Below are 227856 nucleotides of genomic sequence, written 5' to 3'. Positions count from 1 at the left end.
GGCCGCCTGTTCCACGCCTATCGCAGCGGCCTCGCCAAGGCACCGGCGACGGCATCCGACTACGCCAACATGACCTGGGCCGCGATCCGCCTGTTCACCGCCACGGGCTCCGAACGCTATCTCGACCAGGCCCAGCAATGGACCCGCATTCTGGACAAGCACTATTGGGACGAGGATCGCGGCGGTTACTTCACCGCCGCCGATGACACCTTGGACGTCGTCGTCCGGTTGAAATCCGCGACCGACGATGCCGCCCCCAACGCAAACGCCATACAACTCTCAAACCTCATCGCGCTCGCGGCTTTGACGGGCGATGCGGCATACGACGATCGGGCACGCCGCCTCTCGCAGGCGTTTGCATCCGCCGTGGCACATACGCCGATCAGCCACTGCGCGCTCCTCGCGGCGGAACTCGACGCGGATCGTGTGGTTCAAGTCGCAATACAGGCGCCCCCGGGACCCTGCGACCTCCGCGGCGAACTGCAGCGGTTGTCCATCCCTGGAGCCTTGGAATTCGTAGGTTTGAGCGAAGCCCAATCGGGGCAAAGTTCACTGTTCGGCGGGAAGTCGATGATCGACGGAAAATCAACCGCTTATGTTTGCGTCGGCCCGGTCTGCAGCGCACCCATCCAGGAGCCCGAAAAACTGCGCCAGGCTTTGCTCGGAGCAAGAACCGGAGCCGGCGTCGCAGCCTGATCGTTTACCGGATTGAAAACCTGCGCGGATCATGTGCTTGGCGATGATCCTGCCTGAGGACTATACAAGCCCTATGAAAACTCTCCGTGAGATCGTTCGATACGGCTACGCGCCGTTTATGATGTTCGGATTGACGGGCGCTGCCTACTGGGTCGTGTCCGAGCTTGTCGTCGCCCGTGGGCTCACATGGGCGTACCTGCTGATCGTCCCGCTGCTCGGCATCGCATACCTCTGCGCCTTCGGCGCCGAAAAGATCGCGCCGTTCTTCGAGGACTGGAACGATCATCACGCCCACGGCGACACGCAGACCAATATCCTGCACATCATCGCTTATGAGACCTCCGCCATCAACGGCGTGTTCCTCATCCCGGTCATCTGCTGGCTGTTCCCGTTCCAGGGTTTGTGGCCCACCGAATGGCCGATGTGGGGCCAGGTGCTGATGGCCTTCCTGGTCGCCGATTTCGCCTTCATGGCGATGCACTACCTGAGCCATCGCCTGCCCGTGCTGTGGCGCCTGCACTCCGTGCATCACGGTGTGGGCCGTCTCTACGGCCTCAACGGCGTGATCCGTCATCCGCTGCACCAGGTGATCGACATGGTCGTCGGCAACATGCCGCTCGTCATCATCGGCATGCCGGTGCCGGTCGCCGTCGTGCTCGGCTTCCTGATCTCGGTGACGCTGATCGTCCAGCACTCCAACGTCGATACGCGCCTCGGACCGCTGGCACGCCATCTTTCGATTGGCCGCGTGCATCACCTCCATCACGTGAACTGGGGCACCGAGGGCGATTGCAACTTCGGTCTGCTGCTGACGGTTTGGGACCGCCTGCTCGGCACATTCCATGAGAAGCCGCCGCGCCCCATCACCTCGAAGGACATGGGTGTCGACGAGCTACCGCACTTCCCCAAAGGCTTCGTCGAACAGATGGTGCTTCCGTTCGTATACAAGCCCGGCGCCGGCGAGCCCGAGCGGTATAAGCCGAAGTCCGAGACCCCGGCCCAGGAAGCCCGCCGCCTCTTGGACGCCGCGGAATAAGATTTCGCGCTACAACTCGGCTCAATGCTCTCCAAAGCATTCGACACAAAAAAGGCCGCCTCGAACGGGCGGCCTTTTGATTTTCCCGTGAAACGATCGCCTCACGTATTCATCGACTGGAAGAACTCGCCATTGGTCTTCGTCGAGCGCAGCTTGTCGATCAGGAACTCGATCGCGTCCATCGTGCCCATCGGATTGAGGATGCGGCGCAGGACGTAGACCTTCTTGAGCTGATCGCGCGGCACCAGCAAATCCTCTTTGCGCGTGCCGGAGCGCGCCACGTCGATCGCCGGGAACACGCGCTTGTCCGAGACCTTGCGGTCCAGGATGATTTCCGAGTTGCCTGTACCCTTGAATTCTTCGAAGATCACTTCGTCCATGCGCGATCCGGTGTCGATCAGCGCTGTCGCGATGATGGTCAGCGAACCGCCTTCCTCGATATTGCGGGCCGCACCGAAGAACCGCTTCGGCCGCTGCAACGCATTCGAGTCGACGCCGCCAGTCAAAACCTTGCCGGATGACGGAACAACAGTGTTGTAGGCACGACCGAGACGCGTGATCGAGTCGAGCAGAATGACGACGTCCCTCTTATGCTCAACGAGACGCTTAGCCTTCTCGATGACCATCTCCGAGACTTGGACGTGACGTGACGGCGGTTCGTCGAAGGTCGAGGAAATCACCTCGCCTTTGACGTTGCGCTGCATGTCGGTGACTTCTTCCGGCCGCTCGTCGATCAGCAGCACGATCAGATAGCACTCGGGATGATTGGCCGTGATCGAGTGCGCGATGTTCTGCAACAGCACGGTCTTACCGGTGCGCGGCGGCGCGACGATCAGGGCGCGCTGGCCTTTGCCGAGCGGCGACACGATATCGATGACGCGCGAAGAGAAATCCTTGATCGTCGGATCTTCGATCTCGAGCTTCAGCCACTTCGTCGGATAGAGCGGCGTTAGGTTGTCGAAATGGCTCTTATGTTTGGCCTTCTCGGGGTCTTCGAAGTTGATGTTCGAGACTTTGAGCAGCGCGAAATAGCGCTCGCCATCCTTCGGCGACCGGATCTGGCCTTCGACCGTATCACCGGTCCGAAGCGCAAATCGCCGGATCTGCGACGGCGACACATAAATATCGTCGGGACCGGGAAGATAGTTCGCTTCCGGCGATCTCAAAAAGCCGAAACCGTCCTGCAGAACCTCGACGACTCCAGTCGCCGTGATTTCGGTTTCCTGCGTCGCGAGCTGCTTCAGCGTCGCGAACATCAGTTCCTGCTTCCGCAGGGTCGAAGCGTTCTCGACCCCGGTTTCTTCGGCAAACGTGACAAGCTCGGCGGGAGATTTCCGCTTCAGGTCCTCGAGCTTCATTTGTTTCATTGAAAAAGAACTCCGCGGGGGGCGCCACTCGGGCGGTGGCATCGTGGATGTGGTGAGGTGAATGAGATGGCCCGACGGCGACAGAGCGGGCGCTCTGTCATAATGCTGCGGACGTCAACGGGTTTCATGACCACGTCAGAACGTGCCGTCTGCCAAAATCCATATGAGGACGCACGCTTATAGCAGGTCGCCGCGATCCTGCCTAGAGTGTCAAAACGGCTTCACGATCACCATGATCACGATGATGATCATGAGCACGGTCGGAATCTCGTTGATGATCCGCCAGTGCCGGGCCGATTTGGTGTTGCGGTCTTCCCGGAAAGCCCGCGTCGCGGCCGAGAGGTATCCGTGCACGCCTGAGAGAAGCAGCACACAGGTGAGCTTGGCGTGGAACCAGGGCGCCGCCCAATAACCGCTTTGCCATACAAGCCAGATGCCCAGCACCCAGGCGACGATCATCGCCGGCGACGTGATGACGTTGAGCAGCCGCCCCTCCATCACCTTGAAGGTCTCGGACTGAGCGGAACCGACCGGCGTGTCGGCATGGTAGACAAAAAGTCGCGGCAGATAGAGCATGCCCGCCATCCACGCGATCACCGCGATAACGTGGAAAGCCTTGACCCACGGATAGAGCGCGTCGCTGCCCGCAATGATCAGCACGCCGGCAGCGACCGCCGTTATGACCAGCGAGAGCACCGCTCGAACCATCGGTGAGGTCATCGCAGTCCCTTTCGTCTCAACGGCTCCTGCGCAACCGCTCAACCAGGCGCGCAACGTTTTCGGGTGGCGTGTGCGGGACGATCCCGTGCCCAAGATTGAATACGAACGGCAGCCCGGTCATCGCATCGCGGATGTCATCGACGCGCTTGTCGAGAGCTTCGCCGCCGGCCGCCAGCAGCAACGGATCGAGGTTGCCCTGCACGACCCGGCCTTTGCGCGCCGTCTCCTGCATCAAGCCCAGGGGACACGATGTATCGCAGCTCACACCGTCGACGCCCGTTCCCTCGAGATAGCTGTCGAGCAACGCCGCTGACCCGCGTGGAAATCCGATGATCGGCACGTCCGGATGCCGGGCGCGAACTTCGCGAACAATCTTCGCCGTCGGAGCAATCACCCAGCGCTGGAATTGATCTTCGGCAAGACTTCCAGCCCAGCTATCGAAAATCTGCAGCGCATCGGCGCCAGCACGCACCTGACCCGACAAGTATTCGATCGACGCATCCGTCAGCAGCGCGATGAGCCGCTGGAACCCATCCGGATCGCGATACGCCCACTGCCGCGCCGCGCTCTGATCGGACGATCCCCTGCCTTCCGCCACATACGTCGCAACCGTCCACGGAGCCCCGCAAAATCCAATCAATGCCGTTTCACGCGGCAGCTCTCGCCGGAGCCGCTCGACCGTTTCGCAAACAAGCGAAAACTTCGTCTCGGTGTTCGATAGGGCGAGTCGGTCGAGGTCAGCAAGCGTCTGAATCGGATCGAGCCGTGGGCCTTCGCCTTCCTCGAACCGCACCGTCTGTCCGAGCGCATCGGGAACGACCAGAATATCGGAAAACAAAATCGCGGCATCGAAACCGAACCGCCGGATCGGCTGCAGCGTGACCTCGGCCGCGAGGCGCGGCGTGTAGCACAGCTTGAGAAAACTCCCGGCTTCGGCGCGCACCTGCCGGTATTCGGGAAGATAGCGGCCAGCCTGACGCATCAGCCACACGGGTGGCGGTGAAACCGCCTTCCCCGAAAACGGTTTTAGAAAGCGCCGTTCTGAAACGCCGCCATCTGCCTCACGCACCACGTCACTTCCCTTCACTTAGAAATCCAGAATTTCTTGAAAGTTATTTTTAAGACTCTTAGCGCCGTGGTAATCGGGGATCAGTCCTTCATCCTCCGCCGATCAACAGCCTGCCAACACGCAACCAATCTCCCTACGATCGATAGTGTGTTTTCGCTTCCCAAAGCAATAGACCGATAAGCCTCACGTTAATCAACGGCTTGTCGATGCCCTGCGTATCGGCAACGATTGCAGACCTTGTTGACAACCCGCGTATGGGCATTGGACAGATCGGTTGTCCATAGGGATGACGTTTCGTCGAACAATCTCTTCCGTTTTCGCCGAGATGTGGGTATCGCCGTGGGTGAAACGGCGGTTGTTATCTCAACCTTCTCCGTCTCGCCCCCTGGCGTGCATAACGTCCGACTTTTAAACAGGCTCCGTTCGCAATTTAAGAGACAGGCACCGTCGATGGCATTGCCGAGCATGTTCCACATGCACCTCGTCTCGGACGCGACCGGAGAGACATTGGTTGCGATCGCGAAGGCGGCGACGGTCCAGTATCAGAACATACGCGCCATCGAGCATGTGCATCCGCTTGTGCGCACGCAACGCCAGCTGAAGCGCGTGCTGAGCGACATTGCGCAGGAACCGGGCATCGTTCTCTACACCGTGGTCAACAAGGCGCTGGCGGATGAACTCGAGACGCATTGCCAGCAACTCAAAATTCCATGCCTCGCGGTGCTGCAACCGATCATGCAGGTGTTCGAGAGTTATCTCGGCGCGCCGCAAACGCCGACCGTTGCCGGCCAGCACGTGCTCGATGCCGATTATTTCCGCCGCATCGATGCGATGAATTTCACGATGGCGCACGACGACGGCCGCCTGCCGGACAACCTGAGCGATGCCGATATCGTGCTTCTCGGCATTTCGCGCACTTCGAAAACGCCGACCAGTCTCTATCTCGCCCAGCGCGGCTACAAGACGACCAACCTGCCGCTCGTCCCGCAGGTGCCGTTGCCCGAACAACTGCTCGAACCGCACTCCGCGTTCATCGTGTGCCTGATCGCCAACGTCGATCGCATCGCCGACGTGCGTCGCAATCGCGCCGTGCTGATGGCCGATCGCGATCTCGAATCCTATGTCGATCGTGATCTGATCTCCGCCGAAATCGCCTACACGCGGAAACTCGCGGCGCAATACAGCTGGCCCATCATCGACGTCACGCGCCGTTCGATCGAAGAAGCCGCGACAATGATCTTGAAGCTTTTGCAGGATCGCAAATCCGGCTTGAAATCGGAATCGGAGTCACCTCGTGCCTGAAGCCACCCGTTTGATTCTGGCGTCCGGCAGCGCGGCGCGCCGAACCCTTCTCGAAGCGACGGGGCTGATCTTCGATGTCATTCCGGCAAACATCGATGAAGGCAAAATTCGCGACGCCATCGTAGGCGCGACCGCAAACGTCGAAGGCAGCGACATCGCCAGCGTTCTCGCGGCGGAAAAAGCCCGCCTCGTTTCGATCGAGCACCCGAATGCTCTCGTCGTGGGCGCCGATCAGGTCCTGACGCTGGGCGGCAAATTTTTCTCCAAAGCTGAAAATCTCGCCGAAGCCCGCGAAATTCTGTCGATGCTGCGCGGCCGAACGCATGAACTCGTCTCGGCGGTTGCACTGGCGCGCAATGGCGAAGTCCATTGGCAAACAAGCGCGACGGCCGAGATGACGATGCGCTCGTTCTCCGACGAATTTCTCGGCTGCTACCTCGAAAAAATGGGCGAGCGGGCGCTTCAGATCGTCGGCTGCTATGAAATCGAAGGTCCGGGCGTGCAGCTGTTCGAGGAAATCGACGGCGATTATTTCACGATCCTCGGTATCCCGCTGCTGGAGCTTCTGGCGCGCCTCCGTCACGAAGGCATGGTCACGGCATGACGCGCGCCTGTGTCATCGGCTGGCCGATCGCGCACTCGCGCTCGCCGCTCATTCACAATCACTGGCTGCGGCAATACGGGATTGATGGCTCCTATACGCGTGAGCCGGTGAAGCCCGAAGATCTGCAAACCTTTTTGCAGTCGTTGCAAGCGCTGGGACTCGCGGGCTGCAACGTCACGGTCCCGCATAAGGAGACGGCATTCGCACTTGCCGCCATTCGTGATCTCTCAGCCGTCGCCGTCAGCGCCGCGAATACGCTCTGGCTCGAAGGCGGTCGCTTGGCCTGCGCGAACACCGATACCTACGGCTTCATGGCCAATCTCGATGCCGCCGCGCCCGATTGGCGCAAACGAGCCGGGCCGGTTCTGATCCTCGGCGCCGGCGGCTCGGCGCGCGCCGTCGTCTACGGATTTCTCGAAGCCGGTATCGGCGATGTTCGCGTCTTCAATCGCACGCTGGATCGTGCACAGGACCTTGTCCGTCATTTCGGCGCGCGCGTCTCGGCCCATGCCTGGGACGACAGAAACGAGCACGTCCCGGAAGCTGCCGTCATCGTCAACACGACGACGTTGGGCATGAACGGCGCCGGCTCCGTCGGCATCGAGTTCACGCGCGCGCAGTCAGGTGCCGTCGCCGCTGATCTCGTTTACGTGCCGCTCGAAACGGAATTCTTGCAAACGGCGCGCGCCAACGGACTGATCGGTGTCGATGGCCTCGGCATGTTGCTGCACCAGGCCGTCCCCGGCTTTGAAAAATGGTTCGGCGTGCGCCCCGTCGTTACGTCCGAGCTCTATCAGATCATCGCGCGCGATATCGGCGGTGCCAAATGCTGATCGTCGGCCTGACGGGCTCGATCGGCATGGGAAAATCCACGGCCGCCGCGCGGTTTCTCGAACGTGGCATTCCCGTTTTCGACGCCGACCGCGAAGTGCACCGGCTTTACGCCGGACCGCTGGCCGACGAGATCGAGCAGGCGTTTCCCGGCGCGACAACGGACGGCAAAGTCGATCGCGCGAAATTGTCGGCGCTACTGCTCGGCAAGCCGGAAAAATTCGCTGACCTTGAACGGATCGTGCATCCGAGAATCCGCGCAGGCGAACGCCGCTTCATTCAAGCCGAGCACGCCAAGGGCACCCCGATCGCCGTCCTCGAAGTGCCCCTGCTTTTCGAGGCTGGCGGCTATGGCGCGGTCGACGTCATCGTGGTGGTCAGCGCGGACGAGGCGACGCAACGCGCGCGTGTTCTGTCGCGCCCGGGAATGACGGAATCGAAATTCGCGACAATTCGCAGCCGCCAGCTCTCAGAAGAAAAAAAGCGCGCTCTCGCGGATTTCGTTGTGGAAACAGCCGGAACCGTCGAGAGCTGCAACAGCCAAATCGATGCCGTTATCGATAAGCTGAGAGGCCGCGACGGCGATGCCTTCGATCGCCATTGGCGCGATTAGAAATCGCCGCGACTGAATTTTCCTGGGAGACCAGCGTTCTCATGCGCGAAATCGTGCTCGATACCGAAACGACGGGTCTCGATCCGAAAACCGGCGACCGCCTGATCGAAATCGGCGGCATCGAGATCATCAATCGCATCCCGACAGGCGTCGAGTTTCACCGCTTCATCAATCCCGAACGCAATGTGCCGATGGAGGCGCAGAACGTCCACGGCATCTCGACCGAATTCCTGATCGGCAAGCCGCTGTTCCGCGAAGTCTATCGCGATTTCCTGGCGTTTATCGGCGACGACATCCTCGTCATTCACAACGCTCAGTTCGACGTCAACTTCCTCAATCACGAGCTGGGTCTTGTCGGCGAGAAACCGCTGAGCTTCGATCGCGTCGTCGACACGCTGGCCTTGGCGCGCCGCCGTCATCCGGCCGGTCCGAACTCGCTCGACGCGCTCTGCAAGCGTTACGGCATCGACACTTCCCAGCGCACGAAGCACGGCGCCATCGTCGACAGTCTGCTTCTCGCGGAAGTCTACGTTGAACTGCTTGGCGAGCGTCAGGCGACGTTCGGGCTGCAGACGATCGGCAGTGGCGCGGCGACCAGCGAACGCCGTAACGGCAAACGCGCAGCCGCGAAGCAACGGCCCGAACCGCTGCCGTCCCGGCTGACCGAAGCGGACCTCGTCGCGCATCGCAGCTTCATCGAAAAGATGGGCGCGAAGGCGATCTGGAACCGCTTCTGGGGAGCGGTTACGTCCTGAGTTTTGAAAAAAGCGGTGGCCTCAGGCCACCGTCTTTCCCGCAGACTGCGCGAGCTGCTGCTGGCGGCGCACATACAGCCCGCCGAAATCGATCGGATCGAGCAGCAGCGGCGGGAAGCCGCCTTCGCGCGTGATGTCGGCTACCAGACGGCGCAGGAACGGGAAGATCATGGTCGGGCCGGAGATCAGCAGGAACGGCTCGAGCGCCTGCTCCGGAATGCTCTCGATTTTCAGAACGCCTGCATAGACGGTCTCGAGAACATAAATCGTGCCGAGATTGTTCGACGCCGTCGCTTTGAATTCGATCGCCGATTCGAAAAGATCGTTTTCGATGCGCTGGGCGCCGACATTGACCTCGACCTTGAGGTTCGGCTGATCGCCCGGGCTCGTGATGAGCTTGCGGAAGTTCGGGTTCTCGAACGACAGATCCTTGATGTACTGGCTGACGATCTTGGCTTGAATCGGCTGCTGGCCTTCCGCCGCAACTGCTTCGGCCGAGCCGTTTCCTGAGCTACCGTTTTCAGCCATGTTATCCTCTTATGCTTCCCGCCCGTCGAAGGCGGCTGGCTAGCACGCTGGCCCTACGCGCGCAACGCGTGCTTTTACAGTCGCGTCAACAAAACGTTGGATCGCATTTCACGAGCGATAGCGCCGTTGCTGCACCGAGCGCCCTTGCCTGAGCGGTTTCTCGCTGAGCCGCTCGTATTCGCCTTCGATGACCGGTCCGTCCGTTTCTTCCTGAGCTTCGGTGTGGGCCGCATGGAAGGAACCGCGATCGACCTCGGCTTGATAGTGAAACAGCGTGACGAGTTTCAACAGGCCGGTGCGGATCAGCGCTCTGCGGATCTGGGGCACAAGCAACAGCAGTCCGATCACATCGGAAATCACGCCGGGAAAGATCAGCAACACGCCGGCCAGTACTTGCACGAAGCCGTCGAACAGTGGGGAAACGCCTTGGCGCTCCGAACCGAGCCGGGACAAGGCGCGCTCAAAGACCGAAAGCCCGACCTTTCGGATCACGTAGGCCCCGAGAAAGGCTGTTCCGATGACGATGACGGCCAGCCAGCCGACCCCGATCATGCGGCCAAGCCGGATGAGCAGGCCGATCTCCACAAGTGGAAAAGCCGCAAAAAGCAGGATGATCGCAATTTTAAAGGGTTGAGACATCAGCTCTCGCCAATACATTGCGGCACCTTAGCGCGGATGGGTCGGCCGAACCACTGTCTGACCTGGGGGCGACCTGCGCGTTTTCAACGCTATTCACCACATTCGCCATAAGTGGCTGCCAAGGGGTAAAAGATCCGAGCAAAGTCCCCCTGCGAGACTTCACGCTCGACAACTGTTATAAAGTCAAACCTACAAAAGTCGGCCGCGAGGCCTTAGATACGAAGCCGTACTCGGGCAGTTCGACGTGACACTTTAGCCCGCCACGATACCGGAGGCTCAAGCCTTAAGAATGTCTGGCCAATTTGACCTTATCACGCTGATCGCGCTTATTGTGGCGGTTGCGGCGATCATCAAGCTGAGAAGCGTGCTCGGCCACCGTACGGACGAGGACGAGCAGCGCGTCGAGCGTCTGCGCGCCCGTGAGCGGGAGGCCAGCCAGCGCGCTGGGGCCGACGCCCCTTCAGCCGACGTCATCACGATGCCGCGGCGTGATCGCGATGCGGCCCCGGCCGCGCCTGCCGCCGAAGCAGCAGGACCGTCCGCCGAAACGCGCATCAATGCCTATCCTGTCAGCAATCCCGATGTCACCGCTGGCCTCCTCCAAGTGGCTAAGCTGGACCCGGAATTCGATCCGGAATCCTTCGTGACCGGTGCCGGCCGCGCCTACGAAATGATCGTGTCCGCGTTTGCCGAGGGCAATCGCCGCATGCTGAAGGATTTGCTGAGCAAGGACGTCTTTGACGGGTTCAGCTCTGCGATCGCGGATCGGGAAGCGCGCGGCGAGGTGCTGGACCAGCAGTTCGTCGGCATCAAGAAGGCCGACATTGTCGACGCCGAAGTCAAGAACGGCACCGCCGCGTTGACCGTGCGCTTCATCAGCGAACTGATCTCCGCGACGCGCGACAAGGCCGGCGAGGTCATCGCGGGCGATGCGCAGAAGATCAAGGATGTGACCGACATCTGGATTTTCAGCCGGGACGTCTCGTCCGCAAAGGCGCTCAGCAATCCAAACTGGCGATTGGTCGCGACACAGGCCCCGAATTAGATCAGAATCGAACTCTGGGCGGCACACTGAGTGATCCGCCCAAAGTTTTGTTGGGCATAGCGGCGCGGGCACTGGGGGCGCGTCATGAGCATCGCAAGGTGTCGATCGTCCCAGTGGAGGCGCGCCGGTCTCCCGTTCGCGGCCGCAATTCTGATAAGCTCAGCCGGATTTCATCTTGGCGCCGAGCCCGCGATGGCCGGAACATCGACCCCTATGAAGACGAACGCGGTGAACTTCGACCCGATAGCGTTCAGCGACATCCCCGGCTGGGCGGATGATGATCATCTTGCCGCCTGGAAAGCCTTTGTCGCCTCGTGCGGTCCCGTTCTGAGCACGTCGGCATCCGGCCCGAAAGCCGGTGAACCCACCTACAAGAAAAACCTCCTTCAAGTCTGCAAACTGGCTCTTGCCCAGGACCAGGCTGCCGGCATTCGCACGCGCAAGGCAGCGCGCGCCTTCTTCGAGCGCCACTTCCGCCCGCATAGCGTCGCTGGCGCGAAAGATTCGGGCCTGCTGACCGGCTATTACGAACCGTTGCTCAAGGGCTCGCGCGTCCGCACAGCCGAATTCCCCATCCCGATCTATCGCCGTCCGCCCGATCTCGTGAACATGGTTGCGGAAAGCGAACGCGGAGCCAAATCGTCTGCGCCGACGCATATGCGCAAGACCGATGCGGGACTGAAGCCGTTTCCGACCCGTGCCGAGATCGAGCAGGGTGGGCTCGCGGGCCAGGACCTTGAGCTCATGTACTTCAAGGACCCCGTCGACGTGTTCTTCATGCAGGTGCAAGGCTCAGGACGGGTTGAGTTGCCCGGCGGCGAGAAGGTGCGCGTGTCCTACGACGGCAAGAACGGATACCCTTACACGTCGATCGGCCGCGCGCTGATCGCATCGCGCGAAATCAGCGCTGAGGTCATGTCGCTACAGGCTCTGAAGCAATGGCTGCGCGCCAACGTCGAACGCGCCCGCTCCGTGATGTGGAAGAATGAATCGTATGTCTTCTTCCGTGAGCTGACCGGCGACGATGGCAAAGGCCCGATCGGCGCCAACAACATCCCGTTGCAGCCCCGGCGCAGTCTTGCGGTCGATACCTCGTACTACGCGCTCGGCACGCCGATTTTCGTCGATGCTCCGGAGCTGACGCACGCAACGAAATCCGGAGGCTTCCACCGGCTGATGATCGCCCACGACGTCGGCTCCGCGATCAAGGGACCGGAGCGGGGCGACATCTATTTCGGCTCGGGTGATGAGGCGGGCCGTCTCGCGGGCGTGACCAAGCAGAAGGGCCATTTCATCGTTTTATTGCCGGTCAGCGATGCCGCGAAACCTCAAGCCGCGGGCGGCGTGCCGTGAAGAAGCCGCACGGCAAAGGCGGCCGCAAAGGTCACGCGTCCGACGAGGACGATGACGCCGTTTGGAAATACGCAGCCGCCACGATCGAGCCGCTGAAACGCGCCAAGGGTCGCTTGCATGTGAGCGAACGCGCGACCACCGAGCCTCTGAAAGCCAAGATGGCGCCGAAACAGGACCACGCTCACAAATCGCAGGTCTTGAAGCACGATAACGTCAAGCCTGCGCCGGCTGCTCCCATCGCGCCCGCGCGCCGAGTTGCGCCGGATCTCGCGGACTTCGACCGCAAACACGTGCGTAAGATACGCGGCGGCCGCACCGAGATCGAAGCCCGTGTCGACCTTCACGGTCTCCGGCAAAGCGAGGCGCACGCCGCGCTCCGCGCGTTTCTGTTCCGCTGTCAAAGCCGGGGTCTGCGCTTCGTGCTCGTCATCACCGGCAAGGGCAAGCCCGGCTCGGCGTCCGAGGCGGGCTATCGCAATCCGGAGAATGAACGCGGCGTGCTGAAGCGCAATGTTCCCCGCTGGCTGGAAGAGCCGGACGTTCGCACCATCGTCGTCAGCTACACGACGGCCGCGATCCAGCACGGCGGCGAAGGCGCGATCTACGTGCATCTCCGCGCCCGGCACCGCGTCTAGAGTGCTTCCGGAAAAGTGGGAACAAAGATCTAGCGCGATCGTGTCAGAAACACGTTTCCTGCAGCTTCTGCAGCGCAATGCCGACGCCTGACAGCGAATACGTATCCGTAACCGTTCCTTGATCGGATGCGATCATGACGGTCATCGAGCTGCCCTTGCGCATCGCTTCGATGAGCTTCAATTCCTGCGTCGAGTCCGAGACGAAGGCGCGGTCGTTCGATCCGAACAGCTTGAATCCACCTGCGCCGACGGACGCGGTCCCCTGTGTGCTTTTCTTGATCTGAAATCCCATGCGGAAGCTGACTTCGCTTCGGATTCCATCCTTCGGCCATGCGGAGATATATGCGCGCGGCGCCTCGCGCTGAGCATTGTCGGACGTGCTCGACTTCGCCTCGCTCGTGACGAAACAAAAGAGATGCGGCGTCTCGGAATCAGTGAGCAGCTCCCAATCTCCGAACGTGTCGACGCGCGCCATCGTCTCGGCGTGAAGCTGCGACGATGCGGCGGCGACGAAAAAACATAAAGCCGCGAGAATGCTCCGCGGTCCGTGCATCAAGGTCCCCCTTCGCCGATCGGACGATCGGCGAAACGTGCCAGAGATTTAACGCGGTCATACATCACGATCGCGCCGGCCATCGCAACATTGATGCAAAAGCGCGTGGGGATTTTGATGACATAGTCGCAGCGTTCGACCAGTGGCTCCGACAGCGACCCGAGCTCAGGCCCGAGCACATAAGCGGCGCGCAGCGGATGCCGGAAACTCGGAAGGTCGATTGCACCGTCCAGAAGCTCGATCCCGACCAGCTTGCAGCCGCCCGGCAGCGCCATGTCGTCGAGCGTCGCCCAGTTGTAATGCGGCAGATGCAATTGGCTCTTGGACGTATCGGCGTGCGCCTCGACGGCCTTGTAGGTTGCGCCGACGGTGAAGGTAAAACTTGCCCCGAACGCATGTGCCGATCGCATCAGGTTGCCAAGATTGAGCGACTTTGACATGCGTTCGGCTCCGATGGCGAAATAGCCCTTCGGATGCGGTGGCCAAGTCGTTGCGTTTCTTGACATTGCCTCGCGCTCGTGTGTGTCAGAGATGGGTCTAGAGTGCTTCCGGAAAAGCGGGAACCGGTTTTCCGAAAAGAAGCACGACAAACAAAAAGCTAGAGTCGGGGAGCGTTTCAACGAAACGCGGAAGGCTCTAGCGGCAAGGGACGTCACATATGAAGGCAGCTCTTTGCAAGAGCCTTGATGGTCCGCAGAGCCTCATCATCGAAAAACTGCCGGAGCCTGTGCTTAAACCAGGCCAGGCGCTGGTCAACGTCAAAGCTGTCGGGCTGAACTTCGCCGATACGCTCATCACGCGCGGCAAATACCAGTTCAAGCCCGAGCTGCCGTTCGCGCCCGGCGCCGAAATGGCAGGCGTCGTCGAGGCCGTGGCCGACCGCTCTTCGGGCGTCGCGCCCGGTCAGCGTGTGATGGCCTATGTGAACTGGGGCGGGGCTGCGGAGAAAATTGCGGTCGACGCACAAGCTCTCATTCCCGTTCCCGACGATGTGCCCTTGGCGGTCGCGGCCGGGCTTTCCGTCACCTACGGCACGGCGATGCATGGCCTGCGCGATCGCGGCCGCTTGTCGGAAGGTGAGACCGTCGTCGTCACTGGCGCGGCCGGCGGCGCCGGACAGGCGGCCATCGAAATCGCCAAGCTCATGAACGCCCGTGTCATTGCCGTCGCCTCGTCTGCTGAGAAATGCGAAATCGCGATGCGGGCCGGTGCCGACGAAGCCATCATTTTTCCCGGCGGTGATCTCAAATCGGAAATCCGCACGCGCACGGCCGGAAACGGTGCCGATGTCATCTACGATTGCATCGGCGGCGAAGCCGCCGAACCGATGGTTCGTGCGCTCGCTTGGCAGGGACGTTTCCTCGTCGTCGGATTCGCGGCGGGAGAAATTCCGAAGATACCGCTCAATCTCCTTCTGTTGCGCGGCGCGGAGATGGCGGGCGTGTTCTGGGGCGAGTCGGTGCGCCGCGATCCGGATCGCCACCGTGCCAACATGCGCCAGCTTCTCGATTGGGTCGCGGCGGGCCAGCTTTCGCCGCGCATCCACGCGACCTATCCGCTCGAGCAGATCGTCGAGGCGCTGGGCGTGCTGGAGCGTCGCGAGGCAACGGGAAAAGTCGTGCTGACGATCGACTGAGCAACACGCACGCTAATCATCGTGATCACCAGTTCGCTTCGCCGTCCTCGCTCAGAAATTCCATGCCGCGCACCGGAAAGCGATCTTCGATCCCGTACGGCCCGCCGCCGACGCTCGGCCGCGATGACATCAACAACGTGCGCGTCACGAAGAACGGCTCGGAGCGGTATCCGCTGTAACGCGACAGAAACCGCGCCACAGCCTCCGCATTCGAATGCTTGAGGCGCGCCAGCGTCACATGCGGACGGAATGCCCGCGTTTCGGGCGCAAGACCGGCGTTGCGCGCGGCCTTCTCATGTGCCCGCGCAAGATCGTCGAGTTTCGCATTGGGCTCCATGCCCGCCCAGATCGAATGCGGATCATCGCCGCCGAATGCGCCGAGCCCGGTAATCCGAAGCTCGAAGCCGTCGACGTCGATGCTCGCGAGATTGGCGATGAACTCGCGCGCCTTGGCATTATCGATGTCGCCCGCGAACCTGAGCGTGATGTGATAGTTTTCAGGCGAGATCCACCGCGCGCCGGGCAATGGCAGACGCAGACGATGAAGCTCGTCACGAATTTCGTCGGGGATCTCGATGGCGGTGAAAAGGCGAGGCATCGGGAACCTCCTTATCTGCAGAATAGCGAAAGAACGGTGACGGCTATTTTGCCGCTGTCTTCCGCTGCGAGATACGCTGAACCAGCGCTTCCACGTCGGGCAGAATGCGTTTGACGACTTCGCCGATGCCGCTCGCGGTCGGATGCAACCCGTCCGGCTGGGAAAACCCCGGGTCCAGCGCCACGCCGTCGAGGAAAAACGGATACAGTGAGACGTCGTATTTGGCGGCGAGGCCTGTGTAGATCGCGTCGAACGCCTTGACGTAATCATCGCCCCAATTGTTCGGCGCTTTCATGCCGGTGAGAAGAACGGGCACGTCCAGCGACTTGAGCGAAGCGAGCATCTTGTCGAGGTTGGCGCTGGGTTCCTTGGGATCGATCCCGCGCAACGCATCGTTGGCGCCGAGTTCGAGGATGACGCCGTCCGGCTTCGGCTGCATCGCCCAGTCGAATCGGCGAAGGCCATCCGCCGTCGTGTCACCCGAAACGCCAGCATTGACGACGGTGACCTTGTAGCCCTTCGCCTGAAGCGCCATTTGAAGCTGCGCCGGAAACGACTCGCTGGCCTTGACGCCGTAGCCTGCCGTAAGGCTATCGCCGAACGCGACGAGGGTGACGGGTTGCGCCTCGTCGGCCGATACCGAAAACGGCGCGACGATCGCCGCCACGCCAACAGCCACCAGAATTGAGAGGGCAAATGTCACGACCAACGCCGGAGCCGTTCGAAGCCTGTGGCGCACGTTCATTTTTCGGCCCCACCGTTCACGCAAATCATTGATCTGACGTAGAGCTTCGATTTCCGAGTGACAAGTCCCGGATAATGACAAAATCCAGCGTGCGCATTGAGCAAGGCGGCCAGAATTTGAGCGATTCCATTATTCAACTCGACAATGTGCATCTGACGCTGACGAGCAAAGCCGGCCCGGTGCACATCCTGCGCGGCGTCTCGCTCGATATTCCGGCCGGGCAGCCGGCGGCGATCGTCGGTCCTTCGGGCTCCGGAAAAACCTCGCTCCTGATGGTGATGGCGGGCCTCGAACGCGCGAGCAGCGGGTCGGTCGCGATTGCAGGGCGTGAGCTGACGCGATTGTCGGAGGACGATCTCGCCGTGCTTCGCGGCGCCGAGATGGGCATCATCTTCCAATCGTTCCATCTCGTCCCGACGATGACCGCGCTCGAGAACGTCGCCTTGCCGATGGAGCTGGCGGGCGAAGCGGACGCCTATAAGAACGCGCGCGAGCTTTTGAAGGAAGTCGGCCTCGCGGCGCGCGTGGAACACTATCCCGCCGAGCTGTCAGGCGGCGAACAACAGCGTGTCGCCATTGCGCGCGCCCTCGTTCGCGAACCGCGCATCATCTTCGCCGACGAGCCGACAGGCAATCTCGATGGCGGCACCGGCCGCCAGATCGTCGATCTTCTGTTTGGTCTGCGCCGCCGTCGTAACGCAACGCTGGTGATCGTCACGCACGATGATCGCCTGGCGCACATGGCCGACCGCATCATCCGCATGTCCGACGGGTCCGTTGCGTCTGATGAATCGACGAGGTCCTCGGCCGTTCGCGCGGTGTCGCCGTGACGCTCGTCTTGGATCCGCGTGTAAACCTCGCACCGTCTCGCTGGGCAAGCTTGAAAACCGTCCTGAAACTCGGCGTTCGCGAGTTGCGCGGCGGGCTCAAAGGCTTTCGCATCTTCATCGCCTGCCTCGCGCTGGGCGTGATGGTGATCGCAGCCGTCGGAGCCCTTGCCGACGCCTTGCGCGCGGGCCTCGCAAGTCAGGGTGAAACCATTCTCGGCGGCGATGTCACGTTCGCGCGCATGCACATCCGCGCCACGCCCGACGAGCGGTCGAACTTCCAAAATCTCGGTCGCGTCAGCGAAACTTCGACATTGCGCACGATGGCGCGCCGCCTCGATGGATCGGATCAGGCTCTTGCGGAGCTGAAAGCCGTCGACGCCGCTTATCCGCTCTCCGGCGAGACGACGATCGAAGGCGGCAAATCCTTCCGCGAAGCCATCGTCGACAACGGCGGAGTCGTCGATCCGATTCTGCTCGAGCGGCTGGGCCTGAAGGTCGGGGATCGCTTTCGCGTCGGGCAGGCGGAGATCGACGTCACGGGCGTCTTGCAGGCCGAACCCGATGCCGTCGCAGATCGCCTGACGTACGGTCCGCGCATATTTGTTTCGCTGGCGACGCTCGATAAAACCGCGCTCGTGAAACCCGGAACGCTCATCCGCTGGCGCTACGCGGTCAAGCTTCCGCCCGATGCGCCGTCGGATAAGGAAACGCTCACGAACCTGCGCAAATCCGTCGAGCAGAAAATGCCGGCGGCTGGCTTTACAAGTCTCGACCGTTACGATCCGTCACCCCAGATCACGCGCACGCTCGATCGCCTGCGTCAGTTCCTGATTCTGATCGGGCTGGCCTCGCTGCTGGTCGGCGGCGTCGGCATCGCCAGCGCCGTCGCAACCTTCATCGACAAACGCGTGAAGGTCGTCGCAACGCTGCGCAGCCTCGGGGCGTCCGGCACGCAGATCATCGGCATCTTTCTGGTGCAGATCATCTTGATGAGCGCGATCGGTATCGCCATCGGCCTAGCGCTCGGCGTCGCCGTGCCGCCGCTGGTCGAGAACTTCTATGGCGACCTGCTGCCCGTCCGCACCGGAATTGAAGTTTCGCCTCAGAGCCTCGGCCTCGCGGCGCTCTATGGCTTGCTGGTGGCGCTCATTTTCGCGCTTTGGCCGTTGGGCCGCGTCGAAAACGTCCGCGCCGCCGTTCTTTTCCGGGATTCGATCAACGCGGTCACCGGTTGGCCGCGCCGCTCGATCGTCGTCGCGACCGTATCATTGGCAACCTTGTTGTTCGCCGTTGCCGTTGCGACGTCCGAGCCGCATTACATCGCCGTCTACATTGCGATCAGCCTTGTGGTGATGCTCTCGGTTTTCGGATGGCTTGGCGGCGCCATCGCGCGTCTCGTCAGACGGGTTCCACGGCCGAAGTCGCCGGAACTCGCGTTAGCTTTGCGCAACATCGCGGCCCCCGATGGCCTGACGCGCTCCGTCATTCTATCGCTTGGAACAGGCCTGTCATTGCTGGTCGCCGTTGCGTTGGCGAATGCCTCGCTCGTGTCGGATCTCAATGACCGCCTTCCCGAGCAAGCGCCGGATTACTTCCTGCTCGACATCCCGCCCGATGAGTTCGATGCGGTGAAAGCCAAAATCCTTGGCGACATTTCCGGCACCAAGCTCATCGACGCACCGATGCTGCGCGGCCGCCTCGTCGCGATCAAAGGAACGCCGGTCGAGCAGGCGAAAGTTCCAGCCGACGCCCAGTGGGTGCTCAACGGCGACCGCGGCCTGAGTTACGCCGACGCAATTCCCGAGGGATCGACGCTGACCGCCGGCACATGGTGGGCGAAGGACTACCAAGGTCCGCCGCTGGTGTCGTTCGAACGCGATCTCGCCAAAAAGCTTGGCCTCGAAATCGGCGACGGCGTGACGGTCAACGTCCTTGGCCGCAACGTCGAGGCCAAAGTCGCCAACCTGCGCGAAGTCAATTGGGAGAGCCTGGCGCTCAACTTCATCATGGTCTTTTCGCCCAACACGCTGCAGGGCGCGCCGCATAACATGCTGGCGACCCTGCGGCTTCCGCACGGAACGCCACGATCGGCGGAAACCGCGATGGTGCGCGACATGGGCAAGGCCTACCCGTCCGTCACCGCGATCCGCGTGCGCGACGCCATCGACCAGTTCAACAAGATCCTCGCCAAAGTCATGATTGCCGTGCAGGCGGCGGGCAGCGTGACTCTGGCGGCGGGCGCTTTGGTGCTGGCGGGCGCCCTCGCGACGGCTCAGCGCCGCCGCATCCTGGAAGCCGTCATCTTGAAGACGATCGGCGCCCGCCGGCGCCAGATTCTGAAGGCGCACGCGTTTGAATATGCGCTGCTGGCGCTGATCGCGGCGCTCGTCGCCATCGCTCTCGGCGGCCTGATCGCCTGGGTCGCGGTCACCTGGATCATGGAGATCGACTTCGTTTTCTCGGTGAATGCCGTTTTGGAGACGCTCGCCGTCGCCGCCCTGATGATCACCGCGTTCGGCGGCATCGGCACCTGGGCCGTTCTGAGGGCCCCACCCGTGCCATATCTCCGGACGGAGTAAAAAATTAAACTCTGGGTTTCAGAGGCCTTGAAAGCTTGGCCCACTGAGATCATATCTTGCGCAGGTGCGGCGGATTTGCGCCGCTTCAAACGAGGATTTTACGACAATGGCTGAAGTTTTTACGCGTCCGACTGGGCCAATCGGCGGCGCGAGAACATCCGGCGCATTAGACCAGGGGCTGCGCTCCTTCATGCTCGGCACCTACAACTATATGGCTCTCGGCGTGGCCGGCACCGCTGTCGTCGTGATGCTGTTGATGGCCAACCCGGCCGTCATGCAGGCGATCGCGCTCGGACCGATGAAGTGGGTGATCTTCGCCGCGCTTCTGGGTCTCGGCTGGTTTGCCCCCCGTCTGTTCTTCTCGGGTAGCACCGCGCTCGCGCACGGCGCCTTCTGGGCGTACTGCGCACTCTGGGGCGTCCTGATCTCGCCGATGATCGAAATGTTCGTCGCGCGCGGCCTTTCGGGCCTGATCGGTCAGGCCTTCTTCATCGCGGCGGCGACGTTCGCGGCGACGAGCCTCATCGGTTACACGACCAAGAAGGACATGACCGGCTGGAGCGGCTTCCTGTCGATGGCGTCGATCGGCCTGATCATCGCGATGCTGGTGAGCTTCTTCTTCATCACCGACCCGGGTACGAGCAAGACCGTCAGCCTGCTCATCTCGTCGGTCGTCGTGCTGCTCTTCTCGGTCATGACGGCGTTTGAGACGCAGGCGATCAAGTCGATGTACATCGAGAATGCGTCTCACGGCAGCGAGGATGCCCTGAAGCGCTCTTCGATCTTCGGTGCGTTCATGCTGTACGGTTCTTTCATCACGATGTTCATCCACATCCTGAACATCCTGGGTCTGATGAACAGCGACAGCAATTAACGTCAGACGAAATATCGAATGCGAAAGGCCCCGAAAATTCGGGGCCTTTTTTATATCCGCGCTACCGTCGCTGCTCAGGAATTGACCAGATCGAGCCTGTCTTCGAGCACGCTGAGCACGCGTTTGAGATCGTGCCCGCGCTTCATGATCAGGCCACCCGCCGCGATGACGCTATAGGCGCCCTGCTTGCGCGCGAGGCGCAAATCCTTCTCGATCCGGTAGAGCGGATATTCGCACGAGCGCCGGAAGACGGAAAAAACGGCTTTATCGCGCAACAGATCGATCGCGTAATCGCGCCATGCTCCGGACGCGACCTTGCGCCCGTAAAGATCAAGGATGGCGGCAAGTTCATGCCTGTCGAAGGAAGTCGGCCGGTTTGGCTCGGAACCGTGCGTTTCGGGAGCCGCGTGATGCCCCGCGCGTCGCGGGCGGAAAACTATCGGATCGGTTGTCTCGCTCAAATCGAGTCGTCCGTTGCTGACCTTTTCTGAGGATCGCCCCAATACTTGGCGAAAGCAAGAACTCGCTTATTGCGATAGCTTGTAGAGACTCCTTTGCACCGAATTACCTCGCATCCGACAAATTCGCGACGACCAACTGGCCACAATCCGCCGTATTAAAACGCGATAGAGATAACGGTTGACCGAGACCTTGCTTCACAACCGGCTCTGGACACTCAGCCCCCCAGCCCCCCGGGGCCACAGTTTCGGAGCTAGGTCTCGGCAACCCTCCTGATTACCCTCTCCTGTCTTGGCTTCCCCGTCCAAGACAATCCCTGCCAGATACCCTTCAAGGGCCGGATCGATCCGGCCCTTTTTTCGTGTCGCATGACAGGATCGTTATTTGAGACAACGAGAAAAACTGTGATTATATCAAGTTACGCTGAAGCGAAAATGGATAGCGATCGCAGGATGATAGCACGTGCACGGAAACCGGCCGCCAAGGCGCCGCCCAAGTCTGCAATCAACCCGTTGACGGCCAAATGGAATAGCGAGTTCGGGCTTCCGCCATTCGACAAAATCGAAGCTCGCCACTTCAAGCCCGCGCTCGAAGCCGCCTTCCGCCAGCACAAGGAAGAGATCGAAAAGATCGCGTCGAATCCGGCCAAGCCGACATTCGCAAATACGATTCTGGCCCTCGAGAAGAGCGGCTGGCAGCTCTCCAGCATCGCCTCCGTTTTCTGGAATATCGAGGGCTCCAACTCGACTCCGGAATTGCAGGAAGTCGCGCGCGATATGGCTCCGCGGTTCGCGGCACATGAAACGCGAATTCTCCTCGACAAGCGTCTGTTCAAGCGAATCGCTGACCTTTACGAGCGCCGCGAGTCGCTGAAGCTCAGCGACGAAGATCGCCGCGTGCTGGAACGCCATCATCTCGAATTCGTCCGCGCCGGGGCGCGCCTGTCGCCTGCGGAAAAATCGCGCGTCAAGGAAATCAACGCCCGGCTCGCGACGCTCGTCACGCAGTTCATGCAGAACGTTCTGAAGGACGAGCAGTCCTGGCGGCTCGTTCTCGAAGACGAGACCGATCTCGCGGGCCTGCCGTCGACGCTGCAGGAAAGCGCCGAGCGTGCCGCCGCCGATGCCAAGGTCGATGGCAAGGGAATGATCACGCTGGCACGCTCCAGCGTCGAAGGATTTTTGACGTTTTCCAGCCGCCGCGATCTGCGCGAGCAGGCTTTCGAAGCCTGGGTCAAGCGCGGCGCTCACGACGGCGATACCGACAACCGTCAGATCGTTGCCGAGGCCGTTGCGCTCCGCAGCGAATATGCGCGGCTGATGGGATTCAAATCCTTCGCCGAGTTCAGCCTGCAGGACACGATGGCGAAAACGCCGGACGCGGTCGACGATCTGCTGCAAGGCGTCTGGCGCAAAGCCGTCAAGCGCGCTGGCGAAGAGCACGATGCGCTTCTCGCCGAAGCCCGTGCAAGCGGCGATAATTCGCTCATCATGCCGTGGGACTGGCGCTACTACGCCGAGAAGGTGCGCAAAGCCAAATTCGATTTCGACGAGTCGAAGCTCCGGCCGTACCTGCAGCTCGACAACATGATCCGCGCCGCATTCGGTTGCGCGACGCGGCTGTTCGGCCTGCGATTCAAGGAACGGACCGACCTGCCGCGCTATCATCCCGAAGTCCGGGTCTGGGAAGTCCTGAACAAGTCCGGCGATCATGTCGGCATCTTCATGGGCGATTATTTCGCACGGCCCTCGAAGCGGTCCGGCGCCTGGATGTCGGCATTCCGCTCGCAGCATAAGCTGGCGAAAGGCCAGTCGCCGGTCATCATCAATGTCCTGAACTTCGCCAAGGGCGCTGACGGCGAACCTGCTCTGCTGTCATTCGACGATGCGCGCACGCTATTCCACGAATTCGGCCACGCTCTGCACGGCCTGTTGTCGGATGTCAGCTATCCGTCGATCTCCGGAACCGCCGTCTCGCGCGATTTCGTCGAACTGCCATCGCAGCTTTATGAGCATTGGCTGTCGACGCCGGAAGTGCTCGAAAAGCACGCGCTGCATTACAAGACCGGCAAGCCGATGCCGAAAGCGCTGCGCAATCGCCTGTTCGCCGCGCGTAATTTCAATCAGGGTTTTGCGACGGTCGAATATACGTCGTCGGCGCTGGTCGACATGGCGCTCTATTCTGCCAATGGCAATCCCATCGGCGACGTCGAAGGCTTCGAGCGCGAGACGCTCAAAGACATCGGCATGCCGGACGAGATCGTGATGCGCCACCGCATCCCGCATTTCATGCACATCATGTCGGGCTATGCGGCGGGCTACTACAGCTATCTGTGGTCCGAAGTGATGGACGCCGATGCGTTCGAAGCGTTTGAGGAAGCGGGCGACGTGTTCCATCGTCCGACCGCGAAAAAGCTCTATGAGTTCATCTATTCGGCGGGCAATCGCCGCGATCCGCATGCGGCCTATGTCGCGTTCCGCGGCCGTCCGCCGAAGATCGATGGGTTGCTGAAAAAGCGAGGCCTGGCGGCTTAACTTTTTGCGCATTTAAATTCGACGCCATGGCCGGGCTTGACCCGGCCATCCAGAGCCGATTGTTCCGGAGATTGAGTGTCGCGCTCTGGATGGCCGCCTCGGAGGGCGGCCATGCCGTATAGAGGGCAACAAGCGTCAGAGCCTACCACAGGCCCGCGAGAGTTCCGCCGATGATCGGGCCGCTGCGGTCCTCCTGCAGGAGCACCACGATCTTCTGAACTTCGGCCTGCATCAATGCAGCGCGCGGAAGCTGGATCGCAAGCGGCTGTCCCTTCCAGATTCCGATCGGCGTCAGCTCACGCACGATGTTCTTGTACGTAAGCTGCTTGCCCTGGTTCTCGCCGTCCTTGACGTCGACCGTACCGGACGTTTGCACGACACCAAGCCAGATCGTCGCCTCGCGCGGTCCGTGCCCGGCTTCCTCTCCGCCGAGCGCGAAGTTCAGCGTGTTCCGCTCCTGCCAGAAACGGATCGGAATGTGCCGCGGTCCGACCTTGTCCGACGTCCGCTCGATTGCGCTCTGAATTTCGGCTTCCGATGCGCCGTTGACGTGAACTTCGCCGTTGACGATCGCTTGCGGCGTATAGATGGCGCCGTCGCCACGGGCGCGGGCATAGTTGCGCTGCCGCTCGCTGTTGCGCGGTGAACCAAACGTGTCTTTCCAGCCGAGATAATTCCAGTAATCGACGGGGAACGTCAGCGCGATGATCGACGGGTCAGCGGCAAGCTTGTCGAGCAGCGCATCCGCCGGCGGGCAAGATGAGCAACCTTGGCTCGTGTACAGCTCGACGACAGCTCGCACGGGCGTAGCGGGCTGTCCCTCCTCGCCAGCGGGTTGAGCTGCGAGAGACGACGCGGTGGCGACGGCGAATACGGGCGCCAGGACTGCTGCCAGAAGACTATCGCGAAAACGCATTTCTGCTCGCCCTAGTCGTGCTTCGTATGGGAAGCACGACAAAACAAAAGAGCCGAAGTCTTTCCGCAGTCGGAAAACCCCAGCGAGGTGATGCTGTCACCTCTGATCTTTCTTACTCTCTAGCGTGATGGCCAGAAAGTGAAAGCCCGGAAAGCCCTGTCACGAACGGGTGAGGAGCGCGGTATTCATCTTAACGCGACGACGCCGGCAGCAAAAAGGGGCGCAGCGCGCCCCTTTGTTTATCGCGATCGGTGAAAACCTGCTTACGCCGCCAGATTGCGCAGCACGTAATGCAGAATGCCGCCGTTCTTGAAGTACTCGATCTCGTCCAGCGTATCGATACGGCAGAGCACCGGCACGTCAAACGACGTTCCATCGGCCCGCGTGATCGACAGATTGACGGTCTCGCGCGGCTTCACCTTGGCGAGGCCCCGGATCGTGACCGTCTCGTCGCCCTTGAGCCCGAGCGTCTGCCACGAGGTGCCATCCTGGAACGTGAACGGCGCGACGCCCATGCCGACGAGGTTCGAACGATGGATGCGCTCGAACGACTGCGCAACGACGGCGCGCACGCCAAGCAGGTTGGTGCCTTTTGCTGCCCAGTCGCGCGATGAGCCGTTGCCGTATTCGATACCGGCGAACACGACCAGCGGCACGTTCTCCTGTTCGTAGAGCATGGCGGCATCGTAGATCGCCATCTCCTTGCCCGACGGATAATGGATCGTCAGGCCGCCTTCCTTCACGTTGCCGTTGGCGTCCTTCACCATCGCGTTCTTGATGCGGATGTTGGCGAACGTGCCGCGCATCATGACTTCGTGGTTGCCGCGCCGCGTACCGTACTGGTTGAAGTCGACGGGCTGCACGCCGTGATCGAGCAGATAGCGTCCGGCCGGGCTGGACGTCTTGATCGATCCGGCGGGCGAGATGTGGTCGGTGGTGATCTTGTCGCCGAACAGCCCGAGAATGCGCGCATTCACGACATCGCCGACCGGCTTCGCATCGCGCGCGATGCTCTGGAAGTAGGGCGGGTTCTGAACGTAGGTCGACTCGCCGTTCCAGCCGTAGGTGAGCCCGCCGCCGATCGCGATCGACTGCCAGTTCGTGTCACCCTTGAACACGTCGGCGTAGCGCGCCTTGAACATGTCGCGCGTGATGTTCTCGGCGATGAACTTCTGGATTTCCTGCGAGGTCGGCCAGATGTCCTTGAGATAGACGGCCTTGCCGTCGCTGCCGGTTCCGATTGGATCTTTCGTCAGATCCTTGAGCACGGTCCCCGCCAACGCATGCGCGACGACGAGCGGCGGCGAGGCGAGATAGTTTGCCTGCACGTCAGGGCTGACACGGCCTTCAAAATTGCGGTTGCCCGAAAGAACCGCCGCCGCGACGATGCCGTTGTCGTTAATCGCCTTCGACAACTCCGGCGCCAGCGGTCCCGAGTTCCCGATGCAGGTGGTGCAGCCGAAGCCGACGAGATTGAAACCGATCTTGTCGAGATAGGTCTGCAATCCCGACTGCGCGAGATAAGCGGCGACGACCTGCGATCCAGGCGCGAGCGATGTTTTCACCCACGGCTTGCTCGTCAATCCGCGCGCGACGGCATTGCGGGCGAGAAGCCCGGCTGCGATCAGAACGCTCGGGTTCGACGTGTTCGTGCAGCTCGTGATCGCCGCGATGACGACGTCGCCATGCCCGATGTCGTAGGCTTTGCCCTCGACCGGAACGCGCTTCTCAAGCTCGCCCGGCTTCTTGTATTCCGACGCCAGCGCGGTCTCGAACCCGCTCTTGATGTCGCCGAGCGCGAGCCGGCCTTCCGGCCGCTTCGGTCCAGCCATCGACGGCACCACGTCGCCGAGATCGAGCGCCAGCGTGTCGCTGAACACCGGATCGGCGGAGCCCGACTCGCGGAACAGGCCCTGCGCCTTCGAGTAGGCTTCGACGAGCGCAATGCGATGCGCATCGCGTCCCGAGATCATGAGATAATTGATGGTCTCCGAGTCGACCGGGAAGAACCCGCACGTCGCACCGTATTCCGGCGCCATGTTGCCGATCGTCGCCCGGTCGGCGAGCGTCATGCTGTCGAGGCCGGGACCGTAGAATTCGACGAATTTGCCGACGACGCCCTTTTTGCGCAGCATCTGCGTAACGGTCAGGACGAGGTCCGTCGCCGTCACGCCTTCGTTGAGCTTGCCAGTCAGGCGGAAGCCGATGACTTCCGGAATGAGCATCGACTGCGCCTGCCCGAGCATCGCCGCTTCCGCTTCGATGCCGCCGACGCCCCAGCCGAGCACGGCAAGGCCGTTGACCATCGTCGTATGGCTGTCGGTGCCGACGAGCGTGTCGGGATAGGCGACGGTCGAGCCGTCGGGCAACTGCTTCGTCCAGACCGTTTGCGCCAGGTATTCGAGATTGACCTGATGGCAGATGCCGGTGCCGGGCGGCACGACGCGGAAATTATGAAACGCGCCCTGGCCCCATTTCAGGAAGTTATAGCGTTCGCCGTTGCGCGCGTATTCCAGCGCCACGTTGTCGGCGAGCGCCTTCGGCGTTCCGAATTCATCGACGATGACCGAATGGTCGATGATGAGATCGACCGGCACCAGCGGATTGATCTTGGACGGATCGCCGCCGAGCTTCGTCATGCCGTCGCGCATCGCCGCGAGATCGACGACGGCCGGAACGCCGGTGAAGTCCTGCATCAGGACCCGCGCCGGACGGAAGCCGATCTCCTTTTCCTTTTTGCCCTTGTTATCGAGCCAATCGGCCATGGCCGCGATGTCGGCTTTCGTCACCGTGCGTCCGTCTTCATGACGCAGCAGGTTCTCGAGCAGAACCTTCATCGAATAAGGGAGCTTGGAAATGCCCTTGAGGCCGTTGGCCTCGGCATCGGGCAGCGAATAGTAAACGTAGGGCTTGCCCTCGACAGTGAGGGTCTTGCGGCAATTGAAGCTGTCGTTGGATGTAGGTGTGAGTGCGCTCAAGGTCAGGCCTCCGAAGTTAGGACGAAGGGCTGCGCCGCCGGAGTGCCGGCGGATCGAGGACATCCCGCGACATCGCTGACGATGCCGCGCGATCCCCGCTTTTGCGCTAGCGAAGGATACAACGTGCCTTTTATATAATCCTTCAAAAAAGTGAACCCCTTCACGTTTTGGCGATGGCGTCGCAGGCAAAATGCAGCAGCCATCGTTCATTTTGCAGTCACGGAAACCGTCCCTGTGCAACTCATTGCCGAAGACTTGGTCATAGAGCGGGGCGGCCGCATCGTTATCGATGGCCTGTCGTTTTCGGTTTCCGAGGGGGAAACCCTGGTCCTGTCGGGAGCGAACGGCGCGGGCAAGACGACCTTGCTCCGAACGATTGCGGGTTTCATCCGCCCCGCGAGCGGAACGGTCCGGCTCGACGGCGGTGACGGCGAACTGACGATCACGGAGCAGGCGCACGTCGTTGGTCATGCCAACGCTATCAAGTCGAGCATGACGGTTTTCGAAAACGCTGTCTTCTGGGCGGAATATCTCGGCGGACAAGCGGCGAGCACCGAGCGGATCGAGCGCGCGCTTCATCACTTCGGCTTGGAAGATCTCGTGGAATTTCCGGCGGCTTATCTTTCAGCCGGACAACGGCGGCGGCTTGGCCTCGCGCGTCTTTTGCTTGCGCCACGCACGCTCTGGCTTCTCGACGAGCCGACCGTATCGCTCGATATCGCGTCGTCCGACCGGCTCGTGGCCGCGGTCAATGATCATACGCGCGAGGGTGGCATCGCGATCGTCGCGACGCATGTCCCGCTGGCGCTGGAGCGCGCCCGCACGTTGACAATCGCTTCGCAAAGGATGGCCGCGTGACGAGTTTCTGGGCACTCGTTCGCCGCGACCTGCGATTGGCTGTCCGCGAAGGCGGCGCGATCGGCACGGCGCTGGGCTTCTTTCTCGTCGTCGTCTCGCTGATGCCGCTCGGCCTCGGGCCGGACCTCAATCTGCTGGCGCGCATTGCGGCCGGCATTTTGTGGATCGCGCTGCTGCTGGCGGCGCTGCTGTCGCTCAACCGCATTTTCGAAGCCGACTACGAGGACGGCACGCTCGATGTCCTCGCAACCGGCCGCCTGCCGCTCGAACTCGTCGCCGCCGCGAAAGCGCTGGCGCACTGGCTGACGACCGGCATCCCGCTGGCGCTGCTCGCGCCTGTGCTTGGGATTTTGCTCAACCTGGACCTCGGAGCTTATCCGGTCCTCGTCGCAACGACGCTCGCCGGCACCCCGGCGGTCAGTTTCCTCGGAGCCATCGGCGCCGCCTTGACGGTGAAGGCGCGGCGCGGCGGCTTGCTGCTGGCGCTCGTCGTGCTGCCGCTTTATGTCCCGACCTTGATTTTCGGCATATCGGCCGTCAGCGCCACGATGGGACCTTCCGGCATCGGTGCGGCGTTTCTGATCCTGACCGCGATATCGCTCGCCGCCGTCGTCCTCGGACCCATCGCCGCCGCCGCCGCCCTCCGCATACAACTTCAATAATTGTCGGGAAATTTTGAACGGCAACCATCTCGGCCGCAGGCTCGCCTCCGGTTGACACCTCCGCGACGCGCGTAAATTCGGCGCGGTGGCGGCTAGATGGGAGCTATCAAATGCGGAAATCTTTCGTTTTCCTACTTTATGTGGTGCATCTGGCAATGTTGATAAAATCCGAGATGCCCTGGCAGGAAAAGCTGCTTTTCCTGTTCTCTCTTCACCTTGCAATGTTTCAGATTTTTAAGTCTCGCTAGGCCAGCCATTCATTGCTTAAAATTGGCGAAAGCCTTACATCCCCGTCCATGCAAACGCTGACGCAGCAACTGGCCAACCCGACCCGTTTCATGGGGCTCTCCGCGAGAGTGCTTCCGTGGGCGTGGGCCGCGGCCGCAATCTTGATTGCCGTCGGATTTTACCTGTCGTTTTTCGACTCGCCCGCCGACTATCAGCAGGGCGAGACGGTGCGCATCATGTATATCCACGTGCCCTGCGCGTGGCTCTCGATGATGATCTACGGCCTGATCGCCGTATCGAGCTTCGGGCTTCTCGTATTCAGGCATCCCCTTGCCGACGTTTCTGCCAAGGCCGCCGCGCCGATCGGCGCCGCCTTCACGTTTCTGGCGCTGCTGACGGGGTCGCTCTGGGGTAAGCCGATGTGGGGCACCTATTGGGTGTGGGACGCGCGCCTGACGTCGGTGCTGATCCTGTTCTTCCTCTATCTCGGATTGATGGCGCTCCGCGCCGCGCTCGAAGATGAATCGGCCGCGGCGAAGCTGACGGCGGTGCTCGCGCTCGTCGGCGTCACGATCCTTCCGATCATCAAGTTTTCGGTCAACTGGTGGAACACGCTGCATCAGCCATCGACCGATTTCACATCGACCGTCGATCCCAGCATGCGCTGGCCGCTGATCATCATGGCGCTGGGATTTACGCTGCTGTTCTTCGCCATGCATCTAAAGGCCATGCGCAACGAAATCATGCGTCGCCGCGTGAAGGCCATGCGCGCGCAGGTCGTCGCCGGCCGTGACCGGCTCGCAGCGTCGGGGTCGGCGACCTAGCATGGACCTCGGACCGCACGCCGCTTTCATCTGGATTTCCTATGCCGCCGTGACCATCGTCGTCGCGGCCCTCATCGCCTGGCTCGTCTTCGATGGCAGAAGGCAAGCCGCCGCGATGGAGGAACTCGAAAAGCGTGGCGCGAGACGCCGCTCGGCAGGCGCCGTGGAGTAAGACTGTGAATCGATCGAAATTTCTACGTCTGTTGCCGGTTTTGCTTTTTGCCGCCGTCGCGGGCTTTTTCGCGATAGCGCTGCACACCGGCGATCCGTCGCTTCTTCCCTCGACGCTCGTCGGCCGGCAGGTTCCGCAGGGCGTGTTCCCACCCATCGAAGGTCTGGAATCCGCGAACGGGACACCCGAAGCTGGCTTCACCAGCGCCGACCTCGCCAAGGGCAAGGTTTCCGTCGTCAACTACTGGGCATCGTGGTGTGTGCCCTGCATCGAGGAGCACCCGTTCCTCGAAAAACTGAAAAGCATGGCGAACGTCGACATTTACGGCATCAACTATAAGGATCGCGCGGACGCGGCGCGCCGGTTCATCGGCCGCTTCGGCAATCCCTATACGGCGGTTGGCACGGACTCGTCGGGCCGGGCCGCCATCGACTGGGGCGTCTACGGAACGCCCGAGACGTTCGTCGTGAATGGCAAAGGCCAGATCGTCTACAAGCACGTCGGTCCGATTTCCGAAGGCGCGCTGACGGCGAAATTGCTTCCCGCAATAGAAAAAGCCCGCGCGGAGGCGGGCTCGACAGCGTCCGGGTCCTGATCGACCGGGCGCCGTCCGACGAAAAACTCAACTCAGAGCGACTGAAATTTCTTCGTCTCGTTGTCATAGACGGTGAGCATGCCCGTCGCGATGTCGAAGTGCGCGCCGTGCAGCTGCAGCAAGCCCTTCTCCTCGCGCTCGCGCACGAACGGAAACGTCCGCAGATTTTTCAGCGACTGCATGACGCCTTCTTGCTCGAGCGCACGCTGTTTGAACTCAGGCGAAGCATCCGGATGATTGCGCTGAACTTCCAAACGCGCTTCGTCCAGCATCGACATCCAGCGCGAGACGAAATGAGCTTCCGTCTGCACGGCGGCTTTCTCGTCCCACGCCGCCTTGATGCCGCCGCAGCCGGAATGCCCGATAACGATCAGATGACGGAGATTGAGATTGAGGATCGCGAATTCGATCGCCGAACTGACGCCGTGGAAGTTGCCGCCCGTTTCGTAGGGCGGAACGAGATTGGCGATGTTGCGCAGCACGAACAGCTCGCCCGGCATGGCGCTGAAGATCGTTTCCGGATCGACGCGGCTGTCGGAGCACGAGATGATCATCGTCTGCGGGTCCTGACCCTGCGTCGCGAGCCTCTCGTAGTGCGCGGCGTTCGGCGTGAAGTGCCGAAACTTGAAGCGGCGATAGCGATCGGAAAGGGAGTCGGGAAAGCTCTTCATTGTCCGTGGGTTCTCCTTCTTACGAGCCGCCGCGCAGCGTCGCGCCTTTGCGCAAACGGGTGTTGGTCCTCAAAAGCACGCTGTATCCGAGAATGGCCGACATCAGCGAACCGCTCAGTACACCGAGTTTCACGTGACCGTTCACCTGCGCATCAGGGAATGCCAGCATGCCGATGAACAGGCTCATCGTGAAGCCAATACCGCCGAGAATGGCTGTGCCGAATAGCTGCATCTCCGTTGCGCCATCCGGTCGCGCACCGAGCCCGCTCGTCATCGCAGCCTTGGCAAAAGAGTAAATCCCGAGCGGCTTGCCGATGAGCAGGCCGAGCGCGATGCCGAGCGAAATCGGCGAGGTGAAGTCCCGCAGCGAAATCGCCGCAAACGAAACCCCCGCATTGGCGAGTGCGAAAATCGGCAGAATGAGAAAGCTGACCCACGGCCCGAGTCGATGCTCGGTCGCTTCGAGCGGCCCTTCGCGGCCCCGGCCGTCTGTCAGCGGTACAGCGAGCGCGGTCACGACACCGGCAAGCGTCGCGTGGACGCCGGATTTCAACACGCACAACCAGACGAACGCGCCGACGAGAGCATACGCCCACATCCGCATCACCCCGTAGCGGTTGAGAAGTACAAGGCCCGCAACACCGGCAAAGGCGAGCGCCAGCGCCGACAGCGACAGGTCGCCGGTGTAGAAAAACGCGATGATCAGAATGGCGCCGAGATCATCGATGATCGCGAGCGCCAAAAGAAAAACCTTGAGGCTTTGCGGCACGCGCGAACCGAGCAACGCTAGAACCCCGACGGCAAACGCGATATCGGTCGCGGCCGGGATCGCCCACCCGCGAAGCGCGATATTGTTGTTCCAATTGATCGCTGCATAGATGAGCGCAGGCACGATCATACCGCCCAATGCCGCGATCACTGGAAGCAGTGCGGCCTTGCGGTTCGACAACGCGCCGCGCAGCATCTCGCGCTTGATCTCGAGCCCGACGACGAAAAAGAAGATCACCATCAAGGCGTCGTTGATCCAGTGCAACAGCGACTTGGACAGCGCGAACGGCGCGATGCCGACGGCTAACGGCAGTGCGAGCGCCCGGTCGTAAGCATCGGCATACGATGAATTCGCGATGATGAGTGCGAGAACCGCGGCACCGAGCAGCGCCAATCCTGCGGCGGCTTCACGGCTGACGCCCGTCGTAGTCGTTTCCGGCTTCATTTATGACCTTTGATTTCTCAAATAGGGAAGTCGTAGGTAGCACGGCCTGTCGGGGCAAGCGAAACGTTGGACCGCATCGCCGCATCGTGGACTGCGGCTACGGGCGTGTAAGCGGATGAAACCTTATGCTTGAGAGGCGCGCCGCTTCGGTAAGATTTCAAGCACGGTGTCCGCCGGACGGCAGAGGCGCGTACCGAGCGGTGTTACGACGATCGGGCGGTTGATCAGGATCGGATGCGCCATCATCGCGTCGATGATCGCGTCGTCGCCAAGGCCCGGATCGGCGAGCCCAAGTTCCTCATATAGCGCCCCTTTTTGCCGAAGTAGAGCACGCGGGGTGATGCCCATCGCCGTGATGAGCTGCACGAGCTCTTTGCGCGTTGGCGGCGTCTTCAGATATTCGATCACGCGCGGCTCTTCGCCGTGCTCGCGGATCGTTGCCAGCGTCGTGCGCGACGTACCGCAAGCCGGGTTGTGATAAATCGTAATCGTCATTAGGCGTCCTTTCCGGCTTTCCTCATGTTGAAAGCCAGGCCCAGTCGATCAGCGGCAGCATGAGACGATCGCTGCCGCGGCTGGCTTCCACGCCGAAGGCAACGCCTTGCGTTGCATGGTTCCATGCATCCGATACGGACGCGCCGTTGAGCAGGCGTGCGGTCAGGAAGCCGGTAAACAGGTCCCCCGTGCCGTGGGGAACGTCCGCAAGCTTTTTCACGGTACTGATTTGAACGTTCCCGCTCTGGACGAGTACGTTTGCCAACTCATCAGGCCCCGACGGAATGGACGTCGCAGCCACGATCGGACAGGCGAGCGTCAACGCCACCTGCGCCGCATCCTCGGGCGATTGCACGTCCTGACGTGCGAGCCAGCTCAGCTCGAACCGGTTGGGCGTGGCGACGTCGGCAAGTGGAACCAGCGCGTCGCGCACCACCGCCGCCGCGGCCGCATCGATGTAAAGGCCCTCCGGATCGTCGCCAAGAATTGGATCGCATACGTAAATGATCTGCGGACTGATCTCGCGCATCCGCTTGACGAGCCTCGCGACCCACGTCGCATGCCCGACCGACGGCAGATATCCGGAAAGCACAGCATCGAACGTACCGAGCCAGCCGTTCGCCTCAAGCGCGGCGCTCATCTTTTCCAGCGCAGCCGGCTCGAGAATGACGCCCGCGCATTTCTCGCGCGCCGGATGGTTCGACAGCACCACGGTCGGCAGCGCCACGACCTCGATCCCCGCCCGTTGCAGCGGAGCGATGGTAGGGCTCAGCCCGACCGTATCTTGCGCGACGTGCGATGAAATAACGAGAATTCGGCGCATGGTCCTGATTACGCTTGAAGATCGTGCGGAGGCGCACCCATTCAAACTGGGCGAGCAAAGCGTTCTAACACGGCTCCTCAGCAGCGCATCCGCGTTAATGCGCGCCGTGACGTTTATCGCTTGGCTCGAAAGTTGAGGTATGCCTCGCGCTCGGATGCGTTATGGTGCGCCGCACCATCCCCGCAGCTCCGGAGCCGACGCCGATGGCGATGAGACCAAGACGCAGCGTTCTCTACGTTCCAGGAGATAACGAACGCGCCATCGACAAAGCCAAGACGCTTGCCGCGGACTCGATCATTCTCGATCTCGAGGACTCCGTCGCGCCCGCGAACAAGGAGTTGGCCCGCAAGCAGACGGTCGCCGCCATTCACGCAGGCGAATTCGGCTCGCACGAAGTCATTCTGCGCGTCAATCCCATCGAGACGCCGTGGGGTATGGCCGATCTTCAGGCGGCGATCGCGGCCGTACCCGATGCGATCCTCGTTCCGAAGGTATCTCAGTCCGGCGATATCGTCGGCACGGCGAAGGTGTTGAAGGCCGCCGATGCCGACGCGCGCATTCGGCTCTGGGCCATGATCGAAACGCCGATGGGCATCATCAACGCCCGCGAAATCGCGGCGTGCGGACCTGACCCCGACAACCGTCTCGCGTGCTTCGTCGTCGGCACCAACGATCTCTTGAAGGAAAGCCGCGCAAGGGCCGGCAGCAACCGCTTCGCCGTCGTGCCCTGGCTGGCGATGACGCTCGTCGCGGCGCGCGCGTACGGGTTGGACGTTATTGACGGTGTGTACAACGATTTTAAGGATGATTCTGGTTTTCGCGCCGAATGCGAACACGGTCGCACGCTCGGCATGGACGGCAAGACCCTGATCCATCCCTCGCAGGTCGCGCCCTGCAACGAAATTTTCTCGCCAAGCGACGACGAGGTCACCTGGGCGACCAAGATCATCAAAGCCTTCGAACAACCGGAAAACGCCCGCAAAGGCGTCATAACCGTCGAGGGACGGATGGTTGAGCGCTTGCATCTCGTCATGGCGAAAAGGGTTGCCGCCATTGCCGACGCCATCGATGCGCGAGCGCGCATCGAGGAGCCGTGGTTCTGAGCCCGCATAGAAACCGAGGCGTCTGCGGCCCTTGATCGCGTCTCGCAGTCCCGAAAAGGGTTGCGGTTCACGTCCCACATCCGGAAAAAGAACCGCAACAACCGGCGGCAACGAAGGCGAGACCGATGACGGACACGAAAACCAACGCAGGCAATTTCTTCGAGGATTTTCGCTTCGGTCAGGTCATTCAGCACGCAACGCCGCGCACCGTCACTGATGGCGACGTCGCGCTTTATACGGCGCTTTATGGTTCACGGTTCGCTGTGCAATCGGCCGACACCTTCGCTAAGGCGATCGGCTATCCGAAAGCGCCGCTCGATGACCTTCTGACGTTTCATGTCGTCTTCGGAAAGACGACGCCGGATATCTCGCTCAACGCCATCGCCAACCTCGGCTACGCCGATTGCCGCTTCCTGAAGGCGGTCTATCCCGGCGACACGCTGACCTCCACATCGGAAGTCATCGGACTAAAAGAAAATTCCAACGGAGAAACCGGCACGGTTTACGTCCGCTCCACCGGGCGCAATCAGGATGGCCAGGTCGTCCTCGAATATTGCCGCTGGGTGATGGTGAGAAAGCGCACGAAGGGATCGCCCGCGCCGGAAGCCGTCGTGCCGAAACTGGCCGACCGCGTCGATCCGAAGGACATCGCGTCGGCCGTTCCCCCGCTCGACATCTCGAAATACGATCTCGCGCTCGCGGGCTCGCCGCATCGTTGGGGCGACTACAAAGCGGGCGAGAAAATCGATCACGTCGACGGCATGACGCTCGAGGAAGCCGAGCATCAGACCGCGACACGCCTCTATCAGAACACCGCGAAGGTTCACTTCAATCAGCACACCGAGGCCAAGGGCCGGTTCGGCAAGCGCATCGTTTATGGCGGCGTCGTTATCTCGCTCGTTCGCGCGCTTTCCTACAACGGCCTCGGCAACGCATTCCATCTGGCCGCGATCAACGGCGGCCGTCACGTCGCCCCGACGTTCGCCGGCGACACGATCTACGCGTGGTCGGAAATACTCGAAAAGGCCGAGATTCCGGATCGCAAGGACATTGGCGCGCTGCGCGTCCGCATGGTCGGCGTCAAGAATCAGGATTGCTCGACGCTGCCGCTGAAGAACGAAAAAGGCGAGTATGCCGAAGGCGTCGTGCTCGATCTCGACACGTGGCTCGTCCTTCCGCGCTGACCGGCTGATCGTTGCGATCGGCTGACGATACGTTCTATCTTGGCGTCGGCGTGCGTTCGCATTCGTGCGCGCCGGGCCTCGCCGATTTTGTTTGTCCGTTTCGACGTTCGGGTTATGTGGCATTTGGAGAATTGCCGCGTGGCCTGCGAGACGCTAAAACGCTGCTCCGAGATTAGAAGGTATCCAATGCAAGCCATCCCAGGGCGTAGTTCGCGACCGGAGCGGCCGCTTTCTCCCCACCTCCAGATCTATTCGCCGCTGATCAACATGATGATGTCGATCGTGCATCGCATAACCGGCGTTGCGCTGTATGTCGGCTCGCTTCTGCTGGCGGTGTGGCTCCTCGCGGCGGCCTCGGGGCCGGACTATTACGATTACGTCGCCGGCCTGCTCGGATCGTGGCCAGGAAAGATCGTCCTGCTCGGATATACCTGGGCGCTCATGCATCACCTGCTCGGCGGTCTCCGGCATTTCATCTGGGACACGGGGCGCGGCTACGATCTCAAGACCGTCGATCTGCTCTCCTGGGGAACGCTGGCCGGATCGCTCGTCCTGACAGCGCTGATCTGGATCGGCGTCGCCATGTCGGGAGGGCTTTGATCATGACGATGCGAACGCCTCTCAAAACGGCGAGATACCTCGGCTCCGCGAAAGAAGGCGCCGACCACTTCTGGAAGCAGCGCGTTACTGCGGTGGCGAACGTTGTCCTGGCAGTGTTCCTCGTCTGGCTGGTGGTCTCGCTGACCGGCGCCGATTACGCAACCGTCAAGCGTCAGCTTGGCAATCCGCTCGTTGCGCTGGGCCTGCTCTCGCTCGTGCTATCCGGCGCGATCCACATGCGCCTTGGCATGCAGACGATCATCGAAGACTACGTGCACGGCGAAGGGGCGAAGATCGTCGCGCTGATGCTCAATACCTTTTTCACAATTGTCGTTGCGCTCGTCAGCATCTTCTCCGTGCTGAAGCTGAGCTTCGGGGCTTAGGGACATGGCGAATACGAACGGCAAAACGAACGGAGCCTCGGCCGCACCGGCTGTCGGCGGCAAGGCCTATCCGATCGTCGATCATCAATATGACGTGGTTGTCGTCGGCGCGGGCGGCGCCGGTCTGCGCGCCACGCTCGGCTGCGCCGAAGCCGGACTGAAAACGGCGTGCGTGACGAAGGTTTTCCCGACGCGTTCGCACACCGTTGCCGCGCAAGGCGGCGTCGCGGCGGCCCTCGGCAACATGGGTCCGGATGATTGGCGCTGGCACATGTACGATACGGTCAAGGGCTCCGACTGGCTCGGAGACCAGGACGCGATCGAATATCTCTGCCGCCACGCGCCGGCCGCCGTGTACGAGCTCGAGCACTACGGCGTGCCGTTCTCGCGCACCGAAGACGGGAAGATCTATCAGCGCCCGTTCGGCGGCATGACGACCGACTTCGGCGAAGGTCCGCCCGCACAGCGCACCTGCGCCGCCGCCGACCGTACCGGCCACGCGATGCTGCACACGCTTTATGGGCAGTCACTGCGCTACGCGGCGGAATTCTTCGTCGAATACTTCGCGCTCGATCTGATCATGGATCGCGACGGCGCCTGCCGCGGAATCATCGCGCTGAGCCTCGAAGACGGAACGCTGCACCGCTTCCGCGCCAAGAAAACCATCCTCGCGACCGGCGGCTATGGCCGCACGTATTTCTCATGCACGTCGGCGCACACCTGCACCGGTGACGGCAACGCCATGGTGCTCCGCGCCGGACTGCCGCTGCAGGACATGGAGTTCGTGCAGTTCCACCCGACCGGCATCTACGGCGCGGGCGTTCTGATTACCGAAGGCGCACGCGGCGAAGGCGGTTATCTGACGAATTCCAAAGGCGAGCGCTTCATGGAGCGCTACGCGCCGCACGCCAAGGATCTGGCATCCCGCGATGTCGTCTCGCGCTCGATGACGGTTGAAATTCGCGAAGGCCGCGGCGTCGGCGCCGAAGGCGATCATATCTTTCTGCATCTCGACCACCTCGATCCGAAGATCCTGGCCGAGCGCCTGCCTGGCATCACAGAGAGCGCCAAGGTCTTCGCGGGCGTCGATCTGCGCCGTCAGCCGATCCCCGTGCTGCCGACGGTCCACTACAACATGGGCGGCATTCCGACGAACTATCACGGCGAGGTTCTGACCAAGAAAGACGGCAATCCCGATCATGTCGTGCCGGGATTGATGGCGATCGGCGAGGCCGCGTGCGTCTCGGTGCATGGCGCCAACCGGCTCGGCTCGAACTCGCTCATCGACCTCGTGGTCTTCGGCCGCGCGGCGGGTCTTCGTTGCGCCGAGACGATCGAAACCGGCGCGATGCAGACGGAACTGCCGAAGGACGCCGACGACAAGATCCTCGACCGGCTCGACAGGTTCCGCTTTGCGAAGGGATCGACGCCGACCTCGGCGCTCCGCCTGCGCATGCAGAAAACAATGCAGGCGAACTGCGCCGTCTTCCGCGATGGTCCGGTTCTGAAAGAAGGCGTCGAAAAGATCGCCGCCGTCTGGCGCGACGCGGCGGATATTTCCGTCACCGACCGGTCGCTGATCTGGAATTCCGATCTCGTCGAAACGCTCGAGTTCGATAACCTCATCGCGCAAGCCGCCGTGACGGTTACCGGCGCCGAAAATCGCAAGGAAAGCCGCGGCGCGCACGCACGCGAAGACTATCCCAAGCGCGATGACGTCAACTGGATGAAGCACACGCTCGCCTGGGCGGACTACGCCACGAAGACGGTGAAGCTCGACGAGCGGCCCGTGCACACCCGGACGATGACCAACGAAGTCAAGTACATCGAACCGAAAGCACGCGTTTATTGATCGTTTCGTTATGCGTGCGGCGGGTAGAAATAGCGCGTCGCCATGAAGACGCGGTATGGTGCGGCGCCTTGAGGAGCCGCATCCATTGAGCAAGTCCACATCCGAACCGGTCGATGAATCCGACACCCGTATGCCGCCCGATCCGTTCGCGGCCGTGCTGCCCGCGCTCGCGGCGCTGGGCGCGATAACCTCGATCGCGGCGATCAACTGGTCGGGCGAGGGAAAGCTCGCGACGCGTACGCGAACGAAACGCAAGACGTCCGCCGCGCTCCGCGATCTGGAAACGTGCTGCATGGGGCTCGCCGAGATTTTCCGCCGCTTCCAGCGTCATCCGCGCGTCTTCGCGGGTGAAGGCGGCCAGGCCTCCGCTCCGTTGAAGTTCGGCGTGCACGGGCAGCGCATCCGCGCCGATGCGCAACGCCTCTACCTGCAACTCATGAACGATATCGCATCGATGCTGGTTCTCGCCGCTCAGAACGCGTTCGACGTGATGACCTCGATCGAAGACGGCGACATCGACGCGCCGGAAGAGATCTTCTTTGCCTTCGGCGAGCAGCAGGATCGTCTCAACACCGTCCTTCAGACGCGCGTGACGCTGCGCGCGGCCGTCGACACGGGCGCGGACATCGCCGAGCGTCTGGTCGCCTTGGTGGCCGAGCTCAAGACGTATCAGAAGCCTGCTTAACGCGCTTCGCTGAAAAGCCGATCGGCTTTAGGCACCAAAGAACGGCCTCCCGCGACGAGCGCTGCCGTTGACAGGGTGGCCCGATAGGCGCTTCTGTCGTGGCGATCTTTTCTCGTCACGCGGTCATTCGGCAATCACATGGTTCAGCTCACACTTCCGAAAAATTCCAAGCTCACGCGCGGCAAAACCTGGAACCAGCCCGACCGCGAAGGCGACTGGAAAGAATTTCGCATTTATCGCTGGAATCCGGACGACAGCGAAAATCCTCGCATCGACACCTATCAGGTTGATCGCAAGCAGTGCGGGCCGATGGTGCTCGACGCGCTGATCAAGATTAAGAACGAGATCGACCCGACGCTGACGTTCCGCCGTTCCTGCCGCGAAGGCATCTGCGGCTCCTGCGCGATGAACATCGACGGCACGAATACGCTCGCCTGCCTCAAGGGCATGGACGACATCAAAGGTCCGGTGAAGGTCTATCCGCTGCCCCATCTCGAGGTCGTGAAGGATCTGGTTCCCGACCTGACCAACTTCTACGCGCAGCACCGCTCGATCGAACCGTGGCTCAAGACCGACACCGCGACGCCGCCGAAGGAATGGAAGCAGTCGCGCGATGATCGCAGCAAGCTTGACGGTCTCTACGAATGCATTCTGTGCGCGTGCTGCTCGACGTCGTGCCCAAGCTACTGGTGGAATTCCGATCGCTACCTCGGCCCCGCGATCCTTCTGCAGGCCTATCGCTGGGTCATCGACAGCCGTGACGAAGCGACGGGCGAGCGTCTCGACAATCTCGAAGACCCGTTCCGCCTCTATCGCTGCCACACGATCATGAATTGCGCCAAGGCCTGCCCAAAGGGTCTGTCGCCCGCCAAGGCGATTGCGGAGCTGAAAAAACTGATGGTCGAACGCCGCGTCTGAAGCATTGAAGATGGGCTGAGCGCGCCGGATCAGAGAAAGGTCATGCCATGCAGGACATCCTCGATCACATCGGCTTCCCCATCACCGATTATGGGCGCTCTCTCTCGCGTTCTATAAGCAGTCCCTGGCGCCGCTTGGCATCGTGATGCTGAAGGAAGTGAGCCTGTCGGAGGACGGCGCCGACGGCTACGCCGGGTTCGGGCGTCAACGGCCCCAATTCTGGATCGGGACAGGATCGCCGCTAAAAGGCCGTCTACATGTGGCGTTCGCCGCGACCAGCCGCGAACAGGTTCAAGCTTTTTACGAAGCAGCGCTCACCGCAGGCGGCCGTGACAACGGCCCGCCGGGCCTAAGACCCCATTATCATGAGAATTATTACGGCGCTTTCGTTCTGGACCCGGACGGTCACAACATCGAAGCGGTGACCCATTTGCCCGAATAGGGCGGCCCGGCAACGTCTCAAAATCTGTTCGAAGCGGCTCTGAAAAAAGAAATGGCCGGTGACGCTAATCGCTGTCGCCGACCATTTGAAAGTATTGGACACCGAAGTGCCGGTAATCGGTTTACTCCCAAGCTCGAATGCCCAATCCGGAACCCGGGAGTACCAATCCGAATTAGGCGGCTTTGCGCTTCGCCGTCTTCTTCACTGCCTTGCGAACCGTCTTCTTGGCGGCTTTCTTCGCGACCGGCTTCTTTCTCTTCGCAGGTGCCTTCTTAGCTGCTTTAGCCATAGGTTTAGTCTCCCTCTAGAGTTCGAATCAGCTCGAACTCAACAAACATGAGCAAATTCGCGAAGTTTGTAGACAAAGAAGTTTGATATATCGCATAAAAAGGAGTTTATTAACGCGAATTGTTGCGTAAATGTCGCAATTTTTCTTATTTTCGCCGCCCTATTCCCCTTTCGGGAGATTGGGAGATGCGAATTTCCCCGATTTTTGATTCCCAATTTCGAATCACGATTCGCGCTTTCGCCGTCCCGTTGCGCCGTGAACGGATCAAAACGGCTTCACTCCGTTGATGCGCGCCTGCATGTCGAGCGCCGAGTGCAAGTATGTCATCGGCTCATCGATCATGTCGGCGACAAGCGATCTGTAATCAGCGCGATTGGGAACGATGTCGGCGAAGATGGATCCATCCTCGATCTTGAGGTCGGCACCGTAGTGACGCGCGATCGCCTGCATCTTCGCATTGCTTGGCATGCAGACGAGTGTGAGGTGGCTGTAGCCGCGATTGCGTGCAGTGCGAATGACGCGCCCCATCAATTGCGTTGCGATACCGCGATTGGCGAACGCTCTTTCGACCGAGAATGCAACTTCGGCATTTGCCTCGCGCATCAAAGTGCCGGGACGCAATTCGGCAACGCCGCGAACGACGCCGTCGACGAAATATCCGAACGTCACGTTTCCGAAGTCGCTAGCGTGCGCCGCATAGGTTGCGATGAAGGCATCTGAAACGTCATGACCGAACCGGCGATGGCGCGCGTCGCCGTCGAGCCGCTGCAGGTGATCCCTGAACAGATAGCTTTCGCTGGCGAGGAGACGCCGAATAAATCCAAAATGCGCGTCGCTTTCGACGTGAGCATCATCAAGCATGACTAGCCTCTTAAGTCGGAGCTCGGCGCCGCCGGGTCGCCAAGCCCTCGTAATCTATTGGGAAATGATGCTTAATTTGTGCGAAGCAACAAGGACTTGCTGCAACGCAGTAGTGCATTTTTGGGCGACGGATGTCTGAAAACCTCAGCCGACGGCGCTTTTCGGCGCCCTTGGTTCCACCGTTCGTCGCAGAGGTGACATTCGGTCGCGCACCCCTCACACCGGCGGAGCCCGCCCGGTGTTGCGTGCCGAGCATCATCCCGACTACCGAGGCATGGCAATTTGGGCTGGGCGCATGGGCACGATTATCGACGGTTACCGACAACGTCTGGCGGAGCACGAGATCGAGCCCGATCCGGCGCAGGCTTTCCTCGCAGCCCGGCTCGACGAATTGCAGGCGAGCCTCGTCGCCAGCCATCGCAACCGCAGTGTATTCTCGCGTCTGCTCGGAAGATCCTCCGAGACCCCGAAAGGGCTCTACGTCTGGGGCGCCGTCGGCCGTGGCAAGACCATGCTGATGGACCTTTTTTTCGAGACCATCGAATTCGAACCGAAGCGGCGCGCGCACTTTCACGAGTTCATGGCCGACGTACACGATCGCATCGGCGCGGCGCGAGACGAGACGCCCGGCGATCCGATCCCGCATGTCGCGAGCGCCATCGCACGCGAGGCGCGTCTCTTATGCTTCGATGAGATGCACGTTTCCGATATCGCCGACGCGATGATCCTCGGCCGTCTGTTTCAAAATCTTTTCGCAGCTGGCGTGACCGTCGTCGCGACGTCGAATGCGCGGCCATCGGACCTCTATAAAAACGGCCTCAACCGCCAGCTCTTTCTCCCGTTCATTGATCTTATCGGCGCACACATGGATGTGGTCGAGTTGCAGTCCGAGAAAGATTTCCGGCTCGACAAGCTGTCAGGCGCGCAGCTCTATTTTTATCCCGCCGATGCCGTCGCGCGCGCGTCGCTCGATGCCCACTGGGACCGCCTCACCGGCAAGCATCCGGGAAAACCCCAAACCCTCGAGGTCAAGGGACGGAAGCTCGTCGTTCCGCTGGCGTCCGTCGGTGTCGCGCGCTTCAGCTTCGATGAACTTTGCAATCGTCCGCTCGGCGCCAACGATTATCTCCATATCGCCCACGCCTTTCACACGGTCATCATCGACGACATCCCGGTTTTGACGCCGGAACGTCGCGACGTGGCGCGGCGGTTCATCAACCTGGTCGACTCCCTTTACGACAGCCGTATCTGTTTGATCGCGTCCGCCGCCGCCGAGCCGTCCGCCCTCTATCCGGAGGGGAGCGGATCGGAAGCGTTCCAGCGCACGGCGTCGCGCCTCACAGAAATGCGCTCGGAGGCCTATCTTGCGGGTCATTCGGGCGGCCGGGCCAGACACTGAACCAGACACTGAACCAGGCACTGAATTTATTCATTGATGCAATGTGGGCGTCGTATGTCCGCTGCAATCGGTTTGATACCAAAGTTGCGGCTTGCCTTTGAGCCGCCAACGAACTTGATTAGGCGAAAGAACGGAATAGTCGTTCTCATCTGCAACTGGTTAAATTTCCTCGGGGGAAAGCTCGAATGGCGCGCGCCAAAATCGCATTGATCGGCTCGGGACAGATTGGTGGCACGCTGGCGCTGCTGGCCGGTCTCAAGGAACTCGGCGACATCGTCATGACCGACATCATCGAAGGCGTTGCCAAGGGCAAGGCGCTCGACCTCGCCCAGACCGCCGCCGTCGAGGGCTACAATGCCAAGCTGTCCGGCGCCGGCCCCGAAAACTACGCCGCAATCGCCGGAGCCGATGTCTGCATCGTGACGGCTGGCGTTCCGCGCAAACCCGGAATGAGCCGCGACGATCTTCTCGGCATCAATCTGAAGGTGATGGAGCAGGTCGGCGCCGCCATCAAGCAGCACGCCCCGAACGCTTTCGTCATCTGCATCACGAACCCCCTCGATGCGATGGTTTGGGCGCTGAGGAAGTTCACCGGCCTTCCGGCCAACAAAGTCGTCGGCATGGCCGGCGTGCTCGATAGCGCGCGCTTCAGCTGCTTCCTCGCCGAAGCGGCCGGCGTTTCGATCGAAGACGTTCGCGCGTTGACGCTCGGCGGTCACGGCGACGACATGGTGCCGCTCGTCCGCTATTCGACGATCGGCGGCGTCCCGCTGCCTGACTGCGTGAAGCTCGGGTTCTTCAGCCAGGAACAGCTCGACGCGATGATCAAGCGCACGCGCGGCGGCGGCGGCGAGATCGTCGCTCTGCTCGGCACGGGCTCGGCATTCTATGCGCCGGCCGCGTCCGCAATCTCGATGGCCGAGAGCTACCTCAGAGACAAAAAGCGGATGCTGCCCTGCGCCGCCCATCTCGACGGCGAATACGGGATCAAGGACACTTATGTCGGCGTCTCCGCGATCATCGGAGCGGGCGGCATCGAGAAGATTGTGGAACTCGCCTTGGATGAAAACGAAAAGGCGATGTTCGACAAGTCCGTCGCGTCCGTCCAGAGCTTGATCGACGCCTGCAAGAAAATCAGTCCAGCACTCGCAAGCTGAGGGCGGAGCGCGCTGTGCACGCGATCCGCCTCAGGCACGGTCACGCGAACGCGCAAGCGTTCGCTTCAGCCGAAATGAAAGATCTTCTTCAGGCTGTGGGACAGGGAACCGCGTCTTTCCTTCCGGGCGACATCTTCTTCACTGCGAAGCCACGTCATTTGGACGACGCGGCGCTCGCCGACGAAAGGCGTGTGGCCATGCCAGGAACAGTCGGACCGGCGGAAGGCGAACACCGTTCCGGTCAAAGGGCTGATTTGCTCGACATAGTCTTCGAAGTCCTTGCCATTGCGCAGGACGCGAAGGCAGCCGGCGGCCGTGCCGTCCCATTTGTCGTTCAGGTACGTCAGCATGGTCGCGATCTTGGCTTCTCCATCCGTGTGGATGCGGCCGTCTTTCGCCTGCGAGACGCGGCGGATCGTAATCATCTTAGGTTTGTCGACGAGATCGATATCGAGCTTCTCGGAAACGATCTCCGACACCTCGGGGCTTTTGAGATCTTGCAGCAGCTTCGCGAACTCTCCGTGCGCGCCGCTGCCGACGTCGGCCTCGGTGAAGAAGCCGGGTTCTCTAAGATCCGGATAGTCGGCCTTCAAAGGCTTTATCGCCTGCGGTCGAATGAAGTTCTCGCCGATGAGGAAGTTATAAGGATCGTGCCCTGTGCGCGCGGATTTCAAGCTTTCGATGTCGATGCATGCAAATTCCTGAGACATGAATATCTCCCGTTGCAGACCATCCCATTCTTCCAACTGGATTCGCGGCGGTGCCGAATGCGCCTCATAGGACGCCGGTCCGAAACTGCAGGGACCAGGCGCCAACATCGATTTTACTGGCCGAAAAAGCGGCCTAATCACGGCGTGCGCGGTAAAATGCGTGTGCCAAATTCTCAAAATTTGCTGCGGAATGGAGTCCAAGCATGAACATCCACGAATATCAGGCCAAAGAGCTGTATCGCGCCTATGGCGTCCCGACGCCGAACGGTTTCGCGGCGTTCTCGGTCGCCGAAGCGGTTGAAGCGGCGAAGAAACTTCCCGGGCCGGTGTGGGTGGTCAAAGCGCAAATTCATGCCGGAGGCCGCGGCAAAGGCAAATTCCTTGAAGCGTCTGCAGGCGACAAAGGCGGGGTTCGCCTCGCCAAATCGATCGACGAGGTGAAGGAATTCGCCGAGCAGATGCTGGGTAAAACGCTCGTCACGGTCCAGACCGGAAACGCCGGGCGCGTCGTCAATCGGCTCTATATCGAGGACGGCTCCGCGATCGATCGCGAGCTTTATCTCTCCGCGCTCGTCGATCGTTCGACGTCGCGTGTCGCCTTCATCGTCAGCCAGGCGGGCGGCATGAACATCGAAGACGTCGCGCACGAAACGCCGGAAAAAATTCACACTCTGACGATCGATCCCGCCACCGGCTATCAGCCGTTTCACGGCCGCAAGGTTGCCTTCGCGCTGGGCCTCAAGGGTGATCAGGTGAAGGCGGCGGGCAAGCTCGTCGAGAACCTCTACCGCATGGTCGTCGAGAAGGACATGAGTCTGCTCGAGATCAATCCGCTGGTCGTCACCAAGGACGGCAAGCTCATCTGCCTCGACGGCAAGATGAATTTCGACTCCAACGCCCTTTATCGGCACCCCGAAATCGTCGAGCTGCGCGACCTCGGCGAAGAAGATCAGACCGAGATCGAAGCCTCGAAGCACGACCTCGCGTTCGTCAAGCTCGACGGCAACATCGGCTGCCTCGTCAACGGTGCCGGCCTCGCAATGGCGACGATGGACATCATCAAGCTTTATGGTGCGGAGCCCGCCAACTTCCTCGACGTCGGCGGCGGTGCGTCGAAGGAAAAGGTGCGCGAAGCCTTCAAGATCATCCTCGCCGACCCGTCCGTGAAGGGCATCCTGGTCAATATCTTCGGCGGCATCATGCGTTGTGACATCATCGCGGAAGGCGTGATCGCGGCGGCCCGCGAAATGGACATCAAAGTGCCCCTCGTCGTGCGCCTTGAAGGCACCAACGTCGATCTGGGTAAGAAAATCCTAAAGGAGTCGGGTCTCAAGATCATTCCCGCCGACGACCTTGCGGATGCCGCCAAAAAGATCACCGACGAGTTGAAACAGGTCGCCTGATCTTCGCCGGAATGCCGAAATATCTCGCATTGGCACGATAGTTGGTCTTGCTGCACCGCAAAAGATGCGCGACATTCCGAGCCTCAAAAAGACAGTCAATGCGGGGACGGAATGTCAATTCTGGTCGACAAGGCGACGAAGGTCATCTGCCAGGGCATAACAGGCAGCCAAGGCACGTTTCACACGAAGCAGGCGCGGGCCTACGGGACGAAGATCGTCGGCGGCGTAACCCCCGGTAAGGGCGGCAGCAAGCACCCCGACGCCGAGCTTGCCGACGTGCCTCTTTTCGACAGCGTGGCGGAAGCGGTCGCCAGGACCGGCGCCACGGCGTCGTCGATCTATGTGCCGCCCCCGTTCGCCGCTGACGCGATCCTGGAAGCGATCGACGCGGAAGTGCCGCTGATCGTTTGCATCACCGAGGGCATTCCGGTGATGGACATGGTGCGCGTCAAGCGCGCTCTCGATGGATCGAAATCGCGACTCGTCGGACCGAACTGCCCCGGCATCCTGACGCCCGATCAATGCAAGATCGGCATCATGCCCGGAAACATCTTCAAGCACGGCAGCGTCGGCATTGTATCCCGTTCGGGAACCCTCACATATGAGGCAGTGAAGCAGACGACGGACGTCGGCCTTGGTCAGACGACCGCTGTTGGCATCGGCGGCGATCCGGTGAAAGGCACCGAATTCATCGACGTCCTCGACCTCTTCCTGTCGGACGATGAAACACAATCGATCATTATGATCGGCGAAATCGGCGGTTCCGCCGAGGAAGATGCTTCGGAATTTCTGACGCGGGAAGCTCGCAAAGGCAGAAAGAAACCGATGGCCGGATTCATCGCCGGCGTAACCGCGCCGCCCGGACGGCGCATGGGTCACGCGGGCGCGATCATCTCCGGCGGCAAGGGCAAGGCGGAAGACAAGCTCGCGGCGATGCAGGCCGCAGGCATCGCCATTTCGCCAAGTCCCGCTGCTCTCGGCCGTACACTAATTGATATCTTGCGCGCGTAAGGTCTCAGTCAGCACATGGCCGAACCAATCGGGCATTTTTTTGATCTCGACCGTGCGCGTCATCCCGAGACCTCGATAGGCAACCGAGCCTCAAAAGGACGAAGCAGATGTCACGAAATGGCCAGAACGAAGCGTTTCTCCGCACCTCGTTCCTGAGCGCTGCGAATGCACCCTACATCGAAGACATGCAGGCCGAGTACGAGCGCAACCCGGGCGCCGTCAGCGACGAATGGCGATTGTTTTTCGACAGCATCAAGGAGCCGGCCGCGGGGCCATCCGTTTCCAGTGGCCCGGCCTGGGCGCCGCCGCTCGAAGCGCTATTGAACGATACCGGCACCGATCGCGATCTGGTCGGCGCGTTGACGGGCGACTACGGCGCAACCGAGCGCGCGATTCGCGACAAGATCGAGCGGCGCGCGCAGCTGGCGGGCTTCGAGATCACGCCCGCCGCTTCGCTTCGCGCGACGCAGGATTCGATCCGCGCCTTGATGCTGATCCGCGCCTATCGCGTCATCGGCCACCTTGCCGCCGACCTCGATCCGCTCGGCATTGCCGATCGCCGCGTCCATCGCGAACTGTTGGCGGAAACCTACGGCTTCACCGAAGCCGATCTCGACCGGCCGATTTTCATCGATCACGTCATGGGCCTCGAAACGGCGACCATGCGACAGATCCTGACGATCCTGCGCCGCACGTATTGCCGCCAGATCGGCTTCCAGTTCATGCACATCACGGATCCGGCGCAGAAAAGCTGGATTCAGGAGCGCATCGAAGGACCGGAAAAGGACATCAGCTTCACGCCCGAGGGGCGCAAGGCGATTTTGCGCAAGCTCGTCGAAACCGAAACCTTCGAGAAATTCTGCGACCTGAAATACACCGGCACGAAGCGCTTCGGCCTCGAAGGCGCGGAAGCGATGATCCCGGCGCTTGAGCAGATCATCAAGCGCGGCGGTCATTTGGGCGTGCGTGAAATCGCGCTGGGCATGGCGCATCGCGGCCGTCTCAACGTTCTCGCCAACGTCATGGCGAAGCCGCTGCGCGCGATCTTTAAGGAGTTCAAGGGCGGCTCATTCAAGCCCGACGACGTCGAAGGTTCGGGCGACGTCAAATATCACCTCGGCGCATCGTCGGACCGCATGTTCGACGGCAACGGCGTGCATCTCTCGCTGACGGCAAACCCGTCGCATCTCGAAATCGTCGATCCTGTCGTGCTCGGCAAGGTGCGCGCGAAGCAGGATCAGCAAGGCTGCTCCGGCGGCGACCGGACTCCGGTGCTGCCGCTGCTCATTCACGGCGACGCGGCGTTCGCGGGCCAGGGCGTCGTCGCGGAATGCTTCGGCCTGTCGGGACTGCGCGGTCACCGCACGGCAGGCTCAATTCATTTCATCATCAACAACCAGATCGGTTTCACGACGGCGCCGCATCACTCGCGCTCGTCGCCCTACTGCTCCGACGTCGCGCTGATGATCGAAGCGCCGATTTTCCACGTCAACGGCGACAATCCCGAAGCCGTCGTTCACGTCGCGAAGATCGCAACCGAATTTCGCCAGCGCTTCCAGAAACCTGTCGTCATCGACATGTTCTGCTATCGCCGTCACGGTCACAACGAGACCGACGAGCCGATGTTCACGCAGCCGGCGATGTACAAGCGGATCAAGGCGCATCCGACCGCCGTCGAAATCTACTCGCAATCGCTCATCGACGAAGAGGTCATCACGGTCGCCGAATTCGACGAGATCAAAGCCTCGGTGCGCTCCAATCTCGATAACGAGTTCGCCGTCTCCGATGGCTATAAGCCGAACAAGGCGGACTGGCTCGACGGCCGCTGGTCGGGCATCACGCGCTCCGACAGCGATGATTGGCGCGGCAACACCGGGATCCCGATCGAGACCCTGAAAGATCTCGGCCGCCGTCTGACGTCCATTCCCAACGACTTCCACATTCATAAAACGATCGCCAAGCTTCTCGAACGCCGGCGTGAAATGACGGAGTCGGGCGTCGGCATCGATTGGGCGATGGGCGAGCACCTCGCGTTCGCGTCGCTGTTGATGGAGCGCTTCCGCGTCCGGCTGTCCGGGCAGGATTGCGAACGCGGGACGTTCTCGCAGCGCCACGCCGTTTTCATCGACCAGGAAACGGATCGCCGCTTCGCGCCGCTCAAGCACTTGGCGCCAAATCAGGCCAACTTCGAGATCGTCAATTCGATGCTTTCGGAGGAAGCCGTGCTCGGCTTCGAATATGGCTATTCGCTCGCCGAGCCCAACGCGCTGACGCTTTGGGAAGCGCAGTTCGGCGACTTCGCCAACGGCGCGCAGGTCGTGTTCGATCAGTTCGTCTCCTCCGCCGAGCGCAAGTGGCTGCGCATGTCCGGCCTCGTCTGTCTTCTGCCCCACGGCTACGAAGGCCAGGGACCGGAACATTCTTCCGCGCGCCTCGAGCGTTATCTGCAGCTCTGCGCCGAAGACAACTGGCAGGTCGCCAACTGCACGACGCCCGCGAACTACTTCCACATTCTCCGCCGTCAGCTGCACCGCAACTTCCGCAAGCCGCTGATCTTGATGACGCCGAAATCGCTGCTCCGGCACAAGCGCGTCACGTCGAAGATCGAGGAGTTCGGGCCGGGAACGAGCTTCCACCGCTTGCTTTGGGACGACGCCGAACGTGGCGTCTCCTCGCTCAAGCTTCGCCCGGACGATGAGATCAAGCGCGTCGTCGTCTGTTCCGGCAAGGTCTATTACGACCTGCTGCAGGCACGCGATGCCCAGGGGCGTGACGATGTTTACCTGCTCCGCGTCGAGCAGCTCTATCCGTTCCCGGCGCGTGCGCTGATTCAGGAACTCGGCCGATTCAAATTCGCTGAAATCGTCTGGTGCCAGGAAGAGCCCAAAAATATGGGCGCTTGGTACTTCATGGACGCGAATATCGAATGGGTCTTGACCCATTTGGGGTATATTCACCGTCGCCCACGCTATGCCGGGCGGGCGGCGTCCGCGTCGACCGCGACCGGCCTCCTGTCTCAGCATATCAAGGAACAGACCGCGCTCGTCGCCGACGCGCTCGGAACATAGCAATAGCCGCGTTCGGCGCCGGTTCCGTTCAGCGGACACGCCGATCGCAATCAAAGACACTCCGGCTCGCTGCCGATGCGCACCGGAGCAAGACGAACAACCACGATCGGCGGCCGACTCCGCTAAGCGAAGTCGCCGATCGCAATCAACGAAACTCCGGGCTCGCTGCCGATGCGCACCGGAGCAAGACGAGCAACCGCGATCGGCGGCCGGCTCCGCGAAGCGGAGTCGCCGATCGCAATCAAAGGTGTGAGGACTGAGATGTCGATTGAGATTCGCGTTCCCGCGCTTGGGGAAAGCGTCACGGAGGCGACCGTTGGCAAGTGGTTCAAACAGACCGGCGACGCCGTGAATGTCGACGAGCCGCTGGTCGAGCTCGAAACCGACAAAGTGACCGTCGAAGTTCCCGCTCCCGCGGCCGGCGTGCTGGGCGACATTCTCGTCAAGTCGGGTACGACGGTGGCGGTCGGATCTCTGCTCGCGGCCTTGAAAGATGGCGCGGCGAAGTCATCGGCAGGCAATTCTCAAACGACGGCGCCCCAGGCGGCAAAGCCGTCCGCGCCCCCTTCGCAGCCGAAGCCCGAGCATGTCGCAGCGAAAGCTCCGGAAAGCGCTCCAGCGGCAGACGCCCCTCGCCCGCCGCCCGCCGCCCTCAAGGCGCTGACGGAAGCTGGCTTGGAACCCTCCGACGTGCGTGGTACCGGCCGCCGCGGGCAAATCCTGAAGGAAGACGTCATCAATGCCGTTGCAGCCACGGCCGCAAAACCGGCGGCATCTCCGCCGCCTCTGCGTGAACCAACGGCCGCGCCGGTCTCGCCCAACGCGGTCACCATTCAAGAAGCGCCGGCGACGATTGTGATGCGCGACGTGCGCCTGCCGTCACCCGCCAACGATGCGACGCGCGAAGAACGCGTCCGGATGTCGAAGCTTCGCCAGACCATCGCGCGCCGCCTGAAGGAAGCGCAGAACGCCGCCGCAATGCTGACGACGTTCAACGACGTCGACATGAGCGCCATCATGGCGCTGCGCGCGCAGTACAAGGATGTGTTCGAGAAACGGCACGGCGTGAAGCTCGGCTTCATGGGCCTGTTCGTGAAGGCCGCCATTCAGGCGCTCCGCGACGTGCCCTCCGTCAACGCCGAGATCGATCACGACGAGATCGTTTACAAGAATTACTATCACATCGGCGTCGCGGTCGGGACGGAGAAGGGCCTCGTCGTGCCGGTCGTGCGCGAAGCCGACCGCCTCAGCCTCGCCGAGATCGAGCAGAAGATCACCGAATTCGGCAAGCGCGCCCGCGACGGCAAACTGTCGATCGAGGACATGCAGGGCGGTACGTTCACGATCTCGAACGGCGGCGTCTACGGCTCGCTGATGTCGACGCCGATCCTGAACGCGCCGCAATCCGGTATTCTCGGCATGCATCGCATCGAGGAACGCCCGGTCGTCCGCAACGGCCAGATCGTTGCGCGCCCGATGATGTATCTCGCGCTGTCCTACGATCATCGCATCGTCGATGGCAAAGAGGCGGTGACGTTCCTTGTCCGCATCAAGGAATGTCTCGAAGATCCGCAGCGCTTCATCCTGGAGCTCTGAGGAATGACAGCATCATATGATTTGATCGTGATCGGCACGGGCCCCGGCGGCTACGTCTGCGCCATTCGCGCCGCGCAGCTCGGGCTGAAAGTCGCCGTCGTCGAAAAGCGCGGCACGCACGGCGGCACGTGCTTGAATGTCGGCTGCATCCCCTCGAAAGCCCTGCTGCATGCCTCGCACGCCTACGACGAAGCCAAGCACGCGTTCGGCGCGATGGGCATCGATGCGTCGCCCGTCCTCGATCTGCCGAAGATGCAGGCATTCAAGCGCGAAGGCGTCAAAGGCAACGTCGAAGGCGTCGCCTACCTGCTGAAGAAAAATAAGGTCCAGACGTACTTTGGCACTGGCCGCATCGTGAAAAGCGGTCAAGTTGCGGTCACCTCGCCCGGCGGCGAGACTGAAACGCTCGAAGCCAAGTCGATCGTCATCGCCACCGGTTCCGATGTTACGCGTCTGCCGGGAATCGAGATCGACGAAAAGCGCGTCGTGTCATCGACCGGCGCGCTGGAACTCGCGTCCGTGCCGCGCAAGCTGCTGGTGATCGGCGCTGGCGTCATCGGCCTCGAACTCGGCTCGGTGTGGCGTCGCCTTGGCGCGGACGTGTTGGTCGTCGAATATCTCGATCGCATTCTGCCGGGCATCGACAAGGAAGTCGCGCGCGCGTTCCAGCGTCTGCTCGACAAGCAGGGCATTGCGTTCCGGTTGGCGAGCAAGGTCACGGGCGTCACCGGCCCCGAAACCCCGGGCAAGCCGCTCAGCGTTCAGATCGAACCGGCGGCTGGCGGAGCCACCGAGACGGTCGAAGCCGACGTCGTTCTCGTTGCGGTCGGGCGCGTTCCTTACACCGACGGATTGGGCCTTGCTGAAGCTGGCGTCGCGCTCGATGCGAAAAAGCGCATCCTGACCGATGGCCATTTCCAGACCAGCGCATCCGGCATTTTCGCGATCGGCGACGTCATCGCCGGTCCGATGCTGGCGCACAAAGCCGAGGACGAAGGCGTCGCCGTCGCCGAAATCATCGCGGGCCAAGCTGGGCACGTGAACTACGATGTGATCCCGAACGTCATTTACACCTCGCCCGAAGTCGCGAGCGTCGGCAAATCCGAAGAGGAACTGAAAGCGGCTGGAATTGCCTACAACGTCGGCAAGTTTCCGTTCACCGCCAACGGCCGTGCGAAATCGATCCGCATGACGGACGGCTTCGTCAAAATCCTTGCCGATGCTGCGACGGATCGCGTGCTGGGCGTCCACATCATCGGGGCCAACGCGGGCGAGCTTATTGCGGAAGCGTGCGTGCTGATGGAATTCGGCGGCTCGGCAGAAGACCTCGCGCGCACATGCCACGCGCATCCGACATTGAGCGAGTCCGTCAAGGAAGCGGCTCTCGCGGTCGGCAAACGCGCGATCCACTTCTGAGACCTTCGTGGCCGGGTTGAGCCCGGCCACGTGGTGCGGTTATTCCACGGCCGTGACTGTGTAGCCGCGCTCGCGCAGCAGCGCGACGAGCCCCGTCGGCCCGACGAGGTGCAGCGCTCCGACCGCGATAAAGGCGCTGCCGTCCTGAAGCAGCGGCTCGGCGGCATCGCGCATTCGGACGTTGCGATCCGATAGAAGCCCCTTCTTGAAGTCGTCAAAAGCCGAAGCCGGAACGCCGGATTCGGCCGCGAGCGCCAACTGGAACGGCATCGCCGCGCCGATCTCGCGTCGCAAATACATCTGGACGATCGATTCCATCAGATCGTCGGTACGATCGGCATACTTGATCCCAACCTTCAACATGGCGACCTGCTGATCATCGGCGATCGAAGCCAAGGATTCGAGTTGCTGTTCGATGGTCTCGAGACCCTTGACGGTCAGCCCGTGCTTTTTCGCTTCCTCCGCAACTTGCAAATCGAGCACCTTGGCGCCCGCCACGACCTGCTTGCGTTCGCAGTCCGACGTCGCAAGCAGCATGCTGACGAGCCACGGCTTGACGAGCCCCGATGCTTCTTCCGGCATCCCCGCCTCTTTGACGAGACGTTGCACGACTTTGAATTCATCGTCCGTAAGCTGCGCGTTGAGCGTGTGCCCATCCGTGTAAAGCAGAAGGTGGCCGGCCTTCGCCATCGCTTCGCCGACGGCCTTTTCCGAAAGGTCGGCAACTTCAAGTGCCACGGACTTCGAATGCGCGATGAAGTCCTGCTGCCTCGCCGACAATCGCGAAATACGCGGGTCGGAAAGGTGCATCGTTCCGAGCAGATACGACGGAGCGACGCCGGACTTCTCGATCTTCCACAGTACCGCTTCGGTGTTTGACGTCTGCCGGCTTTCTTCGATGACGGTTTTGTAGGCGTCCGGCGATCGCGTCTGCAACTCCGCCAGCATGTCCGTGCCGCGGCAGGGGACAGGCACATCATCCGCCCGAGCCGTCGCGCTGGCCGCGATCAGCAGCGCGAAACAAAAGAATAGGAATGTCCGGACATGCGTTGTCATGTGGCACTCGAAATGGAAACGCTCAGGCTAGCTGCGAGCCGTCCGCGGATGCGCTTGATCATAGACGGACAGCAGGCGGTCTCGATCGACTTCCGTATAGACTTGTGTGGTCGAAAGCGAGGCGTGGCCCAAAAGCTCCTGAATTTGCCGTAAATCGGCCCCCGCCGAGAGCAGATGCGTCGCAAACGAATGCCGGAGCGCGTGCGGCGTCGCCGTTTCCGGCAGGCCAAGCTCCCGGCGCATGCGTGCCATCGCGAGTTGAATGAGACGCGGCGACAGCGGCCCGCCGCGCGCACCAAGAAACAGCGGCCCGTCGCCGGAAAGCGGGAACGGGCAAAGCCGCATGTACTTTGCGATCGCCTCCGAAATGATCGGAAGTGCCGGGACGAGCCGATCCTTGCCGCCCTTGCCGGTGATGTGCATCACGTCGCGACCGTTGAGCGGCGCCGAATTCGGCGTCAGGCTCAGCGCTTCGCTGATGCGCAGACCAGCGCCATAGAGCAGCAGCAGAACCGCCGTGTCGCGTGCGTTGATCCACTCGGCCCGATCATCATTTTTCGTCGCAACGAGTTCCGCTGCGCCGTCGACGGTCAGCGGCTTCGGCACCGAATGCGGTATCTTCGGCAAGGCGACCTGCAGCACGGCGCGATTCTGCAGCCTGCCTTCACGTTCCAGCCATCGAAAAAAAGTCCTGAGCGATGAAAGAGAGCGCGCCAGCGATCGCGACACGACATCCGATTTGCGCCGATGCGCGAGAAACGCCCGAAACACCTTGGTGTCGACTCGACTCAAATCGCCGAGACATGGTGCACGTCCAAGGTGCGTTTTCAGAAACGCCAGAAACTGAGTGACGTCGCGCGCATAGGCTTCGCGCGTCGCGGCGCTCTGTCCGCGCTCATTGATGAGATGCGCCAGCCAATCCTCGACCGCGCGTTTGAGGTCGCCGCCGAGCGGTAACTCCGCATCCGTCGTCAGGATTTCGTCGAGTGAAGTCACCGGCAGCGCCCTCATGTCGGATTGAGCCTTCTCCGACGCGGTTAACGAACCGTTAACGGACGCAATCCCTACAGCACTTTGCCCGGATTCAGAATGCCTTTGGGATCGAGCGCCTGTTTGATCGCGCGCATCATGTCGAGTTCGATCGCGGATTTGTGCTGCCGCAGCGCCTCGCGCTTCATCTGCCCGATGCCGTGCTCTGCTGAGATCGACCCGCCAAGCTCCGAGACAAGCTCGAAGATCGCATCCGACATCGTCTCCCACAGCGACAGGAATTGCGCTTTGTCGCCGCCTTCGGGCTGGCTGATGTTGTAATGCAGATTGCCGTCGCCGAAGTGCCCGAACGGCACAGGTCGCGCGCCCGGCGCAACCTGCTCGACGATCTCCGCCGCGTGCGAAAGAAATTCCGGAATGCGCGCGATCGGCACCGAGATGTCGTGCTTGATGCTCCCGCCCGCACCTTTCTGCGCTTCGGAGAATGCCTCTCGCAAACGCCAGAAATCTTGCGCCTGGCCGAGAGATCGAGCCAGCGCGGCGTCGCGGATAAGCTCCTGCCCATGAGCGATAGTCAAAAGCTGTTCGAGTGCGCTGCTGGAACGCCCGCCATGCGAAAGCTCGATCAGCACGTACCACGGATGCGCATCGGCGAACGCGTCGCGCGTGTTCGACATGTAGCGCAGCGCGAAGTCCTGAGCCTGATGCGCCCAAAGCTCGAACGCCGTCAGCGCTGATCCAGCTTCGGCTTCCGCAATCCGAAATAGCTTCAACGCGGCCGCCGGGGATTCGAGCGCAACGATGGCCGTCTCGCGTTCCGCCGGTATGGGAAAGAGCTTGAGACTCGCCGCCGTGATGACGCCGAGCGTACCTTCCGATCCGATCAGCAGGTCGCGCAGATCGTAACCGGTGTTGTCTTTTTTCAAGCGCCGAAGCCCGTTCCAGACGCGTCCGTCCGCAAGCACGGCTTCAAGCCCGAGCGCGAGATTGCGCGCGTTACCGTAGGCGAGAACGGCGGTGCCGCCCGCATTCGTCGCCAGCACGCCGCCGATCGTTGCGCTGCCTTCGGACGCGAGACTGAGCGGAAACAGCCGTCCCGCGCCCTCGGCCGCATGCTGCGCCTCGGCCAGCGTCACGCCTGCTTCGACAATCATCGTGCCGCCCGCCGCATCGACGTCGCGGACCTTTTTCATGCGCGTCAGCGACAGCACGATCTGATCGCCGGCGGGCGACGGAATCTGGCCGCCGACGAGCCCCGTATTCCCGCCCTGCGCGACGATGCCGATTCCTTCATCGTGCGCGAGCGCCAGAATGCGCGAGACTTCGTCCGTCGTCTGAGGACGCAGCACGACCGGCGTCTTGCCCGTATAGCGGTCACGCCATTCGCGGAGATACGGCGCCTTGTCGTCCGTGCCGGTCAACGCGTTCGCCGCGCCGACGATGTCGGCGAAGCGTGAAATCAATTCGGGAGAAAAGATTTTCGTTGCCACGCGCGTTGATCCGAAACAGCGGCCGACGCCGCGATCACACGATTGTCTGCCCGGTCTTCTTCCAGTCGTTGACGAATGCCGTGAGGCCCGCATCCGTCAGCGGATGCTTGACCAGCGCTTTCAGGATCGCGGGCGGAATGGTTGCGACGTCTGCGCCGATCATCGCCGCTTCCCGGACATGGTTCACGGTCCGGATCGAGGCTGCGAGAATGTCCGTCGAAAGATCGGGATAGTTGTCGTAGATCGTCCGGATCTCGCGGATGACGTCCATGCCGTTCAATCCGATGTCGTCGAGCCGCCCGATGAACGGCGAAACGAACGTCGCGCCGGCCTTCGCCGCAAGCAGCGCCTGATTGGCCGAGAAGCACAGCGTCACGTTGACCATCGTGCCGTCGCTGGTCAGCGCCTTGCACGCTTTGAGGCCGTCCATCGTCAGCGGCACCTTGATCGTCACGTTCTTGGCGATCTTCCGCAGCACTTCCGCTTCGCGCATCATGCCGGCATAGTCGGTTGCCGCGACTTCCGCCGAAACCGGGCCCGGAACCACGGCGCAGATTTCCTTGATGATATCCTTGAAATCGCGCCCGGCCTTGGCGACCAGCGTCGGGTTCGTCGTCACGCCGTCGAGCAGGCCAGTGGCGGCTAACTCCTTGATCTCGGCCACGTCGGCGGTATCGACGAAAAATTTCATATCCTGCTCCTGGTTCGTCTCTTAACTTTTCGGCTTGCCTTCGGTGCGCCGCAACTTAAGGCAAACCTAGCACGCTCGATTCTCGGGAGAAGCTTCTAGTCCGTTGAACGTCCCTTTGGATAGTCTGCTCGAAATCCTGGATAACGGCGCCCTTTCCGGCGCCCGCAGCGTGCCCGTGCTGATGCCGGTCGCGCTCGATCAGACGTACGACTATCTCGTGCCGGACGGCGTCGAGGTGCCCCCAGGTTCGTTCGTGCTCGTCCCATTCGGGCCGCAAACGCGCATCGGCATTGTATGGGACGGCCAACGTGGCGACGGCAAGGCCGTCGACCCGAAGAAGCTGAAATCCCTGACCAGCCTGATCGATGCACCGCGGCTTCCCGAAATCTCGATGCGCTTTGCGGAATGGGTGGCGCGCTACACGCTGGCGCCGCTCGGCATGGTCGCGCGCATGATGATGAGCGCCGACGCCGCCTTCGAGCCGCCGAAACATCGCTTCGGCGTCAGGCTGGTGGAAGGCGCGCCGTTGCCGCCGAAGATGACGCAAGCGCGCACGCGCGTTCTTGAGATCGCCGCCGACGGTCTCATTCGCGTAAAATCGGACCTCGCGAATCTCGCGGCGTGCTCGACCGGCGTGATCGATGGATTGGCGGCCTCCGGCAACCTCGTCGAAGTCGCAATTCCAGAACGCGTCTTTCCGCGCCCGCAACCCGCGCACGCGACGACCGACTTCACCGACAAGCAAGCGCAAGCCGTCGCCACCCTCGTCGCCGCGGTGGATGCGAAGAATTTTTCCGTCACGTTACTCGATGGCGTGACGGGATCAGGCAAGACCGAAGTCTATTTCGAGGCCGTCGCGCGCGCTCTCGAAGTGGGTGATCAAGCGCTGATCATGCTCCCCGAAATCGCGCTGACGAGCCAATTCCTCGACCGTTTCGCGCAACGCTTCGGCGCGCCGCCGGTCGAATGGCACTCGGCCTTGAGCCCGGCCGAGCGCGGACGCATCTGGAAAGGCGTCGCGCGCGGTGACGTGCGTTGTGTCGTCGGCGCACGTTCGGCGCTGTTCCTCCCCTTCGTGCAACTCGGCCTGATCGTCATCGACGAAGAACACGACCAGGGCTTCAAGCAGGAAGACCGCGTCCACTATCAGGCGCGCGATATGGCGGTCGTGCGCGGCAATCTCGGCAAGTTTCCGGTTGTGCTCGCGTCCGCGACCCCGTCGATCGAAAGCCACGTCAACGCGCTCGTCGGACGCTATCGCCATGCCGTGCTGCCTGGACGCTTTTCGGGCGTCGCGATGCCGGACGTGTCGCTGATCGACCTCAAGGCCGAGAAGCTCGAACCGGGCAAATGGCTGGCGCAGCGCCTCGTCGGCGCAATCACCGAAACGCTCGAAAAAGACCAGCAAACACTGCTCTTTCTCAATCGTCGAGGATACGCGCCGTTGACGCTTTGCCGTGCCTGCGGCCATCGCCTCGAATGTCCGCAGTGCACCGCGTGGCTCGTCGAGCACCGCTTCAAGAAAAAGCTGACCTGCCACCACTGCGGTTTTTCGCTATCGCTCCCAGAGAAGTGCCCGAAGTGCGGCGAGCCCGGAACACTCGTCGCGTGCGGCCCCGGCGTCGAGCGCGTGCAGGAGGAAGTGAAAGAGCGCTTTCCCGACGCACGCGTCGCGCTGCTGTCATCGGATCTCATTCCTGGTCTGGCGGAAATGCGCGAAATCATTCGTGGAATCGAAGCGCGCGAATTCGACATCATCATCGGCACGCAGATCGTCGCCAAGGGTCATAACTTTCCGGGCCTCGCGCTGGTCGGCGTCGTCGACGGCGACTTGGGCCTCGCGCACGGCGCCGATCCACGCTCGGCAGAACGCACGTTCCAATTGCTTCACCAGGTGACGGGCCGCGCCGGCCGCACGAGCTTCGTCGGCCGCGGTTTCGTGCAAACGTATTCGACCGATCATCCGGTGATGCAGGCGATCGTCGCCGGTGACCGTGATGCGTTTCTGAATTACGAGGTGAAGACGCGCCAGTCCGGTTTGCTCCCGCCCTACGGACGTTTGGCTGCGATCGTCATCTCGGCGCGCGACAAAGCCCTGACCGAAGTCACCGCGCGCGACATCGCACGCCGTGCGCCGCAATCAGAGGTGATCTCGGTCTTGGGACCCGTCGAAGCGCCGATTGCCGTCGTGCGCGGACGCCACCGCTGGAGGCTACTGGTCAAGGCCCCGCGCGACGTCGACCTGCAGGCATATCTCCGCGCCTGGGCTGGAACCATTCCAAAACTGAAAAGCGACGTCCGCATAACCGTCGATATCGACCCCTATAATTTCCTCTGACGGCGCTCGCTTGGCAGCGGTCAAATGCGGCATGTTTGCCATAGGCAGCGGCCAGCCCCAGAGACCGCAGCAAGCGGCGTTTCGCAGGCACAGCAAATCGGCTAAACGACGAGCGGGTGTCGCGGCATCAGGGCGACACGAAATCAGCGACCCTTACGCATTCGAAAGACTCCCATGCCCCTACGCATTGCCGTGCAAATGGACCCGATCGATCGCATCGACATCAAGGGCGATTCGACGTTCGCGATCCTGCTCGAAGCGCAAAAGCGCGGGCACGACATTTTCTATTACACGCCCGCCGATCTCTCGCTGCACGGCGATAAGCTTCTGGCGCGCGGCCAGAGCCTGAACGTCGAAGACAAGCACGGCGCACACTTCGCGCTTTCGAACGCGCGCGTTGAAAATCTCGGGGACCTCGACGTCGTCTTGCTGCGGCAGGACCCGCCGTTCGATATGGCCTACATCACGACCACGCATCTTCTTGAGCGCATCCATCCGAAAACGCTCGTCGTCAACGATCCCGCGCACGTGCGCAACGCGCCGGAAAAGCTGTTCGTCCTCGACTTCCTTGATCTGATGCCGCCGACGCTCGTCACGCGCTCGCTCGCCGACGTTCAGGCGTTCCGCAAAGAATACAAGGACATCATCATCAAGCCGCTGTATGGCAACGGCGGCGCAGCCGTGTTCCGCATCAAGCCGGACGACGGCAACCTCGCGTCCCTGGTGGAACTCTTTCAGACTGTTTTCCGTGAGCCGTTCATGGTTCAGGAATTCCGTCCCGAAGTGAAAGACGGCGACAAGCGCATCATTCTCGTCGATGGCGAAGTCGCAGGCGCGCTCAATCGTGTGCCGCAAGCCGGAGAAACGCGCTCGAACCTGCACGTCGGCGGAACGGCCGTCGCCGCCAAGCTGACAAAGCGCGACGAGGAAATCTGCGCCCGGCTGAAACCAGAACTCAAGAAGCGCGGACTGATCTTCACCGGCATCGATGTCATCGGTCCGTATCTGACCGAGATTAATGTCACGTCGCCAACGGGAATTCGCCAGGTCAAGGCGTTCGGCGGCAACGATATCGCCGCGATGATCTGGGACGTTATCGAAAAGAAAAAAGCCCATGCTGCGTGACGTTCCAACCGGAAGACGCGCGCCCAATCGCAATCGGAAGGTTGGACAATCCATGATGCCAGGAACTTTCGGATACCGGACTGCATCGCGCGTTGCTCTCGCGGCGCTTTTCTTCACCGCGGGAAGTCTCGCGTCGCCAAGCGCCGACGCGATCGCAACCTCGCCGTTCGATGCACTCATCGGACGTTGGACCGGCGACGGCATCCTGGGCTTCAAGGAGAGCAAGCCCGAACGCGTCAAATGCCGCGCGACCTATCTGCTCGATCCCGCCGCGCAGAACGAGTTGAAGCAGACCATCCGCTGCGCGACCTCGTCGGGCGCCGTCGAGGTTATCAGCAATCTCAAGGAAGACGCCGGCAAGCTCACCGGGCACTGGAAAGAAACGATCCATAATTTCGAAGGCGATCTGACGGGCGAAGTCACGCCGAAAGGATTTCGCATCATCGTCAAGGGCGCCGACATCACGGCGAACATGGACATCATCGTGCGCGGAACGATGCAGGCCGTCGAAATTCAGTTCGTCAATTCGTCCCTCGTCGGCCTGTCGATGGCGATGAAAAAGGGCTGACCGCAAACAGTGGTTCGGAAGCGATGGGGCCACTCTTTGCAATCCTGACCGCCGCTCTCTCGTTTGCGATGTCGATCCCGCCTGCCGTCGAGCAGTATCGCCGGGATCGAAAAGGCTTCTGGCAAACGCTCAGATGGATGGGCGTCTACGCGCTCTACATCGCCGTTGGTATCGGCGTCCTGATGCTATCGGCCGAGGGACCCCAGCCGCCCACGAAAGCGGCGCTTGCTACGCTCTTCATGCTCACCTGGATCGCCTACGGCATGGTCTGGCTGATCCGAAAGGTGCCGCGCTACCGCGAGCTCCCGGCGTGGCTCGACAAGCGGTGGCTCGACCACCTGTTCGCGCTCGCGCTCTCCTGCCTGCTCGCCGCTGTCTTTCTCGTCTAACAGAGACGTTCTTTGTTTGTTCTTTACGGCCTCACGGGATTATCCTTTTAACACACCCAAGAATCGGTTATATCGCGTACCGATATAAGTCCCGGCGACGAACAAGCCGGGGGGCGTTTTCTTGGGGGGATTATGGCCAAGCAATTTCGATACATGCCTGTTCTTCGATGGAAGCTCAACGACAGAACCGGGCTATTGAACGTCAGCGCTACAGGCGGACGCGGCGTAGCTCCCCTCATTCAACTTTGGCCGAAGCAATACAGCGGCCCGCGAGCAACAAAACCAAAGAAGGGTCACACGCCGCTAACGGCGGCCGAATTCTTTGCAAAGCAAGTCTCTGATGCCTGGGGCGTAGAGCCTGTGTACTTGGACGCATCACAGCTGGTGGATGGCTCCGCACATCCTCTGATCGACATCGCAAAAGCGGCAAGTGTAGGCGGCTTGAACATTATTCCGGTGGTCGAGTTGACCTCGCCGGTCAATTACCAAGTCGCCGCGAAGAAGATGGCGGCTGCTAGCGGTTCGGGTATCGGGTTGAGGATTTCTCTACCCGAAATGACGGCTGCGAGCGCGTGGGTGCCCAAATGGCCCTACCCCGCATCAGATACAGATCTCATAGTCGATCTAGGTGGCAGCGTTGCTAACGTAGCGGCCCTTGGAGTCTCTGTTGCGAATGCATTTGCCAGCCTTCATAGCGGCAGTTCTTGGAGAACCGTTACCCTGATTGGTTGCTCGATTCCGACTACGCTTTCGGGCTTTAGCCTTGGCCGAACCATGCTGCCGAGGCACGAATTTATCCTCTGGCGCACTCTCACCACGCACGGCCTTCCCTACAGACTGGATTTCGGCGATTACGGCAGTATCGCTCCTGGCCCTCCGATCGAGATCGAGGCTCTTGTGCCTATTAATGCCAAGTACAGTTTGCCCGAGAAGTTCGCCGTGTTCCGCGGCGTCAAGATCAAAGGTCCAGGCGCTATGCCCATGAGCCAACAGCTCCGGAGCTATGCCAAGCAAATAGTCGCCTTGAAGCCGCGGCATGCTCTTAAGCATTGCTGGGCGGACGGTCAGATCGACGCCATGCATGCCGACCCTAGTTTTTCGGTTGGCAACCCGGGCGTCTGGGTTGGCTTGAATCTCAATCGGCATATTGAGATCACACGCCACACGTTGCCCTAACGACGGCCTTGCCTTGAGCGCGGCGCGAACATGCGCCGTGAGTGAAGCAAATGGTATCCGCTCCACAAGACGCTCCAAAATCTCGGCAGAGCGGCGGGAGCGCCACCCGCCTGCGAGCCCGTGAAAGTCAAGAATCGCTAATGCTTCTTCTTTCCAAAGAAGCTGCGCGATGATCTTAGCGTCCCGGCCTGGATTAATCCGAGCTTTTCGTTTGTGCTTCAACACAAGACGATTGTCGGATACCCGCGCTTCCAAACATCCCCACCACTTGGGAATAATCTTGAGCGCTTTCTTTGCGTGCTTACTACCGACAACGAGGGTCATGCGGTCGAAAACCTTGCCGTAAATGTCGGCCTGAGCGGGAAGTCGCTCTAAGGTATCGCTGTCGCTCTTCAGTTCGTAGCCGCTTAGCTCACCGTTTATAACGGCAACATCAATGCGTACGGTGCCAGACCAAATGCCCATCTCTTCAACGAGACGCGTATCCGAAGCACCAGCGTGCTCGGCCCCCAATCGCGCACGAAGCGCCTCGCGCACATCGCTATCGCGCATAATTATTGAGCCCACCCCCCAGAGATAGTCTCTGGCTGGGTTATCATGATTTTATCATGCCTGAGTAGAGTCACGGCACTACGATGCCGAAGGTTTTTTCTTTGGTTTGTTGCTTGGCTTCTGCACGCGCGCTGAAGCGACTTTCTTCAGGGCCGTCTCGAACGCCTCATCATCTTCAGAGCAGCCGAGTTCTCGCGCGGCGTTGAGGAACTTTTGTTGCTGCGCGCTTGATTTCGAATCAGAGCTTTTTGGTTTTGCCATCGCACCAGCCTGAGTCTGTTTTATTTGGCGGTCAAGGCATCAGACGAAATCAGGGCCACCAGATTCCGGTGTAAAACCCCAAGGCGTCGATTGCCGTCTGATCTGTGCTTGGCCATAAGCAAAAGGCGACAAGGGAGGTTGGATTCCCAAGTCGCCTCTGGTGAGCCCTGTTACGGGCCCAACTAGCGCACCATCCCATCCCAGCAGCTTCAAGCGGAGGTGAGAATGACGGCCAAACCATAAACCCGCCCTCGCGGGCACCCAATAGGGCAAAGGGACGGGCGCAAATCGCCGCCCGTCCCGTTTCCGTACTACAAGATGGAGGGCTCAGCCAATGGGCAGCGAGTCAATTTCAACAGCAAGTTCCGCCGCTGTGCTTGCAGATTTGCGCGCTCGACGGGATGAACTCGACCGTATCATCAAGGGATTAGAGGGCATCTATGGCCCAGTCTCCGTACCGACACCACCAGCGCATCTTAAGCAAAACACAGCCCCTCCAACGGTTGCGTCCCGAGAAATCGCCAAAACGGCTCCTCTTGCGCCAGCGTTGATAGCGACAACGCCGCAAGCCAGGACGGCAACTGGTAACAATGGAATTGGCGAGGCGTGCGCGAAAATCGTCGAACGGCATGCGAACAAGCAAGGCCTTTCGACAAGGCAGGTGACCGATCTGCTCTTGGAATCAGGCTTCGTGCTGAATACGAAAAATCCGACTGCCAATGTTTGGTCGGCCTTAGACCACAGATGCAAAATTTCCGGGGACGTGGAAAAGGTTGGAAGGAATTGGCGAAAACCCGAAGCGGTGTCGCCAGCGCAGGTGAATGGCGCCCATTAGCAATTGCCAAGCCCCTACTTATGGGGCTTGGTCCGCCTCTTGCTAAGCTTCGGCTGTACCAGCTTTTCGATAAGTCAGACGCTTGCCCTTGATGCCCTTAAGCGCCTTTTCGGCGCGTGCTGCATCATCCACGCCCAACGCGATGCGAGCATTGTAACGGAAGTCAAACTCCGCCAGATACCGATGCAGGTGCTTCTCTGCGCAATGCTGGTAGGTGCCACGCATGCCGCGCTTGAAGACTGAGAAGTACCCTTCAACGGTATTGGTATGAATGGTCGGAGCGCCTTCGGCGTAACGGACATATTCGTAGGCGCTGTGGTCTACCCGATCATGGCTGGCGAAGTTCGAAAGCTGGCGCTTATAGAGTTGGGCGCTGTCGGTCATGATGAAAGTTTCTTTGCGAACGTTGGCGTTCACAATCGGAATGACCTCGGAGACGGTGCTACCTGCCACGTGATAGCTGCGCACGCCGCCGCCGCGTTCAACCAACGAGAGAATGACGTTCTTGTGCGCCGAGTTGGTGAGCTTCTTGTTCGGGAACTTGCGGCCCTTTGGATGGGTCGAAGCGCGGCCGTAGATGGTTTCATCGACTTCCACGACGCTGCCTTCGCCGCCCATCGGAGGCGTCAACGAACCCGAGCGCATGGCCTCGCGGATGCGATGGCTCATAAACCACGCCGACTGATACTTGATCTCTAGGACGCGGTGCAGCTGATGGCTGCTGATGCCCTTCTTGGAGGAGCACATCAAATGCACAGCCTGTAGCCAAAGATGCAGCGGAATGTGGCTGCTCTCGAAGACCGTGCCGACGCGGACCGTGAATTGCTTACGGCAAGCTCCGCACTTCTTCAGGCCATGGCGTTCGACGCCCTTCGGATTCCTCTTGCTCGGCTTGGAACGAACGCCCTTCAAATCGTAGATGCGCTTGTCAGCCCCACAATGAGGGCAAACGGGGCCATTCGGCCAAACAATACTTTCGAGCTTTGCGAAGGCAGCTTCTTCGTCGTGGAAATGTGCTGCGTCTAAAGCCGACATGACGGCGATCCCTCAAATATCTGAGGAAAATATAAGAAATCCCTTTGGGTTTGTCAAATGGATAATTGCCCGGCCTCATCGGGATGCGATAGGGTTGCCTCGGAGTGGGGGCATCGCATGTACGGGCAGATTTCGACGCTGGCATTTATTGGAATTGAAGCTCGGCCCGTCGAAGTCCAGGTACGGGTGACGCCCGGAGCAGCCGCATTCGCCATCGTCGGCTTGCCGGACAAGGCCGTTGCCGAAAGCCGCGAGCGCGTCCGCAATGCGCTCCACGCCGTCGGCCTAGGACTCCCGTTTAAACACATCACCGTGAACCTCGCCCCCGCCGACCTGCCGAAGGAAGGCAGCCATTTTGACCTGCCGATCGTGTTGGCGATGATGTCGGCGATGGAAGCCATCGCGCCCGATGCAATCGCGAATTACGCCGCGATCGGTGAATTGGCATTAGACGGATCGATCCGCGCCGTTCCCGGAACGCTTCCCGCTGCCATCGGCGCGAACCAGATGGGAAAAGGCCTGATCTGCTCCGCCGCGTCGGGACCGGAGGCCGCCTGGGCGAGCGAAGACCTCGATATCCTGGCCGCTCCGCATCTGCTGTCGTTGGTCAATCACTTCAAGGGCACGCAGACGCTGTCGCGTCCGAAGCCGAACATTCTGCCGGCTCAAACTTCGCTCGCGGATTTGCGAGACATCAAGGGGCAGGAAACCGCCAAGCGTGCGCTCGAAATCGCAGCCGCCGGAAGCCACAATCTTCTGATGATCGGCCCGCCCGGTTCTGGCAAGTCGATGTTGGCCTCGCGAATGCCTTCGATCCTGCCGCCGCTCTCGCCTGAAGAAATTCTGGAAGTCTCGATGGTGCATTCGCTGGCGGGCGAGCTTGTCGGCGGCAAGCTGACGATCGAGCGGCCGTTCCGATCTCCGCATCATTCCGCCAGCATGGCCTCGCTTGTCGGGGGCGGTTCGCGCCCGCGTCCGGGAGAAGTTTCGCTCGCGCATCACGGCGTCTTGTTTCTCGACGAGCTCCCGGAATTTCAGCCCAACGTACTCGACGCGCTGCGTCAGCCGCTCGAAGCCGGCGAGACGGTCATCGCGCGCGCCAATCACCGGATTTCGTACCCGTCACGCATTCAACTCATTGCCGCGATGAACCCGTGCAAATGCGGCGGGGCGTCTCCCGGCGAAAGCTGCCGCCGTGGCCCGCGTTGCGCCGCCGATTACCAGGCGCGCGTGTCCGGTCCTCTGCTCGATCGGATTGATCTGCAGATCGAGGTCCCGGCGATATCGGCAGCGGACCTCGTGCTGCCGCCTCCGAGCGAGGGCAGCGACGATGTTCGCGCCCGTGTCACTGCCGCCCGCGAACGCCAGCGATCGAGATTCGCGGCGCTCGGCGCCAAAGGCATTCGAACCAACGCCGACTGCTCGACGACGCTTCTCGAAAAAACCGCAACGCCGGACGAAGCCGGCGTTGCGCTGCTCCGTCATGCCGCCGAAACGCTGGGCCTGTCGGCGCGCGGATTCCATCGTACGATGAAGGTTGCGCGGACCATTGCCGATCTCGAAGGCTCTGAAACCGTGGGCCGTGCGCACGTCGCCGAAGCGCTTAGCTATCGCGGCGAAACCATGCGCCAATCCCGCGCCGCTTGAGAAGTTCCTTGTCGCGCGAAACGTTGCTCGTGAGAGATGCTTCTTTGCTAACCCAAGGAGGCAGAGGCCAATAATTTATTGGCTTCGCCGTCCCACCGTCATGGCCGCGCAGGCGGCCATCCACGCCATCTCGGGGACAAATAAAAACGCCGGAGCTGATAGCTCCGGCGTTGAAAATTTGCGAATTATCGCCTTGCTTACGCGAACGCCGACTTCACGCCCGCGATCATCGCCGCAGCTTGCGCGGCATTGCGCAACAGGCACGCGATCGTCATCGGCCCGACGCCGCCGGGAACCGGCGTGATAGCGCCCGCCACTTTCGCGCATTCCTCGTAGGCGACGTCGCCGACGAGCTTGGTCTTTCCGTTCTCCGACGGCACGCGATTGATGCCGACGTCGATGATCGTCGCGCCGGGCTTGATCCAGCTCGCCTTGACCATCTCAGGAATACCCACCGCCGCGACGACGAGGTCGGCGCGCTTGACGACGTCTTCGATATTTTTGGTGCGCGAGTGCGCGATCGTCACGCTGCAGTTTTCACGCAGCAACAACGCCGCCACCGGCTTGCCGACGATGTTCGAGCGGCCGATCACGACGGCATCGAGCCCGGAAAGACTCGGCAGCACGCTCTTCGCAAGAATGACCGAACCCGTCGGCGTGCACGGAACGAGCGCGCGCTCGCCGACCCAGAGCCGCCCGACGTTGACCGGATGGAAGCCGTCGACGTCCTTGTCGGGATTGATCGAATTCAGAACCTTCTCGGCATTGATATGCTTGGGCAGCGGCAACTGCACCAGAATGCCGTGGCATGCCGGGTCGTTGTTCAACTTGTCGACGACCGCAAGAACGTCGGCTTCGCTGGTTTCCGCGGGAAGCCGATGCTCCCACGAATTCATGCCGACTTCGACGGTCTGCTTGGCTTTGTTCGCCACATACACTTTGCTCGCCGGATCTTCACCGACAAGCACGACGGCAAGCCCCGGCTTCAGGCCATGCTCCTTCTGCAACCGCGCGACTTCGGCCGCCACGTCGGCACGAACACTCGCGGCAATTTGCTTACCGTCTATGATTTTCGCTTCGGACATCCCTATTCTCCCTGGTCCACTAGCGCTGTAATTCTCTGGCTTTAATCTCCAATAATCTGTCGAGCTCTTCAGGCTCACCATCGATCTGCAATGCCTTGAGGCGCGATTTCCCGCCCTTTGCCAGCGAAACGGAACGCTTCGGCAAATCGAGCCAGCGCGCGACGAGCTGTTCGAGCGCCGCGTTAGCCGCACCATGTTCGGGAACAGCGCGCACCCTGGCCTGAAATGCCGGGCCGTCGCTTGTGGAAGTCACGCCTTCGATGGCGTCCTTGGAGGATTTCGGCGTCAGCCGAAAGTGGACAAGAATGCACGCGTCGCCGTGCCGCCAAGGTTTACGATCCGGGATAGAGGCCTCAGACCCGGCGCTCAAGCCACGGCCTTGGCAATATTCGGCAGCAAGACGCTTTGGATGAAATAGCACGCCAGCAGCAGGATCACCGGCGAGATGTCGATGCCGCCCAGGTTCGGCATGATGTTGCGGATGGGCGCGAGTAGCGGTTCAGTGACCGCATTCAGCGCCTGCCAGATGGATCGGACCATCGGGTTGTAGGCATTGATGACGCCGAACGCCATCAGCCAGGAAACGATCACGACCGCGATCACGATGTAGGTATAGAGCGTGATGAGGTAGCTGATAAAACTGAGAAGTTCGAGCATCGTTGATCCAGATGTGAGGCTGCCGCGGGCGTCATGTAGCCCCGTCGGGGCTGCGGTCGCAAGTGGCTGGCGGCCTGGTCGGCACTCTTAAGGCTGTAAACGGCACGCCGACCAAGGCCGCCACGGCAGAATCGTTGGCTGCCCGTCCGCAAACAAGGTTCGCCCGCGTCGCCTTCGCTGCCTTTGCGTCGCGCCTGAGGCTGCGCGGCTTCCTTGACAACGCCGAGCCTCGCCACCTAAATGCGCCCGTTCGGGGCCGTAGCTCAGATGGGAGAGCGCTGCAATCGCACTGCAGAGGTCAGGGGTTCGATTCCCCTCGGCTCCACCAATGAATTCAACCGCTTACGTAAAGTCTATCAATATTGCCGTCTGAGTTCGCCGTCGGTCCACGCGTCGGCCGGGGTCTGCGATGCTAGGTCGTGTTCGCTGATTTATACTCTACCCGGCGACGGACCGGGGTCGGCGCACGAAATAGATCGCGAACAGTCCCGCCGTCACCAGAAACGCGATCGACGAATACAACACGACAATCGGATTGAAAGGCACGCCGGACCACTCCGGCATGATGATGTCGGCCGTATTGAATGGCTCGACTCCGTTCGCGCAGATTTCGAGCGCCGATTCCTCGCGGATCATATCGACGCTGATGCGCATCGCGAGATCGCGGACCGGCGACGGATTGGACGAAGTGCGTTCGAGACGATGCAATAGCGCTTTGCTGGCTGCGAGATAGGCATGCGTGCAGCCGTTGAAGGGACTGTCTTCGTTGCCAAGGCTTCCTGGAACGAGCCCCCACAGACAATACGTGAACTGCAGATTGACGAAGTTCTGAAGCGTTCGTGCTTCAGCATCGGGTCGAGGCTCGCGGTTCGCAAGATCGAGAATTGCGTTTTTGTACGTCGCCATGACGCGCAATTGGCCGTGCGAAAGATTTGGAATGGACAATCCCGCGGTGCTCGCGGCTTTTCTTTTGGTATGCGCTTCAGCGGATGTCGCGCATGCGAGCAGAAACCCGAGCAGGAACGCAACAGCCCATAACATCCTGGCTCGCTGCTCATGACGCGCGCAAGCCCGTGTCGGATGCCAACTTCCACCCGCCACGGAATCAAACTCTCGCTGGAATACGGAGGCGATACCGCCCATCGTTCGTTCACCGTCTCGACCAGGGTCTTGCGAACGATCTGCTTACCCGTCGCTCGCGGTCTTAGCAAATCGGTATCGTTAAAGGCTCCGCTCGCGCGCAGACTCGGACCAAGGCGGCAGCGGCGGCAAGCCAAGCACTGCCCGCACAGGCGCGAACGAGCGGCGGTGAACCGGGGACGCGCCAAGCTTGGTCAGCGCCGCAAGATGCTCGCGGACCGGATACCCTTTGTGCTTCGAAAATCCGTATCCCGGATGATCGCCATCTAGTTTGCGCATCAAGGCGTCGCGCGCAGTTTTGGCGAGGATGGATGCGGCAGCGATGGTCAGGCTTTTCGCGTCGCCCTTCACGATGGGTTGCTGCGGAATGGCGAGGTCTTTGATGCGCCGTGCATCGATAAGAACGTGCTGCGGCTGCGTCGCGAGCCCTTCGACGGCGCGACGCATCGCAAGCAGTCCCGCCCAATAAATATTGATGCGGTCGATTTCCTCGACCTCGGCGAAACCGACCGACCAGGCGATCGCGGTGGCTTTGATTTCGATGGCAAGCCGGTCGCGCGTCGCCGCATCGAGTTTTTTCGAGTCGTCGACATCGGCAATTCGCGTGCCGGGCGCGAAGATGACGGCGGCAGCTGATACCGGCCCGGCGAGCGGACTCATGCCTGCTTCGTCGACGCCGGCGACGAACTGCACGCCGGTCTTCCAAAGCGACGTCTCGAAACGCAGCAGCTTGCGAATGCGCTGCCCTTCCGATCGGCTGTCGAAATGCCGTCGCGCAATTGCGTTCAGGATAGCCTTTGCGCCGGGTCGCGGATCGGCGAGGAGTGCCGCCTCGGTTGCGGAATCCAATGGTCGCCGCTCAAGCACATGGCGGCGTCGAAGTTCGGAAAGGATAAACTTAGTCACGACGGGCGCCTTCGCCCTCCTGCATGCACGATTCGAAGATCTTCAAATCTAGTCCCGCGCGGGCCGCCGCCGCTCGTGGAACCACGGCCGATACTCCGCCATCTTCTGTCTTTGCGCAGCCGACGCCTGCTTCTTGCACGTTGCCGCCTCGTCGCTTTTGCTCGGCGCGCCCCAGCGGCGTTCAGCGCAATCGTTGACATTATAGGCCATTTCGAGATCGGCGGTGCGCTCGACCACATCCTTGAGCGCCAAAGGCCACTGCGAGCCATCGCTGCGCGTGTACGAAAACTTCCGTGTCGCCAATTCGGACGTAAGCGTTTGATCGAGCTCCGCCTTGACGTCCGCGCCGCTCTTTCCCGCCGGCATCGCGTAGCGCTCCGGCCGTCGCGCCACACGTTCCGGAAATCCCCGGACAACGTCGATCGCAATCAGCAGACGAAGATCACGTGAGGGCGTCGAAAAATCTTCCCAGGCTCCGGTTGTCTCGAAAATCGACGCGCCGTTCGGGATCGCAACCTCAGCACCGCCGCCGTTCAGATACTTGCGGCCATTTTCGACGGATGTGACGCGCGTCTTCACCTGCTCTTCGAGCGCGGTGGTCACTTCCTGCATCGCGCGCAGCGGATCGAGCGGCGCGGGTGACATCACGTCATCCATGCGATCGTAGAAGTCCTCGACGCCGAGCTTCGACTGTTCCAGGGAAAAGTCGCCGTAGTCCGCATCGTTGACGATCTCGGCGTTGGTGAGACGTCGGAGGCCACCGGATTTATCGGCGACGATCGGACGGAAGCGTTTGAAGCCCGGGCTGCCGAGCGACGGATTTTGCGCGAACAGGAAATTGCCGCGCCAGAAGCGCTTGCGCGCGACCGTTCCGTCCGGCTGGCCATCGACGGCAAGGAATATGCCTGCGGCCTCGCTGGTCTGCGCCACGCGCTTCACGAGCACCAGAACATGCCCGTAAGGGTCGGCATAGATCGTTCCGGGACGCAGGGTCTCTTCCTTCAGCGCGACCGGATAGTAATCGGTCTTGTCGTCATCCGCCGCTGTCCGTCCGCCGCCCGAGTGCACGGCGTTCGCAAGCGTCGATCGCAAGTAATAACCGAAGCCCGGCACCAACCCCGGCGGCCGGGATTTGCCGCGCGCCGTCGAAATCTTCGCGGACACGGTTTCGAAAAGTCCGGAGATCAGACCGGGCTTGGCCTCGGCAACTTTCTGCTCCTCATTGCCGAAGCGCGGATCTTCTTTTTGGATGTTCCACCACTGTGTGCATCGCGGGGGATTGCCGCCGCCGCCGCGTGAGCATTTCGAATATCCGAACGGCAAGCCCATCTTGAACGCGAAATAGGCTCGCAGAAAATACGGAAGGTCCGCGCAGTCGGGACGGATAATCAGACCTTTGCGATCCTCGCCAAGCCCCAGATGATCGAACAGGACATTCCGGGACTGATCGCGCAGCACATCGTGAAGCGCGGGCCATGACAGCGCTTCATCGATCGGCGCATCGAAGAGCTTTTCGATCCAGGCCGAGTACAGATTTTCAGTTTTGCGGTTCCATGCCTGACGCACCGGCCAAACACTTTTTTCGGAGCTTTGCGAAGCAGCCTTCGCGGTGTTGCCGACAACGATATCGCGCGTAATCTTGCTGCACGCTGAAGCGGACTCGTCCGATGTGAGTGTCGCGCGCCACGTTCCCGCCGCCGGCTTCGCAATTTCGGCGAACCAGAAATACGGCGGGCCGCCATGACGTTCGCGCGATTTGGCGGCGACGCTGCCATCCGGCGCGATCAGCGAAAGCTCACCTGCGAGCGGTTGCTCGACCGTGAAGACGACGCGCAGCGATGTGCCCTTCCCAGGGGACAACGGCGACACGAGCAAAGCAGGTTGTGCCGAGGCATCGCATCCGTCGGAAGCCTCTTTGGCGGAGGCTTGAATGGCCGGAGACAGAAACAGGAAAAGTACGGCGATCAACAGCGAACGCAGCGGCGCGGCAGCCAAATGGCGTCGATAAAACACGTACAATCCCCCCGATGCCGTTCGCTACGGTCTGCGCGCGAAAGCCTTTGCCTCAACAATGGCAGAATTATCACGACATACAATCCCGCCAACATGATGCCCCGCGGGGTCGGAGCCGCCATGGCATCTGACCATGGATCGGCCCTGTTGGAGGCTAAATCTCCGTTGGATCACAAGGCTATCGCTCGCTGGAGGCTTTCGGCGCACCCGTGATCCCGGATGTAAAAAACCGCGTCATAAGCATGGTCTGGCGAAAAAGAACGGAGCGGTGGCTTCGATAAGCCCTGCGACGTCTTACATGCCGCCTTTCGGCTCATGTTGGCGTAGTAGAAGCGGCGTCCAGTTCAGCAGGACATTTCAGAGACAAAAGATGGCTCAACTAGAGCGCGGCGATACCGCGCCCTCCCCGGCGGACTCGCCGCAAGCGCTCCACAACCTGTCGTTCGTCGAATTCGTCGTGTTGACCGCGGCGATGATGGCGCTGACGGCGATCTCGATCGACATCATGCTTCCGGCGCTGCCCGAGATCGGCGAAGCACTGGGCGTCGCGAGCGCCAACGATCGCCAGTTGGTCGTCATTCTCTACATGGTCGGCTTCGCGGCGGGACAGCTCTTTTTCGGCCCGTTGTCCGACCACATCGGCCGCAAGCCGGCGCTCATGGCGGGTCTTGCGATCTTCATCGTCGGCACGATTGCCGCGCTGGTATCGAACGGATTCTCGATGCTGCTCGCGGCGCGGTTTGTTCAGGGGATCGGTGCCGCATCGCCGCGCGTAATCGCCATCGCGGTTGTGCGCGATCTCTATGGCGGGCGACAGATGGCGCGCGTGATGTCGTTCGCGATGATGGTGTTCATCGTTATTCCGGTTCTCGCGCCGTCGATCGGCCAGGCCCTCATTCACCTCGGCAACTGGCATTGGACGTTTTATGCGCTGCTCGCGATGGCGATCTTGATCGCCGTCTGGGCGGGCTTTCGATTGCCCGAAACCGCCGCTCCGGCATTAGGTCTCGAACGCGCGATGACTTTGCGCGCCTCACTCAAGGCAGCGATTTTCGATCCTCAGACGATGGCGTATGGCGCCGCCGGCGGCTTCATGTTCGGATGCCTTCTTGCCTATGTCGCGAGTTCCCAGCAGGTCTTCGTCGAGGTCTTCGGCATTGGAGAGGCATTCCCTGTCGTCTTTGGGGCGATCGCGTCCGTGATGGCGCTTGCGTCGTTTGTTAATGCCCAGCTCGTTGGCCGCTTAGGCATGCGAAGGCTCTCGCACGCGTCGCTCCTGGGCTTCGTCGGGCTGTCGCTCTGCCTTGCCGGCGCGGCGGCGGCCGGCATTGCGGGCATCGCGGTTTACGCGATCCTCCTCGCCGGAGCCTTCTTCCTGTTCGGGCTCATCGCGCCGAATTTCAATGCCATCGCGATGGAACCGCAAGGCCACAACGCCGGCATGGCCTCCTCCGTGACAGGATCGCTCTCGACCGCGATCGGCGCTATGGCAGGCGGCCTAGTTGCGCACGCCTTCGACGGCACGGTATTTCCGATCGCCGCCGGTTTCGTCGCTTGCAGCCTCATCGCCACCCTCATCGTCTTCGCCGTTGAAGGTAAACGAAGCTTTTTCGGCCGCAATCGGTTGGCATGATGGCGCGGCTCGTGACCGGTGCGCCCGCTGTTTAGTTGTGCGCTCTTGGGAAGGCGTCATATGCTGGGCGGGCACGCAGATTTCATCGCGGTCGAGTATCTTATAAGCCCTACGCATCGGGTCGGCGAAAATGCGAATCTTGCTGCTTGAAGACGATGCCAATACAGCCGCCTACGTCTCGAAGGGCCTCGAGGAAGAAGGGCATACCGTCGATCATTTGGCAGACGGTCGCGATGCGGTTGCTCAAGCCGTCGGCGAGACCTACGACGTCGTCATTCTCGATCGCATGCTTCCCGGGCTCGATGGTCTGGCGATCATTAAGGAGATCCGCAGCGCCGGACGCCGCGTGCCAGTGCTGTTCCTGACGGCGCTTGGCGGCGTCGACGATCGCGTCGAAGGTCTCGATGCGGGTGGCGACGACTATCTCGTCAAGCCATTCGCATTCTCGGAATTACTCGCACGCGTGAACGCGCTCGCACGCCGCCCCCACACCATCGGCGAGGAAACTCGGCTCAAGGTTGGCGATCTGGAGATCGATCTCGTCAGCCGCAAGGTCACGCGCGGCGGCGACACGATCGACCTTCAGCCACGTGAGTTCCGGCTGCTTGAAGTTCTCATGCGCAACCGCGGCCGCGTCGTGACGCGCACGATGCTGCTCGAGCGCGTGTGGAGCTTCCACTTCGATCCGAAGACGAGCGTCGTCGAAACCCACATCTCGCGCCTGCGCGCGAAAATCGACAAGCCCTACGATACGGAGCTAATCCATACGATCCGCGGCTGCGGCTATACCGTGAACGATGGTGCCTGACGTTGCGGGATCTTCTGAGACGCACGCCATTCCGTCTGGCAGCTGCCTTTTCGCTCTTCTTCATTACGACCGTCCTGGCGCTGTTCACCGTCATCTATCTCGTATCCAGCGCGCGTCTCGTGAGCGATATTCGCGACCGCGTGCGAACGAACATCGAATCGCTCGCGATTTTGGATGGCGATAGAACCTTCGACGACCTGGTGGCCGTCGTGGCGGAGGAAAGCGAATCCGTCCGCGATCCCGATTTCATCATCGAACTCGTCGACAAGAACGGAAAGTTTCTCGCGGGCAACGTCCGCGACGTCCCCCAGTCGACGCAGTGGATGACGCTGAAACGCTCGAGCCTCAATATCTCGATGGATCGCGGCGAACCGACCGACGAGTTCCTGGCAATCTGGAAACCGCTGTCGAAGGGGAGTTTGCTGATCGGCAGCGACAACAGCGAAGTCAAGCAAATGAAGTCGTTTTTGCTGAAGCTTCTGGCCTACGGTCTTGTCGCCACGTCGATCGCAATCGCGCTGTGTGCCGTTTATTTCGCGCGCCAGGCCCAGCACCGCATCGATGCCTTCGCAAATCCTTTGGCGCGCGTTTCCCGAGGCCAGATCTCCGCCCGTGTGCCGATCTCGGGCCTGCGCGATGACATCGATCAGATCGCGGGGCAAGTCAACGGCATGCTCGGCAATCTGCAGAAGCTCATCGAAAACGTAAACCAGTCGTCATCGGACATTGCGCACGACTTGAAGAAGCCGCTGGGCCGGCTGCGGCAACGCCTGGATGATGCGAGACGCAAAGCGCAAAGTCCGGCTGATTTTCAGTCCGCAGTCGATGCCGCGTTGCTCGATATCGACTCCATCACGGAGACGTTCGATGCCCTGCTCCGGATTACGCAGATCGAAGCCGGCGCGCGCAAGGACAAGTTCGTCGCCATTGATTTGCGCGTTCTGCTCGCCGACGTGCACGATGTCTATGACATCGTTGCCGAGGACGCGGGCGACAAGCTCAGTCTAGTCAGTGAAGTCGCGCAACCAGCGATGGTTCAGGGTGATCCCGAGCTTCTGATGCAGGTGTTCGCCAACCTGGTCGAAAACGCCATTCGCCATTCGCCATCGGGAACCGCGATTGGATTGCGCCTTTACGCGGCTCCCGGCGTCTATCGGGTCGACGTGACGGACAGCGGCCCAGGCATTCCGGAAGCAGAGCGCGAGAACGTCTTTCGCCGGCTTTATCGCTTGGAGCGCGCCCGCTCGACGGACGGGAGCGGATTGGGACTGAGCCTCGTCGCGGCAATCGTCGATCTGCACGGCGCCAGGATCGCGCTCGCCGATAATGCGCCCGGTCTCCGGGTCGAAGTCAGTTTTCCTGCGACGGTCTGAAGGAAGAGTAGACAGCGGGCCGGACGGCTGGGGTTTCATGCGGACCCGACCCGCTGTCGACGTGCGTAGAGCGGCGAGACGGGATGTCATGAGCTCTAACACGTTTCGGTAAGACCGAGCATGATCTCCGCTCGGCTTGTTCGTTAGCAGCGCGCCTGCACGCGCCGAAAAACATTACTTGCTCAGGATGAGCTTTCCGGCCTCCGTGATGCGCAGCCGGTAATCTTGTCCTCGGTGCTCGAGAATGATCTCGCGCCCGCCCTGCATCAGCTCGCTCACGAGATACCTCGTGAGCGAGCTGCGCTTCTCGGCAGCGTCAGTTCCCCCCGTCGCGACCGGTGCAGGCATTTCCATCTTGTCCGACACATCCTTTTCGCATCGGCCGTGAGGCCGCCGCGCCCTACGAAACTTGCTCTAGTGCAGATAAAGCGCCTGAACGGTTTGCGATTCGAATTCGGCCGTTTGTTCCGGCTGCGGTACCGAGTGCTGCATCTGCGTATCGACGAGACAACGCACGGCGAGCCGCGTGCGCTCCGTCGCCTGACCGTTGTTGAGCAGAAGCGCGATACCTTTTTCGAACGCGAGGCGATCACCCGTCCGCGCCGCTTTGAGCAGTCCCGTGACGGTCAGCTCATCCGGAGACACGTGACGGCAGCCGACGCTGAGATATGAAAATCCAGTGCCACGTTCGAAACGCAGCGCGCGCATCAACGCGGTGACACGCGCGACGAGCAACGGTCCGTCAACGGCGCCCAGATGCTCTTCCGCGAACCGGATCGCGACTTCCCAGCATTGCGCCGAGGCCGTCGCGTACACGTCGCAAATGCATCGGAAGACGTCGAGCGTGACGTTCTCGATGGATGTAAATCCAAGCTCGCTCTGCAACGGAAAGCCGAGAGCTTGTCCGGCGCACATCGGTTCTTCGTCCGGCCCGGCCGATGACGTCGCTTCGAGATTTTTGATCTTAAGCATCCGCCCGGCTCTCCATGTTCGAATAGAAACGATGCGACGGATAACGAGCAGCCGCCCGCTCCGCGTTTTGTGGAGTGCGAATGTCGTCCGAAATGTTTGTAAGCATGCGATCGAAAACTGCGACGTGGCCTGTGGCCAAATCCCAGATCATGCCGACGGATGCGGCAAACATCGATGCCGTATAGGCTGCATTCGATACGTCACGCGCATCGAACCGTTCACCGTCAAGGTGCGAACGCTTCATCCTGTTCCCCAATGTATCGGGGTTCAAGGCCCCGTAAATGGCAGATGCCGCATTCTAAACTAATCTATACTAATGGAGTCAAGTTTAAAGTTGCTTATTGCGATTGCGCCGATCGTTTTCTGGAATTCTGATATTGCCCGATCACTTGAAAACGCTGAGTTTAATTCGCATCTCCCCGTTGCCATTTAATCGAGGGGAAGGGTGGCGGCCGTCATGTACATTCGTGACACGTTGCAGGGCTACGGGATTGTTTCGCGCCTGTTCCATTGGATCATGGCGATTGCGATCTTCGGACTGTTCGCGCTCGGCGTATGGATGGTGACGCTCGATTATTATAGTCCATACTATAACGCCGCTCCCAACTTCCACCGCAGCCTCGGAATTCTTGTGCTGATCGCATTACTCGTTCGGTGGCTCTGGCGCGCCGCAAACGTCAGGCCGTCGTCGGAGGAACTCTCGCCTTTTGAACGCAAAGCGGCGCACGTGACGCACGCGGGATTCTACGTACTCCTGCTTGCCTTGCTGATCAGCGGTTACCTTATATCAACTCCGGACGGGCAACCCATCGACGTTTTCGGCTGGTTCGAAGTGCCCTCGATCGTCCAGGCACGTGGTCTCGAAAGCAGCGCCGGATATGTCCATCGCATCATCGCTTATGTCGTCATGGCGCTTGCAGTCCTTCACACGCTTGCCGCGCTGAAGCACCATTTTATCAATAGAGACCGGATTTTGAATCGCATGTGGTCTGGGCCGGTGCGCCCTGCCATTAATCCAGAAGAGGAAAGTCACTGATGAAGATCGTAAAGACCGCCTTTGCCGTTGCAGCACTATCCGCGCTGTCGACGGCGGCGACGGCCGCGGATTATGTCGTCGACACGAAGAACGCGCACGCGTCGATCAATTTCCGCATCAAGCATTTGGGATTCAGCTGGCTTGCGGGCCGCTTCGATAAGTTTACCGGGACGTTCTCCTACGACGACAAGAATCCCGATGCCTCGAAAGTCAAAATCGAGATCGATACGGCGAGCGTCGATACCAATCACGCCGAGCGCGACAAGCATCTCCGCGCCGCTGATTTGCTCGATACCGATAAGTTCCCGACGGCGACTTTCGAAAGCACGAGCGTGAAATCATCGGGTCCGGAAAAGGCAACGGTTTCCGGCAAACTCACGCTGCATGGCGTGACCAAGGACATCGTGATCGAAACGCAGCGCGTTGGCGGCGGCAAAGATCCGTGGGGCGGCTATCGCGACGGCTTCACCGGAACGACGACGCTGAAGCTCGCCGACTTCGGTATCTCACGCGACCTCGGGCCGTTCTCGAAGGAAGTCGAGCTGACCCTCGATATCGAAGGCATCAAGCAGTAATTACCACCTGAAGACGGCGGCGCCGCCGGTCAGTCCGGCTCCCGCCGCCGTCATCAGAACGATATCGCCCGGCGCATACCGATGCTCTTGCGCCGACATCGACAGCGTCAGCGGGATGGTCGCCGCTGAACTATTCCCGAACATCGCAACGGTTGAGCGCGCGCGATCAGGGTCCACACCAATCTGATGCGCCACGGTGCCCATCATGCGCGCGTTCGCCTGATGCGGAATGAAGTGCGTAACGTCTGCCGCCGTGACACCGGCCTTGCGAAGTGCGATCTCCGCAGCATTTGACATCATCGCAACGGCTTTGCTGTAAACCGCCTGCCCGTCCGACAGGATCATCAGCGTTTCGCTGGCATCGAGATCGCGCGCGAATGGCCTGCGGCTGCCGCCTGCTGGGATCGAAATCAAATCGTAGTGCGCGCCTTGCGCCGCCAGATGCGCGCCAACGACGCCGCTATTCTGGCGAGCGCTTGGCGCCAGCAGCACCGCTCCGGCGCCATCCGCAAACAGAACGCTGCTCGCCCGTTCGGCCTCATTGATCCGGCGCGAAAGGATATTCGCGGCAATGACGAGAACCGTGACGCACTGGCTGCGCACGAAGCTGTCCGCCAGCGTCAGCGCATACATGAACCCGGCGCATGCGCCCGCCATGTCGATGCCTCCGGCATTACCGAGCCCGAGACGGTGCGCGACGAGCGGCGCAGTCGGCGGCAACAGATGATCGGGGGTCGATGTCGCGAGCAACAGCAGACCGATATCCTCACGTGCGAGTCCGGCGCGCGTGATCGCCATGTCGCCCGCGCGGATCGCGAGATCGGACAGCGCCTGATCGTTCGCCGCGTACCGCCGCTCATCGATTCCGGTGCGTCGCTTGATCCACCCGGCATCGAGCCCGAGGCGCGCTTCGATTTCTGAGTTCGGAACGATGCGCTCCGGCGCATAATGCCCAAGCCCGATGATCTCGACGCCGCTCATCGCCGGACCTCAACAGCAACTTCGGAGATGGCCGCATAGACGCCATTCAAATCGTCGGCCGTCGCGCAATACGGTGGCATGATGTAGATCGTCGCGCCGAGCGGCCGCAGCAGAACATTGCGGTCGAGAAGTTTTCGCCGCAGCGATAGCGCCACGTCGGCGAGATATCCCGTGCTCGCGCCGCGCAATTCGAATGCCGCGATCGTTCCGATCTGCCGCGCCTTTTCAAATCGCGGATCGTTTGCGATCTGAGCCAAGCACGCGGCCTGCGCCTTGCTCACCGCATCGATACGCGACAGCACCGGCTCGCTCCGCCAGATGTCGAGGTTCGCGGCCGCCGCCGCGCACGCGATCGGATTGGCCGTGTACGAACTCGAATGAAAAAACATGCGCGAACGGTCTTGCGAACAATGCGCGTCGAAAATCGCCTCAGTGCATAGCGTTGCCGCAAGCGGGATCGAACCACCGGTAATGCCCTTCGCGACGCAGATGATGTCCGGCGCAATCTTCGCCTGCTCTGACGCAAACAATGTTCCCGTGCGCCCGAACGCCGTCATCACCTCGTCGGCGATGAACAGCACGTCGTGCCGCTTGCAGATGCGATGCATTTCGGCGAGCGTTTCGGCGTCGTAAATCAGCATGCCGCCCGCGCCGAGGATCAGAGGCTCACAAATGAACGCGGCGACGTCGCCCGCGCGGCAAGCACGTTCGAGCGCATCGAACGTCGTCTGCTCTGCGCCCGCCGCGGGAAACGGAATACGTCCGACGTCGAACAGAAGCGGCTCGTAGGCCGCGTTGAACACGCCGCGCGCGCCCGCCGACATCGTGCCGATCGTGTCGCCGTGATACGCGTGCTCAAGCGCCAGGATGCGCGTGCGCGGCTTGCCGATATTCTTCCAGTATCCGAGCGCCATCTTCAGCGCCACTTCGACCGACGTCGAGCCGCTATCGGAAAAGAAGATGTGGGCGAGGCCGGGCGGCGCAAGCTCGACTAGCCCGCGCGCGACCGCTTCCGCAGGCTCATGCGTGAAGCCCGCGAAGATCACTTGGTCGAGCTTTCCGGCCTGCTCTTGAATGGCGCGCACGATCTTCGGATGACCATGCCCGTGCGTAATCACCCACCAGGACGACACGCCATCGAAAATGCGCCGTCCATCGGCGGTTTCGAGCCACGCACCGTCCGCTCGCGCGATCGCGAGCATGTTCGGTTCGAGGCCGTGCTGCGTAAACGGATGCCAGACGGGCGAGCGGCTCATGGACCTGAGGCTCCGACGCCCAGAATATCCGGAACCGAAAAGTTCGCCGCAAAAGCCTTGCGCAGCGTGTCGCTGTTCAACTCGGAGATATTCGGCAGACGGCCGAGCCGCCGAACGCCGCCGAGTGCCGGAATGATGCTTTCCGTGTCCGGAATTTCGTCCCCGACGAACGCAATGCCGAGGATCGCTACGCCGCGCCGCTTTAGCGCTTCGATCGACAGCAGCGAATGATTGATCGTGCCGAGGCGCGTCGAACTGCACAGCACGACGGGCAGCTTCCACCCGGCGATCACGTCGATTTGCAGCAGACGTCGCGTCAGCGGCACGTCGAGACCTCCGGCAAGCTCGATCACCAGCGGACCTGGGACGTCGCGCGGGCGCAAACGGAGAACGTCGATTTCGACGCCGTCGCGTTCCGCTGCGAAGTGCGGCGATGCTGGCGTGTTGAGCCTGTAGGCTTCAGGCAGAATGCGCAACGCCGGAAGCCCGCTCAGCCGTGCGACAATCTCGGAATCCGTCTCGCCCGCAAGACCCGCCTGGATCGGCTTCCAGTAATAGCCGTCGAGCGCCTGCACCAATGCGGCGGAAAAAATCGTTTTGCCGATATCCGTATCGGTTCCGGCGACGACGATGCGCGTACTCATGCGGCGACCTCCGCTTCGGCAGTCACGAGATCACCGATCAGGCGCGAAAGAACGGCCTCATCGGTGTTGAGCGTGATGGTGAGGCGCAGCCGCGCGGTGCCTTCCGGCACGGTCGGCGGCCGGATGGCGCGGATATCATAGCCGCGAGCCTTCATCGCGGCCGCGAGCGCCAGCGCGGAATTATCGGCGCCGATGATGATCGGCTGGATCTGCGATCCCGATGGCGCGAAGCGCGTCTTCGATTTCAATTCGCGTTCGGCGAAAGCGATGAGTCCATGCAACCTTTCGCGCCGCGCCGGTTCGTCCCTGCAAATCTGAAGCGCCGCGCGAACGGCCGATGCGACGAGCGGCGACGGCGCGGTCGCGTAAATGAAAGCGCGCGCGCGATTGAGCAGAAAATCCCGGATCGTCTTCGGCGCCAGCACCAGCGCACCCATGACGCCGAGCGCCTTGCCGCAGGTATGCAGGGTAATGACGTTGGCGGCGCCTTCGAGATGCGCCGCGAAACCTCTCCCCTCGGGGCCGAACACGCCCGTCGCATGCGCTTCGTCGACGATCAGCATGGCATCATGGCGCGTCGCCAATTGCGCAAGCTCGTCGATCGGCGCCCGGTCGCCATCCATGCTGTACAGGCTTTCGACCACGATCCACGGTTGACCATCGCCGCCCGCAGCGCGCCAGGTTTTGATCGCGTCCTCGATGCTTTGCGGATCGTTGTGCCGCGCAGCCGTCGCTTCGGCTTTCGAAAGCCGCATGCCATCGTGCACGCTGGCGTGAATGAGTTCGTCGTAGACGATCAGGTCGCCACGTGACGGCAGCGTCGCCATCAGCGCCGTGTTCGCGATGAAGCCGCCGCCGAAGAACAACGCCGTCTCCGCGCCGAAAAACGCCGCCGCCTCTGCTTCGAGCGCTTCGTGCTCGGGATGATTGCCGCGCAGCAAGCGCGATCCGCCGGCGCCGATCGGCACGCCACGTTCGATCGCCGCAACGACCGCGTCCGCAAGCGCCCGCGATTGCGCGAGACCCAGATAGTCGTTCGACGTGAAGTCGATCCCGGCTGGCGTGTCGAGCGACCTCAGCCGCCCACGCCGCAGCAGGGCGTCGAGCGCACGCTCATGATTGGAGGGCATCCTGGCGACCCGCGCACGTCGCGGGCTCATGGTCTTGGGTTTGATCGGGTTCGAGTTCGAGCGGCGCGAGGCCGAGCTTGGCAAACAAGAGGCTGTCTTTGTCTTCGCCGGGGTTGTCCGCCGTCAGCAGCGTCTCGCCGACGAAGATCGAGTTGGCGCCTGCGAAGAAGCACAGCGCCTGCATTTCGTCAGTCATGTCGGTGCGGCCCGCGGAGAGCCGCACGAACGACTTCGGCATCAGGATACGCGCGACGGCAATGGTGCGAACGAAATCGATCGGATCGATGCGCTCGGCGTTTTCGAGCGGCGTGCCGGGAATCGCGATCAGCATGTTGATCGGCACGCTTTCGGGATGCTCGTCGAGATTGGCGAGCGTGACCAGCATGTCGACGCGGTCCTCGCGCTCTTCGCCCATACCGACGATGCCGCCCGAGCAGACCTTCATCCCGGCATCGCGCACGCGCGCGAGCGTATCGAGGCGGTCGGCGTAGGTGCGGGTCGTGATGACCTTGTTGTAATAGGCTTCGGAAGTGTCGACGTTGTGATTGTAATAGTCGAGGCCCGCATCGCGCAGCCGCACGATGTCGTTGTCGGTCAACATGCCGAGCGTCATGCACGTTTCCATGCCGAGCCCCTTCACGCCTTCGACCATCGCGACGACGGTATCCATGTCGCGCGCCTTCGGGCTGCGCCATGCCGCGCCCATGCAATAGCGCGTCGCGCCCGCCGCCTTGGCTTTCTTGGCCTCGTTGATGACCCGCTCGACTTCCATAAGCTTCGAAGCCTTGAGCCCGGTCTCGTGATGGGCGGACTGGCTGCAATAGCCGCAGTCTTCGGCGCAGCCACCCGTCTTGATCGATAGCAGCCGGCTCATCTGCACTTTGTTGGGATCGAAGGAGGCCCGGTGCACCATCTGTGCCCGGAACAGCAAATCCATGAACGGCAGATCGTAGAGCGCCATCGCTTCTGCGCGTGTCCAATCGTGACGGGGCGCGGACGCTGCACGGGGTGACGGGCGCGCGGACGCATCGAGTCGGGTCACGTTTGACGTCATGTGCTGGGTGGTCTCCGCAGGATCGACAGGTCCTGATTGCTAATTGTTTCTAGCGCGTCACGCCCCGCCCGCAACCACCAAAATGCCTCTGCCTTTCGCGGCCTGCCCTTGAGGGTCGTCGCGTGCCTTCGCGCGATGGCCCCATTACGTCCGGAGCGACGAAGCTGTAAAAATTTATCATTATTATCAATATGATAAATCGAAAATTCGCTCGGAATTTTACAGCCGATTGACTTCCTGAGCATCGCTGAGTTTGGAAGAATTTCAAATCATGGGAGGGAGCCAGCGCGCGTCCAACAGCGTTTAGCGACCGGCGTTCTTAAAATCCCCTCCCGGTTGCAGGTCGTTCCATGAAGAAAGCAGTCCGTTTAGGGCTTCTAGCTGAGGCGCTCCAAGGCGACGACAGCTTTGTCCAGCGCGGTTTCCTGGCGAAAAAATCCGCCGATAGGCTTCTGGTCGAACGCGACGGACACTTGCGGGGATTTTGGACAGCGGGCGAGGAAGTCTACGTCTGGACGGCAGCGGGCTACACTCAGCCGAGCTTCAGAACCGCGTCGTTACTGGAAGCACTGAAATACACGCTGATTGAAATTGCCAGGCATTGACGAACGGAACCCTGCCGCAGACGCGGTGTCCCAGCCTAATTGAGGTCCTCGGGAAGCTCAGGGAGGATGCCGAACGGAACCCCGTCCTGATGCAACGACTGCGCTTCCTCCGCGGTCGTGCTGCCGCGAATGTTGCGCTCTTCCGCCTCGCCGAAATGAATCTTCCGCGCTTCCTCCGCGAACCGCCCGCCGACGTCCTCGGAATTTTCCATGACGGCTTTTTTGAAAGCGCGCAGCGCGGTCGCCATGGCTGCGGGCGGCGCACTCGGCGCGGCGACAGCAGGCAGTTGCTCCGGCGCTGGAGCACCTTTGTTGCCCCGCGCGGACACGACGGCGGGCGCCATCGGCAGCTTGCTGATCTCCGTGGATGCGCACAGCGGGCAAGTCACAGCGCCTGAGCGCGACTGCTTATCGTAGTCGGCAATACTCCGGAACCAGCTTTCGAACTCGTGGCCGTCAGCGCAGCCCAGGCGGTACTTGATCATCTATTTTCTTATGGTCTCGAGCGGCGATACCCGCTCCTCGACGACGGAGAATACTCGGTCATGCGTCAGAGATGGGATTTTGCGCCGGACTTCGTCAATACGCTGCGTATCGATGTCGCCGATCACGACGCCAGGCTCCGTTCCGCCTTCGCCGAGAATTTCGCCCCACGGCGAGATGATCAGACTATGCCCGAACGTCTCGCGGCCATTTTCATGACGGCCGCCTTGCGCTGCCGCCAGAATGAACGTTTCGGTTTCGATCGCGCGCGCTCTGAGCAGCGTATGCCAATGCGCTTCACCGGTGATGCGCGTGAAGGCGGCAGGCCCCGCAATGAACGACGCTCCGGCCTTGGCGAGTGCTCGGTGCAGCGCCGGAAAGCGAAGGTCGTAGCAAATCGTCAAGCCCAGGCGTCCCCAGGGCAATTCGGAAATCACCGCGTTGGAGCCTGCCTGATAGTTGACGCTTTCGCTGTAGACCTCGCCCTTGCCGAGATCGACGTCGAACATATGGATTTTATCGTAGCGGGCGCTGACGTCGCCATTGGGCGCGAAGAGGTAGGAGCGGTTCGCAAGCCGCCGCTCTCCTATTTTCACCGCCATAGAGCCGATGTGCAGCCAGATTTTCTTGTCCGCCGCAGCCTGGGAAAACGCCGCGAGCGAGGCATTCCCGGCTTCCGGCTTCGTCTCGGCCATGAGCCGCTCGGTATCGACTTCCATCAGCGTCGTGCATTCCGGCGTTTGCACGTACGCGGCCTGCTGCGCCGCCGCCTCGCCGATGAGCGCCACCGCGTCAGCGACATTGCGGGCAACGTCGCGACCGGCGCACATCTGGACCAGCGCCGCCCGGAATACCGATTTGGACGCCGCCTGCGGTGATGCTGTCATCGTCACGATGCCGAAGTCGTCTGTGCGAGAAGCGCGTCGAGCTTGCCGGAGCGTTCGAGATCGAAAAGATCATCGCAACCGCCGACGTGAACGCTGCCGATCCAGATTTGCGGCACCGTGTGCCGCCCGCCCGCGCGGGCTCTCAAGTCCGCGCGCAAATCGCTTCGGCCCGTCAGATCGATCTCCTCGAACGCCGCTCCTTTGCGTCTCAGCAGATCCTTTGCCATGTGGCAGTAACAGCAGTTTCCAGCCGTGTAGACCGTCACCTTATGCATAACGTCGGCGCCTCTCCGTACGCCTCCCAAATCGACCAGCCCAAAACTACCGCGTTCGCGAGGTCATGCAACCTGCATTGCGACATTTGCGCGCCTTTGCCACGGTTTTTCGGCCTCAAGATGAACTGTTGGCAACGATCGCGAGCGCCAGCACGTCGACGCGCCGCGCACCGGCGCGTTTCAGCGTCAGAGCAGCTGCGGAAGCCGTGGCGCCTGTGGTGATGACATCGTCGACCAGAACTATGTTTTTTCCCGAGATCGACGCGATTTCATTCGACGGCACACGAAAGACGCCGGACACGTTCCGCTGGCGCTGGGCGCGCGTAAGCCCAACCTGATGCGGCGTCGAGCGCGACCGGACGAGCGCGAACGGTCTCACCGGCTTCTTCGCGAGCCGTCCTGTTTCGGCTGCAAGAATTTGGGCTTGATTGAACCGCCGCGAGAGGAGCCGCCAGCGCGCGAGCGGCGCAGGGACGAGCACGTCGGCGTCATCCAGCAGCTCGCGGCCGGCTTCCGTCAGCCAGCGTCCAAAAAGATGGCGCGCATGATGCGTGTCGTGGAATTTGAACGCATGGATGAGTTCCCGCATCACCCCGTCGAAGCTCGCGACAGCGCGGACGCGGTCGAAGTCCGGAGGGTCTGCCACGGCGGCGGCGGAAACCATTCGCCCGCCCGTGTCGTAGGGTAATGGCAGGCCGAGCCGATCACACAGCGGCGGCCTGACGAAATTCACCCGTCGCCAGCAAGCCGGACAAAGCGCATCATGCGCCGTAATATGGGTCCGGCAGGCGAGGCAGAGCGGCGGAAGCAAGACATCGAGTGCTGATCGTCCGGCGCGCCCGAAAGCGCGAAAGAGTCGCGCAGCACGAGTCTCTGGCGCTGTGTCATCTTGCAGCGCAAAATTTTGCTCATCGGTCGTCGATCGTGCCGTCATTGCTGCAACTTAGCGCAATGCCGCATCGGCAGCGAGACCTTCATGGACGGATTGCGATGGCAGGCGCGCCGCAGATTTTCGACCAGAAACTGATCCGGGAGCGGCGAAACCGCATCGCGGCCCAGGGTGATGCCGAGTTGCCGGATTTTCTCCTGTCTCGCGTTGCCGACGACTTTGCGGATCGCTTGAGCATCGTGCGCCGCGACTTCGCGGTGGCTGCGAGCGTCGGCGCATACCACGGCCTGCTCGCCGCGCGCCTTCGCGAGCTTCCGAACATCGGCGAGATCGTCGATGTCGAGCCGTCCGAGCGCTGCCTCGAGCTTTCGACGGCACAAAAGGTGGCGGCGAAAGACGATGCCCTGCCGTTCGCACCGCAAAGCCTCGATCTCGTCGTGTCGGGCCTCTCGCTGCATCTGATCAACGATATTCCGGGCGTGCTCGCGCAGATCAACCGTGCCCTGAAGCCCGATGGGCTTTTCCTCGGAGCGCTCCTCGGCGGCGAAACACTGAGAGAATTGCGCGAGTCATGGTTGCTCGCCGAAGAGGAACTCTACGGCGGGGCCTCGCCCCGCGTCGCGCCGTTCGCCGATGTGCGCGAGTTGGGGAGCTTGCTGCAGCGCGCCGGTTTCGCGCTTCCCGTCGCCGACAGCGATCCGGTGCGCGTGACGTATGGGTCGCCCTTGGCGTTGATGCGCGACCTGAAGGCGATGGCGGCAAGCAACATGCTGATCGAGCGCAGCCGCAAGCCCGTCTCGCGTCGCCTGCTGCTGCGAGCCGCTGAAGTCTATCAGGAAAGCTTCGGTCTGCCCGACGGCCGTATTCCCGCAACCTTCGAGATCATCACGCTGACCGGCTGGGTGCCGCACGAAAGCCAGCAGAAACCGCTCGCGCCAGGCTCGGCGAAAGTGCGGTTGTCCGACGCGCTGAAACCTAAGTCTAAGCCAGATAATCCCGGAGCCAAGGAATAAGGGGCTCGTCCGCGGGCGGCATGCGGTAGCGCGAAAGGTGCAGCGCCCGGACCCACTCGATGGTTTGCCCTTCGCGCGGCGCAATCTCGCCGTCCCACGTCCGGCAAACATAAAGCGGCATCAGAAGATGGAAGTCGTCGTAGGCGTGGCTCGCGAAGTTGAACGGCGCGAGGCACGTCCGGCAGAGATCGACGCTGAGCTCTTCCTTGATCTCGCGGCAGAGCGCGTCCTCGGGCGTTTCGCCGGGCTCGATCTTGCCGCCCGGAAACTCCCAGAACCCTGCCATCGGCTTATTGGCGGGGCGCTGGGCGATCAGCACGCGCTTGTCGTCGTCGATCAATGCGACGGCGGCGACGAGAACGAGCCGCTTCGTCATCGCCGCCTCAGAACGTATGCCGTCTCCTGGAGTGCAGAGACGCCGCGCCGGCGCAGATTGCCGCTGGCATCCAGTCCGTCGCGCGCTTCGAGCACCTGAATGTCGAACGTATCGCCGTAAAGTCGCTCGACCTCGGCGCGCGGCACCGAGAATGGCGGTCCGGACATTTCATGCTCGGGGTATTCGAGCGCAACGAGGAAGATGATCGCCGAACTCGGGATGATGCTGGCGAGCTTTTTCGCGTAGCGCTCCCGGAGATCTGTGGGGAGCGCAATCAGTGCCGCCCGGTCGTAGACCGCAACGGTATCGCGCACCATGTCGGGCGACGTTTCGAAAAAGTCACCGCGGTAGAGATTGAACGGCCCGGCGGAATAGAGATCGAACGGCCCCTCCGACCGAATTTCGGGAGTCTGGCCGCCGTCCTTGAAAAATTCCCGAACCGCGACGTCCGAAAGCTCGACGCCGATGACGCGATGTCCCTGCGTCGCGAGCCAGACCATGTCGCAGCTCTTGCCAGCCAAAGGCACGAAGACCGCGCTTGCGACCGGCAGATTGAGCGTCGGCCAGAAGCGTGTCAGTTGCTCGTGAACGTGGGGCTGATGAAAACCAATGTCTCGCCGTTTCCAGCGCTCCGTCCAGAAAGCCTTTTCCATCCGTCTCTACGTTCAGCTCCGATAGTCTGCGTTGATCGACACATAGTCGTGTGTCAGGTCACAAGTCCAGACCGTCGCCGAGGCCTTGCCGACGCCAACTGCGATGCGGATCACGATTTCGCGATTCTTCATGTAGGCCGCCGCCGTCTTTTCATCGTAGTCGGGAGCCCGTTCGCCGTCGCGCGCCACGCAATGCGGGCCGAACCAGATGGAGAGTTTGTCGCGGTCCGCCGCTTCGCCGGATTTGCCGACAGCCATGACGACCCGGCCCCAGTTCGGGTCTTCTCCCGCGATCGCGGTCTTCAGGATCGGCGAATTGGCGCACGAGAGCGCGATGGTGCGCGCCGCCTCCCAGGATTTCGCACCCTCCACCTCGAACGTCACGAACTTCGACAGCCCTTCGCCGTCCTTGGCGACCTGAATGGCGAGGTCCTGCATCAAATCGTGCAGCGCGTCCGAAAACGCCGCGAGCTTCTTCGACTTCGCCTTCGTCACCGGCTTCTGACCGCGTTCGGCGGCATGTCCGGTCGCAAACACGAGGCACGTGTCGCTCGTGGACGTATCGCCGTCGACCGTCATGCAGTTGAAAGTCGTCTTGACGTGTTCGCCGACGAGGTCTTGCAGCGCGTCAGCGGGGATCGCCGCATCGGTGAAGATGAAGCACAGCATCGTCGCCATGTCGGGCGCGATCATGCCCGCGCCCTTGCAGAAGCCGTTGATCGTCACTTCCGTGTCGCCGATCAGCGCCTTGCGCGTGGCGAGCTTCGGATAAGTGTCGGTCGTCATGATGGCACGGGCGGCGGCTTCAAAAGCATCGGCCTCGGCGTTTTTCGCGAGTTTCGCCAGCAAATGCGCGAACTTTGTCGCGTCGAGCGGTTCGCCGATGACGCCCGTCGAGGCGACGAAGACGTTATGCGGCCGGCAGCCGACCGCTTCGACAGCGTGCTCGACCGTGATGTCGACGGCATCGCTGCCCTTTTTGCCCGTGAAGGCGTTGGCGTTGCCCGAGTTGACGACAAGCGCCCGCGCCGAACCCTTCTTGAGATGCTTGCGGCAGAGAAGCACCGGCGCCGACGCCGTCTTCGATTGGGTCAACACGCCCGCGACCGACGTGCCTTCATCGAGCACGGCGAGCAGCAGATCGGTTCGCTTCTTGTAGCGGATGCCGGCCTCGGCCGTCGCGAATGTCACGCCGTCGATGGGCGGAAGCTTGGCAAGAACCGATGGCGCGAACGGTGAAACGTCAGAGACTTTGCCCATGAAACCCTCCGCTATGGCATGCGGCTCCGTGAAACAGATCGGGCCGCCATAATCAAGCGGCCCGATCCAGAAAATCAAAAGGTTGCGTCTCGATGCAGGCCGTTATGGCTTCGGCGCATCCTTCGGAGCGTCTGCAGGAGGCGCCGCCGGTGCGGTCGACGGCGCTGCGCTCGGAGCCGCCTGCTTGGCGATCATCGCATTGCGCTCGTCGATCGACTTTTTGATCTCCGGATCGACGATCTCGATCTTGGCGTTGGCGCGAAGTTCCGTCGCCGTTTTCTGAGCCTTCTGCAGGAGCAGCGACTGCGCGATGCGGTCCTTGACGATTTCGAAGGCGGGCGGCTGCTTCGTCCGGCTATCTTCCAGCTTGACGAGATGCCATCCGAACTGGGTCTTCACCGGCGCGGAAACCTCGCCCTTCTTCAGCTTGAAGACAACCTCTTCGAACTGCGGCACCATCTGACCGTGGCCGAAATAGCCGAGATTGCCGCCGTCGTCCTTCGAGCCCGGATCTTTCGAGTTTTCCTTCGCGAGCTGGGCGAAATCCGCGCCTTTATCGAGCTTCGCCTTGAGTTCTTTGGCCTGCTCTTCGGTTTCGACCAGGATATGGCGCGCCGAAACTTCTTCTTCCGGCTTCAGAAGCTTCACCTGATCGTCATAGATCTTGCGCGCATCCGCGTCGCTGACCGAACCCTTGATGACCTTCTCGAAATACAGCTCTCTCAGCGCCCGGCGCTTGAGATAGGCGAGGCGCGTCTCGAAGTCGGGGCCCTGATCAAGCTTGGCCTTTTCGCCCGCTTCGGCAAAAAGCTGGTTGTCGATGAGGAACTCGAGCAGCGAAGTGCGCTTCTGCGGGCCGGGCATCGTGCCCATGTCGCTGCCGATTTCGCTTTCCGCGACGGCGAGATCGCCCTCCGTGATCGGCTTCCCGTCGATGGTGGCGACGACCTTATCCTGCGCGAAGGCCTGAATGCCAGGCGCCCCCAGAAGCGCGACCGCGAATGCGACCGTAAAGGCGGTAGGGAAGATGCGCTTCATAGGTGTAAGCTCCGAAGTTTGGATGAGAAATGCCCGCCAGACCGATTTTCGGCGCATAGCTGCGTCAGTCCATGCAGGCCGCAAGCGGACGGGCCTCGATAACGGCCTGGGGTTGGAAAACCAAGTTAATATTTGAACAGACCGGCAAAATTTGAACGCTGGGAGACACGCTTCTGAACATTGACAGTCGGGGGGACGAGTTCTTATGTCTGCCCCAGATCGGCGCGGGTTTCGGCCCGTTCGGACCACGTGAGATTGCCGAGGGAACGTGATGCAGGCGTGGCGGGGAGGCCCTTGCCGCGCATTTTCTGCTGAATGGAACCTCAGCTGAACGCAACCCTTGCCCGGGCGCACTGACGCGTGCGGGCTGATGCTGACGTTAGGACGGATTTCAAGATGCTCTCGTTCGGTGGCTTCGCTTCGAAAATCTTCGGTTCGTCGAATGAACGCAAGGTCAAGGGTTTCAGGGCCCGGGTCGCGGCGATCAACGCACTCGAAAGTGAAGTGCAGGCGCTGACCGATGACGAGCTGCGCGCTCGCACGGAAGAGTTTCGCAAGGAACTCGCGGCCGGCAAGACGCTCGACGATCTGCTCGTCCCCGCCTTCGCCACGGTTCGCGAAGCCGCCAAGCGCACGCTCGGCCAACGCCACTTCGATGTGCAGCTGATCGGCGGCATGGTTCTGCATCAGGGCGACATCGCCGAGATGCGAACCGGCGAAGGCAAGACCTTGGTCGCCACGCTTCCAGTCTATCTGAACGCCTTGAACAGCAAGGGCGTGCACGTCGTCACCGTCAACGACTACCTCGCCAAGCGCGACGCTGAATGGATGGGTCAGGTCTACAGCTTCCTCGGCCTGACCGTCGGCATCATCGTTCATGATATGTCGGATGAGCAACGCAAGCTCGCCTATGCCTGCGACGTGACTTATGCGACGAACAACGAACTCGGCTTCGACTATCTCCGCGACAACATGAAGATGGGTCGCGACGAGATGGTGCAGCGTCCGCACGTCTACGCGATCGTCGACGAAGTCGACTCGATCCTGATCGACGAAGCGCGTACGCCGCTGATCATTTCGGGCCCGCTCGAAGATCGCGCCGAGCTGTATCAGACGATCGACGAAATGATGAAAATCGTCGAGCCGGGTGATTTCGAGCTGGACGAAAAGCAGCGCCAGGTGTCGTTCACCGAAGGCGGCAACGAGAAGATGGAGAATGCTCTCGAGCAGGCCGGAATGCTCAAGGGCACGCTGTACGACATCGACAACGTCACGATCGTTCACCACCTCACGCAGGCGCTGAAGGCGCACAAGCTGTTCCAGCGCGATAAGGACTACATCGTCAAAGGCGGCGAAGTCGTCATCATCGACGAATTTACCGGCCGCATGATGCCGGGCCGGCGCTATTCGGAAGGTCTTCACCAGGCGCTCGAAGCCAAAGAGCACGTCGAGATCCAGCCTGAGAACCAGACGCTCGCCTCGATCACGTTCCAGAATTACTTCCGCCTTTACAAAAAGCTCGGCGGCATGACCGGCACGGCAATGACCGAAGCCGACGAGTTCATGGATATTTATGGCCTGCAGGTCGTCGACATTCCGACGAACCTTCCCGTGAGCCGTATCGACGAAGACGACGAAATCTATCGCACGCAAAAGGAAAAGCTTGCGGCGATCGTCCAGTCGATCGCGGAAGCCAAGGAGCGCGGCCAGCCGATCCTCGTCGGCACGACGTCGATCGAGAAGTCGGAGCAGCTTTCCGAGCTTCTCAAGGATCATAAATACCTGCGCGAACTCGCAAGCTCGCTCGAGAAGAATGCGAGCGAACTGAAGCCCGGCAAGGAAGACGAGCTGCGCAAGCACTTCACCGACATGGCGGCGCTGCTGACGAAGTTCGCAACCGAATCGAAGGGCAAGAAGCAGGCGATCGAGCATAGCGTTCTGAACGCCCGCTATCACGAGCAGGAAGCCAACATCGTCGCGCAGGCCGGCGTCCCGGGCGCCGTCACGATCGCAACGAACATGGCCGGCCGCGGCACCGACATTCAGCTCGGCGGTAACGCCGAGTTCCGTCTGCGCGACTGGATCGCGGAAGAAACCGCGAAAGGCACGGCTCCGGCCGAAGACGCCATCAAGAGCAAGCGCGCCGAGCTTATCGCCGACGTTGCCCAGAAAAAGCAGAAGGCGCTCGAAGCCGGCGGCCTTTACGTGCTCGCGACCGAACGCCACGAAAGCCGCCGCATCGACAACCAGCTGCGCGGCCGCTCTGGCCGTCAAGGCGATCCGGGCCGCTCCAAATTCTATCTCGCGCTCGATGACGATCTGATGCGGATCTTCGGCTCGGAGCGCATGGAAAAGGTGCTGCAGACGTTGGGCCTCAAGGAAGGCGAGGCGATCACGCATCCGTGGATGAACAAGTCGCTCGAGACCGCGCAGAAGAAGGTCGAGCAGCGCAACTTCGACATCCGCAAGCAGATCCTGAAGTACGACGACGTGATGAATGACCAGCGCAAGGTCATCTTCGATCAGCGTCTCGAGATCATGGGCGAAGACGACGTCTCCGAAACGGTCGTCGAGCTTCGCAACGAACTCATCGATCAGCTCGTGACGCGCTTCATCCCGCCGACGGCCTACGCCGAGCAGTGGGACACGGTGGGCCTCAAGCAGCAGGTGCAGGAAGTCTTCGCCCTCGATCTTCCGATCGACGCCTGGGCGGCCGAAGAAGGCATCGCCGACGAGGAAATCAAGGAGCGCATTCGCTCTGCCGTCGAAGCCAAGGTCGAGGAAAAGACGAAGGAACTCGGACCGGAGCTTTATCGCCAGATCGAAAAGATGGTGCTGCTCCAGACGCTCGATCATCTCTGGCGCGAGCATCTCGTGACGCTCGAACATTTGCGCCAGGTCATCGGCTTCCGCGCTTACGGTCAGAAAGACCCGCTCAACGAGTACAAGAGCGAAGGCTTCATCCTGTTCGAAAACATGCTCGGACGCCTGCGCGAAAACGTGACGGGCCAGCTGATGCACGTCGAGCTTGCGCCGCCTGAGGATCAGCCTGCGTTGCAGCCGGTGGAACTCCCACCGATGGTGGCGCACCACGTCGACGCGACGACCGGACTGGATGAGTTCGAACAGAATCCCGAGCTTGCGATGGCCGATGCCGCGATCGCCGGCGCTCGTGCCCGCCGCAATGCGCCGCCCGAGCCTGAGAAGCGTGCGCCGCTTCAGAGCCGCCGCGGCGAAGGCGCTGTCGATCCGAATGATCCGGCGACCTGGGGCCGCGTCTCTCGCAATGCCCTTTGCCCGTGCGGCTCAGGCAAGAAATACAAGCATTGCCACGGCAAGATGGATTGAACGTGATGCCGATGGACTGATCCAAGATCAGCCCATCGGCGTTCGTTTTTCCGCGATCGTCAGTGACCGCTCATCTTCGTTCCGGCGGTTGCGGGAGCTTCCGATGCGCTCGCCTCGGCGCTGCCATGCCCGCCGGCCGCGATGCGGTCAGAGAGCGCCAGCAGCACGCTCGAGACGACGAACACGATGTGAATGATCACCAGCCAGAACAGTTCTTTTTCGCGCTCCGGCGTAATGGTTCCGAGTGACATGAACTGACGCAGCAGCTGCACGGCCGAGATCGCGACGATCGACGACAGCATCTTGAGCTTCAACGCCGCGAAATCGATCGTACCCATCCATTCCGGCCGGTCGCCATGGGTCGAATGATCCATCCGCGACACGAAATTTTCGTAGCCCGAGAAGATCACGATAATCAGTAGCGATCCGGTCAGCGTCAGATCGACGAGCGTCAGCAGCCCAAGGATGACGTCGGATTCGGTCGAGACGAACGCAGTCTGCGCGAGATGCAGAAGCTCCATCAAGAACTTGATGAGCAGCACGAAGAGCGCCAGCGCAAGTCCGAAGTAGAACGGCGCCAGCAGCCAGCGTGAGCTGAACAGCATGCTCTCAAGAAAAATCTCTACCCGCTTGATGACGGTCTTCTCTGCCATGTGTTTCCGAGCCTTTCGCAGTTGCGATATCACGCTTCTATCGCAAGCTCATCCAGCCGAGCAAGTTCCGTCGTGCAGGTGCGAAATGAGGCCAGATCAGCGCCAGGTCAACGGATCAGCGGCCAGGAAAACATCGGCGCGGCTGGCGCTTCGCCGTCGAGGCTCGATTGGACCTGCGGGATCGGTCGCGCCGTCTCTGGCGATTGCGACGCGAGCCTTGGCGTGAAAGGCGTCGGATACGGCACGTCGCGCAGCCACTGATCCTGTTCGCGGATCGCGGTCAGCGTCGGCCCGCAGGCTTCGAGCGGCCCGGCAGACTCCCGCACCTGCGTCTCGCGGAAAATATAGCGCCCGCTGCACACGCCGATGATGGGCGGACGCTTCGTCTGCTCGAAGAGGTCGTAGCCCTCCTTGAGATTCGTCCAGAACGCCTTCCACGGCGACGCGTCCTGCGCCGCCAGGTTTTTGTCGGTCATGCGAAACGGAAACACATGCACCGGCACGATCTGCTCGCCGCCGTCCATCGCCGCGAGGGTCATTTGATGGATTTCATCCGAGACCGGGTTCGTCATCGCGAAACAGCCGATGGACGAGCAGCCGCCGTGCACCAGGATGCTCGACCCCGTGCGTGCCTGAGACTGATCGAGGATGTTCGGGAAGCCGAGATCGAGCGACCTTGGCCAGCGCCCAACATGACGCGTCTGCGAGCGCGATAGCGTGTAATAGCCTTCCGGAGCCTGCCGGTCGCCATCGCGCAGCTTCGGCCCGAGCGTTCCGGACCAATGGCAGATCGGATAGGTCGCGAAGAGAATGTAGCCGCCGCCCTTCTGCTTCCAGATCTCAAGCTCCGACTCGGCTTTGAAGATGCGGATCAGAATTGGATCGGCGAGGGTGACGCCCTTGTCCCGCAGTCGCGCCTGCAGGAAAGCGACGTTCGGCGTGCCCGGCAGCGGCAGGGCTCCAGCGGCGGCGGCCCGCTGGCGCTCGACGCGGTCGGCAGCGACGTCCTTGAGCTCGATGGTCAGCGCCTGCGCGGCGCCAATGCCGGCGATGGCAAAAGCCAACGCCGCAAAAGCCGTCCTGCGAAGTACGTTTGGAAGTGACATGGATGGTTCGCGACCGAATATCCGCCTGCGCGCAGCGGATAGTATCGCTCACCATCTTCAAATCGAAGTGTCTTTTTGAACACCCGCGCCGGAAATGCGGGTCTGCGGCACCTCAAGTTGGGCGCCGCAGGCTCGGACGATTACCAGCCGTAGTAGCGGCGGCGCCAGGGGCGGACGTAATATCCCGAATAAGGATAATACGCCGGGCCGGGCACGTACCGTGGAGCAGGAACAGGGTAATAGACGACCGGCGGCGGATAGTACGCGTAGTCGTAAGGCGATGCGTAATAAGCGTAATAGCCGGGGTCATAATAATACCGGCGGCGATGGGTGACCTTCTCGATCCCGCTCTCTTGCGGAGCCGCATTCTGTGCGGCGGACAGAAGTCCCGCAACGCCTGCGGACGCAGAGGTCGTCGTGCCTCCCAGTCCGGCCAAAGCAGCCGCCATCACGGCCGACGCAAGCCACGCCTTACGCATTACCAATCTCCATCGTCATTCGATCGCGGAGATATAGCGCATTCCGGTATTTCCGGCCATTCAATTGGTGGTCAGCGTAAAGCAAATATGGATTGCAATTAACAAATACCGAATTGGAAACATATTGATTCAATGCCGAATAAAAAATGAACCCATCCGCTGGCGGACGTTATCCATTCGAACAGCCGGCCTGGATCGGTTCGCTGTCTGGGCTTGCTCGTGCCCCCGCTTGGAATTGATAGCGTCCCTTGCAGACTGAAACTGTTGGCGGCACGGCGTTCGCCTCAAAGAGATCGTGGCCTGCTTTGAGATCCCGCCAGAAGGCGATGTCCGGATCTTTCGCATGCGCCTTAAGCTCAGCCTCGGACATCCGGAATGGATAGACCTGGACCTGGAAGCGCTTTTGCCCGCCTCCGAGCGCTGCCGTGACGAGCCGCCAGATCTCCGCCATCTGTCCGTTGGTCATCGCGAAGCAGCCGATCGAGCCGCAGCCGCCGTGCACCATGATCAGCGACCCCGTACGCCCCTGCGCGCGATCGAAAGCATTCGGATAGCCGAGATTGAACGAGCGGAACCAGCGGCTGTTCGGATTGAGGGCGGACGCCTCGACCGTATAGAAGCCTTCCGGCGCTTGCCGGTCGCCTTCAACGAGCTTCGGCCCGAGCCAGCCGGACCAGCGGCAGATCGGATACGTTGCGAAGCGGCGGAACGCGCCGTCGCGCTGCATCCAAAGCTCCAGTTCGAACTCTCGCTTGAAGATACGCACTAAAACGGGAGCGCCCTCTTTCAAACCCTGCTCCGCCAGCCGTTCGGAAAACCTGGCAAGATCGGGCTGTCCGGGCATCGACAAGCCATACTCCGCGCGCATGCGACGCTGCGAGCGTTCATAGCGGATCAGGCCGTCATCGCCGAAAACGACCGGCATCCATTGCTGCGCGAATTGAATGGCAGCGACACTCGCTGCAACGAGCGTGAGCAGAAAGCCGAGCACCAGCACGCCGCCCCATCGTTTCCGGCGGCGTCTCGAGGCGGGCTGCTGCTGAGTGATGTCAGGCATCGATGGCCCGCCAAAATTCAGTTGGCGTTGGCAACGGGCATGCCGGGCATGCTTTGAATCGCCTGCGCGCTTTGCCGTTGCTTGGCGGCGTTGATATCGGCGAGCGTCGGCTCGAGATCCGGATTGGCGATGCCCTTGAGCTTGTTGCCCTTCGCAACGTCGACCTCCGCAGGCTCGGGAAGCGGCGTGAACGCTGTCAGCGCCGGCCGCGAGAACGGCGGGCACGGTCCATCCGCATCAGGCCGGCTTTGCGCCTGCACGCCAACAACATAGCGGCGCTCGCACACGACGACGTTCGGTGGCACGCGATACTTCTCGAAATAATCGTAGCCCTGTTTCAGCGTCTTCCAATAGGTCAGCCATTTGCTGTTCTTCTCGCGTGCCATGCGCGCGTCCGTCATGCGGAACGGCAGCGCTTGCACCTGGAAGCTCGTTTGGCCGGCCTTCAGCGCTTCGCGCGACAGCCCATAGATTTCTTCCATCAGCGCATCTGTCATGGCGTAGCAGCCAGCCGACCGGCAATTGCCATGCACCATCACTGAATCGCCCGTGCGATTCCACGATCGGTCATAGGCATTCGGATAGCCGAGATTGAACGACAGATAATATTTCGAATTCGGATTCATCAGGCCCGGCGTCACGGAATAGAAGCCTTCCGGAGCCTGCCGGTCGCCATACGTCAGCTTGGGGCCGATCTCACCGGACCAATTGCAGATCGGGTACGTCTTGAAATGATAGAAGCGCCCGTCATCGCGCTGCTTCCAGATTTCAAGCTCGGACTCTTCCTTGAAAATGCGCACGAAGATCGGCGAGCCCGACTGCATGCCCTTCTTGGCGAGCAGCGAAATGGCGTCCTTGGACAGCGGAACTTCCGACGGCGGCGGAATCGTGGGCGTGTTGGAGCAGGCCGCGAGCAAAACCGCGCCGGCCATCACCGCCGTCTGAACGGCAGCCCTCCACGTCAGCGAGACGCGCGTCAGCACCAAAGCGCCTTTCCCGAACTAGATTTCCCCGTGCCGCGGGTTGGCGGACGAATAACGCAACAGACTCAACGACTACTGAAATTCAGCGAGCACGCTGTCAACTCAAGTATGGTGTCCGAATGCGGCGCCGACGGGACGGTCGTCCCAACTGCGGCCCAGACGCTTACCAGACGCTTATCGCCCGATGGACAGAAAGCGCTCGTGACGCTGTGCGCGAATGTCATCGGCCGATTTTCCGTCGAACTCGGACAGCATCCGCGCAATCGCGTTGCCGGTCGAGATAATCACCGATTCGCGGTCCCGATGCGCCCCGCCTGTCGGCTCCTTCACAATTGCGTCGATGACCCCGAGCTGATCGAGGTCCTGCGCCGTGATCTTCATATTCGTCGCGGCTTCTTCTTTCTTGTTGCTGTCGCGCCAGATGATCGACGCCGCGCCTTCGGGCGAGATCACGGAATAAATAGCGTGTTCGAGCATAAGAATGCGATTGGCCGTCGCGATTGCAATGGCGCCGCCCGACCCGCCTTCGCCGACGATGACCGTGACGATCGGCACGCCGAGGCGCAGGCAGCATTCGGTCGACCGCGCGATGGCTTCCGCCTGGCCGCGCTCTTCCGCGCCGATGCCGGGATAGGCGCCGGGTGTGTCGACGAACGTGATGATCGGCAGGCTGAAGCGGTCGGCCAACTCCATCAGCCGCACGGCCTTGCGATATCCTTCCGGCCGCGCCATGCCGAAGTTGTGCTTGATCCGCTGCTCGGTATCGGAGCCCTTTTCGTGCCCGAGAACCACGACCGACCGGTTGCGGAATTTGCCAATGCCGCCGACGATCGCCTCGTCTTCCGCGAAATAGCGGTCGCCCGCGAGCGGCGTGAACTCTTCGATCAGCCCGTTGACGAAATCGAGCGCATGCGGACGTTCGGGATGGCGTGCGACGAGTGTCTTCTGCCAGGGCGTCAGCCGCGCATACGTATCGACGAGCGCCGCCTTGGCTTTCTGCTCGAGCTTCGCGATTTCGTCCGCGATCTGCGGACCTTTGCCCTCGACATGCAGCGCCTTGAGCTCCGCCACCTTGTTTTCGAGCTCCAGGATCGGCTTTTCGAAATCGAGATAGGTGCGAAGGGCGGTCGGGGCGTTCACTGGGCTGAGATCTCTCGAAGTTGCAACTGAAGCGTGCGGCGACCGGATCGCGCATCCGGCGCGGGCGACATTCACCTTGGCTCCCGCGACCTGTCAAGGCGAAGCGGCATCTTGCGGTAACGCGTCGCCGCAGCAACCGCCATTCCGGGTTAATTATCGCCCTCGGACAGCCGTTTTACGACAGGCACCAGAGCAAACATAAGGGCGGCGGCCGCCGCCACAATCCCGGCCTGCGCCAAAAACGACAGAACGAGCGTGTCGGGATCGCTGGCCGTGAACGCACCGCCGATGTCGCCCGCGAGCTTGTTCCCGAGCGCCGCTGCCAGGAACCAGACGCCGAGCACGAGGCCCGTCATCCGCGCGGGCGCGATGCGCGTCATCGTCGAGAGCCCGACCGGGCTCAGCAGCAGTTCGCCGACGGTGAACAGGAAGTAGAGGCCGATCAGCCAGAACGGCGACACGCGCCCCTCGGCAGCATAGTTCGCCGCTGGGATCATCAGGAGGAAGCCGCACGCGAGGAAGACGAGCGCTAGTCCGAACTTTGCCGGCGCCGACGGCTGTTGCGCGCCGAGCTTCAGCCACAGCGCCGCGATGAGCGGCGTCAGCAGAATGACGAAGATCGGATTGGCGGATTGAAACCACGCCGACGGAAACGAAAAGCCCGCCACGTCGTTGCGCGTCAGTTGATCTGCGAACAGCGCGAGTGTTGTCGCGGCCTGCTCGAAGATCGCCCAGAAGATCATCGCCGCGATGAAGAAGATTCCGACGGCGGCGAGGCGGCGCGCATCCGGGCTCGGCCGTGAAGCGCCGTACAATACGGCGACGAGTGGCACGATGATGAACAGCCAGCGCAGCCAGCGGAATCCCGAAACGTCCGACAAGAGTGCCAGCGCCAGCAGTCCGGCTGTCGCCAGAATGATGTAGAGCGTTTGGCGCTTGAAAATTGGTCCCTGTGCCTCGGGCACCGGATCGGGATTATTCAGCTCCCGCATTTTGCGCGCAAACAGCAGCATCGAAATCGTCATGCCGACGCCGGCTGCGCCGAAGCCCCAATGCCAGCTGTGGACGGGATCGAACCCTGCCGCCGACAGCCAGCCTTTGAACATCGCGCTCTGCGCCAGAAACCCCGTCACGATCGGAGCGAAGAACGCGCCGATGTTGATGCCCATGTAGAACAGCGAAAAGCCGGAGTCGCGTCTGAGATCGTCGTGTGAATAGAGCGCGCCGACCAACGCCGAAATGTTCGGCTTGAAGAGACCAGTCCCGAGCGCGATCAGAATGAGACCCAGATAAAACGTCGAGAGAGTCGGGATCGCCAAGGCGTAATGACCAGCCGCGATCGTGAACCCGCCGAAGAGAACGCTCCGCTTCGCGCCGAGCAGGCGGTCGGCGATGAAGCCTCCGGGCACGGCGAGAAGATAAACCGCCATGGCATAGGAGCCGTAGATGCTTCCTGCGTTCGGCGTCGCGAACCCGAGCCCGCCCGCCTCGACCGGCGCGATCATGAACAGGACCAGAAGCGCCCGCATGCCGTAGTACGAAAACCGCTCCCACAGCTCTGTGAAGTAGAGCGTCGTCAGACCCGGAGGATGCGCGGCAAACCCCAGGCCCCGGCTTCGCTGTTCGGGAACGGCGGAGGACATGAAGCTATGACGCATGATGACGGCCTAAGCGCAAGACGTCATGCGCCTCTGTCGCCAGACATGACCTTGCCCATCCAGTCGTCGATCGTCGTCGTGCCGAGTTGTTCGACTTTCTCGCGCTCGTCGGGCCTGACGACATCCTGCATCGCATCGATCCGCTTCCATTCACAAAATGGCGTTTCGTCTTCGACGCCGGGTGCGTAGCGCGAGGTCTCGATTTTCTTGAAGCGATGGACGTAGCGCGGGCAGTTCATCCAGACTTCGTGGATCGAAACCTTCACGACCATCTCGGCTTCCTTGAACGCCTTGACGTCCTCGCCGCCGACGATCAGCTCGGCGCGGCCCTGCGCGCGCAGACGGAACGGCTTTTCGAAATCGATGAAAAGCATTCCAATTTCTGCGTTCCCCGAGATGTTGCCCATCGACAGATACATGCCGTTGCCGTCGTAGCTCGGAAACATCAGTGTCGTCTGATCGACGACGCGAACAAAGCCCTTGGCGCCGCCTTTATACGAAACGGTCGGCCGTCCCATATGGTCGATGGTCGAGAGAAAAAACATCTCTCGGCTTTCGATGAACGCTTTCGCCGTCTCATCGATCTCGGGCTTCAATGCGACAGCCTCGATGCGGTCGGCGAGTGCCCGCGTATCGAATGCCATCTGAAGAGCGCGGTGAATGTCCCCGAACAAGCGGCTCATGCTATCCTCCCTTGCGTTGTGCGCCTTGTTATTTCGCAAGCGGCATCGGGAAGTTCCAAGCCGCCTTATTTTGTTTTGGCTAGCGGATGATGCGTGTTGACGAGCGCCTTCAGACGCTCCTGCAAGACGTGCGTATAAATCTCCGTCGTCGAAATGTCAGCATGGCCGAGCAGTTGTTGAACGGTTCTGAGATCGGCGCCGCGGTCGAGTAGATGGCTGGCGAAGGCGTGGCGCAGCACATGCGGCGAAATCCGGTCGCCTCCGATCCCGGCTTCGGCGGCGACGTCTTTCAGATCCTGCGCAAACCTTTGCCGCGTCATGTGACCGGACGCCGACTTCGACGGAAAGAGCCACGGTGAATTGTCGAAACGTCCGGAAACTTCGAGAAAACGGTCGAGCGCCGCACGTGCTTCGGCGTTGAGCGGCACGAGCCGTTCGCGTCCGCCTTTGCCCTTGATCGAAAAGACGCGCTTGTCGCCACGTAGAACAGTTCTAGGCAAGCCGACGAGTTCGGAAACGCGCATGCCTGTCGCGTAAAGCAGTTCGAGCAGACAGTGAAATCGCAACGCCCGGAACATGGCGCGGCCTTCGACGCCTTCGCAGCGCTTCTGCGACGCGTCGAGCAGACGGTCGACTTCGGCGATGCTCAGAACTTTCGGCAGCGAGCGTTGCTTTTTTGGTCCTTGCAGCCCCGACGTCGGGTCCGCTCCGATCAAGCCTTCCGCGAACAGGAAACGATAGTACTGCTTGATCGCGGACAGCCGCCGCGAGCGTGATGTCGGCGCCTGACCGGCGTTTGCCATCGCCGCGATGTAGCCCTGGATGTTCTGTGTTCCGACCGAAAGCGGGGCAACGCTCCCGTCCGAGAGATAATCCAGGAAACCTTCGAGATCGCCTCTGTAGGCTTCGATCGTGTTGGGCGACGCGCCGCGCTCGGCCGTCAGCATGTCGAGAAACGCGGCGAGGTGGCTGTCTTGCGCGGAAGCGGACGCCATCTCCGCCCTCAGTTCGTTGCGAGGCGCGGCCACGACGACAGCAGCGCCTCAAGCCCGAGCCGCCGCGCATCCGGTTCGAGCCCCGCGCGCTTCAGCGCGCGAATGCTGTCGCCGAGCGCGATCAGGTTTGCGTCTTCCGCGCCGTTCGGTCCAAGCGCCTTCATGACCAGCAGAACGGTATGACCGAACTCCTGCTTCTTCGACGCGTCCTGCAACTCGGTCAGAACCCCGGTTTCCGGAAGATAGCCGGAGGTCGGTTGCGGCGCTCTGTTGGCGGCTTCCCACAGTGGCAGCGGCACGACGTAGTCGAGCGCTTCGAGCACGGTGGTCAGCCGATAGAGCGCCGTCGCCGGAAACCGTCCGTTTGCGGCCAGGTCTTCGAGTGATGAAAAACTGCGGCCGCGCTGGGGATCTCGCGGATCGGCGATGTCGAGCAGTGCCCGCCAATGTCCGAGACTTCCGGCGCTGCCCGGCTCGTCGCCAAGCCTGATCCAATCGCGCGCCATGTCGTAGCGGCCCGCTGCGAGACCGATTTCAACGCCGGTTTCCGAAAACCAGCTGAGCTCCGGCTGAGGCCGGATTTCCGCCGTGGCCGGCGCGACCATCTTCGCCGCGATCATTCCCATGTGCTGCCGGTTCGCGTCGTCGAGAAAGGCGCGGATCAGGCGCGTCTTGCGCATCGGCGTGCGTTCTTCGACGGCGGCTCTGAACAGAGCTGCGCGCCGCGCAACGCCTTGCGGTCCACGCCCGGCGAGAAGATCGTCGGGAGATGCCGCCTCCGCGTTGACGCGATAGATGCTCGCCAGCGCTTCCGGAGCGAGCGCGTTGAGACGGGCCGCCGCCTCGGTCGACGGAAGGCCGAGGTCGACGGGCGTCGATGGATCGGTGGCCAGCGCGATCAGCAGCGCCGGCTCGCCCTTGTCGAGAACGTCTTTATGAGACAGTCCACCGACCCGCTCCGCGATCCGATAATCGAGCAGCGAAATCTGTTTGACCGCCGTGTATTTGGGCTTGGCCTTGATCGACAGCGCATCGAGCGCTTCAAGCCCGAGTGACGCTTGCACGCCTTCCTCGCGCGCCATGTCGGCTGCGAGGCCCGCGCCGGACGCGTCGTCGCGAATGGCCGAGCAATAGCCCGCCATCATGATCGCTTCGCCCTTGAGCCGCGCCGGAATGCTGCCTTTGGCGCGCACCGAACGGCCGACGAGTTCGCATGCCTGATCGGGTTTGCCAGAGGCGAGTTCGTTGCGCGCTTCGAGTGTCAGCAGAAGCGGGCTTTCGTCGGCGCCCTGCGGAGCAGCTTCGTTCGCGGCATCGCGCGCCAGGCCCGAACGATACAGCGCTTCCAGCCTGAGCGCGCTGAAATCCGCATTCGAGGAGTCGCCCGATTGCGACGTGATCAGCCGTTTCCAAAGCTCATGCAACGCAGCCGATCGCGGCGGGATCTCGATCGTTCCGATGAGCTTGTCGAGCTTGGCGACATCGAGCCCGCGCCAAAGCTCGTAAGGCAGCCCCGAGCCGTCCGACGACATGACGGGGGCGAGGTCGTCCTTTTCGACGGCCATCGGAAGCGCGCCGCGCACGACCGCATTTTGCGGAGCGGGACGGTTGGAGAAGCCGCCGCCGGAGTTGCCGCGCGTATCACCCCGTCCGCCGCCATTGTAGGGCGTGTCGAATCCGCGATCCGGCGGCGCCCAGGCATTGCCGCTGTCGCCGCGTCCGGTGCTGCCCCCCGGCGCGCCCATCTGCGGGAAGTACGTCTGCTTATCGGGCGGCGGCGAATAGGCGTCGTTGCGGTCGGGACGCTTCTTCGACGATTTCGCGGGCGGCGGCGCGGAGGATTCGTCCTGCGCCAGAACGCCTCCAGTTTGCGCCGGCAACGCCAGGGCAGCGAGCAGCGCAACGGTCGCGGCCATCGTTAAGCGTCGCGCGAAGGGGTGAGGGTTGCCCATGACTGTTCAAGGCCGGATTTTTACGCCCGAGACGGGCTTGCTGATCGTCTGCTGTTCAGGCTCGAAACGGGTCGCCAGAATGTAAAGCCCGCCGAGAACCAGCGCAGCCAGCATGCAAAGTACGAACAATAGCCGGAAAAGGCTCGGCATTTTTGCGTCCCCATCTCCCCTGCTAGGTGGCCACCCTTATTGGCGCGATTATGACTCTCACTGGTACATCACGATAGATTTGCGTCCCGCGCCCGGCAGTCACGCTCCCGCGCAGGCGTTATCCGCGCGTTTCCGGTTTGCGGGGCTTTTCGGTTCGTGGCATGACGGCGCACAGCCCCACCATGGCACCCTGAGCCAAATTAGCCGATTCGCTCCCGCGACCGGCCACCGGAACCGACATGACGGAATCTGAAGCGATAGACACTGCCAAAAAGCGACTTGGCAAGCGCTCGATCGTGCTCGTCGGTTTGATGGGATGCGGCAAGTCTTCGATCGGCAAGCGTCTCGCGGCAAGGCTTGGCCTGCCGTTCATCGATGCGGACGAGGAAATCGAACGCGCCGCCGCCAAGACCATCAATGAAATCTTCGCCGATCACGGCGAGGCGCACTTCCGCGACGGCGAACGCAAGGTCATCTCGCGTCTCCTGAGCAATGGTCCGCAGGTGCTGGCGACCGGCGGCGGGGCTTATATGCATCCTGAAACCCGCCAGCGCATTCGCGAGAACGGCGTCTCGATCTGGCTGAGAGCCGATCTTCCCGTGCTGATGCGCCGCGTGATGAAGCGCGATACTCGGCCGCTATTGCGCGAGGGCAATCCCGAAGCCACGATGCGCAAACTGATTGAAGCCCGTTACCCGATCTATGCCGAGGCAGATATGACCGTTGATAGCCGCGACGAGCCGCACGATCTGGCCGTCAACGAAATTGTTAATCGCCTCGCGACCAGTTCCGCGGTGCCGACCGGTCCGGTTCAGCCGCCAAGCCCATCGCGCAGCGTGCGCATCGAACTCGGCGATCGCGCCTATGACGTTCTGATCGCAAGCGGCCTGCTGTCGGATACCGGGGCTCTCATCAAATCGCGTTTGGGCGCGGTGAAATGCGGGGTCGTGACCGACGAGAACGTCGCGCGGCATCACCTTGCGACGCTCGAAGAAAGCCTCAAATCGGAAGGCCTGTTCGCCGGCTCAATCGTCATGACGCCGGGCGAAGGAACGAAAAACTTCCGCGATCTGGCGACGCTTTCGGAACGCCTCCTGGAACTCGGACTTGAACGCGGCGATCTCGTCGTGCCGCTCGGCGGCGGCGTCATCGGTGACCTCGCGGGTTTCGCGGCGGGCATTCTGCGTCGCGGCATCCGTTTCGTGCAGATTCCGACATCGCTCCTGGCGCAGGTCGATAGCTCCGTCGGCGGCAAGACCGGCATCAATACGCCGCAGGGCAAGAACCTGATCGGCGTCTTCCATCAGCCGAGCCTCGTCATCGCCGATACGTCCGTGCTGACGACGCTGCCGCCGCGCCAGATGCGCGCCGGTTATGCCGAGGTTGCGAAGTACGGCCTGCTCGGCGACGCGAAATTCTTCTCATGGCTCGAAAACAACTGGCAGGGCGTTTTCGGCAACAACGGTCCCGCCTTGACGAAGGCCATCGAAACGAGCGTCGCCGCCAAGGCCGCGATCGTCGCGCGTGACGAGACCGAGACGGGCGATCGCGCCCTGCTCAATCTCGGCCACACGTTCGGTCACGCATTCGAAGCCTGGACCGGCTATTCCGACAAGTTGCTGCACGGCGAAGGCATCTCGATCGGTATGTGCCTCGCATTCCGCTTGTCGGAAGAGTTGGGCCTCTGTCCCGCCGGCAATGCCGATCGCGTCACCGCGCATTTCAAGGCGATCGGCTTGCCGACGAGGATCGCCGACATCCCGCAGACCGGCGCCGATGTTGATGAGTTGTGGCGTCTGATGGGCCAGGACAAGAAAGTCCGTGGCGGCAAGCTCGCATTCATTCTGGTGCGCGCCATCGGCGATGCCTTCGTCTCGCGCGACGTGCCCCCGGATACTGTAAAGGCCTTCCTGAAGCGGGAAATTGCCCGTTAGCAGGCCGATACACATTGTTCGCAACAGGTGTGCTAGGCTACTCGGCCAGCGATTTCTGATCGTAGGAAACCGGCCAGTTCCATGTCTATCGCAATTAGCATCGTCGCCATTTTCATTCTGATTGTGCTCTCGGCGTTTTTCAACGGCAGCGAAACCGCGCTGACGGCAGCGTCGCGCGCCCGCATGCACGCTCTTGAGGAAGACGGCAACTCGAGCGCCGCCCTCGTCAATCGCGTGCTGTCGCGGCCGGAGAAGATGATCGGCACCGTGCTGCTCGGCAACACGCTCGTCGACGTTTTCGCCGCCGCGCTTGCATCCAACGTCGCGGTCAACCTCTATGGCGAGGTCGGCGTCGCCTACGCGACCGGCATGATCACCATTTTGATCGTGATTTTCGCGGCCGTGCTGCCGAAGACTTATGCCTTAGCGTACGCCGACCGCGTGGCGCTCATCGTCGCGCCGCCGATGCGCGGCCTGATCTACATTCTGACGCCGTTCACGAAGGCGATCGAATACGTCGTCCGCAATCTCCTGAAGCTGACGCCGGGCAAGGCTGACGACGAAGCCAACATCCTCGCGGCGCACGAAGAGATTCGCGGCACCATCGACTTGCAGGCGAAGGAAGGCACCGTCGCGAAGGGCGACGCGGAAATGCTTGGCGGCATTCTCGATCTCGGCGATCTGCAGGTCGCCGACATCATGGTTCACCGGACCAAGATGGAAACGGTGAATGCCGATGATCCGCCCGCCAAGATTCTCGACCAGCTGATGAAATCGCAGTTCACCCGCGTTCCCATTTGGAAAGAGGAGCCCGAGAATATCGTCGGCGTGCTCCACACCAAGGACCTGCTGCTCGCGCTGTCGCGCACCGGATGGGCGCCCGAAACGCTCGACATCATGAAGTCGGCGAGCACGCCCTGGTTCGTGCCGGATACGACGACCCTCAAGGATCAGCTCAATCAGTTCCTGAAAAAGAAAACGCAGATGGCGCTCGTCGTCGACGAGTACGGCGAAGTGCAGGGCCTCATCACGCTCGAGGACATCCTCGAGGAAATCGTCGGCCAGATCACCGACGAGCACGACAATCCCGACAGCCACATTCGCATGCAGTCGGACGGCACGGTCAATGTCGACGGAACGGTTGCAATCCGCGATCTCAATCGCCATCTCGATTGGGACCTTCCGGACGATGAAGCGACGACCATCGCTGGCCTCGTCATTCACGAAGCGCAGACGATTCCGGAGCCCGGACAGGTATTCACCTTCCACGGCTACCGTTTCGAAATTTTGCGCAAGAGCCGCAATAAAATCACGGCGATCCGCATCAAGTCGCTCGCCGCTGCGACGGCAAGCGCGACTGGCTCACCGCCGGCGGGCGCGACGCAGCCGAAAACCGCACGCGGATAGATTCGTGTCTAAGTCTAAGGGCGTCCTGGGAAGCCGGGCGGAACGGGCTCGCCCGGAGCAAGCGTCGCGAGCGCCAGCGCGTGAATGCCGCCGCTGATCTCGTTCTTGAGCAGATCGTTGACGATGCGATGCCGTTCGACCCGCGATTTACCCGCAAACGCGCCGGAGATGACGAGAATGCGAAAATGGCTTTCACCCGTGCCCGGCGAGTTGCGATGTCCGGCGTGAAGCTCTGACTCGTTAATGACGTCGAGTCGCGTGGGGCGCAGCTCCACCATCAATTTTTCGCGTAGGATTTCGGTGACGGACCGTCCCATGTTGCTCTCTTTGACTTCCCGGTTCTTCGAACAAATATAAATGCGCAGTGAAACGACATGTTAAACGCTTGCCAGCACAGTCGATGAAGAAATCAACCGGAATTCTTGACGCCTTGTTTCCAACGAAACGAACCATCATAATCACCGGCCGATGAAACTCGATTCAAAATATTTCGACAGCATTCGCCTGTCGTCCAAGCGCTCGCAAGGCGCCAAGAAGGAAACGCGTGCGCCGCTCTGCCAATGGAAGGGCTGCGAGAAGCCGGGTCCGCACAAAGCGCCGAAAGGTCGTGGCCGCGACGGCGAATATTTCCACTTCTGCGTGGATCACGTCCGTCAGTACAATCAAGATTACAATTATTTCGACGGCATGAGCGATGCCGAGGTCAACAGCTTCCGCAAGGATGCCCTGACCGGACATCGCCCGACGTGGAAGACCGGCGCCAACGCCTGGGCTCACGGAACCCGCGACGGCTCGCGGACTGAAGAAGCCGCTGCCCGCGTCGCCGAGAGCACGGTGAGAATGGCGCGGAAAGTCAGATCGTCGCGCACCGCGCCGTCAGCCTTCCGTCGCCAGCTGAAGCCTTTGGAGCGCAAGGCGCTCAAGACGCTCGATTTGGGCGACGATGCAACTCGCGAGGACATCAAGACCCGCTTCAAGGAGTTGGTGAAAGTTCACCATCCCGACGCCAACGGTGGCGATAGTCGGTCTGAGGAAAAGTTGCGCGAAATCCTGCAAGCCTATAACTATCTGAAGCAAGCAGGCCTGGTCTGATACCGGGCCGTTGAGCCGTGTGCGATTGTGCCTCCCAGATCGCATCGGCCCGAAGCCCCTGAGGCGGCTGGGCGGCATTCATCGGGAATTGGATTTTGATGCGCACGACGACGAGCGCTCCGGGCGCGCAACCTGCGAACTTGCCGGATATGAAACTGTCCGTGCGCCAAGTGTTCGGCATAGACAGCGATCTTGAAGTTCCGGCCTACTCGAAGGCGGACGAGCACGTTCCCGATCTCGATCCGGATTATCTTTTCAATCGCGACGTGACGCTCGCGATCCTCGCGGGCTTCAAGCACAATCGCCGCGTGATGATCCAGGGCTATCACGGCACCGGCAAGTCGACGCACATCGAACAGGTTGCGGCGCGCCTCAATTGGCCGTGCGTGCGCGTCAACCTCGACAGCCACGTCTCGCGTATCGATCTCGTCGGCAAGGATGCGATCGTGCTGCGCGACGGCAAGCAGGTGACGGAGTTCAAGGAAGGCATTCTTCCCTGGGCGCTGCAGACCAACACCGCGCTCGTGTTCGATGAATACGACGCCGGCCGTCCCGACGTCATGTTCGTCATTCAGCGCGTGCTCGAAATCTCGGGCAAGCTGACGCTGCTCGACCAGTCGAAGGTCATTCGTCCGCACCCGGCATTTCGTCTGTTCGCGACGACGAACACGATCGGCCTCGGCGACACGTCCGGCCTCTATCACGGCACGCAGCAGATCAACCAGGGCCAGATGGACCGCTGGTCGATCGTCGCGACGCTCAACTATCTGCCGCACGACGATGAAGCGAAAATCGTGCTGTCCAAGGTCAAGGCCTTCGACAAGACGGACGCCAAGCGCAAGCAGGTCTCGCACATGGTCCGCGTCGCCGATCTGACGCGCTCGGCCTTCATCAACGGCGATCTCTCGACCGTAATGAGCCCGCGCACCGTGATGACCTGGGCGGAAAACGCCGAGATCTTCGGCGACATCGGCTTTGCGTTCCGCGTAACGTTCCTGAACAAGTGCGATGATCTCGAAAAGCCGCTGGTCGCGGAATTCTATCAGCGCTGCTTCGGCGAGGAGCTTTCAGAGAGCACCGCCAACGTCGCGTTGAGCTGAGAAGGCTGATCGAAGGCCGGCTTAGCGCCGGCGCGCCCTTACGTTCCTCTCCCCGGCGGGGAGGGGTCGGGGGGTGGGAGACACCAAAACCGGATAGCCGCCGTGAGCCTACCTCCAAACAAGCGCCGCGAAGCTCCCTCAGAGCCGCTGAAACGCGTGCTTGGCCCGGCTGTGCGTGCGATCGCTGGAGACGGCGCCGTCGAGGTCGATTTCGGACCGGGCAAAGGCGACGTGTCCGGAAAGTCCGTTTACATCCCCGAGCCGCCGCGCGCGCCGACCGCTAAGGACATCGCACTGGCGCGCGGTTGGGCGGATAGCCTCGCGCTGCAGATCGGTTGCCACGACGCCAAGATTCATCGGCGCATCGCGCCTCCGCCCGGACCGGCGCGCGCCGTGTTCGAAGCTTCCGAACGCGCTCGTGTCGAAGGGCTCGGCGCAATGCGCATGCCCGGCATGGCGGCGAACCTCACCGCTCGTCTCGAAGATCAGTACAGTCACGGTCGCTTCCGGGCGGTGTTCGATCGTGCCGAAGCGCCGCTCGAAGATGCGCTCGCCTTGCTCATTCGAGAACGCCTGACCGGCCTTCCGCCGCCCGCGTCGACGAAGGGCCTCGTCGACATCTGGCGACCGCTGATCGAAGCGCGCGGCAGCACGCTGCTCGATCGCCTCGAAGGTCTATCGGAAAATCAGGAGCAGTTCGGCCGCCAGATTCGCGACCTGCTCAAGGTTCTCGATCTCGTCGATCTGACCGAGGAGCCGCAGCAGGGCGAAGAGGAAAACGAAGGCGACGACGGCGCCAAGGACGGCGCAACGGACGAGTCGGAAGACGCCAACGAGGAAGGTTCCGACGGCGAAGACAAGGAGAGCGAGGACCAGTCGTCCGAAGGCGATCTCTCGGAAACCGAGGAGATGGTCGACTCGGGCGATACCGAACAGCAGGAGATGGACGAGGAAACGGTCGACGACAACGAGGCGCCAGCGCCTTGGCGTCCGAACATGACCGTCCTCGAGAACCCGGAAGCATTCGGCTACAAGGTTTACACCCGCGCTCACGACGAAGAGGTCGGCGCAGCCGAGCTTTCGACGCCCGAAGAATTGGAGCGCCTGCGCGCATTCCTCGACAAAGAGCTGAAAACGCTTTCGGCTGCCGTCGCGAAACTCGCCAACAAACTGCAGCGCAAGCTTCTCGCGCAACAGAACCGTGGCTGGGATTTCGATCTCGAAGAAGGCATGCTTGACGCCGCACGCCTGACGCGCGTCATCACCGATCCAACCGGCGCGCTGTCTTACAAGCGCGAGCGCGACACCGAATTCCGCGACACCGTGGTGACGCTGCTGCTCGACAATTCGGGCTCGATGCGCGGCCGTCCGATCATGGTCGCGGCATGCTGTGCCGATATTCTCGCGCGCACCCTTGAACGCTGCGGCGTCAAAGTCGAAATCCTGGGATTTACGACCAAGGCGTGGAAGGGCGGGCAAGCGCGCGAGGAATGGCTGGCCGCCGGAAAGCCACCTGCCCCGGGACGGCTGAACGATCTGCGCCACATCATCTACAAGACGGCGGACGCGCCGTGGCGGCGCTCGAAGAATTCTTTGGCGCTGATGATGCGCGAAGGTCTGCTCAAGGAAAACATCGACGGCGAAGCGCTGGCGTGGGCGCATTCGCGTCTCGTCGGACGTCCCGAGCAGCGCCGCATCCTGATGATGATTTCAGACGGCGCGCCGGTCGATGACTCGACACTGTCGGTCAACAACGGCAGCTATCTCGAACAGCACTTGCGCCAGGTCATCAACGAGATCGAGAACCGATCGTCCGTTGAGTTGATCGCGATCGGCATCGGTCACGACGTCACGCGCTACTATCGCCGTGCGGTGACCATCACCGATGCGTCGGAGCTTGCGGGCGCCATGACCGAAAAACTCGTCGAGCTGTTCGAAGAAGATTCCAAAATCGAAAAAGCTGCGCGTCCCGTGCGGCGGCGTCCGTCGCTGCACTGAACCATGGGCACGCTCGCTAACAGCATGCGCGCCGCTGTTTTCGCCGCGGCCTTCGGTTTTTACCCGCAGATCGTATTAGCCGACGCCAAGCCCGATATCGCGGCTTTGAAAGCTAGCCCGATTACGATCGATGCAGTCCTCATTCGCGATTTCGCGCGTGCGGAGATGGCTGGTGCGGCGTCAGCCTCAACGCCGAACCCCACAGTCGGCAAGCTGACGTTTCGCGGTGGATTGGTCTTGACCTCGCCGTCGCCGAACTTCGGCGGCTGGTCCGGCCTCGTCGTCGGCAACGATGCAAAAACCTTGCTCGCGATTTCCGATTCCGGCGTCTGGATGACAGGCAAGATCGTCTACGACGGAACGCATCCGGCGGGCATTGCGGACGCGCGCCTCGGGCCTTTGCTCAACCGTGACGGCAGGCCCATCGGCCGCGAACGTGACTCGGAAGCGATTGCTCTTGAATCGGGAACGCTTGCGCAAGGCTCTGTGCTCATCGCGTTCGAGCGCAAGCATCGCATCGACCGCTACGATTGGTCGTCGCAAGGCCTGGTGGCAGGCCGGAGCACGGTGCCTCTCCCTGCCGAGGCCCGGCGCATGCGGCCGAACGCGGGTCTCGAAGCCATGACGGTGATGCGCGGCGGCCCGTTCAAGGGCTCGGTGATCGCCTTTTCGGAACGGCTTTACGATCGCGACCGCAATCACACGGGTTGGCTGTGGGCGCCGCAAGGCCCGGCGACGCTGCATCTGAAGAACATCGGCGACTTCGACATCACCGATATTTCGAGCCTCGATGACGGAACGCTGTTCGTTCTCGAACGCCGCTTTCGCTGGACGGAAGGCGTGAAGATGCGGCTGCGACGCGTTTCGCCCGATGAGCTGAGGCCCGGCCGTGCCATCGAAGGCGAAACGCTCATCGAAGCCGATCTCACCTCGGAAATTGACAACATGGAGGGTTTGTCGGTGACGCGGCTCGAGACCGGCGAAGTGCTGGTCACGATGCTGTCCGACGACAACTTCAATCACATTCTGCAGCGAACGCTCCTGCTGCAGTTCACCGTCAATGATCGCGGACAAGCAAAAGCCCGGCCGCAGGACTGAACCCGGGCCGGGCAAAATTCTCATTCGTCAGAGGCTTGGCCTTAGGCCGCCTTCTCCGCCTGCGCCTTCTGAAGCTCACGCTTCAGCTTCAGGCACGCCGCCGAAAGCTCGTCGTTCTTTGCCTTGAGCAGGAAGGCATCGAGGCCGCCGCGGTGCTCGACCGACTTCAGCGCCCGCGCCGAGATGCGCAGACGGACCTTGCGGCCCAGAGCGTCGCTCAGCAGCGTGACGTTGTGCAGGTTCGGCCGGAACTTGCGCTTGGTCTTGTTCTCGGCGTGGCTCCTGAGTTGGCCTGACAGCGGCAAAGTGCCGGTCAGCTCGCAGCGCCTGGTCATGACGGTCTCCTACGCCGCACCCGGATGGGGCGGTCTATCGAATGTCTGCTGTTGCAGAAAAAATGCGCCCCGTCAGCAGGGCTCACGGGGTCTATGGGGCGCTGTATAATTGAGGGGCGGGATAGCCGTCAAGCAGGCTGGCGGAATTGATCGCCATCGGATCGTCCGCCACGACTGCGGGATCAGGCAGGTCCGGTCCCGCTGGATATCCGGCCTGCGGCCGAAAGTCCAAGAATCGACGCAAAGGCGGCCTAACGCGGGGCCTTACTTTCGGGGCGCGCAGGGAAGAGCCTATGAACTACTCTAATGTCGTTGGGCGTCGGCGCTTGGCCCGTTCGGGCGCGCTTGCCGCAACCATCGCGGCCCTCGTCGCCGGACCCGCGGCGGCCGGCGATCAGGCCCGGGATCAAGCTTGGCCGAACCAGGTGAACGCCCGCTACAAGCTGACCTTCAACGGCTTCGAGGTTGGCGCCTACAACTTCACATCGAAATATAGCGGCGAAACCTATTCGGCCACCGGCAAGACGGAAATCTCAGCCCTGTTCGGTGCCTTCAAGTGGACCGGTACGTTCACCGGAAGCGGCTCGGTCGACAAAAGCGGCCCGCGCCCCGTCGCCTATCAGATGAGCTACAAGACAAAGAAAAAGCTGACGTCCGTCACGCTCGGGTTCGACCCGGCAGGCGTCAAGACGATCGCGCTGGTGCCGAACAAACCGCCCAATCCGGAAACGATCAAGGTCACGCCCGACAACCTGAAGCACGTGTTCGACCCGATTTCTGCAACGCTCGCGATTTCGAACGCGACCGGCTCGGACGCCTGCAATCGAACCATTCCAATTTTCGACGGCAAGGCCCGGTTCGACCTGCGCCTGTCGCTCAAGGGCCGCGAGGCCATCAAAGAACAGCGCCCGAGCGGCCAGCCCAAGGAACTTCTGATCTGCCGCGTCAAATACGTGCCGATCGCCGGGCATAAGCCGAAGGATTTCGAGAAACCCTGGATCGACTACGATCATATCGAGATCGCATTGCGCGCCATCCCGAGCGCGGGAATCTACGTACCCTATCGGATCTCGGTTCCCTCATCCGTCGGACCTGCAGTCATGACGGCGGACCAGATCAACATCATAGCGGCCGATAACGCACAGATTGCACTCAGGCAGTGAACTCCCCGGCAGGGCCGGTTCGATTAACGAGTGTGGAAGATCGGGGCTCCGGAGAGAGCACGCAATATCCCCTTGATCTCACGGCCCTGCTCTGTAATGCCAGGGTCTGATCGGAGTCAGGCACGACATGATAAGTGATCTCGAGGCCCGCATTCGCAACGTCACTGCGGTGCTCGGACCGACCAATACCGGCAAGACGCATCTCGCGATCGAGCGCATGCTTGGCCACAACAGCGGCATGATCGGCCTGCCGCTGCGTCTGCTCGCGCGCGAGGTCTACGACAAGATCAAAGCGCGCGCCGGCGTCGAGAACGTCGCCCTCATCACGGGCGAGGAAAAAATCAAACCCGAGCGCGCCCGCTACTGGGTCTCGACCGTCGAAGCGATGCCGCGCGATATCGACGTCGACTTCCTTGCGATCGACGAAATCCAGCTTGCGGGCGATCCCGAACGCGGCCACGTCTTCACGGATCGCCTGTTGCACGCACGCGGACGCTCGGAAACGCTGCTGCTCGGCGCGCAGACGATGCGCGAGGCGATTTCCGATCTGATCCCCGGTGCGAATTTCATCTCCCGTCCGCGCTTGTCGAAGCTGACGTACACGGGCGAGAAAAAAATCACGCGCCTTCCTGCTCGTTCGGCGATCATCGCGTTCTCGGCTCAGGAAGTTTATGCGCTTGCCGAACTGATCCGCCGTCAGCGTGGCGGTGCCGCCGTGGTGCTCGGAGCGCTGTCGCCGCGCACGCGCAATGCGCAGGTCGCGCTCTATCAGTCCGGCGACGTGGAATTCATCGTCGCGACCGACGCCATCGGCATGGGTTTGAACCTCGATATCGATCACGTCGCATTCTCGGCCTTGAGAAAATTCGACGGCCAGAACCATCGCAATCTGACACCGGGTGAGATCGGCCAGATTGCCGGCCGCGCCGGTCGCCATATGAACGACGGAACGTTCGGCGTGACGGGGGGCGCCGAGCCGCTCGATGCCGACGCCGTCGAACGCCTCGAAACGCACAGCTTCGATAGCGTGCGCACGCTGCAGTGGCGCAATCGCAACCTCGATTTCAGCTCGCTTTCAGCCTTGCATGAGTCCTTGCGTCAGCTCCCGCGTGAGCAGCGCCTGGCGCGCGCCCGCACGGCCGACGACGTCGCCGCGCTCGAAGCGTTGAGCGCCGATCGCGAAATCGCCGATATCGCCTCGACGCGCGACAACGTCGCTCTGCTCTGGGACGTCTGTCAGGTTCCGGACTACCGCAAGATTTCCGGCCAAAGCCATGCCGAACTGATTTCCAACCTCTACCGGCACTTGACCTCCGGCACGCACAAAATTCCGGAGGACTGGTTCGCAAAGCAGGTGGCATTGGCCGATCGCACCGACGGCGACATCGATACGCTCGCGACGCGCATCGCACATATTCGCACGTGGACGTTCGTCGCCAACCGCCCGGCTTGGCTGAGCGACCCCGTTCAATGGCAGGAACGAACACGGGCGGTAGAGGATAGTCTTTCCGACGCACTTCACGAATGCTTGACGCAGCGTTTCGTTGACCGCCGGACCAGCGCACTGATGAAGGGCATGCGAGACAAGGAAGAATTGACGGCGGATATCGCCGAGGACGGCGCGATCACGGTGGAAAGCCACTTCGTCGGCCGCTTGAAGGGCTTTTGCTTCACGCTGGATTCGGCCGGTGACGGCATCCACGAGCGCGCAACGCGGCAGGCCGCGATGCAGGTCGTGACCCGTGAGCTTGGCATGCGCGCACGGCGCGTATCGGCGGCACAGAGCGATGCGTTCAAGCTGACGCGCACCGGCGTCGTTGTCTGGCGCGACGACGAAATCGCCAAGCTCGAACGGTCCGAGGATCCGCTGCAGCCCGGCTTGTCGCTGATCGCCGACGAACACATGAGCGAGTCGGATCGCGAAAAGGTCCAGGCGCGTCTCAAAACCTGGCTCGACGATACGATCGCCGACAAGCTGAAGCCGCTCGTCGACATGTCGACGAGCGGCGAGCTGCAAGGCCTCGCGCGCGGCATCGCGTTTCAGTTGAAGGAAAATCTCGGGGCATTGAAGCGCGAGACCGTTGCGGACGATGTCAACTCGCTCGATCAGGCCGCGCGCGCCGAACTGCGCAAGTACGGACTGCGCTTTGGCGCGTTCAACATTTTCTTCCCGCTCCTGCTGAAACCGGCCGCCGCCGATCTCGCGGCGACGCTCTGGCTTTTGAAGAACAGTGCGACCGTGAACGGCACGCCGCAGTTGCCGCGTCCGGGTTTGACGTCGGTCGTCACCGACCCGAGCGTACCAGAAGCGCTCTATCGCGCGCACGGATTCCACGTGTGCGGACCGCGCGCCGTCCGTCTCGACATTCTCGAGCGTCTCGCGGATTTGATCCGTCCGCTGCTCGCCTGGCGCTCGTCGCCGGAACGGGCTGACGCGCCGCCCAAAGGCTCGACCGGCGACGGCGGCTTCAAGGCGACCGACGACATGATGTCGATCCTCGGCTGCTCGTCCGGAGAACTGGGCGAAGTCCTGAAGTCGCTCGGCTTCCGGCTTGAGCGGCGCCCGATCGCGCCCGCACCGGCAGCGGCACCGGCCGACGTTGCTGCCGATGCATCGGCATCAGCTGCACCTGCTCCGGACGCAAATGCGGAAGCGTCGTCTGAAGCCGAGACGCAGCAGCCCGCGGAGGAAGCCGGAACAGCCGCTGTTGCGACAGCTCTGCCTGCCGAAACCTCCGAGGCTGAAGCTTCAGCGCCCGTGGCGGCCGAAAACGCCGAAACGCCTGCCGCAACGCAAGCCGAAGCCGAAACGGAAAAATTCGAAGAGATCTGGCGGCCGCGACGCCATCATCGCCGCGAAGGCGGGCATCGCGATCACCGCGACACGCACCACCGGCGCGGCAAGCCACGTCACGATCGTGGTCCTGCCTCCGCTCCGGCATCTGACGCAAACGCTGCGCCAGCCGCAGCGGCAGCGCCCGCCAGCGATACCAGCGCGCCGTCGGACCAGCAGTCCGCGCGCCCGCGCTTCGAGCGTCACGACGGCGGCAAGCCTCGGCGCGATCACGAGAAGCGCCCCAACCGGCAGGGCGATCATCGCCACGGCGACCAGCGCAAAGGTGATCATAGGCAAGGCGATCATCGTCATGGCGAAGGACGCCGCCGCGATGAGCCCCGCCGCGCGCCGCAGGTCATCACCGCAGCGCCGCCGAAGTCCGGCTCCGCCGACTCGTCCTCGCCCTTCGCGGCCCTCGCCGCGCTCAAGGCGCAAATGGAGAAGCGCAGCGAAGGTTCCGGTTCGACCTGATGGGCCCGGCGGGCGTGAACTCAAGCCAGCGCGTGGATCAGTGGCTCTGGTTCGCGCGCATCACGAAGTCACGCACCCTCGCCCAAGACCTGATCTCCCGCGGCAAGGTCAGGTTGAACCGCGAAAAAATCGATAAGCCGAGCACGTTGGTGAAGCCGGGCGACGTGATCACACTCGTCGTTGGCCCAGCCGTGCGAAGCCTCGAGATCGTCGGGATCGGCCATCGGCGCGGGCCTGCCACCGAAGCCCAGTCGCTGTTTCTCGATCACACGCCGCCGAAGGTTCGGCCAGAGGCGGCCGAGATAGCGATGCAGCCGAAGCAATCCGCCGTTCGTCCCGAAGGCTCGGGCCGCCCGACGAAGCGCGATCGCCGCCAGATCGACAAGCTCAAAGGTCGTTCGTAACTGTGACTCCTCTCCACCTAGGCAACGGGTTTGCCTATGCTAAAGAAGGCGCCGCCGATGACCGCGCGAACCGTTGATGCGTGGCCCGGCCTTATCGTTCAGAATCGTGCGCAGCAAAGATCCGCCAGGAAAACGTATGACCTACGTCGTCAACGAGAAGTGCATTAAGTGCAAATACACGGATTGCGTCGAGGTCTGTCCGGTCGATTGTTTTTACGAAGGCGAGAACATGCTCGTCATCCATCCCGACGAGTGCATCGATTGCGGCGTCTGCGAGCCTGAGTGTCCGGCGGACGCGATCAAGCCCGACACCGAACCCGGAATGGAGCGCTGGCTCGAATTAAACCGGCAGTACGCGGACAATTGGCCGAACATCACGGCCAAAAAGGCCGCCCTTCCGGACGCCGACGACATCAAGGATGAACCGGGCAAGTTCGAAAAATATTTCTCTCCAAACGCGGGTTCTGGAGATTGATTCTCTAATTTCCGGGATTTTTATATTTAAGTTGAGATAAATACGTCCGTTTAAAAAACGATTTTCGTGCCTTTTCGGCGCGATATTTAAGCTCGACCAGATTGTCTCATGAGGTCGGCCTTCATTTGCGAGCAAGATTATGCTAGAGTCTTTCTCGATGGCATTAAGACAGCACAAATCCGAAACGGCTGTGAACAAAAGAAGGCCGCCCAACTCTGAGGGCCGGCTTTCAATGAAACGTAATGGGGCGTCACACAGCCAGTTCAGAGTCGGATGGAGTTTGCAAAGCTAGGCCACAATGAGCGCGCAGGGGACGACCTTTTCCTTCGGGGACAAGGTTTGGCTCGATGCGCGCGTGTCGTCGGCAACCGCCAACGGCACTGATGCCCGCCTCCCAAGGCGGCCCGACGAGCCGGTCCCCCGGCCATGCTCAGTACGCGAGAGTGAGAAAAAATATGGCGCAGAAGAAGAAAGCTCCGGTCAGCCCCAAGTCCGCAGCGAAATCCGCGGTCCACAAGGCTGTCCCGTTGAAAGCGGCTGCGAACGCGCAGAAATCCGCGAAGCCCGGTAAGGCCAAGACGGAAGCCGAGACTAAGCCTTCACTCAGCAAGCAGAAAAGCGCGCAACCCGTCGCATCGGCGAAGACCGTCAAGAAACCGCAGCCGGCCGCGAAAGTGGATCCGGTTTTGACGCGTAAACCCGTTTCACCCTCTCAGTTCGCAGCCAAGGCCGCGGCAGCTGCGCCGCAGCGCGCCATGACGGTTCCCGCCGGCACGCACAAGCCGGCTGGCCAGAAGCTGACCACGTCGGTCGCTCCTGCGACTGCGCCTGCCGCGCATTCGGCGACCCCCAAGGCGATCGCAGAAAAGACGGCTGCTGCCCGCCAGCTTCTTGCGGTCCAGAAAAAGCCGGTCAACCAGCGTCACGGCTTCAAGGCCAACGAATTCGTCGTCTATCCTGCTCACGGCGTCGGCCGCATCGTCGGCATCGAGGAGCAGGAAATCGCCGGCATGTCGCTCGAGCTCTTTGTCATCACGTTCGACAAGGAAAAGCTGACGCTGCGCGTCCCGACGGGCAAGCTCGCAAGCGTCGGCATGCGCAAGCTCGCCGATGAAGGGCTCGTCAAGAAGGCGATGGAAACACTCAAGGGTCGTGCGCGCATCAAGCGCACGATGTGGAGCCGCCGCGCACAGGAGTACGTTGCGAAGATCAACTCCGGTGATCTGATCTCGATCGCCGAAGTGGTGCGCGACCTCTATCGCTCGGAAGCGCAACCGGAGCAGTCGTACTCCGAACGCCAGCTGTACGAGGACGCCCTCGATCGCATGGCGCGTGAGCTTGCCGCCGTCGAAAAGCTCGACGAGCGCGGCGCGGTCCAGCGCATCACGGAGATCTTGTCGAAGAGCGCGAAAGGCCGTCGCTTGGCCGATAGCGAGTCGGTCGGCGAAGCCGCCTGACGCTCCGTACACGCCGTCAATTTCGGCTATAGATTTACAGCGCCCGGGTCCGCACCTTCCGTCGGATCCGGGCGCAACTTTTGTGCGCCATCGGGATCGACGGGAACGCTCGCAGGCTGCGCGTCGTTCGGCACCGTCACCGCGCTCACGCCAGCGGGGGCCGGAACATCCTCCTTGCCGTCGATGATCTCGATTTGTGAAACGTCGGCGACGTCGATCAATGGGCCGTTGCGCCGCTCGATCCATCCGCGCACGACGACGGTTTTCGATTTGAGCGTGTCGAGCGTGCGCGCAAACTCAGGATTGGCTGCCAGCACAGCTTTGCCGATGCGCACCGTGAAATCGGATTTCCAGTCCGTTCCGAAGTTGAGATACGTCGTTGACTTGGTCTTGCCGATCGACGCGACAGTCCCAATTACCCGTTCGAATTTTCCGCGCTGCTTGAGAAGCGATCCTGGCTGCTCTGCCGGCATCGGCCGATAGACGCCGTTACTCCACAGACCAAGCCGTTTGCGGCGCGCCTCCGCTTCGTGCGCCAGAAGCTCGCGTACGCACGCGAAACTTTCCGGCACGCCATAGGCGCGCGCCTGCCCGGCGGCGAGCATCGTGCCTTGCACCCATTCGCTGCGACCGTTCGCTTCGAGAAAAACCTGCGCCAGGAAACGGCCATAGCGGTCCTTTTGCCGGCCTCCGAAGGCAAGCTTGATCCGTTTGCCGAGCACCAGGTTTGAAAGCGTCTGCATCGCTTGCGTTTCAGGCGGCCACGCGCCGGCTTGAGCCCCGGCATCGCGCGCTCGCGGAGCCAGCGCTCCGATCAAACGCACGCCGCTCCCGTCATCGAGAACGAGTGTCTCGCCATCGAGCACGCGCGCGACGGTGCGAACCGGACCAGGTTCGAGAACGCAGGGCGCTGGGAGCTTGTCGTCCGCGATTGCAGGCAGGGCAGCGCTCGCGAGAGCGACGAGGCCCGCAAGCCCTGCAATGTTACCCACGCCTGAACCCCATCCCATGCCGGAAGAAAATCACAGACGCCGACGCCCGCCAAGCCTCTCGCCACGATCTCTCCGCAGCGGTTGCATGACGGGCGTACGCCTCGGGGGAAAGGGGCGCGACCGCGAGCGGCCCTCGCGGAACCCCGCTGAGCTCGCAGCCTCCCGCGCACTCGCGGTCACAAGCTGACATACTGTAGGTTGAACGATGTTTCAATCATAAGTTGAATAAGTTTTATCTCGGTCGGTGGAAGCGTCGTTTGAGAAAGGCCTGGAACCTCGATGCACAGTCCCTTGACCGGCCGCAACGCCCGCAGCATAGCTTGCGCGCTCGCCGAAATCGCAGCGTCGGTCGCCGCGAACCGACCTGGCCCCGTAGCTCAGCTGGATAGAGCAACGGTTTCCTAAACCGTAGGTCGCAGGTTCAAATCCTGCCGGGGTCGCCACTTTGCATGGTTTCGCGATTATGCCGTTCACGCATCATTGCGGCCGGGCGTCCCGCGCCGCTTGGGCGATCTTGTTTTGCTTCAGAACGCTCCCGACTTTTCCACGAGGCAGAACGCGGCGACGCCGGATGCTCTCTTGCGGTTGCATGCCTGTCCCGGAGGTTCGGCTTGCTGGGACGGCCGGTCTGAAGTTCGATGCCCGGCGTTGCGCCAGCGCTTTATGCGCCGCTTCGACGTGCTCGACCCTGGCTTCGAGCTTGTTCAACCGGGAGAGTTCTTTCTTCACGCGCTTCAATGCGGCTGCGAAAAGTTGCTTGCGTCGTTGCGGTTGCTCGACGACGCCGGGAAAGCTTTTGCCGCGAGGTTCGGATTTACCGCGGGTTTCACGTTGTTTCTGACGGGTCAAAGTCCGCGCCTTATCGCGCAGATCCCGCAAGCGGGTCTGCAGGTCCGTCAATTCCCTCCGGCCAAGCTCATAGATTTCCGGGTGATGTGTTGCGCGAAGCACCGCAATCTCATCGGAATTCAAGAGGGCGCGTTCTTGTTTCGCGGACATCGACATGACGAGCGTTCTCCGTCGCTGACACAATAGGCTGATCCGACACTACGCTTTCGGCTGGCAGCGAGTGAGGGTTGTCACCGAAATGTAAGACGCGAGGTAAAGAATTTCATCGGCACTGAAAGCGATGGATGATCAACCTGAGATTGTTGCGGCAACCGTCATTGTGCGCTGCGATTGGCGACCTTGCTTTTAGCGGAAAACAGCCGTTATCTGATCGGGCGGTCGGGATGCGTCCCAATCGAACGATTAACCCGCTGAAAAATAACTTGGATTCGAAAACTGGCTAGGAGCATCAGAGTTTTAGGTTCGTTGACGGGAGCTGCCGGACCCGATGGTGCGGGCGACGACGTCAACGGCCGCGTATGCATGACCGGCCCTCGGGGGATTCGGCGCTGATGGCCGGCAAGATCGAGGTCACGATTGCAGATCAGAACCCGGTCGTTCGATCGGGGCTGGAAGCGCTGGTGCAACGCGATGGCCGCTTCAGCGTTTGCGGCGTCCATGCGACAGGCGAAGCCCTGATCGAGGCGCTGAAGACCAAGCCGGTCGAAATCGCCATCGTCGGCTGGACGTTGCCCGACATGACGGGTGGCAACGTGCTGACGCGCCTGAAGCAGGAAAAGTGGCGCACGCGCGTGGTCATCTACACGGGCGAGCGCAGCAGTGAAGTCTTGCGGCAGGCGATCAAGGGCGGTGCCTGGGGCTTCGTGTCGAAAACTGAAGAGCCGCAGGTATTGCTTGAAGCCGTCGTCTCCGTTGCGCGCGGCCGCTTGTCGCTACCCTATGTCGACATCGATTTGCTCAATCACGATCCGCTCGAAGGTCTGACGGCGCGCGAACGCGAACTGCTGGCAGCGCTCGCGAATGGCTGGACGAATCTGCAGATTGCGGCGCGCACGGGCATCTCTCGCAACACCGTGAAATACCATCTAAAAAATTTGTACGACAAGCTCGGCGTGTCCAACCGCGCGATGGCTGTTGCACTGCACGTGTCGGTTAACCGTAACGATCACCACTGAGCGAGCACGCTGGGCCGATCATGACGGCGGCGGCGGTCGGCGCACACAAAGCCGCAGTGGTGGGTAGCCCATGCTGCCCAACGGGGTGTTGTTAGTTTTTCGTTCGCACCGTCACTGTCCCCCTGCTACTTACGAACCTACGCCCGCATCTGCGATCGGGCGGAAGGATCAGCAAAAGCGCGCCGGATATTGGGTCTCCATAGTCTTAGGGGACCGTTCGGCTTGGCTCAACGCAGCGCGGAGAAACGCTCATGACCGTCACGCCCCACCTCTTTATTCCCGGCCCGACCAACGTCCCCGACGCTGTGCGCATCGCGATGAACCTTCCGATGGAAGACATGCGCTCGCCGGAATTTCCCAAGCTGACGCTGCCGATCTTCGAAGACCTCAAGAAGGTTTTCAAAATGAAGGATGGCCGCGTATTCCTTTTCCCGTCGTCGGGAACGGGCGCATGGGAATCTGCGATCCAGAACACGCTCGCCGTCGGCGACAAGGTTCTGATGAGCCGCTTCGGCCAGTTCTCGCTGCTCTGGGTCGATATGGCCGAGCGTCTTGGCCTGAAGCCTGAGGTTTGCGACGAAGAGTGGGGCACCGGCGTTCCGGTCGAGAAGTACGCTGACATTCTCGCCAAGGACAAGAACCACGAAATCAAAGCCGTGTTCGTCACGCAGAACGAAACGGCGACCGGCGTCGCCAGCGACGTAGCCGGCGTCCGCAAGGCGCTCGACGCCGCGAAGCATCCCGCGCTCCTGATGGTCGACGGCGTTTCTTCCGTCGGCTCGCTCGAAATGCGCATGGGCGAATGGGGCGTCGACTGCTGCGTCTCCGGCTCGCAGAAGGGCTTCATGCTTCCGACCGGCCTCGGCATTCTTGCCGTCAGCCAGAAGGCGCTTGACGTCAACAAGAGCAAGAACGGCCGTATGAACCGCTGCTTCTTCTCGTTCGAAGACATGATCAAGACGAACGATCTCGGATTCTTCCCCTATACGCCCGCAACGACGCTGATCCGCGGCCTGCGCGCCTCGATCGATCTTCTGCTCGCCGAAGGCATCGACAACGTCGTTGCTCGTCACCATCGCCTCGCCTCCGGCGTTCGCGCTGGCGTCGCAGCCTGGGGTCTGAAGCTCTGCGCGAAAGAGCCGAAGTGGTACTCCGACACCGTGTCGGCGATCCTCGTTCCCGAAGGCGTTGACAGCAACGCCGTCACGAAGACGGCCTACTATCGCTACAACACGTCGCTCGGCCTCGGCCTCAACAAGGTCGCCGGCAAGGTGTTCCGCATCGGTCACCTCGGTTCGCTCGACGAGTACATGGTCGGTGGCGTTCTGTTCGCCGTCGAGATGGCGCTCAAGGACAACGGCATCCCGGTCAAGCTCGGCTCGGGCACCGCTGCCGCCGCCGAATACTTCACCAGCAATCCGGTCAAGTCGGCCACGAGCAAAGAGCCGCTGAAGGCCTAACTCGAGACAATGCCCAGCTGCTTAAAGCGGCTGGGCATTCTGGCGTCGTATCGCACTCGCGGGTTGAACGACGCTCCGCATTCTGATTTTTTCGCAATGACAACAACGATCGTTCACTCCGCTAGGAAGGCGACCCCCAAATGAGCTATACCCTCTACCCGAACCGTAAGCAGCGTCTGCAGCGTTCTTATCTCGCCGTGCCGGGCTCCAACCCGACGATGATCGACCGCGCCCTCAAGAGCGCCGCCGACTACGTTTTCCTTGATTGCGAAGACGCCGTCGCGCCGCCCGAGAAAGAGCAGGCTCGCAAGAACATCATCCAGGCTCTGAACGATCTCGACTGGAAGGGCGCGGGCAAGAGCGTCTCGGTCCGCATCAACGGCCTCGACACGCATTATTGCTACCGCGACGTCGTCGACATCGTCGAGCAGGCTGGTGCCAAGCTCGATACGATCCTCATTCCGAAGGTCGGCGTTCCGGCCGACGTCTACGCCATCGAAAGCTTCGTCAGCCAGATCGAAGTCGCGAAGGGTCTCCCGCACCAGATCGGCATGGAAGCCCTCATCGAAACGCCGCTCGGCATGGCCAACGTCGAAGCCATCGCGTCTGCCAACAGCCGCCTTGAGTCGATGCACTTCGGCGTTGCCGACTACTCCGCATTCAACAAGGCCCGCACCGTCGTCATCGGCGGCTTGAACCCCGACTATCCGGGTGACCAGTGGCACTTCCCGCTGTCGCGCATGACGGTCGCCTGCCGCGCATTCGGTCTCCGTCCGATCGACGGCCCGTTCGGCGGCATCGACGATCCGGAAGGCTACAAGGCCGCTGCGCGCCGTGGTGCCGCTCTCGGCATGGAAGGCAAGTGGGCGATCCACCCCTCGCAGATCGAACTCGCCAACGAAATCTACTCTCCGACGGCGAAGGAAATCGAACGCGCCGAGCGCATCCTGGTCGCACTCAAGGAAGCCGAAGCGCAGGGCAAGGGCGCAGCATCGCTCGACGGCAAGATGATCGACGCGGCATCTGAAAAGATGGCGAAGAACCTGCTGGTCACGGCAGCGGCGATCAAGGCAGGCGAAGAAGCTCGCGCAAAGAGCAAATAATCAGAAGCCGGAAACGACAAGCCCAATCCCGAGGAGTCCAAAAACATGGACATTCATGAATACCAGGCCAAAGAGCTTCTTGCGAAGTTCGGCGTGCCGATCGCCCGCGGCGGACTTGCCTACAGCCCTGAACAGGCCACCTATCGCGCCAGCGAGCTTGGCGGCACGGTCGTCGTCAAGGCGCAGATTCACTCCGGCGCGCGCGGTAAAGCCGGCGGCGTCAAGGTCTGCAAGACGGAAAAGGAAATCGAGGATGCAGCCGAGTTCATGCTCGGCCGCAAGCTCGTCACGCACCAAACGGGATCGGCCGGCAAGCTGGTCTCGCGCCTCTACATCGAAGAAGCGACGAACATCGATCGCGAAATCTATCTCGGTTTCGTGATGGACCGCGCTTCGGAGCGCATCGTCGTCGTGGCCTCGGCCGCGGGCGGCATGGACATCGAGGAAATCTCGGCGTCGCAGCCCGACACGATCATCCGCGTCGCCGTCGACCCGGCGGTCGGCATGCAGCAGTTCCAGGCACGTGAGCTGGCATTCGGACTTGGCGTCGATCCTGAGATCGTCAACAAGCTCGTGCCCGCGATCATGGGCTGCTATCGCGCCTTCCGCGATCTCGATGCGATGATGGTTGAAATCAACCCGCTCGTCATCACCAAGGAAAAGCAGGTCGTTGCGCTCGACGCCAAGATGTCGTTCGACGACAACGCGCTGTTCCGCCGTCCGCACATCGCCGAGCTGCGCGACAAGAGCCAGGAAGATCCCCGCGAAACCTACGCGTCGGATCGTGGTCTCTCGTACGTCGGTCTCGATGGCGACATCGGCTGCATCGTCAACGGTGCCGGTCTCGCGATGGCGACGCTCGACATGATCAAGCTTGCGGGCGGCGAGCCTGCGAACTTCCTCGACATCGGCGGCGGCGCCTCTCCCGAGCGCGTCACCAAGTCGTTCAAGGCGGTTCTGCGCGACAAGAACGTCAAGGCCATCCTGGTCAACGTCTTCGCCGGCATCAACCGTTGCGACTGGGTTGCCAAGGGTGTCGTCGACGCCGTCAAGGAACTCGATATCAAGCTGCCGATCGTCGTTCGCCTCGCAGGCACCAACGTCGAAGAAGGCCGCAAGATCATCGACAACAGCGGCCTGACGGTCATCAGCGCGGAAACTCTCGCCGATGCTGCCAAGCAGGCGGTCGAAGCGGCCAAAAAAGCCTAAGCCCGGAGAAACGTACCAATGGCAATCTTTATCAATGAAAAGACGCCGATCCTGATCCAGGGCTTTACCGGTCGCATCGGCACGTTCCACGCCCAGGAAATGATCGACTACGGCTCCAACGTCGTTGGCGGCGTGACGCCCGGTAAAGGCGGCACCTCGCATCTCGGCCGTCCGGTGTTCAACACCGTCAAGGGCGCCGTCGACGAGACGGGCGCTGAAGCCTCCATCGTGTTCGTGCCGCCGCCGTTCGCGGCTGACGCGATCATGGAAGCGGCCGACGCTGGGATCAAATACTGCGTCTGCATCACGGACGGCATTCCTGCTCAGGATATGATCCGCGTGAAGCGCTACATGCGCCGCTACAAGAAAGAAGCGCGCATGATCCTGACCGGCCCGAACTGCGCCGGCACGATCTCGCCAGGCAAGGCGATGCTCGGCATCATGCCGGGACACATCTACCTTCCGGGCCGCGTCGGCATCGTCGGCCGCTCCGGTACGCTCGGCTACGAAGCCGCCGCGCAGCTCAAGGCCCTTGGCATCGGCGTCTCGACGTCGGTTGGTATCGGCGGCGACCCGATCAACGGCTCGTCGCATCGTGACGTCCTCGAGCACTTCGAGAACGATCCCGAGACCGACGCGATCCTGATGATCGGCGAAATCGGTGGTCCGCAGGAAGCCGAAGCCGGCCTCTTCGCCAAAGAGCACATGAAGAAGCCTGTCATCGCCTACATCGCCGGTCTGTCGGCCCCGAAGGGCCGCCGCATGGGCCACGCTGGCGCCATCGTTTCGGCATTCGGCGAGTCGGCTGCTGAGAAGGTCGAGATCCTGAAGGGCTGCGGCGTCGCTATCGCGCCGACGCCGTCGGAAATGGGCTCGACCGTCGCGCAGGTTCTCGGCAAGCAGAAAAAAGTTGCCTGAACTCCGCGAAGACCGGAGCGGCCGCTCCGCTCCGGTCTTTGCACACTGAGCCAAATGATCTTACGTTTTGAACGCGGTCCCGCTCCGGGAACGCGGAGGCTTGTGGATGCAGGATACGACGCGCGTGGAACATTCAGCTGAACTCGACGAACTCGCGCTGATCGAAGAGTTGAAGCGTCTGAGGACGCAAATCCCGGACAATCCCTCGCTCAATCCTATTCTCAACGTCGCCTTTGATCTGTCGCGGCGTCTTGAATCGCAGGCGATCACCTTCGACGCCGTCAAGAATCTCGCCGGCCGCCTGATGGACCGCGCCTGCGTGCGCCGCGCCCGGCGGCTGCGCGACAAGGTCGGCTACGTCGACCAGGCGACGACGCTGAAAGATTTTACTGCCTACGTCGAAAAGACGGCGAACGAAGCCGCAGGCTCGATTGAAGCCTTCGCGCAGCGCTGGTCGCGCGCGCGCACCGGCATCGTCATGACCGCGCATCCGACCTTTGGACTCTCCGATGCGCTCTATCGCCGGATGGTCGAAATCGCCGTCGCCGACCCGTCAGCCAAAGAAGTTCAGATCGGCATTCCGCATCGCCCCGAGGAAACGCTGACGCTGCGGCACGAGCACAAGTGCGTGCAGGAGGCGATCCGCAATCTGCGCAACGCTTATGAAGAGCTGCTGCATGCGTTCTTCAGCGTCTCGTCGCAGAAGTTCGGCGAGGCCGCATTCAAGCTGCGCCCGAAGCTCGCGACGATGGCGTCCTGGGTCGGCTACGACCTCGACGGCCGCAATGATATTTCCTGGACGTTCTCGTTCCACGTGCGCCTGCTCGAAAAGCGCGCCGCTCTCGCCGACATTCGCGAGCGCTTCGTCGTCCTGAAGCACAAGCTCGACGACGCCGACGGCCCGCAGCGCATCGCACGCCAGATCGTCGGCAAGCTCGATCTCGGCATTGCCGCGGTCGACGAGCAGATCAAGGCGATCGAGCAGTTCGAGAACGACCACGACTATCTCACGAAAGCGGCGAACGTCATCACCAAGTCCGACGGCTATAACCTGCTGACGGTCGAGCCGCTGCAGACGCTGTTCGAACAGCTGATCGATTCCGTCGAAGCTCCGCAGGTGAAGCGCGCTATCGCTGCGCTCTCGGGCCTCGTCGCCGCGACCGGGCTCGGCACGTCGCACATTCACCTTCGCATCAACGCGCTGCAATTGAACAACGCCTTCCGCGCTTACGTCCACGAGCCCTGGACGCGCGATCTGACCGAGCGTCAGTCGCTGGCGCGCATTGTCGATATGATCAAGAATTGCCCGCAGGAAACGGTCAACTTCTCGACACTCGATCTCGAGACCGCGACGGCGATACGTCAGTTCGCATTGACCGCGCAAATCCAGAAGCATGTCGACCGCGAAACGCCGATCCGCTTCCTGATCGCCGAGGCGGAATCGCCCGCAACGATCCTGATCGCGGTTTTCTTTGCGAAGCTCTTCGGCGTCGATCACATCACCGATATTTCGCCGCTGTTCGAAACGCCGTCGGGCCTCGAGAACGGCGCGCGCATCATGGAGCGCCTCGTCGAAGAGGACACCTATCGCGATTACGTTCAGGGCCGGAAGCGTCTGAGCATCCAGACCGGCTTCTCGGATGCCGGCCGCTTCATCGGCCAAATTCCGGCGACGCTGGCGATCGAGCGCTACTACGACAGTCTGTCGGCGCTGGTCGCGAAGGCGAAGCTGCAGAACGTCGAGACGCTGATCTTCTCGACGCACGGCGAGTCGATGGGGCGCGGTGCGCATCCGGGCGACCTGCATCAGCGCCTGCACTATCTGATGACGGACGAGTCGCGCCGCCGCTTCGCCGACGCCAAAATTCCGGTGAAGCACGAAACGAGCTTCCAGGGCGGCGACGGTTACATGACCTTCGGCAATCGGGCCTTGACCACCCGCGCTTTGGCGACCGTCGTCATGGACGGCGAGATCCCGGAAGAGACGATCGATCCGTTCTATACCGAGCAGAATTTCAACCTCGACTTCTTCCTTCGCCTGCGCGCATTCCAGCAGAAGCTGTTCGCTCACGACGGCTATCGTGCCGTGCTCGGCGCGTTCGGCGCGAACCTGCTATTCAAGACCGGATCGCGGCCGGTGAAGCGCCAGGGCGAGCATACGTCCGATCGTGGCAACCCGGCGCGCATGCGCGCGATCCCGAACAATGCGATCCTGCAGCAGTTCGGATATCTCGCGAACGTCGTCGCGGGTCTCGGTATCGCCGTCGGCAGCGAGGTCGATCACTTCAACAAGCTCGCCCGTTCGTCGAAGCGCCTGCAGTCGATGCTGGCGATGGTCGCGCACGCCAAGACCATCTCGAGCCTCAACGCGATGGGCGCCAACGCCAAGATTTTCGACGCGGGGTTCTGGGCGGCGCGCGCCTCATGGGGCCGCGAGCAGGCTTTGAACTCTGCGTTCCGCACGCTGGCGACGCATCTCTTGCCCGACGATCGCGAAAGCGACATCGCCGAGCTCGTGCATCTTCTGCGTCTCGATGCGATCGATCTTCATGCCATCCTCACCGACCTCAACATCGAGGACGGCATGACGCCGGACGAGAACCGTCTGGAACTCGATCTTCTGCAAGCTATTCGTCTTGCGGTGATGATGCGCATCTTTATCCTCGCGGCGCAGCTCCCGCGCTTCACCCCGCAGGATGGCCTGTCGCATACGCAGGTTCTCGAAATGGCGCTCGGCCTCGATATTCCCGACGTGCTCGCGGTGTTGCGCAAGGCCTTCCCGCACTCGAACCGCAAGATCGACGAGAAGGACGAGTTCAACGAGCCGGCAAGCTATCGTCCGCGCGGTGTGAACGACTATGGACGTCTCGAAACCGAAATCCTGACGCCGATGGAAAATTCGTACGAGTTCGTGCGTGAGATCGGCACCGGCATCTCGCATCACTTCGGCGCCTTCGGCTGACCCGAGGCGCGATTGTGCGTTAGCTGCTTTTTCTGGCGCGGCGGCCCTGGTCGCCGCGCTTTTGTTTGAAGTCGCTGGCGTTCAGCGCAAACACTTCGCCTGCGCTCGTTTCGGTGTCGAGCCAGAGAAACGGCAGATCCGGACGTGCGGCTTCGAGCGCGTCCTGCCCGGTGCCGATTTCGACGATCAGATTTCCCTGTTCTTCGAGGCGTTCGCCGGCGCCGTCGAGGATGCGCTTGACGAGATCGAGGCCGTCAACGCCGCCGAGATGCGCGAGTTTCGGCTCGGCCTGATATTCGGGCGCAAAGGCTTCAACCTCGGCAGCCGCAACGTAAGGCGGGTTCGATATGATGAGATCGTACGAGCCGGCGGGCAGCCCGTCGAACAGGTCCACCTTGAAGGTACGCACGCGCTGGTCCAGCCCGTAGTCGCGAATGTTGCGCGCGGCAACCGCGAGCGCGTCATCGGAAATATCGCTCGCGTGGATTTCGGCATTGGGAAATGCTTCCGCCGCGAGGATCGCGATGCAACCCGAGCCGGTGCAGAGGTCGAGCACACGTCCGACTTGGGCCGCGTCGGGCACGATCGATCCAAGGCCATCGCGCGCGATCAGTTCGGCAATGAATGACCGTGGTATGATCACGCGTTCGTCGACGTAGAACTTGCGCCCCTGAATGTAGGCGGAGTTCGTCAGGTAGGCTGAGGGTTTGCGCGTCTCGATGCGGCGTCCGATGATGTCGCTGAGTGCGGATCGTTCATCCCGCGTCAGGCGGCAGTCGAGCCACGGATTGATGTCGTCGATCGGCAGCGCAAGCGTCGAGAGAATGAGAAATGCCGCCTCGTCGACAGCGGTCTCCGTCCCGTGTCCGAACACAAGACCGGCGCGCGTCATCGCGGTCACGGCGTACCGCAGCCAATCCCGGATCGAAACGAGTTCGTCTGTCGGCTGTGGGGCGCGGTCGGTCATGACATCCCGTGCCGGATAACCCGTTACCGCGTTGCCGGCAGCTCATCGAACCGGATCAGCCGGCGCTCGGTTTCGTCCCAGAGTTTGAGGCGCGCGCATCTGAGGCTGTCGCGCAAGGACAGCTGATTGATCGACTGCAATTCCGGGCTCGCGTTCAGGCACGCCATCAGGCGGTAGTTCGGAATCATGCTGTTCAGGTGATGAATGTGGTGCAGGCCGATATTGCCGGTGAACCAGTTCAGCACGCGCGGCAGCTTGTAGTAGGACGACCCGAGCAGCGCCGCGACCTGGAAATCCCAGCCCTCGGCTTTATCCCAGGTCGTCTCCTCGAATTGATGCTGGATGAAGAACAGCCACCCGCCAGCGGCGGACGCGATGTGCAGCACCGGCAGGCCGACCCACAGCACGTTGCTCCATCCGAAAAAGTAGAACAGCGGTGCGTAGAACAGCGCGAGGCCGATATTCAGCCCGAGCACGCTGCGCCAAGTCTGGCTCGGCGGCAGCGCATGCATCCACGGCAAGCGCTGCAGAATGACGAAGTAAGCGGGCACGCCGATGCCGAACAGGAAAAGCGGATTGCGGTAGAGGCGGTAGCGCAATCTCTGCAGCAGTGGCAGCGCCAGATATTCGCTGACGGTGAACGTGTCGATATCGCCCGCGCCGCGCCGGTCGAGGTTGCCCGACGTCGCGTGATGCTGGGCATGTTCGCGCCGCCATAGTCCGTATGGGGCGAACGTCAGCACGCTCATGCAGCGTCCGACGAAATCGTTGACGGGACGCGACGCGAAGAACGAGCCGTGTCCGCAATCGTGCTGGATGATGAAAGCGCGCACGAGAAGCCCTGCGGCAGGCAGCGCAAGAAGCAGGGTCGCCCAATAGGCATGCTCGACGGTCGCGAACATGGCCCCGATCACGAGAACGAGCGGCACCAAAGTTGTGACGAGCTGCTGAATTGCGAGTCGCGGCACCGAGCCACGATAGGTTTGACAATGAGCCGCCAGTCGGCGAACGCGCTGCTTCTGGCTTTCCGGCATGACGTCCGGAACCACCGCGCCAAGTCGCGCTCCATGTGGATCGAGTTCGGCACGGCTCTCCGCGCGCAGCGGCTGCTTGAGGCTCAGGTTCAAGACGTCGGTCCCCCCAAAGTGGATCGGAAAGTCGTCCACTCGTAGATGTCGGGTAGCATATTCATCCAATGTCGCAAAACAGCGTTGACAATACGATCAGAAAAATTGCGTGCGTTTCCGTCCACGATCCTGACCGTGGGCTCCGTGTTTGCACCTGCAAAAAAGGGAGCCGATCGTTTCCGGCTCCCTCAATAGCGATTTTATGTCTTTTATGTGAGCATGGCCCTAGTGCTGGCCCCAGATCTCGACGATCGCCGAACCCTTGCCTTTGGCGGAGGAGTCGAAGAAGCGAGAACGGTATTTGGCTTCGATGTGGTCGATCGGCTGACGGCGCTGAGCGCCGAGGTCGATCGGTCCATAGGTGCCGCCCGCGTCGACGCGTGTACGGATCGGAACCGTCTCATCGGACCCGTCGGTGTAGACGACTTTGAGCTCGTTAAGGGTAATCGCACGGTCGCGCGCCGTTACGCGAAGGCGCCGGAACCCGCCCTCGTTGCTGGCAACCGGAATGATGTCCTTGTCGAAGCCGACGAAACCGGCCGTCTGGGCGCCAAGCAGCAGCCAGCCTTGATTGTACTTGCGTCCTTCGCCGTTGGCTCCAAGCCAGCCCGCAGCGTAGCGGCCGAAGATTTCGATGCGCGCCTGTCCGTTGAAATTCGGGCGCGAGCGATAGACGAGCTGGATTTCCTTGATGAAGCGATCGCCGCGAAGATCGATCCAGTTCGTGCGCGAGTTTTTCGGAATGTCGGCGTTGACGGCCAGCGCATCGCTCTCGCCGTTGTTGTAGACGACCTTCATCTCGCTGATGTGGATGTCGTTATCGAGAACGCGCAGGCGGATTTTCGCGAATTTGCCCACCTCGTTGCCGACGCGGATGACGTCGCGGTCGGTCAGGAAGCCGACGTATTGCGCGCCGAACAACACGTCGCCGCCGGCTGTCGCTTGGCCAGGAGTCGCCGGAGTGGCAACCGGCACCGTCGGACGGGCGCCGAGATCATCGCCGCGATCCCGGCGGCTGGACACCAGATGCTCGGAGCGATCGCGATTGTCCGAATATCGCCCGTCATCGCCGCCCGCACGGTCCATGCGGCGGCCGTCGCGGTCCTGAATGCCGATGATCTGCAGGCGGCCGCGTCCGTATCCCGGTTCCTGCGTGATCTTGATCTGATCGATGAAGCGGCTCTCGTACGTCGGATTGATCGGACGGCTACGCTCGCCCCAGTACATGTCGATCTGGCGGTCTTCGCTCCAGACCGTCCCGTCGCTGTAGACGATTTCGACGCGGCGGATGTCGAAGAGCTTGCCCATCGAGTTCTTGATGCGAATGCCCTTGTAGGCGCCCTTCGCTTGACGCACGTCGATCGTATAGCGGTCGAGCGAAAGATCGACGTCCGACTCGGCAACGACGATGAGCTGATTGTTGTGATGCTGGTTGTAACGATGCCAGCGTCGCGCGTCGGCGCTCGACAACATCCCCATCGCCAGGACTGCGGATAGCCCCAGTACCAGTCTACGAAACATAACTTGACCCCTCTGGTTCCTAAACGCCCGTGCCCCGATCGCGCGGGCACTTTAGCGTTGAAGAGTCAAAATGGCAGCGGGCCGAACCCATTTCCCTGTTGCCACCACGCGTTCCGCTGCTCGATGGTGTGAATCTGCAACACAAACTTTATACCCGCGCGCCGGGGACTTAGGGCCCACGACTCATTTATCTTGAGAGCCGCGCGCGCCGGTTTAAGGGGCCTGGATGGCTTTCGCGCCAGGAGTCCGGCGCGGGAAGGAAAGCGATTCCAAGGGCTGAAACAACAACGTTGCAGTTTTGCCAACGGCGCGGGCAAAATAGAGATGCCTTGACTTAAAAGTACGAATCAGTTCCGGCGACAGCTTGAATTCTGCCGCCATCTCAGGATTTAGTAGGCGAGATAGAGCTTTCGCCGTCCCATTCCCTTTTGGCGCCGGTTCTACGTTTGACGCCCACGGTCTTCCCCCGACCGTGGGCTTTTTGTTTTGGGGGCCCAACGTCGCTCACGAACGGCTGGAGAGCTGAAAGCCGGCGGCCTTCGCTTCGTCCTCGCTGCAGAACCAGCGTTCGCCCCTGTTGGTACGAACTTTCGCGCGGTCGTAATCGGCTGACCACGGCAGCGTATACAGTTTGGATGACGCCCGCACGAAGCCTTTGATCGGGCAGCCGTCGGGCGCTCCGCGCTTGGCGTCCTGCCATTGCTGATCCCGCCATTCCTGCGGCCGCTGGATTTCGCCTTGCCAAATACCTTTCTTCGCGGACCTTGCCGCCTCTTCCTCGCTACCGAGCGAACTGAAGAACGAGCTGACGGCAAAAACGTAGCCGTTGCGGACCAACTCCGCCGCCAGGTCCGCATCGCCGACGGTGCACTGCGCGGAGACATATCCGCTCGCGTCCTGCCCCGAGCCGGATGGCGTGCAGGTGACGCGCCGCCCGCGAACGACGTGCGCAAGCCCGGATTTCGCCGCCGCCGCGCAATTCCACCGCCGGCCATCGGCGCGATAGCAGGGCTGGCGCGATTCCGGCACTTCGACATTCGCGATGCGCACCAGCACGCCATCGACACGCATCAGGTTGCCCGCAATCGCGATCGCGCGGCCCGATAACTCGGTGCTTACTGAAACCTGCGACGGACGATTCGGAGAATATTCCGCAACGGCAATGCCATCGGCACTCCGGAGCATTGGAGCGCCGAAATAAATCAGACCGAGAGCCGCCGCCGCGCCTGCAATGTGGCGAGGCTTGACCGGCGATCGCCGCGCGATGTCCGGCAGAAGACTTGCCTTCGAGCGCACCGCATCCGCCGGCCGTTTCAAGGCGTCGCCGAACGCGATGCCGAAGCGCCCGGCCAGCGCGCGAAACGCATCGGCGATGACTGCGAACACAAACCTCGACCAGCGCGTGACGAGATGAAACGCGGCCGCTGCAAAATCGAGAAGCGCTTCGACGATGATCGAAAGAATCTTCGAGAACTGCGAACCGACGAACGACGCGCTGGCGCGGCCCGCTTCAGCCCCGGCATCGGCGGCATTCTTCACTTTCTCGACAGCCGCAAGCCGGGCATCTTCGATACGCCGCTGGCGATCGGCGCGCCGCACCAGAACGGTCGTGCGCACGTATTCCCGCCATTCGAAGCCTTCGCTGCGCCTGCGCCAGCCGAACATCCCGGCAATCCTCCCCACGCGATTCGCGTGCCAATATTTTGGAACGAAGTATGGCAGTCCTTTGTCGCGAGCGTGGATGCCCACATCTCGCGACGGATTGCGAACGGTTTTGCCGGGTTAACCCCGGATCAGTGGTAGCCTTCGCCGGCCCGCACTTTGCCGCGGAATGTCCAGTAAACGAAAATCGTGTAGCCGAGAATGATCGGCAACATGATGAGCGTTCCGACGAGCATGAACAGCTGCGAGCTTGGAGCCGCTGCGGATTCCCACACGGTCAGCGCGCCAGGCACGAGATAGGGCACGTTCGAAATCAACAGCCCGACAAATCCCAGCAGGAACAGCGCGACAGCCGAGAGAAACGCTTCGGCGTCCTTGCCGATATTCTCGATGCCCTGCCAGCAGCGCCACGCAGCATAGAGCGACAGCAAAGGAACAGGCGCGAAGATCAGGAAATTCGGCCAGGTGAACCAGCGCTCGGCGATGCGCGGCACCGAATAAGGCGTCCACAGGCTGACGATCGCCATCGCGGCGAGCATGGCCAGCAGCGCGATCTTGGCGCTGTCGCGCGCCCACTCCTGCAGATCGCCGTCGGTTTTATAGATGAGCCACGTCGTCCCGAGCAGCGCGTAACCCGCGAGCAGGCTGATGCCGCAGAACAGCGAGAACGGCGTCAGCCAGTCGAATGTGCCGCCGGAGAAATGTCCGCCCTCCGTGGAAAGCCCTTGGAGCAATCCGCCGAGCACGACGCCCTGTGCGAACGTCGCGACCACCGCCCCCCACGAGAACGCGAGGTCCCAGAATTCCTGCCGCGGCTTGGCAACCCAGCGGAACTCGAACGCGACGCCGCGGAAGACGAGGGCCAGCAGCATCACGATGATCGGAATGTAGAGCCCCGACATCACGAGGCCATAGGCTTTCGGAAACGCCGCCAGCAAGCCGCCGCCGCCGAGCACGAGCCACGTCTGGTTGCCGTCCCAGAACGGCGCAATGGTGTTCATGATGACGTCGCGTTGGCTTTCGCGGCGCTCGAAGTGGAAGAGGATGCCGAGCCCGAGCCCGAACCCGTCGAGGATGACGTAAAGCGTCACGGCGGTCGCGAGGATTGCGGCCCAGATCAGCGGCAGCGCGTAAGCGAGCGTATCCATGATCCTAATCCTCCGATCCGAGCGCGCTTCTCGTCGCATCCTGCGCGGCAGCGATCGGACGCGCGCCGACGGAAGCATTGCCTTCCGGCGCAATCGCTTTGCCTTCCGGCCCCTTATCGATCAGCCTGTTGATGTACAGAATGCCCATCGAGAACACGCTCGTATAGATGAGCACGAACAGGATCAGCGTCGTCAGCACCGCGCCGAACGCGACGGGCGACACCGCATCCATCGTCTTCAGAATTCCGTAGACGAGGTATGGCTGGCGTCCGGTTTCGGTCACCCACCACCCGCAGACGATCGCGATGAAGCCGAGCGGCCACGCGTAGATCAGCGGCTTGAGATACCATTGCGCTGAAAACACCTTCCGGCGCCACCACAGGAAAGTGCCGACGAAGCCGATCGCGATCAGCAGCAGCCCGACGCCGACCATCACACGGAACGCAAAGAAGACCGGCAGCACCGGCGGCCGTTCCTCGGCTTTGAAATCCTTGAGGCCCTTGAAGAGCCCATCGTAGCTGTGCGTGATGATGAGGCTCGCGAGATGCGGAATTCCGATCTCGAAATGGTTCTTCTCGGCCTTTTCATCGGGCCACGCGAACAGCAGAAGCTCACCCGGCTTGCTGCCGTCCCAATGTCCTTCCATCGCCGCGACTTTCACCGGCTGATGTTCAGCGGTGTTGAGGCCGTGTGCGTCACCGATCACAAGCTGCAACGGCGCCAGGATCGCGACCATGCCGAGCCCCATGCGCACCATCGTCTTCGCTTCTTCGAGAAAGCGGCCCTGGACGAGGTAGCGCGCGCCGACCGACAGCACGACGACCGACGTCGTCAGATACGCAGCGGTAAACATGTGCGCGAAGCGATAGGGAAAGCTCGGATTGAAAACGATCTCGAGCCAGCTCACGGGATAGGCGATGCCATCCTTCATTTCGAAGCCCGCCGGCGTCTGCATCCAGCTGTTCGCGGACAGAATCCAGAATGCGGAAAACGACGTGCCGATCGCGACCAGGATCGCCGACAGGACGTGCAGGTTCGGCGGCACGCGTTGCCAGCCGAACAGCATGATTCCGAGGAACGTCGCTTCGAGGAAGAACGCCGTCAGCACTTCATAGCCGAGCAGCGGCCCGATGATGTTTCCTGCGACGACCGAAAATTTCGCCCAGTTGGTGCCGAATTGATAGGAAAGGACGATGCCGGAGACGACGCCCATCGCGAAAGAAACAGCGAAAATTTTGGTCCAGAAGCGGGCGAGCCGGTGAAAATGATCTTCGCCGGTCATACGCCAGCGCACCAGCAGCGTCGCGATGAAGGCCGCTAGACCGATCGAAAAGCTCGGAAAGATGATGTGAAACGTAACTGTGAAGGCGAATTGGATACGTGCGAGCAGAATGGCATCGACGTCCATCAGCGGGGGTCCTCCGGCGACTCGATTGCGGCGGCATCATGCCGCCAACCGTCCGCGCCGTCGAGGCTCCGCGCCCATGTTTAAGGATTGGGCTTTAGTTGCCCTGGGCAATTTGGGAATCCGGGAGCGACCAAAGCCGCACGGCGCCGTCTTGGCCGCCAGTCAATAGAGTGCGGCCGTCATTAGTAAACGCCACCGTTCTGGCCCCGGAAGCAAGTCCTGGCAAGGCGAGCAATTGACGCGAGCGCTTCAGACTCCTGATGCGTACGTTGCCGCCTTCGTCGGCGGACGCCAGCATGTCGTCGCCATTCGCGAGCGCCAGCGAAGTGATGCGTTTGTTCTGGCCTGCAAACGCGCGCTGAACTCTATTGGAATTGACGGACAGCACTTTGATGGTGCCGTCGAGGCTGCCGACCGCGAGCGTCGCGCCATCGGGCGAAAACGCGAGGTTTGAAATGAAATCGGAATTGTTGCGATAGGTCCGCCGAGCGTCGTGCGTTTCGACGTTCCAGATCTTGACGCTGCGGTCGGCACCGCCAGACGCGATCCAGCGTCCCGATGGATCGGCGGCCACCGCCTGCACCGCGTTCTCGTGACCTTCGAGAATGGCGCTGGGCGCGCTTTCCGACGCCGTTTCCCAGATCGCCAGCATCCAGTCATGGCTCGCGGCGGCAACGCGTTCTTCGGAGCCGACGAAGGTCACGGCCCAGATGCGCGCGTCGTTGCGTTTGAAGCGATAAAGGCGGCGCTGACTATCGAGATCGTAGATCGCGACGGCGCCGTTGGCGTGCCCGGTGACGACGCGATTGTTGCGCACCGCGAGCGATGTCGCCGGCCCATCTTCGAGTGCGACGACGCCTTTCAGCTGACGGGAATCGAACGACCAGATCTTGAGTTCCGGCTGATGCGAACTCGTGACAACCAATCGGCCGTCGCCACTCAGCGCCAACTCTTCGATGGGCGCGTCGTGCGCCTTGATCTCGGCGATTTGCTTGAGCACGGGTTCGGCCGTGGCGGATGTGCCGATCGCGCCGGTCGTTATTCGCGACTCTTGCACCCGCAGCACTTCCGGAATGCGATCGCTGAATGCGAAGCCGATGCCTGCGAGCGCCGCAGCAATGATGATCTTCGATTTGAGACCGCGCGTCAGCGGACGACGGCCGACGTCCGGCTTCGGCCTGAGCTTGGATTTTGACCGCACTTTCTCGGGCGCCGGGCGCGGTGGAGGCGGCAGCGCGGCAGCTTTCTTCTCCGGCGCCTTCTTTTTCTCGGGCTTCGCCTTTTCCGGCTTTGCTTTCTCGGCGGCAGGTTTTTTTGCGGCCACAGGCTTCGCAACCGGAGGCGCGGCCGCGACCGGCGCGTTGGCCTCCGCGGGCTGCTTCAACGCGTCGAAGAAATCGAGAAGCCCGCCCTTCGGCCCCGGAACGTCCGGAGGCGGCGGAACGACAGTGTTCACGACGGCCTCGGCGGCCTGCTTTTCCTCGTCCTTGCGGCGATGAACTTCCGTCTTCTCTTTGAAGCGTTGGAAGATGCCGGGCTTCGGCGGCTCCGGAGCGAGAAGCGCGCCGCGCCAGGCTGCGACCGACTTCGGACGTCCGTCGACCGAGAGCGTCAGCGCTTGCTGGATGGCATCGAGAAATGTGCCGCGATATCCGCCGAGCGCCGCTTCGCGCACCGGCACCATCTCGTCTTTCAGCATTCGCGACGGCGTATCGGGCGGCCGCTTGCCGGTCACCGCATGATAGAGCGTCGCCGCGAACGCGTAGATGTCGGTCCACGGACCTTGCTGGCGGCTCGTCTCCGCGTATTGCTCGTAGGGGCTGTAACCCGGCTTGACGAGAGCCGAGACCGTCTTCGTCTTCGAATGCGCGGCGATATCGCTGCGCGCCGCGCCGAAATCGATGAGCACCGGATCTCCGCCGGTGCGAATGATGATGTTGTCGGGCGCGATGTCCCGATGCAGGAAGTCGGCGTTGTGAATGATCTCAAGCGCATCGAGCAGCGGCCCGACGATCGCATCGAGTTCTTTCTGGCGCGGCGCGCGGCCGAGATCCTTGAGCCACGTCTTGAGATTTTTTCCTTCCTCGAAGTGCAGCACCATGTAGGCGGTGTTGTTCGCGCGGAAGACGCGATGCACCTTGACGATATTGCTGTGATTGAACTTCGCGAGCGTCTGCGCCTCGTCGACGAAGCGGTCGAGGCCCCAATTGTAATCGCTCGTCGAGCCCGCCGAGCGCGGGTTTGCCTCGAGATTGTCGGTCCGGCTCGCGAAATCGCTCGGAAAATATTCCTTGATGCTGACTTGCCGCGAGAGATTGGGTTCTTCCGCGAGATATGTGACGCCAAACCCGCCCGCGCCGAGCACGCGCACGATTTTATAATCGCCCGCGAGTTCGGTTCCGTCAGGTAAAGCGACAAGCTGCGTCATGATCCCCACGCGCGATATCGCGCTTGCGGTTGTTATTCTCTGCGTGCTGGCGTCGTGGACGTTGAGAGACCAGCCCGGCTCCCTTGTCTCTGCTTCGCTCCCATGACGCAAGAATATGGCGTCTCGACGGGCGATGAACGCGGGATGAATAAATCTCTACGGTGTCGCTTTCCGGCCATGTTGCCGCCGCCATCCCTGCACCAGAGTGCATGAACGCGATTCGGGCTTAAATCATGAGATCGACGCAGGTGCGATCGGGCTTGTGGGCGATTGGAGCCGGTTCGGCTGTCGTCCTTGTACTCCTCTCGGCCCCTTCGGCTCAGCGGTTTGCACCGGCATTTGTGTTTGACGCGGGCGCGCGCGGACTGCGTGCGACGAAAGCCGCGATCGTCGAAGGCTATCGCGTCGCTCCGGCGTTGATGCTGGGGCTCGGTCTTGCCATCGGCTTCCCGCTTCTGACCATTGCCTTTCGCGTTATCCGCGAAGTTCGCATGCCGGCCGATGCAACCCGCCTCTATCGCCCCGGTCACGATGACGGCGAACCCGAAGCCGAACTGGATGACGAAGCCGCTCCGCACGTACACCAGCCATTTGTCGAGATCGCGTCGCGCGGCAAGAACATGCGCTATGCGATTTCGGGCGACATGCTCAGGATCGGTCGTGAGGATGACAACGACATTCGTATCGCGAGCAAGGCCGTTCACCGTTATCACGCCGCAATTTATCGCGAAGACTATAACGACTGGCACATCACCGATTTGTCGGGCGTCGAAAGCAATGGCCTGATCGTCAACGGACGGCGCTGCTGTGAAGCGCGCTTGCATGACGGCGATCTGATTGAACTCGGACCCGGCAAGCTGCGTTTTCGCTCCGGCTCCGCTTGAGCCGCTGGTTTCGGTCCCGTTCTGAGTTTCAGTTCTCGCGTTGAAGCACGAATTCCGCAGCACGGCATCACCGTGCGCGACCAAACATGAGGAGAGAAGCATGGCGATTGAGGGCGAAACGACAGCCGGACACGAAGCCAAAGCCGCAAAGGCGCACAAGTTCCTGGGCTCCCTGCGTGATGCCTTGATGGCTGCCGGCCGCGACGACGCTCCGATCGAAATGACGCCGAACGCGCCCGCCGCCGCTGCCAAGCCCGCTTCCGATGAAAAGGCCGCTCCTCCGCCGCTGCCGCCCAAGCCGCAAAGCCTGAGCGCGGAAGAGGCGGCACGCCTGGCGCGCACTGCGCCCGAGCCAAAACCGGAAGCGGCCCAGCCGGTCGAAGCCGCGAAGGAGTCCGACGTCCCGCCGACCACGCGCGTCGTCCGTCCCGAAAACCGGGTAAAAAAGGTCGAGCCCGAACCCGAAGCCGAGGACGCGCCCGCACGCACCGTTCTGGTTCGCGGCCGCCGCCACATCGAACGCGGTGATTTCGAGCGCGATCCGGTCGTCGGCTTCCTGATCGTCGTTGGCGGACCGGGCCTCGGCTCGTATCGCCCGATCTTCGAGGGTAACAACACAGTTGGACGCTCGAAAGACAACCGGATTCCCCTGGATTTCGGCGACGATGCCATCTCCAACGAAGCGCAGGCCTATTTGCGCTACGATTCGAGCGATCGGTCTTTCCTCTTTGTTCCAAACCTTGCTAAAACCAATGTTGTGTCCGTAAACGACAAGCGACCCGCAGGCCCCGTGCCATTGCAGCCAATGGACGTCATTACGTTCGGGCGCACGCAGGTCGCGTTCCTGCCGTTCTGCGGAAGCGAGTTTGACTGGTCCGAGATTTCCGAAGCCTAAGGATCGAATGCCGCCGTTCGAGCATGCAGTCGCCGCGACGCGCGGAGCCCGTGACTATCAGGAAGACTCCGCTGCCTTCCGTCCCGAGGGCGGCGAGCCCGTGGCGTTGGCGAGCGATGGTCCGAAATTCGATACCGCGGGATTCGCGGTCCTTGCCGACGGCATGGGCGGTCACACCGGAGGCGCGCTTGCGAGCCGCACCGTGTGCGAAGAATTCCTGGCGGCCGTCGGCGGCAATTCAGGTTCAGTGGTCGATCGCATGATGGCGGCCTTAAATGCCGCCAACGGCGCGCTTGCCACGAAGATTTCCGCGAACCCTCTGCTTACAGGCATGGGATCGACGCTCGTCGGAACCGCATTCGGCCCGAAGGGCATCGAGTGGGTGAGCGTCGGCGACAGTCCGCTGTTCCTGTTCCGGCGCGGCGAGATCGCGCTGCTCAACGAAGATCATTCGCTTGCGCCCGAGCTTGATCGCCTGGTCGCCGAAGGCAAGCTGACCGAAGTCGAAGCACGTCGCGATCCGCGCCGCCACATGCTGCGCTCAGCCGTCACCGGCGACGAAATCGACCTGCTCGATGTTTCGCAACGTCCGCTGGAACTCGAAGCGGGTGACTATGTCGTGCTCGCGAGCGACGGCATCGCGACGCTCGATCAGAATGAAATCGCGCGTGTCATTCGTGGCTATGCGGGTGATGGCGCAGCGGCTGTTGCGAAAGCTCTGATCCGCGCCGTCGAGCAGATGCGCGAGCCTTACCAGGACAACGCCACGGTTCTCGTCGTTCGCGCGCTGGGCTGACGCCACTTTCCATATGGGAAAACAAAAAAGGCAGCGCTTCCGGCGCCGCCTTTGATTTCAAATGCATCGGCGGAAAATTAGCGCCACCAGCAATGACGATGGCCGTGACGCACGGTGCAGTGCTTGTGGCGGTGATGATACGCCGTCTGCTGGACGAGCGTGGCGTTGTCGGCGGCGTGAATGCCGGTGAGCGAGACGGCATTCGCGGCGCCCGCGGAAGCAAGAGCAATCGCAGCGAAAGCCGCCGCGGCAAAAATCGTCTTCATGTGAGTTTCTCCTCCAAGCCGCAAGCTCGCGTTGCTTGCCGCCTCGTTTCAAAATGTCGGATGCTTCGGCACGCACGCTGTTTGCACGTCACGAATGGCGATGGCGTATACGTGATCGACTCGACCAGCGCAGGGTAACCGGAGGAGCGCCGAAATCCGTACTTACCCTTTCGTAAAGTCGATGAACGAAAAGGTGAGCAAAAGTCTAAAGATTCATTACGCTTGCATGACGATCACGGTGCGTTGGCGTCGCCGCTCTTCGCTGAGCGTCCGGTCGTCGAATACATGGCGATCGTGCCGTTCTGGAATGAGCGCGCATCCCAAAATCTGAGTTCGGCTTTGTAGGAAACTTCCGTTGCTTGCGACGGCCATAGACGATCGAGAAAACCAAAATCGTCCGCACGCGCTTCGTCGATCTTGAGCTTGAACTCATAGACGCCGGGCTCATGAATGAGCTGCTCCGGCTTTTCGTCCGGAGACTTCGGATAGAATAAAATCGATTCCGTCCGGCTTGCCTTTCCCGCCAGCGGTATAGGCGCGAAATGATCGAATCCCGCGCGCGCTTTATCCATCGTCCAGCGGCCTAAGTCGGCAGCGTAGAAGTGTTTCGTTTCCTTGGTTTTCGGATTCGTCGCGGCGAGCTCTATCGAAAGGACGGTGCCCGTTCGTCCGCCGTCGTTCAGGAGCGTCACCGGAACTTCGATGACTTCGAAATTGCTGTTCTGATATGGCGAGCTGTATTGCGTGACCGGCGGGACGAATACTTTGATGTCGGGAGCTTTGAGCGAGCTGTCCCACAAACTATAGCCCGAAAAGATCAGCGCCAGCGCTGAGATGGCCGCAGCGAATTGTCCGCCGCTCCCGCCGGAATATGCCGCGTGGCTGCCCGCTTCGATTGCAACCGCGGCGGGATCGTCTTCGCGCCTGCGCCGAAAGCTAAGCTGTGCCATGAGTATAATCCCCAACGTCGATGTGCCCTAACCCCAGGGAAAGGCAACCAGTCTCTGCGTTTTCAGTCAAGTGAGGTCGGCTGACATGCCGATGACGCCTTCCGCGTGAACAATAAATTTTCGGCATCGTGTCGGGATTCGGCATCGTCACACGTTCTGGAAGCGAACGGATACACGCACGTGTCCCGTACATGAAGCTGCAGGAGGAGGACCCGAGTCATGACCAATTCGAATGTGAAACCGATTCCGGACGGCATGAGTACGGTGACGCCGCATATTGTGTGTGCGGGCGCGCTGGAAGCGATTGAGTTCTACAAGAATGCATTTGGCGCGGTCGAGCTTGCGCGCCTTCTCATGCCGAACGGAGGACTGCTGCACGCCGCTATTCGCATCGGCAATTCATGTGTCATGCTTGCGGAAGAAAATCCGCAATGGAAATCCTTCGGTCCGAAGTCGTTGAACGGAACACCCGTCACGCTGCATCTTTACGTCGAGGATGCCGATAGCTTTGCGCAGCATGCCGTCGAAGCGGGCGCGAAGCTCGTGATGCCGGTCTCGGATGCGTTCTGGGGCGATCGCTATGGTCAGATCGAAGACCCGTTCGGCCATCGTTGGTCGATTGCGACGCACGTTAAAGACATGACTGCGGACGAAATCAGGAACGCAATTCCAGCGAACATGGACTGCGGCTAGCCATCGTAAGGCGAGCGGCATTAGATCGAGTGAAGAAAGCCGCAGCGAGCGATGGCTCTGCATGACCTCGCTGCGGCTCACAAAGCCGATCCTGCAAACGACTTCGTTGCCACAGCGCAGCATCCAGTCTCGATACACAGCGAAAATCGGCGGAATTTTGCGTGCGAAAAACAGCATGCAAAAACGTGACTGTGTTCATAAGCGCGGCTTATGCGCCGGATCCGCGGGAAATCAGGCTCATCGCGTGATATCGGCCAACGAATAGCCTTTTAGCTATATCGGATTTTTGGACGCAGGTCCTTGGCGCAATGCGCGCCGCAGTCCAATATCCGCCGCCCGAAAACCAATGCCGGGATCGTGAAAATTAGTTTCGCGAATTATTAGTTCCTTGGAGGAAGAGCCTGTGGCCGTGAAGTCCGATATCGAAGTTGCGCGCGAAGCCAAAACAAAGCCGATTGTGGATGTTGCTGCCAAAATCGGCATCCCCGGAGACGCGCTGATCCCGTATGGCTGGACGAAGGCAAAAGTCTCCTCCGATTTCATCAATAAAGTTCAAGGCAACAAGAACGGCCACCTGATCCTCGTGACGGCGATCAGCCCGACGCCTGCGGGCGAAGGCAAGACGACGACGACGGTCGGCCTCGGCGACGGTCTGAACCGCATCGGCAAGAAGGCGATCATGGCGCTGCGCGAGCCGTCGCTCGGACCGTGCTTCGGCATGAAGGGCGGCGCGGCCGGCGGCGGTTACGCCCAGGTCGTGCCGATGGAAGACATCAACCTGCATTTCACCGGCGACTTCCACGCCATCACCAGCGCCCACAACCTGCTTTCCGCGCTGATCGACAACCACATCTATTGGGGCAACGCCCTCGGCATCGACCAGCGCCGCGTCGGCTGGAAGCGCGTCCTCGACATGAACGACCGCGCGCTGCGCTCGATCGTCAACTCGCTGGGCGGCGTCTCGAACGGCTTCCCGCGCGAGGATGGCTTCGACATCACCGTCGCCTCGGAAGTCATGGCGATCCTCTGCCTGGCGAAGGACCTGAAGGATCTCGAAACTCGCCTCGGCAACATCATCGTCGCCTACACGCGTGACAAGAAGCCGGTCCGCGCCCGCGATCTGAAAGCCGACGGCGCCATGACGGTATTGCTGAAGGACGCGCTGCAGCCGAACCTCGTGCAGACGCTTGAGAACAACCCTGTGTTCATCCACGGCGGTCCGTTCGCCAACATCGCGCACGGTTGCAACTCGGTGCTCGCGACGACGACGGCTCTGAAGCTTGCCGACTACGTCGTGACCGAAGCCGGCTTCGGCGCCGACCTCGGCGCCGAGAAGTTCTTCGACATCAAGTGCCGCAAGGCGGGCATCGCGCCGTCGGCGGTCGTCATCGTCGCGACGGTGCGCGCGCTCAAGATGCACGGCGGCGTCGCCAAGGATGATCTCAAAGCCGAGAACGCCGCGGCGGTGGCCAAGGGCTGCGAGAACCTCAAGCGCCACATTGAGAACGTCAACAAGTTCGGCGTTCCAGCGGTCGTGGCGGTGAACAAGTTCGTCACCGACACCGACGCCGAGATCGCGGAAGTGCAGAAGGCCGCCGAAAGCATGGGCACGAAGGCGTTCCTGTGCACGCACTGGTCGGACGGCGGCAAGGGCACGGAAGACTTGGCGCACCACGTCGTCAAGGTCATCGACGAGGGCAAGGCGAACTTCAAGCCGCTGTACCCGGCCGAGATGAAGCTGCGCGACAAGGTGAAGACGATCGCGACCGAAATCTATCGCGCCGCCGACATCGCCTGCGACGCGAGCGTCGAGACGCAGTTCAAGGACTTCGAGGCGGCGGGCTTCGGACACTTCCCGGTCTGCATGGCGAAGACGCAGTACTCGTTCTCGACCGATCCCAATAAGCGCGGCGCGCCGACCGGCCATATCGTGCCGATCCGCGAACTGCGGCTCGCGGCCGGCGCCGAGTTCATCGTCGTCGTGACCGGCGAGATCATGACCATGCCCGGCTTGCCGAAGGTCCCCTCCGCCGACTCGATCCGCCTCGACGACAAGGGCCTCATCCAGGGCCTGTTCTAGGTCGCGTATCGGCGGCACTGTGCTGCCGCTGAATTGAGCAGCTTGCGTAGTTGCTCGGCAATTCAATGCCGCGAAGACTGTCATCACGCAGTCTTCGCGGCATTTTTTCAATCTGGCCCAGACTTTGCGATGTGCCCGAAAGGAGATCGCGAAGGAGGGCAACTCGTGCGCACAGCGTTCGACGAAATGAACGGCTTTGGCGGCGAGGTGCGCGCGCCCTATCGCGCCTTCGTCGAATGGCTGGGTGTTCAGCACATGAACACGCTGAGTCAGAAAACCGCTGAAGCTGAAATCCTGTTTCGCCGTTCGGGCATCACCTTCGCAGTCTACGGCGATGAGGCCGCCGCCGAACGCCTCATTCCGTTCGACATTTTTCCGCGCATCATCTCGGGCGAGGAATGGCGCAAGCTTGAATTGGGAATCGAGCAGCGCGTCAGGGCGCTGAACGCATTTCTATACGATATCTATCATCGCCAGGACATCTTGCGGGCGGGCATCGTTCCGGAGGAGCTGGTGATTCAGAACGCCGCCTTCCAGCCGGAAATGATTGGCGTCGATCCGCCGCGAAGCGTCTACAGCCATATCATCGGCATCGATCTCGTGCGCACAAATGAAGACGAGTTCCTTGTGCTGGAGGACAACACGCGGACACCGTCGGGCGTCTCCTACATGATCGAGAACCGGGAGACGATGATGCATCTCTTCCCCGATCTCTTCAGCCGCAACCGCGTGCGCCCCGTCGAAAACTATCCCGATGCGCTGATGAAGACGCTCGAAAGCGTCGCGCCGAGCAACCTCGATGCGGAGCCGAATGTCGCGCTGCTGACGCCCGGCATTTTCAATAGCGCCTATTTCGAACATTCATTCCTCGCCGACCAGATGGGCATCGAGCTCGTCGAGAGCAGCGATCTCATCGTGATCGACGGCCTGCTTCGCATGAAGACGACCGAGGGCTTGAAGCGCGTCGACGTTCTTTATCGCCGTATCGACGATACGTTTCTCGATCCGTTGGTGTTCGATCCCTCCTCGCTCCTTGGCGTTCCGGGACTGTTCGACGTTTATCGTTCAGGCCGCGTGACGATCGTCAACGCGCCGGGCGCGGGCATCGCCGACGATAAGGCGATCTACAGCTATATTCCCGCGATCATCGAATTCTATACCGGCAAGCCCCCGATCCTCGGCAACGTCGAGACTTACAATTGCCGAGATCCGGAAAGCCTGAAGTACGTCTTGTCCCGCTTGCCTGAACTCGTCGTCAAGGAAGTTCATGGCTCCGGCGGATACGGAATGCTCGTCGGCCCGCGTTCGACGATGGAAGAGATCGACGCGTTCCGCGCAAAAATTCTCGCCAATCCCTGCAACTATATCGCGCAGCCGACGCTCGCGTTGTCGACAGGCCCGACGCTCTCGGGCTCCGCCGTGTCGCCTCGTCATCTCGACTTGCGGCCGTTCGTGCTCGTCGGCGATCGTGTGCGCCTGATCCCTGGCGGCTTGACGCGCGTGGCTTTGAAGAAAGGCTCTCTCGTCGTCAACTCCAGTCAGGGAGGCGGCACGAAGGATACGTGGGTGCTTCAGGAATAACGCGCGCATGCTTGGACGAACTGCAAATGATCTCTATTGGCTCTCCCGTTACATCGAGCGTGCCGAAAACATAGCGCGTCTGCTGGAGGTCGGTTACCGCATCGTGCTTCTGCCGCGCGAAGGCGAAGGCTTTCACGAGGAGTGGCGATCGACGCTCGAAAGCGCGGGCTGCATGCAGGGATACATGCTGCGCCATGGCGATCTCGTCTCGCGCAAAGTCATCGACTACATGTTGTTCGATACGTCGAACCCGTCGAGCATCGCGGCGTGTCTCGCGAGCGCGCGCCGCAACGGACGCGCGCAGAGAACGTCGCTAACGCGTGAGATGTGGGAGAGTCTGAACAGTTCGTGGCTCGAGTTCCAGGCCATCAAACCCGCGACGATCACGTCGAACTCGTTGCCGGAGCTGCTGGACTGGGTGCGTGCCCGTTCGGCGCTCTATCGCGGCGCGATGCTGAACACGATCCTGCGCAACGACACCTTTTACTTCAGCCAGATCGGCACCTTTATCGAGCGCGCCGATAGCTCCGCGCGCATTCTCGACGTCAAATACTATCACCTCCTTCCATCGAGCGAGATGGTCGGAAGCGGAACGGATAATTTTCAATGGTCGGTATTGCTGCGCTCGGTTTCGGCGCATCGCAGCTATCGTTGGGTGTTCAAGGATCAATACCGCCCGCCGAAGATCGCCGACTTCATGATTCTCAATCGGCAGATGCCGCGTTCGCTGCGCGCCTGTTACGATGAATTGACCGTCGCGCTCCGTGATCTCGCCGCGCTTTATGGCGCGCGCCACGAATGCCACGCAACCGTCGAGGCAACGCGCGACCTGTTGCTCGAAGCCGATATCGAAACCGTGTTCCAGTCCGGGTTGCATGAATTCGTTCAGGACTTCATCGGTCGCAACAGCAGGCTCGGCAACGAAATCTCTGCCGCTTATCATTTCATCGATTGAGGCCTGCACCATGCGCATCTCGATTGGCCATGTTTCGCGCTATACGTACAGCGAAGCGACGAACTACTCGATCATGGCGCTCCGGCTGACGCCGCCGTCGTTCCTAGGTCAGCGCGTTGTCGACTGGCGGATCATTGCGCCGGGCATCGATGCCGCTCACGCGTTTCGCGACGGCTTCGGAAACGTCGTGCATCTTGCGAGCTGCGTCGGCCGGCAAGCCGAATCGCTCATCATCGCGAAAGGCGTCGTGGAAACCGAGGATTGCGCCGGCATCGTTCGCGGCCTCAAGGAGATCGCACCGTTGACGGTCTATCGCCGCCAGACCGCAAAGACGGCAGCCGATGATGCCATCCGCAGCCTCGCAAGCGGAACGAATGCGGCCGCCGGCGTGAACGGCATGCATGAGCTGATGACCGCCGTCCGCAAAGCCATTGATTATAGGACCGGAGCAACGAACAGCCACACCACGGCGGCCGACGCCTTGCGCGATGGTGCGGGCGTCTGCCAGGACCACGCGCACGTCTTCATTTCCGCGGTGCGCTCGCTGGGCATCCCGGCGCGTTACGTCAGCGGCTACCTTATGAGCGGCGGCGACGAGCCTGCAGAGGCCAATCATGCCTGGGCGGAAGTTTGGATCGAAGACCTCGGCTGGGTCGGCTTCGACCCGGCCAACGGCGTCTGCCCAACGGAGCTTTACGTTCGGCTCGCCGCCGGCCTCGACGCGACGTTCGCAGCACCAATCCGCGGCATGCGTCACGGCATCGCCGAGGAAAGGCTTGACGTGATCGTTGAAGTTCAGCAGCAGATCAGTCAACAGCAGTAGCTGCTGGCCGGAGACGACGAATGACGTATGCCGTGGCGCTCAATCTCGAGCGGGGTTTGGTATTTGCCTCTGACACGCGAACGAATGCGGGGTTCGATAACATCGCGCAGTATCGCAAGATGCAGATCTGGCGAAAGCCCGGCAATCGCGTCTTCGTTCTGTTGAGCGCCGGCAACCTTGCCGTCACGCAAACGGTCGTCAACCTTTTGAACGAGCGGCTCGACGACGAAGAATCGAACGTGCCCAATCTCTACAACGTTGCAAACATGTACCGGGCGGCGCGCATCGTCGGCGATGCGATACGCGAGGCCCGCCGTATCGACGGCGCCGCGCTGGAGGCGGCTCGGGTCGGCTTCAATACGCATTTCATTTTCGGTGGTCAGATCGAGGGTGAAAAGCCGCGACTTTTCCAGGTCTATCCGGAAGGCAACTTCATCGAGTCGACCAGCGACACGCCGTTCTTCCAAATCGGCGAGCACAAGTACGGTAAACCGATCCTCGATCGCGTCGCCCGCGCCGACATGCGCCTCGGCGAAGCCGCGAAAATCGTTCTGCTCTCGTTCGACTCCACGCTCCGGTCCAATCTCTCCGTCGGCATGCCGATCGACCTCGTCGTCTATGAACGCGACGCCCTCGACATTACGCGCGAAATCCGCATCGGCCCGGACGACGCATACTTCCGTAAACTGTCGAATGCCTGGTCGGAGGCGCTGCGGCAGGCCGTGACGACCATCGACGAGTTCAAGGTCTAACCTTCGGGCCCTCGCGAGGGCCACCGCTCGCCCTGCCTCTCCGCGAATGATTAACGTGCAGTTCCAACGGCTACGATGCCTGCGATTGATACGGCGTCGCGCGGTCAATCGCCCCCTGTTTCGCACCCGCGCAAAACTCTAAACGCACTTGTCTATGCACATCGAATGCGCTTGTTCGCTCGCTTCTCCGACGTAAGTAGGATTAGATACGCGAACGCTGCGCGGCAGTGGGTTTGCCGGAAGGAGTGCGATGGGTCTCACGACGCTCAAAGACTATCTGTCGGACTGGACGTTGGAAGGTCGTACGCGCAGCCAGGTCGCGGACACCGTGATGGCCTTGGCCGAGACGAGCATTCGGATTTCCGAGCTGGTTGCGCGCGGGTCACTTGGCGGCAGGCTAGGTCAGATCGTTTCGAAGGCGGGCGAGTTCGACGAACAGAAAGAAATCGATCTCCTGACGAACGGCATGATCGCCGAGGCGCTGAAGGCCGCGCCGGTCGCAGCGTTGGCCTCGGAGGAATCGGAGCACCCGATCACCTTGAATCCCGACGCGCCTCTGCTGGTTGCCACGGATCCGCTCGACGGCTCTTCCAACGTCGACGCCAACGTGTCGTTCGGGACGATCTTTTCAATCCTGCCGCGTCATCCGGCATCCGTCGGCGAAGCGGCATTCCTGCGGCCCGGATCGCATCAGCTTGCGGCGGGCTTCGTCGTCTACGGACCGCACACGGCGCTGGTCCTGACCGTCGGCCTCGGAACCCAGATCTTCACGCTCGACCGCAGCACCAACACGTTCCACATGACATCGCGTAATGTCGAGATGGCGGCCGAAACGACCGAGTACGCGATCAACTCATCGAACGCGCGTCACTGGGACGATCCGATCCGCATCTACATCCACGATTGCGAGAACGGCGCCAACGGACCATGCGGCCACGATTTCAATATGCGTTGGACGGGCTCACCCGTTGCCGACATCTTACGCATTCTGACGCGCGGCGGCATTTATCTTTATCCCGGAGACCGGCGCAAAGGCTTCCATCAGGGCCGCATTCGTCTGATCTACGAAGCCAATCCGTTCAGCTGGCTGATCGAACAGGCAGGCGGCAAGGCGACGACCGGCCGCGATCGCGTGCTCGATGTCGTCCCGTCGTCGCTGCATCAAAGAACGCCGCTGATTTGCGGCTCGCGCTACGAGGTCGATCGTGTGGTGCGCATTTACAGCGGCCAGGAATTCAAAGGCGATCGCTCGCCGCTTTTCGGACGCCGCGGTTTGTTCCGGGCGCTACCATGATCGCGTCCATCCCTTCCCCTGCAATGACGGTTTGAACTCCGCCGATGTCAATCAAGCATCCCATCATCTCGGTCACCGGCTCGTCGGGCGCTGGCACATCGTCAGTGCGCCATACCTTCGAATACATTTTTCGCCGCGAGCAGGTGAAAGCGGCGTTCATCCAGGGCGACGCCTTCCATCGCTACAATCGCGAGGATATGGACGCGGCGATGAAGGCGGCCGCCGAACGCGGCAACCACCACTTCAGCCACTTCGGCGCCGAAGCCAATTTGCTGGAAGAGCTCGAGCAGCTGTTCCGCACCTACGGCGAAACCGGAACCGGCAAAACGCGCGTCTATTCGCACAACGCCGAGGATGAACGGACGAGCGGTGCTGCCATCGGCACGTTTTCGCCTTGGACGCACTTAGAGCCCGACAGCGATCTGCTGCTCTACGAAGGTCTGCACGGTGCAATCGTGACCGACCAGGTCGACGTGGCACGTTATGCCGATCTGAAAATCGGCGTGGTGCCGGTCATCAATCTCGAGTGGATTCAAAAGATCCAGCGCGATCGGTCCGAGCGCGGCTACACGACCGAGGACGTCACGCAGGCCATCCTGCGCCGTATGCCGGACTACGTGGAATACATTTGCTCGCAGTTCGCCCATACGGACATCAACTTCCAGCGCATCCCGACCGTCGATACGTCCAATCCCTTCATTGCACGCTGGATTCCGACGCCTGACGAATCGATGGTGATCATCCGGTTCAAGGAACCGCGCGGGATTGATTTCGCCTATCTCTTGTCGATGCTGCACGATAGCTTTATGTCCCGCGCCAACTCCATCGTCATTCCGGGCAGCAAGCTCGATCTGGCGATGCAGCTCATTCTGACGCCCCTCATTTTGCAGCTCGTTGAGCGCCGCCGTCGCGCGCTTTGATGCAGCCCGCACGAAGACAAGAACGAAGATTGGAAGGTTATCCGTGACCCGCCCCGTTTTGATCGCTCCGTCCATCCTGTCGGCCGACTTCGGCAAGCTCGCCGACGAAATCCGCGCCGTCGACGCGGCCGGAGCCGACTGGATTCATTGCGATGTGATGGACGGCCACTTCGTTCCCAACATCACGTTCGGCGCCCCGATCATCAAAGCCGTGCGCGGCGCATCGAAAAAGATTTTCGACGTGCACCTGATGATCGCGCCCGCCGATCCCTATCTCGCCGACTTCGCAGCCGCCGGAGCCGACATCATCACCGTGCACGCCGAAGCCGGTCCGCACCTCGATCGCTCGCTGCAGGCGATCCGCGCGCTTGGCAAAAAGGCGGGCGTCTCGCTCAATCCCTCGACGCCGGAAAACGTCATCGAGTATTGCCTCGACCGCATCGATCTCATTTTGCTGATGTCGGTCAATCCGGGTTTCGGCGGCCAGTCCTTCATTCCGTCGGCGCTCGAAAAGATCCGGCGTGTGAAGGCGATGGTCGGCGCGCGCCCGATCGACATCGAGGTCGACGGCGGTGTCACGCCCGAAACCGCACCCGAAGTCGTCAAAGCCGGAGCCAACGTCCTCGTCGCCGGGTCCGCCGTGTTCAAGGGCGGATCTGAGAAGAGTTACGCCACCAACATCGCCGCGATCCGCAACGCGACGAAGTCCGTCTAACAAATCTTTCCATCATGGCCGGTCCGATAGTCTCCGCGCCGCTGCCGATCGATGCCGTTCTCGGTGACGTGCGCAATGCGCTCCGCACGCACGGAACCGGTGTGCTCGTTGCGGCGCCCGGCGCTGGTAAGACGACGCGCGTGCCGCTGGCGCTGCTCGATGAGCCCTGGCGCGACGGCGGCAAGATCGTCGTTCTCGAACCGCGCAGGATCGCCGCGCGCGCCGCTGCTGAACGGCTTGCGGCCACGCTCGGCACACGCCTTGGAGATCGGGTCGGCCTCAGAGCACGGCTCGCATCGAAGACGAGCGCCAACGTCGCCATCGAGGTAGTGACCGAAGGCGTCTTCACGCGCATGATCCTCGACGATCCGGAGCTTTCAGGCGTCGCCGCCGTTCTGTTCGACGAATTCCATGAGCGCTCGCTGGATGCCGATCTCGGCTTGGCCCTGGCGCTCGACACGCGCGGCGCGTTGCGTCCAGACTTGAAGATACTGGTGATGTCGGCAACGCTTGAAGCTTCGCGCGTTGCGAAGCTGCTGGGCGACGCGCCGGTCATCGCCAGCGACGGCCGCACATTCCCGATCGAGACGCGCCATATCGGACGTCGCGCACAACGTATCGAGGACGACGTTGTCGATGCGGTTCGTCGCGCGCTCGAACGCGACACGGGATCAATCCTGGTCTTTCTGCCGGGCCAGGGCGAGATCACGCGCGTTGCCGAACGTCTGCGCGCGCTCGATCTTCCCGAGACGATCGACATCGCACCGCTCTATGGCGCCCTTGATCCAGCGACACAGGACCGTGCGATATCGCCCGCGAATGCCGGGCACCGCAAAATCGTGCTCGCGACATCGATCGCCGAAACATCGATCACGATCGAAGGCGTGCGCGTCGTCATCGACAGCGGCTTAGCGCGCGTCCCGCGCTTCGAACCGGATGTGGGCGTGACGCGGCTCGAAACCGTGCGCGTGTCGCGCGCGTCCGCCGATCAGCGCCGAGGACGTGCTGGCCGAACCGAACCCGGCATTTGTTATCGCCTGTGGGATGAACCCGAGACGCAGGGCCTCGTGCCGTTCGCAGAGCCCGAAATCCGCGTCGCCGATCTTTCGAGCCTGCTTCTCGATTGCGCCGAATGGGGCACGAATGACCCGCGATCGCTTGCCTGGCTCGATCCGCCAAGCGAGGGCGCGCTGTCAGCCGCGCGATCCGGACTGCAAGCCATCGGCGCGCTCGACGCCGAAGGACACATCACACAGGAGGGCCGGCGGCTCCGCGCGCTGCCATTGCCGCCGCGTTTGGCGCGTATGCTGTTGAAGGCTGGAGAGCGCGGCGCGGCTGAGGACGCCGCCGAGCTTGCGGCCGTCCTCGTCGAACGCGGCATCGGCGGCAACGATCTCGATATCGCGACGCGGCTTGAAAATTTCCGCCGTGACCGCTCGCGTCGCTCCCAAGACATGCGGGCGCTCGCCCGTCAGTGGGCGCGTGCGGCTACGACGAGCGCGAAAGGCGACACGCTATCGCCTGCTGAATTGCTCGCCCTCGCCTATCCGGAACGGATCGCGAAAAATCGCGGCAAGCGCGGCAGCTTTCTGCTGGCCAACGGTCGCGCCGGTTTGCTCGATACGGCCCATCCGCTCGCGGGCGCGCCTTATCTGGTCGTCGCTGAATTGCAGGGCCGTGCCGCTGCAACGCGGATCATGCTGGCCACGGCAACGGACGAAGCGGAAGTTTCGGTCTTCGCCGGAGATCGCATCGCGAGCGACGACGCGCTGACATTCGACCGTGACTCCCGTTCGGTCAAAGCCCGCAGCGTCCGCCGCCTCGGCGCGATCGAACTCCGAAGCGAGTCGCGCCCCGTCCGTCCGGACGAAGACTCGGCGCCTGTCCTCGCAAACGGCGTCGCGCAACTCGGCATCGGAAATCTGCCGTGGTCAAAGGCGCAGCTTCAATTGCGTAACCGCGTCGGATTTCTACGCGCCAACGATGAAAGCTGGCCGGACCTGTCGGACGCTGCGCTTGCCGCAGCCGTCGGCGAATGGCTCCAACCATTTTTGTCCGGCAAAACGCGCGTTTCGGAAATCGACGCGTCGACGCTCGAGCAGGCGCTTACCTCGGTGCTTCCGTGGCCGATACGCCAGCGTCTCGACGCCGAAGCGCCGACGCATTTCGAAGCTCCGACCGGAAACAGTCACGCGCTCGATTACGAGAGCGCCGCCGCGCCGGCGTTGCACATCCGCGTGCAGGAACTGTTCGGATTGAAGGAGCATCCGGCGATTGCGCGTGGCCGCTTGCCGTTGACGCTCTATCTGCTGTCGCCCGCGCATCGGCCGATCCAGATCACGCGCGACCTGCCGGGCTTCTGGGCGGGATCATGGGCGGCCGTCAAAGCCGACATGCGCGGCCAATATCCGAAACACGTCTGGCCCGACGATCCGGCGAACGCGACACCGACGTCACGCGCCAAGCCGCGCGGCAAGTAAGCGACGCCGTCAGCCGTAATACGATCGATACCACGCAACAAATCGCGCGATGCCCTCTTCCAGCGGCGTCGCCGGTTTGAAGCCGACATCGCGCACAAGATCGTCGACATCGGCGAACGTCGTCGGCACGTCGCCCGGCTGCATCGGCAAGAAAATCTTCTTCGACTCGCGGCCGACCGCGCGTTCAGTCGCGGCGATGAAATCCATCAGCTCGACCGGACTGTTGTTGCCGATATTGTAGACGCGGTAGGGCGCCATCGACGTCGCCGGATCGGGCTTCTCGCCGCTCCAGTCCGGATTTGGGTTCGCGATTTTGTCCGCTGTCCGCAGCACGCCCTCGACGATATCGTCGATGTACGTGAAATCGCGCGCATGATGGCCGTTGTTGAAAACTTCGATCGGCTCGCCTGCAAGAATCTGCCGCGTGAATTTGAACAGCGCCATGTCCGGACGCCCCCAAGGCCCGTACACCGTGAAGAACCGCAGCGCTGTCACCGGAAGCTGGTAGAGGTAGGCATACGTGTGCGCCGTAAGTTCGTTCGATTTCTTCGTCGCCGCATAAAGGCTCAGCGGATGATCGACGTTGTCGTGAATGCTGAACGGCATCGCAGTGTTCGCGCCGTAGACGGAGCTCGACGACGCGAGCACGAGATGCTTGACGTCATTATGCCGGCAGCCTTCGAGAATGCTCTGCGTACCAACGATATTGGACTCGATATACGCGCCCGGATTTTCCTGGCCATAGCGAACGCCGGCCTGTGCCGCGAGGTGAATAACCTTCTCGGGCCGTTCCGATTGAAACAGCGCCGCCATTGCAGCGCCGTCGGCGATGTTCAGGCGATGAAATGAGAACCCGTTGCGTCCTTCGAGCTTTGCGAGGCGCGCTTCTTTAAGCTTCGGATCGTAATAATCGTTGATGTTGTCGACCCCGATGACGACATCGCCGCGTGCGAGCAATCGCTCGGCCGTATGAAAGCCGATGAAGCCCGCAACCCCTGTCACCAGAAATTTCATGCGATCAGTTCTCCTGCCTGCAGGGGTTTAGGTTGTCGTGAGCCGGCGCGCAATCGAGCGCTCGGCTGTGGCACCGGGCGAATGCGTCTTCCCAGAAAAAAGTTATCCCCGGCCTACCTGGCGGCCGTATTTTGAAGACCGAGGAGAGGTCTTTGGGATTTGGACTGCATATGAACGACACGCCGAACCTTGCGCTGCCCTATATTCTGCCGGCTCAGGCGCAGAAGCATGTGACGCACAACGAGGCCATCCGCGCCATCGATGGCCTGATGCAGCTCTCCGTTGCCAGCCGGACTCTGACCACGCCCCCAGGGTCGCCCGCCAATGGCGAGCGTTACATCGTATCGGCTACAGCCACCGGCGGCTGGACGGGCCAAGATGGCAAGGTCGCGGCATTCCAGGACGGAGCATGGGCGTTCTACGTACCCAAGGAAGGCTGGCTCGCGTGGTGCGCAGCCGAAAGCGCCCTGCTCGTGTATCGCGCTGGCGCATGGTCTCCGCTATCGAGCGGCGGCGGTGACCTTCCGGATGCATTCGATAACCTGACGCACGCCGGCATCAATACAACGGCCGATGCCACCAACCGTCTGGCTCTGAAATCCCCGGCAAGCCTCTTCGACAACGAAGGCGCGGGACATCAGCAAAAGATCAACAAGCATGCGAGCGGCGACACCGCGTCAATGCTCTATCAGACCAACTATTCCGGTCGCGCCGAAATGGGCCTCGCAGGCGACGATGATTTTCATTTCAAGGTCAGTCCAGACGGCGCAACATGGATCGAGGCGCTGAAAATTGACCGCTATACGGGTCGCGTTTCCTTCCCCGTCATGGGCGGCCCGCGCGAGGTATTGACGGCGGGCCGAGCTTACTACGTCCGCACAGACGGGTTGGATAGCAACACGGGCCTCGCAAACACGAGCGGCGGCGCGTTCAAAACGATTCAAAAGGCGATCGATACGGTCGCCGCTCTTGACCTCTCGATTTACAACGCGACCATCTACTGCGGCGCGGGGACACGAACAGAGAATCTTGTCCTGAAGCGAACGCTTGGCTCCGGTATGCCGATCTTGGAGGGCGACGTCGCCACCCCGTCAAATTGTGTTTTGACCGTCAGTAGCGGTCAATGCATTGCGCTCGACACAGGAGCCGTATGGACACTGCGCGGGTTTAAGCTGGGAACAACCGGCGGTTGGTGCGTCGACATTCCTCAGCCCGGGTGCCACCTCATCATCGATGGCAAAATGGAGTACGGCGCGACCCCGCTTTTCCATTTTGTCGTTGCTGTCGGGGGGACGCTGTCGATCAAGGCCGCTTATGCGATCTCGGGGAGTGCATATAGTCATATCTTCGTACAGGCGGGCGGAACGCTATTTTACACGCCTGGGGCGGTCACTTTGACGGGCTCTCCGGCGTGGTCGAATGTTTTTCTCAATGTCACGTCGGGCGGCATTGTGTCCGCAGGCGGCATAACGTTCACCGGTGCCGCAACGGGCAAGCGCTACGACGTATCCCTGAACGGCGTCATTAACACGTTCGGCGGCGGCGCAAACTTCTTCCCCGGTAATAGTGCGGGGTCGGCGTCGAGTGGCGGGCAATACGCCTAATTCGCGAGCGGCTCCCGATGACCGGTCGTGCCGATGCACACGGCATAGTTATCATCGAGGAAGAAAAAGGGCACAATGTTAAGCCATTCGTCGCCTGGGCGTTGCGCGACGGGTTCCTTCCGATCTACGACCAAAGTCGAATTTGGTGGACGTGTCACAAAGGGCATGAGTGCCTGAAAATGCCGCCCGCAAAAACGGTGGGCACACGGCCTGAAGCCCTGAAAGGCAAATGCCCGTTGCCCTGGAGGTGAAATTTGCCCGTACCGGCACGTATCTTGATCGTCGATGACCATCCGCTTTTTGTCGAAGCGCTGCAGCGAGCCATCGTCGGCGCGTGTCCCGACACCGAAACCCATGATGCCGTTTCGATCGATGCGGCAAAGAAGGTTCTGGAAAGCAAGACCCCGTTCGACATCGTCTTGCTTGATCTAGCGCTTCCCGGAACGCGCGGCTTTGAAGGCCTTCTTGAACTCAGAAAGCTGCATCCGAGCTTGCCGATCGTTGTCGTGTCGGCGCTGGAAGATCCGCGCATCGTCCAGGACGTCATGCGCTACGGCGCCGCCGGATTCATCTCGAAGTCCGCCGATCGATCCGAAATCGCCTCCGCGCTGAAGGATGTCATGGAAGGCTCGTTGACGCTCCCGAAAGGCTATAAGCCTCCCGAAGCGCCGACCAACGCCGAAGCGCGCGGCGATCTCGTGCATCGCCTCAAAATGCTGACGCCGAAGCAGTTGAGCGTCCTCCGCATGCTGCGCCAAGGCTTGCTCAACAAGCAGATCGCGCACGAGCTTCAGATCGAGGAAACGACCGTCAAGGCGCACGTTTCGGAAATTCTGCGCAAGCTCAACGTCTCGTCGCGAACGCAAGCCGTCATCGAGGCGCAGAAGATCGACTTCGAAGCCGTCCTCGGCGAAACGGACGATAAGGCCTGACGTTTACGCTAGAAGATGCTGCATGAGTGCCCGCAGCTCGGCCGGTCGGACCGGCTTGTGAAGCAGCGCGCAATCGAACTGCTTTGCCGCCTCCGCAGTCGCCTGCGTGCGATCGGCGGTAATCAGGATCGCTGGGATAGCCCGTCCAAACGCTTGCCGGATCCGCACGACTGCCTCGATGCCGAGCACGCTGCCGTCGAGATGATAGTCGGCGAGAATGATGGCTGGAGTGAAGGCCGAATCGGACAGGATCTCGTTCACGTCGTCCAGATCGCGCGCCAGGCGAACGTCCGCCCCCCAACGCGATAGCAGCGTTTGCATCGCTCCGAGCACGCTGAGGTCATTGTCGATGACGATCAGCGGCCGGGCGACGAGATAATTGTTGCTCGACGGCGCGGACTGGACTTTCGGCTCGGCTTGCGAGAGCAGCGCCGCATGCGGCGCCGTGATCGAAAAGCGCGAGCCGACGCCGACGCGCGATTGCAGTTTCAGTTCATGCCCAAGTGATTCCGACATGCGCCGGACGATCGCGAGCCCAAGCCCGAAGCCGGCGCCGCCCGATCGTTCCGATGCTTCGCCGCGATGGAATTCCTCGAAGATGCGCTCGCGTTCCTGCGGAGCGACCCCCGGGCCTGTATCCCAGACTTCGATCTCGACCTGCGAGCCCCGCCGACGCGCCGCCAGCAGCACGCCACCCGCTTCCGTATAGTGAGCGGCATTGGCAACGAGATTCTGCACGATGCGCCGGAGCATCAGCGGATCGGAGCGCACGCCGAGGTTCGTCGGCCGCCAGCGAAAATCGAGACGCTTGCGCCGCGTGACCGGCTCGATGTTGCAGGCGAGCTGCTCGAAAATCGCGCCGAGCGAGACCGTCTGAATGTTCGGCACGAAAACGCCGGCCTCAAGCTTGGAGATGTCCAGGATGCTCGTCAGCAATTCTTCGATCGTGACGAGCGCGCTCGAAATGTTGTTCGTGAGCTGCTTGTGATCCGGCTCCGACTGCGTATCCATCAGCTCGGACAGCGTCAGGCGCGCGGCATGCAGCGGCTGCAGAAGATCATGGCCGACGGCGGTGAAGAAGCGCGTCTTGAAAACGTTGGAACGCTCCGCCGCATCGCGTGCCGCGCTGAGTTCGACGTTGGCCTGCGCGAGCTTCGTCAGAGCGTTGTTCAGCTCTTCCGTCCGGATGCGGATCTGCGTTTCCTGATTGATCGCGGTTTGGAACAGCGAAAACGCGTTCGCCTGCTGATCCATCGACCGCTCAACGCGCTTCATCAAAGCGTCGTTGATCTTGCGCAGCTTGTCGACCGCCCGGCCGAATTCTAAAGGCGTTTGCGGCTGGCGATCAGTCGGTGTGCCATCGGTCATGGTTCACGCGGCTTGTCGATCGACGTGGCGAAAGCGATCCCGGTGAGTGTCTGGTTGAGATGCATCGCGTTGAACTGCTCACCGTACGTATGGAACCCGGCCACGCCGAAACGCTGATAGATTTCTTCAACTTTGTGACGCACCTGCCGGCTTTCCGCGTCGAGCCGGCGCAAGATGCAGTCAAAGCCCAGAACGAAATCGGTGCCGCCGAGCGCGGCATCGACACCTTCGAGCGCTTCTAACGTTGTTCGCAGCATATCACGGGGGCGCGCGACCGTGAAAACCAGACCTTCGTCGATGGCACAAAAGAACGATAAAGATCCGTCAAGGTTGACGGTACGGATGCAGCGGCAATAATAGTTTCCACCGATTTTCACCACGAGTGGATACGACGCAAAAGTGTAAGGCCCGAGTTCGTCAGGCCTCAGCCCGATCGCCGCCGCATACTCGGCGGCCGCCGGTTCCGCATTCAGTTCGTAGACGATCCGATTGGCAGTATCGGCGGCGGTGACGACGAGCTTGACCGGCGTCGGCTCAAAATTCTGCGTCTTGAAGATGCGCACCGGAAGTTCGGTCTCGATGACGAAAAGAATTGCTCCTCGCCGCACGAGGTTGCCGCGATAGATCAGAACGGTATCCTGGAAATCGAGCCCGTCGCCCGCCGAGCCGCCGACCAGTTCGATGCCATTGAGCGAAAGATCGAGCGCCGCGATTAGCGCTTCCTCCGCGTTCGACAATCCGTCGACCAGGACCAGCGCGAACACATGCTCCTTTGCGGAACGGCTCGCCGAACCGATCATCTGAATGCGCAGACGGCGTGCGATCTCGGAGGCGCGCTCGACGCCGCCCTTATCGATGTCGGTGATGACTTCGCTCATCAGCCGGAAGCCGTTTTCCGGAAACGCGATGATGACGATGCCGCCTTTCATCATGCCGAGGGGGCCGATTTCCCCTGACGTGCTGCACCCCGAAACCGACGTATCGTTGAAATCGCACTTCAACGCGTCGAGCAGGATTTCAGGGTCGTGCTCATTGGAGAAAAAGACGATGATGTGCTGCAGGATTTCGCCGGCGAGCTCTAAGCGCGCAGCGGCAACCGCCTCACGCGTCGGAAGGGAGCTTGCGACGACGCGGATGCCGCAAGCGGCGCGAGTGGATTTAGTGGACATTCAACGCTTGGCTTTCCTCTGCCGCCGGATTTTTCTGGAATGAGGTTCTGTGGCGGACTTTAAGCGCAAACGTGCCATAGCGCCAAAATCTGGGCAATGGCTCCGAACATGGTCAACGGTGACGTCATCGGCCGTCGATCAGTCCTGAATCCATCAGTCGGCGGTGGAATGACAGAATGCTTTTCGACTTTGCGCAGGTGTAATATCGCCCGTCGCAAAGACGCATCAGTTCGAGCCGGGCTTGGTAGGACGGCGGCAGCGGGAGTCCGGCCGCGTTAAGCAGGATCGTCCCGAGATACGGCACCTCGATGACATCCTCGTCCGGCAGCGGCGGTGGCTCGTAGTTGACGCCATCGACCGAATAATATGTCAGCAGGCCAGGGCTTTCCGGCGTGAGCTGAATGTCCTCGGCCGCCGAGCCTTTGTCGAAGCCGAGCAGCGTCCGCGTCGCGATCGGTTGATGGTCGCCGTATTGAACGATCAGGAAGCGCTCCTTCGGGAAACGCTTCGCCAGCAGCGACCGGAACTCGTCGAAGTCCATATGCGCCATCGCAAGGCGGCGCAAATATTCGCTCATTTCGGGATCGGTTCCGGCTCCGCCGCCGGGGACATCGACGTCCGGCGCGTACTTGTAGGTGTAGGGCAGGTGAGTCGCGGACGTGACGACGAAAGTAAACAGTGGGCTGTCCGATTTGGCGAGATTGCCGTCGATGTTGTCGAGCACGCGCTGATAGTAGAAGCGATCACGTTCGTTGAAGCGCTTCGCGCCTTGGGCGCGGTAGTCGTAAATGTCAGGAATGCCGATCGTCGAATAGAACCGGCCGCTCGCCACGAAATCCTTGGGCACCGGATAGAAGAGGCTATTCTTGTAACCGCAGCGCGTAAGAACCTGGGGCACCGCGTCGTGGATTTTTCCTTCCATCAGCGACTGCACGAATGTCCGCATGCCGCCGAAAGAATAGGTGGAGACGCCCGCCAGAACCGAGAACTCCGTCAACCACGACGCGCCGCCGTACGTTTCGACCCGCAGTTTGTGCAATCGCCCGTCGAACGATTTAAAGAACGGATCTAGCGCCGTGTCGTATGCGACCTGCGGGAAAAACGACGGCGGCACCGCGCTTTCCTGATGGATCAGGATGACGTGCGGCGGCTTTTCCGTGAGGTCGCATGTCGCCGGAACTGCGAACGGCGGCAACGGCTGCCTCTTCACTGCATCCATCAACTGTCCGCGCCAGAGCGTCGAGATGGTTTCCGGCCAAGATGAGTAAAACGACGCAAGATATTGATTGTCCCAGAAGAATGAGGTGTTGCGCCGCTCTCCTTTGGCGTAGCTCGCAACAGCAGCGAGGCCAATGCAAAACACCAGAAGCAGGCTGCTCACCGAGCGCCGCACGCGGGTTCCGTCGATCTGCCAGAGAAGAAGCCCGGAGCCAGCGGCGAGCGTCGCCATGCCGGCCAGCGCCAGCAGCATGAGCTTGTGATCGGCCCAAAGGAAAACGAGCGTCGACCACGACGTCAGATAGAAAACGACGTCGTAGGCGTGAAGCACCATCTCGATGTAGTGCCGCTTGACGTCCGCCGCCATGACGATCGTCGCGACGAGCAGCGCGACGAGCACGATGGAAAAAAGCGCGCGCCGGGAAATCAGCAGTACGAGGCTGAACAGCGAGGCGGTTATCGCCCCCGCAAAAACAATCGTCTGCAGCCAGCCTTCATAGCGCCAATGATAATAGACGAGCGCCACGGCGAAGATCGCCGTCAAGGTCCAGCAGACTTGCGAAGATAGCGTCAGATCTCGAAGCCAAGCGCGCGACCGCCTCCCGGAAGAGACGTCGTAGCTCGCAAGGTGCTCGGTTGCCATGTCGTTGCAACGCAATAAAAAAATCGATGCGGCGACGCGCCCGCGCGTCTTCGAATGTAAAGGGCACGGCTTTTGTGACGGGTCAATGACCGGAAGGTTCGTTTGGAAAAAAAGCCCGGCGAACGGCGCCAGTTGAAAAGACTGACAGCGCCGGGCGGCCTCGCCGCGCTGTGAGCTGGACGAGATAATCCTTCAACGGGAAAAGTTCTCGAAAGCCGAGCTACTGGCGGGGATAGATGATCACGGACAGGTAGGTCATCGGCGCTTCGATCAGACGAGCCGGACCATGCGGAGCCGCGCTGTCGAACAGAATGGCGTCGCCTGCGCTCAAGCGATAGCTGCGATCGGCATGAGCATATTCGACTTCGCCGGTCAGCATGAAGATGAACTCCACCCCTTCATGCTGAAAGCCGGTATACGCAACCGCATCGTCGGAGAGCGTGATCAAGTAGGGCTCGACCACGACGTCGCCGTCGAGCGAATGCCCAAGCAACTGATATTGATGCCCGACCTTGGTGCCGCGGCGGCGGATGACGACGCCCTCGCCCGACCTGACGTAAGAACAGTCGCGGCGCTGCTCGAAGGACGAAAACAGCACCGTCAGCGGCACGTTCAACGCAGCCGCAAGCATCTGCAACGTGCTGAGCGACGGCGAAATCTGTCCATTTTCGATCTTCGACAACATGCCGGGCGAAATTTGCGCGGCAACCGCAAGCTCCGCGACGGTTAATCCCGCCTGCTTGCGATGATGCCGGACCTGATGCCCGATGGCCTGCTCAAGAGTATGTTCCGCAGCTCCAGGGGCGTTCGAGCCCGTCGCTAGAGGCTCCGGCTCGGCGATAGCCACCTGAGTTTTGCGCGTCTTATCCGACATGAATGCCCTTCCACACCGCTTTAGACCAGCGGTGCTGGCCTAACGGCGGGCGCAAGTTGGCACGTCTCGGAAAAGAATTCTACCCGGCCGTTGTCACGGCTGGTCTACACAGGTTGGAATCGGTCAAATCAGGCCGGTATTAATTTCCCGCAGGTCTCATAGAGCCATTCGGAAAACGCAACGGCGTAAGTCCTCGCGCAGGCAAATTCGTAGCCTTTTCCGTCGGGAAGCCGCCAAACGATGACGCCGAGGTGAGACGCGTGCGTAATCGCGACGTCTCCGGGCTTGAACACCTGATCGTGGAAATCGATTGCCATGCCGGGGGCAAGGACCTCGGTCGCTTTTTGACCTTCGACCCGGAAAAGAACCCGGCTGTCACCAACATCGACGATGGAGGCGACGCCTTTGAGGGCTTCGGCCAACTCGACGCTCGGATCTTTGCCGCCGGACTTGGGCTCGACGACAAGCCACTGTTCCGGCCCGGCCCAGGCGACGAGCTTGCCCGCACCTTCGACGGCGCGTGCCGTCGGCGGAAGGGCGGCGCCGAACAAGGCACCGGCTCGCTTTTCCAGTTCAGATTGCGCACCGCGCCGGAGGGCGACATGCGTCATGGCGACGTCTTCGCGCTTCGTAATCTTGATGCCGTTGCGCTTCAAAGCGGCTTCGTTGTGAGGATCAGACACGGAGTCTCGCTCCTTCGCTATCGACGAATATGGGTGACACGACTTCGACCAGGGTATCGCCACCGCGAACCGGATCGTATGCGCGGACGATTTCGCCCATGCGGGACTCGGCGTTCTTTAAGAAGCCAAGACCGATCCAGTGGCCGTTCGACGGCGAGTAGGCGACCGAAGTCAGGTAGCCTTGATCGTTGGCGGCCGTCGGTTCCGCGTTGCGGTTGACGAAGTGCGCGCCGGCTCTCAACCGTTCGGCACGATCCACCGGCCGGAAGCCGATGAGACGCGGACGGTCGGCATCGGTCAGACCTGAGCGTTCCGACAGGGTCCGGCCGATATAGTCTTTCTTCTTCGACGCCATTTTTCCGAGGCCGACATCGGCCGCCGTCGTCATGCCGTTGATTTCCGGTCCGCCGACGTGACCCTTCTCGATACGCATGACGCCAAGCGCTTCCGTACCGTACGGGGTAACGCCAAGGTCGGCGCCCTTTTCCATCAGCGAGCGGGCAAGCAAATCGCCATGCCGCGCCGGAACCGCGATCTCGTAAGCAAGCTCGCCCGAGAACGACAGCCGGTAAATCCGGGCCTTCAGACCGCCGAGCGCCGTGATTTCGGCGACGCCCATGTACGGAAGACCTTCGTTCGAAACATCGTACGGCTTGTCGACGATGCGCGAGATGAGTTCGCGCGCCCGCGGACCGGCGACCGAGTATTGCGCCCACTGGTCCGTCGACGGAATGATCTGCACGTCGAGGTCCGGCCAATGCCACTGCTTGCACAGCTCGAGATGCTGCACGACCTTGATTGCGTTGACCGTCGTCGTCGTGACGAAGTAGCGGTCCTCCGCGAAACGCGCAGCCGTGCCGTCGTCCATCATGATGCCGTCTTCGCGCAGCATCGCGCCGTAACGCGCTTTGCCGACCTGCAGCGTGCTCATCATGTTGATGTAGACGCGGTCGAGGAACTTGCCGGCATCGGCGCCGTGCACTTCGACCTTGCCGAGTGTCGACACATCGCAGAAACCGACGCCGTTGCGCACGCCGTTGACTTCACGGATGACGGACGTCAGCGCGTCCTTCTCGAAAGGCTTCGGGAAGTAGAGCGACCGGAGCCACAATCCCGCTTCGACGAAAACAGCATTCTGCGACTTCGCCCAGTTGTGCGACGGGGTGAGGCGGAACGGTTTGAAATGCTTGCCGCGATGTTCGCCCGCAAGCGCGCCGAGCGAAACCGGCGTGTACGGCGGACGTGCAGTCGTGATTCCCGTCTCCGGGATGGACTTGCCCGTCAGTCGCGCCATGATCGCCATGCCGTTGACGCCCGAGGTGCGGCCCTGATCGGTCGCCATGCCAAGCGTGGTGTAGCGCTTGAGATGTTCGACGGAGCGATAGCCTTCGCGTTCGGCGAGGGCGACGTCCGATGCCGTGACGTCGTTCTGGAAATCGACGAAGGCTTTGTGCTTCGCGCCCTCGACGTGCCAGAACGCGGCGACGCTGCTCGGCTCGTCGTCGGACGACGGAACGGCGACCGGCTTCGCATCGAACCCGGCGCTGGCGGCTGCCGCGCTTCCGGTTCGCGCGCCTTCGGCCAGGCACGATGCCAGTGAGAAGGACCCGTTCGCCGCGCCTGCGGCTGCGAGATTCTTCGGCATCGTTCCGGGGACGAACGCGGCGATGTCGTCACGCCATTGCGAACGGCCGCCAAGATGCGTCGTGATCTGGACGTTCGGGCTGAAGCCGCCCGAGACGACGAGCAGGTCGCACGAAATCGAATGAACGCCGCCCGAAGCGTCGACGACGCGCGCGCCCTTGACCCGCGAGCGTCCGATCGCATCGCTGACGACGCCGCCGGAGAAGACGCGAATGCCGAGCGCATCAGCACGCGACTTGATCGCCTGCGGCAGCGCCGGACGTGCGTCGACGAGAGCTGCGACCGTGATGCCTGCCGCCGCGAGATCGTTGATGGTCGAAGCGCCGTCGTCGTTGCTCGAGAAGACGACCGCGATGCGGCCCGGAGCAACGCCGTGACGGTTGATATAGGTTCGCGCAGCGCTTGCGAGCATGACGCCGGGCCGATCGTTGTTACCGAACACGATCGGCCGTTCCGTCGAACCCTGTGCCGCGATGACCTGCTTCGCGACGATACGCCAGAGCCTCTGCCGCGGCTGCCCCTCGGCCGGCTTCAGCAGATGATCGGATACGCGTTCCACTGCGCCGAACGTGCCGCCGTCATAAGCGCCGAACACGGTCGTTCTCGGAAGAAGGCGGACATTCGGAAGTGCCGAAAGCTCTGCGACGGCGCTCTTCGCCCAGTCGGCCGAGCTCTTGCCGTCGACCGTGCGGTTCTCGGCGAGAAGACGTCCGCCGAGCGTGAAGCTCTCATCGGCGAGGATGACACGCGCGCCGGAGCGGCCCGCAGCCAGCGCCGCCATGAGACCGGCGGGGCCTGCGCCCACAACGAGAACGTCACAGAACGCGTTGGCCTTGTCGTAGGTATCGGGATCGTCTTCCATCGCGGCGCGGCCGAGACCGGCAGCACGGCGGATCATCGGCTCGTACAGCTTTTCCCAGAACGAAGCCGGCCACATGAACGTCTTGTAGTAGAAGCCGGCCGAGAAAACCGGCGACAGCAAACCGTTGACGGCCATCAGGTCGAGCCGCAGCGACGGGAAGCGGTTCTGGCTGGTCGCATCGAGCCCGTCATAGAGTTCGATCGTCGTGGCTTTGGTGTTGGGCTCGCGGCGTGCGCCGGAACGCAGCTCGACGAGCGCGTTCGGATCTTCCGATCCGGCCGACAGGATGCCGCGCGGGCGGTGATATTTGAACGAACGGCCGACGAGATGAACGCCATTCGCGAGAAGCGCCGACGTCAGCGTATCTCCCGCGTAGCCGTCGTACTCCATGCCATCGAAAGAAAATCTCAACAGCTTCGAACGGTCGACGATGCCGCCCTTCGAAAGCCGGAAGGCCTGATTACCGCTCATGCTGCACCTGCCGTCGGTTTGATGCGCTTCGACGCGACGTCTTCAGCAACTTTCACGTCGGAAATTTCATGGCTGCGCGTATCGCGCGTCACGACCAGCCAGGCGTGGCATCCCGCTTGGTGATACCAAAGCTCTTGCGTCGGGCCGGCGATGTTCCGGCGCTCGTAGGCGTAGGCGTAGAATTCGTTGGCCGCGTCCGGAGAGGCCGGATCAGGCCGCGTAACGCTCGCGTCGCCAAGATACGTGAATTCGTCGAGGGCTCGTTCGCCGCAATGCGGGCATCTGATGCGCATGGTTTTTTAGCCTTCAGTGCAGATTGGGTTGGTTGCCCATGCCTTTTTCGTCGATCATGTGTCCGGTGCGGAACCGATCGAGGCGATAGCTGCGCGCAACCTCGTGCGGCTCGTTCTTCGCGATGAGATGCGCGAAGCAGAGACCCGAGGCAGGCGTTGCCTTGAAACCGCCGTAGCACCAGCCGGCATTGATATAGAGGCCGTTGATCGGCGTCTGATCGATGATCGGCGAGCCGTCCATGCTCATGTCCATGATGCCGCCCCACGAACGGAGCAGCCGGACCCGGCCGATACGCGGCATCAGTGCCATGCCGCCTTCGATGACGTCTTCGACGACCGGCAGGTTACCGCGCTGAGCGTAGGAATTATAACCGTCGAGATCGCCGCCGAACACGAGACCGCCCTTGTCGGACTGGCTAATGTAGAAGTGGCCCGCGCCGAAGGTGACGACGCCGTCGATGAACGGTTTGATACCTTCCGATACGAACGCCTGCAGCACATGGCTTTCGATCGGGAGATTGAGGCCGGCGAGTGCCGCGACGCGCGAGGAATTGCCCGCGCAGGTAAGGCCGACTTTTTTCGCCGCAATGAAGCCGCTGCTCGTCTCGACGCCGCTGATGCGGCCGTTGTCGATGCGAAAGCCCGTGACTTCCGTGTTTTCGATGATGTCGACGCCGAGCTGGTCGGCAGCGCGCGCATAACCCCAGGCGACGGCGTCGTGGCGAACCGTGCCGCCGCGCTTCTGCAGCAGGCCGCCCTTGATCGGGAAGCGCGCGTCGTTGAAGTTCAGCCACGGATACATGGCGCGGACGCCCTCATCGTCGAGGAGTTCGGCGTCGACGCCGTGCATCCGCATGGAGTTGCCGCGACGCGCATAGGAGTCGCGCTGGCCATCCGAGTGATAGAGATTGAGGATGCCGCGCTGCGAAACCATCGCGTTATAATTGATGTCCTGCTCGAGACCTTCCCACAGCTTCATGCTCGTTTCGTAGAACGGCACGTTGCCGGGCAGCAGGTAGTTCGAGCGCACGATCGTCGTGTTACGACCGATGTTGCCCGAGCCGACCCAGCCTTTCTCGACGACGGCAATGTTTTTGATGCCGTAGCGTTTTGCGAGGTAGTAGGCGGTTGCAAGGCCGTGTCCGCCGGCACCGACGAGAACGACGTCGTAGGCAGGCTTCGGAGTGGCTTTGCGCCAGGCCGGACGCCATCCGGTTTGACCCCGGAAAGCTTCAAGCAGAACTGGCAATATGGAATAGCGATTAGACGCCATGGCTGTTCTTCAAGTCCCTGTCGCGGATGGCATGGGAACGTCGTAATACCAACGGTATGCCTTGTACATCAGCGGGGAATTGACCTTAATATAAGTCATTCTTATTATGCGAAGGCCATGACAGCTCGCCAAAACCGGCTCCCGTTCGACCTGCACGCGCTCGAAGCTTTTCTGGCCGTATGCGAAGCGCGGTCGATGGCGGCCGCTGCAAAAAAACTCTCTCTCACGCAGCCCGCGATCTCGCAGGCCATCGCCGATCTCGAAACGCGAACGCGCGTTAAGCTTTTCGATCGCAGCGTGCGTCCGATTGCATTGACGCCGGCCGGCGAGATCATGCGCCAGCGCGCATCCGCACTGTTGTCGGAAGCGCGTCAGATCACGACGGCGATCCGGCATACGGCGCGCGGCAGGCTCGCGCTCATTCGCGCAGGACTTGTCGATAGCTTGTCGCGCGCGTTGACCGGACCCGTCGCGTCATTTCTTGCCGAGCACGCCGAGCAGGTGTCGATCCAGTCCGGATTGACGGCATCGCATGCGGGCTCGCTGTTGACTCGCAATCTCGATCTTTTCATCGGCGTCGACGACATGAGCGACATCGAAGGCCTGGATCGCTTCGAGCTGCTGAACGAGCCTTACATTCTTGTCTTTCCGGACAAGACGAAAGTGCCGCGTTCGATTGCGGAGCTTGCTGAGGCGGCGGACAGGCTGCCGTTCCTGCGCTACAGCGCAAGATCGAGAACGGGCATGGACATCGAGCGTCATCTCCGCCGGTTGAATATCGATTTTCCGCATGGGCTCGAATTCGATACGCCGTTTGGCGTGACGGACATGGTGGCGCGCGGCAAGGGCTTCGCGATTTCGACGCCGGTCTGCGTCGCCGAAACGGCCTTCGACGGCAATCGCATCCGCACCGCTCCGCTGCCCGGTCCAAGCCTGCGGCGGACCTTGACCTTAGTCAGTCGGCGGCAGGAACTTGGTCCGCTACCGCGCGAACTGACCCGCGCTTGCAAGGCGGCGCTGGAACGCTCGGTGCTTGCGGGTTTGCGCGAAACGATGCCCTGGCTCCGCGACGAGCTTCGCTGACGGGCGGCCTGAACCTGGGAAAAAAAGTTTCGCGCCGCTCCGGCATGTGTGCATTGCAGCGTTACCGGCCGCGTCGATTGGCCCGCTGCCACCGCGGTCGCCACGCACGATTTGAGCCTTGTTTACAGACTTTACGTCGCGTTGGCGGGGGATGCTGCCAGGTGTACTTAAGTCGCTAAGGCCTTGGGTGGTGAACGGCAGCAGATGACTCTTCAGGTCATTATCATTCGAGCAGATGGCGCCCTCGCGGAAACTGAGGACGTTCGCTGGCGAGCGTTCGCGAAAGCCTTCTCGGAATCCGATTATCAATGGTCATGCGACCGCGAAGGCTTCGCGCTGACGACCAAGCTTGGCGGCAGCGAAGCGCGCATGGCGCATTACGTTCGCTCGCTTCTGCGCGGCCGGCCCGAGACTGAAGACTTCACTCTGCTGATCCAGGCGATGCACCGGCGTGCGTGCAAGATCTTCAGCGAAATGCTGGCCGATAGCCGGATCGAACCGCGGCCTGGAATTCGTGAGCTGCTCGTCACCGCGCGCTCCGAAGGACTCCAGCCTGTTCTCGTCTCCACGCTGTCGCGCCGCGATACGGATCGGCTTCTTGAAACGGTTTTGGGTCAGCGCGGCCGCGAAGTCTTCCATCACGTCGTCGCCGACGAGGCCCGTTACAGCGGCGATTGCGAACGCCTTTATCGCGATACGCTGGCGCTCCTCGAAACCGGCCCCGGCCATTGCATCGTCATCGAGGCCGGGCGCATCGGCCGCGAAGCCGCGCGTGCGTCAGGGTTCCCGGTCATCACGACCCGCAGCGCATTCTGCAAGGAAACACCGGCGTTCGGCGCCGGAAGCGTGGTTGTCGAAAGTCTCCCGGACCTCATCGCCGGGCCCGACCGGCACCGCGTGGATCTTCTGAACTCTGAAAATAAAGCTGCCCTGCTGTCGGCGCTGCAACGATTGCACGCCGGCAATTGCGAAGGACTGGCTGATCTCGATTGGACCGATCAGATGCGTGTTTCCGATATTTTGAAAACCAAGGGTTCGGCCGTGAAAACGATCGAGCCGAACGCGACGCTGCGGGCCCTGGCGCACAGTTTCCGTAAAGAATCTGTGGGTGCCATGCTCGTGCTCGATGCCGAAAGGCGTCTGCTGGGCATCGTTTCGGAGCGCGATCTTGCTCGCGCTATCGATGATTTCGGCACCGGCTTGCCGGAAATGCGCGTGTCCGACCTCATGACGCGCTCGGTCGTGACCTGTGCTCCCGAAGATAGCGTTGCGATCGTCGCCAACGTCATGACGCAGCGGCGCATCCGGCATTTGCCGGTGGTCGTGAACGGCATCGTCGTCGGCCTCATCAGTATCGGTGACGTTCTCAAGCACCGTCTGGATGAGGTGCAACTCGAGGCCGACGTATTGAGAGACGTGGCACGCGCCCGCCGTTGACCAGCCGCGCCGGGTCTTGAAGCAGACCAGTTTGCTGCAAGCTCCGCATGGCAAGCATGGCGCATGCTGGACCAGAGCTATCTTGACGCCATTAAAAAATTCGAAGGCTTTTCTGCCGAAGCCCGCTGGGACTACGCGCAGAATTCGAACGGCTATGGCACGCGCGCGCGTTACGCGGGCGAAGTCATCGACAAGGCGGAAGCCGATCGCCGCTTCGCCGGAGAGATCCAGAAAGCCGCCGATTTCGTCGATCGGTTCGCACCGGGATTGGACGACGGCAGCCGCGCGGCTCTGACGTCGTTGACCTACAACGCGGGAACGGCCTGGACGCAGAGCGGCCTCGGTGACGCCGTCTCGAACGGCGACATGAACAAGGCGCGCTCGCTTTTCCTACAATATCACAAGGCCGGAGGCGAAGCGCTCGACGGCCTCGTTCAGCGCCGTCTGCAGGAAGTCGCCTGGTTCGGTTCGGGAGCGCCGGCGGCGCAATCGCAATCGACGTCGGTCGTCGCGATGGCGCAACAGCCGAACTCGGCTCCGCCGATGGAGATCGAAAGCCCCGTCGCGCCACAGACGGCAGCATCACATCCGAGAAGCGTCGTTCGTCTGGCCGACAGCAGTTCGGAACCGCGCTCGTCGTCAGGTCGCGCCTTCGCCGATCTGGGTAGCGATCCCGCGTTGCTGGCGCTGCTCGCTCATATCGGAAAAAGCCAGCCGACGCGCGAGGCCGACGATAAGCGCGCTGAGCCTCGGACCGAGCCGCAAGCCGTCTGATTGCGGCAAGCAGACCGCTAGTGCGCCGCCCACTGCACAATCAGGGCGACCAGCCAGAGCAGCGCGGCAGCGATACCCGCGAGGCCTAGCGGCGAGACGCGGCTGACCAACGCCAACACGGATGCCGCGCCGCCGAAAGCGCCTAGATTTTCTTGCGCCGCGCGAGATCGTTCGGCGGCGGATGCCGCTTGCCGCTGTACGAACGCTTGCAGATCCGCCGAGACGACGGAGGGCATCGCCTGCATGCGCACTTGATCGTTGCCTGTCATCGGCTCCGGCAAGCCCGCGTCGTCGCTACGAACGAACCCGTCCGTGGCATACCGGGTCGCGGCGAGCTTGGAAGCCGTGGCGTCGCCATCCGCCGGGCTTTGGGGTTTCGACTGGGAAGCGGCAGCGCTCTCCGCGGCATGCAACTGCTCGTCGAGGAGCGTCAGCAGAACCGCGGTAACGGCCTTGTTCTCGGTGTTGATCGGAGGGGCTTTCGGTTGCGCCGCCGTTGTCGAGGTTTCCGCTGGTGGACCGTCTCGCCGGCGTAGAAGCTCGCGCTCGCCGTTCATCAAGGCGCTGTTGGCGAGCAGCCGGCCGACGGCCTCTGGATTGTTCGCCATCCGTGGTCCACCTCAAAGTCTGCCTGCGTCGCAATCCTTACCGAGATGGCGGAGCATTCGCGCGCGGGTTCGACAGGGTTTGAGCGAGAAACGCAAAAACATCCTCGACGGGGGTTTCGTTGAGATCCTGCTTCAACGCATCGTAGACGCGCGGCACGGTTTCGAGCGCCCGGTCGAGCGTCAGGTCGCTGCCGGGCCGATACCCGCCGATAGCGCGGAGATCGCGCGTATCTTCGAAACGGGAAATGCTCTCGATCAGCTGTGTCGTGAACTGCGATTGCTGTTTCGTTCGGATTTTCGGCGCGAGCCGCGACAGCGACGCCAGCGGATCGACGGCCGGCAATCGGCCCTGGCTCGCAATGCTCCGCTCCAGCACGATGTGCCCATCGAGAATTCCGCGCGCCGCGTCCGCGATCGGATCATTGTGGTCGTCGCCGTCGACGAGAACCGAAAGAACGGCCGTGATCGTGCCCGCGCCCTCTTCGCCGGTTCCGGCGCGCTCCAATAGTCGGGGCAGCGCACTGAAAACGCTCGGCGGATAGCCGCGTGCGACGGGCGGTTCATCGGACGCGAGCGCCAATTCGCGCATGGCGTGCGCGTAGCGCGTCAGTGAGTCGATGATCAACAGCACGTTCTTGCCCTGATCGCGATAGTACTCCGCGATGCACATGGCGGCGGCGGGCGCCAGGCGGCGCATCATCGGGCTTTCGTCCGAGGTCGCGACGACGGACACGACGCGATCGCGCGAGGCGCTGAGCGTATCGTCGAGAAAATCGCGAACCTCGCGACTACGTTCGCCGACGAGCGCGAGAACGGTCACGTCGCTCGAAGGGGCGCGGCTGAGCATGGCAAGCAACGTCGATTTGCCGACGCCGGAACCGGCGAAGATGCCGATGCGCTGGCCCGCGCAAATCGGCGTGAAGAGGTCGATCGCCTTGACGCCAGTTTTCAACTGTTCGCCGAGGCGGCTCCGGCGCATCGCGGCCGGCGGGCTGCCCTGAATCGGAACGGCGCGATCGCCCGCGATGAGCGGCCCCTGATCATCGATGGGATGCCCAAGCGCGTTCAGCGTCCGCCCGAGCCACGACTCGTGTGGCGACAACGTCAGCTGGCCCGACAGTGCCGTGACGGACGCGCCGAGCTCGATCCTGTGATCGGCGATGAACGGGGTGACGTTGATGACCTGCGCTTCGATGCTCGCAACCTCGGCCAGTACCGATCCGCCAATGCCTGCGATCGAGACAGCGTCGCCGATGGAGACGAATTTCGACAGCCCGGTCACGACGATATACGTGGGGCTGATGCGCGCGACCCGTCCCGAAATCCGATGCGCCGGCCGTCGCGCCGCCGCAAGCGCCAGCATGGCGTCGAGCCGGTCGAACGCGGACGCCGAAGCTGCTGCTGTCACGGGCGAAGCCTATGGATCATTAAGAGCCCGCGATCGTCTTCAGCGAATCCTGCAACGAGGATTCCGTTTCGCGCAGCACGTTGCTGACGGCGTCGAAGCTCCGTTGCAGCGTCGTCAAATGCGTCATTTCGAGAATGGGATTGACGTTCGACTTCTCGACGTACCCCTGCACGACGCCCGTTCGCAAAAAGTCGATCTCCGGCACTGCAGCCTGATCGGTGATGACGGACGCGCCGTGGCCGCGCGTCAGGTTTGCGCCCTGCGGCATGCGATAAAGTCCGAATGCGCCGAGGTTATTGCCGTCCTGTACGATCGTACCGGCTTTGTTGATCGTGATGCGCCCCCCGTCAGGATCGAGCTGCACTGGCGAACCGCCCGCGTCGAGGAACGGATCGCCCGACAGGTTGGTCAGAACGCCGTCGGCGCGCATCTGCATGCGTCCGTCGCGCGTGTACGCCGGGCCGGTCGGCGTCTGTATCGCAAGCCAGGCATCGCCCCTGACGGCGATGTCCAGGGGATTATCGGTCTGGGTTATCTCGCCGCCCTCGGTCGAAAGATGGGTTCTGCCCTGGGAAACGAAGCTGACGGCCGTCTGCCCGGATTTCGAGAGCACCTCTTCGAACGACATTTGTTCCGCCCGATATCCGGCCGTCCCGGCGTTCGCGACGTTGTTGGCGACGGTGTCGAGCCGGCGCTGCAGCGCAAGTTGCGCGGAAAGCCCGACGTAAATGTTCGATTGCATGGCTCGTTGGTCTCGCGGGCGCTGTTCGGACATCGAGAGTTCGGTCCGCCGAAATTAGGGATGCGAGCTTGTGGGGGCCTGACGCCGATGTGAGCCTTAACGCCGCGCAGGCGGCCGGGTAAGTCCCGCGCAAGGCGAAGCGCCACTTATGGGATATCCGAACGAATCTCTTGAGGGTGCCCGCGTGACAATCCTGATCGGCCTATTCATCACCCTGGCGTGCATGTTGGGTGGCTTCACGGCCATGGGCGGGCACGTCATGGTCATCTGGCAGCCCTGGGAATACGTCATCATCTGCGGCGCCGCGCTCGGCACGTTCGTCGTCGCAAACCCCATGAAAACAATCAAAGATTGCGGAACAGCAACCACTCAGGCGTTCCGCAACGACGTGCCGACGATGGACGAGCACATCGAGCTGCTGTCGCTGCTCTTTTTCATGATGCGCGAGCTGCGCGACAAGTCGCGGGCCGAGATGGAAATGATCATCGACGCGCCGCAGGATTCGGAAGTCTTCAAGCGCTCGCCGAGCGTCACCGCCAACGACGAACTGACGACATTCATCTGCGACTACTTCCGCTTGATCATCATGGGCAATGCCCGCACCCACGAGATCGAATCGTTGATGGACGAAGAGATCGAGACAGCGCGCCACGACAAGCTCAAGGCCTATCACGCGCTCGTCGCGGTCGGTGACGGCCTCCCGGCTCTCGGCATCATCGCCGCCGTGCTCGGTGTTGTGAAGGCCATGGGGGCGATCGACCAGTCGCCGGAGATTTTGGGCCACCTCATCGCCTCGGCCTTGGTTGGCACGTTCGCAGGCATCTTCTTCTCTTATGCGGTCGTCGGCCCCCTCGCCACGAAGGTCAAGATCGTGCGCGAAAAGCGGCTGCGGTCCTACGTGATCGTCAAACAATCGCTGCTGGCGTTCATGAACGGCGCCATGCCGCAAGTCGCGATCGAGCATGGTCGCAAGGCCATCTCAGCTTACGAGCGGCCGACCATCAACGAGGTCGAGGCGGCGACGATCAGCGGCGGAGCCCGGCCGGGCGAAAGCAAAAAGGCAGCCTGATGATGTCGCGCAGCGCCCTTCCGAGTTCGAAGCCGTCGCTGCCGGCTCAGCGTAACCGCGATCGATCAAAAGGACGGGTCGTACCGTGACGGTTGACGCACCCTCCGAGCTGATGGCGGCACAAAAATCGCTGGAGCGCGCCCTGTCGGCTGGGCAAAATCGGCCGGATCGGCTCCCCGGATTGCAAACGATATTCGGTCAGTTGCCGCGTGTGATGGTCGAAGAACTCGGCAGCGTTTCTTCGTTTCCGGTGAAGGCGCGCCTGCTCGACCTATCCGCCTCGACCATCGGGGAAAGCTGCAATCTACCGCCGAACACGTATGCCGGCGTTGTCCGGGCGGAGCGCTGGCGGAACTGGCTGTATTTCATTTCCGATCCGACGCTCACCGCGCTTTTTGTCGAATCGGCGCTGGGGTGCGAAGGACTCCCCCCCACCGGGCTCACCGAACGCCGCCTGACAAAGACCGACGCCAATATTCTCCGCGTCATGTTCCGGCGCGTCACGCGCGCCCTCTCGCATGCATTTTCTATCCTCGTCGATGTGCAACTCGACCTTGGCGATGTCGTCGACAAGATCGAACTCGAGCCACAACTCAGCACATCGTCGCCCGTCATCTCGGCGCGCTTGGCGATCGAATACTTCGGGCAAACCGGAATTTTGACCATCGTCATTCCGCAGGCCGCGATCGAGCCTGTCCGCGATTTGTTGGCCGTCGCTTCCGCGGGAGAAGCCGTTGGCGCCGCGCCGCCGTCGGCGCGGGCATATGACGACACGTCGTGGTCTAAGCAACTTTCGGAAGAGATCGCGCGTGCCTTCATCGGCCTCAACGGCATTCTTGAAGAGCGGCCGATCTCGCTTGGCGAAGTCCAGCGCTTTGCCGTTGGGTCCGTCGTCGAGTTGACGAGCACGTCCTTGGCGCGCGTCCGCCTCGACGCGGATGAAATCCCGCTGTTCTGGTGTGAATTGGGCAAGCGCGACGGCACGCTGACGTTACGGATCGAAGACGATTTCGATCAGAACAAAGAGACGATCGACGAATTCTACGGCCTCTAGATGTGCACATGGCACAAGGCTGCGGCAGGGTTGAGCGGTAATTATCGCGAATTGGGCGACTAGCGAATCGAAGGCACAGGGCAATGGCGGCGAGCGACATGGACGAAACGGAGCACGGGGGCGAGCCCGCCGTACAAGACTTCGATCAGCCCTTTGCCGGCATGGCCGCGACCGGTTTTGGCGACGGCGAAAGCTCGTCGGGCTTCCCGGACATCATGCCTGCCGATTCGGAAGCGGGTGGCATCGAAGAGCCGCAGATCGAAGCCGACAACAGCGCCATGATCGCGGGGCTGCCCGTGATGATGAAGGTCGTGCTCGGCTCGGCGAAGATGCCCGTCGCGACGCTCGCGAAGCTCGCCAAGGGTTCGGTCGTCAAGCTCGACAAGATGGTCGGCGATCCGGTCGACATTCTCGTCAACGGGCATCTGATTGCGCGCGGCGAAGTCGTCATCCTCAATGAGGCATCATCGCGCTTCGGCGTCGTGCTGACGCAAGTCGGCAAGATCACGCCGGGCAAGTAGGCAAAACGCATGATGCCGCGAGACGCCGGACCCGATTCGCAAAATCCCTCTCGTCCGCTGACGGGTGCGGAGAAAGTCGGCGTACTTCTGCTCGCGCTCGGCAAGGAGCGGGCGAGTGGTCTCCTCAAAAAATTCAACCCGGAAGAGCTGAACATCATCGTTCGCTCGACCGAGGTGATGCCGACGATCTCGGCTTCGGAACTGGAAAAGATCGTCGAGGAATTCGAAAGCCAGCTCGGCCTTGGAACGCCGTTCGTCGGACGCCCCGAAGACGTCAAGCGACTCGTGACGGATGTCATCACCGAAAACAAATCGTCACTCGATGCCGACTCATTCGTAGCGCATCAGGATATCTGGGCGCGATTTGCGGGACTTCCCGACGATATCCTGCACGGCTACATGAGGGCGCAGTCGCCGCAGGTCGCGGCCTATTATCTGGATCGCCTCGGTAGCGAGCGCGCCTCCGGCATCCTGAAAAGTTTTTCGCCTGCCGAGCGCAACGATTTGATGAATCGCATTCTCGGGCTGGGACAGGTCGCGCCGCAAGTTATCGAAGCCCTCGAGACGTCGCTGCATGCGGAGCTGTTCGACAACGATCGCCGCTCGTCGGACAAGCATCTGACCATGGCCGGTATCCTGAACAACATGGACAAGGATGAGTCGGCAGCCATCCTGCAATATCTGACGTCGATTAAGCCGAAAGACGCCGAAGCCATCCGCAAGATGCTCTTCAAATTCGAAGATCTCATCATGCTGCCCGCGCGCGCCATGACGGTGTTGATGGACGGCATTCCGGTTGAGCGGACTGTGATCGCGCTGCAGGGCGCCGACTCCGAGCTTCAGAACAAAGTCTTGGCCGCGCTGTCGCCGCGTGCGCGCCGCATGGCCGAAGCGGAATTGCAGAGCCCTGCCAACGTGGCCGCGCGCGATATTGCGGAAGCGCGTCGCGCAATCGTCGATTCCGTTCTGCGCCTTTCGGCGGAAGGCAACATCGAAGTTCCGTCTCAGGACGCCGCCTAACGCGGTAGCGGCAGGATCTTCCCGTGTCCGAACAGGATCAACAAAGCCGGACAGAGGAAGCAACCGATAAAAAGCTTCTGGATGCGCGCAACGATGGCAACGTGCCGTCATCGCGCGAGGTCCCGAACTTCCTGTATCTGATGGCGGCGCTGCTCGTGATCGCCGTCCTCGGACAAACCTTCGCAAGCCATCTCGGCAGCCTGCTCGTCGGCTTGCTCGCGAACGCCGGCTCGATTCGCCTCGGAAACGGCGGCGATGTGATGCTGCTGTTCGACGTCGTCGGCAAAGCGGCGGCTGTCGTCACCGCGCCGATCATTCTGGCATTCGGCGCAGCGGGCGTGATTGCATCCGTGGCGCAGAATCCGCCCATTCCGATCGCCAAACGGGTCATTCCCGACATCTCGCGCCTGTCGCCGGCCAAGGGCCTGAAGCGGATGTTCAGTCTTTCCGGGCTTTTCGAGTTCCTGAAGCTGTCGCTCCGGCTCGTCGTCGTCGTCGTCACCAGCGTCGCGATCCTGATGTATATGTGGCACGATTTCACGAATTCGATCTGGAACGATCCGTCTGCGATTCTGACGCTGTCGCAGAAAAGCGTCGTCGCGCTTCTGATCTCCCTTGCGCTCATGTCGTTCACGCTGCTGATTTTCGACCTGCCGGTCGCGCACGTGCTCTGGCGGCGCTCGTTGCGCATGGCGCGGCAGGAAATCAAGGACGAGCAGAAGCAGATGGAAGGCGATCCGCTGATGAAGGCGCGGCGCCGCTCCATCGCCAAAGCCCGCTCGCGTCAGCGCATGTTGAAAGGCGTGTCGAAGGCGACCATCGTGATCGCCAACCCGACCCACTTCGCCGTCGCGCTGCGTTATGTGCGCTCCGAGGGCGGCGCGCCGCGCGTCGTCGCCAAGGGACAGGACCTGATCGCGCTGAAAATCCGCCGGATCGCCGAAGAAAATGCGATTCCGGTCATCGAAGACAAGGCTCTCGCAAGGTCCCTCTATGCAAAAGTAGAGGTAGATCAAATGATCCCTGCCGAGTTCTACCGTGCCATCGCGGAAATCCTGATCCGCCTGCAGGCCCGGCGAAATCGCCAGAACCCTGTCCGCACCTGAAGGGCGCCCGTCGATGATACAAAAGGTTCGCGTCGATCACTCTTTCGAACGTGAGCGAATTCTGGGCGATAGCGTTCGCAGCGTCGCCGCCGATTTGCGGATGATCGACCTGCCCGACATCGTCACGTTCCTGAAATCCGGCCAGATCGGATGCGTCAGCGCGCTGGTTCAGGCCTCGATCGAGCTGTCTTTCAAGCCCGAAACACTGAAATTCGGCTACTCGGGGGACGTCTATCTCGACTGGGGTGACGAGCCGCGCGTTTCATTCGACATGGAGTTCCACCATCAGGCCATCCATGTCTATTTCCGCTTGCTGCTCGAAGCGGAAGAAGCCGGCGTCGAAATTACCTACATCTCGTTCGATGGCGAATCGCTGGCGCCTGACCAGAACACCACGCGCCTGCACGAAGCGCTCGGCGAAGCCCGTCTGAACTGAAATATCAGCCGACGGCGTGTGCCTCCGCACACGTTCGCCGGCATCTGTTCAGGCCGACGCAAGCTGGCGCATGCAAACAAGGGTAGAGCCATATCGAGGATCGCCCAATGCAGCCGCTGCAACTCTTTGACCTGGCGTTTCGCCAAAACGAGTGGCTAGCACAGCGCCAGTCGGTGATTTCCCAGAACGTCGCGAACGCCAACACGCCGGGATACAAAGCGCGCGACGTCGAAAGCTTCGAGGACGCGATGCGTAAAGCCGTCCCGATGGCGGTCACCAATCCGGATCACTTCTCACCCGCAGGCGATGGCCTCGTTCAGGCCCGCGACAACGATCCGAACCAGGCCGAGGTTCTCGTGTCCGGCAACGACGTCAGTCTGGAGCAGGAATTCTTGAAGTCGGGCGAGGTGATGCGCGGCTACAGCATGAACACGCAGATCATGAGGACATTCTCCGGCATGCTGCGCTCGGTTACGAAGGGCTGAAGATGAGCGATCCTCTCATCGCATCGACGAGATCCGCGGCCTCCGGGCTCTTCGCGCAGTCGTCGCGCATGCGGGTCGTCTCGGAAAATATCGCGAACGCATCGACCACCGGCAAGACGCCCGGCGCCGATCCGTATCAGCGCAAGACGATCAGCTTTCAGAGCGTGATGGACGAGAACGCCGGAGCCGACCTCGTTCAGGTCGACAAGATCTCGCACGACGAAACGCCGTTCGAAACGCAATACATGCCCGGCAATGCCGCCGCCGACAGCAATGGCATGGTCAAGATGCCGAACGTCAACATGCTGGTCGAGCTTGCCGACATGCGCGAAGCCTCGCGCTCGTACACGGCGAACACGCAGGTCATCAAACAGGTTCGCGAACTCGTTTCCATGACCATCGATCTGATGAGGTCGACATGAGCTTATCGATTGCGATGCTGTCACCTGAGATCAGTCGTATCGGCGGCGCTGCGCCGACGACCACGCCGGCAATCACCCCGCCCGCATCCGCCGGTTCTGTGCCCCAGGCCAGTTTCGCCGACACGCTTGCGTCAATGGCGACTGATGCGATTTCGACGATCAAGGCCGGCGAGACGACGGCAACGGCCGGCATGAAAGGCCAGGCCTCGCTGCAGCAGGTCGTGCAGGCCGTCATGATGGCCGAGCAGACGCTTCAAACGGTAGTGGCGGTTCGCGACAAAGTCGTCGGCGCGTACCAGGAAATCAGCCGAATGCAGATCTGAGGACGTAATCGATGAGAGCGCTTTCAATTGCCGCAACCGGCATGTCGGCACAGCAGACGAACGTCGAAGTGATCGCCAACAACGTCGCGAACATCAACACGACGGGCTTCAAGCGCGCGCGCGCCGAGTTCACTGATCTTCTTTACCAGACCGATCGCGCCGCCGGCACGTTGGCGCGCGACGACGATACCATGATCCCCGAAGGCAACCAGATCGGCCTCGGCGTGCGGACCGTCGCGATCCGTCACCTTTCGATGCAGGGCGCGCTCGCGCCGACCAGCAACAAGCTTGACTTGGCGCTCGACGGCAGAGGCTATTTTCAGGTTCAGGGCGAAAACAACGAGATCCTCTACACCCGCGCCGGCGCTTTCAATAAAGATGCGAACGGTCAGCTCGTGACGCTCGAGGGGAACGTCGTCATTCCCAACATCACGATTCCTTCCACCGCAACGGACGTTCAGATCAATGCGTCCGGACAAGTGTACGCGATCATCGGCGCGACGGGGCAGCAACAGCTTCTCGGTCAGTTGAGCATCGCTAACTTCGCGAACGAGACGGGTCTCGATGCCCTCGGCGGCAACCTGTTCCGCGAAAACCAGGCGTCGGGCGCCGCCGTGATCGGCAATCCTGGCGATTCCGGATTTGCGAAAATTCACCAGGGCTATCTCGAAAGCTCGAACGTCGATCCGGTGAAGGAAATCACCGAGCTGATCGCGGCGCAGCGCGCTTATGAGATGAACTCGAAAGTCATCAGCGCTGCCGACGACATGTTCAGCACCATCACGAAGAACATGCCATGATGAAATCTCTCGCGCTCGGCACGCTTTTCGTATTGGGACTCGCTGGCGCGGCATCCGCCGACGATGCCCTGCGCACGGTCTTCGTGCCCAACAACGTCATCTATCCCGGCGACATGATCACGGCCGACGCGCTCGTCCAACGCCAAGTCCGCGTCAGCTCCGGCAATATGGCCGTCTTCGGTGAGAATCCGAAAGACCTGATCGGCAAGATGGCGCGCCGCACCCTGCTGCGAAACGAATACGTGCCCCGCTCCGCCGTGCGCGAGCAGGACGCCGTTCTGCAAGGCAAGCCGTACAAGGTCATTTACAATTCGGAATCGCTCTCGATCGTGGGCGAAGGTATCGCGCAAAAGGCCGGCGCGGTCGGAGACATCATTTCGGTGCGCAATACCGCAACCGGCGTGATGTTCAAGGCACGTGTGCAGGCGGATCAAACGCTGGCGGTCGACGAGCAATGAGAATTTGCGTCGCATTGCTGCTGTTCATTCTCGGCGCGGGCTCGGCCGCTGCCGCGACGCGTATCAAGGACATCACCGACGTCAAAGGCATCCGCACCAACCAGCTCGTCGGTTACGGCCTCGTCGTCGGATTGAACGGAACAGGCGACACGCTCCGCAACTCGCCGTTCACGCAGCAATCGGTCCAGGCGATGCTCGATCGCATGGGCGTCAATATCCGTGGCTCGCAATATGAGCCGCGCACGCGCAACGTCGCCGCCGTGATGGTGACGGCCGAACTGCCCCCATTCGCGAGCAAAGGCTCGCGCTTCGACGTCACCGTATCGTCGATGGGCGACGCGAAATCGCTTGCGGGCGGGTCTCTGATTTTGACGTCGCTCTCGGGCGCCGATCAGGTGATCTACGCCGCGGCACAAGGTCAGATCACGATCTCCGGCTATCTTGCGAAAGGTGCCGCCGAAAGCATAACATCGGGCATTCCGACTCGCGGACGCATCCCGAACGGCGCCATCGTCGAACAGAACGCGCCGGGAATGCCCGTCGAGGGGATGCCGCTGGTTCTCGAATTGCGCAATCCGGATTTCACGACCGCGATCCGCATTCAGGATGCGATCAATTCCTTCGCCGGCCAGCGTTACGGCATGAAAGTCGCCAGGGCTGAAGACTTCCAAAGCATCACGCTCAGCCGCCCACGCGGTCTATCGGCGACGCGTCTGTTTGCGGAAATCGGCGAGATCACCGTCGATCCCGATCAGACGGCACGCGTCGTCATCGACGAAAGAACGGGCACGATCGTTATCGGCAGCGAGGTGCGCATTTCGACCGTGGCTGTGGCGCATGGCAACATCACCGTGCGCGTGAAGGAGCAGCCAAGGGTTTCGCAACCGCTGCCGTTCTCGAACGGGGAGACGGTGACGGTTCCCGACACCGAGGTGGATGTCCATGAAGCCGGTGGCAGTATCGAAACCTTGCGTGGCGCAAGCCTGCGAGAGCTCGTCTCGGCGCTCAATCGCATGGGTCTGAAGCCCATCGGCATCATTGCGATCCTCCAGGCGATGAAGACGTCAGGCGCGTTGCAGGCGGAGCTGGTGGTGCAATGACGACGTCTGAGCATCATCTGTCCAACTCGTCGCGCGTAGAGTGGTATCGCGCCATCGTGTCGGTTTTTGTGCTCGCACTTTTTTTCGCCACCCCCGTCATGGCTTCGGAAGACTCCAAAGGTGACAAGGATAGACAGGCGGCCGACTCGCTGCCGTTGCCGCCGGTCACGCCGCAGCAGTTGAGCCCTGCGGAGCAATACTGCTCGAGCGTCGTCGATGCGACAGCCGCCGCGCAGATCGCGCAGCAGACCAGCAATCTCGAAAAGGCGAGCAAGGAGCTTGCCGGTCGCGTCGCCATTCTCGATGCCAAGACGACAGAGCTGAAAAGCTGGGTCAAAAAGCGCGAAGAATTCACGGCGAAAGCAACCACCGCGCTCCTCGACATCTACAGCAAGATGAAGCCGGACGCGGCGGCGCATCAGCTGACTGAAATGAATGAACTGACCGCTGCTGCGATCACCGCCAAGCTTTCACCAAAGGTCAGCAGCCTCATTTTGGCGGAAATGGATACGGCGAAAGCCTCGCGCCTTATGGCGATTATTGCCGGTGCGAGCGAGGTCGCGGCGAAGCTGGAGTCGATGGCCAATGCGCAGCATAAATAGGCCAAGACCGAGCGCGCTCTGGGTGACGTGCCTGGCGCTTTTGCTGCCGGCCTGCGCACTGGACCAGTTGAAAGAGGTCAGCCGCGAGCCGGTCATGTCTCCGGTCGGAAGCGGCTTGCTGCCGGAACGTCTGCCGCATGTTCAGCTCCCCGTGACGAAGGCCGCGTATACCTCCGGCAATTCGACGTGGCGCGATTCCGGTGCCGATCTTTTCCGCGATGCGCGCGCCTTCAAGAACGGCGACGTCGTCACCGTCAAAGTCCAGATCAAGGATCAGGCGACGCTCGGCAACACGCTCAATCGCAAACGCGATTCAAGCGTCGGCCTCACGTCCTCGCTCGACTATGATCTCGGCTTCGGCGGCGCGGGCGGTTCCGGTTCCGGCAGCTTGAACGGCAATCTCGATCGCACGACATCGACGGATTCAAAGGGCGGCATCACGCGGTCGGAAAATATCAACCTGCTCGTCGCCGCCGTCGTCAGCGAAGTTCTGCCCAACGGCAATCTGGTCATCAGCGGCACGCAGGAAGTCCGCGTCAACTTTGAGGTTCGAGTCTTGAGCGTCGCGGGCATCATCCGGCCGCGCGATATCTCGACGGACAACCAGATTTCCTACGACAAGATCGCCGAAGCGCGTGTGTCCTACGGTGGCCGCGGTCGCGTGATGGAGGTTCAGCAGCCAGCTTACGGCCAGCAGATCCTCGACATCATAGCGCCGTTCTAGGATCGGGTCGGCATGGCGCAGGCGCTCGTACCAAGCAATGGATCTGCTCCGAGCGCCGCGCCGAGCACGGGCGACCTCGTCAAATCCATGATCGCCGCGGTTGTTCTCGGGATCGCCGGCGGCGGCGCTTTTGGATATTTCGCTGTTCCGGTCGGCCCTGCGCCGGCGCCTGTCGAAGAAGCAAAGCCTGCGAGCGTCGCGCCTGAAGCGCCGTCGGCCGGACGGTTCCCGAGCGATGCGCTGGAAATCTCGATCCCTTCGATCATTGTCGACTTGAGCGGCGAACCGAAGTCGCGAGTCCGCCTGGACGTTTCGATTGTCGCCGTGCATGGCACATCCGAAGCCAGTGTGCTGAAGAACGAGGTTCGCGAGGATATCATCGCCTACCTCAAGGGGCTGACGGTCGCGGACATCCAGGGCGTCAGGGGCCTGCAGAACTTGCGCGAGCAACTTGAAGACCGCGCGAAGATCCGTGGTCGCGGCGCGATCCTGGGATTGCTGATCGGCGGGTTCGTGATCGAATGAGCAAGCGACTGTTCCTGCTGGCGCTCATTCTCTTGGCCGTGATGCCGACGGCGGCGCTCGCCCAGACCATCGACCTCAACACGCTGTTCCCGGCGGGCGACGCATCGGTCTCCGGACGTATCGTGCAGTTGCTGGTCGTGATGACCGTGCTGTCGGTTGCGCCCGGTCTGCTGATGATGGTGACGTCGTTCGCACGGTTCGTGATCGCGCTGTCATTCCTCCGCTCGGGCCTCGGGCTTCAGACGACGCCGAGCAATATGATTCTGGTCAGCCTTGCGCTGTTCATGACCATGTTCGTCATGGCGCCGACGTTCCAGGCGGCCTGGGACAACGGCGTCAAGCCGATGGTCGAGAACAAGATCAGCCAGGAAGAGGGCTACCAGCGGACGACCGAGCCGTTCCGCGCCTTCATGAAGGCGAACGTCCGCGAAAAGGACATCGCAATTTTTCAGGACCTGTCGGCAGAGCGCTTCGGCGAGGCGAACAAAGCCGGCCCCGACGACCTTCGCGTCCTCATCCCGGCGTTCATGGTCTCGGAGCTTCGCCGCGGCTTCGAAATCGGCTTCCTGGTGACGCTGCCGTTTCTGGTCATCGATCTTGTGGTGGCAACGATCATGACGTCGATGGGCATGATGATGATGCCGCCCACTGTGGTGTCGCTACCACTCAAGATATTGTTCTTCGTTCTTGTCGACGGCTGGAGCTTGCTCGTCGGAGCGCTCGTCAAATCCTTCATATAAAGCCGGTGACGTTTCCGCGCGTCCATTGTGCCTGGGCTTCACAATAGTTTCGCCCGGCGGTCCGCTGGTAACCATTAAGAAATAACTCTCCGGTAATTCATTGGCCCATGACAGAGTGGTCGAGTCAAACCACAGGCATGAAGCCGATCTGCCAAGCCGGCAAACCCGGTATGTCCCCAGTAACGCGCATATTAAGTGCCGAGTAGAAGGACAAGGGACATGGGCATGAATAGCATTAACACGAACGTCGCAGCGATGACCGCGCTGCAGTCGCTGCAGCAGACGTCGAAAGACATGTTGACCACGCAGAGCCGCATTTCGACGGGCTTGCGCGTTGCTTCGGCTTCCGACAACGCCGCTTATTGGTCGATCGCGACCTCGATGCGCTCCGACAACGCCGCTCTTTCGACGGTTCAGGACGCGCTCGGCCTCGGCAAGGGCACCGTCAACGTCGCCTATACGGCGATGAACAGCAGCATCGATCTCGTCTCGCAGATGAAGCAGAAGCTTGCTGCAGCTCTCGGACCGGGCGTCGATCGCAGCAAGATCCAGTCGGACATCACGGAACTCCAGAACCAGCTCAAGGGCGTTGCCGATTCGGCAAGCTTCTCTGGTGAGAACTGGCTCTCGGTCGACTCGTCGGCCACCGGCTACAACGCGACGAAATCGATCGTTTCGTCGTTCACGCGCAACTCGAGCGGCGCAGTTTCGATCGGCTACATCACGGTCGATACGTCGAAAGCCGTTCTGTTCGACGCCGGCACCGGCACGGGCGCTGGCGGCATCCTCGACTCGCAGCGCGACTCGGCCGGCGCCGTTGTCTCGACGGGCGGCACGTCGATCATGAACATCGACATCAGCTCGCTGGACAACAGCGCTACCGACCAGGCGACGCTCTCGGGCTACGTCCAGGCGGTTTCCAAGGCACTCGACGAGATGACCTCGGCAGCCACCGGCCTCGGCGCCAACCAGACGCGTATCAATCTGCAGAGCGACTTCGTGTCGACGCTGCGCGATTCGATCACGACGGGCGTCTCGCAGCTCGTTGACGCTGACATGAACGAAGAATCGACGAGACTTCAGGCCCTGCAGGTTAAGCAGCAGCTCGGCGTCCAGGCGCTCAGCATCGCCAACCAGTCGAGCCAGAACATCCTCTCGCTCTTCCGCGGCTGATGAATAAGGATCGGCGCTGAGGCGCCGAACCTATCTCACGTCCCTTCTATCGAGACGGGTCGCCGGTCAGCGCCTTGGTTGCCTTTGCAGCCGTGGCGAGGACTTGGCGGCCCGTCACCTTTACACAAGGTTCGCTCTCTACCGTCGGCTTGGAACCATGCCGGTAGGGTCCGAAAGATGGATTGGCGCCAATTCCAGAATCTATACAGCAGTCTCAAAGGTTTGGGACGGCAGCGCCTTATGGCGCTTGGCGCGGCGGGTTTTCTCGTCTTCGCGCTGATCTCGATCGGCAGCTACTTCGCGTCGCGCTCGAGCTTCGAGACACTTTACGTGGGCCTGACGCCGCCTGACATTTCCAGCATGGGTCGTGAGCTGGCGCAGGCCGGTATCCCGTTCGAAGCCAGTCTCGACGGAACCAAGCTCGGCGTTGCGGTCGGGCAAGCCGAGCAGGCGCGCGCCCTGCTCGCGGAAAAGGGTCTGCCTGGAAGCCCGAATGCGGGCTACGAGCTGTTCGACAAGCTCGGAGCGCTGGGTCTCACCTCGTTCATGCAGGAAGTGACGCGCGTGCGCGCCCTTGAGGGCGAGCTTTCGCGCACGATCCAATATTTGAAAGGCATCCGCGCCGCTCGCGTCCATCTCTATCTACCGGACCAGAACGGTCTGAGGACGAAAAAGCAGACTCCAACGGCGTCCGTCGTCATCAAGACCGATGTCGCGAGCGATGCCACGGCGGCGCCCGCCATCAAGCATCTTATCGCTGCCGCCATTCCCGATATGAAACCGGACGAAGTCCAGGTCATCGGCACCGACGGAACGTTGCTCGGTGGCAGCGGCAGCCCAAGCGGCGATGTCCCGGTCCAAATGCTCGATCTCGAGCGCACCATCTCGACGCAGGTGCAGGACAGCGTGCGCCGCGCCCTGTCGCCGTACCTCGGCATCGACAATTTCGAAGTCAGCGCAATCGCGCGCCTGAACATCGACAAGCACCAGACGACGGAAACGAAATACGACCCCGAGTCCAAAGTCGAACGCTCGACGCGCGTCATCAAGGAAGCGCAGAGCTCGACTGATGGCTCCGGCAGAACCGACGTCAGCGTCGAGCAGAATATTCCGAACGAAGCACCGACGACGAAAGAGCAAAATAAGCGGGCGCAGGATCGGAAAGAGGAAACGACCAACTACGAGATCAGTTCGCACTCCGCCTCCACCACCAGCGAAGGCTACAAGGTCAACAACATCTCGCTCGCCGTCGTCGTCAACAAGAAGCGTATCGCTGAAATCATCGGCAAGGACGCCAAGACCGAAGACATCGAGAAGCAGGTTGCCGAGATTGAGAAAGTCGCGCTGTCCGCCGCTGGTCTCGACACCAAACGCGGCGATCGCATCAGCGTTGCGGCTGTCGAATTCGCGCAATCGCCCTTTGGCGATATCACGGCGCCCAGCACCGACTGGAGCGTGATGCTGATGGGTCTTGCCGGGACCGGAATCAAATCACTGACCATTCTCCTGATCGCCGCCATCGTTGTCTTCGCTGGATTCAAGCCCGCGATGCGGCTTTTGCTGACCGGAAGCGCGGCGACTGCCATCGAAGGCAATGGCGCGGTGGCGGCGCTCGCAGGACCGCCGATCGCGGATGCTGGCGGCGTCACAGCGCCTCTCGACATGCCGGAGATGGCATCGCCACTGCTTGAGCCTGGGGCCAATCCATTCGATTCCGATTTTGGCTCATCGGGCTTCGCGGGTGATGGAATGTCATTCGGCCGCTCGCTTGCGTTTGGTCCCGTCGAGAAGCTCGGTGCGATCATCGATCGTGATGAAGATCAGGCCACGGCCATCATGAAGCATTGGGTCAAGAACGGATGACCGCCAGGGTGCTCAGTCGGGCATTTCCAATGCTTTCGGACTTCGATCATCCGAATGCCGCTGCGGTGAAACCCGATCACGAAACGGAACTCAAGACTGCGTTTGAAGACGGCTATCAGCAGGGATTGTCCGAGGGCCGCGCCGAAGCGCAGGCGGATGCGGAAGTGAGGCTGGCGGAAGCGGAGACGCTGTTTCTCGAACGCCTCAACCTCGAACGCAACGGTTTCCGGCAGGAATGTGCCGACGTCCTTGCCGCCCGCTTGGATGGCGCCGTGAAGCTCATTGAGCGCGCGGTGGGCGAACGCGTCGCGACGCTGCTTCGTCCCTGGATCGTCGAACAACTGCGGAAGCGCGCCGTGCAAGAGCTCGAAGCAGCAATCACGCGGGCGCTCGTCGAAGGCGCCAAGGTCCATATCGAGGCTCCGGCGGAAATGCTGGAGCATCTGCGCAGCTCGCTGCCGAACGATGCGTTCCAGATCGGCTATTCGGAAAGCGCATCCTCCGACGTTCGCGCGCATATCGAGGACACCGTCATCGAAGCGAACATCGCCGCGTGGATTTCTGAGCTTGAGGCGGCGACATGAGCAACGGTCAGGAAGACGTTTCATCGCAACCGCTCGTCATCGTACGCCGCCGTCGCAGTCACGACGAAGAGCATCACGGCGGCGTCTGGAAGATCGCCTATGCCGACTTCATGACGGCCATGATGGCGTTCTTTCTCGTCATGTGGCTGATCAATGCCGCGGATAAAAAGACGATCGTGCAGGTCGCGGCTTATTTTAATCCGATGCGGCTGACGGATCGCTTCGAGGCGCCCAAGGGCCTCGAAGATCTGAACGAGATCGACGCGAAGCAGAACGAGGAAAAGTCCGAGAAGGGCTTGAGCCAGCATCCCGATCAAGCGCAGAAGCTCAGCGCGCCCAAGGCGAGCAAGGCGAACATCGGCGAGGCGATGGACGAAGAAGCGCAAAAGAGAAGCGCTTCCGCCGGCGGCAAGAGCGCGGAAGCGCAGAAGGAAGAAGCGCTCTTCGACAATCCAGGGCAGCTTCTGGACAAGCTTGCAGACGAAGCCAAGGCCAGCCAGTCCATGACGGCGGCAAGTCCGTTGGACAGCAGCATCAGCGATCCCTTTGATCGCGCCGATCGCCGGTCCGGAAAATCGTCAGCCGCCCAAAGGTCTGCATCGCAGCCCAATCCCGCGCCGGCGGCACCACCAGCGGCAACCGCGAAGGCGTCGCCGCCGCCATCTGGCGTGGAAGGCAAGGATGCCGCGAAGAATGCGCGCGCACTGGAGGCGCAAGATACGAAGCAGGCTGCCACCGCGCTCAATGCCAAAGACCAGAATCACGCAGCAAATGCGCCGAAACCATCAGATGCCGCTGACGTAGCCGACGAAGCAAAAGCCAAAAAGTTGCAGGACGACATCAGCAGTGCCTTGGCGAAAGGCTCCCGTGCTGCGCCCGAGATCGAGGTGAAGGCGACATCCGAAGGCTTGCTCGTCAGTTTGCTCGACGGCGCCGACTTCGGCATGTTCGAGGTCGGCTCCGCGAAGCCGCGTCCCGCGTTGGTTCTCGCCATGAGCAAGGTCGGTGACGTTCTGAAATCCTTACCGGGCAGCATCGTCGTCCGCGGGCACACCGATAGTCGCGCCTACAAGAACGGCAACTACGACAACTGGCGTCTTTCCGCGGCACGCGCGCAAATGGCTTATTACATGCTCGTGCGCGGCGGCATTGCTGAAACGCGATTTGCAGCCATCGAAGGCCGCGCCGACCGGGATCCTAAAATTCCCTCCAATCGCGAGGCGCCGGAAAACCGCAGGATCGACATCCTCATCAAAGAGGTCAAGAAATGAAGCGTCAGGCGTTGATCGCTGGCGCTGTGATCGTGCTTGGCGGCATAGGCGCAGGCGCGTATTTTTATGTGCTGCCAATGTTCACGTCAGGCGACACCGCGACGTCGCAACCGAAAGCCAGGGCCGTAGCATCGACGAGCGTTCTAGGCGTCAATACGGAAAAGGGCGCCGAGCTTCGCCGATTGCTCGCTCGCTTGGGAACGGTGCAGGATATTGTCGTGCAAGGCGACGAGGGCGCACTCGCCGATCAGGGCCGCCTCTTGTCGGAAATTTCAGCCGTCGTGCGCGCTTTTGAAAAGTCCGATTGGGATAACTATGCGCAGGTTCGCGACGCTTTCGTGTACGTCCTGAGCGGCGGCGATTACGGAGTGTTGAAGCCGCTGGCGAACGACGATACGCGCCACGAAGCCGACCGTACGCTGGCGCAAGGCATAATAAAATATGCGCAGGGTCAGACGAGCGCGGCGCGAAAGCTCTGGGCCGACGTCGATCCGCGATCCGTCGATGTCAGTCTGGTCGGACCATTCGCGCTGGCGAGAGCGTCGCTCTATATCGGCAACGACGACGCTAAAGCTATCGCGCTCCTTGATGAAGCCCGTCTCGCCTGTCCTCATACCGCAATCGAGGAAGCGGCCGTACGTCGCGAGATTCCGGTGCTTGTCAGCAAAGGCGAGACGCAACGCGCCATGTTGCTGCTGACCGATTATCTCCGGCGATATGGACGATCGATCTACGCCTGGAAACTCTTTCGCGATTTTTCGGCTGCCGCTGCCAAGCGCGACGAATTCGATGGCCGCGATATGGTCGAGAAGCTGACAGAAGCGACGTCGACGGCAGACCGTCAGTCGCGCATCGATCTGCTCCTTGCGATGGCGGCTGCGGGGTTGCCGGCGGGCCGCATAAGTCTGGCACAGGCCGCCGCGAACGAAGCGCTGTCATTGAAACCGGATAGCGCCGAAGATCTCGACCGGGCCATGCTGTATCAGGCCGCTGCGAATGCGCCGAGCACGCGCGCGGCCGAAGCCCTGTCGGCATTGCGCCAAATCACGGCCGATCGCCTGACCGGCAATGACGTCGAAATCCGCGAGGTTGCAGGCTACATCGCCCAAACGGTCACGCAGAATAAATTTGCGCCTGCGAGCGACGCTCGCAATGCAGAGACTGAAGTTTCGCGTGCGGCAACGGAGCTGTCGCGCGTGTCGACGGCCGTCAAAAGCGCCGATGCCGCCATCGAAGAAGCCAACATGATCATGTCTGGGACCAAGAAATGACCGAAGTCGCTTCGCGCGCCGCTCAGGGCCAAAGCATCATCGATACGATTTCAAGTCGGAGCCCGGCCCAAACATATCGCGGGTCAAGACCGAGCCCGAAGGCGCAGGATGCCGCCGTGTCCGGCGATCGGGTGCGCGATCGCCCCGCCGGCCGAACAAACATTCGCGAACAGCGCGCCGATCCCAAATCGATCGACAAGAGCACGAAGGTATCTGAAAAATCTCAACGCGAAAGTCGATCGGACGATGATGTGCAAGCATCGTTCGAGGCAACAGTCGACACGCTCGGCGGCCAGGAAGCACAGCCCGCGCCCGCTTCCATAAATCCGCTGCTGGCATGGACCGCTTCGCCCGTAACCGCGCCTGCTCAGGAAGCGGCATCGAATGACGATAGCGCCGCGACGAATGTCACGAACGCTGCGATTCCCGGGCATATCCTCAAACAAGCGAGCGTCGTTGCGCTGATGGAGGCCCGGCAGCGCCTGATGGCGGCGCAGGACACGACGCCGACGGCCGAGTCCAACGTCGAAGAAACAGTCACGACGCCCGTGTCGGTTCAATCGCGCGAGGCGCACTGGATTTTCGACGATAGGAGCGCCGGATCAGACAGCCGGATGTTTGAAACGTTGACGAACAAGACCAACGCGGAAAACGCCCTCTCGGCGTCGACCGCTGCTGCAGGGAGCAAAGGTGATACAGGCGCACCCAAGCTTTCGACGGATATGATCGGAGCCGCACGAAGCGCAGAGCCCCAGCCGACGGCCGGTACAGCGCCGCAGCAGAATTTCGGCGATACGCAAGGCGGCGGATCGGGATCACGCAAAGAGTCCGCAACACCGGACGCAGGCGCGCGCCAGATTTTGGACGCATCAGCTTCCACGCCTGTCGAAAACATCACGCAGGATATTCCGGAAACACCAGCTCCCCTGTCTGCTGCGACACAACAGGTTCGCAGCGGCGTGCTGACCGCGCTTGCCGGCGATCGCACCAGCGCCGAGCCATTCACCCCGCGGCAACCGGCCGATCAGCCGCCGGCTGCGGGCTACGTCTTGCGAAGCATTGATTTGACGCTTTCACCGCCCGATCTCGGAACTGTCAGATTGAAGCTCAGCCTCAAAGCCAGCGCTCTCGATATCGATGCGGAGGCGTCCAAAGCGGCGACAGCCAGGCTGCTCGACGATGACCGCAAGGGTTTGGAGCAAAGCCTGCGCGACGCCGGCTACGACGTGAAGAGCCTGAAGATCTCGGATATCTCGTCCAGTTCCAATTCAAACTTGAACAGCTCACTGAACAACGGCAGCTCGACGTTCCAGGATGGAAGCCAGGCGCGTGCAAACTTGGGTGGCCGGCAGGACGACGGGATGCCCCGGCGCGATGGTGAAATGCCGGATCAATCGCAGCACCGACGGCGCAACGACAGTCAGCAGCCATCGAGCGCTGACGTTGCGAATGGCAGGCAGGCAAACGCGATCTATATTTAGGGTCTGTTGATATGACGCAGCAGGAATCGCTCGGAGCGGGATTGCGCGGCCCGTTTGATTTGGCCGCCGATACGATCGAAGAAGAGCTGGTCGAAAACTGCCCGGGGGCCTACGCCCTTGGCTTCATCGATAATTTAGGCCGTTTTTCGATCACGTTCGTCGGCAGCGACGGCAGCGATCTGAAATCCATATTGAAGCAGCGAATTGGCACCGCATCGCAATTCAAGTTTCGCCACTTCGCGCAGCCGCAGCAGGCTTTCGAAAAAGAGTGCGAAATGTTCCACCAGTTTATGCCGGTTGGAAACTTTCTGCACCCTGCCCGGCCGGCCGGGACGGATTGGACTTGCCCGCGCTGCCGCAGATAGGGCGTGGCCCTTCGATGAGGCTGACGAGATCGGCAAGCGCCTGATGATAGCCGGAATGCCAGTACGCGCATTCGGTGGTATCGCTATCGAGATGGCGATGCTCGCGCAGTTGATCTGACCAGAGACTATCGAGACGTTCGCCAAGGCCGCTCATGCGCGCGCGAAGGATCTGCAGGTCGAGGGAATTCTCACTCATCATAGTCCCCGTAATTTCATGTGGCCATCTCGGACCATAACGGAGACCATACGCGATATTCGTCGCAACATCGCGAACGGGGCAGGTTGCATTTTAACAAAGTCTGGCTACCGGTTGTTAACCGTTCGAGCGGCGCTGCCGGGCGAGATGCCGGTCCATGAGATCGTTGGCAATCATCATACGTTGTGTTGCGATTTCTCTAAGGTCGGAAGGGACCCGATCAGGATGATTGCGAAGCGCGAATTCTCTGCGGAGAATGGCGATCTCGTGTTCCGTAGCATCGGAATGCAAACCGAGCTCGCTCAGAATTTTTTGCGGATCGAGCGCGGCCGTCAGCGTGCTCTCGCTCTCGTTGCGATAAGCCGTTCGCCGGGTGTCGCGATCCAGATCCTCGCGCTGAGGCGTCGCGCGAGCCTGAGCCGCAACATCCCACGCTGCCTCGAGACTGCTGATCGAGAACCGATGCGAAGGCGGTGGCGCTTCGCTCGGCGCGTCGGCGTCATTGAAGAAATCCGCAAGAAGCGCCTCAAAATTCGACGGCAACGGCGTGCGAATGCGCATGATACGTTTGAAAGCTGACCCTGGCTCAGCAAGGGATAACAGGCGGGCCTTGCGGAACGCTTACGCGGCGTGGTCTTCGCTACGACCGCCGCGTTGCCTTCTGCAGCGTGACGGCTTTCCCGAAAAACGCGCTACCGAGATCTTCGAAGTCGAGGCGATCGTCGACATTCATCACCGGGTTACGAAAAGCGATCCCGATGTGCTTGTCTCGTATCCAAGACACATGCCCATCAACGGGCGTTCCGTCGAAAAGCGTCAGTACAACCCGCTCGTCGATGTTCGGGACGGCGCCGTCGAGAATTCGGATCTTTGCACCGGTTTCAGACAGATCGACCAGATCGCAAATCATATTCGCGCTGCGAAAGCGCATCGCCGCATGCTGGCTTGCCGAATAGCGAAAATCATTGCGCCGCTCGAAGATGCGCATGTCGTCGGCCGTAGCGATATCACGGTTGAGAGCATCTCGGCGAAGTTTGCGCGTTCGCGTTTGTTTCATCACACTCAATTTCTGTGATGCGCCGTAAGGCCAAGACCTCGATCGGCTATGAATATGTCGGCGAATATCATTCTGTATTGAAACGCAAATTCTCTACGATATCGCTATTCAAATGAACCCAATTGAATGCATTGAGTTCATTATTTAGAATCATCTCGGAAAATCGGCCTCGATTAAGGCGATACAACTATCGCGTCCCAGACTAAACCTCTCCGAATTGATTTGGTGTGGTTTTTGTGACCCATGCAATTACGAAATAATTGTTAATAAGTCACATGAATCACTGTATCTGCGTTGAAGTGGCGTGCACGGAATTATGCGGGGGAGGCTTGATGTTCGTTGTTCTGGACGACCGGTCCACGGTCGCGGGAGGCTGTGTCGCGTGCTTTGAACGCGAGGGCATCGCAGCGGTTGCGGTTGAGTCGCACGAATTTCCTGAATGGTTTGAGTCAGTTAATGATTCAGACCTCTCCGTCATCGAAGGATTCCTGATCGGTTCCGTCGAGCATCGGCGGCAAATATCGTCCCGCATCCGGTCGCGATGCCGGGCACCCCTCATCGGCCTGATCGAGGCAAGGGCGTTGAATGAAACGCTCGAACTTTTTTCGCTCGGGTTCGACGATGTTCTCGCCAAGCCTTTTCATGTCCGCGAAGTCCTGGCGCGCAGCGGCGCGATTCGCCGCCGGATGAAAATGGCGGAGCAGTGCGTCGACATCGCCGGCATCCGCATCTTCTTCGATGGACGCGATCCTCTGGTGAACGGCGAAGTGCTGTCCCTGCCGCGCCGCGAACGCCGAATCCTCGAATGCCTCGTTCTCAGCCGCAACACACGCGTGACGAAGACCCAGATTTTCAATCGCGTGTACGGCATCTTCAACGACGAGATCCACGAGAACGTCATCGAGAGCCACATCAGCCGTCTGCGCAAGCGGTTGAAGCAGCGGCTTGGTCATGATCCGATCGATTCCCAGCGGTTCCTCGGTTACCGCCTCAAGGAATTTTCCGGAGAGGCGCAAATGTCCTCATCCGAAGAGACTGCAAACAGTCTCACGCAAGGCCCGAATGCTTCTCTTGAGCAATCTATCATTTCCGAGCAGGAGAGTGTCGATGGGCCTTTACGGATTAATGACTACCAGCATCTCAGGCATGGCTGTCCAGTCTGACCGTATGGGAACCGTCGCGGACAACATCGCGAACGTCAATACAACCGGCTACAAGGAAGCTTCTGCAGAATTTGCGACACTCGTCGCTGAAGGCCACGTTGCATCATACGTCCCTGGCTCCGTCTCGACCATCGCCCGCCGTGCGGTCACGCATCAGGGCGACTTGAGCTACACGAATTCGCCGACGGATCTCGCGGTCAGCGGCAACGGCTTCTTCATGGTTCAGAGTCCGTCGGGCACGCCTTACCTGACGCGCGCTGGCAGTTTCATTTCGACGAACGGCGAGCTCGTCAATGCCGCCGGATTTACATTGCTCGGTTACGATCTTCTGAACGGCGGAAGCTCGTCGGTCATCAATAGCGCCGCTGGTCTGGTTCCGGTCGGCACTGCAAATCTCGGACTGAAAGCGACGCCATCGACGTCAGGTAACTTCCAAGTCAACCTGCCCTCCGATGCCGCCGTCTCGACCAGCCTTCCATCCGCGAACGCGGCTGGCGCCGATTTCGCCGGCAAGACGTCGATCATCACTTACGATAATCTCGGTCATAAGGTTACGCTCGATATTTACTCGGCGAAGACGGGTCCCAATCAGTGGGAAGTCTCGGTCTATGACAATGCCGGAGCCAGCGCTGGCGGCGGATTCCCGTATGCGGCCGGATCGCAACTCACGACGCAGGCGCTGACGTTCAGCGGAACCACCGGAAAATTGACATCACCGTCGCCCGCGACGCTTTCGGTCAACGTTCCCAATGGCGCAACGTTGAATTTCAATATGGGCAATACCACGCAGCTCGCCGGCGCCTACATCCCTGTCGACGCCAGCGCGAACGGCAACGGACCGTCGGCTGTCGATCGGCTCGAGATCAGCGCGCAAGGCATCGTCACCGCAGTTTATGCCGACGGCTCTCGCGTCGATGCCTTCAAAATTCCGCTGGCGAACGTCGCGAGCCCCGACAACCTGACGGCAATTTCCGGCAACGTGTTCGCGACGAACAAGGAATCCGGCGACCTTCAGCTTGGAACGGCGAATTCCGGTTCTCTCGGAAAAATCGTTTCCGGCGCTCTTGAAAAATCGAGCGTCGATCTCGCTTCCGAGCTGACGACGATGGTCGAAGCTCAGCGCAGCTACACAGCCAACTCGAAGGTGTTTCAGACGGGCACAGAGCTCTTGGACGTGCTCGTCAATCTCGTGCGGTAGCCGGGAGTTCTAGGGGAAGGTCCCGCATATGTCGTTGACGCTGAGTACGGACACGGCGCGCTCAAGTCTGCAGGCAACCTCCGAGCAAATCTCGGTGGTGTCGCGCAACATCGCGCGCGTGCACGACGCGGACGCGACGCGCAAAATTGCGACGCTCGTCAGCGGTCCAGGCGTCGGCGTCAGCGTTCCCCGCATCGATCGGACGTCGGACCAACTCCTTTTCAATACGTATCTGACAGCCAATTCGGCGAGCCAGGCGCAGACGTCAATCACGTCGGCGCTCGGCCAGCTGCAAAGCACCGTCGACGATACCGACCAGGAGCACTCGCCCGCCGCACTGATCGCGAAGCTGAGCGCGACGCTCCAAACGTACTCCGGTAATCCACAAAACCCGGCCGTTGCCGCAAGCGTCGTTTCCGCCGCGAAGAATGTTTCGAACGCGCTGAATTCCGCCTCCGCGACGGTTACGCAGGTACGGCAGCAGGCGGATGCCGACATTGCGACGTCCGTTGCCAATATCAACGATCTTCTCTCGCAGTTTGAAAATCTCAACAATCAGGTCATTCGCGGCTCGAGCAACGGCCGCGATGTCACCGACGTCCTTGACGCGCGCGACGCAGTCCTGAAGCAGCTTTCGACGGAAGTCGGGATACGAACAGTTTCGCGCGCTAACGGCGACATGGCGATTTACACCGATAGTGGTGTGACGCTGTTCGACAGGGCGCCGCGCGCCGTCACGTTCGAGCAAACGCAGAATCTTGCCGCCGGTGCGCCCGGTGGTGCGGTCTATGCCGATGGTGTCCCGATCGCGGGAACGTCGCATATTCTTGAGATTCAGTCCGGCAAGCTCGCGGGTTTGATGTCGGTTCGCGACGATATCGCCGTGACCTATCAAAGCCAGCTCGATGAGATGGCGCGAGGTCTGATCAACGCGTTCGCCGAAACCGATCAGTCCGCAACGCCGACGCTTCCCGCGGCGACGGGGTTGTTCACCTATTCGGGTGGACCGGCGATCCCGGCGAGTGCCATGGCAGGCCTCGCAAGCTCGATCAAAATCAACGCCAGCGTCGATCCCGGCCAGGGCGGCAATGCCGAGTTGATCCGCGACGGCGGCATCTCGGGCGCCAGTTACAAATACAATTCGGCCAATGCGCCGGCATTCACGGATCGTATTCAAAGCCTGATTTCAAGTTTGAATACTGGGCAAACATTCGATGCGTCGACGCAGCTTCCAGCATCGTCATCGGTGATGGACTACGCAAAGAACTCCGTCTCGTGGCTTGAGGCGTTGCGTCAGTCCGCGACCGCCGAGGCTGACTACCGCAGCACCGTTGCGCAACGCGCCACCACTTCGCTGTCGCAGGCGACCGGCGTCAATCTCGACGAGGAAATGACCAACCTTCTCGATCTGGAACGGACGTTCCAGGCGTCGTCGCGGCTGATCAACACCGTCAACGAAATGCTTTCAACTCTCATCCAGTCATTGAGCTAAGACGATGCTCACACCGACATTCATATCGACGTCAGCCTTATCGAGCGAAACGAAAGCCTCGATTGCGAGGATTCAACATCGTCTCGTTGATGTTCAAAAGGAACTCGCTACCGGTCGTCACGCGGATGTCGGCCTGACACTCGGCGCACAAACGGGAGTCGCGGTTTCGCTGCGCCAGGACATCTCGCAAATTCAATCGATCAAGGACACGAACTCACTTGTTCTCACGCGTATGCAGGCGTCGCAGGCTGCGCTCAATACCCTCGCGACGACGAGCCAATCGTTCCTGAATGCGCTGACGCCGGCGCAGTCCACCAGCACGATGTCCGGCACCATCGTGCAGCAGGCCAACGCCGCGATGCAGTCGATCCAGGATCAGCTCAATTCGTCGTTGGACGGCCAGTATCTCTTTTCCGGCATCAACTCTGACGTCAAACCGCTCGACGATTATTTCGCAAATCCGCCGGCTGCGAGCGCGCAGGCCGTCAACGCCGCATTCGTTGCGAAGTTCGGAATGAGCCCGAGTGACCCCGGCGTTTCGGCGATCTCAGCGTCCGACATGCAGGATTTTCTCCAAAATGAGTTTGCCGATCTATTCTCCGACCCGAACTGGTCAGCAAACTGGTCGGATGCCTCTGATAAATCCGTAAACAGTAGAATTTCGCGAACCGAAACGGCCAATACCTCGGTCACCGCGAACGACCAGACGTTCAGGCAACTAACGCAAGCATTCGCGATGGTGGCGGGCCTTGGGTTCCAAAATCTGAATAGCTCGACGCAGAATGTCGTCCTGCAGCAAGCGACACAGCTCGTCAGCAACGGCATCGGTGGATTGACGAGGGTGCAAGCGTTCCTCGGCGTAACACAGCAGCGCGTATCCGACGCCAATGATCAGATCGATACGCAGATCGATTTTCTCGAAAAGTCCATCAGCAATCTCGAATCCGTGGATCCTGCGGAAGTGACGACGCAGATCTCGGATCTCTCAACGGCGCTCGAAGCGGCCTACAGCGTCACAAATCGTCTGAGCAAGCTAAGCATCATGGACTTCCTCTCTTGATAACCCGGCGCATGTAGCACCGAAGGACCGGACTGAAACATGTATAAGTTCTCTTACGAAGAGACGTTGAGCGACTCGGCCGGCCGCAAGCGCGAGAATGAACGCCTCGCGATCGAGCAGTCCGTCTCGATGCTGAGATCGGCTGAAAAAGCCGGTGCAAATTCGCGCGAAGCCGTCGACGCGATCTGCTTCCTCAACCGGCTTTGGAGCTTCCTTCTCGAAGATCTCGTCAAGCCGGAGAATGCGCTTCCGGACGATATCAGAGCGAATTTGATTTCGATTGGAATCTGGATGCTGAAGGAGGCGGACGCCATCAGCAGCGGCAAATCGAAGAATTTCGCAGGCTTGATCGACGTTTCAAGCGTCATCGCGGAAGGTCTGTGATGGGCGGCGGATTGAAAATCACCCTGCGTGCCGGCGAGCGGATTTTCGTCAACGGTGGCGTGCTCAAAGTCGATCGCAAAGTCAGTATCGAGCTGATGAACGACGTGATTTTTCTTCTCGAGCAGCACGTCATGAAGCCTGAGGAAACGACGACGCCGCTCCGTCAGCTCTACTTCATGGTGCAGATGATGCTCATGGACCCGGCGCTGCACATGAAGGCGCGGACGATGGCGAAGGAGTCGGTCGCGAATCTTCTTGTGAGTATCCGCGACGGAAAAATGCTGCAGGGCTTGATAGAAACAAGCGATTTGCTCGACGCCGATCGTCCCTTCGAAGCACTGAAGAAAGTAAGAATGCTTCTTCCATTAGAGGCGGCAAGCGCCGTCACGCAGGAACCGAGCAAGGAGGTCGCATGACCACGATTCCCCCAACAGGCAACACATCCGGAACGTCAAACGCCGACGCGAATGACAAAACGAAAAACTCCACCCTGAATTACAACGACTTCCTGAAACTTATGGTCGCGCAACTCCGCAACCAGGATCCATTGAACCCGACCGATTCCACTCAGTACATGTCGCAGATCGCTCAATTCTCGAGCGTTGAGCAGGGCATCAATACAAACGCGAAGCTCGACCAGCTGCTTGTGAATTCCAATATCTCGCAGGCGAGCACGATGATCGGCTTGTCGTTGACATCTGCGGATGGCTCGGTGTCCGGCATCGTGACGTCCGTGCGCATCGATTCGACCGGCTCCACAGCGATTCTAAATAACGGCAAGGAAGTTCGGATCGATCAGGGCGTCGTGCTGGGGTATCAATGACAGAAGGCGACGCGCTCGGGATTGTCCAACAGGCGATCTGGCTGACGATCATCCTCGCCGGTCCCGTCATCGCATCCGCGATGATTATCGGCGTCAGCGTCGCCTTTTTTCAGGCGTTGACGCAGGTCCAGGAGATGACGCTGACGTTCGTGCCGAAAATCATCGCCGGATTTCTCATTATCCTGATGACCGGAAGTTACAGCGGAAGTCTGCTCAAGGTATTCACTGAGCAACTCTACCTTCGAATTGCGACGGGTTTCAAATAGCACACAGACGATGTTGCGAATGCGCCTGATAAGTCGCAGCTGTGTCTAGTTTTTTACAGCCTACGAAATTTGTAAAATAGCCGATAATGACAATAGAAAAGCGGACGCCAACCGGCTACGGCGTACACTGATATCGCAACCGGATATATTGCATCTCGATCTCGATTGAGCGGTGGTCTATGGGCACGATAACTTCAAGGCAGTTTCCATTTTCGGCCGTGATCATGATTACGAGCCTCGTTGCTGTAGCCTCTGCTTACTTCCTATGGACTTTGTGGATGCGGAGCGACTTCGGTCTTACAACCTGGGCGGAGTGGTCCGACATCAGCTGGCAGGTTGCGGAGGTCGATTCTCGCGGCCGCATCATTCGCCTCGGATCGCACCCGATGGCCATTGCGGCATTGGCCGGAACCATTTCGGTTTGCTTCGTCGCATTCATGTTTGGCGCTTGGCAGTTTTTAACCGGCAACGAAATCCGCCGCAAAAAGGATAACGACGCCGCGTCAAACCGTATCGAAAAAGTTGGTCAGGAACTGGATGACGAGGTGTTGGTGCTGTTGGGCCTGTTGCGCCAGCATACCGATGTCAGCAGCCTGCATTCCGAAGTTCTGGCAAAGGTCAACAAGACGCTTCCATCGCTGACGACGCCGGATCAGGTGAGAGGTGTTGTGCAGCGCCTGATCGCCGAAAACACGAAGATTCGCAGCGAAGTCGACGTCTTGAACGCGCGCTTGCAGCAATCGCAAACACAGATCGAAAAGCTACGATCCAGCCTGAGCGAGAGTCAGTATCTCGGTATGCTCGATGCCGTGACGCAACTCAAAAACCGCCACTGGCTCGAAGCCAACCTGCCCCGCGAGGTGAAGGCGGCGTCGGAACTCAACGAGCCCCTTTGCCTTATCATGGCCGACGTGGATCACTTCAAGAAAATCAACGATACGTTTGGCCATACCGTGGGCGACGAAATTCTCAGGCGGTTCGGTGAACTTCTGTCGAAGAATATCAAGGGCCGCGATACAGCTGTCCGCTACGGCGGAGAAGAATTTGTCGTCCTGCTGCCGCAAACTCAGATCGAGGGCGCGGATAATCTTGGCGAACAAATTCGCGACGAACTGCAACGCAAGAAATGGATGCACCATCGGACCGGCAAGCCGATCGGTACGGTTACGGCATCCTTCGGCATCGCCGAGCTTCGTCCCGGAGACGGCCCCGAGTCCCTACTCGAGCGTGCCGACGCGAAACTCTACGAAGCAAAAGCGGATGGCCGCAATTGCGTGAAATCGGACAGCGATTAAGCCTATGCGATGAGATAAAGCGGGCGCGACGCGCATCCCGCGCACAAAGCGTCAGCCGGATATTAAAGGATCGTTGTCGGCGAGCGGGCAGTCGAAACGGACGCCAGCCTTGCCATTCTTGGACCACACGATCAAACCCGGGACCTTGCGGCCGTTCCGCAGGATAACGACGACCGCATCTTTCAGGCGAAACTCCTGATCGCAATCGACGTTTAAATCGTTCCTCGAAGTATCACGAACAAACGCGGAAAAAGCGCCCGCCTGCGAGAAGATCTTACACGGCTGCGGCGTGGAAAATCGCGGGCTTTGCCGTCGTTGCGGCAGGATCGGCAACGCCACTTCGCCCTGCTGATTGATGCACGTCTGTGATCCGGTGATGGCCTCTTTCAGCAATCTACTGAGCACGAGAGCATTTCCAGTATAGGCGCCGTTGAGGCGCCAGCGCGTTTCCGGCTCAAGGTTCAAGACGGCGTCGCGACAATCCTCCGCAAGTTTTCGCCACACGACGGCGATCTGCTCGAGCTTAGCGAGCGGAATTTGCGGACCGGCGAAAAGTCCCGCGCTGTCGAGCAGCGGCATCGTAAGCTTTTTGGCGTCGGCGAGATCGAAGTAGGCGCGTGCAACGGCGGCTGCGAGCTCGCGCGGCAGACCAATGTCCTGCCAGGAGCGTAAAGCAATCTTGACGATCGGCGACTCGACAGGAACTAGATTATTGCATGCACGTAGCATCCAGCTCCGTCGCGACGCCAGGCTCGCATTCAGACAGGACGCGATCCCACCGATCTGCAGAGCCGTCCAATGAAACTCGCAAACGAGAGCTTCAAATCGTGCAAAGCCATCCGCCGTGCCGCTCGCCGATGGCGTGGCACGCCGCGGTTTGACAGGCTCGGAAGATTTTAACAGTGCCCCCAGCATTGCGACATTCCCCACGTATTCATATTTCGCACGCGCTTGGAAATTGTTCTTCCAGATTCACAGCGGTTGCGAAAACAGCTCGCGAATTTTTTCTGACGGAACCGCAGGCGAGAACAGAAAGCCCTGCGCTTCGATGCATCCCTCTGCGCGCAGCAGATCCAGCTGTTGCTTGGTTTCGACGCCCTCGGCGACGCTCGTCATCCCGAGATTGTAGCCAAGCTGAATGATCGAGCGACGCAACGTTGCCGAGCGCTTTTGATTGGCAGTGTTCGAAACAAACGAACGATCGATCTTGATTTTGTCGAACGGGAAACTCTGCAGATAGCTCAGAGACGAAAACCCTGTTCCGAAATCGTCGATGGCAAACCGCACGCCAAGCTTTTTGAGCCGCTCGAGTGTTGCCGCAGCGCTATCACGGTCCTTCATCAAAAGCGTTTCGGTGATTTCGAGGACAAGGCGAGAGGCTGGCAATCGTTTTGAGAGCGCCAAGATCTTATCAACGAGATTCCCGCCACTGAACTGAGCTGCGGAGATGTTGACTGCGATCCAAATGTCGTCGGGCCATCGGCTCGCTTCGGCGCACGCTGTCTTGAGAACCCAGTCGCCGATCTGTCCAATGATGCCGCACTCTTCCGCAACGGGAATGAATTCCGATGCCGGGATCAGGCCGCGCTCGGGGTGACGCCAGCGGATCAGCGCTTCGCAGCCGACGATCTTGCGCGTCTTGATGTTGACGATGGGCTGATAGTGAAGCTCGAACGCATTATTGGCGAGAGCTTCCCGCATCTCCGTTTCCATTTGCATGCGCTGGTCGTGCTGCCCGTCACTAAGTGGTCCAAAAAATGCGGCGTTCTCTTGTGCGCCGGTCAAGGAAGTAGAACGTTCAAGCGGCTCGATTTGAGCGTCGTCGTGAGATGGCTGGCTAGATGCCGCCAAAGATTGTCTGCAACTTGAGGCATCAGTCACTATGCTGACAAATCCGCCTCGCGGGAGAGGAATGGTGCGGGTAGCCGTGACGGATCCGTCGGAGTGGCGGCGCTCAATGCTCTGGGCAACCGGGCCGGTGGCCGCTGCGATTTGGTTGCGGACGTAAGCTTCGATGTCGGCAGCCGCGCATTCGTTGCGTCGCGCTTCAGCGCGATAGAAATCCTCAGCGTTCTGCGGGAAATCGCCGATTGTCTCGCTAGAGCAGCTGATGACGTCGAGTTGGCGGTCATTACAAAGAAGAAGGTTGTGATCCTTGTCGAAGGCAGCAACGCTTCCGGGGAAATTGTCGACGATGGTCCGGAGCAGCGCGGAGTTGACGTCCAGTTCGCTGCGCAGGCGCAGAAGCTCAGTGATATCGCGCTGAACCGACAGGTACCCTTTGAGGCCGTTGCGGCTGATGAGTGGAACGATCAGTGCGTCAATCCAGTAGGTACGGCCGTTCTTGCAACGGTTCATCACCTGCGAGCGCCAAGGCCGTCCAGCCTTCAGCGTGCGATAGGCATCAGCCCAAAAGGCCGAAGGGTGATGCGATGAATTCAGGATCGCGTGCGATTCGCCAATGAGTTCGCTTCGAGAGTATCCGCTAAGCCGCGCAAAAGCGTCATTGACGTGAAGAATCCGGCCATTTGGATCGGTGATCGAAATAACGCCGAATTGGTCAAGGGCAGAGGCAAAGCCGCGCCGCCCCCACGACGTTTCCGCGAAATTCACGTTTGCAGGCCGGCGCCGGCCGGAGGAGCGGGCGACCGCAGCATTAGACGCTAAACCGTCGAAATTGAGAGCCATGCCGCCACGTGCCGAGATAGGAATGCCGCACAAGCGATCTCACCATTAGCGGTGATATGCGCCGATCCGATACGAACAATTTGATGGAAACATCTTAACGTTGCCTTAGTCGAGTTTCGAAAGGAGGCAAAGCGGGGTCGCGGAAGCGCCATTTGAAAAAAGCAGAGTTTGCATTGAAATTCGAAGACGCAAATAGAGATTCAGATGCAACCCGGCGAGCCAATTGGATAGAAGGCGAAAAGGCGTTTTAAGAGCCCTGCAAGCAATTCGCGCAATGGTCATCTCAAATCTTAAAACGAGGGTGTCTTGCCTATTGATAAGAGGCCGGAGCGACGGCAATTCGGGAGACGGTCGGTATTCAAATCGGCAGTCATTGTCACGAGTGATGGCCGGCGTTTGCCGGGCGCAGTTGTAGATTTTTCCGATGCTGGCGCGCGAATCAAGCTCACGGAAACGGCCGCTGTTGGGCCGGATTTGGAACTCGAAATCCCGGGCGACGATTTCGTCGTGAAATGCCGTTTGGCGCATTCGGAAGGCGTTTATATTGGCGTCAAATACATAAAGCCGCCGCGTCGAATTTCCTGGGCGACGCGCTAGTCAGAAAAATAAAGTTAGAAAGAATGGATCGCCCGAGCCTTGAAAAGACTCGCATAATCGCAAGGCGATCGCGGTATCAAGAAAATAAATACATCATTTTCGCGGCGTAAACCAATTCGATAACATTGCGAATTATTTTTGCCGAACGGTTGCTTGATAGTTGAAATCATAGGCATGACGCCGCGCAACCGTGTCGGCTACAACCCGACATGTTCCGAGCTCAAAGAAGCAGGAACAAGACGATGGCGCCTATCACACGATCATCGGCCGCCGTGCCGATGCGCGCGAATTCAATCGATCGATATGATCTTCGATCCTGCGTAACTCGCGGCTGCAGCTTCCGCTATTCGCTGCGCCAGTGCGCTCCATCGCAAAGCGAACGTCCATTCCAGCAGCGCTGACGAACCAACGCGCCTCGACTGTGAGGCCGTTTCCGAATGCGCATCGGCTATCGATTCTAGCAAGCCGCCTCCCCACCGCCACATCAAACCAGGTCAAAAAAAATGGTCATCGGGCATATCAATAGCAAATGGTCAATGCCGCGTCGGCTTGCGCTTATATCGGCTGTATTTCTGATTCCGTCGCTCGGTCAGATGTACATGTATGCGGACCAGAAGCGCACACAGATCAATGAACTTCAGAAGGAGGTCGAGGGCGCTAAGCTCGCTCGAGCCGTCTGGGACGAGATGAGCGGCGACCAGACTGGCGCCTCTGGAATGAGCAGCCGGTTGGCGACACTTGCACGAACGACCGGCCGTGATCTCGGAGTCGAGTCGGCCGTCGATATATTTGCCAATGCCAAAACCGCGAACGAGAAAAGCAAGGCCGGATCGGAATTGCTGAACACCATCGCCGACGCATCGGCAATGTCCGCAGATTTGTCGGCGGATACGCACAACGCTCAGAAGATTTTCACTGAAAGCCTACCGGCGATCGCGCAAAACTTGGTCAGTCTTCGCAGCACGCTGACTGCACCGGAAGCCAGCGAAGCTGCGCTTGCGATCGACTATGCCGCGCTAAATGGAGCAGTGGAACATCTGCGCAAGCCGCTTGCCGATATCAAGACAATGGATGCCGCCAATGGCGAGGAGCGCGCCCTGGCAGATGCAGGCATTCAACTTATCGCTCACATCGAACAAATCGCGTCTGCGATCAAGACCGCCAACTATCAGCGTCCAGCTCTCGGTGCCGATGTGATCGCCACTGTGAGCGCGGCACATAAGGCAACAGCCGTCATGGCGGCTAATGCGGGCGAGCTGTTCATTCAGCTGGCGGAGGATCGCAATAACGAGGCGCAAACCGGGCTGTATCGCACCCTCGCTTTGCTTCTCGCGGCGACCATTTTAGCGGTCGGCGTTGTGACGGCCCTCGCGAGAGGCATGTCAAAGCGGCTCACGAGCCTCGTCAGCGCTATGGATCAGATCAGCAAGAAGGATCTCAGCGTCGAGATCCCGTGCCTGACGGATCGCAATGAGAACGGCCAGATCGCCCAGGCGCTCGCGCGCTTCAAGGAAGCCGCGGTCGAGCAGAAAACAATGACGGATGCGGCTGTCGAGGCGGCAAAACAGCAGCAGGAGCAAGGCGATCATTATGCCCGCGAGCATGAACGCTTCATGGATGCGTTCACGATGGCGGCAGATCGCATCTCTCGCGGCGATTTCGATCATCATATTACGGAAAAGGTCATCTCCGAATATGAGCCGATCATCAGTCAGATGAACCTGATGATGAGCCAGCTGGAGCAGGCGCAGGTTCAGAAACGCGAAGCCGAAACGCAGATCAACGTTGTCGTCGAGTCTTTAGGCGCCGCCCTTTCGGAACTCGCTGCCGGCGATCTCGAAACGGGTCTCTATATCGACGTTGCGCCGGAGTTCGCAAAGCTGAAGGCGGACTTCAACTCCGCAGCGACGACGCTGAAAAGTACGATTTCTCTGGTCAAAAAAGGCGCGGCCAGCATCAAGCTTGGAACGGGTGAAATCTCGCAGGCGTCGGACGATCTTTCGCGCCGGACCGAGAACCAGGCGGCCAGCCTCGAAGAGACGGCAGCAGCGGTCAAGGAAATCACCGACACGGTCAACAAGACGGCGCGTGGTGCAACGCATGCTCGTGAAACGGTCTCCGTCGCCAAAACGGATGCCGAGAAGAGTGGCGAAGTGGTGCGTCGGGCGATCGAAGCGATGAACGGCATCGAAAGCTCATCGAAGCAAATCAGCCAGATCATCGGCGTGATCGACGAGATTGCATTCCAGACAAACCTTCTCGCCTTGAATGCCGGCGTCGAAGCCGCGCGTGCCGGCGACGCGGGTCGTGGGTTCGCGGTCGTCGCGTCGGAAGTCCGAGCATTGGCGCAACGCTCTGCCGAAGCCGCGAAAGAGATCAAAGGATTGATCTCGGCTTCCACGGGACAGGTCTCGCAGGGCGTGCAGCTTGTCGGTGAGACCGGCCTCGCTCTCACACGGATTGTCACGCAGGTCGCGGAAATCAATTCGATCGTCAGCGAAATCGCGGCAAGCGCAAACGAGCAGGCGCACGGGCTGGAGCAGGTGAATACTGCCGTCAACGAAATGGATCAGGTGACGCAGCAGAACGCGGCGATGGTCGAAGAAGCGACAGCGGCGACGCAAACGTTGGCGCAGCAGACCGAAGAACTCGCAACGCTCGTGAGCCGTTTCAAGACCGGCGATGAGACCGTCGTTAACATTGCGCCACGACGCGAAGCGGCAAAGCCGGCAGTGCGTGTCAGCAACTCGGCCGGCCGGGCGAAAGTAGCCGCAAACGGCGGCGGCCGTTCGCACGCCGCTGCAGGCGCTGATGCCGGATGGGAGGAATTCTAATGCCTCGCGCAAAAACGAAATCAGCTGTCCCGAACGGTGGACGCAAGAAAGCGGCTGCCGCCAAGGGATCAAAGGCGAAAGCCGGTTCGGACACCATAGCGGTCACGATGGATACCTTCGAACTTGCTGCGGACGAAGCATCAATATCGACGGCGCCACCGATTGCGCAGGATCAGCCGTCGCAGCCGTTGATGCTACCGGATTGTCTCGACTCGGCGGCCGCGATCACGATCAAGGAGATGCTGCTGTCGCAGCGTGGCAACGCCATCGCCGTCGATGCAAGCCAGGTTCGACGCGTGGGCGTGCAGTCGTTGCAGGTGCTCGTCGCCGCCGCACGATCATGGCAGCGCGACGGCCTCAGCTACCGCCTGGAAAACCCAAGCTCCGAATTTCTCGAGACGATCGCGCTCGTTGGACTGCCGCATCAAGAGCTGCTGCTTGAAGGACATCAGTAATGCAAACGATTCTCACGGTCGACGACTCGCGCACGATGCGCGACATGCTGCGAATGGCGCTTGTTGAAGCCGGTTTTAATGTCGTGCAGGCGGTCGACGGCGTCGACGGTCTCGACGTTCTCCAGCAGTCGACGCCCGACGTCATCGTCACTGATATCAACATGCCGAAGATGGACGGCTTCGGTCTCATCGAAGCGGTGCGTAAGGACAATCGGTACCGGAAGGTTCCGATCCTCGTTCTGACGACGGAAAGCGACGCGGCGAAAAAGCAGCGCGCCAAAGAAGCCGGCGCAACGGGATGGATCGTCAAGCCATTCGAACCGACGAAACTCATCGCCGCCATCCGGCGCGTTGCGGCTTAACACGGCAATCAGGGGGTGACGGTCGTGGATTCAATGGCGGCAATTCGGCAGACCTTTTTTCAGGAGTGCGAAGAACAGCTCTCCGAAATGGAAATGGGCTTGCTGGCGATGGACGAAGGCAGCACCGATTCCGAAACGGTGAATGCGGTGTTTCGCGCGGTGCACTCGATCAAGGGCGGGGCGGGTGCGTTCAAACTGACCCAACTCGTGCAGTTTGCGCATACGTTCGAGACGGCACTCGATTTCGTTCGAAGCGGAAAACTCAACCCGACGTCGGAAATGATGAAAATCATGCTCCGCGCCGCTGACGTTCTTGCCGACCTTGTCGAGGCGTCGCGTGAGGGTAGAGAAATCAATGAAGCGAGCTATGAAACCGTCGCGTCAGACATCAAAAGCCTGACGCTGATCGACGGCAAAGAAGAGGTCGAAGAAGCGATCGACTTCCAGCCGACCGTAATCGATTTTGGATTCTCTGGCATCTCTGTAGAAGCCGCGCCGGAGGAAGAGGTATCGTCCTCGCGCGAATATCGCATCGGCTTCACGCCGCAGCCGGAACTCTACGCCAACGCCAACGAAACGGCCCTCGTCCTCCGCGAGCTGAATCGCCTCGGGACAATGGAGGCAACGTGCGATGCTTCGGCATTGCCCGACCTCGAGAGCATTGATCCGAACGGCGCATATTTTTCCTGGTCGATCCGCCTGACGTCGGACCACGAGATTGCGGACGTTCGCGAAGTTTTCGAGTTCGTCGAGGGCGAAGCCGAGCTTTCGATCGAAAGCGACGGTCAGCCGGAAGTTTCTGATGTCGATATCGCCGCCCTCCTCGCGAAAGCGCTTGGAACCCCGGCGGCCTCGGAGCCGGACGCCGCGCCGGAAAGTGCGATAACAGCGCAGGAAATCGAAATTTCTCCGGCAGTGGCCGAAATAATCCCTGCTCCGGCTGTGGCGGCAGAGGCAGCGAAGCCGGACGCCAAAGCGGCAGCGGTCCCCACGCAGACGACGATCCGGGTTGAGTTCGACCGCGTTGATCGCCTGATCAATCTCGTCGGCGAACTCGTCATCAACCAGGCCATGCTTTCGCAGCGAGTCATTGAGGCGAATTTTGCAGGCTCGTCGTCCGTCATCATTGGGCTCGAAGAACTTGAGCAGCTGACGCGCGAGATTCAGGAAAGCGTGATGGCGATCCGCGCGCAGCCGGTCAAACCGCTGTTCCAGCGCATGTCGCGCATCGTTCGCGAAGTCGCCGACGCAACGAGCAAGGAAGTCCGGCTCAAGACCGACGGCGAAGCGACCGAAATCGACAAGACCGTTGTCGAGCGTCTCGCTGAGCCGTTGACGCATATGATCCGCAATGCGGTTGATCATGGCATCGAATCGCCAGAGCAGCGTCTCGCCGCTGGAAAGCCTGCGGAAGGTTTGGTGCGTCTGACAGCCGCCCATCGCTCGGGTCGTATCGTCATCGAGATTGCTGACGACGGCGCCGGCATCGATCGACCCAAGGTGCGAGCTTCGGCAATCAAGAAGGGGCTTATCCCAGCTGATGCGCAGCTGACGGATAGCGAAATCGACAATCTTCTGTTTCTGCCAGGCTTCTCGACCGCTTCGACGATCTCGAATATTTCCGGCCGCGGCGTCGGCATGGACGTCGTGAAGCGATCTATCCAGGCGCTCGGCGGTCGCATTTCGATTTCGTCGCGTCCCGGCCTGGGTTCGACGTTCTCGATGAGCCTGCCGCTGACGCTTGCGGTGCTCGACGGCATGGCGGTTTCCGTCGCCGGACAGACGCTCGTCGTACCGCTGACCGCGATTGTCGAAACGCTCAAGCCGAAGAAGACGGACATTCACGCGCTCGGCGCCGAAGGCCGCGTCATGTCGATCCGCAATACATTCGTGCCGCTGATCGACGTCGGTACACAGCTCGGATTTCGTGAGGCCGCCGCGCAGCCTGAAAACAGCGTCGCGATCCTCGTTGAAACGGGTGGCGGCGCGCGGAATGCGCTGCTCGTCGATTCGATTCAGGATCAGCGGCAGGTCGTCATCAAAAGTCTTGAAGCAAATTACGGCACAGTCGAAGGCATCGCAGCGGCGACAATTCTCGGCGATGGGCGTGTTGCGCTCATTCTCGATGTCGACGCCTTGGTGACGGGCTCATTTGAGGAATCAGTGTCCGGCGAGCTTCGCTACGGAACGGGAGGTTAAGGATCGTGCAAGAGAACGAACCAGCAGCCAAAGCTGCAAACAGTGAATTCGTCGCGTTTCGCGTCGGCGCTCAGGAATTCTGCATCGACATTATGTGCGTGCGCGAAATTCGCGGTTGGACGATGGCAACCCCGTTGCCGCACGCACCTGACTACGTCCGCGGCGTGATCAATCTGCGCGGCGCTGTGCTTCCGATCGTCGATCTCGCGATGCGTTTTGGGCTGGGCCTGACGGAATCGACGCCGCGCAGCGTCATCATTGTCGTCCATATTCATCAGCAGATCGTCGGACTGCTCGTTGACGCTGTGTCCGACATTCTGACCTCCTCGGCGGACTCGATGCAGCCGACCCCGGATATCGCGTCCGAAATGGCGAAAACGTTCGTCAAGGGCGTGTACGCGGTAGACGGGCGCATGATCAGCATCGTCGCTCTCGACAATGTATTGCCGATTGCAGCAAAGGCCGCGGCATGACACTGGCAGTTCAGCGCGCGCCGGCGAGAGCCGCGGACGCGCCACTTGTTACGGGCGAGTTTGCGTTTGCTGCAGCTGACTTCCGCGCGATTGCGGAAATCGCCAAGGCCGAGGCCGGCATCGATCTCCCGGAGTCCAAAGCGACGCTCGTTTACTCGCGTCTGGCCAAGCGATTGCGCAGCCTCGGGCTTCCAAACTTCACGGAGTACCTCGATAGGGTCCACGGTGACGAGCAGGAGCGCGGCAACATGATCGCCGCGCTGACAACGAACGTGACGCGCTTTTTCCGTGAACCGCATCATTTCGAGTATCTCAAGAAAAACATTCTCGAGCCGCGCGCCGCCCACATTCGCAAAGGCGGACGCTTGCGACTTTGGTCGTCCGCTTGCTCGACCGGGCAAGAGCCGTACTCGATGGCGCTCACGGTTCTCTCCGTCTTTCCTGACGCGCGGCAACTCGATATCCGGATTCTTGCAACCGATCTCAATCCAAACGTCGTCGCGCATGGCAAGCGCGGTCTCTATCGCAACGAGGAGGTCGCCGAAGTCCCCCAGGCCCTGCGCACGAAATGGCTCGAGCCGGTGGCAGGCGACGCCGACAGCATGCGCGTCGGAGAAGCGGCGCGTGCACTGGTTGCGTTTCGCGAACTCAATCTGATGGGCAACTGGCCGTTCAAAGGGCCGTTCGATGCGATATTTTGTAGAAACGTCGCGATCTACTTCGATCACGAGACGCAGGGAAAAATCTGGAAGCGCCTCGCGGGCCTGCTCGCAGACGGCGGCGACCTCTACATCGGACACTCCGAACGGGTGTCCGGATCTGCAATGAACATCCTGACCGCAAACGGCGTTACGAGTTATCGCAAGAAAAGCGACGCACAGAGATGAAAAGAATAAGAGTTCTCGTAGTTGATGATTCCTCGACGATGCGCGGCTTGATCGCGACGGCACTGTCGTCGGATGCCGAAATCGAAGTCGTCGGACAGGCGGAAGATCCGCTGCAGGCCCGGCAAGCGATCAAGGCGCTGAATCCGGATGTCGTGACGCTCGACGTCGAGATGCCGAATATGAGCGGCCTCGAATTTCTCGAAAAGATCATGCGGCTGCGGCCGATGCCGGTCATCATGGTGTCCACGCTGACGAGCCGTGGTGCCGAGGAAACGGTGCGCGCGCTCGAGATCGGCGCCGTCGACTGCATTGAAAAGCCAAGACCGGGCAACGAACATAATTTTGAGGAGCTGCCGTTCAAGGTCAAGATCGCAGCGATGGCGCGCGTTCGCCCGCTGACGACCGAAAGCGAGCGGCAGAAAAATGCAATCGAAGCCAGATCCGCGCACGGGCAGTACGCTTCCGATGGGCGCGTGCTCGCGATTGGCGCCTCCACGGGCGGCGTCGAAGCGCTGATCGAACTTCTGTCGCATTTTCCTGAAAACTGCCCGCCGACCGTCATCGCGCAGCACATGCCGCCATCGTTTACGAAAAGCTTCGCAAACCGCCTCAATCGTCTGTGCCCGGCGCAGGTGCAGGAAGCGACGCATGGAGCAAAGCTCGCGCCTGGTCAGGTATTCCTGGCGCCGGGCGGATCGCTTCATCTCGAAATTGCCGGCAAGGGTGATTTGCGCTGCGTTATGAAAGCAGGTGACCGAGTCAATGGTCACTGCCCTTCGGTCGACGTTCTGTTTGAATCTGTGGCGCGCTCGTGCGGATCGCGCTCAGTTGGCGTCATACTGACGGGTATGGGCCGCGACGGCGCTTCCGGACTGTTGTCCATGCGCAAAGCAGGCGCCAGAACATTCGGACAGAATGAATCCAGCTGCATCGTGTACGGAATGCCGAAGGCCGCATTCGACATCGGCGCAGTTGAAAAGCAGTTGCCACTCGACCGCCTCGCAGCGGCAATAGTGTCAGAAACGTCAACAATCAAAAAACACTAGGAGGCCAATATGCCCTCAATGCAACAACTCTCGATCATGGTCGTTGACGATACGTCCGTCAGCCGCGCGCTGTTGACCGACGGCCTCGATCAAATCGGTCTTAAGTCGTTCAAGGTCGCCAAGGACGGCGAGGAAGCGCTTAAGATGATGATGACGACGCCATGCCACCTCGTCATATCCGATTTCAACATGCCGAAAATCGATGGCATTCAGTTGCTGCGCGCCTTGCGTCAGCATGGTCCGACGAGCAAGGTTGGTTTCATCCTTGTGACGGGTAAGGGCGATAAAGCGCTGATCGACGAAGGCAAAAAGTGGGGCCTGAATAATTTCCTCGCCAAGCCCTTCACCGTCCCCGCATTGAAAACGTGCATCGAGGCTGTTGTCGGAAAGCTGACATGACGGCAGGGTTGAGGCGAGACAGTCGGGTTCACATCATTCAGGGCGAATACTTCGTCACCGGTGACAGCGAACTCATGGTGACGACGATCCTCGGCTCGTGCGTCGCGGCCTGCATTCGCGATCCGCTGGCGGGCGTTGGTGGCGTCAACCATTTCCTTTTGCCGGGAACGAGCACGCGGACGAAGGCGGGCGAGGCGGAACGTCTCGGCGTTCATCTGATGGAGCTGCTTGTGAACGGTTTGCTCAAAGCCGGCGCCCGTCGCGAGCGGCTGGAGGCGAAGCTGTTCGGCGGCGCGCGAACGGTGCGAAGCCACAACGATATCGGCAAGCACAATGCCGAATTCGCCGAGCGCTTTCTGCGCGACGAAGGCATCGCCTACGTCGGCGGTAGCACCGGCGGGCTGCAAGGGCGACGAATACAGTATTGGCCGGTTTCCGGACGCGCGCGGCAGAGTCTGCTCAGCGGCACCGTGGAGATCGAACGTCCGCCTGTTACGGCGCCTCGCGTCGTGGCGAGCAACGCAGGCGAACTCGAACTGTTTTGAATCTTCTGACGGGGCGGACCAAAAATGAGCGGCGACAAAAACAATACAAATGGTGCAGCAGGCGCGCTTGTGCCCGTTCCCGAAGTCCTGATGACGGTGAGCGACGAAATCCGCATGCTGCCGGACGGCGTCAACGATCTGCAGGAATTGATCGGCAACCTCGTCGTTGCCGGAGCTTTCGGCGGATCGCATTCACTCTACGAGTTGCAGTCTCTGGACCGCATTTCGCAAAGCCTCGAGGCGATCTCGGATTATCTCGGCGGCGCTTCAAAAATATCGTCGCCGGATTGGAAGATCGATGTCGCCGAAGCCTCGCGCTGCGTGAAAATCGCCGAAATGAGCGATCGTTTGAACGGTATCACGCGGGACGACGCATCACATAACGGTGCCGGCGATTTCGACGACTTCGAGCTGACCGCCTGAAGCGATCGCGCTAAGATCACGCTCCGACGAATTCGCGCGCCGCTTCAATCGAGATGAATCGGCGACGTCCGATCAAAGTGTCGATCTCGATCGTTCCGTCATCAAATTCCATATATTCGCGACCCGCCAGCTTGCCCCCGATGAAGGGTGTCTTGGGCGCGGGCGGCGGCAGAGGAGCCGGCTGTTCCGGTGCGGGTTGATTCCGCGCCAGCAACGGTTGTTGACGTGCGCCGCCCGGGAAAGCGATGCGAACCGAAAGCCCCTTGCCTTCGATCATCGGCAGAACCTTCATTGCGATGGCCCCGATGAGAATGCTCTGCGCCAGCGTCAGCGCCATGAGGCGATGAATCCAAACCGCGGGGGCATCCGAAAGCAGCGCTGAATAGCCCGCCACAAAAATTGCGGCCGACACGATGACAAGTCCGGCAAGAACGGCAACCGTGGTGACGCGAGCGGCGAGCTTGGTTCGCGGAGCGCCGAGGTCGGCAAGCGCTTCGTCGACGTTACGAAGCTTCAGCGCGTTGGCAAGCTCGGATTGACGCAGAATATCCTCGAAGGCGTAGCGATTATGGAGCGCGTTCATGGTTTTTCATCATGTCCTGCTTGGAGAGGTAGGTCCAGCTATCGATCATCACGTCCTTGACGACGTTGCGGCCAAGGCGCTCGTTCGTGCCCGAGGCGATGTTTTCCGATAGCTCTTTGATGGCATTCTTGCGGCCGACCTTGAGATCCTTCGGCGCAGTTTCGTAGATCAGCCGAAAGGCTTCATCGGCGACGAAAGCTTCGGGCTGAACCGAGCTTTCTTTGAGCAGGTCGGAGTCCGCGGTAAACTGAAGGCGTGTCACGACGTAGCCGAGAACTTGCCCGTCTGAAAGAATGGGGACGCTGACCATCGGCGTCTTCAGAATCTGCAGTTTATGATTTTCGGATTTATTCGGCTCCGCGCTCATCGATGATTTCCACGTGACCGCGCCATAGACGCCGCCGACCGTCGAAAGACACGCAACGAAAGCGAGCAGGATCATCCGTATCACGGTGCGTTCCTGTAAGGTCCGATATTGCGCGTATACGTGCCGTCCGATTCAGCATTCTGGATCGCGTCCGACAGCATCGCTGCGATTTCTTTGACGGCATCGAGATGCAGGCGGATCTTGCGCAGGTTGACCGAGAGCTTTTCGCGGAATGTCGCAAGGCGAAGCTGCAGGTCTGCATTGACGTCGGATTTCTGCAAACGCCGAAGGGCCTGATTGAGGTCGAGAAGCCCCTGGCTTTTGCGATCGTTCGATGTCTTGAAATCGAACTTCAATGACTTGTCCAAGGCGTGCGTTTCTTCGTCGAGATAGCCCTCGATGCGTGCGATCACGGCAAAGACCATGGCACGCGCGGCATCCGAGTCCTGCATGCCCGCGCGCTGCATCGCGGGTCGGCGTGCGCTCGCGGCGGCCAGACCGGCCAATGGCGCGGTGGACCTGGCGCTCGGAAGAGACGTTTTGACTTTTTCGCCGAATGCGCCGGTGCTCATTCTACTTGTCCTTAAGTCGTCCGGTTTCAGATTTGAGGATCATGTTCGCAATCCCGAGCGTGCCCGTCTTGGACAGACTTGTCGCGAGCGTGTCCGTCATCATCGAGCGCCACATCGTGCCCGACGTTCCTTCGCCGAACAGCGCTTCGGAATCCTTCGGCATCGACGCGTCGATCATCTGGCGCAAATAGACAGCCTCGAATTGCTGCGCGACCTCTTTGGCTTTTTTCATCGCCGCAGGGTCGGCCTGCGGCGTAGCTGCATCCGTGCTGGCAGCAGCCGTCTTCGCCGGCCGGACTGTTTGCCCGGCTGTCCAGGTCGCGACGTCAGCGGCCGAGGTGCGAAGGATGGCGGACATCAAGAAATATCACTTCGAACATGGAAGATTGCCTCAGCTTGGACGCGGAGACTTACCCCGGCCTTGCGCGCCGACGGCTTCCTGAAATTCGAGCAGAGCCTCGAGCTCGGCCTGTTCGCGCTTGCGCGCTTCTTCGCCTTTTGCCTCGGCGAGAAGGCGGTCGGCGCTCCGTCCGCGGGCGGCTGCCTCGGCGTATCGTTTCAGCGCGATCTCGTGTTCGCGCGACAACTGTTGGATTCGCCGTTCGAGACGACCGACGCGGCTCGAAAGCAGCGCGGTGAAGAGACCGTTGACGGGCGAGGGACTTTCTAGGCTGCGAAATATGTCGTCCTGAGCTGCCCGCAGCGAAGCAATCTCTTGCGTCAAATCGCTGACGCGCACGCGCTCCACCGTCTCAAGGTCGTGGAACACATCCGCGATGCGGCCAAGCTTCTTGGTCTGGCTAGCCATTTTGACCCAGCGTTGCGATCGCCTGCATCACGAGCGAAGAAAAGATGCTGATTATTCCGCTGTCGATCTGCAGCAGGATGATGAGCCCGCCGAGAACGACGAACGGCGTCGAGACGAAGTATGACGGAATCTGCGGGATCATTTTGTTGAGGAACCCGAACGCGAGGTTCACCATCACGGAATAAACGACGAGCGCCGCGCTGAGCTGCAGTGTCAGCTTGAACGCCGAGCCGAACGTCGAGACGATCATCGAAAGATTGGGAGGCGCTGCGAATTCGGAGCCAACTTTAAGCGCCGCATACGAATTATGAAGCATTCGGATGATGGCGATATGCAGGTCGGCCACGAAAAACATCACGACGGCGGGCAGTGTTACGAAGACGGAGTACGGCGTCGATGGATCGTTGCCTTCGATCGCGTGCGAGAATGCCGACCCGTAGCCGGCGAGGTTGGCCATCGCAATGGCCGCGAATTCGAGCGCGAGAAAGAAGATGCGTACGATGAAACCGAGGAATAAGCCTGCCAGACTTTCAGTGACGATGATCGAAACCAGTCCCTCGGCAGGGCCTGCCGCCACCGGCCGCACGTCGTCGTAAACGATCGGCATGATCGCAAGCGAAATGGCGATCGCGACGAAAAGTCGGAGCTGCACCGGGATGCGATCGCTCGAAAACCCAGGCAACACCATGAAGCACGCGCCGACACGGCAGAAAACGATAAGCGGAACCAGAAGCGTCTGCTGCGTCAGCTCGCTCATGAAACCGAGCCGAGCGACTGAATCTGTACGCCGCGGCTGATCTCGAGATGCGAGAGCACCGGCAGCGTCCCGTAAAGACGCTCTGTGACGGTGTGAACGTAGGGCCGCGTCTCGGCAGCCGTGACCAGAACGAACTGATGACCGGCATCCATGAGCGGCTGCACGACGCGCGCGAGATCGCCGCCGAATTGCTCGATGAGACGCGGGTCGATATCGAATTCGATGATCTCGCCCTTGGCGTCGCGGCGCAACGCCTGATGGAACGCGACTTCCCATTTGTTGCCGAGACGAACGATCTTCAGATAGTTGTTGTCGCTGAGATCGCCGCAAATTTGCGACGCAAGCCGCATGCGCACATGCTCTGTGATCTGCTCGGCCTTGCGCGAGAATGGTGCGATTTCAGCAACCGCTTCCAGGATGAGATGCAGGTTGCGAATGGAAATCCGTTCCGCAAGCAGCATCTTCAGAACGCCTTGCAGACCCGAATAGGAAATCTGCGACGGACAGATTTCTTCGAGCAGCTTGCGATATTCGGGATCGAGCCGATCGAGAAGCGAACGCAGGTCGCGATAAGACAGAAGCTGCGCGAGGCTGTTGCGGATGACTTCCGCCACGTGCGTGAGAAGCACGGAGGAATTTTCGACCGGCACGAACCCGTCGCGCTTCAATGCATTTGTAAAGATATCGGGCACCCAGATCGCCTTCATGCCGAACGCCGGTTCGCGCGTCTCATCGCCTGGCGTGTCAGGTTTCGGGCCGTCGCCGACAACGACGAGCACGTCGCCGAGCCGAAGCTCTGCGTTGGCGACGACCGTGCCGTGCACCTTGATCTGATAGCTCTTCGACGGCACCGAAAGATCTTCGGCAAGTTTGATTTCCGGAACGACGAAGCCGTACTGCTTCGCGAACTTGCGGCGCATCTTCGCGACGCGCTGCGGAAGATCGCTGCTCGGACGCATCAGAACGGTCGAGATCTGCTTGCCGAAGCAGATCTCGATTTCCGTCGTCTTGAGCTGATCGCGAATGGATTGCCGCGATTGTTCTTCCGGCGACAGCGCCTGATCGGATGTCTTGGCCGATTCGGCCGCGCGGGCTCCGGCTTCCTTCTGCCGGGTCAGGCCGATGCTTATGAAGGCCAGGACACCGCCGATGGCGGCAAACGGCAGCAGCGGGAGTCCGGGCGCCGTGGCGAGAACGGCCATCACGCCACCCGCGAGCATCAACGCACGCGGATAGTTGCCGAACTGGCTGACGATTACGCCTTCGGTCGAGCCCTGCGTGCCGCCCTTGGAAACGAGCAGACCGGCCGCAAGCGACACGATCAACGCCGGCATCTGCGTGACGAGACCGTCACCGACCGACAGCTTGACGAACGTATCGAGCGCGCGCTCGAACGGCAGATCGTGGCGCGTCACGCCGATGATCACGCCGCCGAAGATGTTGACGGCCGTGATGATCAGGCCAGCGATGGCATCGCCGCGAACGAACTTCGAGGCACCGTCCATAGCGCCGAAGAATTGGCTTTCTTCTTCGAGTTCGCGGCGGCGGCGGATCGCTTCCTTTTCATCGATAGCGCCGGACGAAAGATCGGCGTCGACCGCCATCTGCTTGCCGGGCAGCGAGTCGAGCGTGAACCGCGCGCCGACTTCAGCGATACGCGTCGCGCCCTTGGTGATGACGACGAAGTTGACGGTGACGAGAATGATGAAGACGATGATGCCGATGACGAAATCGCCGCCCATCACGAACTGGGCGAAGCCCGCGATGACATGGCCTGCCGCCGCCGGGCCTTCCGCGCCTTGCGAAAGAATGAGGCGCGTCGTCGCCACGTTGAGCGCGAGTCGTAATAGCGTTGCGATCAGCAGAATGGTCGGGAACGCGGAGAATTCCAGCGGGCGTCGTATCCACAACGCGACCATCAGAATGAGGATCGACAGCGCGATCGACAGCGCCAGCCCCATGTCGATCATGAATGAGGGCAGCGGCAGGAACAGGATTGTCAGAATGGCGACGACGCCGACCGCCAGACCAGCGTCGCGCTGGCCCAATACGACTCCGATGCCGCTGTCTGCGGTCTTTGTTGCTGCCATAAAGCGAGGGTCCCCGATGCGCTGCGCGGCAAGCTTGCAATCTGAAGCTTGCGCGAGGTCGTCGCCGGAACGGGAAACTCCGCCTTAAATCGGATTGCTGCTGCCGATTCGCCTCACCAATCAGGGCGATAACAATAACGAGCATCAGCAACTTGTCCTATTGGCGAGATGCGATGCCTCGCCAACAGGGAACGCCGAATCGAATGACGATCAGCCGGACTTTTGGCTGGCCGTGTGCCTGCCGCGGCCGATGCCGGTGTACGCGATGCCAAGCTCCCGGACCGCCGCAGGGTCGAGGACGTTGCGCAAATCGACGATGGTGCTGCCGCTCATGCGCGACTTGATCGCTTCGAGATTGAGCGCGCGGTATTCGTTCCACTCGGTGACGATTACCAGCACATCGGCTCCGGTGGCGGCTTCATCGGCGCTTTCGCACCATGTCACGCCGGGAAGCATCGGCTCGGCTTGCTTGCGGCCTTGCGGGTCGCAGGCCCGGACCGTTGCGCCACGCTCCTGCAGCATTGGAACGATCAGCAAGCTCGGTGCATCGCGCATATCGTCGGTGTTCGGCTTGAACGTCACGCCGAGGATCGCAACGGTTTTGCCGCGCACCGAACCGCCCGCGGCGGCCTCGATGCGCACCGCCATGGCGAGTTTGCGCTCGTGGTTGACCCGTTCGACCTGCTCGATGATCGAGACCGGAGCACGCGCTTCGCGCGCCGTTCTGACCAGCGCCGAGACGTCTTTCGGGAAGCACGACCCGCCATAACCCGGGCCCGGATGCAGAAACTTGTCGCCAATTCGCCGATCGCGGCCGATGGCTGATGCAACTTCCTGCACATCGGCGCCGACGGCTTCGCAAACATCCGCGATTTCATTGATGAAGCTGATCTTGAGCGCAAGAAACGCATTCGCGGCATACTTCGCGAGCTCGGCCGATTCCCGTTCG

The 227856-nt window shown here is 61.2% G+C and carries 221 protein-coding genes, 2 tRNA genes and 4 pseudogenes (2 of these 227 running past the window's edge); 129 read left to right on the top strand and 98 right to left on the bottom strand.

The genetic code is table 11. The features are described from left to right. Positions 1-696, top strand: partial view of a thioredoxin domain-containing protein gene (locus HDEN_RS16215; RefSeq protein WP_013217231.1) — the final stretch only. It extends 1341 nt beyond the left edge of the window; only the last 696 of its 2037 coding nucleotides appear in the window; its start codon lies beyond the left edge, outside the window; the stop codon is at positions 694-696. A gap of 73 nt (positions 697-769) precedes the next feature. Then, entirely contained in the window at positions 770-1732 is a 963-nt protein-coding gene (locus HDEN_RS16210) for a sterol desaturase family protein (protein WP_041922108.1), read from the top strand. 101 nt (positions 1733-1833) lie between these two features. On the opposite strand, the gene rho is transcribed toward HDEN_RS16210, so the two are convergent. From rho to hemE, 3 genes are all read right to left on the bottom strand, one after another. Then, a complete protein-coding gene (gene rho / locus HDEN_RS16205; protein WP_013217229.1) occupies positions 1834-3099 on the bottom strand; it encodes a transcription termination factor Rho in 1266 nt (421 codons plus the stop codon). A 210-nt stretch (positions 3100-3309) separates the two neighbouring features. Further along, positions 3310-3819: a protoporphyrinogen oxidase HemJ gene (hemJ, locus tag HDEN_RS16200; protein ID WP_013217228.1), complete on the bottom strand. Its 510-nt coding sequence runs from the start codon at positions 3817-3819 to the stop codon at positions 3310-3312. 16 nt (positions 3820-3835) lie between these two features. Further along, on the bottom strand, positions 3836-4888 hold the full coding sequence (gene hemE / locus HDEN_RS16195; RefSeq protein ID WP_041922107.1) for a uroporphyrinogen decarboxylase: 1053 nt from the start codon (positions 4886-4888) through the stop codon (positions 3836-3838). Positions 4889-5338: 450 nt separating this feature from the next. On the opposite strand from hemE, the gene HDEN_RS16190 reads away from it, so the two are divergent. The 5 genes from HDEN_RS16190 to dnaQ are packed head-to-tail and all read left to right on the top strand — an operon-like array spanning position 5339 to position 8993. Further along, positions 5339-6190: a pyruvate, water dikinase regulatory protein gene (locus HDEN_RS16190; protein ID WP_013217226.1), complete on the top strand. Its 852-nt coding sequence runs from the start codon at positions 5339-5341 to the stop codon at positions 6188-6190. Continuing rightward, positions 6183-6794, top strand: coding sequence for a Maf family protein (locus HDEN_RS16185; protein WP_013217225.1), 612 nt, complete (start codon positions 6183-6185; stop codon positions 6792-6794). Before HDEN_RS16190 ends, HDEN_RS16185 begins: the two co-directional genes overlap by 8 nt. Continuing rightward, positions 6791-7627 (top strand): shikimate dehydrogenase, encoded by an 837-nt coding sequence (locus HDEN_RS16180; RefSeq protein ID WP_013217224.1) that lies wholly within the window; start codon positions 6791-6793, stop codon positions 7625-7627. The genes HDEN_RS16185 and HDEN_RS16180 overlap by 4 nt, the downstream gene beginning before the upstream one ends. Beyond that, positions 7621-8238 carry a dephospho-CoA kinase gene (gene coaE, locus HDEN_RS16175; protein WP_013217223.1) on the top strand — a complete coding sequence of 206 codons (618 nt, stop codon included), beginning with the start codon at positions 7621-7623 and terminating at the stop codon, positions 8236-8238. The genes HDEN_RS16180 and coaE overlap by 7 nt, the downstream gene beginning before the upstream one ends. Positions 8239-8279: 41 nt before the next feature. After that, positions 8280-8993 carry a DNA polymerase III subunit epsilon gene (gene dnaQ, locus HDEN_RS16170; protein WP_013217222.1) on the top strand — a complete coding sequence of 238 codons (714 nt, stop codon included), beginning with the start codon at positions 8280-8282 and terminating at the stop codon, positions 8991-8993. A 21-nt stretch (positions 8994-9014) separates the two neighbouring features. Here dnaQ and secB read toward each other — a convergent pair whose 3' ends face one another. After that, complete coding sequence (gene secB / locus HDEN_RS16165; RefSeq protein ID WP_013217221.1) at positions 9015-9521, bottom strand: protein-export chaperone SecB; 507 nt, start codon at positions 9519-9521, stop codon at positions 9015-9017. A gap of 108 nt (positions 9522-9629) precedes the next feature. Then, the gene (locus HDEN_RS16160; protein WP_041921707.1) at positions 9630-10160 is read right to left on the bottom strand and encodes an FxsA family protein; all 531 of its coding nucleotides are present in this window, start codon (positions 10158-10160) and stop codon (positions 9630-9632) included. A 289-nt stretch (positions 10161-10449) separates the two neighbouring features. Here HDEN_RS16160 and HDEN_RS16155 point away from each other — a divergent pair, with 289 nt between their 5' ends. The 3 genes from HDEN_RS16155 to HDEN_RS16145 all read left to right on the top strand — a co-directional run bounded on the left by HDEN_RS16155 (position 10450) and on the right by HDEN_RS16145 (position 13193). Beyond that, on the top strand, positions 10450-11205 hold the full coding sequence (locus HDEN_RS16155) for a Tim44/TimA family putative adaptor protein (protein WP_013217219.1): 756 nt from the start codon (positions 10450-10452) through the stop codon (positions 11203-11205). 84 nt (positions 11206-11289) lie between these two features. Further along, complete coding sequence (mltA, locus tag HDEN_RS16150) at positions 11290-12558, top strand: murein transglycosylase A (protein ID WP_041921706.1); 1269 nt, start codon at positions 11290-11292, stop codon at positions 12556-12558. Beyond that, a complete protein-coding gene (locus HDEN_RS16145; protein ID WP_013217217.1) occupies positions 12555-13193 on the top strand; it encodes a Smr/MutS family protein in 639 nt (212 codons plus the stop codon). Before mltA ends, HDEN_RS16145 begins: the two co-directional genes overlap by 4 nt. A gap of 43 nt (positions 13194-13236) precedes the next feature. On the opposite strand, the gene HDEN_RS16140 is transcribed toward HDEN_RS16145, so the two are convergent. Then, positions 13237-13746 (bottom strand): invasion associated locus B family protein, encoded by a 510-nt coding sequence (locus tag HDEN_RS16140; protein WP_013217216.1) that lies wholly within the window; start codon positions 13744-13746, stop codon positions 13237-13239. Further along, positions 13746-14252: an RNA methyltransferase gene (locus tag HDEN_RS16135; protein ID WP_013217215.1), complete on the bottom strand. Its 507-nt coding sequence runs from the start codon at positions 14250-14252 to the stop codon at positions 13746-13748. Before HDEN_RS16135 ends, HDEN_RS16140 begins: the two co-directional genes overlap by 1 nt. 152 nt (positions 14253-14404) lie before the next feature. Here HDEN_RS16135 and HDEN_RS16130 point away from each other — a divergent pair, with 152 nt between their 5' ends. Then, positions 14405-15382: an NADPH:quinone oxidoreductase family protein gene (locus tag HDEN_RS16130; RefSeq protein ID WP_013217214.1), complete on the top strand. Its 978-nt coding sequence runs from the start codon at positions 14405-14407 to the stop codon at positions 15380-15382. Positions 15383-15407: 25 nt separating this feature from the next. Here the strand turns inward: HDEN_RS16130 and thpR are convergent, their stop codons facing one another. Together thpR and HDEN_RS16120 are read right to left on the bottom strand one after the other, a co-directional pair. Continuing rightward, a complete protein-coding gene (gene thpR, locus HDEN_RS16125; protein WP_013217213.1) occupies positions 15408-15980 on the bottom strand; it encodes an RNA 2',3'-cyclic phosphodiesterase in 573 nt (190 codons plus the stop codon). A gap of 43 nt (positions 15981-16023) precedes the next feature. After that, a complete protein-coding gene (locus tag HDEN_RS16120; RefSeq protein WP_013217212.1) occupies positions 16024-16725 on the bottom strand; it encodes an arylesterase in 702 nt (233 codons plus the stop codon). 74 nt (positions 16726-16799) lie between these two features. Here HDEN_RS16120 and HDEN_RS16115 point away from each other — a divergent pair, with 74 nt between their 5' ends. From HDEN_RS16115 to HDEN_RS16105, 3 genes are all read left to right on the top strand, one after another. Further along, positions 16800-17555 (top strand): ABC transporter ATP-binding protein, encoded by a 756-nt coding sequence (locus HDEN_RS16115; protein ID WP_013217211.1) that lies wholly within the window; start codon positions 16800-16802, stop codon positions 17553-17555. Continuing rightward, on the top strand, positions 17552-20134 hold the full coding sequence (locus HDEN_RS16110; protein ID WP_013217210.1) for an ABC transporter permease: 2583 nt from the start codon (positions 17552-17554) through the stop codon (positions 20132-20134). Before HDEN_RS16115 ends, HDEN_RS16110 begins: the two co-directional genes overlap by 4 nt. A 106-nt stretch (positions 20135-20240) precedes the next feature. Beyond that, positions 20241-21008 carry a Bax inhibitor-1/YccA family protein gene (locus tag HDEN_RS16105; protein WP_013217209.1) on the top strand — a complete coding sequence of 256 codons (768 nt, stop codon included), beginning with the start codon at positions 20241-20243 and terminating at the stop codon, positions 21006-21008. Positions 21009-21082: 74 nt separating this feature from the next. Here HDEN_RS16105 and HDEN_RS16100 read toward each other — a convergent pair whose 3' ends face one another. Next, entirely contained in the window at positions 21083-21469 is a 387-nt protein-coding gene (locus tag HDEN_RS16100) for a DUF2794 domain-containing protein (protein WP_013217208.1), read from the bottom strand. A 450-nt stretch (positions 21470-21919) separates the two neighbouring features. Here HDEN_RS16100 and HDEN_RS16095 point away from each other — a divergent pair, with 450 nt between their 5' ends. Next, positions 21920-24001 carry a M3 family metallopeptidase gene (locus tag HDEN_RS16095; protein WP_013217207.1) on the top strand — a complete coding sequence of 694 codons (2082 nt, stop codon included), beginning with the start codon at positions 21920-21922 and terminating at the stop codon, positions 23999-24001. Between the two features lie 142 nt (positions 24002-24143). Here HDEN_RS16095 and HDEN_RS16090 read toward each other — a convergent pair whose 3' ends face one another. Next, complete coding sequence (locus HDEN_RS16090; RefSeq protein WP_013217206.1) at positions 24144-24917, bottom strand: DUF1223 domain-containing protein; 774 nt, start codon at positions 24915-24917, stop codon at positions 24144-24146. A gap of 263 nt (positions 24918-25180) precedes the next feature. Next, positions 25181-27895 (bottom strand): aconitate hydratase AcnA, encoded by a 2715-nt coding sequence (gene acnA, locus HDEN_RS16085; RefSeq protein WP_013217205.1) that lies wholly within the window; start codon positions 27893-27895, stop codon positions 25181-25183. 234 nt (positions 27896-28129) lie between these two features. On the opposite strand from acnA, the gene ccmA reads away from it, so the two are divergent. From ccmA to HDEN_RS16060, 5 genes are all read left to right on the top strand, one after another. Next, entirely contained in the window at positions 28130-28753 is a 624-nt protein-coding gene (gene ccmA / locus HDEN_RS16080) for a heme ABC exporter ATP-binding protein CcmA (RefSeq protein WP_013217204.1), read from the top strand. Further along, the gene (gene ccmB / locus HDEN_RS16075) at positions 28750-29415 is read left to right on the top strand and encodes a heme exporter protein CcmB (RefSeq protein ID WP_013217203.1); all 666 of its coding nucleotides are present in this window, start codon (positions 28750-28752) and stop codon (positions 29413-29415) included. Before ccmA ends, ccmB begins: the two co-directional genes overlap by 4 nt. 296 nt (positions 29416-29711) lie before the next feature. After that, complete coding sequence (locus tag HDEN_RS16070; RefSeq protein WP_013217201.1) at positions 29712-30467, top strand: heme ABC transporter permease; 756 nt, start codon at positions 29712-29714, stop codon at positions 30465-30467. 1 nt (position 30468) lies between these two features. Further along, positions 30469-30639, top strand: coding sequence for a heme exporter protein CcmD (gene ccmD / locus HDEN_RS16065; protein ID WP_013217200.1), 171 nt, complete (start codon positions 30469-30471; stop codon positions 30637-30639). A gap of 4 nt (positions 30640-30643) precedes the next feature. After that, positions 30644-31234 (top strand): DsbE family thiol:disulfide interchange protein, encoded by a 591-nt coding sequence (locus tag HDEN_RS16060; RefSeq protein WP_013217199.1) that lies wholly within the window; start codon positions 30644-30646, stop codon positions 31232-31234. A gap of 32 nt (positions 31235-31266) precedes the next feature. On the opposite strand, the gene HDEN_RS16055 is transcribed toward HDEN_RS16060, so the two are convergent. From HDEN_RS16055 to pdxY, 4 genes are all read right to left on the bottom strand, one after another. Next, on the bottom strand, positions 31267-31905 hold the full coding sequence (locus tag HDEN_RS16055; protein WP_013217198.1) for a carbonic anhydrase: 639 nt from the start codon (positions 31903-31905) through the stop codon (positions 31267-31269). A 19-nt stretch (positions 31906-31924) separates the two neighbouring features. After that, on the bottom strand, positions 31925-33118 hold the full coding sequence (nhaA, locus tag HDEN_RS16050; protein ID WP_013217197.1) for a Na+/H+ antiporter NhaA: 1194 nt from the start codon (positions 33116-33118) through the stop codon (positions 31925-31927). A gap of 123 nt (positions 33119-33241) precedes the next feature. Then, positions 33242-33613 carry an arsenate reductase (glutaredoxin) gene (gene arsC / locus HDEN_RS16045; RefSeq protein WP_013217196.1) on the bottom strand — a complete coding sequence of 124 codons (372 nt, stop codon included), beginning with the start codon at positions 33611-33613 and terminating at the stop codon, positions 33242-33244. Between the two features lie 22 nt (positions 33614-33635). Further along, positions 33636-34436 carry a pyridoxal kinase gene (gene pdxY / locus HDEN_RS16040; protein ID WP_013217195.1) on the bottom strand — a complete coding sequence of 267 codons (801 nt, stop codon included), beginning with the start codon at positions 34434-34436 and terminating at the stop codon, positions 33636-33638. Between the two features lie 161 nt (positions 34437-34597). Between pdxY and HDEN_RS16035 the strand changes: the two genes are divergently transcribed. The 8 genes and pseudogenes from HDEN_RS16035 to HDEN_RS16000 all read left to right on the top strand — a co-directional run bounded on the left by HDEN_RS16035 (position 34598) and on the right by HDEN_RS16000 (position 41603). After that, on the top strand, positions 34598-35539 hold the full coding sequence (locus tag HDEN_RS16035; RefSeq protein WP_013217194.1) for an HpcH/HpaI aldolase/citrate lyase family protein: 942 nt from the start codon (positions 34598-34600) through the stop codon (positions 35537-35539). A 125-nt stretch (positions 35540-35664) separates the two neighbouring features. Next, the gene (locus HDEN_RS16030; RefSeq protein ID WP_013217193.1) at positions 35665-36723 is read left to right on the top strand and encodes a MaoC family dehydratase; all 1059 of its coding nucleotides are present in this window, start codon (positions 35665-35667) and stop codon (positions 36721-36723) included. Between the two features lie 186 nt (positions 36724-36909). Continuing rightward, a complete protein-coding gene (sdhC, locus tag HDEN_RS16025) occupies positions 36910-37323 on the top strand; it encodes a succinate dehydrogenase, cytochrome b556 subunit (protein ID WP_013217192.1) in 414 nt (137 codons plus the stop codon). Between the two features lie 2 nt (positions 37324-37325). Continuing rightward, complete coding sequence (sdhD, locus tag HDEN_RS16020; protein WP_013217191.1) at positions 37326-37706, top strand: succinate dehydrogenase, hydrophobic membrane anchor protein; 381 nt, start codon at positions 37326-37328, stop codon at positions 37704-37706. A gap of 4 nt (positions 37707-37710) precedes the next feature. Continuing rightward, positions 37711-39558 (top strand): succinate dehydrogenase flavoprotein subunit, encoded by a 1848-nt coding sequence (gene sdhA / locus HDEN_RS16015; protein ID WP_013217190.1) that lies wholly within the window; start codon positions 37711-37713, stop codon positions 39556-39558. A gap of 85 nt (positions 39559-39643) precedes the next feature. Next, a complete protein-coding gene (locus HDEN_RS16010) occupies positions 39644-40243 on the top strand; it encodes a hypothetical protein (protein ID WP_013217189.1) in 600 nt (199 codons plus the stop codon). 138 nt (positions 40244-40381) lie between these two features. Continuing rightward, positions 40382-41161, top strand: coding sequence for a succinate dehydrogenase iron-sulfur subunit (locus tag HDEN_RS16005; protein WP_013217188.1), 780 nt, complete (start codon positions 40382-40384; stop codon positions 41159-41161). A 47-nt stretch (positions 41162-41208) separates the two neighbouring features. Beyond that, positions 41209-41603 (top strand): annotated as a pseudogene (locus tag HDEN_RS16000) (VOC family protein). 553 nt (positions 41604-42156) lie between these two features. Here the strand turns inward: HDEN_RS16000 and HDEN_RS15995 are convergent. Beyond that, complete coding sequence (locus tag HDEN_RS15995) at positions 42157-42753, bottom strand: GNAT family N-acetyltransferase (RefSeq protein ID WP_013217186.1); 597 nt, start codon at positions 42751-42753, stop codon at positions 42157-42159. Between the two features lie 295 nt (positions 42754-43048). On the opposite strand from HDEN_RS15995, the gene zapE reads away from it, so the two are divergent. Together zapE and mdh are read left to right on the top strand one after the other, a co-directional pair. Then, positions 43049-44152 carry a cell division protein ZapE gene (gene zapE, locus HDEN_RS15990; RefSeq protein ID WP_041921704.1) on the top strand — a complete coding sequence of 368 codons (1104 nt, stop codon included), beginning with the start codon at positions 43049-43051 and terminating at the stop codon, positions 44150-44152. A 185-nt stretch (positions 44153-44337) separates the two neighbouring features. Beyond that, positions 44338-45309 (top strand): malate dehydrogenase, encoded by a 972-nt coding sequence (gene mdh / locus HDEN_RS15985; RefSeq protein WP_013217184.1) that lies wholly within the window; start codon positions 44338-44340, stop codon positions 45307-45309. Positions 45310-45374: 65 nt separating this feature from the next. Here mdh and HDEN_RS15980 read toward each other — a convergent pair whose 3' ends face one another. Continuing rightward, entirely contained in the window at positions 45375-46019 is a 645-nt protein-coding gene (locus HDEN_RS15980) for a 2OG-Fe(II) oxygenase (RefSeq protein WP_013217183.1), read from the bottom strand. Between the two features lie 203 nt (positions 46020-46222). Here HDEN_RS15980 and sucC point away from each other — a divergent pair, with 203 nt between their 5' ends. The 5 genes from sucC (at position 46223) to lpdA (ending at position 54513) form a co-directional block, all read left to right on the top strand. Beyond that, positions 46223-47422 (top strand): ADP-forming succinate--CoA ligase subunit beta, encoded by a 1200-nt coding sequence (sucC, locus tag HDEN_RS15975; protein WP_013217182.1) that lies wholly within the window; start codon positions 46223-46225, stop codon positions 47420-47422. Positions 47423-47533: 111 nt separating this feature from the next. After that, entirely contained in the window at positions 47534-48433 is a 900-nt protein-coding gene (gene sucD / locus HDEN_RS15970; protein WP_013217181.1) for a succinate--CoA ligase subunit alpha, read from the top strand. Between the two features lie 107 nt (positions 48434-48540). Further along, positions 48541-51501 carry a 2-oxoglutarate dehydrogenase E1 component gene (locus tag HDEN_RS15965; RefSeq protein ID WP_013217180.1) on the top strand — a complete coding sequence of 987 codons (2961 nt, stop codon included), beginning with the start codon at positions 48541-48543 and terminating at the stop codon, positions 51499-51501. A gap of 261 nt (positions 51502-51762) precedes the next feature. Continuing rightward, positions 51763-53097 (top strand): 2-oxoglutarate dehydrogenase complex dihydrolipoyllysine-residue succinyltransferase, encoded by a 1335-nt coding sequence (gene odhB / locus HDEN_RS15960; RefSeq protein ID WP_013217179.1) that lies wholly within the window; start codon positions 51763-51765, stop codon positions 53095-53097. Positions 53098-53100: 3 nt separating this feature from the next. Further along, positions 53101-54513 carry a dihydrolipoyl dehydrogenase gene (lpdA, locus tag HDEN_RS15955; protein WP_013217178.1) on the top strand — a complete coding sequence of 471 codons (1413 nt, stop codon included), beginning with the start codon at positions 53101-53103 and terminating at the stop codon, positions 54511-54513. 39 nt (positions 54514-54552) lie between these two features. Here lpdA and HDEN_RS15950 read toward each other — a convergent pair whose 3' ends face one another. From HDEN_RS15950 to fsa, 4 genes are read right to left on the bottom strand one after another with little or no spacing between them, the layout of a single operon-like run. Continuing rightward, positions 54553-55569 (bottom strand): TraB/GumN family protein, encoded by a 1017-nt coding sequence (locus HDEN_RS15950; RefSeq protein WP_013217177.1) that lies wholly within the window; start codon positions 55567-55569, stop codon positions 54553-54555. Positions 55570-55596: 27 nt separating this feature from the next. Further along, positions 55597-56580, bottom strand: coding sequence for a tyrosine recombinase XerC (locus HDEN_RS15945; RefSeq protein WP_013217176.1), 984 nt, complete (start codon positions 56578-56580; stop codon positions 55597-55599). A 53-nt stretch (positions 56581-56633) separates the two neighbouring features. Beyond that, positions 56634-58049, bottom strand: coding sequence for an FAD-binding oxidoreductase (locus HDEN_RS15940; protein WP_013217175.1), 1416 nt, complete (start codon positions 58047-58049; stop codon positions 56634-56636). Positions 58050-58083: 34 nt separating this feature from the next. Further along, positions 58084-58740: a fructose-6-phosphate aldolase gene (gene fsa, locus HDEN_RS15935; protein WP_013217174.1), complete on the bottom strand. Its 657-nt coding sequence runs from the start codon at positions 58738-58740 to the stop codon at positions 58084-58086. 103 nt (positions 58741-58843) lie between these two features. Between fsa and HDEN_RS15930 the strand changes: the two genes are divergently transcribed. The 5 genes from HDEN_RS15930 to HDEN_RS18660 all read left to right on the top strand — a co-directional run bounded on the left by HDEN_RS15930 (position 58844) and on the right by HDEN_RS18660 (position 64336). After that, on the top strand, positions 58844-61078 hold the full coding sequence (locus HDEN_RS15930; protein WP_013217173.1) for a primosomal protein N': 2235 nt from the start codon (positions 58844-58846) through the stop codon (positions 61076-61078). A 174-nt stretch (positions 61079-61252) separates the two neighbouring features. Further along, complete coding sequence (gene gshB, locus HDEN_RS15925) at positions 61253-62203, top strand: glutathione synthase (RefSeq protein WP_013217172.1); 951 nt, start codon at positions 61253-61255, stop codon at positions 62201-62203. Between the two features lie 52 nt (positions 62204-62255). Continuing rightward, positions 62256-62771, top strand: a complete 516-nt coding sequence (locus HDEN_RS15920) for a hypothetical protein (RefSeq protein ID WP_013217171.1) — start codon at positions 62256-62258, stop codon at positions 62769-62771. Between the two features lie 23 nt (positions 62772-62794). After that, a complete protein-coding gene (locus HDEN_RS15915) occupies positions 62795-63160 on the top strand; it encodes a hypothetical protein (protein ID WP_013217170.1) in 366 nt (121 codons plus the stop codon). Positions 63161-63292: 132 nt separating this feature from the next. Beyond that, the gene (locus HDEN_RS18660) at positions 63293-64336 is read left to right on the top strand and encodes a beta family protein (RefSeq protein WP_013217169.1); all 1044 of its coding nucleotides are present in this window, start codon (positions 63293-63295) and stop codon (positions 64334-64336) included. Positions 64337-64354: 18 nt separating this feature from the next. On the opposite strand, the pseudogene HDEN_RS18655 reads toward HDEN_RS18660, so the two are convergent. Together HDEN_RS18655 and HDEN_RS15905 are read right to left on the bottom strand one after the other, a co-directional pair. Next, positions 64355-64888, bottom strand: a pseudogene (locus HDEN_RS18655) (sce7726 family protein); the annotation flags it as partial. Between the two features lie 78 nt (positions 64889-64966). Continuing rightward, a complete protein-coding gene (locus tag HDEN_RS15905) occupies positions 64967-65149 on the bottom strand; it encodes a hypothetical protein (RefSeq protein ID WP_041921702.1) in 183 nt (60 codons plus the stop codon). 334 nt (positions 65150-65483) lie between these two features. Here HDEN_RS15905 and HDEN_RS18225 point away from each other — a divergent pair, with 334 nt between their 5' ends. Continuing rightward, positions 65484-65984 carry a hypothetical protein gene (locus tag HDEN_RS18225; protein ID WP_013217168.1) on the top strand — a complete coding sequence of 167 codons (501 nt, stop codon included), beginning with the start codon at positions 65484-65486 and terminating at the stop codon, positions 65982-65984. A gap of 42 nt (positions 65985-66026) precedes the next feature. Here HDEN_RS18225 and HDEN_RS15895 read toward each other — a convergent pair whose 3' ends face one another. Next, positions 66027-67019 (bottom strand): IS1595 family transposase, encoded by a 993-nt coding sequence (locus HDEN_RS15895; RefSeq protein WP_013217167.1) that lies wholly within the window; start codon positions 67017-67019, stop codon positions 66027-66029. A gap of 117 nt (positions 67020-67136) precedes the next feature. On the opposite strand from HDEN_RS15895, the gene HDEN_RS15890 reads away from it, so the two are divergent. Then, entirely contained in the window at positions 67137-68666 is a 1530-nt protein-coding gene (locus HDEN_RS15890) for a YifB family Mg chelatase-like AAA ATPase (protein ID WP_013217166.1), read from the top strand. Between the two features lie 197 nt (positions 68667-68863). On the opposite strand, the gene folD is transcribed toward HDEN_RS15890, so the two are convergent. The 3 genes from folD to HDEN_RS15875 are packed head-to-tail and all read right to left on the bottom strand — an operon-like array spanning position 68864 to position 70408. Continuing rightward, a complete protein-coding gene (folD, locus tag HDEN_RS15885; RefSeq protein ID WP_013217165.1) occupies positions 68864-69751 on the bottom strand; it encodes a bifunctional methylenetetrahydrofolate dehydrogenase/methenyltetrahydrofolate cyclohydrolase FolD in 888 nt (295 codons plus the stop codon). 19 nt (positions 69752-69770) lie between these two features. Further along, positions 69771-70121: a DUF167 family protein gene (locus tag HDEN_RS15880; RefSeq protein ID WP_013217164.1), complete on the bottom strand. Its 351-nt coding sequence runs from the start codon at positions 70119-70121 to the stop codon at positions 69771-69773. Next, entirely contained in the window at positions 70118-70408 is a 291-nt protein-coding gene (locus HDEN_RS15875) for a YggT family protein (RefSeq protein WP_013217163.1), read from the bottom strand. Before HDEN_RS15875 ends, HDEN_RS15880 begins: the two co-directional genes overlap by 4 nt. Positions 70409-70660: 252 nt before the next feature. Here HDEN_RS15875 and HDEN_RS15870 point away from each other — a divergent pair. Beyond that, a tRNA-Ala gene (locus HDEN_RS15870) sits at positions 70661-70736 on the top strand. Positions 70737-70846: 110 nt separating this feature from the next. Here HDEN_RS15870 and HDEN_RS15865 read toward each other — a convergent pair. The 3 genes from HDEN_RS15865 to HDEN_RS15855 all read right to left on the bottom strand — a co-directional run bounded on the left by HDEN_RS15865 (position 70847) and on the right by HDEN_RS15855 (position 74467). Then, positions 70847-71314: a hypothetical protein gene (locus tag HDEN_RS15865; protein ID WP_150103284.1), complete on the bottom strand. Its 468-nt coding sequence runs from the start codon at positions 71312-71314 to the stop codon at positions 70847-70849. A gap of 315 nt (positions 71315-71629) precedes the next feature. Further along, the gene (locus tag HDEN_RS15860; RefSeq protein WP_013217161.1) at positions 71630-72454 is read right to left on the bottom strand and encodes a ribonuclease HII; all 825 of its coding nucleotides are present in this window, start codon (positions 72452-72454) and stop codon (positions 71630-71632) included. 48 nt (positions 72455-72502) lie between these two features. After that, complete coding sequence (locus tag HDEN_RS15855) at positions 72503-74467, bottom strand: hypothetical protein (protein WP_013217160.1); 1965 nt, start codon at positions 74465-74467, stop codon at positions 72503-72505. A 298-nt stretch (positions 74468-74765) separates the two neighbouring features. Here HDEN_RS15855 and HDEN_RS15850 point away from each other — a divergent pair, with 298 nt between their 5' ends. From HDEN_RS15850 to HDEN_RS15840, 3 genes are all read left to right on the top strand, one after another. Then, positions 74766-76100, top strand: coding sequence for a multidrug effflux MFS transporter (locus HDEN_RS15850; protein ID WP_245256666.1), 1335 nt, complete (start codon positions 74766-74768; stop codon positions 76098-76100). 130 nt (positions 76101-76230) lie between these two features. After that, positions 76231-76908: a winged helix-turn-helix domain-containing protein gene (locus HDEN_RS15845; RefSeq protein WP_013217158.1), complete on the top strand. Its 678-nt coding sequence runs from the start codon at positions 76231-76233 to the stop codon at positions 76906-76908. A 2-nt stretch (positions 76909-76910) separates the two neighbouring features. Beyond that, positions 76911-78281 (top strand): sensor histidine kinase, encoded by a 1371-nt coding sequence (locus HDEN_RS15840; protein ID WP_013217157.1) that lies wholly within the window; start codon positions 76911-76913, stop codon positions 78279-78281. Between the two features lie 174 nt (positions 78282-78455). Here the strand turns inward: HDEN_RS15840 and hemP are convergent, their stop codons facing one another. From hemP to HDEN_RS15825, 3 genes are read right to left on the bottom strand one after another with little or no spacing between them, the layout of a single operon-like run. After that, positions 78456-78635, bottom strand: a complete 180-nt coding sequence (gene hemP / locus HDEN_RS15835) for a hemin uptake protein HemP (RefSeq protein ID WP_046845377.1) — start codon at positions 78633-78635, stop codon at positions 78456-78458. A gap of 60 nt (positions 78636-78695) precedes the next feature. Then, positions 78696-79253 (bottom strand): hypothetical protein, encoded by a 558-nt coding sequence (locus HDEN_RS15830; RefSeq protein WP_013217155.1) that lies wholly within the window; start codon positions 79251-79253, stop codon positions 78696-78698. Continuing rightward, on the bottom strand, positions 79246-79497 hold the full coding sequence (locus HDEN_RS15825; RefSeq protein WP_013217154.1) for a hypothetical protein: 252 nt from the start codon (positions 79495-79497) through the stop codon (positions 79246-79248). The genes HDEN_RS15830 and HDEN_RS15825 overlap by 8 nt, the downstream gene beginning before the upstream one ends. 213 nt (positions 79498-79710) lie before the next feature. Between HDEN_RS15825 and HDEN_RS15820 the strand changes: the two genes are divergently transcribed. Both HDEN_RS15820 and HDEN_RS15815 read left to right on the top strand, forming a co-directional pair. Next, complete coding sequence (locus HDEN_RS15820) at positions 79711-80289, top strand: cytochrome b (RefSeq protein WP_013217153.1); 579 nt, start codon at positions 79711-79713, stop codon at positions 80287-80289. Beyond that, the gene (locus HDEN_RS15815; RefSeq protein ID WP_013217152.1) at positions 80289-80864 is read left to right on the top strand and encodes a YceI family protein; all 576 of its coding nucleotides are present in this window, start codon (positions 80289-80291) and stop codon (positions 80862-80864) included. The genes HDEN_RS15820 and HDEN_RS15815 overlap by 1 nt, the downstream gene beginning before the upstream one ends. On the opposite strand, the gene HDEN_RS15810 is transcribed toward HDEN_RS15815, so the two are convergent. The 5 genes from HDEN_RS15810 to bioB are packed head-to-tail and all read right to left on the bottom strand — an operon-like array spanning position 80865 to position 85929. Next, on the bottom strand, positions 80865-81845 hold the full coding sequence (locus tag HDEN_RS15810) for a beta-ketoacyl-ACP synthase III (RefSeq protein WP_013217151.1): 981 nt from the start codon (positions 81843-81845) through the stop codon (positions 80865-80867). It lies immediately after the preceding gene. Then, positions 81842-83101 (bottom strand): adenosylmethionine--8-amino-7-oxononanoate transaminase, encoded by a 1260-nt coding sequence (locus HDEN_RS15805; protein ID WP_013217150.1) that lies wholly within the window; start codon positions 83099-83101, stop codon positions 81842-81844. Before HDEN_RS15805 ends, HDEN_RS15810 begins: the two co-directional genes overlap by 4 nt. Beyond that, positions 83098-83745: a dethiobiotin synthase gene (gene bioD, locus HDEN_RS15800; RefSeq protein ID WP_013217149.1), complete on the bottom strand. Its 648-nt coding sequence runs from the start codon at positions 83743-83745 to the stop codon at positions 83098-83100. The genes HDEN_RS15805 and bioD overlap by 4 nt, the downstream gene beginning before the upstream one ends. Continuing rightward, on the bottom strand, positions 83742-84875 hold the full coding sequence (locus tag HDEN_RS15795; RefSeq protein ID WP_013217148.1) for an 8-amino-7-oxononanoate synthase: 1134 nt from the start codon (positions 84873-84875) through the stop codon (positions 83742-83744). The genes bioD and HDEN_RS15795 overlap by 4 nt, the downstream gene beginning before the upstream one ends. After that, complete coding sequence (bioB, locus tag HDEN_RS15790; protein WP_013217147.1) at positions 84859-85929, bottom strand: biotin synthase BioB; 1071 nt, start codon at positions 85927-85929, stop codon at positions 84859-84861. The genes HDEN_RS15795 and bioB overlap by 17 nt, the downstream gene beginning before the upstream one ends. Positions 85930-86279: 350 nt before the next feature. Between bioB and HDEN_RS15785 the strand changes: the two genes are divergently transcribed. Continuing rightward, entirely contained in the window at positions 86280-86534 is a 255-nt protein-coding gene (locus HDEN_RS15785; protein ID WP_013217146.1) for a hypothetical protein, read from the top strand. Between the two features lie 35 nt (positions 86535-86569). Here the strand turns inward: HDEN_RS15785 and HDEN_RS15780 are convergent, their stop codons facing one another. The 5 genes and pseudogenes from HDEN_RS15780 to HDEN_RS18525 all read right to left on the bottom strand — a co-directional run. Continuing rightward, positions 86570-87019 (bottom strand): DUF1178 family protein, encoded by a 450-nt coding sequence (locus HDEN_RS15780; protein ID WP_013217145.1) that lies wholly within the window; start codon positions 87017-87019, stop codon positions 86570-86572. Continuing rightward, positions 87020-87904 (bottom strand): carbon-nitrogen hydrolase family protein, encoded by an 885-nt coding sequence (locus HDEN_RS15775; RefSeq protein ID WP_013217144.1) that lies wholly within the window; start codon positions 87902-87904, stop codon positions 87020-87022. Positions 87905-87906: 2 nt separating this feature from the next. Further along, positions 87907-88179 (bottom strand): glutaredoxin 3, encoded by a 273-nt coding sequence (grxC, locus tag HDEN_RS15770; protein ID WP_013217143.1) that lies wholly within the window; start codon positions 88177-88179, stop codon positions 87907-87909. A gap of 115 nt (positions 88180-88294) precedes the next feature. After that, positions 88295-88843 carry a ComF family protein gene (locus tag HDEN_RS15765; protein WP_245256806.1) on the bottom strand — a complete coding sequence of 183 codons (549 nt, stop codon included), beginning with the start codon at positions 88841-88843 and terminating at the stop codon, positions 88295-88297. A 24-nt stretch (positions 88844-88867) separates the two neighbouring features. Then, a pseudogene (locus tag HDEN_RS18525) lies at positions 88868-89113 on the bottom strand (double zinc ribbon domain-containing protein); the annotation flags it as partial. A gap of 56 nt (positions 89114-89169) precedes the next feature. On the opposite strand from HDEN_RS18525, the gene HDEN_RS15760 reads away from it, so the two are divergent. Next, the gene (locus tag HDEN_RS15760) at positions 89170-90081 is read left to right on the top strand and encodes a methyltransferase domain-containing protein (protein WP_013217141.1); all 912 of its coding nucleotides are present in this window, start codon (positions 89170-89172) and stop codon (positions 90079-90081) included. Here HDEN_RS15760 and mutT read toward each other — a convergent pair. The 4 genes from mutT to HDEN_RS15740 form a co-directional block, all read right to left on the bottom strand. Further along, a complete protein-coding gene (mutT, locus tag HDEN_RS15755) occupies positions 90050-90457 on the bottom strand; it encodes an 8-oxo-dGTP diphosphatase MutT (protein ID WP_013217140.1) in 408 nt (135 codons plus the stop codon). The genes HDEN_RS15760 and mutT overlap by 32 nt on opposite strands. Next, positions 90454-91110 carry a thiopurine S-methyltransferase gene (locus HDEN_RS15750; RefSeq protein WP_013217139.1) on the bottom strand — a complete coding sequence of 219 codons (657 nt, stop codon included), beginning with the start codon at positions 91108-91110 and terminating at the stop codon, positions 90454-90456. Before HDEN_RS15750 ends, mutT begins: the two co-directional genes overlap by 4 nt. A gap of 12 nt (positions 91111-91122) precedes the next feature. Then, positions 91123-92370 (bottom strand): bifunctional glutamate N-acetyltransferase/amino-acid acetyltransferase ArgJ, encoded by a 1248-nt coding sequence (gene argJ, locus HDEN_RS15745; protein WP_013217138.1) that lies wholly within the window; start codon positions 92368-92370, stop codon positions 91123-91125. A gap of 102 nt (positions 92371-92472) precedes the next feature. Beyond that, entirely contained in the window at positions 92473-93408 is a 936-nt protein-coding gene (locus HDEN_RS15740) for a peptidylprolyl isomerase (RefSeq protein ID WP_013217137.1), read from the bottom strand. Positions 93409-93804: 396 nt separating this feature from the next. On the opposite strand from HDEN_RS15740, the gene secA reads away from it, so the two are divergent. Beyond that, the gene (gene secA, locus HDEN_RS15735) at positions 93805-96756 is read left to right on the top strand and encodes a preprotein translocase subunit SecA (protein ID WP_013217136.1); all 2952 of its coding nucleotides are present in this window, start codon (positions 93805-93807) and stop codon (positions 96754-96756) included. Positions 96757-96815: 59 nt separating this feature from the next. Here the strand turns inward: secA and HDEN_RS15730 are convergent, their stop codons facing one another. The 11 genes from HDEN_RS15730 to HDEN_RS18415 form a co-directional block, all read right to left on the bottom strand. After that, a complete protein-coding gene (locus tag HDEN_RS15730) occupies positions 96816-97409 on the bottom strand; it encodes a TIGR00645 family protein (RefSeq protein ID WP_013217135.1) in 594 nt (197 codons plus the stop codon). 107 nt (positions 97410-97516) lie between these two features. Then, positions 97517-98515: a L,D-transpeptidase family protein gene (locus HDEN_RS15725; RefSeq protein ID WP_049775346.1), complete on the bottom strand. Its 999-nt coding sequence runs from the start codon at positions 98513-98515 to the stop codon at positions 97517-97519. Positions 98516-98655: 140 nt separating this feature from the next. After that, complete coding sequence (locus HDEN_RS15720; protein WP_013217133.1) at positions 98656-98994, bottom strand: hypothetical protein; 339 nt, start codon at positions 98992-98994, stop codon at positions 98656-98658. A 169-nt stretch (positions 98995-99163) separates the two neighbouring features. Beyond that, positions 99164-100051 (bottom strand): L,D-transpeptidase family protein, encoded by an 888-nt coding sequence (locus HDEN_RS15715; RefSeq protein ID WP_013217132.1) that lies wholly within the window; start codon positions 100049-100051, stop codon positions 99164-99166. Positions 100052-100068: 17 nt separating this feature from the next. Then, the gene (locus tag HDEN_RS15710; RefSeq protein ID WP_013217131.1) at positions 100069-101034 is read right to left on the bottom strand and encodes a L,D-transpeptidase family protein; all 966 of its coding nucleotides are present in this window, start codon (positions 101032-101034) and stop codon (positions 100069-100071) included. Between the two features lie 174 nt (positions 101035-101208). Then, positions 101209-102174, bottom strand: coding sequence for an acetyl-CoA carboxylase carboxyltransferase subunit alpha (locus HDEN_RS15705; RefSeq protein WP_041921701.1), 966 nt, complete (start codon positions 102172-102174; stop codon positions 101209-101211). A 149-nt stretch (positions 102175-102323) separates the two neighbouring features. Then, positions 102324-103832 carry a peptide MFS transporter gene (locus HDEN_RS15700; RefSeq protein WP_013217129.1) on the bottom strand — a complete coding sequence of 503 codons (1509 nt, stop codon included), beginning with the start codon at positions 103830-103832 and terminating at the stop codon, positions 102324-102326. Between the two features lie 23 nt (positions 103833-103855). Beyond that, positions 103856-104515, bottom strand: a complete 660-nt coding sequence (locus tag HDEN_RS15695; RefSeq protein ID WP_013217128.1) for a pyridoxamine 5'-phosphate oxidase family protein — start codon at positions 104513-104515, stop codon at positions 103856-103858. Between the two features lie 65 nt (positions 104516-104580). Further along, positions 104581-105510 (bottom strand): site-specific tyrosine recombinase XerD, encoded by a 930-nt coding sequence (locus tag HDEN_RS15690; RefSeq protein ID WP_013217127.1) that lies wholly within the window; start codon positions 105508-105510, stop codon positions 104581-104583. Between the two features lie 8 nt (positions 105511-105518). Beyond that, positions 105519-107426 (bottom strand): hypothetical protein, encoded by a 1908-nt coding sequence (locus tag HDEN_RS15685; protein ID WP_150103283.1) that lies wholly within the window; start codon positions 107424-107426, stop codon positions 105519-105521. A 42-nt stretch (positions 107427-107468) separates the two neighbouring features. After that, positions 107469-107612: a hypothetical protein gene (locus HDEN_RS18415; protein WP_013217125.1), complete on the bottom strand. Its 144-nt coding sequence runs from the start codon at positions 107610-107612 to the stop codon at positions 107469-107471. A 239-nt stretch (positions 107613-107851) separates the two neighbouring features. On the opposite strand from HDEN_RS18415, the gene aroB reads away from it, so the two are divergent. Further along, complete coding sequence (gene aroB / locus HDEN_RS15680) at positions 107852-109546, top strand: 3-dehydroquinate synthase (RefSeq protein ID WP_013217124.1); 1695 nt, start codon at positions 107852-107854, stop codon at positions 109544-109546. A gap of 81 nt (positions 109547-109627) precedes the next feature. Beyond that, positions 109628-110953 (top strand): HlyC/CorC family transporter, encoded by a 1326-nt coding sequence (locus tag HDEN_RS15675; RefSeq protein WP_013217123.1) that lies wholly within the window; start codon positions 109628-109630, stop codon positions 110951-110953. Between the two features lie 14 nt (positions 110954-110967). Here HDEN_RS15675 and HDEN_RS15670 read toward each other — a convergent pair whose 3' ends face one another. Continuing rightward, on the bottom strand, positions 110968-111270 hold the full coding sequence (locus HDEN_RS15670) for a BolA family protein (RefSeq protein ID WP_013217122.1): 303 nt from the start codon (positions 111268-111270) through the stop codon (positions 110968-110970). Between the two features lie 151 nt (positions 111271-111421). Here HDEN_RS15670 and HDEN_RS15665 point away from each other — a divergent pair, with 151 nt between their 5' ends. From HDEN_RS15665 to HDEN_RS15650, 4 genes are all read left to right on the top strand, one after another. Beyond that, positions 111422-112045, top strand: a complete 624-nt coding sequence (locus HDEN_RS15665) for a J domain-containing protein (protein WP_013217121.1) — start codon at positions 111422-111424, stop codon at positions 112043-112045. 98 nt (positions 112046-112143) lie between these two features. Next, the gene (gene cobS / locus HDEN_RS15660; RefSeq protein WP_013217120.1) at positions 112144-113145 is read left to right on the top strand and encodes a cobaltochelatase subunit CobS; all 1002 of its coding nucleotides are present in this window, start codon (positions 112144-112146) and stop codon (positions 113143-113145) included. 102 nt (positions 113146-113247) lie between these two features. After that, the gene (cobT, locus tag HDEN_RS15655) at positions 113248-115143 is read left to right on the top strand and encodes a cobaltochelatase subunit CobT (RefSeq protein ID WP_013217119.1); all 1896 of its coding nucleotides are present in this window, start codon (positions 113248-113250) and stop codon (positions 115141-115143) included. Positions 115144-115146: 3 nt separating this feature from the next. Beyond that, on the top strand, positions 115147-116241 hold the full coding sequence (locus tag HDEN_RS15650) for an esterase-like activity of phytase family protein (RefSeq protein WP_013217118.1): 1095 nt from the start codon (positions 115147-115149) through the stop codon (positions 116239-116241). Between the two features lie 41 nt (positions 116242-116282). Here HDEN_RS15650 and rpmB read toward each other — a convergent pair whose 3' ends face one another. Continuing rightward, on the bottom strand, positions 116283-116576 hold the full coding sequence (gene rpmB / locus HDEN_RS15645) for a 50S ribosomal protein L28 (protein ID WP_013217117.1): 294 nt from the start codon (positions 116574-116576) through the stop codon (positions 116283-116285). Between the two features lie 293 nt (positions 116577-116869). Between rpmB and HDEN_RS15640 the strand changes: the two genes are divergently transcribed. The 5 genes from HDEN_RS15640 to HDEN_RS15620 all read left to right on the top strand — a co-directional run bounded on the left by HDEN_RS15640 (position 116870) and on the right by HDEN_RS15620 (position 123382). Then, positions 116870-117739: a DUF3108 domain-containing protein gene (locus tag HDEN_RS15640; protein WP_013217116.1), complete on the top strand. Its 870-nt coding sequence runs from the start codon at positions 116870-116872 to the stop codon at positions 117737-117739. A gap of 127 nt (positions 117740-117866) precedes the next feature. Continuing rightward, positions 117867-121046: a helicase-related protein gene (locus HDEN_RS15635; RefSeq protein WP_013217115.1), complete on the top strand. Its 3180-nt coding sequence runs from the start codon at positions 117867-117869 to the stop codon at positions 121044-121046. A gap of 32 nt (positions 121047-121078) precedes the next feature. After that, a complete protein-coding gene (locus HDEN_RS15630; protein WP_245256665.1) occupies positions 121079-121450 on the top strand; it encodes an RNA-binding S4 domain-containing protein in 372 nt (123 codons plus the stop codon). Positions 121451-121586: 136 nt separating this feature from the next. Then, on the top strand, positions 121587-121925 hold the full coding sequence (gene fdxA, locus HDEN_RS15625; RefSeq protein ID WP_013217113.1) for a ferredoxin FdxA: 339 nt from the start codon (positions 121587-121589) through the stop codon (positions 121923-121925). A gap of 455 nt (positions 121926-122380) precedes the next feature. Beyond that, positions 122381-123382, top strand: a complete 1002-nt coding sequence (locus HDEN_RS15620) for a CarD family transcriptional regulator (protein WP_013217112.1) — start codon at positions 122381-122383, stop codon at positions 123380-123382. Positions 123383-123408: 26 nt separating this feature from the next. Here the strand turns inward: HDEN_RS15620 and HDEN_RS15615 are convergent, their stop codons facing one another. Then, on the bottom strand, positions 123409-124374 hold the full coding sequence (locus HDEN_RS15615; RefSeq protein WP_245256664.1) for a thermonuclease family protein: 966 nt from the start codon (positions 124372-124374) through the stop codon (positions 123409-123411). 366 nt (positions 124375-124740) lie between these two features. Here HDEN_RS15615 and HDEN_RS15610 point away from each other — a divergent pair. Further along, positions 124741-124817 (top strand) — tRNA-Arg (locus tag HDEN_RS15610). A gap of 34 nt (positions 124818-124851) precedes the next feature. Here HDEN_RS15610 and HDEN_RS15605 read toward each other — a convergent pair. Next, a complete protein-coding gene (locus tag HDEN_RS15605) occupies positions 124852-125379 on the bottom strand; it encodes a hypothetical protein (RefSeq protein ID WP_013217110.1) in 528 nt (175 codons plus the stop codon). Between the two features lie 395 nt (positions 125380-125774). On the opposite strand from HDEN_RS15605, the gene HDEN_RS15600 reads away from it, so the two are divergent. The 6 genes from HDEN_RS15600 to HDEN_RS15575 all read left to right on the top strand — a co-directional run bounded on the left by HDEN_RS15600 (position 125775) and on the right by HDEN_RS15575 (position 134050). After that, entirely contained in the window at positions 125775-126398 is a 624-nt protein-coding gene (locus tag HDEN_RS15600) for a response regulator transcription factor (RefSeq protein ID WP_013217109.1), read from the top strand. A 251-nt stretch (positions 126399-126649) separates the two neighbouring features. Then, entirely contained in the window at positions 126650-127858 is a 1209-nt protein-coding gene (locus HDEN_RS15595; RefSeq protein WP_013217108.1) for an aminotransferase class V-fold PLP-dependent enzyme, read from the top strand. A gap of 140 nt (positions 127859-127998) precedes the next feature. Continuing rightward, on the top strand, positions 127999-128961 hold the full coding sequence (locus tag HDEN_RS15590; RefSeq protein WP_013217107.1) for an HpcH/HpaI aldolase/citrate lyase family protein: 963 nt from the start codon (positions 127999-128001) through the stop codon (positions 128959-128961). Positions 128962-129006: 45 nt separating this feature from the next. Beyond that, complete coding sequence (locus HDEN_RS15585; protein ID WP_013217106.1) at positions 129007-130170, top strand: malate--CoA ligase subunit beta; 1164 nt, start codon at positions 129007-129009, stop codon at positions 130168-130170. Between the two features lie 18 nt (positions 130171-130188). Further along, on the top strand, positions 130189-131088 hold the full coding sequence (gene sucD, locus HDEN_RS15580) for a succinate--CoA ligase subunit alpha (protein WP_013217105.1): 900 nt from the start codon (positions 130189-130191) through the stop codon (positions 131086-131088). Positions 131089-131194: 106 nt separating this feature from the next. After that, positions 131195-134050 carry a phosphoenolpyruvate carboxylase gene (locus tag HDEN_RS15575; RefSeq protein WP_013217104.1) on the top strand — a complete coding sequence of 952 codons (2856 nt, stop codon included), beginning with the start codon at positions 131195-131197 and terminating at the stop codon, positions 134048-134050. A gap of 19 nt (positions 134051-134069) precedes the next feature. On the opposite strand, the gene prmB is transcribed toward HDEN_RS15575, so the two are convergent. The 7 genes from prmB to HDEN_RS15540 all read right to left on the bottom strand — a co-directional run bounded on the left by prmB (position 134070) and on the right by HDEN_RS15540 (position 144311). Then, positions 134070-135017 (bottom strand): 50S ribosomal protein L3 N(5)-glutamine methyltransferase, encoded by a 948-nt coding sequence (prmB, locus tag HDEN_RS15570; protein WP_013217103.1) that lies wholly within the window; start codon positions 135015-135017, stop codon positions 134070-134072. 23 nt (positions 135018-135040) lie between these two features. After that, positions 135041-136144: a fatty acid desaturase gene (locus HDEN_RS15565; protein ID WP_150103281.1), complete on the bottom strand. Its 1104-nt coding sequence runs from the start codon at positions 136142-136144 to the stop codon at positions 135041-135043. A gap of 225 nt (positions 136145-136369) precedes the next feature. Next, positions 136370-137665 (bottom strand): DUF2541 family protein, encoded by a 1296-nt coding sequence (locus HDEN_RS15560; protein WP_013217101.1) that lies wholly within the window; start codon positions 137663-137665, stop codon positions 136370-136372. 504 nt (positions 137666-138169) lie between these two features. Beyond that, positions 138170-139330: a thermonuclease family protein gene (locus HDEN_RS15555; protein ID WP_013217100.1), complete on the bottom strand. Its 1161-nt coding sequence runs from the start codon at positions 139328-139330 to the stop codon at positions 138170-138172. A 128-nt stretch (positions 139331-139458) separates the two neighbouring features. Beyond that, complete coding sequence (gene cydB, locus HDEN_RS15550; protein WP_013217099.1) at positions 139459-140475, bottom strand: cytochrome d ubiquinol oxidase subunit II; 1017 nt, start codon at positions 140473-140475, stop codon at positions 139459-139461. A gap of 4 nt (positions 140476-140479) precedes the next feature. Then, on the bottom strand, positions 140480-141883 hold the full coding sequence (locus HDEN_RS15545; RefSeq protein WP_013217098.1) for a cytochrome ubiquinol oxidase subunit I: 1404 nt from the start codon (positions 141881-141883) through the stop codon (positions 140480-140482). Positions 141884-141977: 94 nt separating this feature from the next. Further along, the gene (locus HDEN_RS15540; RefSeq protein WP_013217097.1) at positions 141978-144311 is read right to left on the bottom strand and encodes a serine/threonine-protein kinase; all 2334 of its coding nucleotides are present in this window, start codon (positions 144309-144311) and stop codon (positions 141978-141980) included. Between the two features lie 233 nt (positions 144312-144544). Between HDEN_RS15540 and HDEN_RS15535 the strand changes: the two genes are divergently transcribed. The 3 genes from HDEN_RS15535 (at position 144545) to HDEN_RS15525 (ending at position 146886) form a co-directional block, all read left to right on the top strand. After that, positions 144545-145195 (top strand): FHA domain-containing protein, encoded by a 651-nt coding sequence (locus HDEN_RS15535; RefSeq protein WP_041921697.1) that lies wholly within the window; start codon positions 144545-144547, stop codon positions 145193-145195. A gap of 100 nt (positions 145196-145295) precedes the next feature. Beyond that, complete coding sequence (locus HDEN_RS15530; RefSeq protein ID WP_013217095.1) at positions 145296-146090, top strand: FHA domain-containing protein; 795 nt, start codon at positions 145296-145298, stop codon at positions 146088-146090. A 7-nt stretch (positions 146091-146097) separates the two neighbouring features. Further along, on the top strand, positions 146098-146886 hold the full coding sequence (locus HDEN_RS15525) for a PP2C family protein-serine/threonine phosphatase (protein ID WP_013217094.1): 789 nt from the start codon (positions 146098-146100) through the stop codon (positions 146884-146886). Between the two features lie 77 nt (positions 146887-146963). On the opposite strand, the gene HDEN_RS15520 is transcribed toward HDEN_RS15525, so the two are convergent. Both HDEN_RS15520 and HDEN_RS15515 read right to left on the bottom strand, forming a co-directional pair. After that, complete coding sequence (locus tag HDEN_RS15520; RefSeq protein ID WP_013217093.1) at positions 146964-147152, bottom strand: hypothetical protein; 189 nt, start codon at positions 147150-147152, stop codon at positions 146964-146966. A 233-nt stretch (positions 147153-147385) separates the two neighbouring features. Next, positions 147386-148102: a hypothetical protein gene (locus tag HDEN_RS15515; RefSeq protein ID WP_013217092.1), complete on the bottom strand. Its 717-nt coding sequence runs from the start codon at positions 148100-148102 to the stop codon at positions 147386-147388. 219 nt (positions 148103-148321) lie between these two features. Between HDEN_RS15515 and HDEN_RS15510 the strand changes: the two genes are divergently transcribed. The 10 genes from HDEN_RS15510 (at position 148322) to hrpB (ending at position 160395) form a co-directional block, all read left to right on the top strand. Next, positions 148322-148795 carry a VOC family protein gene (locus HDEN_RS15510; RefSeq protein WP_013217091.1) on the top strand — a complete coding sequence of 158 codons (474 nt, stop codon included), beginning with the start codon at positions 148322-148324 and terminating at the stop codon, positions 148793-148795. A 403-nt stretch (positions 148796-149198) separates the two neighbouring features. Beyond that, positions 149199-150875, top strand: a complete 1677-nt coding sequence (locus HDEN_RS15500; protein WP_013217090.1) for a formate--tetrahydrofolate ligase — start codon at positions 149199-149201, stop codon at positions 150873-150875. Between the two features lie 129 nt (positions 150876-151004). Then, positions 151005-152456: a circularly permuted type 2 ATP-grasp protein gene (locus tag HDEN_RS15495; protein ID WP_049775343.1), complete on the top strand. Its 1452-nt coding sequence runs from the start codon at positions 151005-151007 to the stop codon at positions 152454-152456. A 7-nt stretch (positions 152457-152463) separates the two neighbouring features. After that, positions 152464-153411: an alpha-E domain-containing protein gene (locus tag HDEN_RS15490; RefSeq protein WP_013217088.1), complete on the top strand. Its 948-nt coding sequence runs from the start codon at positions 152464-152466 to the stop codon at positions 153409-153411. 10 nt (positions 153412-153421) lie between these two features. Beyond that, positions 153422-154234, top strand: coding sequence for a transglutaminase family protein (locus HDEN_RS15485; protein ID WP_013217087.1), 813 nt, complete (start codon positions 153422-153424; stop codon positions 154232-154234). A 20-nt stretch (positions 154235-154254) separates the two neighbouring features. Continuing rightward, complete coding sequence (locus tag HDEN_RS15480; RefSeq protein ID WP_013217086.1) at positions 154255-154986, top strand: proteasome-type protease; 732 nt, start codon at positions 154255-154257, stop codon at positions 154984-154986. Positions 154987-155236: 250 nt separating this feature from the next. Beyond that, positions 155237-156280 carry a class 1 fructose-bisphosphatase gene (locus HDEN_RS15475; RefSeq protein WP_013217085.1) on the top strand — a complete coding sequence of 348 codons (1044 nt, stop codon included), beginning with the start codon at positions 155237-155239 and terminating at the stop codon, positions 156278-156280. Between the two features lie 44 nt (positions 156281-156324). Beyond that, positions 156325-157200 carry a phosphoribulokinase gene (locus HDEN_RS15470; RefSeq protein ID WP_013217084.1) on the top strand — a complete coding sequence of 292 codons (876 nt, stop codon included), beginning with the start codon at positions 156325-156327 and terminating at the stop codon, positions 157198-157200. 43 nt (positions 157201-157243) lie between these two features. Further along, positions 157244-157915, top strand: a complete 672-nt coding sequence (gene rpe / locus HDEN_RS15465) for a ribulose-phosphate 3-epimerase (protein ID WP_013217083.1) — start codon at positions 157244-157246, stop codon at positions 157913-157915. 14 nt (positions 157916-157929) lie between these two features. Further along, on the top strand, positions 157930-160395 hold the full coding sequence (gene hrpB, locus HDEN_RS15460) for an ATP-dependent helicase HrpB (protein ID WP_013217082.1): 2466 nt from the start codon (positions 157930-157932) through the stop codon (positions 160393-160395). A 9-nt stretch (positions 160396-160404) separates the two neighbouring features. Here the strand turns inward: hrpB and HDEN_RS15455 are convergent, their stop codons facing one another. Beyond that, positions 160405-161409: an NAD-dependent epimerase gene (locus HDEN_RS15455; RefSeq protein ID WP_013217081.1), complete on the bottom strand. Its 1005-nt coding sequence runs from the start codon at positions 161407-161409 to the stop codon at positions 160405-160407. A 170-nt stretch (positions 161410-161579) separates the two neighbouring features. Here HDEN_RS15455 and HDEN_RS15450 point away from each other — a divergent pair, with 170 nt between their 5' ends. Both HDEN_RS15450 and HDEN_RS15445 read left to right on the top strand, forming a co-directional pair. Beyond that, positions 161580-163013 (top strand): DUF2793 domain-containing protein, encoded by a 1434-nt coding sequence (locus HDEN_RS15450; protein ID WP_041921695.1) that lies wholly within the window; start codon positions 161580-161582, stop codon positions 163011-163013. Positions 163014-163267: 254 nt separating this feature from the next. Beyond that, positions 163268-163945, top strand: a complete 678-nt coding sequence (locus HDEN_RS15445; RefSeq protein ID WP_013217078.1) for a response regulator transcription factor — start codon at positions 163268-163270, stop codon at positions 163943-163945. Between the two features lie 3 nt (positions 163946-163948). On the opposite strand, the gene HDEN_RS15440 is transcribed toward HDEN_RS15445, so the two are convergent. The 8 genes from HDEN_RS15440 to HDEN_RS15405 all read right to left on the bottom strand — a co-directional run bounded on the left by HDEN_RS15440 (position 163949) and on the right by HDEN_RS15405 (position 174443). After that, complete coding sequence (locus tag HDEN_RS15440; protein ID WP_013217077.1) at positions 163949-165313, bottom strand: ATP-binding response regulator; 1365 nt, start codon at positions 165311-165313, stop codon at positions 163949-163951. Then, positions 165310-166482, bottom strand: coding sequence for an FIST N-terminal domain-containing protein (locus HDEN_RS15435; protein ID WP_013217076.1), 1173 nt, complete (start codon positions 166480-166482; stop codon positions 165310-165312). Before HDEN_RS15435 ends, HDEN_RS15440 begins: the two co-directional genes overlap by 4 nt. 124 nt (positions 166483-166606) lie before the next feature. After that, a complete protein-coding gene (locus HDEN_RS15430) occupies positions 166607-168343 on the bottom strand; it encodes a sulfatase-like hydrolase/transferase (protein WP_013217075.1) in 1737 nt (578 codons plus the stop codon). 220 nt (positions 168344-168563) lie between these two features. Beyond that, positions 168564-169217, bottom strand: a complete 654-nt coding sequence (locus tag HDEN_RS15425) for a helix-turn-helix domain-containing protein (RefSeq protein WP_013217074.1) — start codon at positions 169215-169217, stop codon at positions 168564-168566. Between the two features lie 128 nt (positions 169218-169345). Further along, complete coding sequence (locus HDEN_RS15420) at positions 169346-169900, bottom strand: sarcosine oxidase subunit gamma (protein ID WP_013217073.1); 555 nt, start codon at positions 169898-169900, stop codon at positions 169346-169348. Continuing rightward, positions 169893-172877: a sarcosine oxidase subunit alpha family protein gene (locus tag HDEN_RS15415; protein WP_013217072.1), complete on the bottom strand. Its 2985-nt coding sequence runs from the start codon at positions 172875-172877 to the stop codon at positions 169893-169895. The genes HDEN_RS15420 and HDEN_RS15415 overlap by 8 nt, the downstream gene beginning before the upstream one ends. Further along, a complete protein-coding gene (locus HDEN_RS15410; protein WP_013217071.1) occupies positions 172874-173170 on the bottom strand; it encodes a sarcosine oxidase subunit delta in 297 nt (98 codons plus the stop codon). Before HDEN_RS15410 ends, HDEN_RS15415 begins: the two co-directional genes overlap by 4 nt. Positions 173171-173183: 13 nt before the next feature. Continuing rightward, on the bottom strand, positions 173184-174443 hold the full coding sequence (locus HDEN_RS15405; protein ID WP_013217070.1) for a sarcosine oxidase subunit beta family protein: 1260 nt from the start codon (positions 174441-174443) through the stop codon (positions 173184-173186). Positions 174444-174560: 117 nt separating this feature from the next. Here HDEN_RS15405 and HDEN_RS15400 point away from each other — a divergent pair, with 117 nt between their 5' ends. The 3 genes from HDEN_RS15400 (at position 174561) to HDEN_RS15390 (ending at position 177737) form a co-directional block, all read left to right on the top strand. After that, positions 174561-175526, top strand: a complete 966-nt coding sequence (locus tag HDEN_RS15400) for a LysR family transcriptional regulator (protein ID WP_013217069.1) — start codon at positions 174561-174563, stop codon at positions 175524-175526. 204 nt (positions 175527-175730) lie between these two features. After that, positions 175731-176963, top strand: a complete 1233-nt coding sequence (locus HDEN_RS17835) for a CBS domain-containing protein (protein WP_013217068.1) — start codon at positions 175731-175733, stop codon at positions 176961-176963. 63 nt (positions 176964-177026) lie between these two features. Continuing rightward, the gene (locus tag HDEN_RS15390) at positions 177027-177737 is read left to right on the top strand and encodes a lysozyme (protein WP_013217067.1); all 711 of its coding nucleotides are present in this window, start codon (positions 177027-177029) and stop codon (positions 177735-177737) included. A gap of 17 nt (positions 177738-177754) precedes the next feature. Here the strand turns inward: HDEN_RS15390 and HDEN_RS15385 are convergent, their stop codons facing one another. From HDEN_RS15385 to flgF, 3 genes are read right to left on the bottom strand one after another with little or no spacing between them, the layout of a single operon-like run. Next, positions 177755-178345, bottom strand: coding sequence for a hypothetical protein (locus HDEN_RS15385; RefSeq protein WP_041921694.1), 591 nt, complete (start codon positions 178343-178345; stop codon positions 177755-177757). A gap of 37 nt (positions 178346-178382) precedes the next feature. Further along, positions 178383-179753, bottom strand: a complete 1371-nt coding sequence (locus HDEN_RS15380) for a FliI/YscN family ATPase (RefSeq protein WP_013217066.1) — start codon at positions 179751-179753, stop codon at positions 178383-178385. Between the two features lie 19 nt (positions 179754-179772). After that, the gene (gene flgF, locus HDEN_RS15375; RefSeq protein WP_013217065.1) at positions 179773-180495 is read right to left on the bottom strand and encodes a flagellar basal-body rod protein FlgF; all 723 of its coding nucleotides are present in this window, start codon (positions 180493-180495) and stop codon (positions 179773-179775) included. A 184-nt stretch (positions 180496-180679) separates the two neighbouring features. Here flgF and motA point away from each other — a divergent pair, with 184 nt between their 5' ends. The 22 genes from motA to fliK all read left to right on the top strand — a co-directional run bounded on the left by motA (position 180680) and on the right by fliK (position 199523). Continuing rightward, on the top strand, positions 180680-181564 hold the full coding sequence (gene motA, locus HDEN_RS15370) for a flagellar motor stator protein MotA (protein WP_041922096.1): 885 nt from the start codon (positions 180680-180682) through the stop codon (positions 181562-181564). Positions 181565-181649: 85 nt separating this feature from the next. Beyond that, on the top strand, positions 181650-182618 hold the full coding sequence (locus HDEN_RS15365) for a FliM/FliN family flagellar motor switch protein (RefSeq protein ID WP_013217063.1): 969 nt from the start codon (positions 181650-181652) through the stop codon (positions 182616-182618). Between the two features lie 83 nt (positions 182619-182701). Beyond that, positions 182702-183139, top strand: coding sequence for a FliM/FliN family flagellar motor switch protein (locus HDEN_RS15360; RefSeq protein ID WP_425337335.1), 438 nt, complete (start codon positions 182702-182704; stop codon positions 183137-183139). A gap of 9 nt (positions 183140-183148) precedes the next feature. Continuing rightward, positions 183149-184159 (top strand): FliG C-terminal domain-containing protein, encoded by a 1011-nt coding sequence (locus HDEN_RS15355; RefSeq protein WP_013217061.1) that lies wholly within the window; start codon positions 183149-183151, stop codon positions 184157-184159. Between the two features lie 23 nt (positions 184160-184182). Further along, the gene (locus HDEN_RS15350; RefSeq protein ID WP_013217060.1) at positions 184183-185265 is read left to right on the top strand and encodes an EscU/YscU/HrcU family type III secretion system export apparatus switch protein; all 1083 of its coding nucleotides are present in this window, start codon (positions 184183-184185) and stop codon (positions 185263-185265) included. A 13-nt stretch (positions 185266-185278) separates the two neighbouring features. Further along, on the top strand, positions 185279-185701 hold the full coding sequence (locus HDEN_RS15345) for a hypothetical protein (protein WP_013217059.1): 423 nt from the start codon (positions 185279-185281) through the stop codon (positions 185699-185701). 107 nt (positions 185702-185808) lie between these two features. After that, complete coding sequence (locus HDEN_RS15340) at positions 185809-186186, top strand: flagellar basal body protein (RefSeq protein ID WP_013217058.1); 378 nt, start codon at positions 185809-185811, stop codon at positions 186184-186186. Positions 186187-186188: 2 nt separating this feature from the next. After that, positions 186189-186608: a flagellar basal body rod protein FlgC gene (gene flgC, locus HDEN_RS15335; RefSeq protein ID WP_013217057.1), complete on the top strand. Its 420-nt coding sequence runs from the start codon at positions 186189-186191 to the stop codon at positions 186606-186608. Next, complete coding sequence (gene fliE / locus HDEN_RS15330; RefSeq protein WP_013217056.1) at positions 186605-186931, top strand: flagellar hook-basal body complex protein FliE; 327 nt, start codon at positions 186605-186607, stop codon at positions 186929-186931. The genes flgC and fliE overlap by 4 nt, the downstream gene beginning before the upstream one ends. A gap of 11 nt (positions 186932-186942) precedes the next feature. Continuing rightward, positions 186943-187731, top strand: coding sequence for a flagellar basal-body rod protein FlgG (gene flgG / locus HDEN_RS15325; protein ID WP_013217055.1), 789 nt, complete (start codon positions 186943-186945; stop codon positions 187729-187731). Further along, positions 187728-188189: a flagellar basal body P-ring formation chaperone FlgA gene (flgA, locus tag HDEN_RS15320; RefSeq protein WP_013217054.1), complete on the top strand. Its 462-nt coding sequence runs from the start codon at positions 187728-187730 to the stop codon at positions 188187-188189. Before flgG ends, flgA begins: the two co-directional genes overlap by 4 nt. Further along, positions 188186-189289, top strand: coding sequence for a flagellar basal body P-ring protein FlgI (locus tag HDEN_RS15315; protein WP_013217053.1), 1104 nt, complete (start codon positions 188186-188188; stop codon positions 189287-189289). The genes flgA and HDEN_RS15315 overlap by 4 nt, the downstream gene beginning before the upstream one ends. Further along, a complete protein-coding gene (locus HDEN_RS15310; RefSeq protein ID WP_013217052.1) occupies positions 189286-189891 on the top strand; it encodes a MotE family protein in 606 nt (201 codons plus the stop codon). Before HDEN_RS15315 ends, HDEN_RS15310 begins: the two co-directional genes overlap by 4 nt. After that, positions 189875-190615, top strand: a complete 741-nt coding sequence (gene flgH, locus HDEN_RS15305) for a flagellar basal body L-ring protein FlgH (protein WP_013217051.1) — start codon at positions 189875-189877, stop codon at positions 190613-190615. Before HDEN_RS15310 ends, flgH begins: the two co-directional genes overlap by 17 nt. 12 nt (positions 190616-190627) lie before the next feature. After that, on the top strand, positions 190628-191140 hold the full coding sequence (locus HDEN_RS15300) for a flagellar basal body-associated FliL family protein (protein WP_013217050.1): 513 nt from the start codon (positions 190628-190630) through the stop codon (positions 191138-191140). Beyond that, on the top strand, positions 191137-191880 hold the full coding sequence (fliP, locus tag HDEN_RS15295) for a flagellar type III secretion system pore protein FliP (protein ID WP_013217049.1): 744 nt from the start codon (positions 191137-191139) through the stop codon (positions 191878-191880). The genes HDEN_RS15300 and fliP overlap by 4 nt, the downstream gene beginning before the upstream one ends. A 219-nt stretch (positions 191881-192099) precedes the next feature. Next, positions 192100-193053 carry a flagellin N-terminal helical domain-containing protein gene (locus HDEN_RS15290; protein ID WP_013217048.1) on the top strand — a complete coding sequence of 318 codons (954 nt, stop codon included), beginning with the start codon at positions 192100-192102 and terminating at the stop codon, positions 193051-193053. 177 nt (positions 193054-193230) lie between these two features. After that, positions 193231-194916 carry a flagellar basal-body MS-ring/collar protein FliF gene (fliF, locus tag HDEN_RS15285; RefSeq protein WP_013217047.1) on the top strand — a complete coding sequence of 562 codons (1686 nt, stop codon included), beginning with the start codon at positions 193231-193233 and terminating at the stop codon, positions 194914-194916. A 29-nt stretch (positions 194917-194945) separates the two neighbouring features. Next, on the top strand, positions 194946-195500 hold the full coding sequence (locus HDEN_RS15280) for a FliH/SctL family protein (protein ID WP_245256663.1): 555 nt from the start codon (positions 194946-194948) through the stop codon (positions 195498-195500). Next, a complete protein-coding gene (locus HDEN_RS15275) occupies positions 195497-196771 on the top strand; it encodes a MotB family protein (protein ID WP_013217045.1) in 1275 nt (424 codons plus the stop codon). The genes HDEN_RS15280 and HDEN_RS15275 overlap by 4 nt, the downstream gene beginning before the upstream one ends. Continuing rightward, positions 196768-198042 (top strand): hypothetical protein, encoded by a 1275-nt coding sequence (locus tag HDEN_RS15270; RefSeq protein WP_013217044.1) that lies wholly within the window; start codon positions 196768-196770, stop codon positions 198040-198042. The genes HDEN_RS15275 and HDEN_RS15270 overlap by 4 nt, the downstream gene beginning before the upstream one ends. Beyond that, a complete protein-coding gene (fliK, locus tag HDEN_RS15265) occupies positions 198039-199523 on the top strand; it encodes a flagellar hook-length control protein FliK (RefSeq protein ID WP_013217043.1) in 1485 nt (494 codons plus the stop codon). Before HDEN_RS15270 ends, fliK begins: the two co-directional genes overlap by 4 nt. A 288-nt stretch (positions 199524-199811) precedes the next feature. Here the strand turns inward: fliK and HDEN_RS18050 are convergent, their stop codons facing one another. From HDEN_RS18050 to HDEN_RS15250, 3 genes are all read right to left on the bottom strand, one after another. Next, positions 199812-200084 (bottom strand): hypothetical protein, encoded by a 273-nt coding sequence (locus HDEN_RS18050; protein ID WP_013217041.1) that lies wholly within the window; start codon positions 200082-200084, stop codon positions 199812-199814. A 117-nt stretch (positions 200085-200201) separates the two neighbouring features. Continuing rightward, positions 200202-200645 (bottom strand): molecular chaperone DnaJ, encoded by a 444-nt coding sequence (locus tag HDEN_RS15255; protein ID WP_013217040.1) that lies wholly within the window; start codon positions 200643-200645, stop codon positions 200202-200204. A gap of 79 nt (positions 200646-200724) precedes the next feature. Next, positions 200725-201141: a PilZ domain-containing protein gene (locus HDEN_RS15250; RefSeq protein ID WP_013217039.1), complete on the bottom strand. Its 417-nt coding sequence runs from the start codon at positions 201139-201141 to the stop codon at positions 200725-200727. 332 nt (positions 201142-201473) lie between these two features. Between HDEN_RS15250 and HDEN_RS15245 the strand changes: the two genes are divergently transcribed. The 9 genes from HDEN_RS15245 (at position 201474) to HDEN_RS15205 (ending at position 208822) form a co-directional block, all read left to right on the top strand. Then, positions 201474-202304 (top strand): response regulator transcription factor, encoded by an 831-nt coding sequence (locus HDEN_RS15245; protein ID WP_013217038.1) that lies wholly within the window; start codon positions 201474-201476, stop codon positions 202302-202304. Next, positions 202249-203502, top strand: a complete 1254-nt coding sequence (locus HDEN_RS15240) for a flagellar hook protein FlgE (protein WP_013217037.1) — start codon at positions 202249-202251, stop codon at positions 203500-203502. The genes HDEN_RS15245 and HDEN_RS15240 overlap by 56 nt, the downstream gene beginning before the upstream one ends. A 28-nt stretch (positions 203503-203530) precedes the next feature. Beyond that, a complete protein-coding gene (gene flgK, locus HDEN_RS15235) occupies positions 203531-204994 on the top strand; it encodes a flagellar hook-associated protein FlgK (protein ID WP_013217036.1) in 1464 nt (487 codons plus the stop codon). A gap of 4 nt (positions 204995-204998) precedes the next feature. Next, positions 204999-206054: a flagellar hook-associated family protein gene (locus HDEN_RS15230; RefSeq protein WP_013217035.1), complete on the top strand. Its 1056-nt coding sequence runs from the start codon at positions 204999-205001 to the stop codon at positions 206052-206054. A gap of 39 nt (positions 206055-206093) precedes the next feature. Then, positions 206094-206438 (top strand): flagellar biosynthesis regulator FlaF, encoded by a 345-nt coding sequence (gene flaF, locus HDEN_RS15225; RefSeq protein ID WP_013217034.1) that lies wholly within the window; start codon positions 206094-206096, stop codon positions 206436-206438. Next, the gene (gene flbT, locus HDEN_RS15220) at positions 206438-206854 is read left to right on the top strand and encodes a flagellar biosynthesis repressor FlbT (protein WP_013217033.1); all 417 of its coding nucleotides are present in this window, start codon (positions 206438-206440) and stop codon (positions 206852-206854) included. The genes flaF and flbT overlap by 1 nt, the downstream gene beginning before the upstream one ends. After that, on the top strand, positions 206851-207261 hold the full coding sequence (flgD, locus tag HDEN_RS15215) for a flagellar hook assembly protein FlgD (protein ID WP_013217032.1): 411 nt from the start codon (positions 206851-206853) through the stop codon (positions 207259-207261). Before flbT ends, flgD begins: the two co-directional genes overlap by 4 nt. Continuing rightward, positions 207258-207527, top strand: coding sequence for a flagellar biosynthetic protein FliQ (locus HDEN_RS15210; protein WP_013217031.1), 270 nt, complete (start codon positions 207258-207260; stop codon positions 207525-207527). The genes flgD and HDEN_RS15210 overlap by 4 nt, the downstream gene beginning before the upstream one ends. A gap of 278 nt (positions 207528-207805) precedes the next feature. Further along, positions 207806-208822: a GGDEF domain-containing protein gene (locus HDEN_RS15205; RefSeq protein WP_245256662.1), complete on the top strand. Its 1017-nt coding sequence runs from the start codon at positions 207806-207808 to the stop codon at positions 208820-208822. Between the two features lie 51 nt (positions 208823-208873). Here HDEN_RS15205 and HDEN_RS15200 read toward each other — a convergent pair whose 3' ends face one another. The 3 genes and pseudogenes from HDEN_RS15200 to HDEN_RS18515 all read right to left on the bottom strand — a co-directional run. Beyond that, on the bottom strand, positions 208874-209551 hold the full coding sequence (locus HDEN_RS15200; protein WP_245256661.1) for a PilZ domain-containing protein: 678 nt from the start codon (positions 209549-209551) through the stop codon (positions 208874-208876). Positions 209552-209794: 243 nt separating this feature from the next. Further along, positions 209795-210523, bottom strand: a complete 729-nt coding sequence (locus HDEN_RS18520) for a putative bifunctional diguanylate cyclase/phosphodiesterase (RefSeq protein ID WP_245256805.1) — start codon at positions 210521-210523, stop codon at positions 209795-209797. A 216-nt stretch (positions 210524-210739) separates the two neighbouring features. Continuing rightward, positions 210740-211510: pseudogene (locus HDEN_RS18515) on the bottom strand (PAS domain-containing protein); the annotation flags it as partial. Positions 211511-211816: 306 nt separating this feature from the next. Here HDEN_RS18515 and HDEN_RS15190 point away from each other — a divergent pair. The 11 genes from HDEN_RS15190 (at position 211817) to HDEN_RS15140 (ending at position 221730) form a co-directional block, all read left to right on the top strand. Continuing rightward, positions 211817-212107: a PilZ domain-containing protein gene (locus tag HDEN_RS15190; RefSeq protein ID WP_013217027.1), complete on the top strand. Its 291-nt coding sequence runs from the start codon at positions 211817-211819 to the stop codon at positions 212105-212107. 503 nt (positions 212108-212610) lie between these two features. Then, the gene (locus HDEN_RS15185) at positions 212611-214941 is read left to right on the top strand and encodes a methyl-accepting chemotaxis protein (RefSeq protein ID WP_013217026.1); all 2331 of its coding nucleotides are present in this window, start codon (positions 212611-212613) and stop codon (positions 214939-214941) included. Continuing rightward, the gene (locus tag HDEN_RS17830) at positions 214941-215396 is read left to right on the top strand and encodes an STAS domain-containing protein (RefSeq protein WP_013217025.1); all 456 of its coding nucleotides are present in this window, start codon (positions 214941-214943) and stop codon (positions 215394-215396) included. The genes HDEN_RS15185 and HDEN_RS17830 overlap by 1 nt, the downstream gene beginning before the upstream one ends. Continuing rightward, positions 215396-215758: a response regulator gene (locus HDEN_RS15175; protein WP_013217024.1), complete on the top strand. Its 363-nt coding sequence runs from the start codon at positions 215396-215398 to the stop codon at positions 215756-215758. The genes HDEN_RS17830 and HDEN_RS15175 overlap by 1 nt, the downstream gene beginning before the upstream one ends. Before the next feature lie 33 nt (positions 215759-215791). Further along, on the top strand, positions 215792-217957 hold the full coding sequence (locus tag HDEN_RS15170) for a chemotaxis protein CheA (protein ID WP_041922094.1): 2166 nt from the start codon (positions 215792-215794) through the stop codon (positions 217955-217957). 5 nt (positions 217958-217962) lie between these two features. After that, positions 217963-218430: a chemotaxis protein CheW gene (locus HDEN_RS15165; protein ID WP_013217022.1), complete on the top strand. Its 468-nt coding sequence runs from the start codon at positions 217963-217965 to the stop codon at positions 218428-218430. After that, positions 218427-219317, top strand: a complete 891-nt coding sequence (locus HDEN_RS15160) for a CheR family methyltransferase (RefSeq protein WP_013217021.1) — start codon at positions 218427-218429, stop codon at positions 219315-219317. The genes HDEN_RS15165 and HDEN_RS15160 overlap by 4 nt, the downstream gene beginning before the upstream one ends. After that, the gene (locus HDEN_RS15155; protein ID WP_013217020.1) at positions 219314-220363 is read left to right on the top strand and encodes a protein-glutamate methylesterase/protein-glutamine glutaminase; all 1050 of its coding nucleotides are present in this window, start codon (positions 219314-219316) and stop codon (positions 220361-220363) included. Before HDEN_RS15160 ends, HDEN_RS15155 begins: the two co-directional genes overlap by 4 nt. Positions 220364-220372: 9 nt before the next feature. Further along, the gene (locus tag HDEN_RS15150) at positions 220373-220762 is read left to right on the top strand and encodes a response regulator (RefSeq protein ID WP_013217019.1); all 390 of its coding nucleotides are present in this window, start codon (positions 220373-220375) and stop codon (positions 220760-220762) included. Then, a complete protein-coding gene (locus HDEN_RS15145) occupies positions 220759-221307 on the top strand; it encodes a chemotaxis protein CheD (RefSeq protein WP_013217018.1) in 549 nt (182 codons plus the stop codon). The genes HDEN_RS15150 and HDEN_RS15145 overlap by 4 nt, the downstream gene beginning before the upstream one ends. Positions 221308-221331: 24 nt before the next feature. Beyond that, a complete protein-coding gene (locus HDEN_RS15140; RefSeq protein ID WP_013217017.1) occupies positions 221332-221730 on the top strand; it encodes a hypothetical protein in 399 nt (132 codons plus the stop codon). A gap of 16 nt (positions 221731-221746) precedes the next feature. On the opposite strand, the gene HDEN_RS15135 is transcribed toward HDEN_RS15140, so the two are convergent. From HDEN_RS15135 to HDEN_RS15100, 8 genes are all read right to left on the bottom strand, one after another. Then, positions 221747-222313: a hypothetical protein gene (locus HDEN_RS15135; RefSeq protein ID WP_013217016.1), complete on the bottom strand. Its 567-nt coding sequence runs from the start codon at positions 222311-222313 to the stop codon at positions 221747-221749. Then, on the bottom strand, positions 222297-222755 hold the full coding sequence (locus tag HDEN_RS15130; RefSeq protein ID WP_049775339.1) for a hypothetical protein: 459 nt from the start codon (positions 222753-222755) through the stop codon (positions 222297-222299). Before HDEN_RS15130 ends, HDEN_RS15135 begins: the two co-directional genes overlap by 17 nt. Positions 222756-222760: 5 nt before the next feature. After that, on the bottom strand, positions 222761-223252 hold the full coding sequence (locus tag HDEN_RS15125; RefSeq protein ID WP_013217014.1) for a hypothetical protein: 492 nt from the start codon (positions 223250-223252) through the stop codon (positions 222761-222763). A gap of 1 nt (position 223253) precedes the next feature. Next, positions 223254-223610: a rod-binding protein gene (locus HDEN_RS15120; protein WP_013217013.1), complete on the bottom strand. Its 357-nt coding sequence runs from the start codon at positions 223608-223610 to the stop codon at positions 223254-223256. Positions 223611-223643: 33 nt separating this feature from the next. After that, positions 223644-224060, bottom strand: coding sequence for a hypothetical protein (locus HDEN_RS15115; RefSeq protein WP_013217012.1), 417 nt, complete (start codon positions 224058-224060; stop codon positions 223644-223646). Next, on the bottom strand, positions 224053-224817 hold the full coding sequence (locus HDEN_RS15110) for a flagellar biosynthetic protein FliR (protein WP_013217011.1): 765 nt from the start codon (positions 224815-224817) through the stop codon (positions 224053-224055). Before HDEN_RS15110 ends, HDEN_RS15115 begins: the two co-directional genes overlap by 8 nt. After that, positions 224814-226907: a flagellar biosynthesis protein FlhA gene (flhA, locus tag HDEN_RS15105; RefSeq protein ID WP_013217010.1), complete on the bottom strand. Its 2094-nt coding sequence runs from the start codon at positions 226905-226907 to the stop codon at positions 224814-224816. Before flhA ends, HDEN_RS15110 begins: the two co-directional genes overlap by 4 nt. Before the next feature lie 210 nt (positions 226908-227117). Continuing rightward, positions 227118-227856: the 3' portion of a UDP-glucose dehydrogenase family protein gene (locus HDEN_RS15100; RefSeq protein ID WP_013217009.1), read on the bottom strand. The gene runs 593 nt beyond the window's last position; 739 of the gene's 1332 nt are visible here — the last part of the coding sequence; the start codon falls outside the window, past its right edge; its stop codon occupies positions 227118-227120.

The sequence above is a fragment of the Hyphomicrobium denitrificans ATCC 51888 genome, assembly GCF_000143145.1.
GTDB lineage: Bacteria > Pseudomonadota > Alphaproteobacteria > Rhizobiales > Hyphomicrobiaceae > Hyphomicrobium_B > Hyphomicrobium_B denitrificans.
This window is presented reverse-complemented; position numbering and strand designations above follow the sequence as displayed.

Excerpts from the sequence above, each read along its gene's own strand:
- HDEN_RS15405 (WP_013217070.1), bottom strand. The coding sequence starts at position 174,443 with ATGGCGTCTAATCGCTATTCCATATTGCCAGTTCTGCTTGAAGCTTTC.
- HDEN_RS16105 (WP_013217209.1), top strand. The coding sequence starts at position 20,241 with ATGGCTGAAGTTTTTACGCGTCCGACTGGGCCAATCGGCGGCGCGAGA.
- HDEN_RS15205 (WP_245256662.1), top strand. The coding sequence starts at position 207,806 with ATGCGGAGCGACTTCGGTCTTACAACCTGGGCGGAGTGGTCCGACATC.
- sucD (WP_013217105.1), top strand. The coding sequence starts at position 130,189 with ATGGCAATCTTTATCAATGAAAAGACGCCGATCCTGATCCAGGGCTTT.
- HDEN_RS15115 (WP_013217012.1), bottom strand. The coding sequence starts at position 224,060 with ATGGCTAGCCAGACCAAGAAGCTTGGCCGCATCGCGGATGTGTTCCAC.
- HDEN_RS16130 (WP_013217214.1), top strand. The coding sequence starts at position 14,405 with ATGAAGGCAGCTCTTTGCAAGAGCCTTGATGGTCCGCAGAGCCTCATC.
- fliE (WP_013217056.1), top strand. The coding sequence starts at position 186,605 with ATGAGCTTATCGATTGCGATGCTGTCACCTGAGATCAGTCGTATCGGC.
- HDEN_RS15890 (WP_013217166.1), top strand. The coding sequence starts at position 67,137 with ATGTACGGGCAGATTTCGACGCTGGCATTTATTGGAATTGAAGCTCGG.
- HDEN_RS15995 (WP_013217186.1), bottom strand. The coding sequence starts at position 42,753 with ATGCTTGATGATGCTCACGTCGAAAGCGACGCGCATTTTGGATTTATT.
- HDEN_RS15595 (WP_013217108.1), top strand. The coding sequence starts at position 126,650 with ATGACCGTCACGCCCCACCTCTTTATTCCCGGCCCGACCAACGTCCCC.
- HDEN_RS15140 (WP_013217017.1), top strand. The coding sequence starts at position 221,332 with ATGAGCGGCGACAAAAACAATACAAATGGTGCAGCAGGCGCGCTTGTG.
- HDEN_RS17835 (WP_013217068.1), top strand. The coding sequence starts at position 175,731 with ATGACTCTTCAGGTCATTATCATTCGAGCAGATGGCGCCCTCGCGGAA.
- HDEN_RS15110 (WP_013217011.1), bottom strand. The coding sequence starts at position 224,817 with ATGAGCGAGCTGACGCAGCAGACGCTTCTGGTTCCGCTTATCGTTTTC.
- HDEN_RS17830 (WP_013217025.1), top strand. The coding sequence starts at position 214,941 with ATGCCTCGCGCAAAAACGAAATCAGCTGTCCCGAACGGTGGACGCAAG.
- mdh (WP_013217184.1), top strand. The coding sequence starts at position 44,338 with ATGGCGCGCGCCAAAATCGCATTGATCGGCTCGGGACAGATTGGTGGC.
- HDEN_RS16070 (WP_013217201.1), top strand. The coding sequence starts at position 29,712 with ATGCAAACGCTGACGCAGCAACTGGCCAACCCGACCCGTTTCATGGGG.
- HDEN_RS15700 (WP_013217129.1), bottom strand. The coding sequence starts at position 103,832 with ATGCGTCATAGCTTCATGTCCTCCGCCGTTCCCGAACAGCGAAGCCGG.
- HDEN_RS15810 (WP_013217151.1), bottom strand. The coding sequence starts at position 81,845 with ATGAGCGGCGTCGAGATCATCGGGCTTGGGCATTATGCGCCGGAGCGC.
- HDEN_RS15725 (WP_049775346.1), bottom strand. The coding sequence starts at position 98,515 with ATGTCACTTCCAAACGTACTTCGCAGGACGGCTTTTGCGGCGTTGGCT.
- HDEN_RS16095 (WP_013217207.1), top strand. The coding sequence starts at position 21,920 with ATGATAGCACGTGCACGGAAACCGGCCGCCAAGGCGCCGCCCAAGTCT.
- flgK (WP_013217036.1), top strand. The coding sequence starts at position 203,531 with ATGTCGTTGACGCTGAGTACGGACACGGCGCGCTCAAGTCTGCAGGCA.
- HDEN_RS15540 (WP_013217097.1), bottom strand. The coding sequence starts at position 144,311 with ATGACGCAGCTTGTCGCTTTACCTGACGGAACCGAACTCGCGGGCGAT.
- HDEN_RS15230 (WP_013217035.1), top strand. The coding sequence starts at position 204,999 with ATGCTCACACCGACATTCATATCGACGTCAGCCTTATCGAGCGAAACG.
- HDEN_RS15160 (WP_013217021.1), top strand. The coding sequence starts at position 218,427 with ATGACACTGGCAGTTCAGCGCGCGCCGGCGAGAGCCGCGGACGCGCCA.
- HDEN_RS15820 (WP_013217153.1), top strand. The coding sequence starts at position 79,711 with ATGTACATTCGTGACACGTTGCAGGGCTACGGGATTGTTTCGCGCCTG.
- HDEN_RS15530 (WP_013217095.1), top strand. The coding sequence starts at position 145,296 with ATGGCGATTGAGGGCGAAACGACAGCCGGACACGAAGCCAAAGCCGCA.
- secA (WP_013217136.1), top strand. The coding sequence starts at position 93,805 with ATGCTCTCGTTCGGTGGCTTCGCTTCGAAAATCTTCGGTTCGTCGAAT.
- HDEN_RS15525 (WP_013217094.1), top strand. The coding sequence starts at position 146,098 with ATGCCGCCGTTCGAGCATGCAGTCGCCGCGACGCGCGGAGCCCGTGAC.
- HDEN_RS15620 (WP_013217112.1), top strand. The coding sequence starts at position 122,381 with ATGGCGCAGAAGAAGAAAGCTCCGGTCAGCCCCAAGTCCGCAGCGAAA.
- HDEN_RS15480 (WP_013217086.1), top strand. The coding sequence starts at position 154,255 with ATGACGTATGCCGTGGCGCTCAATCTCGAGCGGGGTTTGGTATTTGCC.
- HDEN_RS15175 (WP_013217024.1), top strand. The coding sequence starts at position 215,396 with ATGCAAACGATTCTCACGGTCGACGACTCGCGCACGATGCGCGACATG.
- HDEN_RS15290 (WP_013217048.1), top strand. The coding sequence starts at position 192,100 with ATGGGCATGAATAGCATTAACACGAACGTCGCAGCGATGACCGCGCTG.
- HDEN_RS15455 (WP_013217081.1), bottom strand. The coding sequence starts at position 161,409 with ATGAAATTTCTGGTGACAGGGGTTGCGGGCTTCATCGGCTTTCATACG.
- fliP (WP_013217049.1), top strand. The coding sequence starts at position 191,137 with ATGAGCAAGCGACTGTTCCTGCTGGCGCTCATTCTCTTGGCCGTGATG.
- hemJ (WP_013217228.1), bottom strand. The coding sequence starts at position 3,819 with ATGACCTCACCGATGGTTCGAGCGGTGCTCTCGCTGGTCATAACGGCG.
- HDEN_RS15385 (WP_041921694.1), bottom strand. The coding sequence starts at position 178,345 with ATGGCGAACAATCCAGAGGCCGTCGGCCGGCTGCTCGCCAACAGCGCC.
- HDEN_RS15915 (WP_013217170.1), top strand. The coding sequence starts at position 62,795 with ATGGGGCCACTCTTTGCAATCCTGACCGCCGCTCTCTCGTTTGCGATG.
- HDEN_RS16180 (WP_013217224.1), top strand. The coding sequence starts at position 6,791 with ATGACGCGCGCCTGTGTCATCGGCTGGCCGATCGCGCACTCGCGCTCG.
- fsa (WP_013217174.1), bottom strand. The coding sequence starts at position 58,740 with ATGAAATTTTTCGTCGATACCGCCGACGTGGCCGAGATCAAGGAGTTA.
- flhA (WP_013217010.1), bottom strand. The coding sequence starts at position 226,907 with ATGGCAGCAACAAAGACCGCAGACAGCGGCATCGGAGTCGTATTGGGC.
- HDEN_RS16155 (WP_013217219.1), top strand. The coding sequence starts at position 10,450 with ATGTCTGGCCAATTTGACCTTATCACGCTGATCGCGCTTATTGTGGCG.
- HDEN_RS15850 (WP_245256666.1), top strand. The coding sequence starts at position 74,766 with ATGCCGCCTTTCGGCTCATGTTGGCGTAGTAGAAGCGGCGTCCAGTTC.
- sdhD (WP_013217191.1), top strand. The coding sequence starts at position 37,326 with ATGACGATGCGAACGCCTCTCAAAACGGCGAGATACCTCGGCTCCGCG.
- HDEN_RS15495 (WP_049775343.1), top strand. The coding sequence starts at position 151,005 with ATGTGCCCGAAAGGAGATCGCGAAGGAGGGCAACTCGTGCGCACAGCG.
- HDEN_RS16120 (WP_013217212.1), bottom strand. The coding sequence starts at position 16,725 with ATGAACGTGCGCCACAGGCTTCGAACGGCTCCGGCGTTGGTCGTGACA.
- lpdA (WP_013217178.1), top strand. The coding sequence starts at position 53,101 with ATGACAGCATCATATGATTTGATCGTGATCGGCACGGGCCCCGGCGGC.
- sdhC (WP_013217192.1), top strand. The coding sequence starts at position 36,910 with ATGCAAGCCATCCCAGGGCGTAGTTCGCGACCGGAGCGGCCGCTTTCT.
- prmB (WP_013217103.1), bottom strand. The coding sequence starts at position 135,017 with ATGACCGACCGCGCCCCACAGCCGACAGACGAACTCGTTTCGATCCGG.
- HDEN_RS16115 (WP_013217211.1), top strand. The coding sequence starts at position 16,800 with ATGACAAAATCCAGCGTGCGCATTGAGCAAGGCGGCCAGAATTTGAGC.
- HDEN_RS15575 (WP_013217104.1), top strand. The coding sequence starts at position 131,195 with ATGCAGGATACGACGCGCGTGGAACATTCAGCTGAACTCGACGAACTC.
- HDEN_RS15490 (WP_013217088.1), top strand. The coding sequence starts at position 152,464 with ATGCTTGGACGAACTGCAAATGATCTCTATTGGCTCTCCCGTTACATC.
- HDEN_RS15450 (WP_041921695.1), top strand. The coding sequence starts at position 161,580 with ATGAACGACACGCCGAACCTTGCGCTGCCCTATATTCTGCCGGCTCAG.
- HDEN_RS15785 (WP_013217146.1), top strand. The coding sequence starts at position 86,280 with ATGAAGAAAGCAGTCCGTTTAGGGCTTCTAGCTGAGGCGCTCCAAGGC.
- HDEN_RS18050 (WP_013217041.1), bottom strand. The coding sequence starts at position 200,084 with ATGAGTGAGAATTCCCTCGACCTGCAGATCCTTCGCGCGCGCATGAGC.
- secB (WP_013217221.1), bottom strand. The coding sequence starts at position 9,521 with ATGGCTGAAAACGGTAGCTCAGGAAACGGCTCGGCCGAAGCAGTTGCG.
- HDEN_RS15675 (WP_013217123.1), top strand. The coding sequence starts at position 109,628 with ATGTCTATCGCAATTAGCATCGTCGCCATTTTCATTCTGATTGTGCTC.
- HDEN_RS15920 (WP_013217171.1), top strand. The coding sequence starts at position 62,256 with ATGATGCCAGGAACTTTCGGATACCGGACTGCATCGCGCGTTGCTCTC.
- dnaQ (WP_013217222.1), top strand. The coding sequence starts at position 8,280 with ATGCGCGAAATCGTGCTCGATACCGAAACGACGGGTCTCGATCCGAAA.
- HDEN_RS18520 (WP_245256805.1), bottom strand. The coding sequence starts at position 210,523 with ATGCGGGAAGCTCTCGCCAATAATGCGTTCGAGCTTCACTATCAGCCC.
- HDEN_RS15300 (WP_013217050.1), top strand. The coding sequence starts at position 190,628 with ATGGCGCAGGCGCTCGTACCAAGCAATGGATCTGCTCCGAGCGCCGCG.
- HDEN_RS15440 (WP_013217077.1), bottom strand. The coding sequence starts at position 165,313 with ATGACCGATGGCACACCGACTGATCGCCAGCCGCAAACGCCTTTAGAA.
- HDEN_RS15155 (WP_013217020.1), top strand. The coding sequence starts at position 219,314 with ATGAAAAGAATAAGAGTTCTCGTAGTTGATGATTCCTCGACGATGCGC.
- HDEN_RS15865 (WP_150103284.1), bottom strand. The coding sequence starts at position 71,314 with ATGGCGACGTACAAAAACGCAATTCTCGATCTTGCGAACCGCGAGCCT.
- HDEN_RS15520 (WP_013217093.1), bottom strand. The coding sequence starts at position 147,152 with ATGAAGACGATTTTTGCCGCGGCGGCTTTCGCTGCGATTGCTCTTGCT.
- grxC (WP_013217143.1), bottom strand. The coding sequence starts at position 88,179 with ATGCATAAGGTGACGGTCTACACGGCTGGAAACTGCTGTTACTGCCAC.
- HDEN_RS15825 (WP_013217154.1), bottom strand. The coding sequence starts at position 79,497 with ATGAAGCGTTCGCACCTTGACGGTGAACGGTTCGATGCGCGTGACGTA.
- HDEN_RS15665 (WP_013217121.1), top strand. The coding sequence starts at position 111,422 with ATGAAACTCGATTCAAAATATTTCGACAGCATTCGCCTGTCGTCCAAG.
- sucD (WP_013217181.1), top strand. The coding sequence starts at position 47,534 with ATGTCAATTCTGGTCGACAAGGCGACGAAGGTCATCTGCCAGGGCATA.
- HDEN_RS15510 (WP_013217091.1), top strand. The coding sequence starts at position 148,322 with ATGACCAATTCGAATGTGAAACCGATTCCGGACGGCATGAGTACGGTG.
- HDEN_RS15905 (WP_041921702.1), bottom strand. The coding sequence starts at position 65,149 with ATGGCAAAACCAAAAAGCTCTGATTCGAAATCAAGCGCGCAGCAACAA.
- HDEN_RS16055 (WP_013217198.1), bottom strand. The coding sequence starts at position 31,905 with ATGAAGAGCTTTCCCGACTCCCTTTCCGATCGCTATCGCCGCTTCAAG.
- bioD (WP_013217149.1), bottom strand. The coding sequence starts at position 83,745 with ATGAGTACGCGCATCGTCGTCGCCGGAACCGATACGGATATCGGCAAA.
- HDEN_RS15815 (WP_013217152.1), top strand. The coding sequence starts at position 80,289 with ATGAAGATCGTAAAGACCGCCTTTGCCGTTGCAGCACTATCCGCGCTG.
- HDEN_RS15515 (WP_013217092.1), bottom strand. The coding sequence starts at position 148,102 with ATGGCACAGCTTAGCTTTCGGCGCAGGCGCGAAGACGATCCCGCCGCG.
- HDEN_RS15640 (WP_013217116.1), top strand. The coding sequence starts at position 116,870 with ATGAACTACTCTAATGTCGTTGGGCGTCGGCGCTTGGCCCGTTCGGGC.
- flgA (WP_013217054.1), top strand. The coding sequence starts at position 187,728 with ATGATGAAATCTCTCGCGCTCGGCACGCTTTTCGTATTGGGACTCGCT.
- HDEN_RS15135 (WP_013217016.1), bottom strand. The coding sequence starts at position 222,313 with ATGAACGCGCTCCATAATCGCTACGCCTTCGAGGATATTCTGCGTCAA.
- nhaA (WP_013217197.1), bottom strand. The coding sequence starts at position 33,118 with ATGAAGCCGGAAACGACTACGACGGGCGTCAGCCGTGAAGCCGCCGCA.
- fliF (WP_013217047.1), top strand. The coding sequence starts at position 193,231 with ATGGATTGGCGCCAATTCCAGAATCTATACAGCAGTCTCAAAGGTTTG.
- HDEN_RS16160 (WP_041921707.1), bottom strand. The coding sequence starts at position 10,160 with ATGTCTCAACCCTTTAAAATTGCGATCATCCTGCTTTTTGCGGCTTTT.
- HDEN_RS16035 (WP_013217194.1), top strand. The coding sequence starts at position 34,598 with ATGGTGCGCCGCACCATCCCCGCAGCTCCGGAGCCGACGCCGATGGCG.
- HDEN_RS15875 (WP_013217163.1), bottom strand. The coding sequence starts at position 70,408 with ATGCTCGAACTTCTCAGTTTTATCAGCTACCTCATCACGCTCTATACC.
- HDEN_RS15390 (WP_013217067.1), top strand. The coding sequence starts at position 177,027 with ATGCTGGACCAGAGCTATCTTGACGCCATTAAAAAATTCGAAGGCTTT.
- HDEN_RS15950 (WP_013217177.1), bottom strand. The coding sequence starts at position 55,569 with ATGACAACGCATGTCCGGACATTCCTATTCTTTTGTTTCGCGCTGCTG.
- HDEN_RS15275 (WP_013217045.1), top strand. The coding sequence starts at position 195,497 with ATGAGCAACGGTCAGGAAGACGTTTCATCGCAACCGCTCGTCATCGTA.
- HDEN_RS15400 (WP_013217069.1), top strand. The coding sequence starts at position 174,561 with ATGACAGCTCGCCAAAACCGGCTCCCGTTCGACCTGCACGCGCTCGAA.
- HDEN_RS15415 (WP_013217072.1), bottom strand. The coding sequence starts at position 172,877 with ATGAGCGGTAATCAGGCCTTCCGGCTTTCGAAGGGCGGCATCGTCGAC.
- cydB (WP_013217099.1), bottom strand. The coding sequence starts at position 140,475 with ATGGATACGCTCGCTTACGCGCTGCCGCTGATCTGGGCCGCAATCCTC.
- HDEN_RS18660 (WP_013217169.1), top strand. The coding sequence starts at position 63,293 with ATGGCCAAGCAATTTCGATACATGCCTGTTCTTCGATGGAAGCTCAAC.
- HDEN_RS15485 (WP_013217087.1), top strand. The coding sequence starts at position 153,422 with ATGCGCATCTCGATTGGCCATGTTTCGCGCTATACGTACAGCGAAGCG.
- HDEN_RS15635 (WP_013217115.1), top strand. The coding sequence starts at position 117,867 with ATGATAAGTGATCTCGAGGCCCGCATTCGCAACGTCACTGCGGTGCTC.
- HDEN_RS15270 (WP_013217044.1), top strand. The coding sequence starts at position 196,768 with ATGAAGCGTCAGGCGTTGATCGCTGGCGCTGTGATCGTGCTTGGCGGC.
- HDEN_RS15685 (WP_150103283.1), bottom strand. The coding sequence starts at position 107,426 with ATGGCCGCGACCGTTGCGCTGCTCGCTGCCCTGGCGTTGCCGGCGCAA.
- HDEN_RS15720 (WP_013217133.1), bottom strand. The coding sequence starts at position 98,994 with ATGCGTAAGGCGTGGCTTGCGTCGGCCGTGATGGCGGCTGCTTTGGCC.
- folD (WP_013217165.1), bottom strand. The coding sequence starts at position 69,751 with ATGTCCGAAGCGAAAATCATAGACGGTAAGCAAATTGCCGCGAGTGTT.
- HDEN_RS18415 (WP_013217125.1), bottom strand. The coding sequence starts at position 107,612 with ATGCCGAGCCTTTTCCGGCTATTGTTCGTACTTTGCATGCTGGCTGCG.
- HDEN_RS15475 (WP_013217085.1), top strand. The coding sequence starts at position 155,237 with ATGGGTCTCACGACGCTCAAAGACTATCTGTCGGACTGGACGTTGGAA.
- sdhA (WP_013217190.1), top strand. The coding sequence starts at position 37,711 with ATGGCGAATACGAACGGCAAAACGAACGGAGCCTCGGCCGCACCGGCT.
- flbT (WP_013217033.1), top strand. The coding sequence starts at position 206,438 with ATGGGCGGCGGATTGAAAATCACCCTGCGTGCCGGCGAGCGGATTTTC.
- rpmB (WP_013217117.1), bottom strand. The coding sequence starts at position 116,576 with ATGACCAGGCGCTGCGAGCTGACCGGCACTTTGCCGCTGTCAGGCCAA.
- HDEN_RS15535 (WP_041921697.1), top strand. The coding sequence starts at position 144,545 with ATGAGATCGACGCAGGTGCGATCGGGCTTGTGGGCGATTGGAGCCGGT.
- fdxA (WP_013217113.1), top strand. The coding sequence starts at position 121,587 with ATGACCTACGTCGTCAACGAGAAGTGCATTAAGTGCAAATACACGGAT.
- aroB (WP_013217124.1), top strand. The coding sequence starts at position 107,852 with ATGACGGAATCTGAAGCGATAGACACTGCCAAAAAGCGACTTGGCAAG.
- HDEN_RS15670 (WP_013217122.1), bottom strand. The coding sequence starts at position 111,270 with ATGGGACGGTCCGTCACCGAAATCCTACGCGAAAAATTGATGGTGGAG.
- HDEN_RS15240 (WP_013217037.1), top strand. The coding sequence starts at position 202,249 with ATGGGCCTTTACGGATTAATGACTACCAGCATCTCAGGCATGGCTGTC.
- HDEN_RS15730 (WP_013217135.1), bottom strand. The coding sequence starts at position 97,409 with ATGGCAGAGAAGACCGTCATCAAGCGGGTAGAGATTTTTCTTGAGAGC.
- HDEN_RS16190 (WP_013217226.1), top strand. The coding sequence starts at position 5,339 with ATGGCATTGCCGAGCATGTTCCACATGCACCTCGTCTCGGACGCGACC.
- HDEN_RS15545 (WP_013217098.1), bottom strand. The coding sequence starts at position 141,883 with ATGGACGTCGATGCCATTCTGCTCGCACGTATCCAATTCGCCTTCACA.
- HDEN_RS18225 (WP_013217168.1), top strand. The coding sequence starts at position 65,484 with ATGGGCAGCGAGTCAATTTCAACAGCAAGTTCCGCCGCTGTGCTTGCA.
- rho (WP_013217229.1), bottom strand. The coding sequence starts at position 3,099 with ATGAAACAAATGAAGCTCGAGGACCTGAAGCGGAAATCTCCCGCCGAG.
- HDEN_RS15185 (WP_013217026.1), top strand. The coding sequence starts at position 212,611 with ATGGTCATCGGGCATATCAATAGCAAATGGTCAATGCCGCGTCGGCTT.
- HDEN_RS15430 (WP_013217075.1), bottom strand. The coding sequence starts at position 168,343 with ATGGCAACCGAGCACCTTGCGAGCTACGACGTCTCTTCCGGGAGGCGG.
- HDEN_RS15775 (WP_013217144.1), bottom strand. The coding sequence starts at position 87,904 with ATGACAGCATCACCGCAGGCGGCGTCCAAATCGGTATTCCGGGCGGCG.
- HDEN_RS15425 (WP_013217074.1), bottom strand. The coding sequence starts at position 169,217 with ATGTCGGATAAGACGCGCAAAACTCAGGTGGCTATCGCCGAGCCGGAG.
- mutT (WP_013217140.1), bottom strand. The coding sequence starts at position 90,457 with ATGACGAAGCGGCTCGTTCTCGTCGCCGCCGTCGCATTGATCGACGAC.
- HDEN_RS15170 (WP_041922094.1), top strand. The coding sequence starts at position 215,792 with ATGGCGGCAATTCGGCAGACCTTTTTTCAGGAGTGCGAAGAACAGCTC.
- HDEN_RS15145 (WP_013217018.1), top strand. The coding sequence starts at position 220,759 with ATGACGGCAGGGTTGAGGCGAGACAGTCGGGTTCACATCATTCAGGGC.
- HDEN_RS15780 (WP_013217145.1), bottom strand. The coding sequence starts at position 87,019 with ATGATCAAGTACCGCCTGGGCTGCGCTGACGGCCACGAGTTCGAAAGC.
- HDEN_RS15470 (WP_013217084.1), top strand. The coding sequence starts at position 156,325 with ATGTCAATCAAGCATCCCATCATCTCGGTCACCGGCTCGTCGGGCGCT.
- HDEN_RS15280 (WP_245256663.1), top strand. The coding sequence starts at position 194,946 with ATGCTTTCGGACTTCGATCATCCGAATGCCGCTGCGGTGAAACCCGAT.
- HDEN_RS16140 (WP_013217216.1), bottom strand. The coding sequence starts at position 13,746 with ATGCACGGACCGCGGAGCATTCTCGCGGCTTTATGTTTTTTCGTCGCC.
- HDEN_RS15355 (WP_013217061.1), top strand. The coding sequence starts at position 183,149 with ATGATGCCGCGAGACGCCGGACCCGATTCGCAAAATCCCTCTCGTCCG.
- HDEN_RS15435 (WP_013217076.1), bottom strand. The coding sequence starts at position 166,482 with ATGTCCACTAAATCCACTCGCGCCGCTTGCGGCATCCGCGTCGTCGCA.
- HDEN_RS15340 (WP_013217058.1), top strand. The coding sequence starts at position 185,809 with ATGCAGCCGCTGCAACTCTTTGACCTGGCGTTTCGCCAAAACGAGTGG.
- HDEN_RS15740 (WP_013217137.1), bottom strand. The coding sequence starts at position 93,408 with ATGAAGCGCATCTTCCCTACCGCCTTTACGGTCGCATTCGCGGTCGCG.
- zapE (WP_041921704.1), top strand. The coding sequence starts at position 43,049 with ATGGGCACGATTATCGACGGTTACCGACAACGTCTGGCGGAGCACGAG.
- hrpB (WP_013217082.1), top strand. The coding sequence starts at position 157,930 with ATGGCCGGTCCGATAGTCTCCGCGCCGCTGCCGATCGATGCCGTTCTC.
- fliK (WP_013217043.1), top strand. The coding sequence starts at position 198,039 with ATGACCGAAGTCGCTTCGCGCGCCGCTCAGGGCCAAAGCATCATCGAT.
- bioB (WP_013217147.1), bottom strand. The coding sequence starts at position 85,929 with ATGACGTCAAACGTGACCCGACTCGATGCGTCCGCGCGCCCGTCACCC.
- HDEN_RS15560 (WP_013217101.1), bottom strand. The coding sequence starts at position 137,665 with ATGTTTCGTAGACTGGTACTGGGGCTATCCGCAGTCCTGGCGATGGGG.
- HDEN_RS15130 (WP_049775339.1), bottom strand. The coding sequence starts at position 222,755 with ATGATCCTGCTCGCTTTCGTTGCGTGTCTTTCGACGGTCGGCGGCGTC.
- mltA (WP_041921706.1), top strand. The coding sequence starts at position 11,290 with ATGAGCATCGCAAGGTGTCGATCGTCCCAGTGGAGGCGCGCCGGTCTC.
- arsC (WP_013217196.1), bottom strand. The coding sequence starts at position 33,613 with ATGACGATTACGATTTATCACAACCCGGCTTGCGGTACGTCGCGCACG.
- HDEN_RS15315 (WP_013217053.1), top strand. The coding sequence starts at position 188,186 with ATGAGAATTTGCGTCGCATTGCTGCTGTTCATTCTCGGCGCGGGCTCG.
- HDEN_RS15125 (WP_013217014.1), bottom strand. The coding sequence starts at position 223,252 with ATGAGCACCGGCGCATTCGGCGAAAAAGTCAAAACGTCTCTTCCGAGC.
- HDEN_RS16135 (WP_013217215.1), bottom strand. The coding sequence starts at position 14,252 with ATGTCAAGAAACGCAACGACTTGGCCACCGCATCCGAAGGGCTATTTC.
- HDEN_RS15255 (WP_013217040.1), bottom strand. The coding sequence starts at position 200,645 with ATGCGCATTCGCACGCCGTTGCCGTCGAATTTTGAGGCGCTTCTTGCG.
- HDEN_RS15715 (WP_013217132.1), bottom strand. The coding sequence starts at position 100,051 with ATGCCTGACATCACTCAGCAGCAGCCCGCCTCGAGACGCCGCCGGAAA.
- HDEN_RS15600 (WP_013217109.1), top strand. The coding sequence starts at position 125,775 with ATGGCCGGCAAGATCGAGGTCACGATTGCAGATCAGAACCCGGTCGTT.
- HDEN_RS15555 (WP_013217100.1), bottom strand. The coding sequence starts at position 139,330 with ATGTTCGGCTGGCGCAGGCGCAGCGAAGGCTTCGAATGGCGGGAATAC.
- ccmD (WP_013217200.1), top strand. The coding sequence starts at position 30,469 with ATGGACCTCGGACCGCACGCCGCTTTCATCTGGATTTCCTATGCCGCC.
- HDEN_RS15310 (WP_013217052.1), top strand. The coding sequence starts at position 189,286 with ATGACGACGTCTGAGCATCATCTGTCCAACTCGTCGCGCGTAGAGTGG.
- flgF (WP_013217065.1), bottom strand. The coding sequence starts at position 180,495 with ATGCAATCGAACATTTACGTCGGGCTTTCCGCGCAACTTGCGCTGCAG.
- pdxY (WP_013217195.1), bottom strand. The coding sequence starts at position 34,436 with ATGCGCCGAATTCTCGTTATTTCATCGCACGTCGCGCAAGATACGGTC.
- HDEN_RS15120 (WP_013217013.1), bottom strand. The coding sequence starts at position 223,610 with ATGTCCGCCATCCTTCGCACCTCGGCCGCTGACGTCGCGACCTGGACA.
- argJ (WP_013217138.1), bottom strand. The coding sequence starts at position 92,370 with ATGGGCAAAGTCTCTGACGTTTCACCGTTCGCGCCATCGGTTCTTGCC.
- HDEN_RS16210 (WP_041922108.1), top strand. The coding sequence starts at position 770 with ATGAAAACTCTCCGTGAGATCGTTCGATACGGCTACGCGCCGTTTATG.
- HDEN_RS15245 (WP_013217038.1), top strand. The coding sequence starts at position 201,474 with ATGTTCGTTGTTCTGGACGACCGGTCCACGGTCGCGGGAGGCTGTGTC.
- HDEN_RS15210 (WP_013217031.1), top strand. The coding sequence starts at position 207,258 with ATGACAGAAGGCGACGCGCTCGGGATTGTCCAACAGGCGATCTGGCTG.
- HDEN_RS15585 (WP_013217106.1), top strand. The coding sequence starts at position 129,007 with ATGGACATTCATGAATACCAGGCCAAAGAGCTTCTTGCGAAGTTCGGC.
- cobS (WP_013217120.1), top strand. The coding sequence starts at position 112,144 with ATGCGCACGACGACGAGCGCTCCGGGCGCGCAACCTGCGAACTTGCCG.
- gshB (WP_013217172.1), top strand. The coding sequence starts at position 61,253 with ATGCCCCTACGCATTGCCGTGCAAATGGACCCGATCGATCGCATCGAC.
- HDEN_RS16090 (WP_013217206.1), bottom strand. The coding sequence starts at position 24,917 with ATGCGTTTTCGCGATAGTCTTCTGGCAGCAGTCCTGGCGCCCGTATTC.
- odhB (WP_013217179.1), top strand. The coding sequence starts at position 51,763 with ATGTCGATTGAGATTCGCGTTCCCGCGCTTGGGGAAAGCGTCACGGAG.
- HDEN_RS15695 (WP_013217128.1), bottom strand. The coding sequence starts at position 104,515 with ATGAGCCGCTTGTTCGGGGACATTCACCGCGCTCTTCAGATGGCATTC.
- HDEN_RS15830 (WP_013217155.1), bottom strand. The coding sequence starts at position 79,253 with ATGCTTAAGATCAAAAATCTCGAAGCGACGTCATCGGCCGGGCCGGAC.
- HDEN_RS16005 (WP_013217188.1), top strand. The coding sequence starts at position 40,382 with ATGGTTCAGCTCACACTTCCGAAAAATTCCAAGCTCACGCGCGGCAAA.
- thpR (WP_013217213.1), bottom strand. The coding sequence starts at position 15,980 with ATGCCTCGCCTTTTCACCGCCATCGAGATCCCCGACGAAATTCGTGAC.
- HDEN_RS15965 (WP_013217180.1), top strand. The coding sequence starts at position 48,541 with ATGTCACGAAATGGCCAGAACGAAGCGTTTCTCCGCACCTCGTTCCTG.
- hemP (WP_046845377.1), bottom strand. The coding sequence starts at position 78,635 with ATGGAAATGCCTGCACCGGTCGCGACGGGGGGAACTGACGCTGCCGAG.
- HDEN_RS15795 (WP_013217148.1), bottom strand. The coding sequence starts at position 84,875 with ATGCCCTCCAATCATGAGCGTGCGCTCGACGCCCTGCTGCGGCGTGGG.
- HDEN_RS15250 (WP_013217039.1), bottom strand. The coding sequence starts at position 201,141 with ATGAAACAAACGCGAACGCGCAAACTTCGCCGAGATGCTCTCAACCGT.
- HDEN_RS15750 (WP_013217139.1), bottom strand. The coding sequence starts at position 91,110 with ATGGAAAAGGCTTTCTGGACGGAGCGCTGGAAACGGCGAGACATTGGT.
- flgG (WP_013217055.1), top strand. The coding sequence starts at position 186,943 with ATGAGAGCGCTTTCAATTGCCGCAACCGGCATGTCGGCACAGCAGACG.
- HDEN_RS15945 (WP_013217176.1), bottom strand. The coding sequence starts at position 56,580 with ATGAGGGCGCTGCCGGTGACTTCACTCGACGAAATCCTGACGACGGAT.
- HDEN_RS15805 (WP_013217150.1), bottom strand. The coding sequence starts at position 83,101 with ATGAGCCGCTCGCCCGTCTGGCATCCGTTTACGCAGCACGGCCTCGAA.
- HDEN_RS15765 (WP_245256806.1), bottom strand. The coding sequence starts at position 88,843 with ATGGTTTCCGCCGCCGCCGTGGCAGACCCTCCGGACTTCGACCGCGTC.
- coaE (WP_013217223.1), top strand. The coding sequence starts at position 7,621 with ATGCTGATCGTCGGCCTGACGGGCTCGATCGGCATGGGAAAATCCACG.
- HDEN_RS15845 (WP_013217158.1), top strand. The coding sequence starts at position 76,231 with ATGCGAATCTTGCTGCTTGAAGACGATGCCAATACAGCCGCCTACGTC.
- HDEN_RS15150 (WP_013217019.1), top strand. The coding sequence starts at position 220,373 with ATGCCCTCAATGCAACAACTCTCGATCATGGTCGTTGACGATACGTCC.
- HDEN_RS15345 (WP_013217059.1), top strand. The coding sequence starts at position 185,279 with ATGATACAAAAGGTTCGCGTCGATCACTCTTTCGAACGTGAGCGAATT.
- HDEN_RS15410 (WP_013217071.1), bottom strand. The coding sequence starts at position 173,170 with ATGCGCATCAGATGCCCGCATTGCGGCGAACGAGCCCTCGACGAATTC.
- HDEN_RS15690 (WP_013217127.1), bottom strand. The coding sequence starts at position 105,510 with ATGGCGTCCGCTTCCGCGCAAGACAGCCACCTCGCCGCGTTTCTCGAC.
- HDEN_RS16030 (WP_013217193.1), top strand. The coding sequence starts at position 35,665 with ATGACGGACACGAAAACCAACGCAGGCAATTTCTTCGAGGATTTTCGC.
- flaF (WP_013217034.1), top strand. The coding sequence starts at position 206,094 with ATGTATAAGTTCTCTTACGAAGAGACGTTGAGCGACTCGGCCGGCCGC.
- sucC (WP_013217182.1), top strand. The coding sequence starts at position 46,223 with ATGAACATCCACGAATATCAGGCCAAAGAGCTGTATCGCGCCTATGGC.
- HDEN_RS15895 (WP_013217167.1), bottom strand. The coding sequence starts at position 67,019 with ATGTCGGCTTTAGACGCAGCACATTTCCACGACGAAGAAGCTGCCTTC.
- flgD (WP_013217032.1), top strand. The coding sequence starts at position 206,851 with ATGACCACGATTCCCCCAACAGGCAACACATCCGGAACGTCAAACGCC.
- HDEN_RS15590 (WP_013217107.1), top strand. The coding sequence starts at position 127,999 with ATGAGCTATACCCTCTACCCGAACCGTAAGCAGCGTCTGCAGCGTTCT.
- HDEN_RS15760 (WP_013217141.1), top strand. The coding sequence starts at position 89,170 with ATGGCAGGCGCGCCGCAGATTTTCGACCAGAAACTGATCCGGGAGCGG.
- HDEN_RS15980 (WP_013217183.1), bottom strand. The coding sequence starts at position 46,019 with ATGTCTCAGGAATTTGCATGCATCGACATCGAAAGCTTGAAATCCGCG.
- HDEN_RS15605 (WP_013217110.1), bottom strand. The coding sequence starts at position 125,379 with ATGTCGATGTCCGCGAAACAAGAACGCGCCCTCTTGAATTCCGATGAG.
- HDEN_RS15200 (WP_245256661.1), bottom strand. The coding sequence starts at position 209,551 with ATGCTACGTGCATGCAATAATCTAGTTCCTGTCGAGTCGCCGATCGTC.
- HDEN_RS15360 (WP_425337335.1), top strand. The coding sequence starts at position 182,702 with ATGGCGGCGAGCGACATGGACGAAACGGAGCACGGGGGCGAGCCCGCC.
- flgH (WP_013217051.1), top strand. The coding sequence starts at position 189,875 with ATGCGCAGCATAAATAGGCCAAGACCGAGCGCGCTCTGGGTGACGTGC.
- flgC (WP_013217057.1), top strand. The coding sequence starts at position 186,189 with ATGAGCGATCCTCTCATCGCATCGACGAGATCCGCGGCCTCCGGGCTC.
- HDEN_RS15650 (WP_013217118.1), top strand. The coding sequence starts at position 115,147 with ATGGGCACGCTCGCTAACAGCATGCGCGCCGCTGTTTTCGCCGCGGCC.